The sequence below is a fragment of the Chlorobium phaeovibrioides genome (assembly GCF_003968655.1).
Taxonomy (GTDB): Bacteria; Bacteroidota; Chlorobiia; order Chlorobiales; family Chlorobiaceae; genus Chlorobium; species Chlorobium phaeovibrioides.
In genome coordinates this window covers 1-230,686 of record NZ_RXYK01000001.1, presented here as the reverse complement: position 1 = coordinate 230,686, position 230,686 = coordinate 1, and the positions used below count along the sequence as shown (strand labels likewise).

The following is a 230,686-nucleotide window of genomic DNA, read 5'->3' as shown; positions in this document are numbered from 1 at the left end:
CCACGACCAGCCATGTTTGTGGCAATGGTAACTGCTCCGGGGCGGCCTGCACCTTCAACAATTTCAGCCTCCCGTTCGTTCTGCTTTGCATTAAGCACATTGTGGGCAATCCGTCGCGCCCTGAGCATTCTTGAAAGGGTTTCGGAAACCTCAACGCTTGTTGTTCCAACCAGGACGGGCTGTCCTTTTTTCTGGAGCTCCTCAACCTTCAGCGCTATGGCGTTGTACTTTTCGCGCCGGGTCTTGTAGACCAGGTCGTCCATATCTTTACGGACAATGGGACGGTTGGTGGGGATGGCAACCACATCAAGCTTGTAGATTTCAAAAAACTCCGATGCTTCCGTTTCAGCCGTTCCGGTCATGCCGGCAAGCTTTTCATAAAGCCGGAAGAAGTTCTGGATGGTGACGGTTGCCATGGTCTGCGTTTCACCCTCAATCTTCACATTCTCCTTGGCTTCAATTGCCTGATGGAGTCCGTCGCTGTAGCGTCTTCCCGGGAGAATTCGCCCGGTGAACTCATCAACAATCATGACCTGACCGTTCTGGACAACATATTCATCGTCCTTAAGGAACAGTGAGTAGGCCTTGAGCAGCTGGCTTATGTTATGGAGGCGCTCGGAGCGTTCGGCAAAGAGGCGGTACACTGCATCCTTGCGGGTAATTTTATCAGCAGCGATGACGGACTCATCGTCGTCGATTGCGGCAACTTCAGTCCCGACATCGGGAAGGAGGAAGAGGTCTCTGTCCTGATGGCTCAACTTACTGAGAAACTCCCGTCCCTTGTCTGTAAGGTCAATGGTTCCGGCTTTTTCATCAACAGCAAAGTAGAGTTCATCATCAACTTCGTGCATTCTGCTGGAGTTGTCGCGCAGATACTCGTTTTCTGTGACCTGAATGAGTTTGGCCATGCCCTGCTGCGAGAGGACCTTGATGAAACGGGTGTTTTTGGGCTGACCCCGTTTGACCCGAAGCAGTGCCAGACCGGCGTCAGGACTTTGCGGGGACTCCTTCAGTGCTTTTTCAGCCTCTGTCAGGTAAGAGGCCGCAAGCTGCTGCTGGGCTCGCACAATCTGCTCAATCCAGGGTTTGATTTCCTGAAACTGGCTGTTGTCGGAATTTGGTACAGGGCCGGAAATAATGAGTGGAGTGCGGGCTTCGTCAATAAGCACACTGTCAACCTCATCGACGATTGCGAAATAGAAATCACGCTGCACCATCTCCTCAACAGTGCCTGCCATATTGTCGCGCAGATAATCAAAGCCGAATTCGTTGTTCGTTCCGTAGGTGACATCACACTGGTACTGCTGGCGTCGTTCTTCAGGCCTCATGGTATTGAGAATAACGCCAACTGAAATATTGTGGAAATCAAAGACAGGGTTCATCCACTCTTTATCTCGCTGTGCAAGATAATCGTTGACTGTAACAAGATGAACCCCGCGCCCTGTAAGGGCATTGAGAAATGTAGGCAGTGTTGACACCAGGGTTTTTCCCTCTCCTGTAGCCATTTCGGATATTTTTCCGGAATGAAGGACAATGCCGCCAATAAGCTGCACATCGTAGGGAACCATATCCCAGACAACATCCCTTCCCATAACCTGATAGGTCAGCCCTTTGAGGCGTCTGCAGGTCTCCTTGACAAGTGCAAAGGTTTCAGGGAGAGCCTCTTCAAGTGCAGATGCGGTTTTCTCTTCATACTCTTCAGCAAGTGCATCAAGTGAAGAATGGATCGACTCAGCCTCTTCAAGCGATAGTTCGGGATTGTCGAGCTGGCGATACAGTTCCTTCTTTTTATCCTCAATAGGCATCAGGACGCCTCTTATTCGCGATTTCAGCGCTTTGCCTTTTTCCTTAAGCTCATCATCACCAAGTCCCTTCAGTCCCTCCTGAATCTCATTGATGCGATTGATGACAGGCTGGATTTTCTGTATGTCCTTTTCGTGTTTCGACCCGAAAATTTTTTCAAAGATTTTCAACATCTCTCAGTGGTGGTTCGCTGTGGCATAGAGCCCTAACAGGCGTTAATGACTGTATTTTGGTTTCTTAAGGTATTGAATTAGCGGGTGAGAAAAAAGCCTGTGTTCAAAAAGCTTTCATGTTCTTCTCCGTAGTCCGCCAACAGTGAAAAAGGTGATGGCCCGCATATCCCGAAAGGCTTTCACCAAGCAGTTCCACGGCTTTTTCCTGTAGATGAAGATACCTCTTCTGACTCAACCCTTTCTGATGAGCGCCGATTGAAAACCATGACGAGAGAAACTGCTCCACATGAGTGTCTATCGGGAAAGCATCAAAGCGACCCAGCCCGAAAAGCGCTATACAGTCTGCAATTTTAAATCCAATGCCTTTAAGCGCAGTGAGCTCAGTACGGATTTCGCTTAATGGCAGTGATGGGTCGGAGAGCGCCTGGAGATCCAGTCTGCCCAGCGCGAGAAGACGGGATGCCTCGCCTATATTGCCTGCACGCATAGAATTATTGTTGCAGCATCTCCTGAGCAACGCAGGGTCGGCATCCGCAAGAACAGACGGAGCAGGGAAAGAGTACAGGGGAGTATCACGCCCACCGTCGGCCACTCTTACCTCATTTCCGAAATACCGGCACAGCATGTTGACCTGCCGCCGAATTATTGACATGCCTATTCCCTGGGCGCACATGAAAGTGACAAGAGTTTCATGCGGATCCTGTCGGAGCACCCTCAACCCCTGAAGTTTGAGAAGTCTGAAGGCAAGGTCAGGATACCGGGCAGCGAACTCGTCATCAAAAAGAGAGTTGGTTGCTATATCGAGTGAAAAATAGTGCTCGAAAAAGCGCCGGACAGGAATCCCGAAGAGCTCATTCTTTTTAACAGAAACCGATAATGAATACGGGTTATCCTGTTTTATCAACACAGGTGACCCGTCTATAACAGAAGAATATATGCCCTCTTCATGATCCAATTCATCCCACATGAAAGACTGACCACTAAACAGAGATTCCTTTACAAGAATCAGTCGGTTTTTGTTTATTTCAATTGATTGATAGGTCATCACAAAGACCAATTATAGATGCTCACAATAAGACTAACCGAATATGATAAAATAGTTGAGCTCATGAAGTCTAAAGAGTTTTAATAAAATAGAATATAAGCTTCACCAGAAAAAGTTTTTACCATACTTTCGCCTTTATTCCTGCTAAATCAATTATTGGTCAGTATTTTTTTTTGTCTGCTTTTAAGTTTGTTTGATTCTGCGATTAAGCGCTCTTTCTGTCGCTTCTTTATGAAGAGTATTAGCCATCTCTTTGCGAGACGAGAGGCATCAGAGAATTGACTATACTGAGGGTTCCGGGAAGTATTCTGATGAAGACAGCTGTCTCTTTTCTTCTCCCTGTACAAGCTCAAATGTCCTGTTTTTGGCATTCGATTCAGTGAGTGAATGAACTGCTGCTTCAGCAAGGTCTCCTCTTGAAACAGATCCGGAGATTGTGTCTCCTGTTGCGAATACCAGTTGGTGCTGGAATGGGGGGGTGTCAAGAAGACCTCCGGGGCGGAGGATTGTGTGGGAGTATTCTGGTGTGTTGAAATGAGCACGGACCGTGTTTTCGCCTTCAAGCTTCATACTCAGCACCCTGCCGTATTTGTTCAAAGGATGATCCTCGCGGGTGGCGCCAAGGGAGCTGATAAGGGTGAATTGGCGGGCACCTGTCTCTTTGGCTAATGCCGCCAGCTGCTGGACTCCATCGCGGTCAATTGCCGAAGGTGGGGGTGACTCGGGGTCGGCCGGATTGCTTCCAACTGCACAAATGACAGCATCAATTCCTTTGAGAGCAGCTCTGGCTTCTTCTTTGTCCTGAATGGAGCCAACACGGAGAATGCCGGCCGCATCTGCTCCGAAGAGTGATATAGCCTTTTGTGTGGATCGGACAAACAGGCGAAAATCAATACCATAGTGCCTCAACCTTTTGACTATTTCTGCTCCTGTGCGTCCTGTTGCGCCTGCAACAAGAACGCGTCCCTTGTATGGCTGCATACTCGTTCAGTTAAAAAGTGAAAATCGCACATTCCAGGCCATGGTAAAGTCAATCATGGCATGCAGCAGTATGACGGAGCGGATGTCACGGTACCAGAAAAAACTGAGTGCCCAGCTTCCGGCTATCAGGATCTGAACAGGCATGAAAAAAGGTTTGAACGCGCTTGCCTGATCAACATGCTCCGGAAGGATGTTGATCCAGAACAGTCCATGGATCAGCCCACTGTAAATCATGAAGAGGAGGAAGCCTGCCGTAAAGAGGACCCATGGATTATCCGTGGCCTTGCCGGCAAGCACTGTTCCAAGGCGGAAAACGGCATAGAACATGAATGTTTCCGCTATACCGTTGCCAACACTGAATACAAGGAGGGTCAAGATGTCCAGTGGGCGGCCGCTGCTGTAGGTTGAGTTTGAGTAGACCCAGGCATTGAGTGCAACAATAAGCAGAGAGGCGACAAGCAGAATAATGCGGCGCGTTGCGAAATCGGTGTTGAAGGAGAAAATGTCTTTCCTGAAAAATGCCAGACCGATACCGACTGCGATAAGCCAGTAGGTGTAAACCATTACGGGGACGGTGAATTCCATTGTAGTGTTGTCTTTAGGTGTTTCGTGCTGCTGGTCATCAGATTATTCTTCACTACCTGCAAGATACGAGCTTCGAACAAAGGGGCCTGACTGTACCGTAGAGAATCCCATGCCCAGAGCTTCATCACGGTAAGTATCGAACTCTTCGGGCGGGACATAGCGCTCAACAGGAAAATGTGAGGCTGTCGGCTGAAGATACTGCCCAATGGTAAGCCGTGAGCATCCCGCTTCTCTGAGATCTTTCATTGATGCAACCACTTCTTCGAATGTTTCTCCCATACCGACCATCATCCCCGACTTTGTGGCAAGGCCGTGAAGCGTAAGGGCCCGGTCAAGAATTGAGAGCGACTGGTTATAGCTGGCCTCCGGCCTTACATTGGTGTAGAGGCGGGGAACGGTTTCTATATTGTGATTGAGTACATCCGGCCGCTCATTCATGACCATATCAAGCGCCTCGTCATTTCCTTCGAAGTCGGGAATGAGGCACTCCAGGCCGGCGTCGGGAGAAGACAGGCGTATCGCCTTCATGGTTTCAGTCCAATGCCGGGCGCCACCATCGGGAAGATCATCCCGATTGACGCTGGTGAGCACCACAAAGTTCAGCTTCATGGCAGTGACAGCCCCGGCTATTCTGGCCGGCTCTTTCGGATCGGGGGGGATGGGTTTCTGTTGGGTTCCTATGGCGCAGAACCTGCAGCTTCTTGTACAGACATTGCCGAGCAGCAGAAAAGTAGCTGTTCCGCGCGACCAGCACTCCTGAAGATTGGGGCACATGGCTGAACGGCAGACTGTATTGAGCGATGTTTCGGATAACAGGCGCTGAATGTCGCCAAATTCCGGACCTGTCCTCATTCTGAGTTTGAGCCATTCGGGTTTTCGCAATCGCTGACCTGGCATCAAAAAATACTTTAGGCTTGAAGGACTGTAGTGATTCCAAGACTGAATATAAAAAATTACCGGGCAAGGAGGCTTTTTGGCTTGTTTATTATCCAAATAGTTTAACTTTATGGTTAAACAAAGGAAAGAAACCAATGGAGTCATGCGGAAAACAGTGAACACGGCACATCAGGAACCCGAAACCGAACGACGCATTCTTCAAAGTGCGGAGAAGGTTTTTTACCGTCAGGGTTATGATGGGGCAAGGATGCAGGAGATTGCAGATGAGGCCGGCATCAACAAAGCCCTTCTCCATTATTATTTCAGAAGCAAGGAACGGCTTTTTGATGCTGTTTTTTCTGATGCTGTCATGCGTCTTGTTCCTCCTGTTTTTGCAGTCATGAACAGTAACTCCCCCTTGATGGATAAAGTCCGGGCATTTGTTGATGCATATTTCAACACTGTCGTCAACAATCCATTTCTACCCGGATTTGTTGTGCATGAAATGCACCGCAATCCGTCAAGATTTTCAGAAATTATCCGAGCCAGCCGCCTTCTTATGCTTGATGGGCTGCAGCATCAGCTTGATCTGGGTGCCGAAAGCGGAGAGCTTATTGCCATGCCTGCAGAGCAGTTCATGCTCAACCTTCTTTCACTCTGCGCCTTCCCTTTTGTGGCTGCCGGAGCCATGCAGTCAGTTTCCGGAAAAAACGACAGCGACTATCAGCATCTTCTTGAGGAGCGCCGCCAGTTCATTCCTCAATGGATGGCAAGGATGGTTGAGCGAGATGCATCATCGAACCAACAGTGTTAACCCCTTCGTATTGAGCTTATGAAACACTTCAGAAAAGCTTTTTGTTCAGCCTGCATACTCACTTCACTTGTGCTTTTTGGTTGCGGAGGAAACGGGCAGCCGGATGGGTATGGTAATTTTGAGTCAACGGAAATCATTGTCTCTTCAGAAGCATCCGGCAAGCTGCTCTTCTTCCCTGTTGAAGAAGGAGAAAAGCTTGATAAGGGGGCAGTTGCCGCTCTTGTTGACACGACGCAGCTCCATTTCAGTCTGCAGCAGCTGCTGGCGCAACAGAAAGGGATGAAAACAAAAAAGCCATCTCTTCGTGCAGAGGCAAGCGTTTACCGTCAGCAACGCAGCAATCTGGAGCAGGATGTACTCCGGTACCGTCGCCTTGTTGCTGAAGGGGCTGCTCCGGCCAAACAGCTTGAAGATCTTGAGAACCAGGTAAAAGTTGTTGAACGCCAGATAGCCTCAGTGGCAACCCGCAACCCTGAAGTAGATCAGGAGGTCCGCTCAATTGAAGCACAGATTCTTCGTATTCGTGATCAGATAAAGCGCAGTTCGGTGGTGAACCCATCAACGGGAGTTGTGCTTGCTGCTTATGCGGAAGAGGGTGAGGTGACGGCCTACGGGAAACCGCTCTATAGAATTGCTGATCTTGATTCCATGTACCTGAGAGTCTATCTGAGCGGCTCACAGCTTGCTTCAGTAGCAATTGGTGACAGTGTGGATGTGCTTGTAGACGGGGAAAAACCAGCGGAACACAAGCTGAGTGGTAGAGTGAGCTGGATATCCTCGAAAGCCGAGTTCACCCCTAAAATAATCCAGACCCGTGAAGACAGGGTGACCATGGTCTACGCCGTCAAGGTACTGGTCAAGAACCCCGATGGGCTCCTTAAAATCGGCATGCCCGGTGAAATACGGTTCCGCAAGGCAACAGAAGGATGACGAGTGCTGTAGAGGTGAAGGGTGTCACCAAAAAATTCAAAACAGTCACTGCGCTGTCCAATGTATCACTCACTGTCGGTAAGGGGGAGCTCTTTGGCATCATTGGAGCTGACGGGGCAGGAAAGACCACACTTTTCAGGATTCTCTGTACCCTTATGCTTGCCGATGAGGGAAGGGCTGAGGTTCTGGGTTTTGATGCCCGGAAAGAGTATCGGAGCATAAGAAGCCGAATCGGGTATATGCCCGGGCGTTTTTCCCTCTATACTGATCTCAGCGTGGAAGAGAACCTCAAATTTTTTGCCACGGTGTTCAATACCACGGTTGAGGAAAACTATGAGCTCATAGCCGATATTTACACCCAGCTTGAACCCTTTAAAAAACGGATGGCCGGACAGCTCTCTGGAGGAATGAAACAGAAGCTCGCACTCTGCTGTGCGTTGATACATCGCCCGGACCTTCTGCTTCTTGATGAGCCTACAACCGGAGTTGACGCGGTTTCACGGCGTGAATTCTGGCAGATGCTCGGGCGGCTCAAAGAGCAGGGAATTACAATTCTGGTTTCAACCCCATACATGGATGAAGCATCTCTTTGCGATCGTGTAGCCTTTCTCCAGGATGGAACTATTCTTGCCGTTGACACGCCTGTGGGAATAACCGGGCTCTTTACTGCGCCCCTTTTTTCAGTTCGTGCAAACGAGAAGCATAAGCTTCTTACACGCCTCCGCTCCTATCCTCATGCAAAGTCCGTGTACGCATTTGGAAGCAGTGTTCATTATACCGACCACCGTCCCTCAGCCTCTTCTGAAGAGATTATGCGCTATCTGTCAGAGTCGGAGCTTCAGGAAATCACCATAGAGAGGATTGAGCCGGGTATAGAGGATACCTTCATGGCTTTGATGAAAACAGATGACGGGAGCCATCATGAGTGAGCCTGTCATTCATACCGAACAGCTTACCCGCAAATTCGGAGAGTTCACTGCTGTAGACGCCATCTCATTTTCAGTTGGCGAAGGAGAGGTTTTCGGCTTTCTCGGAGCAAACGGGGCAGGGAAGACCACGGCAATGAAAATGCTTACAGGACTGCTTCTTCCCACAAGCGGGAAGGCTGCTGTTGCCGGGTTTGATGTGTTCACTGAAACGGAATCCATAAAGAAGAACATCGGCTACATGAGCCAGCGCTTTTCACTCTATGATGACCTGACAGCCCGTGAGAATATCCGATTTTTTGGAGGCATATACGGCCTGTCGTCAGCCAGCATTCAAGAGAAAAGCAAGGCACTGCTCTCCTCGCTTGACCTACTGCCAGTTGCTGACTCAAGGCTTTCTGACCTGCCGCTCGGCTGGAAACAGAAGCTTGCATTTTCTGTCGCTCTCCTGCATGAACCAAAAATCGTTTTTCTTGACGAACCGACCGGAGGGGTTGACCCAATGACCCGAAGAAGGTTCTGGGATATGATATACGAAGCAGCAGACAGGGGAGTAACAGTTTTTGTAACAACCCATTACATGGATGAAGCTGAATACTGTGACCGTGTCTCAATAATGGTTAACGGCAGAATAGCTGCGCTTGACACACCAACGGCCATGAAAGACTCTTTTGGTGTTACCACAATGGACGAGCTCTTTATCCGCCTTGTCAGGCCCGGAGCGGGGGAGGGAATATGAAAGAATGGAGCAGTTTTGTTGGGTTTGTTGTCAAGGAGTTCTACCACATATTCCGCGACCGTCGCACCGCTGCCATTCTTTTTGGCATGCCGGTCATACAGCTGCTTTTGTTCGGATATGCCATCCGGAATGAAATACAGGAGGTAAAAATCGGCATTGCAGACCTTTCCCGGGATGCCGTAAGTCAGGCAATTACCGATAAAATCCTCTCGTCGGGAACCTTTGTCCTCGTCAAGAACCCTCAGAGCCACTCAGAAATACAGAGCGCATTCCGCTCCGGAGCCATGAGCGAAGCGGTCATATTTGAGCCTGCATCGGACCGCGAAATTCAGCGCGAAGGCAGCATGGACATTCAGGTGATAACGGACGGCTCCGACCCGAATGTATCACGCATTATTACCGGCTATACAGCCTCGGTGATTCGCGATTATCTGAGTGAATCCGCCACTACGGTTGATGAACCAAAGGGTGTTGTACCGGTGCCGCTTATGATGTTCAACCCAGGTCTGAAAAGCGTCTATCTCTTTGTTCCCGGCCTTATGGCACTTATTCTCATGCTTGTGTCGGCGCTGATGACCTCCATCAGTATTACCCGGGAAAAAGAGAGCGGAACCATGGAGGTCCTGCTGGTATCATCCCTAAAGCCCATTCAGATAATCGTGGGAAAGGTTGTCCCGTATTTCCTGCTCTCGTTCATCAATGTCGTTTCCATTCTTGTCATTGCCTCCCTTGTTTTTGGCGTTCCCTGCAGGGGGAGTGTTCTCCTGCTTATGGCAGAATCGCTTCTTTTCATCATGACCGCACTCTCGTTGGGAATGTTCATCTCCACCATAACCTCCTCCCAGCAGGTAGCAATGATGATTTCCCTTGGAGGGCTGCTTCTGCCTACAATCCTTCTTTCAGGCTTCATTTTTCCCGTGGCCAGCATGCCTTTGCCGCTGCAGGTCATCAGCAATGTGATTCCAGCAAAGTGGTATCTCATTATTGTGAGGGCCATTATGCTGAAAGGAGCTGGATTCGCGGTTCTGTGGCAAGAGACGCTTGTTTTGGCTGTAATGACCGTGGTGCTTATTGGCGCCAGCCTGAGGAACTTCAGTGAACGCCTTGAGTAAATGGCACATGCCCATCGTTAAAACACAGTAAAAATGAGGGTTATTGGATTTCTGCTGCAGAAGGAGTTTCTGCAGATATTCCGCAACAAGGGGATGCTCCCCATCATTTTCATCATGCCGTTCATTCAGCTGGTCATTCTCTCGAATGCGGCCACCTTTGATGTGAGGAATGTTCCGTTCAACCTTCAGGATCTTGACAGAACCTCCCTTTCCGAGCGGCTCAGCGAGCAATTCACAGGATCCGGTTATTTTCAGTTGACAGGGGAGTCGTCAACCTCCCCTCAAGCTCTTGATGTCCTGGTGGGTCGCAATGCTGATCTTGTTCTTGTCATACCAGAGGGGTTTGAAAAAGAGCTCATGCGTGGAGGGAGCGCACAGGTGCAGCTCATCATCAATGCAGAAGATGGTTTTTCAGCCGGCGTCATCCAGGGGTATACAAATGACATCATCACGGCATTCAATCGCGACCTCATCCCTCAGTTGCCCGGAAGCGCTGTGGGCGCTCCACGGCAGACTATTTCCGTAAGATCATCAGCATGGTACAATCCTGAACTGGTCTATATCGATTACATGGTTCCCGGTATTCTCGTTGTACTTGTAACTCTGGTCGGGCTTTTCCTTTCAGGGATGAATGTTGTGCGTGAAAAAGAGATCGGTACCATTGACCAGATCAATGTAACCCCAATGAAGCGCTACCAGTTCATAACCGGAAAGCTTCTTCCTTTCTGGATCATCGGGCTTGGAGAACTAACCCTGGGGCTGATCATTGCCCGATTTGCCTTCCATGTGCCGATGCTTGGAAGCTACTGGCTCATCTATCTTGTAGCAGGTATCTACATGCTTGTGGTACTGGGCATGGGGCTCCTGATTTCAACGCTTACCGAATCACAGCAGCAGGCAATGTTCATTGCGTGGTTCTTTATGGTCATCTTCACCCTTATGAGCGGTCTTTTTACAGCAATCGAGAGCATGCCGCACTGGGCGCAGAACATGACCATGGCCAATCCCGTCCGGCATTTCGTCGACATCATGCGCCGTGTGATGCTGAAAGGCTCAGGTATCAGGGAAATAGCCACCCCATTAGCCATATTGACGGCCGATGCCGGCCTCATGCTGACGCTTGCCGTCAACCGCTACCGCAAGGTGTCGGATTGAGCTTTTAGCAGATGCGAGGCTGTAAATTGAGTATTTATTCATTTGGGTATTATAGTAACAATTGTTACTATTCTTTTTAAGCAAAATCGCGTCCATTGGAGTAAACCATTTAAAATGAGATTTCCCGTATGAAAAATTTCTGGATGATTCTGGTATTCACTTTTCTCGTGATACAGCCGAATGCAGCACAGGCTGATGAGAAAGGCCTTGATATAGCACCATACATTAAGGTTGCCGATGTGGCTTCAGGTATCGATGTGGTTTCCAGAGATGTACAAAAATCCCTTACCAATAAAGGTTTTGAAATACTCGGAACCTATAGCCCGGCTCAAAACCCAAAACTCCAGGTCATAGCTTATACAAGAGCAGATCTGAAGAATGCCGTCATCAAGGTTGCCGACCGTGGCGCAATGGCCGGTGTGCTCAAGGTAGGGCTGGTAAAAAAAGGGGATACGGTTGCTGTTTCATATCTGAACCCTTCCTACATCTTTAATGCGTATCTGAGGAAAGAAACACCGAAACACCAGAAGGTCCTGAAAAAAGTTTCTGATGATGTAAGATCTGCCCTGGTTCATCCCGGCACGGAGCCTGTAGGTTTTGGCGGTGGTATACGGGCTGAGAAGCTATGGAAATACCATTATAAGTTCATGATGCCATATTTTTCCGATCCAAAGGAGCTTAATACATTTACCAGCTTCGAAGAAGGCCTTCGTACAATTGAAAGCAACCTTAACGCCAATAAAAGCAGCACGAAAGAGGTTTACCGGCTGGTGTTTCCGGCTCAAAAAACCGCTGTGATCGGTATTGCGCTCATGGACAAAGAGAATGGTGAGGCTGAATTTCTGCCTATTATCGGTGAAGAGAACATTGCGGCCATGCCGTATGAAATCATCCTCCAGAACAACACAGTGACGATGCTTCCCGGGCGATACAGGATTGCTCTGAGCTGGCCGGATTTGTCAATGGGTACCTTTATGAAAATCATGAGTACGCCTAATGACATCAAGGATATGATGAAAAGCTTAACTGAATAACCGAATCTCACCCAAAAGCAAAACGGCCGAAAAGTCAATCGTGATTGTTCGGCCATCAAAAAAGATTTCTCTGATATCGGTAGCTTTACATAATTTATATTATACAACATCTTGATAATCGACTATAGGTTTCACTTGCTCTGATGAAGCGCCGGATATTGAGGGCTGTGATGCCGGCAAATGATCAGAATGAGGTGAAACTGTGGCTGTTTACATACTTTCTCTCCGAAACTCAGAGGGTACTGTGTTATCCTTCTGCTTCTGCTTCATGATACAGATTGATTCAATACGCATTGTTCTGTCTTGATTTGAATCGAATGATTCATGAGGTCGTCGTATGCTGCTGGCTGATTCCCAATGGAATGGGATGCTGTAAACCGCTTTTCTACTTTCAGTTATCACTTCTTCAGAGCCATCATTTCAACTTTGGCATACCATTTGCATTATCAACAGTGAACATATGAAATTCCTCACGCCAGTGAGGTTGAGTTGGTGTAATGGGGGACACCAACTCTCAGAGAGACGGCTTCACGGCCGTTTCTCTGTTTCACCACTTTCACGACCGATAATCTTCAAACACAAGCCGTTATGAAAACCAGAAACTTCAGGCGCGATAAAGGCTACAGAATCTTCCGGGAAGCAGTTCTGGCGAGGGCAATAACCTCTCTGCTCAGGAAGGCAAAAAGGAAAGAGTTTTGTGAACGGGAATGCTACTGAGCTTTGTTTTTTAAAGCGGAAGGGGTATACTGTATATAGAAGCAGGGATGCATACATGAGACTTTATTATGTTGTTTTTTTAAACCATTAAACCAATAATACCATGGACAACGCACCGGGAGGCAACACAAGTGCTTTTTCTGAATCGGTGAAAAGCCTTTCAGAAACTGTCGGGAAAGTCGGCCAGCAGCAGATGGAAATCATGAGCTCTGTGATGAAGACTGGAATAGAAATGGTTGAGCCGATCACGAAAACATCTCTTGATCTTGCAGGCAACCTGCTGCAATCGGTAAACCAGGCGCTTCAGGGCGTTTCATCAGCTATGGCGCCGAAAAAACAGGTATAGGGCTCTCTTGACCGGCAAGAAAAAAGGCCCCGCATGTTTTGCTGCATGCGGGGCCTTTTCTGTTTTCCGTGTCGGAGGTGTTTACTTCTTCTCCGGCACTTCCCTTTCGTCTTTGACTGCGTAGTTGATCAGGTAGTCATAGAGCCTGATAAGGCGTGACTGCTGTGAAGTCTGATCAATCCAGTGGCCAATCATACCGATTGTTCTGGCAAGGACGAAGAAGCCGTTGAGTGACTGTTCCGGGAAGTCGAGGTCAACCAGGATACAGCCGATGGTTCCATCGACATTGAGAATCAGGTTGTCCTTTTTGGCGGTGGTCACTTTCTCAACTTCAAGTGCGTATTCCAGGCAAGGCATATGCAATGTGGTCTGGTTCTGGACATAATCAACCAGATACTTCACACGCTTGTCGGGGTTCTTGAGGCTCTTGACCCTGTGTCCAATTCCGGGAACCGGACCGACATTCTGCTTCATCCATGTAAGGAAGCCGGGGATGTCATTCGGGAACTCTTTGACGCCATGGGCAAAGTACTTTCCGGCGTTGGTGACGGCGCCGCCGAACCGGGGTCCGATCATGGTCATACCGGCTGAAACCGCCTGAGGCATGTCAATTCCTGCGCATGCACCAAGGATGGCGCCGAATGCGCCGGAAACAGCAGGACCGTGATCCGCGGAAATCATGACGATACGCTTGATGATTTCAGACTCTTCGCGTGAAGGAAGCTTCTTGTTCCACAGAAGTGCAAGAACATCTTCAATGCCGTAGCCTTTCTCGCAGAGCTCAGAGGCTGCATAACCGACATAACGGGGCTCTTCGCCACGGTCATCGGAAATGGTGGTGCGGATAAGAGGCTCAACAATCACATCACCCTGCTTCATGATCTCCTGAACCTTGGGAGGCAGTTCTGGAAGGATGGCCTCGTCAACCATAGGCTCGGGCTTGATGGATCCCTCAGCAAGAAGCTCATCATAGACCTGCTTGATTGCCTTGGAAAGTCCGCCGAATGTATCAGGGACGAGAGCACCAGCTTCGCGGAGTGCATTTATTTTTGAACGGGCTGATCCAAGGCCTTTTTTGCCTTCCTTGGCACCGGCATGTCCGAACTTCATTCCCTGGGGAAGAACTTCCTGACATGTTCCACCGATTGCGGCAATAAGACGGATGCGGCGTTTCTCGGCTCCAAGCCACTCAGCAGCCTCCTCTTCAAGGGTGCCGCCAACTTCACCGACCAGGACAACCGCTTTGGTTTCAGGGTCTTTCTCAAACATTTCAAGGTAGGTGACGAAATCAGTTCCCGGGTAGGAATCGCCTCCGATGGCCACAGCTGAAGTCACACCGTTGCCGTTCTGTGCACAAAGCCACATGGTCTCGTTGGAGAGGCCGCCGGACTTGGTAAGAACGCCAAAAGAACCTGCACGGTAGAGGTTGCAGAGCTTGAGGTTTTTGAACTCGCCTCCGATGACGCCGAGACGGCACTCCCCTGCACTCATGATGCCGATTGAAGAAGGGCCGTTGAACATCTTGCCTTTCTTGATGGCCATGGCGCGAAGTTTCTTCGCATCTTTTTCCGGCACACCCTCAGTGATCATGGAGACCAGCTTGATGTTTTCGGACTCGAGGCATTCAACCGCTGACTGTGCAGCACGGGAAGCACCAAGATAGATCAGAGCGGTATTGATCTGGGGATTTTCCTGAAGCGCCTCCTTGAGGGATGCGTATACGGAAATGTTGTTGAGTTCACCGCCGCGGTAAATTTCTTTCTGCTGACCTGATTCAGGGGGGTAGACAAATGCCTGTACGCTGAGGGAGCGGTTGACGAGAAAGTCGAACTGGGCCATCCTCTTTGCGGCATTAACACCGGCAACACCGCCGATGATGACAACATTTGTGTCTTTATTTGCAAGTATGCTCACGATTCGTTCCGTTTAATGAAGTTAAAAGTTTCTGTATCTGGTATGCCTGGCGATACTTCGGCCTTATGCTTTGAGAGCAAGGTCAACAATATCGGTCATCGGCATGGTGCGATCGTAGACATGAATGTCGAACCCTTCGTCTGCGAGCTTTTTGATAGCCGCAAGACCCTGGTTCTCATTCGGTCCACCACGCCTTACCCAGATCTTCACTCCCTCAAGGTAGCCGCTTGCCTTGCTTGCACGGAATCCGTTGATGATGCCGCTGAAGGTCGCCTTCACATCGGTGAAGTTTGCAATGGCACCACCTACAATGATATGCTTGATGTTGGGGAGCTGGCAGATGGTTTCTGTAAGTGCTTCAACAGCCCAGTCGGAAGGATCACCGGAATATTCGGCATAATTTGCGATTGTGCCGCCACGGGCAACAACTGCATCTGAATAGAATACGGAAGCACCACCGCCTGCAGTCAGCAGGGCAATTTCGCCACCGGGAACTTCAACAAACTTGACTGAACCCTTGATGCGCGCATCGATTTCCATGATCTGCTGCTCGGCTTCAGTAAACGGCCGGCCGATTTCCGAGACAGGCTTGAAATCCCAGTCTGCATGGCGGAAACGGGCATCCCAGTCAACATTCATGACGGCGTCAAGCGCAGCAAAACGCATATCACTGTTTCTGATGACCAGCGGATTGATTTCAATTGACTGGGCATCTTCATTGTCAAAGCAGAGAATCAGACGAGAGGCGATTTTGGCAACCCGTTCGGCCACCTCGCCTTCAAATCCCGCACTTGAAGCAATTTTGGTAAGGTCCTCAATGGTCGGGGTAACATCGAGAGGAATCTGAAGCCTTTTGACTGTATCCCAATTATCTTCAATATCAATGCCGCCTTTATTTGATACAAGAAGCTCTGCACCGTCGCGGTTGCCGGCAATGGAGACATAATACTCAGCATCATGCTCAAGCATTTCAGCTACAATCACCTGGCGGATTTCGGCAGTACCGATCTGACGGCCAAGCATCTCTTTTGCTGCCTCATACGCCTCTTCAAGATTCAGGTCAATTTTGACAAGACCAAGCTTGAAACGACCACCAATGGCTTCATGAGCCTTAACGACAAGTTTTGAATCTCTAAGCCATTTATTAGCTTCTCCGAGCTGCAAAAGGCGTTCGGGATCCATGATGACAACATAGTTAGGCACGGGAATGCCCCACTTGTTGAACAGTTTCATGGCAGGCCCTTCAAGTATCTTAGCCATTCTATCGGTATTTTGTGTGTTAATGGGTATGAATGCAACAAAATGCGAAAGATTGAAAGTTAACTATATTTTTTTTGCTTCCAATAGCATACAGTTCGTTAATTCAAGGAAAACTCTCAAAAATTGACTTATGGGTGATTTTACCTTCTGGTGGCAGCATCTCCCCTCGCAGATGAACCCTGTCATACTCTCCTTCGGTAGTTTTGCACTCCGCTGGTATGGCACCATGTACATCATTGCCTTTGCTGTTGTCTATCTCCTTGCCCGTTATCGGCTCAGGTCGGAATCACTCCCGTTTTCCAGGCCCTTCATCGGCGACGCCCTTACCTGGGTGATGCTCGGAGTCATTCTGGGCGGCCGTCTCGGCTATCTCCTCTTTTACGGACTCGGTGCCTTGATTGCCGATCCGCTCGGAACCCTTCTGCCCTGGTCGACTGCTTCAGGAGGCTGCGCTTTTTCGGGAATCAGCGGGATGTCGTACCATGGAGGGCTCATAGGCGTTGCCGTAGCCCTCTTTGCATTTACGAAAGCGCGCAAAACCGGCTTTCTGGAAACCGTTGATCTCTTTATCCCCGCCGTGCCGCTCGGCTATACCTTTGGAAGGCTGGGCAACTTCATCAACGGAGAACTCTACGGAAGGGTAACCGATGCTGCCATCGGCATGTATTTCCCAATGGCCGGAACCCATCAGCTCCGCCATCCCTCACAGCTCTATGAAGCTTTTTTTGAGGGCATTGTCCTCTTTGTGATACTCTGGTTGCTGCGACGCCGCTCACCCTTTCCCGGATTCCTCTCAGCAGTCTATCTCTTCGGGTATGGATTGGTCCGCTTCTTCATCGAGTTTTTCCGTGAACCCGACGCCCATATCGGTTTTGTTGCCTTCAGCCTCTCCATGGGTCAGCTGCTCTGCCTGGCTATGATGCTTGCAGGCGTTTCTCTCTTTTTTTTCACATCCTCATCCGCAAAAAAAGTCAGGACGAGGTGAGGAGTAGCTCTTCCCCGCTTCCGAAACACCTTTTCCTGATAAGAAGCATGATGGTGACCGAACTCAGCGTAGTGGCTCCCACAAGCATCAGCATCACAACAATCTGGTAACGGATTGCTATCATGGGGTCGATTCCGGCAAGAATCTGCCCCGACATCATCCCGGGAATGAACACAAGCCCAACTCCCATCATGGCGTTGATGGATGGAATCATGCCGGCACGGACGGCATTTCTGAAGATTTCAGCGCTTGCTTCACGATAGCCGGCACCCAGAGAGAGCTGCATTTCAATCTGGTCGCGCTGTTGGCGAAGATCCCTGAAAAACCGTTCAAGTGAAATGGCAAGTGCCGACATGGAGTTACCGATTACCATCCCGCCGGCGGGCAGGAAGTACCGGGGTTCCCACCATGGTGAAGAGCCGATGATAAGCCCGGAAACAAACATTGCCGTTGCAAAGTAGCTGACAAGCATTGTCAGGAATGTGGGCAAAAGATACGAGACCTGTTTCTCCGCAACACGGCCCTTGATGATGAAGATTGCCGAGACCACCATCACCAGAAACACTCCAACCACAAGCAGTGCCCTGTCTGACTGCAGAATGTAGGTCAGGACGAATCCCATGAGAAAAAGCTGGGCGAAAGTCCGCAGGGTACCGATGGCAATATCGCGGTTAAGTCCGAGATGAAAGACAAAAGAGCTGACCTGTGCCAGAAGGATGAAAAGCAGACCAAGCAGCAGCTGCCAGTTTGATATATCAATGATCTGGTTCATCTCTCTTCTCTATGGAGTGTTCGTTCATGAAGCCGGTAGATTGCAGCTCGGGGCAGTTTTGGAGCATAGTCGCTGTGGGTGACGGTAATGAGCGTCTTGCCTTCATCAATGTTCAGGCGTTCAATGAGGGAAAAGACCATTCCGGCACTTTCCGGGTCGAGGGCTGAAGTGGGTTCATCAAGCAGGAGGATGTCGGGGTTGAGGAGAATGGCCCTCATGATTGCAAGTCGCTGCATCTGTCCGATGGAGAGCTTCATGGCCGATTGTGACAGCGAAACCGACTCAAGGTAAAAGTTGCGGAGCATCAACTCCAGAGACTCATCTGAGGGTGCCGTTTTAGCCTTATTGACGGCAAAGGAAAAGGGCAGAAGCAGGTTATCCCTGACTGAAGCATCCGTCATTTTCGGGATCTGAGCCACAAAGCTGATGGAGCTTCTCAGCACTGAGGGGGCAATGAGGGTTATCTCTCTTCCCTGATAACGGATAATGCCGGTTCGAGGCTGCTGCAGGCGGCAGATAAGGCGAAGAAGTGTTGACTTTCCCATACCCGAAGGCCCTTTCACCAGAAGGAATTCCCCCTCTTCCACTCTCAGGTTCAGGTGGCTGAAAATCTCTCCGCCCCCGGCCTCATATGAGAAGGAGAGATCCTGGATTTCAAGAATCGGTTCTGTCACGGCAGCAGCTCTTGATGTTCTTGATTGAGGGCAAGTGTGGCGTATATTCAGAGGTCAAATCAGCATAATATAGTTCCTTTACCAATTTCACCCTCCAATACTTTGCAGAATATGGCTCAAGTAAGAATTGCTACAGCGGCCGACATTGATGCATGCGCATCACTTCTGGAAGTGCTCTTTGGGCAGGAGGCGGAATTTACGCCACAGCATGAAATCCAGGCCCGTTCACTTAAACTGATACTTGAGCAGCCCGAAACAGGACGGATTCTGGTTTGTGAGGAGAACGGCAGAATTCTTGGAATGGTTCTGCTGCTCTTTACCATAAGCACCGCTCTTGGCGGACGGGTTGCCCTGCTTGAAGACATGGTGGTTCTGCCGGAAAGCCGTCGCAAAGGAATAGGCGCAATGCTTATTCAGCAAGCCCTTCTTGACGCAGAATCTGCCGGCTGCCTTCGCGTGACGCTTCTGACTGATCATGACAATACTGCCGGTCATGAGTTCTACAGGAACGCCGGCTTCCGCCACTCACCGATGGTTGTGTTCCGCAAACAGCTGAAAGCCGGAGAATAGAGAGCCCCTTCAGATGCTTTTCATGGCAAGGGACTGGCTGCGGGCTATGGCAGCGGCATTTCTGGCCGGATAAATGCTGACAGCAAGCGAAAGAAGGATTGCCGCACAGGCAACAGCAAGAAAATCGCCCATCTCCATACTGACCGGATATGCCTCTATGATAAAAGCGCTTTTGGATGGCAGCCGGACCAGGCCGAACAGCTCCTGCATTCGGCATATCACCCAGGCAAGGCCCACTCCGCCAGCTGTTCCGGCAAGACCTGTCAAGCCTCCCTGCATCATGAATATCCCCATCAGCCCCCCGGAACCCATACCGAGGCAGCGTAGCGAGAAGAGGTCGCGCTTCTTGTCAATGGCAGTCATGGCAAGTGAACCGGTCAGGCTCAGGGAAGCCACAAGCACAATCAGCATCAACACTGCAAAACTGACCCATTTTTCAAGTTCCATGACAGAAAATATGTCACGGTACTTTTCCGCCAGAGTCCTGAACCGGGTACCTTCGGGCTGCTGATTGAGTGATTGCCACTCAGTGAGCCTCACTGCAAGCTCCTTTTCCGAAACACCCTTGCGGGGCCTGATATCGATACCTGAATACTCGCTCCGGCCAAGGAGCAGAACCTCTCTTGCAAGAGCGTTTGAGGAAAGCACGAAGCGGTCGTCAAAAAGTTTCTGAAGAGTAAATGTGGAGGAGACACTGACCTCTGCAATGCGCAGTGCCGAGAGAATATAGGGCTGTGAAAGGGATGCAAGCGAAATCCTGATCAACTCCGGACTAAAAAGGTTCACGACACTGTTCTGGTACAAGCCGGTCCGGTATGCAAGAAACTCCCCTGCCGAAATTGAGGACGGAGTTGAAAACAGCGGTGTCTGGCGTCCAGTAACCCTCATCAGCCGCTGCTCTGCCAACGGGCTGAGACCTTTCAGGGTAACCAGCTCATTCTTTCCTTTTCCTGCCAGAACGGCCTCCCCTTCAAGATAGGGTTCAGCTGAGGCCACGCCCTCAATCCGGCGAAGGGACTCAAGCAGCTCACTGTTGACCATGAAACCGGGAGAATCTTCAGAAATCATCTGCACCGGGCTGTCGAGTGTCAGAAAAAGGTCGGAAGCGAGCTTCTGGAAGCCGTTGAGAACGCTCATGACAACAAGAAGCGTGCAGACGCCAATAACGATACCGGCAAAACTGATGGCGGAAATTGCATTGATGATGCGGAACCGTTTTGGGGCAAAACTGAACCGTCGAGCAATCCAGAGAGATGGTCTGTCAAAGAATTCCAGCATAATCAGGCAGAAAGAGCAGTTCCGGGTTTCAGGGCAGCGGCCACCCGTGCAGGAATAAACGCAAAGATGAGTGTCAAAAACATAACAGAAACCGACACGATGGCGTAATCAGCCGGATTGAGCGAAAGTGGAACATGGGTGATGAAATAGCTTTTTTCAGGAAGGGTTATGAACTGAAAGTGCAGCTCCAGAACAGTCAGTATTGCCGCCAGCAGATTGCCGGCTGTAATACCGGCCAAAGCAATGAGAAAAGCCTGTACCATAAAGATATTGCTGATTCTTCCGGGAACCATGCCAACGGCGCTGAGGAGCCCTATCTCTCTTGTTTTTTCTATGACAAGAACGAGAAGCGTGGCAATGATGTTGAAAACCGCCACAATGGTAATGGTGAGAATGAGGAGAGGGGTTATGTTTTTCTGTAGTTTCAGCCACTCGAACATGTTCTGATAGCGTTCAAAAACAGTGTATCCATAGAAAGGGTAACCAAGTCCGGCAGCAACCTGCTGTGCTGTTGTGGAAACAGTCTGAAGATTTCGGGTATTGGCATCAAAGCCGGTGATCAGTCCCGGCGCATACCGGGCCTGCAATGCCGCAAGATCGGTCAGAATAAGAAAATCATCAAATCCCTCCTGCAGCCCCGTATCATACACACCTTTTATAGTGCCGAGCTCAATATCAAGCGAAGAGAGCATGGAAACAACGCTTCCCCCCCCTTCCTGGCCGCCCCCTCCCGCACTCTCTTTATCAATGCCGACAAGCATGACGGTATCGCCTGTTTTCAAACCAAGATTTTCTGCAAGCGTCCTGCCCAGATAGAGCCCCAAATGATCAGCAGCCCCCCCTCCCCTCAAGGGTTCAGTGTGAAGATAGCGGTCAAGAAACACTTTCCCTGCCTCCGGTGTGACACCTTTCACCATCACCGGCTGACTCTTTGCAGGGCCACTCTTTTCTCCGCCACTGCTCATAAGGATACAGCCTTTTTCAAGAAAAGGGGACGCATCGGTAATGTCGGGATGGGAGAGAATTCCGGCAATCTGGCTCCGGCGCTCCATAAAGAGCCGTTCATCTGAATAACGGAACTGCATATGGGAATTGAAACTGATCAGTTTCTGCTCAATGCTTCCAGCAAAACCATTCACCACCGAGAGGGTAAGAATGAGTGCCGCGGTGCCCAGCGCAATGCCGGCAACAGCAATCATGACAATGAAGGTTGGCCGTGAGAGTGACCGCTGCATGAAGGCAAACCTGCCGGCTATGAAGAATTCAGGCTTCATTGCAATGGCGAAAGCTTGGTGCCAAGTTCGTGGAATGCAACGACATTGTTTCTTCCTTTTGCCTTGGCCTCATAAAGCGCACGGTCGGCATTGTTGATAAGGGTATACCAGTCCGGTGCGTCATCAGGAAAAGTTGCAATACCGATGCTCACTGTCAGCTCTCCGGTAGGCTGATCATCCTCATGAGGAAATGGTTCAGCACTGATGATTTTGCGCAGCCTGTCGGAAATTTCCCTTGCTGTATGGGTATCGGTATTTGGAAAAAGAATGGCAAACTCTTCACCGCCAAATCGGGAGGGAATATCGGAACTGCGGCTCTGTTTGCGGATGATCCCGGCCAGTATTTCAAGAACCCTGTCGCCGGCAATATGACCATTTGCATCATTGTACCTCTTGAAATGGTCTATATCAATCATGGCAATGGTAACGCTTGTGCGGAAGCGCTTGGCCCGCTCAACATCAATGATAAGATGCTCCTTGAAGTGGCGGTAATTGAACAGACCTGTCTTTTCATCGGTAATGAAAATCTCGTCAAGCTTCTTGTTCTTTGCCTCAATGTCTCCACAGAAGCTCATGATTGACTGCGTTATCTGCGTTATGTCGGGCGAATGCATTGTTTCATTCAGCTCCTTTTTCATCTCTTCGGCCGTGTCGTGAATACTTTCAGGGATGTCCCTGTTGACCCGCTTCAGGCGCTGCGCAAGTTGAGCCAAAGGAATAAGGGTCAGCCGGTAGTTATAATGCAGCAGCCAGCCGGCTCCTATATTGAGACTGAGCAGCAGCCCGAGAATGATGAAAAGAAATATCTGATTGAAAAAAACCAGCTGTTCAGCCGCAGAACGGGACTCAGCCCTGACCTCATCAATGGCAGTCTGCATCTGGAGTGAAAGCAGTTCGCTATTGTCGTTGGATGGAATCGGAAACAGCTCATCCTGCCGCGGACATGCATCGCCAATTTCAACAGCAAGCCTGTCATGCATGAATTGAAGCACCTCTTTTTCCCTTGCCTTCTCGGGGCCGCTCTTTCCGCGAGACTTTTCACCAAAATCAATAACCTTGTCCCTGAAATCAACAAGATTGAAATAGGTCTGTTGCTGTTTTTCCACTCTATCAAGAAAACGCCCCTGAAAGACGATAAAACCCGCGGTTCCGGCTATGACAAGCAGTATCCCGATTGTGCCGGTCATAATGATGACAAGAAGCGGAGATATTTTTTTGCTGGTGAGCAGATGCTTCATACCGGGAGTTCAGTTCAGGATTATGGTTCGGGACTGCTCAGACAGGGGAACAAAACCGCTGCGGGCAAAGACGCTCTGCCCTCTATCGGTGAGCCATGCGCCAAACCCTGCGGCAAGACCGTCACCGGGATAATATACATAGTAAAGGGTGGTAACAAGAGGGTAGCTTCCGTTCATGATCTGTTCGGGGTCGGGAAAAACACCCTTTCCTTGTTTTAAAATCGGAATGAGCTTCACTCTACCCTCAGCTTCATCCGGGAGTGCTGACTCAACATATTCCGATCGGAGGACAAGTGTGGCCATCTGCCGCCCTGATGACACAAGCCGCACCTGTTCAGCCAACGCCTCGCCCGCAAAAGGACGCAGCCCTTGAAAAATCGATGATACCTCAGTAACAGTCATTGCGCTTACAGGGTTTCTGATGCCAACCAGTACAACAAGTGCGTCGTAGGCAACCGGCTCTATGCGAAGAACTGCAAGGGAGTCCTGCTGTGGTTTCCGGCTGATCAGCGCCGCCTGGCCGCGACGCAACTGAACGCTCCCCTCCGCAGGAACAGGCTGAATGAAGGCATCTGGATAATAGCGGGAAAAAACTTCTCCCTGTATTCGAGCTGCATGGATCCCGGCGCCGTCGGCAATAAGTGTGAGCTTTCCGCTTATGGGTGTTTCAGGGTCTTCTCCCCTTCTGCACGAAGAGAGCGCGGCAATCAGAAACAGGGATATGAAAAACGGTTTCAAAAGAAGGTTATGCATAGTCATTCTTTTTGCCTGTCTCCTGCAACCGGACGGGCAGTTCAAAGCCTTGATAAGATACAGAGAAAAGAGATGTTGGCATAACATTTCCATGAAGCCAGACAGACGAAAAAAAAGAAACGGGAGGTTTGAATATGGAAGGAAAAAGGGTTATATATTCGCCTTGTTGGATAAATATTCACTGCTGATTCAAAAACAATGACCGCATCCAAACCAATGGACAGCGCAGCTCCGACTGTTTCCGTCATCGGAGCATCCGGCTATTCGGGCGCAGAGCTGACACGCCTTCTGCAACGCCATCAGGGCGTGAAGCTGCAGCATCTGTATGCCTTTTCTCAGGCCGGCAAACGGGCAGACGATCTGTACCCCGCAACAGGTTGCCCAATGACCTACCTTCCCTATGAAGGCGGGACCCAGAGCGACATCTATTTTCTTGCCCTTCCCCATGGAGAGGCACACACCCTTGTGCCTGCGCTTGCCGCAGCCGGCAAAAAGGTGATTGACCTTTCGGGTGACTTCAGGCTGAAAAGCACTCAGGAACACGAAGCGTTCTACGGATCAAAAAAGCCCGCAGAAGCCGTAATGACATATGCGATGCCCGAGCTTTTCAAGGAGGAGATTGCCTCAGCCACGACAGTGAGCAACCCGGGATGCTACGCTACGAGCATCATTCTCGCTCTTGCCCCCCTCTTCAAGGGCGCAGGGGGAATGCCGAAAGTCAACTCCGTGGCATGTACTGCAATTTCCGGACTCTCAGGAGCCGGGCGGAGCTCCAAAACCGAACTTTCTTTTGCTGAGATGAGTGAAAATGTGCGCGCCTACAAGGTCGGCAAACACCAGCACACGCCAGAAATCATGCAGGCTCTCGGCACCTCGTACACTGATCCCTCTTTTGCATTTACCTTTACGCCGATGATCGGCTCACTGGTTCGGGGCATATACAGCACGCTCACGCTTTCGCTCGACTCCCCCGCAGAAGCTCAAGCAATAAGAGCCAGGTATGCAGAGTTCTATCAGGGCGCACCCTTTGTGCGTGTGCGCAATGAGATGACTGAAGTCCGCCATGTGGCCCATACCAACTTCTGTGATATCCATATTCCCGATTCCGGGCGCAGCAGCTCACTGGTTGTCATTTCTGCCATAGACAACCTTCTGAAAGGAGCCGCCGGACAGGCAGTGCAGAACATGAACATTATGCTTGGCCTTGATGAACGGACCGGGCTTCTCTGAATAAACAATCTTACCGCCTACTCAATTGAAGAAACGAGAGAAAGCGCTTGAAGTCATACGCAGCCACAGCCAGGAAACCCGGTGGCCCGAAGGGGTAACCCCTATGGCCCCTGAAGCGGACGGAACCCATGGTTTCTGGCCCAAGGGGTTTTCTGCGGCCTCAGTGCCGGCGGGCATCAAATACAGCGGCCGGACCGACCTGATGATTCTTCTTGCTGACAATGAATGCGCTGCAGCGGGTGTCTTCACAACCAACCTCTGCTGTGCGGCTCCGGTGCATGTATCAAAGAAGCATCTTGCGGAATCACCTGCTGCCATGCGAGCCATTGTGTGCAACAGCGGGAACGCCAATGCCGCTACCGGCGAACAGGGAATGCGTGACGCAATCAGCATGGCTCAGTCAACTGCCCGGGCATTCGGCATACCTGAAGAGTCAATACTTGTCTCCTCAACCGGAGTCATAGGCCAACGACTCCCTATGGACAAAGTAACGGTTGGAATCGAAACACTGGCTTCAACCAAAAGCACCCGTTCCTGCACTCTGGCGGCAGAGGCAATCATGACAACAGACACCTTCCCGAAATTCTTTTTCGTTGATGTTGCTTTGTCTGGCGGAACTGTCAGGATAAGCGGCATAGCAAAAGGATCGGGGATGATTTGCCCCAACATGGCTACAATGCTTGCCTTTATGGCAACAGACGCTTCAATTGAACCCTTACTGCTTCAGGAAGCACTGCAGCAGGCCAACACCCACAGCTTCAACGCCATTACCGTTGACGGCGATACCAGCACCAACGACATGGCGGTGATTCTTGCAGGGGGAACAGGGCCGCAGGTGAGGGAAGGCAGTAACGACGAACTTCTTTTCAAAGAAGCGCTTGGAGCGTTGATGGAGTTTCTTGCCCGCCTTATTGTTATTGACGGCGAAGGTGCCACCAAACTGGTCACCATCACGGTACAAGGCGCCCAAAACGACCATGAAGCAGCCCTTGCAGCGCGAACAATTGCCCAGTCAAGTCTGGTAAAAACCGCCCTGCATGGAGAAGATGCCAACTGGGGACGCATTATTGCGGCAGCTGGCCGTTCAGGCGCCCGCTTCCATGAAGAGGATCTCGAACTCTTCTTCAATGAAACTCCGGTTCTCCGCCAAAATCTCAATGCGGATTTTTCTGAAGAAGAAGCCGCAGAGATACTTGCAGAGCCATCATATGCGATTACCCTGAAGCTGGGTTCAGGAAAGGGCAAAGCCACAGTCTGGACATGCGACTTGAGCAAAGAGTATATTGAAATCAACGGCAGCTACAGAAGCTGACCTTTTCCAAAACGACCCATCAGTATTGAAAAGTAATGGACCATCAAGCATGTAATGACACGACACCGGCAAGGAAGGCCCCACAGGCCGCAATAGGCCAGGTTCTCATAGAGGCTCTGCCCTATATCCGGAAGTTTGAGGGCAAGACCTTTGTCATTAAATACGGCGGCTCTGCAATGAAGGATGAGTGCCTGAAAAACTCGTTCGCGCAGAATGTGACTCTTCTTCGTAAAGTCGGCATCAATGTTGTGCTTGTGCATGGCGGAGGCGACGCCATTACGAAGACTGCTGAAAAAATGGGGATCAAGTCTACATTCGTGCACGGCAAGCGCGTTACCGACAGCGACATGATTACTATTGTCCAGATGACCCTTGCAGGCAAGGTCAATCAGGACATCGTCCGCCTCATCAGTGAGCATGGCGGCAAGGCTGTCGGCGTCTCCGGACTTGATGCCGACACCATTCAGGCACTCCCCTGCCATAATGCCGAAACGCTCGGACTTGTGGGTGAAGTTGCCGCTATCAACACCGCATACATCAATCTGCTCTGCAACGCAGGGCTTATTCCTGTTATTGCCCCGATAGGGTTTGACGATGAAGGCCATGTTTACAACATCAACGCCGATGATGCAGCAAGCAGCATTGCTATTGCGCTTAAAGCCGAAAAGCTCATTTATGTAAGCGATGTTGCCGGAATTCAGGCTCACGACGCAATTCTGCGCACCATCAGCAAAACGCAGGCTGCAGATTTCATTGAACAACATGTCATTACAGGCGGAATGATACCCAAGGTAATCTCTGCATTCCAGACGCTCGACGGAGGTGTAGGGAAAATTCATCTGATTGATGGCAAATGCATTCACTCCATACTGCTTGAAATCTTCACCCATGAAGGAGTGGGAACACAATTCATTGCCGAACAGGGCAACGACGACAACCAATAAGACACTGACAGACATGCAAAAGGCAAACTCAGGACAGAAAACAAAGCGCGACTTTCTCGGATTCTCCCATCTCAATGCCGCAAAAGTCATTGAGCTTTTTGACTATTCACACCACATCAAAAAGATCCGCCAGGAAGGCGGGCAGGACTTTCGGCCGCTGAGAGGAAAAACCGTGGCCATGATTTTCAACAAGCCATCCCTCAGAACCCGCGTTTCATTTGAGGTCGGGATCCATGAACTTGGCGGCTACGCCGTGAACCTTGAAGGAAAATCAGTCGGGGTTGGCTCACGCGAATCTGTTGAAGACATTGGTCTCCTGCTCTCACGCTTCAACGACGCCATTGTGGCGCGCCTGCATGAGCACTCCGTCATTGAAGGGCTTGCCAAAAGTGCCACGATTCCGGTTGTCAATGCACTTACCGATCTTTCCCATCCCTGCCAGATTCTGGCTGATGCATTTACCCTGTATGAAAAAGGGTTGTGGAACGAGGGAACAAAGGTTGTATTCGTAGGCGACGGCAACAATGTAGCCAACTCATGGATTGAACTTGCAGGGCTCCTCCCCTTCCACTTCGTTCTGGCCTGCCCTGAAGGCTACACTCCTGATGAAGGACTGCTTGCGGAAGCCAGAGCCAAAGGCGTCAGTACGATTGACATCATGCACGACCCGATGGAGGCTGCCAAAGATGCTGATGTTCTCTATACCGATGTATGGACCAGCATGGGGCAGGAAGAGGAACAGAAAGCCCGCCTTGATGCATTCCGCCCCTTCCAGATCAACGCAGCCATGATGAAGGAGGCAAAGCCCACTGCAGTTGCAATGCACTGCATGCCGGCCCATCGCGGTGAGGAAATCAGCGCCGAGGTGATGGACGGGCCGCAGGCAATTGTGATGGACGAGGCAGAAAACCGCCTGCATGTCCAGAAAGCGCTGCTCGTCAAACTACTGAACCATGACGAGTACAGGAAGTTCCATTTGACACACAGGCTGAACAATGCCGCCAAAAACATCAATGCATGAACAAACCTGCAAGACAGCTGCGCATCCGTGAAATCATCCAGCAGGAGCATGTAGAGAACCAGCATGATCTCCTTCGGCTCCTGAAGGAAAAGGGGGTCAAGGTAGCTCAGGCAACCCTTTCACGAGATTGCGCTGAACTCGGCATCATCCGCTCCAAAACACATGCAGGGTACCGGCTTCTCTTTGCAGAGGAGCATTCAGGCCGTATCATCAAGGGGCTTGTAGGAATGGAGGTAGTCTCTGTAGCTGCAAATGAAACCTCCGTCATCGTCCGCACGCTTCCCGGGCGCGCCCACGGGGTAGGTTCATGGCTTGACCAGTTTCATAGCCCGCTGATTCTCGGCACCATAGCCGGCGACGACACTGTTCTTGTAATTCCTGATTCTGTAGAGAATATTTCGGCCCTGATATCATATATTCATAAAAATCTTTCCACAAACTGATAACTCAACACACAACAATGCAGAAAGAAAGAATTGCGCTTGCCTATTCCGGAGGACTTGATACCTCAATCATGATCAAATGGCTGAAAGACAAATACGGCGCAGATGTTGTTGCCATCACCGGAAACCTTGGCCAGCAGAAAGAGATAGAGGGACTTGAAGAAAAAGCCGTTTCAACCGGAGCATCAAGCTTCCATTTCGTTGACCTGAAAAAACAGTTCGTTGAAGACTATATCTGGCGGGCCCTTAAAGCCGGTGCTCTCTACGAAGATGTCTACCCGCTTGCAACCGCTCTGGGTCGCCCACTTCTTGCCAAGGCAATGGTTGATGTTGCTCTTGAAGAGAACTGCACCATGCTTGCTCACGGCTGCACAGGCAAAGGCAACGACCAGGTCCGCTTTGAAGTAACCTTCGCCTCCCTGGCACCGAACATGAAAGTGCTCGCCCCTCTGCGTGAGTGGGAGTTCACCTCAAGAGAGTCGGAAATGGACTACGCCATCAAACACAACATCCCGGTCTCGGTTACAAAGAAGAGCCCCTACTCAATTGATGAGAACATCTGGGGCATCAGCATTGAGTGCGGTGTGCTTGAAGACCCGATGGTAGCGCCTCCTGAGGATGCATATCAGATAACCACTTCCCCCGAAAACGCCCCCGACACCCCGACCGTTGTTGAGATTGAATTCGTACAGGGCGTTCCTGTTTCAGTTGACGGCAAAAAAATGGCCGGTCTTGATATCATCAACCGCCTCAACGAACTCGCTGCAAAGAACGGAGTCGGCCGTCTCGACATGATCGAGAACCGCGTTGTCGGCATCAAGTCCCGCGAAATTTACGAAGCCCCTGCAGCCACAGTCCTGCACTTCGCACACCGTGAACTCGAGCGCCTGACCCTTGAAAAATCGGTTTTCCAGTATAAGCGTCACATTGCTCAGGACTATGCAAACATCATCTACAACGGCACCTGGTTCTCACCAATGCGCACAGCGCTCGACGCTTTCGTAGACGATACACAGAAACCCGTCACCGGCATGGTCCGCCTGAAGCTCTACAAAGGCAATGTCACCCTGCTCGGCCGCCAGTCACCCTACTCGCTTTACAACGAAGCTCTGGCAACCTACACCGAAGCCGACTCCTTTGACCACAAGGCAGCCGAAGGGTTCATCCAGCTCTATGGACTCGGACTGAAAACCTACAGCGAAGTCCATCCTGCAAAATAACTTCGATTCAAGCCACGGGCACGCATGAGACAAGAGCATGCGTGCCCATGACTCCCCTTTTCCATCCATACAACCTCCCGCTGCCATGAGCAATAAGAAAGAACTTCTCTGGGCGAGCCGTTTCAATGAACCCTTCGACGAGGGCGCACTGAAATTTTCCTCATCCGTTCATGTTGACGGAAAACTCTTCCGCGAAGACATTCAAGGCTCCATCGCCCATGCAACCATGCTCGGTGAGGAAGGGATCATTACAAAGGAGGATGCCCGTCAGATCACGGCAGGGCTGAGTGAAATTGAAAAGGAGATTGAATCAGAAACGCTGGTTCCCCAGTGGGAGGATGAAGACATCCACACCGTGATTGAGAACCGGCTGAAAGAAAAAATCGGAGCCGTTGCCGGTAAACTCCACTCAGGACGAAGCCGTAACGACCAGGTGGCTACCGACACCCGCCTCTACATGCGCGCAAAGGTCAATGAACTCCATACCGCCCTCACCGGACTCATGGAAACCCTTGTTGAAAGGGCCGACACCTACCAGAGCTCCATCATCTTCGGCTACACCCACCTGCAGCGGGCTCAGCCCATCTCTGCAGGCCATTACTACCTGGCCTATTTCAACATGTTCCGGCGCGACCGTCAACGCCTCAGCGACCTCATGCAGAGGGTGAATATTTCGCCACTCGGCGCAGCCGCTTTTGCCGGCAGCACCCTTCCGCTCAACGCTGAAAGAAGTGCCGAACTGCTGGGCTTCAACTCCATTTTCTCAAACAGCATCGACGCCGTCAGCGACCGTGATATCCTCATTGAATTCATCTCTGCCTGCTCCATCATCATGATGCACCTCTCGCGCTTCTGCGAAGACATCATCCTCTGGAGCTCCTATGAATTCGGTTACCTTGAAATCAGCGACGCATTCTCCACCGGCTCCTCAATCATGCCGCAGAAGAAAAACGCCGACATCGCCGAACTGATAAGAGGCAAAACCGGAAGGGTTTACGGGGACCTCATGGCCATGCTCACCATCATGAAAGGGCTCCCCCTCTCCTACAACCGCGACATGCAGGAGGACAAGCCGCCTTTGTTCGACAGTGCCGAAACCGCCATCTCAAGCGTTACCCTCTTCAACCGCATGCTCCAGCACACACGCCTCAAGGAAGACCGGCTCAAAGAGCTCACAGCAAAAGACCTCAGCCTCGCCACGGAGATTGCAGAATACCTGGTAAAAAAGGATATCCCCTTCCGTGACGCGCACCGCATCACGGGCAGGATCGTCAGCTGGAGCATCGAGCATTCCACTCCCCTGCCGGACATCCCGCTGGATACCTACAAAGGGTTTTCGGAGGTGTTCGATGAAGGGATTTATCTTGCGCTGACGCCTGAAGCCAGCATCAACTCCAAGAAATCCCACGGCAGCTGCTCGTTCGAGTCGGTCGAACGGCAGATCAGGGAGGCCCGGGAACTGCTCGGCTGAAGGGCCGGGTCAATCCAGCGACTCTTCGCTCGATTCTTCCTGCAGGGAACCGGAGTTCCTTTCAGTTTCGAGCCTGCCGCCCGGCAGGCTCTCTGAAGTGTACTGGCGCGCCCTTGCGCCTTCCTCACGCCCCTGCATATAGGCGGCGGCTTCCTCCAAGCCGCGCTTTATGCTCTCAAAGACTGAATCCATAACAGGTTCGTATCATTCCTTACTATCATTCCTTAATACCGCACGCGTGCCATTCATGAGGCACTTCATCCGGAGTGGCGTTGCAGGAACTCTGCGGCCACAGTCTGCGCCTCTGCCGCTCCGGGGCTGACCCAGAAGCCTAGGTGGGAACCGTACTCGATCCAGTGGCGTTCTGCTCCCTCAATGCTTTCATATGCATAGACACCATCGTAGAACTTGACATCGGCATCATGGGTCCCATGGATGATGAGCGTCGGGCATTGTATGCCGCTCAATGGCAGTCGGGTATAGGTCCTGTAGATTGCCATATCATTATCCGTTCCGGCCTTACGGGGCTTGTACGGGTACATGGTGTTCATGAAGGCATCTACGAATTCAAGGGCGGATGGAGTATTGAGGGCAAAGTCGATATGCGTTTTCATCTGCTCCTTGGTGTAATACGCCTCGGTAACGAACAGCTGCTTCAGGAATGAAGCCGGACTGATCTTTTCCATCATGCTTGTTAGCTTTTGACCAAAGCTGTTGAGAAAGAGCGCTTCGGCAACCGGGCCGACCTTTTCCGGAAGGTCGTAATAACCACTGACGCTATCAATGGCAATCATTGCCGATACCCGTTCGGGATGGCGCATTGCGAAAACATAGCCTGGAGGGCCTCCTGCAGATGCACTGACGACAACCACCTTCTCAATCCCGAGATGGTCCAGAAGTGAAGCGAAGAGGTCGGCCTGCTCTTCCATGCTTCGGCCACTCTCAAGCGGGGTACCAAGGTAACCGGGGCGGGAGGGGCACAGGATGCGAAAGTTGTTCTCATTAATCCATCGTGCAGCCATGACCCGTGCCTGATCGTATCCCCCAAGGCCACCATGCACAACCATGACGACAGGGCCATCTGAGCTGGTCAATGAATACTCCACAGGCCCGTTTTCGGTTTGAGCAATAAGAGGTTCTACCGAAACGCCAGCCATCAGATCAAAACTCCCTACCATGTTAACCTCCAGGGTTAGTTATTGTTGCTTGCAATCATATTTTTCAAGGGTTCTGATGCCATATCAGTGGTTTCTCCCGACCGAATTACCCGGTAACCATTCCATTTAGGTACCACGGATACTTCAGACAAGAGATTCAGCTTGACCTCTCTTGAGAGCCATGCATCATGATACGCCTCCAAATGCTCCGGGAGGGAATCCTTATAGGGTGAACATATGGGAAGCCCGCTCTCTCCAAACTGAAACGATCGCAACCTGCGATTGACGCATCCGCCCCCGCAGATAGGGAAAACTGAGCAGTCAATACATTCCTGATTATCGTAAGGATCTGTGCCGATCATATAACGGGAAGTCGTATCTTGGCTGAAAAGATTGGTTCGGTCAGCAATTGAGCCAGCCAATAAATCATCTCGCCCAACATCCTCCCAGCACTTGTAGAGTTCTCCCTGCGGGCCAATGACATATCCATACTGAGAATTGGCTATGCAGAAAGACTCCCCGCTAGATACAGGATACAGCCCTTTGACTGGATGTACCCCGCCATTCCAATAGGAATCAAGAATAAAATCGCTCCACTCTTTTGTGTTAAGAGCAACCTGCTGGCCATAAGAGTGAGTGGCTGAATTTTCAACCCGTCCGGGATAAATAAACAGTCTGACGCTCTTCCCTAGACGTGTGGTGAGTTCATTGTGAAGAAGAAGAAATTCATCCCTGTTCGTCCGGTCGATATTAACTCTCACAGAACAGTCTCCCTTGTAAGAAGAAGTCAGAAGAGTCTCGATATTTCGAAGAATGACGTCAAATGTCCCTTGGCCACCGCGCAGCATCCGTCTCGCATCATGCGTTGTCCGGTTCCCATCGAGTGTGATCTGGACATGATTGATTTTTAAGTCGTTAAGCATTTCTGACTTGCGTCTGTCCAAGAGATAACCATTAGTCACCATCCCGGCGCTCTCATATATCGAATCAAGTTTTTCAAATGCAGCACTTAAACTAACAATAGTATCAAATGCCAAGGTTGGTTCACCTCCATACCAGCCGACATTAAGTTTACGTGCATTCTCAAATGATCGGATAAAATCGACTAACGCGTTTTGAGTAGAGGTGCTCATACTCGACATATCTCCCTGACTATGCTCAAAACAGTAAGGACAGGTGAAGTTGCATGCGAGGGTTGGGCAGATGGTAAGGGAAAGGTTGCTTGAATCATATGCGATACTGTTGCGCTTATTGCGCATGGTCATGAGTGATAGCCGCTCATGCTCGGGATTAGCCATGAACCCGTATTCCTCAAGCAATGCATTGAACTCACTATCGTGGCCAGCACCTATCATCCCATTATCACCCAAACCGGAGAGTATTTCAAAATGCTCGGCATCAAGCTCAAGCATAGTATTAGACAATGCGTTATAGGCAAGGAACCTATTTCTAGCCGTTTTCTGGAGAGTGTTATATCGCGACCATCTCATCATTACATCAAGATTTTTTTATTAAAAAAAGTCATGCCTGACGGAATAGACTTTATGCGATTTGCCTTCTGGCCAGTTCCTTAAAAAATCCCTCTTGAGACATCAGTTCATCATAGGTTCCAGATTGAACGATTCGCCCCTTATCTAGGCAATAGATCCTGTCAGCATTTCTGATTGTGCTCAAGCGATGAGCAATTACTATGCGGGTTGCATTTAGGGACTCCAAGCTTTTACTAACTATCGCTTGTGTATGGTTGTCCAAAGCACTTGTAGCTTCGTCAAAAAAGATCAGTCTGGGCTTCCTGACAAGTGCCCGCGCAATAAGCATCCGCTGGCGCTGACCTCCCGAAAGTCCGCCGCCACCCTCACTAATGAAGGTGTACATTCCCATCGGCATGTTCTTGATGTCGTCATCAAACCCCGCAAGACGGGCGGCCTCCCAACCATCATCAATGGTCAGTGTGGATGTTCCGATGATGTTCTGCAATACAAAGCCAGGCTGTAAGTCGCCATTTTGTATTACTACACCAACCTGACGACGGAGTTCATGCAAGTTCATATCAGCCATATCCATGCCATCGAAATATACTGAGCCCGAAGATGCCACTTCAAAGCCTAAGAGGATATTCAAAAGGGTTGACTTGCCGGACCCTGATCCACCAACCAGCGCAATGAACTCCCCCGGCTTTGCCTCTAGAGAGACATCGTAAAGGATCTGCGGCTGATCGGGGCCATATGAGAAATTGACATTCTGCAAGTCAATATGACCCTTTAGTTTCCCAAAATGCGCACGGTTATCGTCCATTTCAGGAGGTGTATCAATAATCGGCTTTAAGCGCTCATAAAGTGGTATGATATGCATGTTCTGGAGGCCCTCCATCACCATTTGCATCAATGCCCCCTGAAAACCAGAATATGCAGCAACAAACGCAATGAAGGCTCCGGTATTGATCATATTTCCCGATATCATCTGACTTGAAAACAGATAGATGGCAGCTATTGCCAGGACAGGAAAGGATGACTGGAAAACTGTCAGCATGTTTTGAGCCGTGCCAGCACGGAAAATCTCCTGTCGCTGTCTGCTAAAAAGCGTTGCCCAGCGAGCAAAAGCCAGTGTTTCTGTTCCAGTCACCCTGATTTTTCCTATCCCTCCCAGAAGCTCTCCAAGGAGCGTAGATAGGGAGCCCTGAGTATCCGCACACGCTCTAAGGGGCTCCAGGCGCCTTATGCCAAGAACAAGAGTCACGACCGCCATTATCAAGGATAGCCCAAGAGCTACGAGCGCAAGTTTCCAGCTATAATAAAAGAGCAGTAAGAATGATGTCAGTCCGAACATGCCACTGAATAGTGCGTTGACAACCGCACTACCCAACGCATCACGGATTTCGCTGATACCCATAACCCGGTCTGAAAGATCACCTGAAGAGTAGCGTCGATAAAAACCACCGGGCATCTTAAGAAGGCGATCCATAATAGCCGCCTGGACATTGACATCCATCCGTGACTGGATCCGGACCACAACAAACTCTCGAACCAGATTGAATCCGGCTACAGCCAGAGTTGATACTAGAAGAATTATAACCAGTTGCATGAGTTGTCCATGCATGGCCTGAGGGATGATTGAATCAAAAAGGATTCCAGTCAATACCGGAGAGAGCAGCCCGAGCAAAGATGCTCCAAGTCCAAGAAAGAAAAGAAGAGCAATGTCTGATTTGGTCCCGATCAACGCAAATGAAAGGAGATCCTTGCCACTAACAGAATGATGGGGCAACGCAGGATAAAACATCCAGGCAACGTCCTCAAGGGTTGCTGCTACCGTCCCATCCATTGGGAGTACTTCCCCTCGCGTAGGATCATGTAAAATTGAACCGTTGCGCTTGTCAGGAATCACAGCGACCGGAACCGATCCGTCTTTACGCATGCATAAGAGGGGGGTAATCATATTGCACCACCAGACAGAGTCTTTATTTAGTGCAATCTGACGCGATCTAACCCCTGTTGTCCTGCAAAGGATATCAACCGGATCATCATAATCGTTGAGAGACTGGTTCGGCGGAGTTTGGAAAGTAATACCCGAATATCTTCCTATAATTCGGCAAACGTTTAGAAAAGGCCCGGCGTCTTCCGTATCAGCCTCTTCATCAGTAGATGTAAACGAAAAGACATCACTAAGCCGTTCAAGAGCGCTGTCATAGACGCTGGTCCAGAATGACTCTTTTAACGCCTCTGCCTTATTCTCCTGATTCAGCCTTTCCTCATAGGAGGAAATCAGCAAGTCCAATATCAGCGAGGTGAACTCTGTCGCAACATCAATCAACTCATCATCGTGATTGGCTAAATCGACTTTCTCAATGATGACGTCTTCAGTCGCACTGAACCAACTACCCGGCGGAAGTGGGAACTCCGAACCCTGCGATATGACCCATTTTTCTAACCCACTAAACAACCCGGATCCCTTAACCACCCTGTACCAAGGAAACTCCCCATCAGGCCGGATGCTACTCCCTGCAGCGACGTCAGTCTTGCCTGATGGGTGATGAAGAATCTCTTTGCTTGAACATTCACGATGTTCAAAGTGACGGGTATAACCGCTGAACAGATCGCTAATCCAGTCGTCAAGTTGTTCAAGGAGAACATCACGATGGATATCCGCACCCTTTTCCGCAATCACCGTTTTGATCTGAACGCTGCGAACGGTCGTTTCAGGAGTCCCGGTAATCAGGAATCCAATCTTTGGGTGTCGATTACGGAGTAGCACCCCCGGAAGTAGTTCCCCTGTCTTGATGCTGCAGAGAAACATCCTTGAACCCGACGGCTTTTCCATATCCAGTGGGACAGCAAACAGATTGGCTACACCACTTTCAACAATCCAGTTTTCATCAGGAAGCAGAAGAAGCGGTTGGTTGCCGGCAACCGATCGGACAGGCAGAAGTTTCTTTCCCATTATGTAATCACCCTTCTTTAACCAGGCCCGCATAGAAGCCGTTGAGTTTCATAAGCTCTTCATGAGTACCGCGTTCAACCACCTTCCCTCGCTCAAGAGCAACAATTTCATCACAGTCCCTTATTGTACTCAGTCTGTGTGCAATGATCAGACAGGTACACCCCCTTGCACGAATGTTTTCATCGATTTCTTTCTCCGTCTCAGGATCCAGCGCACTGGTTGCTTCATCAAGAATAAGAACGGATGGATGGGCGGCTAGCGCCCGGGCAATCTCAATACGCTGGCGCTGACCACCACTGAAATTAGAACCACCCTCATTCAATTGTGCTTTGTAGCCACCCTGTCTTGAAGAGATGACATCATGGATACACGCGTCTTTGGCAGCAAGAACAATGGTCTGCATAGAAACAGAAGGGTCCCACATTGAAATATTGTCTGCAATGGACCCCTCGAACAGACTGATTTCCTGACTAACTACCGTCACGGATGCATTAAAAACTTTTCGAGGCACGTCCTGAATCGGGTGGTTATCAACCATGATGTCTCCAGACCAAGGCTTGTATAGGCCGGAAACCATCTTTGCTATAGTGGACTTACCCGACCCAGAGCCACCAACCAAGGCAACTCTGGAACCAGGCTCGATATGCAGTGTGAATTTGTCTATCAGGGGATCTTCGATACGATTATATCCGAATGTTATATCAACTAGATCTAATCGTCCTTGAAGCTTGACAGGAAAGTCACGGGCATCATTATTTGCTCTATCAAGATGGATATCAGAAGGATTGTTCATCACATCATCAAGGCGCTGGAGATCACCTCTGGCATCTTGAAGTTCCTGTCCAAGAGTCACCATTTCATTGACAGGCGAAAGAAATGCAAAAACAAGTGACTGGAAAGCGATAAGCATTCCCATAGAAAGATCCCCCTGCATCACTCTTGCACCGCCTACTCCCAGAATGGTTATGTTCCCGAGTGATTGAAGAAGCGGAGGCATGGCAAGAAGAATCGAGGTTGTAACCTGCAATTTCTGCTTACCATTTACCATATTTGCAAACAATCCAGACCACCTGGAGAAGAAATCGGCCTCTCCCCCGGTAGCCTTGATGCTATTGATGCTTTTAATACCAAAATAGGTTGCCCCGAACACCTTCCCTTGATCCTGCAGAAATCTCTGATTCAGGATAATCCTGCTTTTTGATACATACTGGAGAACAAACCAATTAAGGGCAGCGACACTCACCGCCATAGCTGTCAGGAGGATATCATACTGGAGCATGAGAATCACATAAAAGACAACCAGCAGAACGTTCAGGGCGTTGTTTGTCAATTCTCCGGCTACCAAACTGGCAACATTGTCATTCAACTGTACCCTGTTGGTAATGTCACCGGTCATGCGCATTGAAAAAAAGCGCATAGGCAGTGTAAATACATGGTTGAAAAACTTAGCCGAAGAAGTCAAAGCCATTTTTGTCTGAGCCTTGAGCAGGTAATGTTCCTTCAACCAGGTAAGAGCGGCCTGTACCAGTGCAACAAGCATCAACCCTATGGCAATGGGACGAACCCATCCCGTCATATGCTGGACCAGAACATTGTCTACAAAAACCCGGAAAAACGTCGGGATAACCAATCCGGGAATTACAAGAAGCAGGCTTGTCAGGATGACATAAGCCAGTGCAGATTCAAGACCCGGGACACGCTTCTTTAGTGCCCCGAACAGGCTGAATGGTCGCCCGGCAGTTTTAAAATCAGGACCTGGTTCGAAAGTGAGGATCACGCCAGAAAACGACTCGTTAAACTCTACCTCTGTTACCTTTCTGGGGCCTTCAGCCGGATCGTTAAGAAAAAAAGTCCCGTTTTTGAAGCCTTCAAGTACAACGAAATGGTACAAATTCCAAAAAATGATCATTGGAAGCCGCTTGCCTTCCAATCCATCAAGTTCAACCCGATAGCCTTTTGCCTGCATACCATGGCTTCTTGCAGCCTTGACAATTCCGCTTGCCTTACTTCCATCCCTGGTTACGCCACAATCATCTCGTAATTGTTCGAGTGATACATACTTGCCATAGTATGCAAGAATCATTGCCAGCGATGCGGCACCGCATTCCACAGCTTCCATCTGCAGTACAGTTGGTGTACGCATTCTTTTTGATGTCATCACATCTTTTTTATCAACATTGTTACCCATAGATAACGCTCATATTTCTCAGTTATGATTATAGCGGCAGCGTGATAAGGCGTTCTGCTTCCAGAACTGGTTCGTTGGTCGCCGGATCTTCATCCAGAATCGTACCTGTTGTGAAGCGGACATCTACAATTGCAGTGACAAGCGATAATTCAGAATCAATCTGATCTGAAACTGCATCAGAAAAGCTATCAGAGATGTCCTGAAGGTCAAAAAGAGAGCTTAATCCAAGCCGGAATTTTCGGTATTCGATATCTCGTAATTTCCTGTACAGATCTCTTCTTTGTCGCTGTGAACGCACAATTCCGATTGCATGTGAAACCCTCGACAGCGCAGCCGATACGGAGGAGTTAACAGTGTTTTTCTGATCTTCCAGCTGAATAGCATAACGGTCTCTTTCGGCCAGTCTACGTGCATAGTTGGCTTGATCGCCTGTCTGGCCCTCCATAAAGTAGTAGGTTAACTGTGCCCCTATATTCATACCGGGAGATGTTCTCCCGATGGCAGCAAGGTAGTCGTTGCCGGCAGCACCCTCATTTAGAGTCGTATATCCTAGATTCACGGAAACATCCAATCTTGGCTTTTTACGGTTCCTTGCTCCACGTAATCTATACAGTGCGGCCTCAGCGGCAGCATCTAGGGCTCGAAGATCATACCGGGATCTCCCCACTGCTAATGCACGAGTAAGATCTGATTCACCTAAACTGTCTTTCAGAGAAAAGATAAGGGTACTATCAGCCGCACTGACTCGAGCATCAATAGTATCAGACATACGAACACCAGTTACCTGCTCGAGTGTGGCCTTCGCGTCATCAATAACTATTTTAGACACCAGCATCTGCGCATCAAGTTTCTTGAGATAAGCTTTTGACTGATCAACTTTTGATTGTGAGATTTCTGCAGTCGAAGCAAGTGCCGCTGCGGCTTCAAGAACATTCTGGGCTAGTTTGCGCTGTTCAATGTCAGCCTCATGCCGGCGGCAGGCATAATAATATGTCCAGAAAGCTCTTGTAGCCTGATATGTTGTGAGAGATGCCTGATAGAACATGTCCATCCATGCAGACTCTGAAAGCTTTTTGGATGCCGCAAGTTCAGCTCTTGTTTCATTGAACCCCAAGCCTTCAAATAGCGGGACGTCTATTGTTAAGGACACAACACCCTGATTGACTAGTGCCGGATAATTATAGGTATCGTCAATTCGATTCAGCCCAATGGACGCTGAAGTTTTAACGCCCTGCGGAAACAAACGACTTAAGGACAACGATGAAGTCCAGTTTGTTGAACGGTAGCCCCCTATTGAGTTGCTCCCGAGCGTATCTAAAGGAATGGATGTCCGGGCATACCCTGCACTGATGGCTAGCGAAGGTGAAAATGCCATAGACGCGTCTGCCATTGCCGCGTCGGCAATTTTCTGGTCCTGACGAACGACCCTAAGATTCCCGGCATGCGCAAGAGCCTGCCGTACCGTAGCATCTAATGTCAATACTTCGACGGCAACGGACGATGCTGGATGTGTCGCGATGACAGTGATTATGGCTGTAATGACGACAATTCGCAATCTACTGCCTTGACGAGTGATAGTCATGATGGGCTATTATTTACTGATCCGAGCCCAGGACCATTTTTTTGATGACAGGTAATACATAGGCTGCGGGTGGTAACTCCTCCACAGATACTGACCCGGTGCAAAAAGCACCCTGAGTTATCTTGACATCGGGACCGCGGCCTGAAGTCCAGCGATAGCCGCTGGGCGATTCATCGTCCTTCTGAAGCCGGACAAGAACCTCATACGGCGCCCCATTCCGGCTCAGGGTTGATACCAGCATATCATTACCTAGCTTTGCTTTGAGAGCTGATACTGATTCAGGATATTCACTAACGGATACAACAGATCCAATGATATGCCCGTACTCTTCAGCCTTCACCGTAGCCGGTGAAACCATTGCAGCCATTCCTTCACGAATTTTTTTTGCTAAACCAGATGGCACATATAGCACAACATGCACTCCAGCGCTGTCAGGCTGGAGTTTTTCAACATGGAATAGTGGCGTCCCTTTCGCGACAAGCGAAGCATCGTCAGCATCTATGTCAATAATTCTACCATCGTACGGCATGGTTACCGATGTTTCCCATTCGTATGCAGCCTTAGCATCCTCATAGCGATCCCTTGCATTGCTCATCATGAGTTCTAAAGCGTAGAGTTCATTTTGAGCATTGATAAAATCACCTTCTGCACCGGCCATCATCGGTCGATCAACAAGCCCCCTATCAAAAAGACCCTTTAAACCAGAAAGACGTGATTCCTGGAGTTGAAGGCGCTTTTTGAGCAATGCAACACGCGTCTTGTAATGAGTCATGACGCCATTATATGCATCACGAGCAGAAGAGAGCTCCTGATTCAACGCAGGTTGATCTACAGTTGCGACAAGTGTTCCGGATTTCAGAACGAGCCCCTGCTGATTTGCTATCATATTGACGCGCCCATCAGCCTTAGCGTCAAGGATAACTATATCACCCTTCATGAGAATGCCCGACCCAGACACAACAGTTGGTACTAGGCCAGTAAAGGCCCAGATAACAACCGCAAACAGTAGCAGACCGATGGTGCCCATGGCAATCCACCCACGAGCATCCGTGACCTTCATAATCCGGTCAAGGTCTTCCGGCGAAGTGAGCTTATCAAGTGCCTGTTTTCTGAATTCCAGAGCCATAATGTTGAAGTCGAGTGTAGTGTATCAAGAAGAAAGAAAAGAGGCCGCATATTCTACTAATTTGCGGCCTCTTTGTAAGATAGGTGTCAGAATACCTTTTTACTGCACAGATGACAATGTGCAAAGCAACCACCAGCCACATTATCAAGATCAGCATCACCTAACTCTTCAGATGCAGCCTTGACCTCTTCAAGTGTGCATTCAAATCCACTCTCGTTAATAAACTTGATGCGCTCATCAAGATTTTCAATAGCCATTGCCTGATCGGCAAAAGCTTTGTCGGACTTAACCTTTTCAAGTGCAAGTTTCGCCTGTTCGATTGACATGAGGGCCTCTCTTTATTTTAGTGATTTAAAAAAAACAATGGGTTCCGCATACCTAAAGGCATTTGTTAACCAACACTGCGAATGAAAATTGAAGAATCAAATCAGCAAATCAAAACCATACTTCGTCACTTCTCCTGACAAATTCTGATTTGGAATCAGCGTGGCTTTATAGTGGTTAGCTATGAAATCGGGAAGTGGGGAAATCTCTAAAAATCGCTAATGACAATCAATTGAAGAGGAAAATGTATACCCATAGCCACTCGCAGTTTTGATGGGGGTTTCCAGTGTGTTGGAAATCTTTTTTCTCAGGCGGTAAACCAAGGACTCAAGCGAGCGGTTCGACGATTCATTTATAGCATAACCCAGAATGGGGAGGAGTTCTTCGCGTGAAACAATATGCCCCGAAGCCTCTGCAAGAGCATAAAGAAACTGGTACTCTTTGGATGTCATCTTCACCAGGTCGCCTTCAGGGCTTTCCAGCGTCCAGTCTTCACCATTCAATCTCCAATGGCCTTTCACTGCCTTGTTTATCGTGATAGCTGATGATACATCGAGTTCAAGACGGCCGAATAGACTGTCAAGCGATGCTGCCAATTCTCGAAAGTCAACCGGCTTGACGAGATAGACATCTGCCCCCGATTCATATCCGGCAAGCCGGTCTTCGACAGAAGTTCGTGCGGTCAGCATGAGGATACGCATTCCTGTGTTGGCCCTGATGTATTGGGCAATCACCAGGCCGTCCTGATCGGGAAGGGCAAGGTCGAGAATTGCAATTGTGTAGGGGTGTGTGGAGACTTCGGCATAGAACTCCAATGCAGTTCCTACTCCGTGGATGTCATAGCCTTTAATCCGGAGGTACTTGATGATGCTGTCGCGGAGGTCCTCGTCATCCTCAACAATGATGATACGCTTTGAGCCGGATTCTAACTGGGCCATATGATGGAGGAGGTTGTCATGAGGGTTAATTTTATATACTATACTACACTTCACTCAACAGTTCTTATACCCATTTTTTCTGATAAATGTTGACAGCCGCGGGAGCTATTCCTCCCTATTGAGAGGAAGAGTTATGGTTACAGTTACAGTATCATCTGGTCCAGAGGTGAGATGCACGCCCCCCAGATGCTGCTCGATGATCTGTCGAACTAGCCATAGCCCGATTCCGGCACCCGGGGTATCATGACTACTTCCACCCCTTCGGTATTTATCAAACAGCGAGTCACACTCCCCCGCGTCCAACTCCTTCGTCTTGTTGCTGACGATAATCTCCACGATATCATCATGCCTTCTGCAGCTCACGCCCACCGTGCTATGGGCCGGTGAGTATTTTTGTGCATTGTCCAGCACATTGAACAGCGCAGTGTTAAGAAGTGGCATTTCCCCGCGTATGTACTCACCCGACAGCGAAGACGCTAAGGTGAAGTTCCTGTCCGGCCACATCCAGCGAACGGCCTCAACCTGCTGGCGGACGAATTCATCGGCTCCGCAGCGGGTAAACTTTCCCCCGACCTGCGGGTCCGTCACCCTGCTCTGCTCGAGAGACACATCCATCACATCAACCAATCGGCTGACCGCCCTCCGCATTTTCATAAGTTCCGGCGACTCGCTCTCAGCGACGGTTTCGGGATGTATGGCCAGGATGTCCAGATTGCCCTGAATGATAGCAAGGGGCGTACGGTACTCATGTGACAACATGGTGAGAAACCGGTGCTGTCGCTCTGTCGAAAGGTGTTCGGCAGCAAGGGCAACCTCGAGGCGCTCCTTGTTGTCCCTTAGTTCACTTGTCATGTCTGTTGCCAGCTCCGTTGCCCTTTTTTCAGCCAGCCGGGAGGCTTCGCTGAGCTGCCGTTCCGTGATGCGGAAGCGTTCGGAAAGTGCGATGGAAATGAGAACCATATTCACCAGAGTTGCCGGCTCAATCATATTGATATCCCATTCCTGCTGAAGGGGAAAAACGCCGATAAGACGGAGAATCTGGTAAAAATAACCAAGAGCGCTGATGCCGAACGCCACGGTGATGAAAATGCCGCTCTGCGGCATACTTACAAGAAACTGTCTACTGATCAAGAGCAGCAGGCTGATGAGGATAATGATGCCGACAAGGGCAAATGGAACGATCTCTGCATAGAACCCGAACGGAACGGAAACCATTGTCAGAACTCCGGTTGCCGACATCAGGCGCATATAACGGATATTCCAGACGCCTGCGAAATCACGAAAAAGATGATAGCTGAATTCAGAAAAAACAAGCACCTGAACACCAACGCCCATATACACCATGTAGTCGGAAAGACTATGGGCGTATTGTGGGATAATGAGGGTAAGCATGCCGGCTGCAGCGAGATTGTTGACGAGCACCGTCAGAACATAAAGGGAAAAATACAGAAACAGACGATCACGAATGGAGATAAAGAAAATCAGGTTCATCACACACAGTACTGCTGCTATACCAAGGTAACCGGAATGGAGCATGATGCTGTAATAGGTGCTGTTCCTGAGACTCTCATAGGTGGCAACCTGTCCAGTAAGACTTATTGATCCCTTGGAGTATACCCGGACAAACACTTCGACAGGTTCATCTACCGGTAGGTTGAGAGGAACGATAAACGCCGGGTTGAGTACAGGGCGATTGGCGACAGGAATGTCGGTACCGAGCTGAACAGTGCGGAAAGAGGAGACAAGGTGAGGCGAAAGACCTTGGCGCTGAATATAAATGCCAAGGTTGTTGGTATAATTTGGTGAAATGCTGAGCATGGCTTTTTCGGGAAAGCTTTCTCTGCGCTGTATGGTGAAATGGATCCAGTATGCATTACGAGCATAGCCAGCGTTGAGTGTACCTGGCAATGAAATAAACTCACCTTGAGCGAAGGCTGAATGGGCCTGGCTGAAATCCATGTTTCGTGATGGATCCTTCAGCATATCCATATGGCCAGAGAGATAGTAGAACCCCTTGCCGCTGAGAGTAAGAGTCTCAGAAGAAGACGCAGCAGAAGCATCTGTGGCAGAAAAAACTGTTCCAAGGGCAATGAACAGACAGAGGAGCCATCGTATGACTATGGGGGAATTCATAATGCGTAAATATACGCAATAAAAAAGCCGGGCAGGAAAAAAGTCCTGACCGGCTTTGAAGCTTTTGCTTTCAGCAGGGATCAGTAATGATCGCGGCGGGGAGCTCTTTCTTCGCGGGGCTTTGCCTCGTTGACCATGATGGAACGGCCCATGAAGTCCTTGTTGTGCATGGCTTCAATGGCTTCGCGTGCAGCATCGTCATCAGACATTTCAACAAAACCGAAGCCTTTTGAGCGGCCGGAAAATTTGTCCATGATGATGTTTGCGCTCTCTACCTGTCCGAATTCGGAAAAGGCGTCACGAAGGTCATCTTCAGAAACGGTGTAAGGCAGATTGCCGACATAAATATTCATTGTCTAATCTCAGTAAACTCGTGCAGTGATAAAAAGATAGTCTTGCGGATAACCATAGCACCAATTACCCGCACACTTCTCAACCAACCATTGGCTGAATACAGACAGAGTTTAGTTTAATTGCAGTTGATAAACAACAAGAAAATGTTTTCAATTGATTTGGGTCGGTTTATTGACAATGACCTCTGAGCCCACGGGTTTTACCCCTGCCAGATCTGCCGTAATGGCCACAGCTTCATCCAGGACGATATCGCGTCCCGTCACTTTTGGAGGCTTGGATTCATTATCTGTTTCGGGAACCCAAAGTTTTTCAATCTGTTTTATTTTTTCAGTCTCAACCCTGAACACCGACTCCTTGAGGGAAATTGACTTTTTCTTTCTGATGGCATTGAGTGTCGCTACATCTTTCAGATAGTTCTGATAAGCAGGGTCTGCAAGAATACGGCTCTGGAATTTCACGCGGAGCTGATTGATGAGGGGCTGTGATACCTCAAGACTCTGACTGTAAAAGGATCGTGACACGGTACTCCAGGGAAGGCTGCTGGTATAGGTGTCTTCACCGATTGCAGAGTTGTCGATAAGGGATGGCATGAAGATGTCGGGCACAACGCCTTTATGCTGCGTGCTTTCACCTGAAATCCGATAAAACTTGGCGATGGTGAGCTTCAGCTGGCCGAGTTCAGGCTGTTTTCCGAAGAGAGAGTATGGGCGCTCGAGACGGATGATGCTCTGGACGGTTCCTTTCCCGAAAGTCCGCTCCCCGACAATGACTCCCCTGCCGTAATCCTGAATTGCTGCGGCAAAGATTTCAGAGGCAGATGCGCTGTACCTGTTGACAAGAACGGTCAATGGGCCGGTGTATGCAACCTGGCGGTCTTCATCGCGCAGCACTCCTTTTCCGCCTGATGAACTGCTCACCTGGACTACCGGTCCGGAAGGAATGAAAAGTCCTGTAACATTGACCGCCTCTTCAAGGGAGCCTCCGCCATTGTCGCGCAGGTCGATCACAATGCCGTCCACATCGGCGGCATTGAGCTCACCGAGAATGCGCGACACATCGCGACTGGTACTGTTATATGCCCCGTTATTGCGTTTCTGTCCTTCAAAGTCAAGATAGAACGAGGGTATGGTAATGACTCCGATGCGACGGCCGGACTGCCGGATGATCTCTTTGTGTGCAGCCTGCTCCTCAAGGTTGACCTTGTCGCGCTGAATGGGAATGATTTTAGATGGCCCGCGGCCCGCCTGGCTTGCAGGTAGAATTTTCAGGCGCACAAGGGTCCCCTTCGGTCCACGGATAAGTTTGACGACATCATTGATTCTCCAACCGACGACATCAACAATCTCCTCTGTTTTGCCCTGACCCACACCGATGATTTTGTCTCCCTTTTTCAGCAACCCTGCCCTGAAGGCAGGACCGCCGGGAATAACTTCATTGACAACCGTATACTCGGTTTCACTCTGCAGTTTTGCGCCGATTCCTTCAAGAGATCGGCTCATGTCTATCTGGAAGTTTTCATAATCTGAGGGTGAGAGGTAGTCTGTATGGGGATCAAACGAAGTGGTCAGCGCATTGGAATATACCCTGAACGCATCCTCTGCGCTCTGCTTCTTCAGGAGGCTCAGGCGGCTTGCATAACTCTTGGCAAGGGTTTCGCGGATGGTTTTCGGGCTTTCACCTGAATACCTGAGGTTGAGCCACTTGTATTTCAGCTCTTTGCGCCAGTAGGCGAGCAGCTCTTTGCGGTCAGCGGGCCATGCATCTGCGTCTCTTTTGACAACAAGGGATTCGGGGGTCCTGAAGTCAAATCGAACGGTATCGGCAGCGGCTTTCAGGTAGCGCATCTTTTCATTGGCGCGCTTGAGAAAGAGATTGTAGATGGCAAAACCAGCCGTTGCCCGCCCTGAAAGAAATTCATCATCAATGCGGTTGCCATACAGTTCCCGGAGCCGGCTTACCTCGCCTGCCATAAAGTAACTTTTACTGCCGTCGAGATTGTCGATGTAGCGGTTGAATATCTCCTGGGAGAGTGAATCCCCGACAGCTACTTTTCGGTAGTGGTTTTCAAGCAGATACTGACTGACATAACGGGCAGCCTCTTCCTGGGCATGGGAGGGTTTGAGAAGAACCTGCTTTGCGGGAGAAACGGGAGTTTGCACATTGTTTGCAAACAACGGCACAACCCCTGCAAAGAGGGAAACAATAAGCAGTGTAAGGAGTTTTCTATACATCGTATCTGGGTGAAAAGAGAGAAAGAGTTTGGCGTTAAGAGTTGCGGTGCATTTAAATATATCATATAATGCACCACTTGATAAACGACAGTTGGTGAATTACGAAATAAATCGGCAGTCCACCAGTAACAATTATAAATACAAAAGGGAGCGCATTCAATGCCAAAGCAGCCTGTCAGCTATAAATCACTCGGCCTCTGCAACAGCAGAGAGCTTTTCAAGAAAGCCGTAACCGGTGGCTATGCCATTCCGGCCTACAATTTCAATAACCTTGAGCAGATGCAGGCAATCATCATGGCCTGTGCCGAAACGAAGTCTCCGGTTATCCTCCAGGTTTCAAAAGGCGCCAGAAGTTATGCCAATGAAACCCTTCTCCGCTATCTGGCTCAAGGTGCCGTTGCCTATGCTGAAGAGCTCGGCAGCCCGATTCCCATCGTTCTCCATCTTGACCATGGCGATACCTTTGAGCTCTGCAAAGACTGCATCGAGTCAGGCTTTTCCTCTGTCATGATTGACGGCTCACACCTCCCGTATGATGAAAATGTTGCCCTGACCAAAAAAGTTGTGGAATACGCCCACCAGCACGATGTTACCGTTGAGGGTGAACTTGGCGTGCTTGCCGGTATTGAGGATGAGGTTTCCGCGGAGCATCACACCTACACCCAGCCTGAAGAGGTTGAGGATTTCGTTGCCAAAACCGGCGTCGACAGCCTTGCCATCTCAATCGGCACTTCACACGGAGCCTTCAAGTTCAAGCCGGGCGAAGATCCGAAAATCCGCCTTGATATCCTTCAGGAAATTGAAAAAAGAATTCCCGGATTCCCCATTGTCCTTCACGGTTCATCTTCAGTTCCGCAGGATCTTGTCAAAACCATCAATGAGCATGGCGGCAGACTCAAAGACGCAATCGGCATTGGAGAAGATCAGCTCCGTCTGGCATCCAAATCCGCAGTCTGCAAAATCAACATTGATTCCGACGGACGCCTTGCAATGACAGCTGCAATCCGCAAGGTACTGGACGAAAAGCCTGAAGAGTTTGACCCGAGAAAATATCTCGGTCCTGCACGCGATGCCTTGATGGAACTCTACAAGCACAAAAACATCAATGTGCTCGGTTCTAACGGCAAAGCGTAAAGTAACAGGCTGATTTTTTACCGAAACAACAGAGAAAGGCGTCCTTATGGTCGCCTTTCTCTGTTATGGCCGGCCAGCGGCATTCTCAAGAAACCGGCAGGCCGAATAGGCAAAAAGACCTGCCCCCGTTACCAGCGCCTTTTCGTCAGGGTTGAAAGTTGGAGAATGCAGTGTGTTGCCCCTCTCCTGCTCTGCAGTACCAGTGCCAATCTGCCAGAAAGTCCCGGGAATTTCCTGAAGGTAATAGGCGAAATCCTCAGCGGTCATGAGCGGCTCGCTGTCGAGTACATTCTCCCTGCCGAGATACTCGGCACATGCTATGGCAGCCTGCCGGGTGATTTCAGCATCATTGACAAGCGCAGGATACCCGTGGCGGATTTCAAGCTCCGCAGTCACACCCATTCCTTCTGCCACATGTGTCACCGTTGCCTGCAGTTTCTTGTGCAGAAGTGCACGAAGCTCCTCGTTCATCGTCCGCATGGTTCCGCTCATGGTGACTGTGGAAGGGATGATGTTGGGGGCACTTCCCCCATGAATGGAGGCGATTGAAACCACTGCCGGTTCATGGGGCGGCACCACCCTGCTGACAAGGTGCTGGACTGCCGTTATGATGTGTGCTGCTGCAAGAACCGGATCAGCCGCCTTATGAGGAGCTGAAGCGTGACCTCCCTGCCCAGACACCGTGAAATACAGCTCATCGGTTGCCGCCATGAAGCTTCCCTTGCACAGTGCAACCTTTCCTGAAGGGACACTGGGAAAACAGTGCTGGCCAAGTATGGCCACCGGGCTGAATTTTTTGAAGATACCTGCTTCAATCAGTGGCCTGGCACCACCCGGAGCCTTTTCTTCAGCCGGCTGAAAAATCAACAGGACCCCTCCCTGGAGTTCATCCTTGATGGAAGCAAGAATGACAGCTGCCCCGAGAAGCATGGCGGTGTGCATATCATGACCACAGGCATGCATTTTCCCCGGCTCAAGTGAACAGAATCCGTGGCTGTTCTCTTCATTCAGCGGAAGAGCGTCAATATCGGCACGCAGCGCAATGATGGGCGAGCCTTCTTTATAGTTTGCCCCTTTCAGCAGTGCCACAACCCCGGTTTCCAGAAACGGCGGCTCGCACTCAATTCCAAGCTTCTGAAGATACTCTACCACAACACGGGTTGTTCGTACCTCTTCATAGGAGAGTTCGGGGTGCATGTGTATGTCTCTGCGGACTTCGGAAAGTTCCGGAGAAAGACGGCTCGCATACTCCTCTATCCTTGCGGCAAGCGCTGAGGCAGGTGCTGAATTCATTGAAAAAAAGGTTGAAAGTTACAGCGGGCAAAGGGCTCACTCGCCCATGCACACCAATTTCATAAGGTACGAATAACGCTCATAAAGTAAAACAGAAGGAGAGCGGGCATCGTAAAAGATGGAATTTTATCGGATTTTAATTATTTTTGGAATATATTTTAGTAAAAATACGATAGAGTATAACACTCCGGCATAACTCAACCTCACAGGCATGGATACAGTTTCAACACTCGGTATGCGCATCAGAAGAGTGCGCCGACATTACGGGCTTCGTCAGGAGGAGTTCGGAAAAAAAATCGGAATATCGGGAAACAGGGTTTCGGAAATAGAGAACAATAAAGGCGGAACGAGCGCCTCGGTACTTGAAGAGCTCTGCAGAGGCTTTCCCGTAAGCCATGAATGGCTGCTGACGGGAAATGGCTCAATGCTCAGAAACAAAGAGACAGGGGAAGAGAGCAAAGGAATATCAGAGCGGTTGACCCTGCTGGAATCAAGAATTGGGCGGATCATCAATGTACATGAAAACGATGACAGAGAGCCTTCGCTGATCAGCGTACCGCTTTACAGCAGTGCTGTTCCTGCCGGTATGCCGGCTGTAGCGGCCGAAGAGGTTGAGACCTATCTGGATTTCCCCCGGTCATGGACAGGGGGCAGAAAAAATGTCTATGCGCTGAAAGTTTCGGGCGACAGCATGATGGATATTGGAATAATGCCCGGAGACACGCTGCTGGTCGAATCCCGCGAAACGGCTCGTGACGGGCAGGTGGTCATTGCAAGCCTGAATTCTGAGGTAACGGTAAAAACCCTCTGCATCAGCGACGGAGGGCATGTATCGCTGGCTCCTGAAAACAGAAAATACCGCCCGATTCCCGTGACACCCGAAAGTGATTTCCGCATTATGGGCGTTGTTCTTGCGGCGCTCCGGCAGTACAGGTGAAGGGCTACAGATCCATCACCCGTATGAACTCCAGAGCCTTTTGGCGAAGGTCTTCATCATCCCCTCCCGACAGTGGCGCCGCATAGCGTATCATATATCCATACTGCTCCAGGGTTTTGACAAGATGGTAGGCATCATGAACCTGAAGCCTCATAGAGAGCACCCTGCTCTCCCCTTCCGGGGATGGATGGTAGGAGCCGAAACTCAGCACCGTCGCATCATTCTTCTCAAGAACCGCAATCACCTCTGAAACATTGAGCCCGAATGCGGGTACCTCAAGCTCAAGCGTCATTGCGTCTCCCGAAAGATGAAACACCTCAACCGCTCTCATAAACAGCCGTTCTTTATGAACAACGCCGATATAGTCGCCACTTTCACGCTCTATAACAGGAATGATTATTTCAGGGAACAACCCCATCCGTGAAAAGAGTACCAGCTCATGTTCATCGGCAGTTGTTGAAGGAGTCACAGGGAAACTCAGCTCACTGAGTTTTTTTGCAGACCCTTCAGCCGCTTTTTCAAGTTCGGCCATATGAACAATGCCGGAAAATCTGCCTTTATGGCATACAGGAACACAGGACAGTTCCTCTGCATGCATAAAGGCAAGAAGCTCTTTAATTGTCCTGCTGTCTTCGAAAACCGGATACCCTTCATCAAGACAGCTCTGTATGGAGCCGTTCAGGACCATTGTTCTATCTTTTCTACCCTGCGCTGATGCCTCCCTCCCTCAAACTCAGCGGCAAACCAATGTTCAAGCGTGGTTACTATGGCAGCACTGTCGGTAAAACGGGCCGACATGCACAGCACATTGGCATTATTGTGCTGTCGGGCAAGGGTTGCAAATTCAGGTCTGCATGCAAGGGCAGCACGAATGCCTGGAACTTTGTTGGCAGATATTGAAACACCCAAACCGGTACCGCAGAGCAATATTCCCTGCTCGTACTCACCGGCTGCAACAGCCCGTGCAACTTTATGCGCATAGTCAGGATAGTCGACAGACTCTTCTGTATATGGCCCCATATCGGTGCATTCATGGCCATGGGCTGCAAGCCATGCAGCTATCTCTTTCTTGAACTCAACACCTGCGTGGTCACTTCCAATGGCAATTTTCATGGTACTGCTACTTTAAAATATGAGAAATCTTCTTCTGAACGGCTCTCTCAAGAAAACGGACCTGACTGTTACAAGGCGGTTGATCGTTTTGCATGAGTGAATACATACCCGAAGCATCCATCGTCCAGGCTTTTACATTGTCGGCAAGCAGAAGCTCAAGATCTTCAAGCACCCTGTCAATGATCGTTTCATCGAAAACGGGGAAAATCGTTTCAACACGGTGATCCAGATTTCTCTGCATCATATCGGCGCTACCAAGAAAGAGTTCTGCTTTGCCGCCATTGTTAAAATAATAAGCTCTGCTGTGTTCCAAAAATCTTCCTATCACACTTATTACCCTGATAGTATCACTTACACCTTTTATACCGGGCTTCAGGCAGCATATGCCACGGATGATCAAGTCAATCTGAACCCCGTCACGAGAAGCGCTGTAGAGCGAACGGATGGTCTTTGGGTCGACAAGGGCGTTCATTTTCATGATGATTCTGCCACCACCCTCCTTTTTATGGAGTGCAGCCTCCCGCTCAATCATCTCAATAATGCGCTTGCGGGTGTTGAGTGGAGAGACAAGCAGCTTACGGTACTCAGTGTTTCTTGAATAACCGGTCAGGGCGTTGAAGAGTTCAGCAACATCACTTGAAATCTCTTCATCATCGGTAAACAGGCTGTAATCGGTATAGATTTTTCCGGTTGAGGGGTTGTAGTTGCCGGTTCCCAGGTGCAGATACCGTTTCAGCTTGCTGTTCTCACGGCGAACTATCAGGGTCAGCTTGGCATGGGTTTTCAGGCCGGGCAGTCCATAGATGACATGTGCGCCGACATCTTCAAGTGCGCGGGCCCAGACAATGTTGTTCTCTTCATCAAAACGGGCTTTCAGCTCAACAAGCACTGCCACCTGTTTGCCTGCTTCAGCTGCTCTCATCAGCGCCTTGACAATCGGTGAATTGCTCCCCACACGGTACAGCGTCTGCTTGATGGAAAGAACATCCGGGTCGGCTGCGGCCTGGTTGATGAAATCAACGACCGGCTGAAACGAGTCATAGGGATGGTAGAGAAGATGGTCGCGAACACGGATTGCGCCGAAAAGGTTGCGGCCGTAATGGTCCTCAATGGGATTTGCGGGCACAAATGATTCATCCTTGAGATCCGGACGCTCAATGCGAAGCAGTTCAATGAGGCATCCAAGCCCCAGAATTCCCTCAATTGCATAGACATTGCGCTCACTGACCTCAAGATTCTTCATGAGAAGCTTTTTGATGGGCCCGGGCATTTGGGGGCTGATGTCAAGCCGGACCACCTTGCCGTAGCGCCGCGAACGGATTCCCTGTTCAATCGTTTCAAGAAGGTCACCGGCTTCATCTTCCTCAATTTCAATATCCGCATCACGAACAAGGCGGAACAGGTGGGACTTGACAATGCGCATTTTAGGGAAAAGCATGTCGAGGTTGTTCTGTATCAGGTCCTCAAGCCAGATAAAGCGGAGCACGCCGTCTTCAGTCCCCAGACCTTCAACTGTGCTGAACGAGAGCATGCGGGGAAGAATGCTGGGAACCTTGACTCTTGCAAAACGGCTGGCACCGGTTTCTGAATCTTCAAGCTCAATGGCAAGATTGAGCGACAGGCTTGACATGAAAGGAAACGGATGACCTGTATCAAAAGCAAGCGGGGTCAGAACAGGGTAGATTTCCTGACGGAAATATGTGCGAAGTGCCTCCTGCTGCTGTTTGGGAAGCTGGGTGAAGCGGACAAATGAAATCCCTTCTTTCTCCATTTCCGGAAGCAGGTCATTGTAGAAACAGTCGTTCCTCTGCATCAGCTGGGGAGCAACCATGCTCCTGATATGTTCCAGCTGTTCGGAGGGGGTATAGCCGTCTATGGTACGATCCTGAATGCCTGCCTCGTACTGATCCTCGATTCCCGCCACCCTTATCATGAAATACTCATCCAGATTGGAGCTGAAAATCGAAATGAACTTCACCCGTTCAAGAAGTGGATGTGCCTCCCTGTTGAGTGCCTCCTCAAGAACCCGCTGGTTGAAATGTATCCAGCTGATTTCACGGTTCACATAGAGTTCGGTGCTGTGGAGATCGGGCTGTTGCATATCCTCCCGCACCTTTTCAGGATTGATTGTTTCGTTGCCGGCAGTGATGTCGTTGGTCATGTCGATTCGGTGTTGAATTATTCATGAGTCAAGGTCGGTTTCCAAAAAAAAACGGACAACCCCCCGTTCGTGTACAAGAATGTCAAGGTTCTGATCCCAGGGATCAGAGGGAATGCAGTCGGTCATCTGAAAGCTGTATGCATAGCCGATTCGCCAGGGCCGAAATCCCTCTCTGGAAAGCCTTGAGAGAAACCGGTCATAATATCCTTTCCCAAAACCAAGCCGCCTGCCGCATCTGTCGACGGCAACAAGAGGCAGCAGAACAGCATCAAGCCGGGATTCATCAGCCGGAACAAGATGGCGGGGCTGAAGATTCCCAAGCGGTGAAGGCTGCAATTCAACAGAAGCCTCAAGTATAGCTGAAACCATGTCGCTGCCCTTCACAACCGGAACCATCACAGTCTTCTTCATGGCCAGAAGCAGTTCAATCAATGGCGTTGTGTCAAGCTCTCCCTTCGCCTTCATGGGAAGATAGACATGCACGCCCCGTGCCCCGGCAATTTCAGGGAGTGCGGCAGCATGACGCGCTGCCTCAATGCTCAAAGCAGCTCTTGATGAGCCGGGATTTTCCAGCCGGAGTCTCGTGAACCGGGCTCGCAGCGTATCTTTTTCCGACTCATGCATCTGCAGCGCAAAACAAGAAAAAGTTTTCAAATCATTTTATGGAATCAAGCTACATTACTTTAAATGTAAAACAATAGAGGAAAAGGCGCCCCTTGCTCACCGCAGATGACAGGGCAATTAACACTCCTGAAACAATTCACTGGCCCCTTCAACCCATTCCCGGAGGATATTGTATGCCCGAAGAGCTTATAAGCAGAAAAGAGATCGCCCCCGCATCCATTTTTTGTGTCGGGAAGAATTACCCGAAACATGCCCGTGAAATTGAACGAATGGAAGGAATTGAACGCCAGGAAAGTAGCGGCAGTCGGCCCGAACCGATCATTTTTCTCAAACCCTCAACCGCACTTGAAACCTCCGGCGAAATCCTCATGCCCTCTTTTGAAGGAAGACCACTCTCGGATGATATGCACTATGAGGTTGAGCTTGTCCTGCTCGTGGGAAGCCCGACCGATGGATGTAGCCTTGAGGAAGCCACCTCTCTCATCCGGGGCATTGGCGTTGGTCTTGACATGACGCTTCGGGATGTGCAGTTTGAGGACCGTAAAAAAGGCCATCCATGGCTCAAAAGCAAAGGATTCAGAAAAAGCGCACTTATCTCCGACTTTGTGCCCTGTACACCTGAAATGCTTGGATCCAACCCTGAAATATCACTTGAACTGAACGGCAGAACGGTCCAGGAAGGACGGATGAAGGAAATGATACACTGCCCCGAAGAGCTTCTCCACTATTTATCGTATCTTTATGGACTGCGTCGGGATGATTTGATTTTCACCGGAACACCTGACGGTGTCGGCAGAGTCAGCATCGGCGACCGACTTTCAGCAAGGCTTTCCCTCTCCGGGAGCGGCAGAGGTTCAGCACAGGAAATCAGACTGGAAGCAACCGTTCAAGAGTATTAACCCACAACAATAGCAGGTACGGCATGAGCATACTATTTCAGCAGGCCCGTCTTCTCAACCCCGTTGATGGAATTGATGCCATCGGTTCCATTCGCGTTTCAGAAGAGGGAATCATAGAGAAACTCAGCATTGGCAGCAATCCTCTGACGCCAGAAGCTGGCGAGCGGATTATTGAGATGGGAGGCAGAATCCTCAGTCCGGGTCTTTTTGACATGCACTGCCACTTCCGCGAACCGGGACAGGAATACAAGGAAACGCTTGAAAGCGGTGCTGCGGCAGCTGCGGCAGGCGGGTTCACCGGAGTTGCACTCATGCCCAATACACGGCCCGTCATTGACAGTCCGCTTGGTGTTGCTTTCATTCGCCACCATGCAGGCGGGCTTCCGGTTGATCTTGAAGTGATAGGAGCCATGACTGTTGAAAGCAGAGGCGAGGGGCTTGCACCGTTCGGGAAATATGCATCCTATGGGGTTACGGCCGTATCAGACGATGGCTCGGCAATCCAGAACAGCCAGATCATGCGCCTGGCATTTGAGTATGCATCAAACTTCAATCTTCTGGTCATTCAGCATTGTGAGGACCGTTCACTCACTGCAGGTGGCGTTGTCAACGAGGGAATGTATTCCACGCAGCTCGGCCTGAAAGGCATACCCGACATTTCTGAAGCCATGATGCTGGCCCGTGACCTTCTTCTGCTTCGCTGGCTTGAAGAGCACAAACTTCACGACCCATTGCAGAGGCCCCGCTACCATGCGGCTCACATCAGCACGGAAGCATCGCTGAATCTTATCCGTCAGGCCAAAAAAGATGGGCTGCTGGTTACCTGTGAAGTGACTCCCCATCATTTCACCCTTTGTGACGAGGATATGTTCAATGCCGAGGAAAAAGGAAGCTATATCATGAAGCCGCCTCTCAGCTCAGCGAGAAACCGCGAAGCATTGCTGGAAGCGCTTCGTGACGGCACTGTTGATGCCATTGCAACCGATCACGCCCCCCATGCCTCTCATGAAAAACAGTGCCCGCCACAGGAGGCTGCATTCGGCATCATCGGCCTTGAAACATCAGTCGGTCTGACCATTTCACAGCTGGTTGAGAGAAACATCATATCAATGCAGCGGGCAATTGAACTGCTGTCGGTCAATCCAAGAAAAATAATGAACCTGCAGCCCATAAGCTTCAAAGAGGGTTCGGTGGCAAACTTCACCCTCATCGACCCCCTCATCGAGTGGAAGGTAACTGCAGACAAACTCCATTCAAAGTCCATCAATACGCCCTTTATTGGAAAGACACTGAAAGGGAAAGCCATCGGAATCTATCACAAAGGCAGGCTTCAGGAAACCTGAAAAGAGGATGCCTGAAGAGCGTGAGACTGTTTTACACAAAGTCATAGATTGTTGCTGAAGGTTGAAATTTTTATTACTTTCCAATTCTTTTTTGCATAAGGCATGAGAAGCGTAACAACAACCTGAACTACCCGACAGACAATGGCAAAGAAACAATCATTTGGCGAGAAAAATAAAAAGGGCGGCGCCGGCGACTTCAAAGTTGCAAAACTGGTATACTCCGTAAAATCAGAGAAAACCAGCGGCTGGAAATTCATTGAAAAGAATGTCCGTATTCCCAGTGGCGAAAACGACCAGACCGTCATCAACAAGGTCATTTCAGACGGCGTAAAATAAACTCCGGCAGTTTGTCATGCGGGGGCCCCAAAAGCCCCCCGCGTCCATCTTTCCCCCCTTCCTGAAGTTCATTCCCGCAACACATGCCCTCACTTTCCAGTTCTGCTGACAAAGAGAATCAGACGCAATGGTTCAAAGAATGGTTCAACCACCCCCTCTATCTTGCCCTCTACAGCCATCGCAACCGTGAGGAGGCGACTGCCTGCGTCAGGATGATTCTTCAGGAGACCGGCCTTGAAGCAACACTTTCCTCCCCCCCGGCCCTGCTTGATATTGCCTGTGGCGCGGGCAGGCACGCACTTGAATTTGCCAGACAGGGATGGAATGTCACCGCAAACGACCTCTCGCCCTTTCTCCTTGAGGAAGCACGAAAGGAGGCGGCACAGGAATCGTTGGAACTCCGGTTCACCGGGAAGGATATGCGGGATATTTCTGAAACGGCAAGCTACCGGATGGTTGTGCAGCTCTTTACCAGTTTCGGCTATTTTGACTCAATTGATGAGGACAGGAAAGTCGTGTCGGCGGTTTTCAGGGCCCTGCAGCCTGACGGATGGTATGTACTTGACCTTATCAACCCAAGCTACCTGAAACAGCATCTGGTTGAGCGTTCAAGCCGCACGATTGGTGGCATGCATGTCACGGAAAACAGAGTGCTTGAACAGAACCGGATCACAAAACAGATCACCATCACTCCCGAAACGGGCAATGCGCTACGGTTTGCCGAATCGGTACGCCTGTATAGCCCCGGAGAGATCAGGGAAATGCTTGAAGATGAGGGGTTTATTCTTGATCGTCTTACCGGCGATTACAGCGGCACTCCCTTTACTGAGGGCGAATCACAGCGAATGATTCTGTTCTCAAAAAAACACTGAACTCCAATCCCAGACTACTGCATCAGCAGGCTGCCAACAGTTGTAATACCCGCCGTCCGCCCTTTGGCAAGCAACCTTTGAAGCAGCTGTGCGGTCAGGTATGCGTCACCCGCTGAGGTGTGGCGGTCATGCAGACGAATGCCATAGCGCTGGCAGAGATGATCAAGGCGATACTCCCCCGCCTTGTGGGCAAGATTGTGATATGGCCCTTTTTCAAGCCGTTTGGCCAGGCTTGCCGTATCGACCACTCCATTGAAAAGACGGATGCGGAACAGCTCCCAGAGAAGCCTGTTCAGCATAGCCACATCAAAACTCGCGTGCTGGGCAACAAGAATGCTGTTGCCGATATAGTCAAGAAAAGAAGTTACGCCATCCCGTTCACTCACTCCTGAAGCAATGTCTTTTTTCAGAAGGCCGTGAACACTCACAGACTCTTTTTGACCAACACCGGGCTGGCGGACAAGCACCTCAAACGAATCAGCTATTGTGATTGCCGATCCTTCAAGAGCAACTGCGCCGATTGAAATCACGCGGTCATTCTGAAGGTCAAATCCTGTGGTTTCAGTGTCAAAAACCACGAAACGGGCTGTCTGCAGGGACGCCCGGGAGGCTGGTCCGGTGCCCATCCCTTTTACATAGCGGCAGACAGTATCAGGAAGACCGCCTCTGTGGCACCGCATCCGGGCATACTGACGCAGGAGAATGTCAGTCACGGATATAGTCAAGCTGGAACCTCATGTTAAGGGTTTGCTGGATGTGGCCAATGGTTGAAAACACATTGCGCAGCATCTGCCGATCAAGTTTGTTCAGACTCTCCGGCTTGATGTACCGCCCTGAGCTTACCTGCTCAAGACCGTTTTCGGCCCGTAATCTGATCAGAAAGTCATAAGCGGATGCTGCCTCAAGAGCCAGGTCCTTCAGCGGAGGGTCAAGAACTGCAATTTTCTGGAACCGTTCTACCGTGCTCAGGAAATCAGGAATTCTCAGCTCATATGCCAGCACTCTGGCTGCATCGGCAAGCGGCATCATTGCCCTTGACTTGATATCGAACTCATTGGCATGATCGCGGCTTTTCTCAACAAGAAAGTTCCGGAAAAAGCCGAGTGGCGGCGGGTTCTGGAGTGCGTTTTTTGCAAAAAACTCAAGAAAGCCTCTGCCTTTTTCCATTTCAGCAAAAATCCCTTTTTTGAGCTCCCCTGCAAGCGAAGCATCACCATCAACAGGACGGAAATCAAAGAAAATTGTGGAATGCATAACCGCTTTAGGCTCGGGCGTGGCAATCCACTGATGGAAATAACGCTTCCACTCAGAGAGAGGCTGGCACCATTGAGGGTTTGACGCCATCACTTCGGCTGGACAACGAACAAATCCGGCGCCTTCCAGCATACCCGTCACCCTTCTTCCCAGTTCAAGATAAAACTGATGGCAGCTTTCGGACTCTTCAGGGGGGGCGTCCCGGTAAATAATTGCATTGTCCTGATCGGTTCTCAGGAGCTGTTCACGCCTGCCCTCACTTCCAAGCGAAAGCCAGCAGAATGGCACTGAGGGGCGCTTCATTCCTTCTGCTTCCATGGCATCAAGAGCCATTCGGATTGAGCGGACGATGATTGCATCATTGATTTCCGTCATGATGCTGGTAATGAAATGCACAGCCACATTCTGTCCAAGATAGACGCCAAGAAGCGTCTCGGCCTTATCGCGCTCAATCTTCAGCTGCTCCATGCCCTCTGCACTCATGATCTCTTTCATGATGACAGCTGGATTGTTGCCTTCTGAAGTAATGATATCATGCTCGGAAATCATTCCCGCAATGGGACTTCCGGGAGTTCCGTCTTCAGTGATGCAGAAATGGCGCAGCTTGGTCTTGACCATGAGCATAACCATGTCGGCGACTGTTTTCCCGCCGGTAATCGTATAGACCGGGCTGCTCATTATCTCATTGACAGGCCGTTCATTGACGGCTCCCGCCATGGCAACAACTTTTTTGCGAAGATCAGTATCAGTTATGATGCCAAGCGGATGGTTCGCAGGAGAGGCTACAAGAATTGAGCCGATATTGCAGTCGGCCATGATTTTGGCGGCCTCCCGTATGGTGATGTCGGGGGGGCAGGTCATGACGCTCGTTACCGGCTGTACCTCAAGGGTTTCGTGCTCAAGGAAACTACTGTATGACTGCTGGCTGAATCGCTGGTGTCGCTGCGAAAAAGCAGAGGTGAGCGTCCGCTCCATCTCCTGAAGGCTTTTGGCAAATTCACCGGCAAAAAAATTGGAGACACCGTTGTCGGCTGCAATGAGCCGCTTGATTTTTTCTACCGGAATGTCATACACGAGACTCTCTTCTGCCACCTGTGCACAAAGAAGATAGTTGGTGCCGCCAACAAGAGCCCTGACGCCGAAAATGTCACCCTCATCACACATGTCAACCAGCACCTCCTCTCCATCAATCGTGTCGAAAAGGCGCACCGCTCCCTTCATAACCATGAATGCAGAAGCCTTGAGAGCATCACCTTTACTGAAAATGATCTCTCCATCATCATGGTAGCTGACGGTAATCGATGAGGCAAGGTCTTCAAGAAGATCGGCACCAAGTGTGTCAAACGGGGGATACTTCCGGAGATCGGCGGCAACTCGTTCTACAATGGTATTCGAAGGCATGGGCATCTCCATGAAGTGATGCGCTGAATTCAGCCATTCCTTAATTCAGCAGGTTTCGGTCGCGATACCATTCAAAGGCTTTTCGAACACTCTCCTCATGAGGGGCAACACTCATATTGAGCTCCCGGCGTGCTTTTTCCGAGTTGTAAAACAGAAACTCGGAGGCAACCCTGAACATGGAGAGATTGAAAAGTTTGGAAATTTTGTTTTTGTTTTTCTTGCGGTCAAGCACCGACTTGAGAATTTTTGCAATCCCGAAAGGAAGTGGAAGACGAACCTTTGGCGCTCCCGTAATGCGGCTTATGGTATCGGCCAGCTGCTTGTAGGTCACATTTTCACCGCCGAGGATATAGCGCTCTCCTGTCCTTCCATGGTCCATTGCAGCCATGATTGTATCAGCAACAATGTCAACATCCACAACACAGATACCCCCAAGCGGGTAAAACGGCAGGCGGCGATTGTAGACATCCTTGATGATTCGTCCTGCATTGAAGTTAATGTCGCCGGCACCAAAGACAAAAGCCGGATTGACAATAACACAGTCAAGACCCTTTTTCACAGCCTCTGCAACGGCAATCTCAGCCAGATGTTTGGTCCGGGCGTACTCAAGGTTGATTTCATCAAAGTTCCACCGTACCGATTCATCAACAGGCACCCTGTTTTTTGCAATACCGACCGCTGTTATGGAGCTGACATGGACAACCCGCTTCACACCAGCTTCAAGAGCGGCATCAAGAATATTTTGTGTCCCCTCAACATTGATGCGGTAAAGCAGTGCATTCTTCTTGTCGCCCATATAGGTAAGGCCGGCTGAATGATACACCTGATCAACCCCCTTCATTGCTTCGCCAATCGCTCCCCTGTTTGCAAGATCGCCATACAGTACGGTAATGTTGTTCAGGACTGATTCAAGAGGCCTGAGGTCGGAGGACTTTCGGACGAGAATAGTGATGTCGTCACCGGTGGAAGCAAGCTTGATCACGAGTTGTGATCCAATAAAACCGGTTGCTCCGGTTACAAGAATTTTTTTGCGCACAGCTCGGGTTTATCTGACATTAAACAAATGTTCAGGCTGTTACGCCTGAATGGAAGCCTTTCAATCAAGGCTGGTGGTTTCATCGAGAACAATCTTTCCTGAAAGGATGTCAGCCCTGAGCTGCTCAACCCGCTTATGCACGGCAGAGGAAATCAGTGCGCTGTTTTTTTCATTATACACATAATCAGTATACCGGTCAGCAAGACCATACGAAACTGCGGTTCCTCCGGCAAACGACCCGTCAAGAACCGATTCCACCATTGCAAGAACAGCCCGATCAACAGCCTTAGTCATTGTGCTGAGTACAAAACCGGGAGCAAGATACTCCTGGTCGCGGTCTGTACAGATGACAAGCTTTCCGCTCTCCCTGGCCGCCTCAATGACACCAAGGCCGCTGGCTCCTGCCGCCTGATAGACAATGTCGGCTCCTCGTCCGTACTGGCCAAGAGCCAGTTCACGACCCTTGGCAGGATTGGCAAAAGCACTGCCGCTCATTCCTATATAACCGGAAATAACGGTTGCCTCGGGGTTGACAAAATGAACTCCTTCAGCATAACCTGATTGAAATTTCCTGATGACGCCTGACTCCATTCCCCCAATAAACCCAACTGTGTTGGTTTTGGTCACAAGTCCGGCAATTGCACCGGCAAGAAAAGAGCCTTTTTTCTCCTCGAACACCATGCCTGCAAGATTTGAGGGTATCGTCACGCCCGGGCTCCGGAGGTAATCGACACAGGCAAACTTTTTATCAGGAAACTCTTTGGCCATATCGGCAATATCCTCACTGAACAGAAGCCCGACACCTATGACCAGCTGCACATCGGGATTGACTGCCATAAGGCGGAGTGCAGCCTCACGGTCTGAACCCTGTCCATCGGGTTCGGCGAACATAAAATCAATCCCCCTTCTGCTGCGGGCCATTTCAAGACCGTTATAGGCAGAATCGTTGAATGATCGGTCTCCGCGACCGCCAGCATCAAAAACAAGCCCGACAGTCAACGGTGCGGGTGTATCTGAAGATGAGGACGGACGCTCCCCGTCGCCGCTCCGGGAACATCCCGAAAGAATGGTGAGGATAGAAAAAAGTATGGTAAAAAGGTATTTCATCCAGAAGAATCGGGTAAAGAGTGCTCGCTCAGAGCGAAACCGCTTTTTGGAAACACCCAAGTTATGAAACTCCAGCCCTAAAGTAAAACCTCTTATGCCATTGAGAGTTAATAATGGCGCATTTTGAAGGTTACATTACCGTTACACGGCACTTTTTCCGGCAGATCTTTCTATATTCCAGCAAGCTGAATTTCACAACCTTGAACCTGCCACCCGTTAAGACATGCCGCAGGTTCCATACGCAATCACTAACGGAAGGGAAAGAATGCCAGAACTGCCGGAAACAACAGTCATCAAGTTCAATCCGGACTCTGTCGCCATATCCGTTCCCCATATTCTTGAAAATACCCGATACAGCCTCTCTTTCCCTGAGAGAAAAAAGACATCCCGTCATTATTTCGATACCTTCGACTGGAAAGCATTCTCTTCGGGTCTTACTGTGCAGTCGGAAGGACGGACACTATCCATCAGGGAAATTTCCTCAACGCGCATAATCGCCTCTGATACGCTGCCCTCCAACACTCTCTGCTTCATGGCGGAGGGTTTCCGTCCGGGGAAATTCCCTACCATTCTCTCGCACATCAGTCCGCTGCGCGCTTTCTGCAGACTGGCCTCGTTTGAAGTTGTATCGGTGAAGTGGCGGGTACTGGACCATGATGAGAAAACCATCGGAACCATCATTGATGAATCCATAAGCAGTATCAATGATGCGAATAAAGGCCCCATATTCCATATCATCACACTCACTCCCCTGAGAGGCTACAGCCAGGAAATGGCAACTGTCAGAAAAGCGCTTCAGGGAGAAACTGTTGAAAGCGTTTCAGAAAGTGCTGCCGGCATTTTCCAGGAGCTGATGCGCCACTCCGGAAAAGAGCCGGGGGATTACTCCTCAAAAATCACCCTGAAACTGGATGCAGAGGCTCCGGTGCATGAAAGCGCACTTCGTCTGCTGCGCTTTACCACTGAGGTCATGCGACGCAATGAAGAGGGAATCAGAAAATCCATTGACACCGAGTTTCTGCACGATTACAGGGTTTCTCTTCGACGAGCCCGCTCTATTCTCGCGCAGCTCAAGGGTGTTTTTGATCCCCGGACAGCCAACCACTTCCGGAAAGAATTGAAAGAGCTGGCAGGACGGACAAGCGCACTGCGCGATCTTGATGTCTATCTTTTGGAGCAGCATAACTTTCCGGCATCACTTCCGCCCGTCCTCCGTGGTGGCCTTATGCCCTTTTTTACCGGCATCACCTCCACCCGCCAGAAAATTCACAGAAAGCTTGACAGATATCTGGGCTCCGAAGAATACCGGAATCTGATGAGTGAGTGGGAAGCGTTTCTCTCAGTCATGCAACTGCCTGACCCCGACAAGGCTCCTGCCGCTTCATTGGCAACAGGAAAATCCGCCCGAACTTCCATCAAAAAATCATGGAACCGGGTCAAGAGGAACGGGAGGCGTGTGAGCAGGGAAACCACTGACCCGGAACTGCATGAACTCCGCATTGACTGCAAAAAACTGCGCTATCTGATGGAGTTTTTTGCCTCACTGTTCCCCTCCGACAGAATCGGACCTGCTCTCAAGCAGCTCAAACAGCTACAGGAAAACCTGGGAGAGTTCGTGGACTGCTCAGTCCAGCTGGAGTTTCTGCATGCGCATCTTGACGAAGCATCACGCAACGGGTGCGACACAGGCCTTGCCGCTTCTCTTGGCGGCCTCATGACGCGCCTCTATGAAAAGCAGGAAGAGGCGAGAAGTACCTTTCACGCCTCCTTCCGCACCTTCGACAGCGACAGAACCGCCGCGCTTTTTGAAGAACTGTTAACTGAGAGAATAAATAAATGAAAAGCATTGCCCTCTACAGCATAAAAGGTGGCGTAGGGAAAACCGCCGCTGCAGTCAATCTCTCCTACCTGACTTCCCTCAGCGCTCCTCCCTGCCTCATCTGCGACCTTGACCCGCAGGGGGCGAGCTCATACTATTTCCGCATTACCGCATCCAAAAAATATGACAGCGACAAATTCCTGAAAGGGAGCAAGAAAATATACAGCAACATCAAGGCGACCGACTTCGAAAATCTTGACCTTCTGCCTTCCGATTTCTCGTACAGGAATCTTGACATCGAGCTCTCCGAGGAGAAAAAACCACAGAAAAAACTCAAGAAAAATCTGGAATCACTGAGCGATGACTATAGTCATGTTTTTTTTGACTGCCCGCCCAATCTCACACTCCTCTCCGAAAGCGTCTTTTCAGCCTCCGACATCATTCTGGTTCCAATGATTCCCACAACGCTCTCCATTCGAACCTACAATCAGCTTATTGACTTTTTTGCCGCCAACAACCTTGACCGCAGCAGAATACGGGCATTTTTCACAATGGTTGAAAAAAGAAAAGCAATGCATCGTGATATCATTGCCCGGTACGGTGATGCTCCCGGTTTTCTCCGCCAGACCATTCCTTATAATTCAGAAGTCGAGAAAATGGGTGTCTACCGTGCCCCGCTGACAGCCGTAAAGCCAAACAGCATTGCGGCAAAGGCATACAAGGGGCTTTTTGAAGAGCTCATGGGAGAAAAAGGTCTGTAACCCATAACGACCATGAACATCCGTACCCTCATCCATTTTCTTAAATGGCTGGTTCCTGCACTCGCCCTGCTCTATCTCCCGCTGGCTTACCTGCTGTTCTTCCAGAACATCCGTGATCTTGACGACATAAAGATACAGGGAAGGGCAAGAATCATTCTCAGCTACGACCCCATCAACTATCTTATCTATCGCGGAACCCCCATGGGCTTCAGCTATGAAGCTGCTGAACACTTCTGCAGATATCTGGGAGTTGACATGGTTGTTGTTCTGGCTGAAGACATCAACCAGCAACTTCCGGCCCTGAAATACGGAAAGGGTGATATTGTTGCCCACAACCTTACCATTACCCCTCAACGAACGGCAATTGTCTCGTTTTCAAGCCCTCTTGACTATACGGAGCAGGTACTCATCCAGAGAAAGCCCCGGCCTGCCGCCAAAGGGGAACCGGCGCCCCGACTCATCCTCTCTGCTGAAGAGCTTGAAGGAAAAACTGTTTCCGTGCGAAGGGAGTCTGCCTATTATTCACAGCTGCTGAAACTGAAGAATAATCAAGCCATAGCGCTGAGTATTGAAACCGTTCCGGGAGTGACCAGCACAAGCCAGCTGATCCGCGATGTTGCAACAGGCGCCATTGACTACACCGTGGCTGACCGCGATATTGCAGAAGCTCACAGAACGCTCTATCCGAATCTTGATTTCACCACAACCATCAGCCCCCGTCAACCGCTTGCCTGGGCTGTCGGAAAACGATCGCCACAGCTTGAAAGCGAACTCAACAAGTGGCTGTCCCGAGCTGACACCAAACTGCATTTGAGGATTCTGCATGCAAAATACTATGACAGGCAATACACATTCAGACGCAGAACCCTGCATGCGTTCCATTCCGAGAAAGCCGGAATGATATCCGTCTATGACAACCTCATCAGAAGCTATGCCGCAAAAATAGGCTGGGACTGGCGAATGCTTGCATCCCTGATGTATGAGGAGTCACAGTTTGATGCAAATGCCGTATCATGGGCCGGAGCAACAGGGTTGATGCAACTCATGCCGGCCACTGCCGGTATGTTCAAAATCACAAACCTGTTTGACCCCGAATCAAACATACGGGCAGGCACGCGCTACCTGAAAATGCTGCATAAGGAATGGAAGGATATTCCCGATCCGGAAACAAGGCTGAAATTCATACTCGCGTCGTACAATGTTGGTCCGGGGCATGTGAGAGATGCACAGGCTCTGGCGGTCAAATTCAAGAAAGACCCGCATCTATGGGAGGATAATGTCGAGCACTATCTCAGGCTCAAATCAAAGTCTAAGTACTACCGGGACAAAGTCACCCGATATGGCTACTGCAACGGAATCATGCCTGTTGAGTACACAAAAAACATTCTTGCCCGCTACAACCTCTACCAGCAGGCGATCCCTCTCTGAAGCATCACTCAAAAACCACGGTCACGCCGTTATCCTCAAGACGGACCTTCAACCAGGCTGTGATTTTTTTCTTTTCAGCAGGAGCGAGTTTCCGGGAGGTTGTCATATGCACAAAGGCCACCTTCTGCGGGCTGCCCGGCTGCTTGGCCGCAAAGCGGTATGATTCACCATACAGGCATGCAGTCACCTGGGGAAACAGCGGCTGCATTTCCTTCAGAAGCACCCTGCCGGTATAGCTCCTTGTCCGAAGGCTGTCTTCACGCCGGGCGTTATCCTGAAGAGCAAGAGAGAGGCGGTTCACCTCAGCTTTCATTTGGTCGCTTTCAGTGATTTTGGCCGTTATTTCGGAAGAAAAATCCGAGAATGATATCCCCTGCTCGAAAGTGATTGTTGCTTTCTCAAGCCCGAACTCGACCGCGCGCTTTTTGATGCCAGATTTGTCTTCATCTGTGAGTTTCCTGCCGCCATAAACAAGCGTAATGATTTTGCTGTCGGCATCAATGTCATGACGCAGAAGATACTCCCCGTTATAGAGGCTGACACTTCGGGCCAGTTTCCCCGCGTTTTCCGTAAATCTCTCTTTCTGGACAAGCAGGTATCCGAAATAGATGCTTGGAATCAGGGTGAAAAGAATGACGATGGTGATCCAGCGGTTGATGACTGCACGACGGTCTTCATTGATGCTGCTTCTGAGCGGGAACTTCATCACCTGTGAAAATGCTACGGTGGACAGGGCGATGAAGACGGTATTGATGGTGAAGAGGTAGAGGGCCCCGAAGAAAAAAAAGAACTGCCCGGTCGCAAGACCGTACCCGGCGGTACAGAGCGGGGGCATCAGCGCTGTGGCAATGGCCACGCCGGGAACAACATTGCCCTTGAGCTTTGTTGTCAGTGAAAGCGTTCCCGCAAGACCTCCAAAAAGAGCGATCATGACATCGTAAATGGTAGGGCTGGTGCGGGCAAGAAGTTCAGAGTGTGCAATCGAGACCGGACTGATTGCGAAATAGATGGTTGAAGCGGCAAGACTGGCAAAAACCGCAAACGAGTAATTCTTGAAGGCCTTGCGGAGCAGAGGAAAATTGTAGGTGGCAATACTGTACCCCATGCCGTTGATGGGGCCCATCAGAGGCGAAATGAGCATGGCGCCGATAATGACAGCTGTGGAATTGATGTTGAGCCCCACGGATGCAAGAAGTATTGCAAAAATCAGGATCCAGAGGCGGCTCCCCCTGAACTCGATATCACTCTCCACCGCCTTATGAATGGCGTCAAATTTCTCGGCATCATTGTGGATGCTCAGGGAACTCAGAAGAAGCCTTATGAGATTGGTATTGGTCGGCATTACGGTATGAAGAGAAGAGGGTTGAACCAGCCAGGGAGAACATGCGGCATTATATTAATTTACGAATATAAACACATCCCGCATCGTCAATCATAGCCTGTAGCGGCAACAGGCTAAAAAAAGAGTGGACCGGATTGAATTTGTTTGGATGATCCAGCAATAATTGCCATCATATCTTCCTTTCTAATAGCCCAAAAGATCTGTCAAGCTGATGAAGCCGCCAGATTGCCGCCGTCTTGCTCCATGAGTGCCTATTCTTCAGTGACACGCCCATGAAAGGTCTTGCTGCAACAGTCTCACGATTTCTTCTCGTCCTTTCCGCCATAGGCGCATTGGGATTTCTTGGCCTTGGCTACATAGTCTCTTTTCATGCCGCCCCGCCTGTACAGTCCGATGTCATCATTGTGCTCGGAGGAGACAGCGGCCGACGGGTAAAGCATGGAGCCGCTCTCTACAAAGAGGGATATGGAGCACGCGTTGTCCTTACAGGCATTGACAGGCGTTTTTACCGCAAAGGCCATCTGAACTGGCGGGAGCGGAGAATGAAAGCGCTCGGCGTACCGCTCAACGCCGTTCTGGTTGACACACGCTCAGAAACAACATGGGACGAAGCAGTCAACAGTTCCGCCCTGATGAAACAACGGGGGTGGCGGACAGCTCTTGTTGTCAGTGATCCCCCCCATATGCTGCGACTGCAGAAAACCTGGGAAGCCGCATTCGAAGGAACGGACCAGACCTTTGTCCTTACTGCCACAAAACCCGGGTGGTGGGATCCTGTACTCTGGTGGAGAAACCCGATAAGCTACCGGTTTGTGATCAGCGAAGTGAAAAAGAATCTCTTTTACGCCGTTATGTACTATTGAAAAGAAAAAGCCGCCCTTTGTGGGCGGCTTTTTCTTTTCAACTCAACACTCTTGTCTGAAATTCTCTGGCAATCAGAAGGTAAAGAGCTTGATTCCAGCTTCGTTCATTGCGGCTGCAACAACTGGAGGCTTTGCTACACTGATGCCTTTGATGAGATCCTTCGCCGTTTTACCGGTGTTTGGAAGGTAGAGAGGGCAAAGCTCGACTTTCACGCCCTGGGCAATAAGACCGGCAAGAAGCATCTGGGGTGACTTGTCAAGCGGCTTGAATGAGGTCTGAGGGCTTTTGGTGAGGGCAAGCTCTCCGGCAGGGCCACAGAGAAGAATCTGCACGCTTTTGCCCTGTTTCAGGGTCTGTGTTGAAAGCACCATTGCCATCATCTGCGTCATCGGATCAGCATCGGTAACAACAACAAAAAGACCTTTGGTTTCTGCAACTGCCCGGGCAGGAGCTTTTGCATCGGCGGAAGAGGCCTGCAAAGGCGAAAGTGAAGCCAGCACGAGAGCCAGCATTGCTACGGTTCTGGTAAATACGCTCATAGGTCTATTCTCCTGTCTTTTTAACTATAGGTTTCTGTCAATTGTAAAGGCCACACCACAACTCTGGCCTACCCTCTGCAACTCCTGCAGAAGTAAATCAAGATACAAAAACCACAGCATGCAACAACCTTAACAATTATTAAAAGAAGGGTTTACGCAGAAGAAAGGGCGAAATCCATTCACACACCATGAAGAATGTCGCAGAGCCCTGAAAGCCTGATTGTTGTTTTTTTGACGGCCTCTTCAAAAACACTCGCCTCTCCCCTTACTTCAAGCAGGGCACGGGCCCGGGTAATGCCGGTATAGAGGAGTTCCCGGGTAAGCAGCGGGCTGCCGGCCTCAGGAAGAATCATGAGAACATGGTCAAACTCCGACCCCTGACTTTTATGAATGGTCATGGCATATGCAGTTTCATGCGACGGCAGCCTCTCGGGAGCAATTGTCCGAAGTGAACCGTCAGCCCTCATGAACGCAACCCGCATCCGGCCCGGGTGAAGAGCATCTTCAACCACTATGCCGGTATCACCATTGAAAAGATTGAGGCTGTAGTCATTGGCGCTGAGCATGACGGGCCGGCCGGGATAAAAATCCTCAACCGGATCAATGAGGCCGGCCTGCAGGAGAATTTCCTCAACCAGCCGGTTGAGTTTCATGACTCCCGTTACCCCGGGCCCTTCGCGCAATGCTGCAAGAATACGGAACCCCTCAAAGTGACGAAGCGCCCCGGCGGGTGTTTCTGCTTCAAGATAGGGCCGGTACCCCTCAACGATGCACTCCTTGAGTTCCTCGCGGAACGCCATTTCTCCGGTTACGGGCAAAAGGCTGATGCCGGAAACCGAGCTATCCATAAGAAGGGCCAGGGCGGAGGCCGCGTTCCCCGCATTGACAGCCATGCTCAGGCGACCCAAAGCGCTTTCACCGCTGAACCGGTAGCTTTTGTCAAGCGTGATGACAGAGGCTCCCATCGGAGAGTCGGGCTCGCGGGCGGCTGCAGAACAGATATCGCCGAGCACCGCCCCGGACTCCACCGAAGCCAGCTGGTACTGGTCGCCAAGAAGGATAAGCGAAGCTTCAGGACGCATTGCCGATACAAGAGCGGCCATGAGGGGAAGAGCAATCATTGAGACCTCATCAACAACAAGTATGTCGAGAGGAAGCGGGTTTCGGGCGTTGTGCCGGAATCGTGTCGACCCCTGGATGGTGCCGAGAAGTCTGTGGATGGTGGAGACGGCTCCGGCCTCCCCGGACATCGCCTTGAGAGATGACTGAAGTCGTGCTGCCGCTTTGCCGGTTGGCGCACAGAGGGCAATCCTTTTTTTCCGGCCTCCCTCCTGCTGACGGAGAATGGAGAGGATTCTTCCAACGGTTGCTGTTTTGCCGGTTCCGGGACCTCCTGCTATGATGGTCAGTTTCCCTGTAAGAGCCGCAATGACAGCCCGTTCCTGCATCCCCCCCGCTTCAAGTTCTCCCATAGTGCGGAGTGAAGACAGAGCATCAGAAGCGGCTGTTTCTGGTGCCCTATGCCCGGCCATCTTCAGAAGCCGCGCTGCAAGGTCATGCTCAAGTTTCCAGTACCGGTAGAGATAGAGCCGCCCTTTTTCATCAAGAACAAGCGGACCCGTTGCTCCTGGAGCCACAGCCGCTCCGGAGTCATATAAAAGAGAGCGAAGAGCCCTCATCGAAGGCATGGCAATCCTGTTCCCCTGATACTCCACCATTGTTTCCTGAATGGAGGCGAGATCAAAACAGACATCACCCGATGCTGCGCTCCGGGCTGCCATTGAAACCGCAAGACGGAGGGGTAAGGAATCGCATGTATCTCTGCCAATAAGACGAAGGATAAACCGCGAGAAATAAGCGTCCGGTGCGCGCTCTTCATAGATGAGCATCATTGAATCAGCCTCCGGTTTCAATGAGGATTTCCGTCAGGGAATTGACAAGCTCTTCTGAGGGTCTGGCCCGATAGAACCCCCGACTCTCGCCTGAAGACTCATCAACGCCTCGTAAAAAAACATAGATGACGCCTCCGAAGTGTGTCTGATAACGATAATCAGGAATCCGGACGCTGAGATACCTGTGAAGAGCAACAGTATAGAGCAGATACTGAAGATCATAGTGATGAAAGCCCATAACCGCCTCCATCCTCTCTTTCGTGTAAGAGTCCAGGGACTCCCCAAGATGGTTCGACTTCCAGTCAAGCAGCCAGTAGCGGCCACCGGCCTGAAACACCATGTCAATGTATCCGATCAGCATGCCTCGCACTGGTGCAAAATCGAGTTGGGCGGGATGAAGAGCTGTTCGGGCAAGCGAGGAGAGATGGTCGGGTGTAAGAAAACGCAGAGGGAAGAAAAACTCCATCTCGGTTACCCACTCCCCGGGCTTCAGATCTGAAAGGGTGAAGGAAGATCCGTCCTCCATGCCCAGAGAAACGGAGAGAACAGTGCGAACCATTGAGGAAATGACAGGGAGCCACTGTTGATGATATCCGGAACGCTCCAGCGCGTTTTTTATCCCCTCCTCCGTACTGTCGTCAAAAGGACGGCTGAAGTCAAGAGTCTCAAAAATCGAATGCATGAAAATACCGGCCTGTGCGCCTCCGGGAAAAGTGACTATTGAGGGGCCGGGATGCTTTGCCCCATCCGGCACATTCCGCTGCATTTCATCACGGTCCGGCAATTCGGGGTGAGCATAACTCCCCCGTGTAAAAAAACTGAAGCTGGCAATCCGCCAGGACCGGTCAATCCTGCCCGTAAAAACTTTCCTGACAGCCTCTCCGTTCTCCCGACGGAACGCCTCATGAAGTGCAGCCGGATGAACAGATGCGCAAGGCAGCTCAATGGTGCGCATGCCGACAGCCCCGTCTCCGCGGGCAATAAGATGGTTCAGCTGTTCGTGGAGAGTTTCCCGGGTTCCGCTTTGAAGCAGATGGTTCAGAGCCGTTTGGGTTTTTCTGATTGGCGCAACTACCACACTGCAGCTGTACACAGCACGGGTAAGGGCAACATAGAGAAGGCGGATATCTTCAGCCAGCTGCTCCTCGTGAGAGAGGACGAGGTGATGCTCAAAATCTTCTGAACCGAAATCAAGAACCGCTTTATCCCCCTCATCATGGAATGCCGCAACATCACGCGCGGCGGGGCTCCCGTTCCAGAGAAACGGACAGTAGACAACGGGAAACTGCAACCCCTTGCTGACATGGATGGTCATTATTTTCACAGCGGGTTCGTCGGTTTCAAGACGCAGCTGATACTCCTCATCACGCTGGCCACCCTCCACCATATTCTGTGTAAACCAGGATGCAAGAGCCTCAGGCCCTACCCCCTCTTCATGCTCTTTTTGATGAAGCAGTTCAATACAGTGAAGAAGATTGGTAAGGCGCCGTTCTCCTTCAGCAAGAGAGAGCAGCCGACGGCGAACATCCTCCTCTCTCAAAAGAACCGTAGCCATGGTCATGAACCCCCTCTCAATCCAGAGGGAATGGAGGCGCGCAAAAAAGTGAAGCTGCGGAACCCACAGTGATTCATCATCCATCATTGCGCCTATATCGTTTCCGCTGCGTCCGAGAATATCGGTAATCAGTGCCGCCCTGATTTTACCTTCATCGGAAGGGTCAACAAGAGCCGCAAGCAGAATGGCAATCTCTCTGGCTTCATTGGAAGCAAACACGCTTCTGTCACTGCGGACGACAGAGGGAATCGCAAAGAGGGTGAGGGCATCACGAACCCGCGCCGCCTGACGGTGGCTCCGGACAATCACGGCAATATCGTCAGCACGGAGAGGACGGCCCCCAATGAGGGTTTCCCCGTTCCGGGCAGAGCGAAGAAGCTTGAAAATCTCCCCGGCAACAGCCTCAGAAGCAAAGCCGGTCGCCTCGTCTACACTGAAGAGAGCGTTCTCTTTCATGGATGCATCAAGAACAAGAAACTCAAGAGGCACTCGTCCGTCGTCTTTCTGAACAACAAACCTGTCCTCTCTTTCGGGCGTACCCGACACAAGGGAACGATAGCTTATTTCCCCAAAAAGAAACGGGTCAGGCACATTGGAAAAAAGCACATTGAACGCATCGAGCAGTTGTGGAACGCTTCGCCAGTTGTGGGTAAGGGTGAAGCGGCGCCCTTCCTCCACATTGCGGCTGGCCTTGAGATAGGCAAAAACATCCGCCCCCCTGAAACTGTAAATAGCCTGTTTCGGGTCGCCAATGAGAAAAAGCGGCCCGTCAGCTTTTTCATAGATGCTCCTGAAAATATCGTACTGCCGGGCGTCGGTATCCTGAAACTCGTCAATCAGCGCTGTAGGCCAGCGGCGACGGAGAAGAAGCCTGAAAGCCTCACCCTCTTCATGGTTGAAAAGAGCAGTATGCATATCGTGAAGCAGATCATCGAAAAAGCGGATATTCGCCTCTTTTTTGCGCTTTGGCAGCCTGTCGCGGCAGTAGAGTATCAGTTCGGCTTTCAACGCAAGAAACCGCTGCCTTATTGCCCGGTGGTAGCAATCGCAGAGCTCGAAAAGCTTATGACGGGGCGGGGTGAATTTCTTTTTTGTCCACTCGGCCATACGGCTTGCACTGAACTTCACAATTCCCTCAAACAAGGAGAACGGAAGAGCTTCCTCAACAAAGGCGTCCATCCCCCTGAAGAGCTCAACAAGATCATCTTCCCGATATTTCCCTGCTGCCCGGCTCAGCCCCCGATCCTCGGAAATCATTTTTTTGACCTTCTCCCCTTCATCTCTCCACATCTCGGCTATCTGGCTGTAGAGACTCTGGCATTCATCTTCAATTGCCACAATATCCGAAGAGCTGAACTGAGGAATAATCCGCTCGCCCGAAGAAGCCCTCACTTCACCCAGAAAGCGCAGGAATGATTCAGGAGACTCTTTCATTGCATATCCCGGCAGAACAGCAGTCGAAGAAAAATAACGGGAGCGCCAGAAGTCGTCGACAATGCTGCCGGCAAGTTCCCGCTCGTCGGCGGCAATCTCGGTATCATAGAGCGAACCGCTCTCAAATGCATTGTCCTGAAGGGCCCTGAGGCAGAATCCGTGAATGGTGAACACCGAAGCGGTGTCAAGAAGATACAGAGCATTTTCCAAGAGAGAAGAGACCTCCCCCGCCCCCTTTTCCATTGCCAGAGAGCCAAGAGAGGCAAGACGCTTTGTGCACTCAAGAGGAGAAGCAAGCATCGCCGTTGTATCACGGATGCGTTCCCTGATTTTCTGGCGGAGCTCCTTGGTTGCCGCTTCGGTATAGGTTACCACGAGAATTGATTCCGGAAGGAGCTCTTTTTCAATGATCAGCCGGAGATAGAGTTCCGTAAGCGCATAAGTTTTTCCCGTACCAGCACTTGCCTCTACAAGATTGATGCCGCTGAGGGCTATGGAGGATGTATTAAGCGGCTGCATCAGCTCCTCGTTTCCTGAAAGTTCATAAGTGGCAGCAGAAGCTCAAGCGCAAGACTCTTGAACTCTGTACCAAAAGGCTCTGTATTGCCGAAACATCGCTGAACTGCAGGGTGCGAACCCTCTCCATGAAGTCCGCTGAAGGGGTTGTCGTTCCAGACGGCAAGGGCTTCAGCATAGGCCTTCTGGAGGCCATCATCAAGCTTCCGGGTGTAGGCAAGCGAAGCTTCCGGAAAAAACAGAAGTGGCGAGTGAAGACCTTCCCTGTAGCGTTTGAGAAGATTTTCAAGATAGAGAACCGGCTGGTCAGGCTGAGCGAAGCTGAGTGATTCATTGCGCATAACCAGAATGGTTTCAGTTGGATACCCCTCCTCCCGGGCGGCATTGAGAACAAGATGGCGTATCCAGCTTTGTATTCTCTCACGCCCTCTCATTGATGCATGACGATAGGAAAGCTGATGCTTCGGCCAGATATGTGTAAGCTCGCCAGTCAGGCGGAATCCCCCAATATCAAGATTGACCGGCAGCGGGGGAAGCTCGGCCGCTCCCTCTGTCAATGCTGTAAGTCGTGCGGCAAAGGCGGCTGACTCGGTTGCCATGGAGGCAAAGAGCCGCTCCCCGATGCCCGAGGGAGGAATAATCCCTCTAGCCTGAAACAGGGGGAGTATATCGGAAGGATCGCTCCCCTGCAGAATTTTCTCAAGCAGTTCCTCTCGAATCATATATGCGTCCAGCCCCTCAATACTGAACGGTTCGCGGTCAATGAGAGGTGTCATGAGCCGGTTCTGGCGGATGGCGAGTGTGGACTCAAGAAAAAAGGCCGCCGGGTTCCCGTAAAACCTTATCAGTTCATCCAGACTGACGACGCAGGTCTCGTCGCCCGGCACCCCAAGCGGTTCATCAACAAAAGGGGGCCGTTCTCCCCCACCATAAGTTCTGCTGGAAAGCGCATGAAAATTGTCTTCCGAGTAACTGAAGAGAGGACCTGCAGAGTCAAAATAAGCAGGGCTGAAGGCCTGAAGACGGTGGCGCACCGTCAGGCGGTCTGCAATTGAAGAGCCGTCGGAAAGAGAGAACACCCGTTCAATGGCATCAAGAAGCTCAACAACCAGAACGGAGGGAGAAAGAGACGAGTTGTCGCGGACACTCTGGCCGACATAACTGATATAGAGAAGGTCGCGGGCAGAGAGCATCATTTCCAGAAAGAGATATCTGTCTTCATTGCGAAGAGAACGGTCTCCGGGGCGGGGATTGCTGGAAACAAGATCAAACGACGGGGCATGGTGCTGCCGGGGAAAAGCCGCATCATTCATTCCCAGAAGACAGATCACCCTGAACGGAATGCTCCGCATGGGAAGCATGGCGCAGAAGGTAACTCCACCGGTCATGAATCCCAGATTCTGCCTTCTCTCTTCCAGCTTGCTCCGGACCCATGAAGTAAAGACTTCCGGAGATACAGGTTCCTTGTGCAGCGTCTCATTGAAGAGCTCTCCAAGAGTGTCGGCAATGGCAAGCATCTCGCTGTATTCCCTTTCGGAATCAGCATCTGCCACAATGAAGTCATCCAGCATACCAAGAAATACCAGCCGCCACTCCTGAAGCGTTTCCGGTTCATTCAGCCTTTCAGACAGTCGCTCAAGCGCATCAACAAACGAAGCAAAAATCCCGAGAGTCTCTGCAAAGGAGGCGTCAATATCGTCATAGGGCAGAATGCCGCCATAGAGACTCCCCTCATCCGGCATGGCATAGCCAAGCAGAAGCCTGTCAAGACCTGCCCGCCATGAGTTCTGCCGATAGGATGGAACTCCCGCATTCAATCGGTCAGTTTCATCCAGTCCCCATCGGATTCCGGTTTTTTCAATCCAGCGCCTGATGCATTCCTGCGCATCATCATCAAGAGCGAACCGGCGCCTTACGGGCAACCTGGACAGTAAATCAAAAACCTCAGCCGCGCCCAGCCGGCTTGTTGCAAGATCAAGAAGCGCAGCAATAGCTGAAGCAATATCCCCCTCATTCATCATGCTCCGGTCGGCAACAGTAAAAGGGATGCGGGTCTCGCCATGATTTCCTGCACCAAAAACTGCGGAAATATATGGGGAGTAAGTCTCAATATCGGGAGTGAGCACAAGAACATCGCGCGGCTCAAGATCCCGATAAGTCTCAAAAAAACTGAGGAGGCTGTCATGCAGAACCTCAACTTCACGAAGGGGACTGTGGCAGGAGTGAATCTGTACAGAAGAATCATTGGGAGGGAGGGGCCGCGGCGCCGCGTCAGCACCTGCACCCTGCAGATGAAGCATATCTGTCTGAAGTGATCGAAGAAGGGTCTCCTCTCCCGGTTCCTCATAAGCCTCAAGCTGCATTTCAGCGGAATCGGCAAGGTCCTGCATGAGCGAGGAAAATTCGCGCCCCATGTGCCCCAGAGAGGCAAGCAGCGGGTTGCCTTCATTGCGGTAGATGCGCTCTTCGACTGAAAGACGCGCCTGAGTTTTCCGAGCCATAATGTCGGCCCAGAAATCGCTTGTGGGACTGAGAACAAACAGAGTGATGTCGGTAACGCGCGAAAGAGCGGAAAGTATGTCAAGATGAAACTTCGGAAGGTAGGAGATGCCGAAGAGAGAGATCCGTTCGGGAAAACCGCTCATGGGGAGTTTCAGTCCCCTGCAGAACTCATCCTTGAGCGCCCAGAGAGGTTGAACGCCCCCTGAACCGGCAACAAGACTCTTCCAGAGAATCGACTGCCATAACCCTTCACCCTTCTCCTCACCACCCGACTCCCAGCGCTGAAGCAGATCGGGCCGGTAAAACTGATACTCATTAAAAATCGCAGCTGCTCTTTCAGCCAGCTGATAGAGCCTGAGGCCCTCGCCATCAAATGAAAGATAGCTCCTGATGGCGGCAAAAGGGGGTTCATCAAGAAGCGGCGGAAGGATGGCCATGATATTCCATGTCATCTGCTGCACCCCAAAGTAGTGCGAAGTGTCAACTTCAGAGAAAAAAATCCTGAAACACTCACGCACCAGGGTATCGGGAAGAGGAAACCGGCTGTTGGCCCAGATGCCGTTCTTCTCTGCCAGCTCAATGGAAAGCCAGCGCTGCATGCCGCGGCTCTGGACCACAATGATCTCTTCTGTCAACGGGGATGAGAGCCTGCGCTCCGAAAGCCGGCCGGCAAGTTCGCTGACAAGACGCTCGGAACGATTGCCTGTATACAGAGTAAGCGACATCCCCGCCCCTCTTACTCGCCTTCAAGGATTACCGGACCGGTACCATCAAGCTTCCGCTCGCCGGTCCCGGAACCCTGAAATTCCAGAACCCCCCGGCCCGTGCCATCCTCTGGACGGACAAAATCCTCATCACGGCCGTTTGGAATGCCGTCGCCATCAGCATCGCGTGCACGGTCATTGACTCCATCTCCATTGGAATCAGCAAACCCCCTGCCGCCGCCCGACATATCACCCGACATAGTCATTGAACGCATTCCGCCCCCACCGCCCATTCCACCTCCTCCACGGGCATAGAGGTTTTCAGCTGTACCTGCGCAGGCAAGCATCATGGCAAGACACATGAAGAATACTAAGTGTTTCATGGGGATCTCCATCCGATTGATTTGGGGACTACCTGACGACATGATTTCAAAGTAATGGATAGGCAGTGCGAATCATAACAAAAAGAGAGCGCTTCTGAATGAAGACAACCATGAATGTTCGGTCATTTAATTCTATATTCAGCCCGGCCCTCATTTTGCATCACCAAACCGATTCCATGTCTGAACGAATAAAAAAAGAATGGTTTTCTTCTATACGCCCCGACCTGCTCTCCGGACTTGTTGTTGCCCTTGCTCTCATCCCCGAAGCCATCGCCTTTTCAATAATAGCCGGCGTTGACCCCAAAGTCGGCCTCTATGCCGCCTTTTCCATTGCCATCATCACCGCATTCACAGGCGGCAGGCCTGCAATGATTTCGGCTGCCACCGGTGCCATGGCGCTGCTCATGGTCACTCTTGTCCGTGACCACGGTCTGCAGTATCTCTTTGCCGCCACAATCCTCACAGGCCTTCTTCAGATAGCCGCAGGGTATTTCAGGCTCGGAAGCCTGATGCGCTTCGTCTCCCGCTCGGTGGTCACCGGATTTGTCAATGCGCTGGCCATACTCATCTTCATGGCACAGCTTCCTGAACTCACCAATGTGAGTTGGCATGTGTACGCCATGACGGCTGGCGGGCTTGCCCTCATCTACCTCTTTCCCCTGCTGCCCGTCATCGGCAAAAGCCTCCCCTCTCCCCTTGTCGCAATCATACTCCTGACAGGAATTGCCATAGCCACAGGACTCGACATCAGAACCGTGGGCGACATGGGAGAGCTACCCGACACGCTTCCGGTCTTTCTCTGGCCTGAAGTACCACTGAACATGGCAACCCTCTCCATCATCTTTCCCTACTCCATAGGTCTGGCAACGGTCGGCCTGCTTGAGTCCATGATGACGGCCACAATCGTTGACGATTTAACCGACACGAAAAGCGATAAAAACCGTGAATGCAGAGCTCAGGGAATTGCCAATATAGGAGCCGGGCTCATTGGGGGAATGGCCGGATGCGGCATGATAGGCCAGTCGGTCATCAATGTGAAATCGGGAGGTCGCGGCAGACTCTCTTCATTCTCGGCAGGGCTCTTTCTGCTCATCATGGTCGTGTTCTTTGACGCATGGATCCGCCAGATTCCCATGGCAGCACTGGTGGCAGTCATGATCATGGTCTCCATCGGCACCTTTTCATGGGAATCGCTGCTGAACCTGCGCAAACATCCCCCCTCTACAAGCATTGTCATGCTTGTCACGGTCATCACAGTTGTCAGCACCCATAACCTTGCAATCGGAGTCTTTGCAGGCATCCTTCTTGCTTCACTCTTTTTTGCCAACAAGGTCGGCCACTTCATGCTGATCAAAAAAGAGCTTGACAGCAGCGGCACAACCCGGACATACCGCGTCATCGGTCAGGTATTCTTTGCATCAGCCGATAAATTCACCGACTCGTTTGATTTCAGGGAAGCGGCTGCAAACATAGTCATTGACCTCTCAGGGGCACATTTCTGGGACATCAGCGCCGTATCGGCTCTTGACAGGGCGGTCATCAAGTTCCGCCGCGAAGGAGCACAGGTGGAGATCATCGGAATGAATGACGCCAGCGCCACCATCGTTGACCGCTTCGGGGTTCATGACAAACCCGAAGAGGTGGAAAAGATACTTTCAGGCCATTAATAAGGAGCGATGACTATGAAAACCATTACTGCATGCCTTGACGGCTCTACAGGGGCAAAAGCGGTCTGTGAGGCCGGCGTATGGGCTTCACAGAAGCTCGATGCCCCGCTTCAGCTCCTTCATGTTCTTGAAAAGGAATCGCTTCCCCCGTCGGGAGACCTATCGGGAACCATAGGGTTCGGGAGCCGGCAGCGTCTGCTTGAGCAGCTGGTTAAGCTTGAGGCAGAAAAAAGCCGTATCGGCAGGGAGCATGGGGAAGCCCTTCTCAATGAAGCCAAAACTCTTGCCCGCCAATCCGGCGCGACTGACCTCTCCACCCTCCAGCTGCATGGAAGTCTTGTAGAAACCCTCACCGACCTTGAGAGCCACATCCGTCTTGCCATCATGGGCCGCCAGGGCGAACTTCACGACTCTGCACACCATGCAATTGGCAGCCACCTGGAGCATGCAATCCGGACACTGCACTGCCCCGTACTTGTCGTCATGCAGGAATTTCGCGTACCTCTTCGCTTCATGATTGCTTTCGACGCGAGTCCCACATCAAGAAAAGCCCTCGACCTGGTTATCGGAAGCCCTCTTCTTGCAGGGAGTGAATGCCATGTTGTGATGGCCGGAAAAGCAGCTTCAACCCACGCGCCACATCTTGAAGCCGCAACCCGTGACCTCAAGGAAAAAGGGTTCAGAACAACCGGCACCGTGCTTGATGGCACTGCGGCCGAAGCGCTGCAGAGCTACGCCGAAACACACCGCATGGAGCTTATGGTCATGGGCGCCTACGGACACAAACCAATCAGGCGGTTTCTCGTTGGCAGCACAACAACCCGTATGCTTGCCGAAACATCAATACCGCTTCTTATTCTTCGCTGACAGAAAACACTTATATCAAACCCCTACTCATGCAATTCAGCTCACTTCATATCATTGATCCCATCCTTCAGGCACTTCAGGAAGAGGGATACAGCCATCCAACCCCGATTCAGGCCGAAGCCATTCCCGTTGTACTCAAAGGAGGCGACATACTGGGATGCGCGCAGACCGGAACCGGGAAAACCGCAGCCTTTGCCATACCCATTCTGCAGCGTCTCGGCGAATCCCGTGTTCAGGGAAGGATTAAAAAAATCCGTTCCCTCATTGTCACTCCAACCAGGGAACTGGCAATTCAGATTGGAGAAAGCTTTTCGGCCTATGGGCGACACACGCCGCTCACCAACACGGTAATCTTTGGCGGAGTCAACCAGAACCCGCAGATCAGCAGACTCAAAAATGGGGTAGATATTCTCGTTGCTACTCCGGGCCGACTGCTCGACCTCATGAACCAGGGGTTCATCAACCTGCATGATGTTGAGATTCTCGTTCTTGACGAAGCCGACAGAATGCTGGACATGGGCTTCATCCATGACATCCGCAAAGTCCTTGCCGCCCTGCCAAAAGAGAAACAGTCCCTCTTCTTTTCAGCCACAATGCCCCCCGACATTGTCCGGCTGTCCTCTACGATTCTTCACAACCCTGCAAAAATATCGGTCACTCCTCCCTCGTCTACCGTTGAAATCATCAACCAGCAGATATACTTTGTTGATAAAGGAAACAAAAGCGCCCTTCTGGTGCACCTTCTGAAGAACCCCGACATCACCACCGCACTGGTCTTCACGAGAACCAAACATGGAGCCGACAAGGTTGTCAAGCATTTGCTGAAACACGGCATTACCGCTGAAGCCATTCACGGCAACAAGGCACAGAATGCACGACAGAGGGCTCTGTCAAATTTCAAGTCACAGAAAACCCGTGTGCTGGTGGCCACCGATATTGCGGCAAGGGGAATTGATGTGGACGAACTTCAGCATGTCATCAATTACGACACATCGAACATTCCCGAAACCTATGTACACCGTATAGGGCGGACCGGACGCGCAGGAGCATCGGGCACGGCCATCTCCTTCTGTGACGCAGAAGAGAAAGCCTACCTGAAGGACATAGAAAAACTCATTGCAAAAAGCATCCCCGTCGTTGAGGAACATCCCTTTCCTCTTGTTGACCACAATCCCGTCAAAGCTGCACAGCAGCAAGGCCGTGGCCGAAGCGGACACCCCGCCCCCAGACCTCAGGGCAACAGCCGTCCGAAGCAGCGGCGCTACTGACACACGGCGCCCCTTCTTTTCTTGCACTCCCCCTAGCGCTTTTTCTGTTCGGGCGTTTGCTTTGTTTCTTAAAGTTCTTTGGACCCAAAAAAAACAATCAATCCTCTTCACTGCCGGATTCGTCAAGGGCGTCCTCCGGCATGCTCCGGCTTACCTTTGCCCCAAGTGAGCGGATGGCCTCAACCCTCCGTACCAGATTGCCCCGACCATTCTGCAGACGGCGCTGCGCAAGATCAAAAGACTCTTCCACTGCCGACAGCCTTCTTCTTGCCTCTGAAAGAGCTTCAGCAACAAGAACAACCTGGTCATAAATCTTGCCACCAAGAGAGGCAATCAGTTCAGCATTCCTGTTCTCTTTTTCACGACGCCACAGCTGCGCAATCAGCTTGAGCGTAATCATCAGGGTAGCCGGCCCGCAGATGACAACATTTTTGCCTGCAAGTTCATACAGAAGCTCCGGATCTCCCTCCAAGGCACTCTGCCAGGCAGGCTCTACAGGGATGCACATAATCACAAAATCAAGGGTCCTGTTTCCCCCTATCCCCGTATAGTCTTTCTGCTGGAGTTCCGCCACATGACGCCTGACGGAAGCAACATGCTCCCGAAGTGCGGCCGTTTTCTCCTCACCTGCTTCCAGTCCCCAATAGCGTTCATACGCTGTCAACGAAACTTTTGAATCAACAACAACACTTTTCTCACCCGGAAGGCTCACAATGAAGTCCGGACGGACCAGCGCTCCATCATCGTTCCGGAAACTCTCCTGTACCCTGTACTCCCGACCTCTGGAAAGGCCCGAATCCTCGAATATCCGCTCTATGACCAGCTCCCCCCAGTTACCCTGCTTTTTCGAATCGCCTTTAATTGCCCGAACAAGACTGCTCGCCTCTTCACCCACCCGGGCATTCAGATTCATCAGCTGCACCAGCTGCTCTTTGAGTTGACCTGCAAGTTCGGTATCGTCACGGTGCACCGCATCCACCCGCTGGCGGAACGACTCAAGCTGTTCGCGGAAAGGCTGCATGAGCTGATTCATTCTCGAACTGTTCTCTTCTCCAAGAGCCCTTCCCCGCTCCTCAAGAATGGTTCGTGAAAGGTTTTCAAAAGCAGTATTCAGGCGGGCTTCCGTTTGCTGAAGAAAAGCATCCCTCTTACCCTCACGGCTTCGTTCAATCTCCAGCTCCGTCTGAAGCGATGCAGTAAGCCGGCGAAGTTCCGCAAGCTCCTGAACTTCCAGGCGAAGTCGTTCTACCTCCCCTTTGATGGAAGCGTCTGCCAGAATTCGTCGCAGAGAAAGCGCAAGCAGAATGAGAAGAAACAGAATGATGAGAGTGGAAGGCGTAGCCATAGCAAGGGGATTTTTCTCATGAATATACAGAACCGGCAGACCAAAAGTTCGGGGCAGGCAGCTACTTTACGATACCCGGAGACATCAGCCTCTCCAAACCGCCGGCACTGGAAAGAAGACTGTCGGCGATTGACTGGATGGAACCCCTTTCCTGAGGCCATGGGTAGAGGTGACGGGAAAGGGGGAAAACGATGTAGAGAATCCTGCCCAGAGGCTTTTCCGGTCCGGTTCGGGGCGACACATTCTTTCCTCCGAGCAATTCAGCAAGCGCAATGGAAACCTCTCCGAGCTTATGCCTTTCCGGCCCGATGTCGGCAACGACAAATCCGGATTTCATCCCGGTATCAAGATTGACTGCAACACCGAAATCACCCAGAGCCCCGACATCCCGTTTTCTTGCAAATGTCACAGGAAAAACAATATAGGGAACCTTTGATGCGTCAACATACCGAAGGGGATCCGTCTTAGCCTTCTTCATGTTCTTCAGAGCAGTCATGGAAAGATAGTACCCGGCGTACGGCCCTTCTGGCATGACGAATGGCCTCTGTCGGTCCGCCGGATCAGTCACCAGCACCGTCTTCCACCACATTTTGTCGGGATAGCCTGAATGTTTAAGCATATCAAGCCCTTCATCACGCGGATGATAGGCGTCTGGTGCGCCGTCCGCATCAATGGTCATAAAACCGGTGACATAGCAGTATGCCCCGCTCTCATTGAGAGCATACAGTTGCGTCCCGCGATACTTCTTCCATGCCCGTATATGCATGGCATCCGTTGAGGCGCCGGCCTCCGGGGAAAAGAAAAGAAGCGAGCCAAAAAAAAGGCCCAGGAAGAAAAGGCGGATACCTGCCGATTCAAGAGGTACATCACCATAAAAAAAAGCAGGCATAAGAGTACTCCAGAGAAAAACCGGGCTTGGCCTCTTCAGAAAAAACCACTGCTCCCTCACTGAGGAAGCAGTTACCGGACCGGAAAATGAAGAAAGTATCCTGTTCAGCAGAAATCCATACTATCGAAACTCGCAACCTGCGTCCTGGTCTGATGAAGTTCAACAGTCAGAACATCTTCAAAATGAAGAGTTGCAGCGCACTGCGAACAGTCAAACGAACTCCAGTAGACATGCGTTTGTGTTACAGATCCGCAGTGCGGACACACAACAGAAACCGTTTGCTGAAGACAGCACTCGACGAATGCCCAATAGTCGTAATCAAACCCTTCACTGCGCGCCTGTGTGAGCAGTTCCCGCCCTGAAGGGGTGAGGCTCACGAAGCGGTCGTTGATTGCCACATAACCCAGCAGGCAAACCTCATTCAGGTATTTCAGAGCCAACGCCTTCCACTCCATGGAACAACAAACAGCTTCATAGAGTTCAGTCATTGGTGAGGCTGAACGGGTAACTGCATCAAGCACCATCGCAATCCTGTTCTTATGCACACCGCGGGCGTCATAGGAGCGAAGCATCCGGCTTATCTCTTCAGCAGAACTGCCGGAAAGAAAACCCTCAGACATATCCGCAGCCATCTCTCTCCACTGATGCACGGAAGTGTCCAAAGGAGCGGCAATCATCGCCGACTCCTCCTGACCTGTTTTTCTGCCATAGACGGGTATGGCAACCATATTGAAAACAACAACCAGGAACATGGCCAGAAAACCGGGCATGAGCGAAACCGAATCAAGAGAAAAACTGCCTGTCAGTGTTTCAGGACGCGCTTTAAGCCCCTTGCCGGCGAACGCCTTGTTGATGAGATTGAGCCCCTCTTCATTGATGCTCCGCCTGGCCGGATCTTTCACGAAAATGGAGTGATAGGATGAAAATCCAATACCGCTTGCTCCATGGGAAAGAACTTCGAGTACTTCTGAAAGATAGTCGTCTGTCATCATTCCTCCATCTGCCGGACCGATGAGCCGGACAACAAAGGGCATAGCTCCCGACTTGACCCGCAGCGACACCAGCGAACGGGCAAGCATCTCACCCTCACCCTCAAGGCAGGCAACATGCATGACGGGTACAATGAAATCAAATGATGGGGCAATCAGGGAGATTTCCTGCCCTGACTGGTCAACATCTTTGTAATTGAACACCCGGTTTCCCGCAAATGCAGCTGAATACTCCACCTTCCCCCTGCCTGCCTTACGGACAGACGAACCAATCTTACTGGCATAGGCCGCAATCATGCTGCTCCTCCAGTTAAGCCATTGAGCATACTCCTTGCCCAGCAGATCGCTTTGCGTAATGTGTGCCGGCAACCCCCGGGCAGCGGCAAATGCCTTGACATTGCCTTTGCTGTAATCATAATCAAGATCAGAATAGGCAAGGCAGTCAAGATGGATTCCCTCAACACCGTATTTTTGGATCAGCTCTCTCACAGTTGCCTCCGTATACAAAGCCACTTCAGGGTTCGACGGCGACATCCAGTTAGCTGAAAGACGGCCATTCTGAGCCGTCATAGCCCAATCGCCGTGCTGCTTTACCGCCCTGGTGTCGGAAAGTGCGGGAAGCCATGCATGAACCTTGACATTGAGGCCCTGTTTCCTCAGAAGAGCAATGGTTTTGCCAAACACATTCTGACGACTGTTTCTGCCATAGTAAGCATTCCCCTCGGTATCTTTTGCCATCAGGAAAAGATCTGTAGCCGATGTCCTTGAAATATCCGCCACAATATCTTCAGGAGTGAAGTTCCGGCGACTGAAATCAACCCAGATTCCGTATCTCCGGGGCCGGTTTGCCTCTGCCTCGGCTATATATTGGTCGGCAGTCAGAAAACGCCCCCCCTTTGCCTGCACCCAGTCAATGAAATTCCTCAGAGCCTCAGGATACCTTACGGCATGTTTCGGGTGAAGAAGAATGACGGCAGGCTGGCCAAGAACACTTTTGGCAGTGTAGAGCTGCTTGAGTGCCGCTTCAAATTCAGACTCAGTGAACTTGTTGACCACCATCATATTGTAATCCGAAGCGAGCATAACCCTGCGTCGCAAAGCCGATATTGGAAGCTCTGTCAGGATATCCTGCTGTTCCCAATGCTCCGAATCAGAACTGTCGTACCTGAAGCCGCTTGCTTTCAGTGCCCTCATGACCCTGTCATCATACTCCATATAAGGTGCCCGGAACCAGACAACCGGTTTTCCGGTAATTGATTCCAGAATGCTCTTTGAGCGCTTAAGATCAGACTCTATAGATTTCTGGTCTAGTTGAGGAAGATGCGGGTGCGCCTGGGAGTGCGAACCTATGGTATGACCGGCCAGAGAGAGCTCAGAAACAAGCTCTTTGTGTGCCCCGGCAAATGCACCTGTTATGAAATAGGTTGCAGGAACCTTGATGTCAAGGGTTTTGAGTGCCGCAACATCGGCATTCCGTTCTGTATCAAAGGTCAGAAGCACAGGTGCCGGGTTGGCCGCAGCAGCCGAAACGGTCGCAAAGAGTGCCACAATGATGTATACCGATGCCAGAATGCTTTTCATGATCGTCTCCAAATGAAGGGTTACCAGGTGTTTTGTCGTTGCTGCATTTCCTGCATATAGGCCACAATACGCCTGTGGCTCAGAAAAATCCGATACGGCTGAGTCGTGAATGTTGCAAAGGCAAGCGATGGCGTGAGCTTGCGGGCAAGAGCAAGCGGCACCATTCCCTGCACTGCGCTGATGCATTCAAGAATGAGCATGTAGACAAGGCCGAGCTGCAGGAACAGCAACGGCTGTGAAGAAAAAATAACAAGGAGTGGATAGGCAACGAGAAAAGCCATTTCAACGAAAGCGCTTCCGTAACCAAAGAACAGCGACCAGGGAAGCCAGAACATGCCGATGCTGCCCCCGATGGCTGAAAACATCAGCCCCCTGTGCTCACGGTAGACCTGCAGATGGCCTCTTGACCAGCGAAGCCGTTGCTTGTTCAGCCCTTTCCAGCTCGTCATGGCAGAGGTATAGGCTACAGCCTTTGGCTCATAAACAGCCCGATAGCCGAGCTCAAGCATGGCAATGGTAATATCGAAATCCTCGGCAAGCGTCCTTGACCTGTACCCCCCTATCTCCATCAGAACGCTGCGCCGGAAGGCCGTTGCCGGCCCGGGACACATACTCACAGCACCTCCCGATTTCAGCTGTGCCACTTTGATGATGCACTGCCCGTAGAGGTACTCAAGCATCTGCATTTTAAGGAGGTATCCGCTGTTGTGTTTCGGAAGAACCATTCCGGCAACCGCACCGATGGAGGGCTCAGTGAATCCACCCACAAGGTGACGAAGCACCATCGGATCAAGCGAGGAATCAGAATCGGTGAAAAATATCAGCTCACCTTTTGCCTTCTCAATGCCATGGTTCAGAGCCTCCGCCTTCCCCCTGTTGCCGCCCATAGAGATCACCGACACATCGTACTCTGAAGCAATGGCAAGGGTCTCATCAGAAGAGCCGTCATCGACAATGATGATCTCATAGGCCGGATAATCAAGAGCCAGAGCCGACTCAATGCAGTTTGCAATATTTGCCTGCTCATTGAAGGAGGGAATGATGATCGATACGAACGGCAGCGACACATTCTTCACCGGTGTTCTGTCGGGGAGCAATATCAGCCCGACAAAAAAAAGAAACGGGAACAATGAGCCGACAACATATATCAGAAAAAACATGTTGAACACCTGCGGCATCCATGCAGGAAATGCGTTGACATACTCACCCCAGATCATCCGGTTCAGTGAGTCCAGGGCACCAGGCAGCGTATGCCATACCAAGAGGCATATTCCCGCAGAAACGAACGCTGCAGTAAGCACACCCGCCGGATGCTTCAGTGATGAAGGCGGCCGCCCCTCAGCATGCCGGGAAAGATACATCGTTGCTGTCTGGTTCATGGTTACTCCTCTTGATTGTTGACACAGAGCGATCAGTAAAGGGGAATCCAGAAAGTCAGACCTGCCCGAACATCATCGGTCCGCTCCTGCTGGTCGTTAAAATAATCGACCTTGAGATACTCCGCATAGATTGAGACGGTTCCAGGAAGCACTTTGCCGAGAGCAAGACGGACGCCCGGGCCGTAGAGCACATTATTGTACCAGGAAACCTTGTTCCATGATCTGCCAAGAAAATCATTGACCACATCTGCCTTGAAATAAGGCTCAAGCGAAACCGCCCCAAGATCAATGCCTACCCCGATTTTTGATGACAGGGTTCCCAAAAGAAAGTTGTCCTGCCCCTTGTCACTGAAAGCAGTTGAATTCCAGGCCAACTCGCCCCAGTGTTCCGTCCAGACGCTGAACATGTCGTCAAGCTTTTCACGCCGTTCCAGCCAAAGGTTCACACCACTTTTCACATTCTGCTTATCTACAGAGGAAGGGATTGGATCCTTGGAGCGGTCAAATGACGAAGTCATCAGTTCATACCGGGCAAAAGCCGACATGTTCATGCCTCCGACCCACTCCTGTGCTTTATTCTCAAAAGAGAACTCTTTGGTGATTTTCAGACCCGCACCAAAAACCTGATTGTTGTTCCAGTAAGAGCGGTTCCAGCTTCTGTCATTGAAATCATGGATCACATTGATACTCACAAAAGGAGCCAGATACACGCTGTCGGAGAGGTAACGCCGAGCATCAAGCGTGAGATAACCCGACATGAGAGCATACCCTTCACCATTGAGAACATCATTCTCATCGCGCGTTTTATCAAAATTGTATTTCGTGTAATAAGCGTCCATACCTGACTCGAGATGAAGCTCCACCGCCCCTTTCTGGTATTCATCAGCATGGAGCTGCCCGGAAGAGAGCGGCACTGAAGCCAGCATCAGCGTACCGGCAATAAGAGTCTTGCTGAAAATGGTGCTCATGACATACCTCGTTTTTTCCTGTTTTTTTTAACTGTCCTGCCAGAACCACCCAATCAGCAGACCCGGCCGGAACTCTCTGGAAGAACTAAAGCAAGAAACATGCCAAAAAAAATAATGAGGCATAAACGCTTATAGCAAAACGCCTTATGTATAAGAACCAGGGATTTTTAGATCCGGAACAGGAAAAGAGGAAATCGCAACAACTGTGTCAGGATGACTCAGTTACTCTGAAGAAAAGTCGCAATTCGAGATTCTGGAAGAAAAGAGGGCAGATTTGCAAAACCGCATCTTTTTATGTACCTATATCATTCTCAATCAAGGCGAAGTGGCCGAGTGGCTAGGCAGAGGTCTGCAAAACCTCGTACAGCGGTTCGAATCCGCTCTTCGCCTCCAGCAAAGATGCGCATAGAGACGCAACAAGCGAGAAACCCCTGTAAAACCAGGGGTTTCTCTTTTTCCTTTTCAGCAAAACCAGGTGATCCCCTGGTTTTTACCCCATTGCTTCGGCGGCTGAGATGATGGAGGCTATGAGCTGTTCAGTGGTGCCTTCATCCATCAGGACGGGAATGTTCAGGCAGATGCTCCTGCGCAGAAGCTCTCCTGTCTTTGGCCAAAGCGCCTCAAGATCCCTGTCGCGATAGCGGTCATAAGCGTTGAGGAGATGACCCCAGACACCGGCATAGTGCCAGTCGAGCGCCTCTGGAAGAATTTTGGTACCGAATCCGTTTCGGCCGAGATGGGCTTCGAACTCAAGTGCCGCTGCACGGTCGCGCACGCTGAAAATCAAGGTATCACCCTGCGAACCACCCTCATCGGCAAAAGGTCGGAGGGTAATGTTGGGAAGATGACGGATGGCATCCTTGATTCTCTTTTTGTTCTCTTTGGCAGCAGAGAGGATGGTCTCAATTTTAGCAAGCTGGGCGAGGCCTATGGCCGCAGTTACCTCACTCATTCGGAGGTTGAGCCCTTTGGCCCGCCGGGGATCTTTTCCCCGTGGAAGGCCTTCAAGGTGCATATGCCCGTGGTCGGAAAATTCTGCAGCACGAAGGTAGATCTCACGGTCGTTGGTCACAATCACTCCCCCTTCTCCGGTATGAAGCGTCTTGCCTGCATCAAAAGAGAAAGCGCCGACGCTGCCCAGTGTGCCGAGTTTTTGGCCATCGTATGATGCTCCAAGTGCCTGTGCGGCATCCTCAATGAGGATGATGCCTCTCCGGGTACAGATATCCTGCAGTTCTTTCATTTTAGGGGCAGCCCACATGGGAACCACCACAACCGCTTTGGTTTTTTCGGTTATGGCCTGTTGTACCGCCAGAGGATCGAGATGATAGGTTTCATCTATTTCAACGGGCACGGGCACTGCTCCCAGAGCACTGATGGCCTCAATGGGAGCAATGAAGGTCCATGCAGTGGTAATGACTTCGTCTCCCGGCCCTACGCCTGCACCTGCAAGGGCGCAGTGGATTGCGGCCGTTCCGGAGGAAACCGCATGGGCATAGCGGACACCCATCCACCCGGCAAATTTCTCTTCAAATTCACGGGTTTTGTAATTTCCCCCTCCATACCTGTAGAGGTTGACCTTTTCCTGACTGAAGAGTTCCACAATTTCAGCGAGCTCCTCTTTGCCAATCAATTCTGCACCTGCCATAATAGTGATGTGTTGGAATGAATAATTTACTGAACAAGTCTTTTGACAACATATTCAGCCGACTCTTTGTCAAAGGGTACCGGATTTCCTCCGAATGATCCCTGCAGTGCGCCTGAAGCCTCTCTGGCGAACTCAGCGGCGTTGAGGGAAGTGTAACCGTAGGAGACGAGGCTCGGGATAGAGAGCTGGCGATAGAGATCGTCCATCTGAAAGAGCAGCTCCTCGGCTCCTTCCCGAAGCGTGCCTGAAAGAGGGGCTGCATTGAGCATGGCATATCTGTCGTATCCGTGGCTCAGATTGTAGCGCATCACCTCTTTGAGGAAAATGGCGCCGGCCATGCCGTGAGGTACCTTGTGGCGGACTCCAAGATAGTATGCGAACCCGTTGGTGGGGCCGTCTCCGGAGTTCATGAGGGCTACAGTACCACAGACGCTGCCGATGCAGAGATCAATGCGCGACTCGGCCCGGTCCAGCTGGTTCTGCTGCAGGGCGTAAAACGAGCGGCGGAACCCCTCGACTGAAAAAATTCTGGACAGCGGCGTATGTTTCACTGAGCCGAAACTGTCGACACAGTGTACAAGGCTGTCCATTGCCGAGGAAATGATTGCTTCCTCGGGAGCGCTCATTGAGAGCATCGGATCGACCACCGCCTTGCGGGGGAAATTCTTCCGGCTGTTGATGCCGAGCTTCCTGCCGGCCTCCTCATCAATGAAGACGGCGTTGTAACTTACCTCTGCGCCACTTCCCGGAAGGGAAGGAACGGTGAGAAGAGGGAGAGGATCGAACACATCGGCCGGGAACCCTTTCAATGAAAGAGCGGGAACATTGTTGGTCATGAGAAGGGCTACCCCTTTACCGAGATCCATGGTGCTGCCGCCGCCGATGGCGACCATGCAGTCAACCCCGCTGCCCCTGAAATGTTCGGCTGTCTTTTCAAGATAGCTGTATGTCGGTTCCCCCCCGAACTCATTGCTGGAGAACACGGCATCGGGAAAATCGGCACAGAGTGAGGCCTTGACATCACGGAAATAGAGGTTTTCTTCAAGAACTGCATCATATATGATCCCCGGTTTCTGAGTCTTGAGTTCTCCGAGATGCCTTGCAAGACTCAGGGCTTCATTGACTCCGATGACAAGATCGGTTGCGAGAAAAAAATTCATTGGTGAGGATAGGTTAGGTTACAGACCGATATCAGGAGTGGTCAGATTTTTACTCTTCATAAAAAACTCAATCAGCTCTACCTCTGCAAGAGTGTCGATCTCCCAGGTCTGCCAGAACTCCATTTGAAAGGCGGTAAGCTTCCCCCCGATCCTGTTTCCCGTAGAACGAAGAACTGAAGGATGGAAAATATAGATCGATCCGTTTTCAATATACTGTTCGGGCCGCTCCTGACGCATACCACGGTTCCGCCAGTCAAAGTTCACACTGTTCCACTCCCCCCCCGTCTTCTTCTCCCAGAGGGTCATGTCGTCAGCTTTTGTGACCGAAATAAGTGAATCGGCACCATCACCCTCAAACTGCTGAAGGGCACGGTCAATGTCGCCCGGTCTTCGAAGCGGTGATGTTGCCTGAAGAAACACGATACTGGCAGGATCCTGGCGACCCTCCAGGGCAAGGAGATCAAGCAGATGGAGAATTGCAGATTCGGAACTCGCCCGGTCTCCCGAAATCTCTGCAGGGCGATGGACAACCTCAGCACCATACGATTCAGCAACATCGGCTATTGCAGGGTCGTCTGTGGAAACAAACACTCTCTCTAAAAGGGCGGAAGCTTTGGCCTGAAGAATGGTCCAGGCAAGAAGCGGCCGCCCGGCCACTGGATGGATATTCTTGTTTTTCAGCCCTACAGAGCCTCCGCGTGCTGGAATGACGGCGATGGCCGACTTCACTTCACCCATCAAGCACCTCCCTGCAGACATCGGCAATATTTCTGGCGGCGGAACGGTTCTGAAGCGGGGTAAGCCTCCGGAGCTCTTCCCTCTCAAGGCCGCAGTGGACCTCTTTGCCAAGAGCTGAGGCAACAAGAACTGTTGAGGAAAACCGGGCAATCATCATCCGTGAATTTGCAATCATCTCTTCAGCAGATCCATCCGAATAGACAAGACTCCCGGGAGCATATCGCTCAATCTCTTCAGCAGCCCTTTCAGCCTGCTCATTGGGATGCAGCTTGAATATCAGCTTGCTGCCGCCCGCCATTTCCCGATATTTCAGAATGTTCTTCCTGCGGTTTTCATAAATGAATGTCTCCCTGTTGTCTGAGGTACAGACCAGAACATAATCCCGGTGAGGGAAATCATTCTGGCAATATGATGCGCAGTCGTCGAAATTGGGAATGCTCGTCACCACAAGCCTCTCCGGGTCAACTCCCTTGCGGATGAACAGGTCGCGATATCCCTCGCTGGCAACACAGAATTTTTCATAGGCACCCGACATGCCCGTGGAAGCTGTACCGGCAAGCCAGCGTGGCATCCAGCGAAAATTTTTTGTCAGGTGGAACAGAGGGGTCTCAGGCTCTGTCATCCCCTCCTGAACAAGCACCGTACGGGTCCTCTTCAAGACTTTAGGAACAATCAGGTCTGTACAGGTAACCACAAGGTCATAACAGCGGAGCCCCTCGCCGCCCTCAACCTGCAGTTCATGACTGTTGAGGTACTCCATGGCTTTCCCTCTCCGCTCCCGGCCCATAATGGTAAACTCAAGCAGACCGTTTCGGGCGGCTGCGCCCAAAAGCCCGTCACTGAAAAAGGGAGTGAACCAGAGGTCATATTCACCCAGAAATCCTGAAATCTGGTGCATCTGGGTGGTCTGGTTCATGGAACCGCAGACAAACAGTACCTTTTTTTTCATCACTGAACCCCTTCAGCCTGCTGGGGATCATGCAGGTGAATCCCCGACATGAACATGACTGCGTACCCGGCAGAGTACCACAGCACCTCCTTGAACCTCCTGATCAGAATGAAAGCACCTCCCAGCGCAACAGCCTCAGGCATTCCCACAGCCTGGAAAAACGCCATGTAGCCGAGATCCTGTATTCCCAGACCGGAGGGAATGAAAAAAAAGAGGGCCCGAAGCATAACAAGAGTCGTATCGATGGCCAGAACCGTCGGGAAAGAAATCTCGGCGCCAAGAAGACGAAGAATGATGTAACTCTCCACAGCAAGCATGGCCCAGCCAACAAGATACCAGAATGTGGCCTTCCAAAGGGCTGCAGGCGAAGCGCCCTGAAAACTGCGGAGATGCTCATCGGTATCGGAAAAGCTTGACTCGCGCCGTATGAGCCATGACTTAACCTTTTTTCCGGGCACCATCATCAACAGACTGTGGATGGACTGGGCGGAACGACCTTTCAATGCAGTGAGAAGGAAATAGAGAAAGATGAGACAAACCGCAATACCGGTTGCAAGCATGAAGAACCCGAGACCCTGAAATCCAGTGACTGCGGGTGATACCCGCTGAAGCATCATGAATCCGGCAAGGGTGCCGATAATGGTATAGACCCCCTGCATTGAACTCAACAGCAATTTGCGGACGGTCACGGCTGCAACCGATACAGGATAGGAGATTCCCATCAGCCGGTTGCAGAGAAATGGCCGGAGGGGCTCTCCAAGAGCCATGCCGGCAGGAAGAGTCATGGAAACAGTTTCAGAAATCACCTGAATTTTGAACAGCCGGAAAAAAGATATCGGCCTGCTGCCCGGAGGGAAAACAAGAGTCCAGGCAATCGTCTCAAAAAAATGAAGACCGAAAAACGGCAGCATGATGAAGAGGGAAGAAAAACCTATTGTCGATATCCTGAAAAGGGAACGGCCCAGATCGATAGACTGAAAAAGATACAGGATCAAAAGAATACCAGCAGCCAGTCCAGCATATCCAGTCCATTGCGTCACAGACTTCCCCTTTTTCTCCATAAACGAAAACCTCCGACTATAGTTCTCCGAAGCTCGCAGAAGAAGCCCCGGCAATTGCCTGCTGTTGCATAAAATAAGGGCAAGGAAACATTTCGACAAGGGTTAATTTCGTAAACACAGTACAACTCAGGGGGGGGAATCACTATTTACAGGCAGGTGCTTTGAATTCAGACGCCATATTGTTACATATTTGTGTACAATACCCTTTAAAACCTTCGGGTATGGAACAATGCATCTGCACGGCCCGCACACTCAAATTTTTTTCAGATGGGACTTATCAATCCTGACTTCCAGACCTTGCCGGAACTGTTCTCTTCTGTTTTCAGCCATTACCGGGGCAAGACAAAGAAGTTCCCTTTCGCCCATAAACTCAACGGCATCTACGAACCCATCACCTATGAGGATTTTCATGAGGATGTCCAGAACTTCACGGCATACCTGAAAGAAAACGGGATCGAGCCTGGGGACCGGGTAGCAATACTCAGTGAAAACCGCCCCGGGTGGTACCTTTCTGATATGTCAATACTCTCTCTTGGAGCAATTGATGTGCCCCTCTACCCCTCCCTGCCTCCAAACCAGATTGAATACATACTTCAGAACAGCGAAGCCAAAGCCATCATTGTGTCGAACATGCTGCAGCTTGGGAAAATTCTCTCAATCTGGCAGAACCTGCCTGAGTTGATGCAGATTATTGTATTGAACCGCCTTGAAGAGAAGATAGAGGATGTCACCGACCTCAACAGCTGCAAGATTGAAGGGAAAAAGATTCTTCAGGCTAAACCGCGGCTGCTCGAAGGAATCAATATATCTCCTGACGACACGGCCACCCTGATTTACACATCAGGAACCACTGGTCTTCCAAAAGGGGTCATGCTGACTCACCGGAACATCTGTGAAAATGTGAAATCATGCTCTGACCTCATCACTCTTGACGAAACGGACTGCAGCCTCTCGTTTCTTCCCCTGTCGCACGCCTATGAGCGCACAGGCGGCTACTACCTGCTCTTTGGATGCGGAGCTGCCATTTACCTGGCCGAGAGCATAGAGACTGTTTCGTTGAACATAGCCGAAGCCAAACCCACAATAATCTTTACCGTTCCAAGGCTCTTTGATCGTATCCGTGCGAACATGCAGAAACAGATTGCCACAGAAAGTCAATTGAAACAGCGGATATTCAGCTTTGCGCTCTCAACCGGCGAACAGTACAACCGGCAGATGGCTAAGAAAGGCAGTGTATCTCTTGCTCTTAAAGCAGCTCACGCCCTCTCCCGAAAACTTGTATACAAGAAAATACTAGCAAAATTCGGAGGGAGGCTCCGTTACTTCGTCTCTGGTGGCGCAGCGCTGCCCAAAGAGACCGGTGAATACTTCAGCTCCCTTGGCATAACGATTCTGGAAGGATACGGTCTGACAGAAACCTCCCCGATAACCAATGTGAACCGGCCTGAAAAGGTTAAGTTCGGAACCGTAGGGCCCACGGTGAGAAATGTTGAGATCAGGATAGCCGATGATGGAGAGATTCTCTTCAAAGGGCCGAATATCATGAAGGGGTACTGGAAGGATGTCGAGGCGACAGCTGAAGTCATAAAGGACGGATGGTTCCATACCGGCGACATCGGCAGACTTGATGACGACGGCTATCTCACCATCACCGACAGGAAAAAACACATCATAGTCACAAGCGGAGGGAAAAACATTGCCCCGCTGCCCATTGAGCATCTGATTGCTGAAAGCCCCTTCGTGGAACAGGTGATCGTCATCGGTGAAAAACGACCATTCCTCATCGCCCTCATCATTCCGGACTTTGAAAAGCTTCGTGAATTTGCGGTAACTGCAGGGATAGGGGATGCAACAGAAAAAGAGCTTCTGGAAAACAAGGCTGTCAGCCAGATTTACGAAAAACTGCTGCGAAGCATTTCACGAAAACTGGCGACTCATGAAAAAGTACGCAAGTTTCTGCTGGTTGCCGAGCCGTTCACACTGGAAAACGGTCTGATGACGCCAACGCTCAAAATCAAACGAAAGACAATTACCGAACAGTACGATAAAGAGATAGAGGCTGTATACAATGAACTGAACATGGTCTACAACACTGAATAAAGTGTGGAGGCGCGATTCTCTACCCCTCGCTGATTTTCAGTACCCTGCCGCCAGTGGAGTCATGACTGCCCGCAGATGACTCCACCAGACCCTCGACCACAAGATCACGAATGATTTCATCCAGCCCCCACTGGCACTCCCCGTATTTATCCTGAAGTTCAGCAACCGTCATAAAAGGAGTATTGATGAGTTCACGCACTATTTGTGCACGGTACCAGCGGCGTGAGCCCTTGAATGCAGACTGGCGGGAAAGAGGGCGGATCCCCGAAGATTTCCCCGTCACCACCCTTGAACCATAATCCATAAGAGCATTGTGCCAGTCACGGCTTCGGCCGACAGGGAGAACTGCATCGGCAAGGCGCTGCAGCTTCGCTGGCGGGAGTGTTTCAGGAAGCGAGAATTCTGTTATGAGAATGCGTCGTATGTTGGTGTCGACGGCTGCCACATCAAGATTGTCGGCAAAGGCGGGAATGGAACGGCAGGAATACTCCCCTATGCCGGGCAGGGTTTTCAGAAGAAGCGGACTTGAGGGAACCTCTCCATTGAACTTATCCATGACCTGCACGGCAGAAAGCTGAAGCCGCTGGGCACGAGAATTGTAACCAAGACCGCTCCAGAGTGAAAGAACCTCCCGGAGAGACGCATGCGCCAGCGTCGCGGCATCAGGAAAGCGTTCAATCCATGCGCTGTATTTGGGAACAACCCGCTCTGCCTGCGTCTGCTGGAGCATGCATTCACTGACCATGACCGAATACCGGTCGCGGGTTTCACGCCACGGGAAAGTGCGGCGGCATGCGGGCCAGGAACTGAAGATTTTACTGTGAAACGCCTCGATTGAGGCGGCTGAAGGGTACTCCATGTCCATCATGGCGTGAAAAGAATGCCGCATCCGGACAGAATTTTTTTGTGCCCGGATGCGGCTCTGCTTCAGGAGGCCTTTTCGGCTACTTTGCGCTCTTTTACTTTCAGTGCGGCCTTTCCAGTCCTCTTGCGGAGATAGAAAAGCTTGGAACGGCGGGCCTTGCCATGCTTGAGAACGGTAACACTCTCAACATTGGGCGAATTGATCGGGATGATCCTTTCTACACCAACACCATGGGAGATTTTACGAACCGTGATTGTTTTATTGGTCCCGGCACCGCGGTCGCTGATGACAACGCCATCAAAAGCCTGAAGACGCTCTTTTTCACCCTCAATAACACGAAGCTGAATCCTTACGGAATCACCAGGATAAATATCAGGGGTTTCAACTCCAGCCTGTGTTGCTTCAACTAACTGAATTAACTGATCCATTTCGACAAATGTTTATTTTTTGTAATGCAAAAATCTATTCAAAATCTTCAGACACCTCTTCGCCAGAAAGGTCCGGCCTTTTCTCTCTTGTTCTCTGGCTGGCGCTTTGCTCTCTCCACTGCTCTATTTTGGCATGATGACCTGAAAGAAGAACATCGGGCACTTTCATCCCCCTGAATTCAGGCGGGCGTGTATACCATGCACAGTCCAGCATACCTCCCTGAAACGAATCAGTCAGGGCCGACTCACCATCACCAAGAACGCCGGGTATGAGCCGCACAACAGCATCCATAAGAAAGAGCGCGGGAATTTCTCCTCCCGACACAACAACATCGCCAACTGAAAACTCCATGCTAACAAGCGTACGGCGAACCCGTTCATCAAGCGCCTTGTAATGACCGCAGAGAATGATAAGGTTTTTCATCCGCGACAGCCTGTTGGCAGCCTTCTGGTCGAAACGCACGGCATCGGGCGTCGGAAAAATAACCGCATCATACTCCCTCTCAGCCTGAAGCCTTTCTATACAGGCAAACACAGGTTCCGGCCGAAGCACCATACCTGCACCACCACCAAACGGGGCATCATCAACAGCATGGTAGCTTCCAAGTCCGTCATCATGAAGATTATGGACATGCACCTCAAGATGACCTTTTTTCCTCGCTATTGCGAGAAGACCGGTTTCAAGCGCTGAATCAAAGAACCCGGGAATAACGGAAATAACATCAATACGAATCGAATCCATAATCACCACACTCTTCAGAGAAACTCATCAAATCTCGGTACAACCATATATCCGCCCTCAAGACTTATCTCATCAATGAATTCATCAATGGCCGGTATGAGAACAGTGCCGTTCCCTGTCCGAACTTCGTAAACCTCATGGGCCGGCATGGGGAGTATGGCGGTGAGAACACCAACCTCAACTCCATCACGGCCTTTCACCCTCATTCCTTCAAGCTCATGGAGCCATGCCCGGTTTTGGGGACGGGGAGCGCACTCTTTCTCTTCAATATAAAGATGCATCCCTGCCATCTCCTGCGCTTTTTCCCTGCTATCCACTCCCTCAAAAAACAACCATGCAAAACCTTGTGACAGCGTTGCCGATTTCACATTGACAGGCACGACAGTTTCAGGCTGCCGCCCTGCAAAATATTTTGTCCGGGACAGAAATCGATCAGGAAAATCGGTTACCGGCTGAACCTTCAATTCACCCTTAAGCCCTTTTGGCTTAAGAATGGTGCCTATCAACCAAAGTTCCATTCTGCCTGAACCTGTCAACTGAAGAAGCAGGAGGCTTTAAGCCCCTGCTTCCTCGCCCTTTACTTCTTCGGCACTGTCAGCAGCAGCTTCCGGTGCAGCCTCAGCAGCAGCTTCCGGTGCAGCTTCAGCAGCAGCTTCCGGTGCAGCCTCAACAGCAGCTTCCGGTGCAGCCTCAACAGCAGCTTCCGGTGCAGCCTCAACAGCAGCTTCCGGTGCAGCCTCAACAGCGGCTTCCGGTGCAGCCTCAACAGCGGCTTCCGGTGCAGCCTCAACAGCAGGCTGGGCCTCTGCCTCTTTTTTCAGCTGGCGACGGCGCGACTTGACAACAAGTCGTTTCTGGCGCCTTTCAGCCTGTTTCTCCTGCCATTTCTCCATCTCTTCTGTGATCTCCTCCTCACTGCGTCCAAGACTCTTGAGGCGAAGCTCATGAAGAAGTCCGGTCATGCGGATAAGGCTGCGGACAGTTGCAGTAGGCTGTGCTCCAGTCTGCATCCAATATGCCACCCGCTCCCTGTCGATGGTTACGGTATGGGGTTTTGCTGTCGGCTGATAATGGCCTACAACTTCAAGAAATTTTCCATCTCTGGGTGCCCGCGAGTCAGCGGCCACTATCTGGTATACAGGGAGTTTTTTCCTTCCTGCTCTTCTCAGTCTGATCTTTACCAAGGCTTCGTGTGATTTAGGTTATGAGAGTACGATTGTAAAAGTAATATAGGTCTACCGTTTTAAAAACTTGTCAAGCGCAAGGTTCTGCGAAGTAATCTTCCTGCCGTTACCCGAGAGTTTCGAGACAGAGCGCATCATTTTTTTCATCTCCCCGAACTGCTTCAGGAGCATGTTGACATCCTGAACCCTTGTGCCGCTTCCAAGAGCAATGCGCTGGCGGCGGCTGCCGTTGATGATTTCAGGGCGCGACTTCTCTTCTTTGGTCATGGAGCTGATGATTGCCTCAATCGGCTTGAAATCCAGATTCTCCAGGTCCTGCTTTGGAACCATTTTGTTCAGACCCGGCACCATTTCTATCAGACTCTGCATTGAACCCATTTTCTTGAGCTGCTGAAGCTGGTCAAAAAAGTCATTCAGGTCAAACTCATTCTTCATGAGTTTTTTCTGCATCTGGAGTGTCGCCTCCATATCCAGACTTTCCTGGGCCTTCTCAACGAAACTGACAATATCACCCATACCCAGAATCCGCTGGGCCATACGGTCGGGGTAGAACTGGTCAAGATCGTCAACCTTCTCCCCCACGCTCATGAACTTGATTGGCTTTTCAACCACATGACGGATGGAAAGTGCCGCACCGCCACGCGAATCGCCATCAAGCTTGGTCAGCACAACTCCGTCAAAATCAAGACGGTCATTGAACGCCTTGGCGGTATTGACAGCCTCCTGCCCCATCATGGAGTCAACCACAAAAAGAAGCTCATCGGGCTTCAGGGCATTCTTGAGCGCCTCAGCCTCGGCCATCATTGCATCATCAATCTGAAGCCGCCCGGCAGTATCAACAATAAGAACATCATGCGCACCGGCCTTTGCCGCCTCAAGACCCTGCATTGCAACCTTCATCGCATCCTTCTCTTCAATGGAGAACACGGGAACCGACACTTCGGCACCAAGGGTTTTCAGCTGATCCACAGCTGCGGGTCGATAGACATCTGCCGCAACCAGAAGAGGATTCCGGCCGCTTTTTTTCAGCCGCTTTGCCAGCTTTGCCGCGAAGGTGGTTTTTCCCGAACCCTGGAGACCGGCAACCATAACCACGGCGGGGAGCCTTGAAGACGAAAGGGCGAGAGGCTTCTGCTCACCACCCATCAACTCCGTCAGCTCATCACTGACAATCTTGACAATCATCTGTGCCGGCGAAACGCTCTTGATCACCCCTTCGCCGAGAGATTTCTGACGGACATCCTCTACCAGCTTCTTGACAACTTTGTAGTTGACATCGGCGCCAAGCAGAGCCCGTTTGATATCGCGCATGGCGATACCGATATTGATTTCATTGATGGTGGCCTGACCTGCAAGTTTCTTGAAGGCGCCGTCCAACTTGTCGCTTAAACTCTCAAACATCAGGATTCCGTTTCTTCTGATAAAGCGTAAAAATGCTTAGCTTTAATTATAACAAAAAAACGCACAAAATAAAATCAATAGAGAGGAACATTCTTTATCTTCTCCCAACAAGTTTCCCTTCAGCACACATCACTGCTTCACGACCCCACCCACTTATGGACAAACAACGGATTGAAGAGATTATCGCCGCCTTCAAGGGCAAAAGGGTTGCCGTCATTGGCGACATCATGCTCGACAAGTATATTTTCGGCCATGTCTCACGCATTTCTCCGGAGTATCCCGTTCCCGTAGTTGATGTTACCCATGAAGACCATCGACTCGGAGGAGCGGCCAATGTTGCGCTCAACACCCTCTCGCTCGGAGCCGAAACAATCCTTTTCGGCATTACGGGCAACGACAGCAACCGTACAACGCTGCTTGAGCTCTTCAAAACGCACAGCCTCTCCTGCCAGGGACTTATTTCCGACCCATCAAGACCGACAACCTGCAAAACACGGATACTCTCCCAGAATCACCATATCACACGGGTGGATTTTGAAAAAAGGGAGGATATTGATGACAGCACCATGCAGCAGGTTCTTGATGCACTTGAGGAGATCATTGGAACCATAGACGCAATCGTCCTTGAAGACTACAACAAGGGGCTGCTGAGGGAAGAACTGATTACCGCCATCATCAGTACAGCCACCCTGCACGGAGTTCCAGTGCTGGTAGATCCGAAAATGAAAAACTTTTTCGCCTACAGAGGGTGCACAATTTTCAAGCCCAACCTCTCTGAAATGGCCGCATCACTTGGCATTCCAATAAAAAACAGTGACCGCGATGTTGAAGAGGCCTGCCTCCTCCTGCAGGAAAAAATTGAAGCCGAAACACTGATAGTCACGAGAAGCGAAAAAGGCATAACTGTTTATGACGGCTCATTCACCCATATTCCGGTCAGCTCACTGGAAGTAGCCGATGTATCAGGTGCCGGCGATACCGTCATCGGAACCCTCGCCCTTGGAGCGGCAACAGGGCTTGATACCCTCACCAATGCCTCCATAGCAAACATTGCCGCCGGAACGGTATGTCAGGAGGTAGGAGCCGTCCCGGTCAAACCCGACAGGCTTCTGAAGGCATGCTCCGAGAAACTCTGCCGAGACTGAATTCTCAGACTATGGAGAGGTGCAGATCGGCCTCCCGGGGATATGGGGGATTGTAACTGCCGTCAGCAGCAAGCTGCCTCAGATTCTTCAGCGTGTAAAAGGGGACCTCAAACATGGCCTGATTGCTCAAGCCTGAAGGAACATCGGCTCCTGGATCTATATGCATCACAAAGGTCAACTGGACAGTATCAGGACCATCCGGGGTAAACGCCCACATGCCGGTAATGTCGCGAACCCGGACAGCAGAACTGTTCTCGGGAAGAGCATCAGCTGCCCCCTGCATGGTAACTGCCACCCCATTGTCGCCAAAAGGCGCCAGAGCAGTCCTGATGATCATCTCCCGTTTTGCAACAGGCCACGGGGCATCAATGAGCTGGCGGATAACATATTCAAGACCGTCGTGTTTCTCAAGCACCTCCATCTCCAGCAGGTGATGAACCCAGCGAAGGTAACTGCCGGTGTCATGAAAGAGAGCAATCAGCTTACGGAATGTTGTGGGAATCGTGACTTCGCCTTTAAAACCGAGTACATCAGACCCCTCTACCCTTGAGGAAAAAATCCTTATTTCCTTGTGCTCAACACGAAACTCCCAATCAGCCTGAAGGATTGAGTGTGCATCCATACCCTGATAGTTGATGATTGGCATTGCCGGCTCTCTGCATACATCCCGACGAAACTTCAAACCAGTGAACTCCCCGCAGAAAAGCCTCAGTCGGCAATGAACTCTTTGTAATTACGGACAATATCTTTTGAGGACTGTTTGAACGGCGCATCAACAGGAATCCGGTACTTCTCACGCTTGACCATTTCCCGCATATTCTGAAGGGTGTGATAGGGCGTGTCTATGACGGCTATGTTGGCAAGCCATGAGGGAATTTCCCCTCCCGGCTCAAGATGGAGACGGAACACCACACGGCAGCTGTCCTCCCCAAGCGGCATGATATTCCATGCGCCTTCAAGTTGCGGCACCCGGACGGCATTGGTATTGGGCGGAAGAAAATCGGGGAGGCACTCTATGGTAATGAAGGCCTCTCCTGTTTCGGGATCCATATAGCCGTTTGATCGGCTGATGATTTCACGGTCGGAGACGGGCCAGGGTGCTGTTACCCGCTGATAGACAACGCGGCCGCCATCATCTGAAAGCTCTTCGAGTATCCGCATTTCACTTGTTTTCCAAACCCACTCGGTTGCAACTTCAATATCATAGAGAAGCGCAAGAACGGCATCCCTCGAAGCATCAAGCTCAGCAACGCCAACAAAAGAAAGGAAATCCGAGCTTGGAACCGGACAGGTGAAAATTTTCAGCCAGTCATTCTGGAGACGGAGCGTGCACGACGCGTTATTGATTTTTTCAAGAAGTGACATATGTTCGTTTTTTTTAATCCTGAGTGATGCTGTATCATTCAATGAGCCGCCGGCAGTCGAGCAGCGAGCCTGACAACCGGATCTGTCGTAGAAACATATGATTTAACCTGCCCTTCCGATCCGAAAAGCTGATGTGCAATGCGCGATTTCACGGCAATGGCAATATAACGCCTGTCCTTCCTGAATGCCGCATCATCAAAAACGATTTTTTTATCAGGGCACAGCCCGGCAATTATTTTTTCCAGACGACCATCTTCCCGGTAGTCTGCTATAAAGGAGGCCAGGGAGTTCCTGTAGTCCTGAACTGAACTGAGCGGATCGTCAAGTATCTTCAGTGCTGCATCCTCCAGCACTCCGGTTCTGAAGAGTTCCTGATAAAACTCAGTATAGGCTCTTCCGGCAACCCAGTAATCCGGAATAATCCCCCCCGCAGACCGAAGACCTTTCAGAGCAGCTCCCTCAACACTCCCGGAAGAATCCGCTGATGCAGGAATGCTTCTGAGAGAAGTGGTACGGTAGACAGAAAACTCATTGTTCTTCTCATAAAGCAACCTGCCGGGATCGTCAAAGAGTTTCCCCGGCTGGATATTCCCGGGAGACTCATGGAAGTACCGGTCCCTGCCATCTTCTCCCTTGCTGTAATGGCGCTGTATCTGGCGTCCTGAAGGAGTATAGTAGCGGGAAACAGTAAGACGGAGAGCGGAGCCGTCATTGAACTCCATCTGACGCTGCACCAGACCTTTGCCAAAAGTCAGCTCCCCGACAATCAGCGCTCTCTGGTTGTCCTGAAGCGCTCCTGCAAGAATTTCAGAAGCCGAGGCGCTCCCCCGGTCAACCACAACAACAAGCTCTCCCGTCTCATACCCATCGCCGGAACGGGCCATATAGCGGACATCCTCAGCAGCGTTGCGGCTTTTGGTATACACAATCAGCTCGCCATCGGAAAGAAATTCATCGGCAACCTGCACCGCCTGTTCAAGAAATCCGCCGGGATTCCCCCTGACATCAACAATCAGCCGCTTCAGCCCTTTCTTTTTAAGACTTCCAAGAGCATCACGAAACTCTTCGGCTGTTGTTGCCATGAACCTGCTGAGACGGATATACCCGGTCCCGCCATCCATCATGAAAGCAGCATCAACGCTTTTGGTTGAAATTTTTCCTCTGGTGACAACAAAATCAAGACTCTTGCCCGACAATGGGCGATACACCCTCAGGCTCACCGTGGTTCCGCGCCTGCCCCTGAGCTTGCGGAGCACATCCTGGTGGGTGATGCCGACACAGGAACTGGAATCAATGGCAACAATCCTGTCACCGGGAACAATGCCCACAGCAGCACTCGGCCCCCCCGAAAGAGGGGTAACAACAAGGAGGGTATCATTGATCACATCAAACTCAATGCCGATGCCATCAAAATTGCCATCAAACTCAGCCTGCGAATATGCCGCCTTTTCAGGGGCAAGATAGACACTGTGAGGATCCAGATATTCAGCCATCCCCCTGATGCCCGCCCCAACGAGACTGTCGCCGGCAACCGGGTCGACATAAAATGCCTTGATAAGATCATAAGCCTCAACCAGCCGACCATCTTCCCTGTAGGAAGAAGCGCCTCCCCCACCCAGCCGTGAACCGAGAAAAACGCCAAAACCGAGAACGGCAAGCATCATGAGCACAGTAACTATTCGAGACATGGCGCAGGCACATTGATGAACAAGAATAACACAAGAGAACGACCGGCAACTGACAGTTTACCCATCACCGATGAAAAAGACAAAAAAACATTCCGGCATCCGGCAATCAACAAGGACGGGGACTGAAAGACAAAACAAAACAAAAAAAGAGAAGACATAAAGCAAAACAGGAACACGCCCATACACCACCATAAAACAGAAAACAAAAGCCCTGAGACGCCAGCGACAAACAAAGAAGAACAAAAAATCAAAGGCACAATAAATCCAATAAAAGAGAAAAGAGGCAACACCATAATAACACAGATAAGCGAAGACAATAACAACAAAGATTTAACAAGAAAACAACAACAGCCAACGAATAAACAACAACCTCTACATGGTAAGGTAGATTTTAATAAAAAACAACTAAAGTCTTACAATAAAATAAGAAAGATGCTTTTACATAAAAAAAACATTATGTAATTACTCGCAAAAAGAAACTTGACAAATAAATTCATAGATGCGACTATCATCCGCACAGATAAGTCTGTAGAAACTCATAATGATGCTGGGTTCTGCTCTGTCAATGCAAATGATAACCGCAAATTTCTCTACCATACTTTGTACAGAAACCGATCCTTAGAATGTATTATACCATGGGGTTTACTGTCGATTATGATTGTGTAATCATAATCAATAACAGTTCCACTGAGGGAAGTATATTCAGCTTTTTGAGAGGGGGTACAGGGGGTCAAACTGAACGATCAGTTCGAGCTCCAGGCTGGCACCCAGAGGGAGCTCGCCAACGCCTACCGCGCTGCGCACATGGATTCCCCTCTCGCCGAACAGTTCGCGGAGAAGAAAAGAGGCTCCATCGGCAACCAGATGCTGGCCGTTGAAAAAGGGTTCGCTGGCTACATACACGGTGAGCTTTATAACCCGTTCAACCGCGTCAAGCGACCCGGCTGCGGAACGGATTGACGAAAGCGCATTGAGCAGTGCAATGCGTGAAGCCTGGATAGCAGCATCAAGATGCCTCTCCCCTATTCTTCCATTTGAACCTTCGGCAAGAAGCTTTCCTTCTGTTAAAGGCAGATGGCCGGAAGTATAGATAATGTTGCCAACAGGAACAGCTGTCACATAGCATCCGGCTGGAGGTGGCACAGAGGGAAGAGAGAGCCCTCTGTCAGCAAGCTTCTGTTCAATGTGTTCCATACTTGAGCAAGACATCAGGGTTATACCGGAGGAGACGCAGGTTGTGATTACGGTATAATTTATTTATAGTCCGAGAATAATCCAATAAGCCTGCACTCATGAGCCCCGCGAATTCCCAGCCCCTCCCCCTTCCCCGCATCTGCTGGATAACGAGCGGCAGGGAGACGGATGGCAGCGGACAGCAGATTTCCCGGCTGCTGCAGGAGCTTCCTCTCAACCGCCCGGCAATGGTTCTTATCCGTGAAAAGCAGCTGAACGGGAGGCAGCTTCTCGCCCTTGCGTCGAGAATCGCAAAGGAAACACTTCCAAACGGCTCACGCCTCATGCTCAGCGAACGCATGGATATTGCGCTTGCCACCGGGCTTCACGGCGTCCACCTGCCTGAACACTCCTGCCCTGCAGACCGCCTGAGAAGCGCCTCCCCCGGCATGCTGATAGGCAAAAGCGTCCACTCGCCCGAAAGCGCACTCGCAGCCGAAAAAGAAGGGGTGGACTACCTCTTTTTCAGCCCTGTGTTCGCCTCGCTTTCAAAACCGGGCTACGGCCCCCTTCAGGGAACCGCACTGCTCAGGGAGGTATGCAGGGCCACTTCCGTTCCAGTGTTTGCGCTTGGAGGAATAAGACCTGAAAATACCATTCCATGCATTGAATGCGGAGCCTGGGGCGTCGCCTCACTCGGCCTCTTCACTGAAACGGCAAACTTCAGGAAAACTGCTGAAACCATTGACCGACTGCTGCCATGATGTTCCCTTCCCGCCCCATGCTCTGCGTCATTACCGACGAGGAACTCCCCCCCGTAACATTTGCCCGTCAGGCTCTTTGGGGGGGAGCCACGATACTACAGCTGCGGAACAAAACAGCTTCGGGAAGGGATCTCTGCAGATGGTCGGAAGCCATCCTGCCACTGACACGCCAACACAATGCCCTGTTCATAGTCAATGACAGGCTCGACATTGCCCTTGCCACGGGTGCTGACGGAGTCCATCTCGGTCAGGACGACCTGCCTGCCACTGTAGCCCGAAAGCTGCTCGGACCCGACCGGATCATCGGGGTCTCAACCGGCACCAGAGAGGAGGCTCTGCAGGCCGAAAAGGAAGGCGCGGATTATGTCGGGTTCGGGCACATCTTCCCGACCGGCTCAAAAGACAAACCCCTCCCCCCTGTAGGAACCCGGGCACTTCAGGAAACCGCCTCACTTCTCTCCATCCCCCTTATTGCCATTGGCGGCATACAGCTGGAGAATGCCCGAAGGGTCATATCATGCGGAGCTTCAGGCATTGCCGTCATTTCCGCAGTAAGCCGCCATCCCGATCCCCGAATTGCTGCCGAAGCTCTTGTGCGTGAAATGGCGGAGGGCATGCTCTTATGACAACACCGTCCACCATCCTCACCATTGCCGGTTCTGATGGAAGCGGCGGAGCGGGCATACAGGCCGACATCAAAACCGCTGCCGCGCTGGGATGTTACGCTCTGTCGGTCATTACCGCCATAACAGCGCAGAACACATGCGAAGTGCAGTCCACCTACCCAATGACCTGTGAGTGTGTAACAGCGCAATGCCGCACGCTATATAGCGATATTGTTATCGACGCCGTAAAAATCGGCATGCTTGGCAGTTCGGCAATGACAGCTACGGCAGCCTCACTTCTGCGCGAACTTCCCCGCCCCGTCCCCATTGTGCTCGATACCGTTCTCCGGTCAACATCAGGCTCTTCCCTTCTGGCCACAGACGCACTGCCGGTGATGAAACAGGAACTGCTGCCTCTGGTGACGCTTATTACCCCGAACCTGCCTGAAGCAGCAATGCTTCTGGGTATGGAGTCCATTCCCGGAGCGCAGGAAGCGGTTGAAGAAGCTGCTCTGGCACTGCATCGTATGGGAGCACATTCAGTCCTGGTCAAGGGAGGGCATGGCAGCGGACCACTCTCGAGCGACTGCCTTCTCCATAACGGACGAATCACATGGTTCAGTGCCGACAAAATTGCCACCCGCAATACGCACGGAACAGGCTGCACGCTTTCAACGGCGATAGCATCATTCCTTGCAGGAGGAGCCGGGATGGAAGAGGCTGTCGAGAGGGCAAAAAAATATGCCACTGCCGCCATAAAGGCAGCAGTGGCATGGGAAATCGGGTCGGGAAGCGGTCCCCTGAACCATTGTCAGACGCCTCTGGGCAGGCGACCGATTGAGTAATAGGTAAAACCGGACTGCTCCATGAACTCAGGGCTGTAGATATTCCGCCCGTCAAAAATGACAGGGCTGTTGAGATCACGCTTTACCATTTCAAAATCGGGACTGCGGAACACCATCCACTCGGTAAGCACCACAAGCGCATCAGAGCCCATGACAGCATCTTCGGGGTTGGCTGCGTAGTAGAGGTCTTCCCTTTTACCGTAAATGCGTTCAGCCTCTTCCATGGCAACAGGATCATACACCCTCACGCTTGCCCCTGCCTTCCACAGAGCCTCAATAACCACCCTGCTCGGTGCTTCGCGCATGTCATCGGTGTTGGGCTTGAACGCAAGACCCCATATGGCAAATGTCCTGCCCTTGAGGCTGCCTCCGAAATGGTCGCTGATTTTGGCAACAATGCTGTTTTTCTGGTCATGGTTGACAGCCTCCACCGCCTGAAGAATGCGGGCATCATAGCCGTATTTGCGGGCGGTGCGTTCAAGCGCCTGCACATCTTTGGGAAAGCATGATCCGCCGTACCCGACACCGGGGTAGATGAAAGAGAAACCAATCCGGGAATCGGAACCGATACCCCGCCTGACCGCCTCGACATCAGCGCCAACCCGTTCTGAAATGTTTGCAATCTCATTCATGAAGCTGATCTTCGTGGCCAGCATTGAATTGGCTGCATATTTGGTCAGCTCTGCTGAACGGATATCCATGGCAAGGAACCGCTCATGGCTGCGGTTGAAGGGAGAATAGAGAAAGCGGAGCAGCTCTTTTGTCCTCGGGTTGTCAACACCCACAACAATGCGCTCCGGCTTCATGAAGTCATCAACTGCATCTCCCTCTTTAAGAAACTCAGGATTGGAGACCACATCAAAATCAATGGCCGCTGCACGCGCACAGAGGACACTGCTGATTTTATCGCGGACAAGGTCAGCAGTACCCACCGGTACGGTGGATTTGTTGATGACAATCCTGTACTCCTGCATATGCTCGCCTATACTTTCGGCCACAGCAAGCACATGGCGCAAATCGGCAGAACCATCCTCATCGGGAGGTGTTCCCACAGCGATGAACTGGTAGAGTCCGAACTGCACACCTTCCTCAATGTCCGAGGTGAATCGAAGCCTGCCCTCGCGACTGTTTTCAACAACAATATCCTCAAGTCCCGGCTCATAAATGGGGATATCCCCCTCTTTAAGACGATTGATTTTGTTCTGGTCAATATCAACACAGAGAACCTCGTTGCCGACTTCGGCAAAACAGGCACCTGTTACCAGCCCTACATACCCCGACCCAAAAATGGTAATCTTCATTACTTCGATATTATGTTAACAAAAACTCTCAAAGCCACTCAATCCACTGCCTTACACCCTCTTTGGTTCCATACCAGCGGGTGTGCGGTGTTGGCAGATGTTCGGCATCTGGAACAACCACATTTTCTGCCCCTTCAAGAAAACAGCTCTCGGCAGGAACTATGCCATCTCCTTCTGTATCACCGTTTCCATCAACACTGCGATAGAACTGATGGCACAGCTTCTCCACAAACGAGCCCTGCATGTTGCCCCGGTACTTGTTGCTGACGACGGAGACCACGGGATGGCGCATAAAAAATTCGGGGGTCAGGTGACGGTCGATGAAATCTGTCTTGAGCCTGGCGTATCGCTCCGAAGTATGGAAGGGCGTTCCGAGGGTAACAAGCTTGCCGACCCTGCCTCCAACCTCATACCGGTCGCCCTGGAAAGGGCGCTCAAGAAGATAGACCATTGCAACCGTACCACCGCCGCTGTGGGCAACAAGCGTCACCTGCTCACCGGGAAATTTCCGCTCCAGCCCGGCCAATGATTGGTCTATGACCCTCATCACCCGATTGGTGGAACGCTCAGGAGAGGGGGGAAAACCAATCCAGTCGGAAAGAGAAAGAGGAGCAACTGCCACCCTCCCTGCAGGAAGATACCCGGAAAGCTCCTCCTTCATCCCCCCATAGAGAGAGTCCCAGAAGAGCACTCCCGGTATTATCAACACAGGGTTCTCTTTCACTTCCACTGCTTCATCAGCTCAACAAGAAGACGGACGCCGAATCCAGTGCCGCCTTTTATGTTCAGTGAGCCTTTCGAAGAAAAGGATGGTCCGGCAATATCTATATGCGCCCATTTTTTATGACCATCGGTAAACTTCTGCAGAAACTTCGCAGCAGTGATTGTACCGGCTCCACGACCACCGGTATTGTTCACATCGGCAACATCCGACTGTATCTGTTCGTCATAGAGGTCCCATAGGGGCAAACGCCATACTTTTTCGCCAGAGAGCTCACCTGCCCCGCCAATTTCGGCTGCAAGAGTGTCGCTGTTGCTGAAAATCCCTGCAACCCTGTAACCCAGAGCCACAATGCAGGCACCAGTCAGAGTTGCCACATCAATCAGCACATCGGGACTGTATTTTTCTTTGGCATAGCTGAGCGCATCAGCCAGAATAAGACGCCCCTCCGCATCAGTATTACCGACCTCAACCGTAATGCCGGAATATGTGGTAATGACATCTCCCGGCTTCTGTGCGGAGCCGTCAGGCATGTTGTCGGTAGAGGGAACCAGACCAATGACCCTGACCGGCAGAGCCAGACGCGCAGCCGCCTCGACGGCACCAATGACTGCAGCCGCACCGGCCATATCGGACTTCATTTCACCCATTCCTTCAGAAGGCTTGATGGAAATACCGCCGGAATCAAATGTCACCCCTTTTCCAACAAGAGCCACTACAGCCCTGGCCTTGCCTTTGGGTTTATAGTCCATAACAGTGAATGTCGGCGGATGGGTACTGCCCTGATTGACAGCAAGCAGACCTCCCATTTTCAAGGCCTCAATCTCTTTTTTGCGCAATACCGTGACTGCATAGCCATACTTTTTACCTGATTCAACGGCAATCTTTGAAAGATCCTCAGCCTGAAGATAATTACCCGGCAGATTGATCATATCCCTTGCCATGGACTGTGCCTCACCCACTATCCGTCCGGCTTCGGCTCCTTTTTCAGCCTCTCCAAGCAACGCAGGCTCAACTCGAAGGGTGAACGAGGACATGCCTTTCTTTGCATCAGCCTTTTTCGGCTCCTTATCAAGCTTGCCGCTCTTCAGACGCTCAAAACGGTAGTTCCCGAAACAGGCGCCTTCTGCAACCGCCTCGGCAAGTGCACCCGCTCCTTTTTTTCCACCCGGGCGATCTCCCGTAATATCAAAAGCAACACTTGAGACCTCCAGTGCTGCCGCCTTGGAAGCAACCTCTACAGCGGCTTTCCGCCAGTCGTCAATGGTTTTACCCTCACCCGTGCCGACAAGCGCCACCCGTTGGGCGCGAAGCTTTCCATCAGCAGGATACAGAAGCATCAGTTCACCTGCGCCTGCCTTGAAGTCATCAAGAACACTGCTGGAAATTCCTGCGGCAGCAAGCGCTTTCGGAGCCTTTTTTTTCAGATCGCTCTTACTGAAGGCAAGAGCAAGAAGATCAACATTGAGATCATGAAGATCACTGAGCGTAACGGAAATTTTCATCGATATGGTACCTGGATAAATGAATAATGCAATATCAACTGCTGAACGATTCCGGATTTTTCAGAAAAAGACGCACATCATCAAGCAGCACTTTCTGAGCCTTGTCCGACGAAAACGGAAACAGGCACCCGGCTGCGTTCATATGGCCGCCACCACCGTACTTTTTCGCAAGCTGGTTTACCCAGACACTGCCGCGTGAACGGAAACTCGCCTTGGTCCGGCCATCTTTCATCTCAACCATCAGAACTGCAAGCCTGACAGAGGGAACACTGAGAAGATAACTGACAATCAGGTCCGTATCAAACAACTTGCTTCCCGTCAGCCGCAGCATCTCCTGTGAAATGAAAAGCCACGAAATATCACCATCATCCAGAATGGAAATGGAGGTCAGTGCAAGGCCGAGAAGCTTGAGTGCCGGAGGCGTGAGTGAGTTGTATATCCGGTCATAGACAAGTGCCGCATCGGCCCCCCTTTCAACAAGATCACCGGCAATGCGATACACATACGGCGAGGTTTTAGGAAAGCGGAACGAACCGGTATCAGTCATGATGGCAACATAGAGAGCCTCTGCCACAGCGGGCGTAAACACCTCCTGCCGCAGCCGCTCACGAAGTGCCCTAAGAAGGTCGTAGACGAGCTCACCGGCTGAGGATGCATAATTCTCACAGACCATCATATCAGCAAAATCCTCGGGTTCGAGATGATGGTCTATACAGAGTACCTTCATCCCTCCAAGCTCCCGGGCAAACTCCACATGCGGCCAGAGAGATCCCATTCTATCATGGAGGTTCGCATCCAGAAGCACCAGAACATCGGCGAGAGTAACCTCGGCAACAGCCTCTTCGCTTGAAGGGTCAAAATGGGTTATCTGGAAAGAATCCATGAGAAAACGGTAGTTCGGAGGAACATGCGTCGGGTTGAGGATGGAGACCTCTTTTCCCAGCGCCTTGAGCACCAGAGCCAGCGCCACTTCTGATCCAAGACCGTCACCATCGGAATTCTCGTGGGTGGTGAGAACAATCTGCTCACCCTCCAGCATAAGATCAATGAGCGGAGTCCACTCATCGTTCTTCAGTGTTCTTCCTTGTACGGGTAATATCATCGGTCTCCTGACTTATTTAAAAATTTGGACACTGCAGACCCTCTTCAGCCTCATGCCGACTGGAGACGATAGATCGGATCAAGAAACGATCCAACATTCTCCCTGTAGGTCAAAAATGCCGACCGGCCTTTAGCCGTAACCTTGTATATGGTATGGGGCTTTCGCGACTGAAATCCCTTGTCACAACTGATGTATCCTGCAGCCTCAAGCTTGCGCATATGAACGCTCAGGTTCCCGTCAGTTGCCTTGATACAATCCCTGATTTCTACAAATGAAGCTTTTTCAACGGCCTGCAGGTATGCAAGGGCGGCAAACCGTATGCGTGCATGGATATGCTTGTCAAGCAGCTGATGGTTGAAGTCGGCCTGTAGGGTTTCTTTCATACAACTTTTCTCTAGTAAAACTCTCTCTTTGTCCCGGCTGTTAAATCTCTTCAGATCTCAAACTTTTGGGATTAAAGTACTTTTTTAGATTGACACGAGCAAAACAGAGGCAAGGAGAGTTATATTGCGTTCCCCTCAAACATCAGAGAAAACCCACACAATGGCCAAGACGCTTCAGAACATTACCGACCTGACCCTGCAGCAGCTCACAGGACGACTGGCGGAGATGAAAGAACCTGCCTGGAGGGCCAAACAGATTCACGAGTGGCTTTTCAGCCACAGGGCAGAATCATTTGAAGAGATGACAACCCTCAGCAAAGCACTGCGTAAAGCGCTGGAGGAAACCTTTGCCATCACTCCCCCTGAAGTAGAGCAGCACGACGATTCAACGGAAGGCGCATGCCCCGGGCCGACCGAAAAACTCCTGCTCCGTCTGCCTGACGGCGCCATGATTGAAACCGTCCTCATTCCCGGGCCGGGTCGCCTGACGGCATGCCTCTCATCCCAGGCGGGATGCGCCCTGCAATGCTCTTTCTGTGCCACCGGCTCGCTCGGCTTCAAACGAAACCTCACACCGGGCGAAATAACAGGACAGGCGAACGCCCTCAACAGCATGCTTGCCGCATCCGGAAGGGAGCAGAAGATCACAAACATAGTTTTCATGGGAATGGGAGAACCGCTTCTCAACACCCTCAATGTGTTTGATGCAGTTGAAACCCTCAGCACAAGAGGCTATGCATCCTCAATCTCACAACGGAAAATCACCATTTCAACAGTCGGCATCATTCCCGAAATAGCAAAACTGGCAACCTCCGGAATGAAAACCAAACTGGCAGTTTCACTCCACTCGGCATTTCAGGAAAAAAGAGAATCTCTTATGCCTCTGGCCGCACGGCGGTACCCGCTCGATGAGCTTCAGCCCGTTCTTGCTCACTATGCAAAAAATACCGGCGAACCGGTCACTCTTGTTTATATGCTGCTTGAGGGGGTGAATGACACCCAGGGGGACGCCCGCCAGCTCATCCGTTTTGCCTCAAGGTTTTTCTGCAAAATAAACTTGATTGATTATAATAGTATCGTTAATATTCCATTTCAGTCTGTCTGCAGCGAAACCAGAGACCGATTCCGTGACCGGCTCCTTGAAGCCGGACTGCAGGTCACCCTCAGAAAAAGCTACGGAACATCCATTCATGCTGCCTGCGGTCAGCTTGCAGCAAAAGGCATGGAACACAGCAATAAATCCTAACCGGCACACCTTACAATGGATCTGCTTGACTTACTCCCCTTCCGCAAAGAGATGGCAAAAGCCTATTACGGCCTGACCGACAATGCCACACATACCTCTGTTTCACCCATATTCCCTGAACTCAAAGTCAGGCGGTTCGCCAAAAAAACTGATGAGATCAGCGAATACATAACCTCGAAAATAGATCAGTGGGTAGGATGGGATCTCAGGAGCAAAAAAACAGCTGTTGGCGGCATGACCGTCATTCAGGCTGAAGTCTCATCATTCGCCCTTCTCGGCATCAAGATAAAAATCACTCTCGGCCTTCTGGAGGAAACCGACTGCAAAGGCGAACGCATCACTACAATCAATGCCAAAGCTGAAACCCAGATTGAGTCAAAAGGTGACATGGGTGAAAGCCGCCGGATGATCAGGATGATTCTTGACAGCACGGACTCTGAATTTGCCGGCAGCACCCTCACTGAAGACGAATATTTCCTTCGTTCACTGGATGCAGAAGGCCCTGCTGCGGCTTTCCAGCAGATTTTCAACCAGGCTGAACTCCGACATACAAAAAAACCGTCAGGGAGCGCCAAAGCCACGACAATCGAGTTCCGCAAAGCCCCTTCAAAACAGGTCATCGACATCAAACCCTCAACAAAAAAAGCCGAACCGCCAGCCACTCCCTAAAGCACAAGACCAAAAGTCACCGTCATCACCACGAAAAAATCCTTATAAGCAGTTTGATGAGAATTATTCTTCTTGGAGCCCCGGGTGCCGGGAAAGGCACACAGTCAAATTTCATTTCAAAAGCACTCGGCATACCGCAAATATCCACAGGTGACATGCTGCGGGCAGCAGTCAAGGAAGAGACCCCGCTCGGACGCAAGGCAAAAGAGGTTATGGATTCCGGCAACCTCGTTTCAGACGACATCATCTTAGACATCATCAAAGAACGCCTCAAAGAAGACGACTGCAGGAGCGGCTGCCTCTTTGACGGCTTCCCCCGTACAATTGCACAGGCTGAGGCTCTTGACAGAGAAGGCATCACAATCAATCATGTCATTGAAATCCGCGTTGAAGACAGCAGCATCATTCAGAGAATGAGCGGGCGGAGGGTGCATCCGGCCTCAGGAAGAACCTACCACCTCACCTTCAACCCCCCGCAGCAGCCAGGAGTGGATGATGAAACCGGTGAACCGCTGATCCAAAGGGTTGACGACACCGAAGAGACTGTAAAAAAACGGCTTGCCATCTACCACGAACAGACCTCCCCTCTCATAGAGTACTATACCGGTCGCGCCGCTGAAGGCTCTTTGGACTCCCCCCGGTTCACCACCGTGGAGGGGACGGGAAAGGTTGAAGAGATACGGGACCGCATTCTCAAGGCACTTGGCGCCTGAACCATGCCGGCTCTCCCATGCATGTCCTCATAACAGCCGAACGCCTTTTCAGGGGAGAGCCCTTTGCTCTCAGGGTACCCGAAGAAGCTGAAGCAACTCTGAAGCCGGGATGCATGGTGCTCATATCCACCACCGGCGGAAGACAGTCCCTATCAACGGCATACATCCTTGAAACCGATGTTGAAGCTCCTCCCTCCCACCCTCCAGCCGAACTGACCGATATCCTCTACGGAGGAGAGCCCGTTCTCAGCCAGCCCATGATGCGACTCACGGAGTGGATGGCCGGATACTACCTCACCCGGCGGATTGACTGTATCACAGCAACCATCCCGCTTGCAGTACGCACCACGGTTGATGAAATAGTAGAACCCAGCGACTTCACCCTTGAGGCAGAAGAGCGCAGCACTAAGAACACGGCTCTCCGCCGCCGAATCATGCAGCTGCTTCATCAAGAAGGTCGGCTGACTGTAAAGCAGCTGCAGCGCCGACTTGGGAAAAAACAGCTTTATCGAACCCTGTCGGAACTTGAACGGGGCGGCCATCTGAAGATCACGAGAAAAATCTCCTCGACATCACAGAAAACAGCACCCGCATGGCGCATTGCCCCCACCCTCCCCGCTGAACCCGAAGAGGGACTCAAGAACACTCCAAAACAGCTTGAGACATTCCACCGCATAGCAGCCTTCGGCCCCGGCGGAGCATCACTTGACGCCTCACATGCATCGCGCCGCATACTCAACACGCTTACAGCTTCGGGTTACCTTGAAAAAATTGATATCCCCCTGCACGGCCGCTTCGACACAGGTATGCCAACACCCGACGAAGGAACAAAAAAACCAACTGCAGCGCAACGCACCGCTCTTGCCGCCCTCAGCGATGCCGTCCGCAAAGCGGCCTACCATACCTTTCTGCTGCACGGCGTTACCGGCAGCGGCAAAACGCTTGTCTACATAGAATTTCTGAAAGAAGTGCTCGCGAGAGGCAAAACAGCCATTGTGCTCGTCCCCGAAATTGCCCTCACCCCGCAGACCGCAGGCAGGTTCCGCCAGCACTTCGGTGACGCCGTCACCATCATGCACAGCGCAATGGGCAGACAGGAAAAGTATGACGCATGGCACAGCCTCCGAAGTGGAAGAACCAGAATTGCTCTCGGAGCCCGTTCAACCATCTTCGCCCCGCTTGAAAACCTTGGAGCCATCATTGTTGACGAAGAGCACGACGGCGCCTACAAGCAGGACCGGAACCCCCGCTACAACGCGCGCGACATTGCGGTCATGAGAGCCCGAACAGAAGGAGCCATCTGCATCCTCGGCTCGGCAACCCCCTCCTTCGAATCCTACGGCAACGCACTTCAGGGCAAATACACCCGCCTGACTCTGCCCGAGAGGATTGACGGGGCAACCATGCCGACACTCTGCATGGTTGTCATGAAAGACAGCCCCAAAGCCACACCCTCAATTTCAGACAAGCTGCGCCACGAAATGGCAAAACGGCTTGAGAAGAACGAACAGATCATCCTCCTCCAGAACAGGAGAGGCTTTTCGGGCAGCGTCCTCTGCTTCGCATGCGGCCATGTTCCCCAGTGCCCCCACTGCGGCATACCCATGGTGTACCATGCCGGGCACCGCCAGCTCCGCTGCCACTACTGCGGCCACACCGAACCATTCAGCAACCTCTGTCCCTCATGCTCCTCCCCCGATCTCTTCTTCAAAGGAAGCGGCACAGAGAGGATTGAAGAGGAGCTCCAGACACTGTTCCCTGAAGAACGCATTCTCCGCATGGATGTGGACACCACAACAACAAAAGGCTCACACGGACGCATCCTCGATGAGTTCCGCGAAGGCAAAGCCCGCATCCTGCTCGGCACCCAGATGGTCGCCAAAGGGCTCGACTTTCCCAATGTCACACTTGTCGGCGTTCTCATGGCCGACATCGGCCTGAACCTCCCCGACTTCCGTGCCTCAGAAAGGATGTACTCGCTCCTCACACAGGTATCGGGACGCGCAGGGCGTTCATCCACCCCCGGCGAAGTCTACCTGCAGGTCTACAACCGTGAAAACGAAGTTTTCAACGCCCTGCTCACCGGCAGCTACAGTGAATTTTTCAAACTGGAAATGGCCTCACGCAAAGAGCTCGGATACCCCCCTTACACAAAGCTGGTGAAATTTGAATGCAGCTCGCCCGATGAACCCACGGCACAAAAAGCAGCTGAAGTCTGCAGAGAAATGCTCCAGACGGCACTCACCGACACCAAAGGCCAAGTGCTCGGCCCCGCACCCGCCAGCATAGCAAAAATCCGGGGCAACTACCGCTACCATCTTCTGGTAAAACTCACTGAAGCCCGCCTCACGGAACCCTTCGCCAGATACCTCCAGCACGAAATCACCTCACGCTTCCGCAACCCTGCCGCCACCGTCAGCATCGATGTCGACCCGGGAAGTCTGATGTAAAGCAATCTGAGATACTCTTGAATAATGATATAACGCTTCTTGCTGCCGGCTGTTTTATCTGGAATGCTCATCTCCAGTAAGCCAGGGTTCGGATGTGCACGCCCGAGAGTCGTTGTACCGTTTGATGAGCAGGCTCTCGAAATCTTCATTCAAGAGCCTGCCGTCTCAGTTCTCAAGAATGTCATGGATCAGTTTCAGGAAGGCCTTCATGGCGAATGGTTTTTGAATGAAGTTCACTCCTTCTTCGAATGCCCCGTGCTGCCTGATCCGTTCAGGAGCGTAGCCGGACATGAAGAGGGTTTTCAGATCAGGGATTTCTTTGCGCAATTCCTGGTTCATATCCACACCGTTCATTCCCGGCAGGACAACATCGCTGACAAGCAGCTTAAGAGGCAGCTGCCTGTCCCTGACCATGGCAAGGGCTGTTTCCGCATCCTCTGCAGTGAGAACCCTGTGTCCTTGATTTTCAAGAAACCGCGTGACCAATTGAAGGATATCGGGTACATCCTCAACAACCAGAATGGTTGATCCTGTTGTTTTCCCGTGAAGCTCAGGCGTCGTGTCGACTGTTGTACTTTCCTGCTTTGCGTATCGCGGCAGATAAACCGTAAACGAACTGCCGCTTCCCGCTTCTGTCCAGCATTCGACACAACCGTTATTTTGGCGGGCAATGCCATAAACTGTTGAAAGCCCAAGCCCAGACCCTTCTCCTACCTCTTTCGTAGTATAAAAAGGCTCAAAAATGTGCGGGAGGTCATGCGCTTTGATGCCGGTTCCCGTATCGGTAACCGATATGGAAACATAGATCCCCGGTAACAGACATGGAAAGCCTGACCGTATATCTGATGTTTCAACATGCTTCACGCCCGTAGCAATGGTGATGGTACCGCTGTGCCCAATTGCATCCCGGGCGTTAAGGCAAAGGTTGGTGAGAATCTGGTCGAACTGTGTAGGATCCATCCACACCCTGACAGCATCTATGGCCGGCTTACAGTTGCACTGTATGCTTTCACCCAGGGCGCTTTTGAGTATCGGCAGCATAACCGCAACCTCTTCGTTCACATTGATGACCTGCATCTGACGCAACTGTTTACGGGCAAACGAGAGCAGCTGGCTGGTAAGATTGGCACTTCTCTCAGTTGAGCGCCGTATTGCCTCAAGACCTTCAAAGAAAGGATGGGTTTCAGGGATGGATTCAAGCAGAATTTCCGTATAGCCAAGCGTGACGGAGAGCATGTTGTTGAAGTCGTGAGCAATGCCTCCTGCCAGCTGGCCAAGGAGCTCTATTTTCTGTGACTGCTGCAACTGCTCCTGCATCCGCTGTTCCGACTGTTCGGCAAGCTTGCGGGTAACAATGCCCCATAAACAATCAGCAATTCGGCTTGCGGTTCCGGCATCAGCCTCAGTATAGGCAGCGGCTTTGTTGCAGATACCGAAAATGGCAGTAACCTCACCGGACTTCATGAGAGGAATGACCAGCGCCCTGATGACCATGTCGTGTCCAACAGGCAACCCACTTCTCTTCCTGAGCGAGGGATAGTCATTATGAATGACAAGCTGTTTTGTTTTGATGACATCGTCCCACAGGTGCGACAGTCTGAGAATGGGGTGCCCCGCCTCCCCCATGCCTGCATGCCGAAAATGGTTCGATGCGTTTGTTGACCAGACCTGTACCGGCTCATTATTGAGTTCTTCGGTAATGAAGGTGCAGAACCCGATGGCGCTTCCTGTCATCTGTTCTGCTTCATCAAGAGCAATCCGTACCAATTCCTCTATGGAAGAGGCTTCCGCCAGCTCAAGCATCCGCAGATGCAGGGCCTGCAGTGATTCAAGCCTCTGTCGCTCTGTAATGTCAATCCCTATGGCCAGAACACACGGCTCACCATCCACCTCTATTTTCCGTCCGGTTATAGCCCGCCATGTATACTCAGGACCTCCGCCCACAAGAACTCTCGCCTCCCCTGTTTTATCAGCACCTGAACTGATGACAGCAGAAAATTGCTGCATCACAAAATCTCTGTCATCAGGATGGATGGCCCTCATACCGTCTACATCGCTCATCTCACCCTCAGGCCTCCCGATAATCACATCCCTCATATACCGGTTCCATGCAATCAGTTTTCCCCCGGCGTTCATGATGGAAAAGGAGCCGGGGAAAAGCTCATAGACATCCTTGAACCGCCTCAGGATTTCCGATTGCACCGCAAACACCGAGCCTCCGCCTGTGCAGCTATCTTCTGGAGAGAATGTTTCTTTCTTGCCTTCAGTCATGGATTCCATGTTCATTAGTTTTCAAGAACCAGTCAGTCTGAAAGTTCACCGTAAAACAAGGCCTTATATGCAAAGCATGGCCTTTCATGGAGTCATAACATTTTTTTCGCCCTTTCTGTTCTGCCGGCACCATGTATCTTTCTGTTGCCTCCCTTTGCAGAATGGCAGGTATGGCTCCACTCCAGAGGAAGGCTGACACCACAGAGAAATCCTTGGCGGGTAAGCGAAAGGACTTATATATTAAAATACACAACGGCTTTTTCATTCAAGATATACATCATGCACTTCGAATACCAGAACCCGACACGCATAGTCTTTGGGACAGGAACCCTCTCAAAACTCGGTGAAGTGGTTCGTGAATACGGAAAGAAGGCCCTTGTCGTTACCGGTGGCGGCAGCGTGAAACGCAACGGCACCTTTGAGCGCGCAGTGCGCAGTCTCAACGAGGCCGGCGTGGCAGTTGCCCAATGCGCCGGCGTGGAACCGAACCCGCGGATTGCAACGGTTGAGCGCGGAGCCGATACGGCCCGCAGGGAAGAGTGTGATGTGGTCGTTGCCCTTGGAGGCGGCAGCGTCATGGACGCAGCCAAGGTTATGGCAGCAGCTGTATTCTACGAAGGGGATCCCTGGAACATGATGGCTCACGGCCAGCCCGACCGACGGCTGCCTGAAAGCGCCCTTCCCCTCATCACCGTGCCAACCCTTGCGGCAACAGGCTCTGAAATGAACTCGGGAGCCGTCATCACCGATGAAAAGAGCACCCTCAAGTCAGTGGTATCGGCCAGATGCCTATATCCAAAAGTTGCCGTAGTAGATCCGGAACTGACCCTGAGCGTACCCAAAGACCAGACAGCAAACGGCATATGCGACCTGATCACCCATGTGACGGAATCATACTTCAACGGGATTGATGGCACACCTGTGCAGGACCGGTTTGCCGAAGGGGTCATCCTCACCGCAATGGAGTGGGGACCGGAAGCAATAGCAGATGGCAGCAACATCCAGGCACGCGAACAGGTGCAATGGGCATCGCTGGTGGCACTCAACGGATGGGTGCAGGCCGGTACGGCATCCCCCTTTCCTGTGCACATGATCGAACACTCGCTATCCGCCCACCACGACATCGCCCACGGCGCCGGACTCTCAGCCATCAACCCTTCATGGATGCGCTTTGCAGCCCGCACCCGTCCCGACCGATTTGCCGGGTTCGCACATCGCATCTTCTCAATCCCCCTGAACGGTCCTGAAGACTCTTCAGCAGCAATGGAAGGCATAAACCGCTTCGAGGCCTTCCTTGCCTCAATCGGCTGCCCCACCAGCCTGAGTGAAATGAAGATCGGCGACGCACTGATAGAGCAGTATGCGCAGGACACGCTGCAGGTAATCCACGACGCTGAAGGCCGCCTTCCCGGCCGGCCGCCGATGAGCGCGGAGGACATTGTGGAAGTGCTCAGGAAAGCACTCTGAAAACGGGAAATGACCTCACAACAGGTTCACAAGGGTCATGGGATCCCCAACTTTCTGTAACCATGGAACAGTAAAGACCAATGGGCGATTTTGAATGGAAGGCAGCGTGGATGCGCCAGCACCCGCTGAAAAGTGCCGGAGTCATCCTATTTCTCATGGGCCGTTATCTCTTTGCGGCATTTTTCGTCTACGGCTTCTGGCACAAACTGGTAAAAGGATGGCTCTGGACCGACCTGATGGAGGGGTTCTTCAGGCTGCGGCTTTCAGAGCTGGAGGCGGGGTCGTTTCAGGCGCTTTATCTTGAGTACTTTGCCATTCCTCTGGCCATGCCGATTGCCTGGATTGTGACGGTCGGTGAACTCATTATAGCTCTGGGGCTGATTACCGGTACGGCGGTGAGGCTGAATGCCGCCTTCGCACTGTTCATGTTCATCAATTTTGCGGCTGGTGCATATTACAACCTGACGCTTCCTCCCTTCATGGTGTTCGCACTGCTCATGATGCTGCTCCCTTCGGGGCACTGGCTTGGTATCGACCGCAAGCTTCACCGCACATACCCTGAATCCATCTGGTTCAAATAAGAACACATGAAAGGAAAAGCAGCCAGCACTTCCCTCCTTCTCCATACAGCCACGGCGGCATGTATTGGTCTTGCGACCCTCTTCCAGCCTGGAGAGACGACGGCAGCTTCGCCAGAGGCATCAACGGCGCTGAACAGCGGCGACAGAGCATTCTGGAAAATGGAGTACCGCAGGGCGGACTCTCTTTACTCCATAGCTGGCGGCTGTGAACCAATGAACGCTGAAATCTGGTGGAAACTTGCACGCCTTGAAGTCAGTATCGGCGAATCTCTTCCGCGCGATGATAAGAAGAAGCGGATTGAGCATTACCGGAAGGCGGTGCACCATGCACAAAAAAGCATACGACTCGACAGTACCCGTGCCGAATCGCATGCATGGCTCGCTGCCGCTCTTGGGATGGCTGCAGAAAAAAGTGGAACAAAGGAAAAACTCCGAAACGCAGGAGAGATCAAACGGCAACTGGATACCGCCCTTCGTCTGAACCCGAACGATCAGACAGCACTCTCAATGCTGGGTTCGTACTACCGACAGGCTGCCGGCATTGGCTGGTTCAAGCGAATGATGGGAGGGACCTTCGTAGGGAAAATGCCGAAAGGCGACTATGAAGATGCAGAAGATGCTCTGAAAAAGGCCATTACGCTTGACCCCAGAGTAATCAGAAACTACCATGAACTCGCTCTGGTTGAACTTGAGCTTGGGCATAAAAAAGAGGCTGCAGCTCTGATGGAGGCGGCGATGGACAAACCCATCCTCTTTTACAGCGACCGGCGCCGTCTTCGCCAGATGCGCCATTTACTGGAAAAGCTGCGGGACGACTGAACCCCCTACTGCCTGCCCCCCTGCTCTCTGAGAGAGACGAGAGCACGAACGCCAAGATGGTAGCTCTCTTCCCCGAACCCACTGACAACCCCCGCGCATACCGCTGAAATCACAGACCTGCTGCGAAACTCCTCGCGGGCGTAGATGTTCGACAAATGCACCTCTACCACAGCCGCCCCGACGGCACTGATGGCGTCCCGAAGGGCAATGGAATAATGGGTAAGGGCGCCGGCATTGAGCAGTACCCCCATGCATCCCCCCTCGTCCTCCACCTGAAAAAGCTTTTCAAGCAGCTCTCCCTCATCCTCCGTCTGGAAGAAGTCAAAGGCGATGTCGGGAAACGCCTTTTTTATACCGACATTGATCTCCTCAAGCGTTGTGTGGCCGTAAATGGCCGGCTCGCGTTTTCCGAGACGGGAAAGGTTGGGGCCGTTGAGAACAAGAATCCTGTGCTGGCTCATGGTTACTGGTCTGAGTTACAGAATATACTGGCTGAGATCCCTGTCAGAGGCAACATGGTTCAGCTTCGCCTTCACCATCTCCTCGTCTATGAGCACTTTGCCTTTCGACATGTTTTCAGGAATGTCGAACATCAACTCTTCAAGCAGATTGGTCATGATGGTGTGCAGCCTCCGCGCTCCGATATTTTCCACACTCTCGTTGACCACCGCTGCAGTCCGGGCAATCTCGCGGATGGACCCATCGGTAAACTGGAGATCGACCCCTTCCGTTCCCATCAGTGCCCGATACTGCTTGATGAGGGCATTGCGGGGCTGGGTGAGAATCAGGTAGAAGTCCTCTTCTGTCAGGCTCTTCAGCTCAACACGGATGGGAAAACGACCCTGAAGTTCAGGGATCAAATCGGACGGTTTGGCTACATGAAATGCACCCGAGGCGATGAAAAGCACATGGTCGGTCTTGACCATGCCGTGCTTGGTCGCAACATTCGAACCCTCCACAATCGGCAGAAGGTCGCGCTGCACCCCCTCCCTGCTTACATCCGGCCCCTTGGCTCCGCCACCTGTCGTCGGTGCGGCAATTTTATCAATTTCATCAATAAAGACAATCCCCGACTGCTCTACTTTTATGATGGCCTCCTTCACAACGGTGTCCATATCAATCAGCTTCTGCACCTCCTCCTGTTCCAGAATCCTTCTGGCGTCGGCAATGGTGACACGGCGTTTTTTGCTCTTGCGGGGAAGGCCGTTCATCAGGTCCTGCATAATGCCGCCAATCTCCTCCATCTGACCCATCGGACCAAAAATCTGCATCATCCCGCCCGAAGAGTCGCCCGATACATCCATCTCAATCTGCCGGTCCTCCAGCTTGCCTTCGCGCAGCCGCTGGAGCATCTTCTCGCGGCTCCTGCGGTTGACTTCAAGAGACTCATCTTTCGGTTCAAATGAGGAAGACGAACCCTCATCCCCCTCTATGAGGGCCTCCTGAATATCATCTTCAGCCGAACCGGCAACAGGAGGAAGCAGAATGTCAATAATGCGCTCTTCAACATGAGCCGCAGCCTTTTCACGGACCTCCTCCGACTTTTCACTGCGCACCATGGCAACAGACTGGTCAACAAGATCGCGGATCATGGACTCAACATCACGGCCGACATAGCCGACCTCGGTGAACTTGGATGCCTCAACTTTCACGAAAGGGGCCTTTGCAAGTTTTGCAAGACGACGGGCAATTTCAGTTTTTCCGACACCTGTCGGCCCGATCATGATGATGTTGTTCGGCATGATCTCGTCACGCAGCTCCTCGCCAACATTCTGGCGGCGAAGACGGTTGCGCAGGGCTATGGCTACAGATTTTTTGGCCTCTTTCTGGCCGATGATGTATTTGTCGAGCAGGGCAACAATCTGGTGCGGCGTCAGGTGCTCCGCCCCAAGGGTTCCACCCTGTGCGTCAGCGTCTATGGGGAGAAAAACAGAGGATTCTTTCTTCAGGGTCATTGCATGGATTTAGAATATTTCTGAAAGGTCGGGGAGGTTCAGACCTCCTCCACAACGATATGATCGTTGGTATAAATACAGATGTCGGCTGCCGTCCTGAGGCTCTCCTGTACAATCTCGCCGGCATGCAGTCCGGTATGCTTCATGAGGGCACGGGCTGCAGCAAGGGCATACATACTGCCGCTGCCGATGGCAACAATGCCATCTTCAGGCTCAATGACATCGCCGGTCCCGGAAATGATGAGCGCTTTTTCACTGCTCACAATGGCCAGCATGGCTTCAAGTCGGCGAAGATATTTATCGGTCCGCCAGTCACGGGCAAGTTCAACTGCCGCCCGCTCAAGCTTTCCGTTGTAGGCTTCAAGTTTCTCCTCAAAACGGTCAAGCAGGGTTAGGGCATCAGCAGTTGCTCCGGCGAATCCAGCAAGCAGCCTGCCTTGATAGAGGCTTCTGATTTTTCGGGTTGAATGTTTGACGACGGTATTGCCGAGTGTCATCTGGCCATCACTGCCGAGAGCCGCCTTCCCGTCGCGCAGTACTCCAATCACAGTTGTTGAACGGATGCGGGACTCTTCTGAATGCTTCATTCGATTAAAATATTTTTTTCCTTAGTCTTGCCACTGGAATTTGCATTTGTTCACGGTATTTTGCAACCGTTCTTCTGGCTATCTGGAACCCCTGTTCCGAAAGCATTGCCGTCAAGCGGTCGTCTGAAAGCGGCTTCGACGGCTCCTCCGCCTCTATCATGTCGGCAAGATGCTGCTTGATCACCTTGCTTGACACATCCTCCCCATCATCGGTCTGGATTGCACCGGTAAAAAAATACTTCAGTTCAAAAACTCCGAACCGCGTCTGCACATATTTACTGTTGGCGGCACGGCTGATGGTGGAAATATCAAGCCCGGTATCGGCCGCAATGGTTTTCATGCCGAGAGGCGCAAGAAACGCCGGACCATCGGCAAAAAATGCATACTGGTGCTTCATGAGCGACTCAATCACCTTGAGAAGCGTCTGGCGCCGTGACTCAAGAGCACTGGCAAAATCATTGGCGCGCTGCATGTTCCGGCGGATGAACTGCAGGTCCTCCTTCGACCCCTGCCGCTTGCCGAGAATGTCGCGATACCGGTCACTGACTTTGACTGACAGGGCGCTCCGGTCATTGAGAGAGGCCGTCAGTTCCCCATTGTCAAAGGAAACAAGAAAGTCCGGCGAAATGTAATGCCCGCCTTCATCCTGAAAAATTCCAGGGTGGGGATCAAGCGCAACAATGGCGTTGATTGCCGCATCAATCTCTTCTGGCTGATGGGGGAGTTTTTTGACAAGCCGCTCAAATCGACGATGAATAAAATCATCAAAATGGTGGATGAGAATCGCTTCGGCAACGCCACGAACCCTCACTGAGGCTTTTCCTCGCGAGAAATGCAGCTGCACAAGCAGCCGTTCCCTGAGATCAAGCGCCGCCACACCGGGCGGATCGAGATGGAGGATTTTGAGGCGAATGGCTTCAACTTCATCTCCGTCAACTTCCAGTCCGGCAATGCGGAGACTGTCAACAATCACCTCCGGATCTTCAACGAAGTAACCGTCTGAGTCCAGATTGCCGAGAATTTCAATGGCCACTTCCACCTCACCCCGCTCTATGTTTTCCTGAAGCGCCAACTGCTTGAGAAGAATTTCATGGAAGCTGTCAAACTGAACAGCCTGAAAAAAATGTTCACCTGAGCTTTGGCCGCTTGATGAAGCGGAACTTCGCTCCCGTTCGTCCAGCGAATTCTCTTTCTCCGCCTCAACCGCATCAAGGAGGGGATTTTCCTGCAGCTCTTCGTAGATCCGCTGTTCAAGATTGGCAAGCGGAAGCTGCAGCAGCTGACTGCTGATTATCTGCTGTGTTGAAAGCTGTGCTTTCTGCTTCTGCTGCAACCTGAATTCAGCCATGAGGGTCGGATATGGAATCAGAAAATGAGATGAGGCTTCTCACCCATGCTTTGCCATACAGCTCTTCAAGGTGAGGACGGAGATACTCTACAAGCGGAACTCTTTGCTCCGTGCCGAGCAATCTGGCATGCCGGCACATTCCATGCTGCTCATAGACAAGATACGGCAATCCGAACTTTTTCCTCACCCGCAACGGAAAAAGACGGCAGGAAAGCGGCTTTGGAAACGCTGTTTTTCCCTCGTTGCAGGCAATTTCCAGAGCACAGAGCGTCACACCCTCACGAATGAGGGCAAACACGCACTCCCTGCCCGAAAGTGTCCGTGTGTAGAGCGAACCCTGATAGTCCTCAACCGTTCCATGACGGGCAATCCACTGCCTGTTGGCGTCAGGCAGCATTCGCAGCACCTCTCCAGGAGGGTGCTGCAGCAATGTGGCTTCCGCTTCGCTGAGGGGAGCTCCAAGCTCACCCTCAACACAGCAGCATCCCCTGCATGCATTGAGATCGCATGAAAAAAAAGAGTCAAGAATATCCCTCTCGACAAGGACCTCACCTACTGACAGAATTCCCATGAAACAAACCCTCTGACTGGTTAAAGCAAATAGGCACTTGCCTGTTCGCTCTTTTTTTCATAGCTATAAGCTTTTCTGCAGCCCCGATACCCGAAACAGTCCAATTTCACTATCAAGCCCTATTGAACCATGCTGATCATTGACGGAAAGAAAGTCTCACTTGAGCTAAAAGACGAACTGAAAGCAAGCGTTGACCGCTACCGCGAAACAACAGGAAAAGTCCCCGGACTGACAGTCATCATCGTTGGCGAGGATCCTGCGTCGCAGGTTTATGTACGCAATAAAGCAAAAACATGCAAAGAGATCGGCATGAACTCCTCAGTAATTACAATGCCGGCCGACACGCCAGAAGAGCATCTGCTCGACACAATCGCCTCCCTGAACCTTGACCCTGCCGTCCACGGCATTCTTGTGCAGCAGCCGCTGCCAGAACAGATCGATGAATTCGCCGTCACGCTGGCCATTGATCCCCAGAAGGATGTGGACGGATTCCATCCCGAAAACCTCGGCCGTCTCGTCATGGGTCACCTTGACAAATGCTTTGTCAGCTGCACCCCCTATGGCATTCTTGAACTGCTCGGCCGCTACGGCATTGAAACCAGCGGCAAGCACTGTGTGGTGGTCGGCCGCAGCAACATTGTGGGCAAGCCGATGGCCAACCTCATGCTCCAGAAACTCAAAAGGTCGAACTGTACTGTTACCATCTGCCATTCCGCCACACAAGACATAGCCTCCTACACCCGTCAGGCCGATATTCTCATTGCCGCCATAGGCCGTGCGAAGTTCATCACACCAGATATGGTGAAAGAGGGTGCTGTAGTCATTGATGTGGGCATCAACCGGATTGACGATCCTACAACCAAAAGCGGCACCCGCCTTGTCGGCGATGTCGACTACGAGGGAGTTTCGGCGCTGGCATCGGCAATGACTCCGGTTCCCGGCGGCGTAGGCCCCATGACCATTGCCATGCTGCTGAAAAACACGCTTCACTCATTCGAACGCACACACAACCTCTGAGCGGGTGGCAAAACAGACCATAAAATATGTCTGTTCCCAGTGCGGAGCCGTCTCCCTGAAATATCAGGGGAAATGCTTTGAATGCCAGAGCTGGGGAACGCTTGAGGAGACCAGAATCCTGCCGGAACCAAAAAACCGGAAAGAGGGGGCCGTAGCGTTTCCCGGAACGGCCCCTGTCAGGCTGCATGAGGCACTCCCCAGTGAAGGCCATCGTCACATGACCGGCATAGGAGAACTTGACCGGGTGCTTGGAGGCGGCCTGATGAAGGCATCTGCCATTCTGGTAGGAGGAGAACCGGGCATCGGCAAATCAACCCTCATGCTGCATCTTGCCGCCTGCCTCAGCCCGGCAAAGATTCTTTACATTTCAGGAGAGGAGTCTCCAAACCAGATCCGTGAACGGGCGCAGCGGATGCAGGTGAAGGCCGACAACCTCTGGCTGGCACCCGAAACCGACCTTGAAGCAATCCTTGCTGTCATTGAAAAGGAGCAACCGGCGCTGGTCATTGTCGACTCCATCCAGACAGTCCATTCAACCCAGTACCAGAGCTCTCCGGGCACCCTCACCCAGATACGCGAATGCGCCTCACTCCTCATCAGAGCTGCAAAGCAGCAGAACTTCATCCTCTTTCTCATCGGCCACATCACCAAAGAGGGGACCCTTGCCGGACCCAAAACCCTGGAACACATGGTCGACACAGTCCTGCAGTTTGAGGGCGAAGGATATCAACGATACCGCATCATCCGGTCCGTCAAAAACCGTTATGGCTCCACCAATGAAATCGGGGTCTTCCGCATGGAGGAGAACGGACTTGAAGAGGTGTCGAACCCCAGCGAGTTTTTCATCTCCGGCAGGCAGACCGATGTGGCCGGCAACTCGATACTGGCCGCCATTGAGGGGTCGCGGGCAATCCTTGTAGAAGTTCAGGCGCTGGTCTCAAACACCAATTACTCCATGCCGCAGCGCATCAGTACAGGGTTCGACCTGAAACGCATGTCAATCATTCTTGCCGTTCTTGAAAAAAGGCTCCAGATGGAGACCTGGGGACAGGATGTGTTCGTCAAAATTGCAGGGGGGCTGAAACTGATTGAACCCGCCGCCGACCTTGCCATTGCAGCCGCCGTATCTTCAGGCCTTATGAACCGGCCGCTTGAGGCCACCGCAGCCTGCTCCGCAGAAATTGGACTCTCAGGCGAACTGAGGGCAATCAGCGACAGCGAACGAAGAATCCGCGAAGCCGCACATCTCGGGTTCAAAAGCATTGTGCTGCCCGAAGCCAATACGCGCAGCCTGAAACCCTCCCTCAAAAAGCTCCCGATACGCATTGCCGGATGCAGAACCCTCCAGGAAGCCCTCACAGAACTTGGCATATAACACCAAAGGTTTCGTACATTTCAATGCAGGGCCGGAGCACAACCAGATGCTCCGCTTTATCAAAAGGGTAAACAGGGACTCCGATGGGACACATTCTTCTTCTCTGGCTCGTCAACGCCGCAGCGGTCTATCTCACAGCACAGATACTGACCGGCATCAACATCTCCAGTTTTGGCGCAGCGCTCGCTGTAGCTCTTGTTCTCGGCCTCATCAACGCTATTGTCAAGCCGCTCTTCATCCTCTTTTCCATTCCGGTCATTCTGCTCTCGCTCGGCCTTTTTCTGCTTGTCATCAATGCCCTCCTTCTTCAGCTCTCCGCAGCGCTCGTTGACGGATTCACCATTGAGGGCTTCTGGTGGGCTGTTGCCGGCTCCATCTGCATCAGCACCATTTCATGGATACTTTCAAGCCTGCTTCCCGGCTGAAGCGCAATACATTCATACTGAAAACAATCAACCATGCAGGAGACAGCAAAAGCACTTGTACTGCAGAAAGCCAACAAACTCAAACTGCAGCACGCAACCTATGAAGCTTCCTCTCCGGAAGCCGTTGTTGTAAAAACCATAGCTACTACCATCACTCCCGGCCTCGACCGTCTTCTCCTCACCAACAAACCGGTATCGAGCAGGGTGCTCAACTACCCCATCATGCCAGGCAGTGAAGCAATCGGGCAGGTGGTTTCCAAAGGATCAGCTGTAACAGACCTCGAGCCCGGCGACTTCGTCTATGCCTTCAAAGGCGACTGCTGGACGGGAGTCGAGCCCTACTACGGATGCCATGCGGAAATCATTCCAACCTCAAGAAAAAACCTGCTCCCTCTCCGCCGCCAATCCACCCATCGCGATCTACTTATCGGACTTGCAGGATATGCAATAAGCGGAATAGACAAAACCTCCCTCAACTCATCATCCAGAGTCCTTGTACTCGGACTCGGCTCCGTTGGGCTGATGGTCACGGAATACCTCCGCCGGCTGGGCGTCACCCGCATTGACGCCGTTGAGACCTTCGGCATCAGGGGTCAGCTCTCCCATGCCGAGAACATTGCCCTTGACATAGAGGATTTTGACGAAGGGTTCAACAGCAGCTATGACCTTATTGTTGAAACAACCGGAAGAATCCTGCTCCTTGAAAAAGCGGCCCGGCTGATGAAACAGGGGGCCGGAATTCTCCTGATGGGCAGTTATGAGGTTCTCGCCTACGACTACCGCCTGCTCCAGCATAAAGAGCCGGTCATCATCTGCTCCAGTGTCACTTCGCATGCACATCTTGAAAAAGCCGCAAAGGAGCTTGAAGAAGAGCGGATCGAGAGTGAAAAGTTTTTCACCGACATCTTCCCCGTTGCCGAATATGAACGCGCATACCGCAAAGCCCTCGACAGCAAGGAGAGCATCAAAACCGTCATGATCTGGCTCTGAGGAAAGGCTAACAATGGCAGCAGCAGTAAAGATTCAGAACATCACCAGAAAATTCGGCACCCTCACGGCCGTTCGAAATGTCAGCCTCACCATTGAAAAGGGGACTGTTCATGCCATTGTGGGTGAAAACGGCGCAGGCAAAAGCACACTCACCAACATCATCTCCGGCATGCTTCCCCCCACCGGCGGGGAGCTGATCATCAGAGGAAAACCAGTACGCTTCACCTCCCCAAAAGATGCTGCAGAAGAGGGCATCGGGATGGTTCACCAGCACTTCATGCTTGCAGGGGAACTGAGGGTTGCCGAAAACATCATGCTCGGCTATGAAGAGTGCAGACTCTTCAGTCCGCTGAACAGAAAGGCTGTCAACAACCGCATACGGGAGTGCGCCGAAAAGTACTCTCTTGCCCTCAATCCCGATGCCAGAGTCAGCAATCTCAGCGTAGGAGAGGCCCAGCGTGTTGAAATCATGAAGCTGCTTCTGCGCAATGCCTCAATCATGATTCTTGACGAACCGACCGCCGTACTCACCCCCATGGAGAGCACAAAACTCTTCACCACGCTACGCACGCTCGCCGAAAACGGCCACACCGTTCTCTTCATCAGCCACAAACTTGACGAAGTGCTCTCCTTTGCCGACACCATCAGCGTCATGCGCAAAGGAGAAATTGTCTGCACCATGCCGGCCGCAGGAGCAACAAAAGAACAGCTGGCCGGGAGGATGGTGGAACGGGGCGTGCTCCTCAGTGTTGACAATCCGCCCGCCACCCCCGGAGCTGAGCGGTTGCGGGTAAGCAACCTGTGCCTTGCCGACACGAGAGGGGCCCAGAAACTCCGCAACCTCTCCCTCTCCATCAAGGCGGGAGAGATTTACGGCATCGCCGGTGTTGAGGGCAACGGACAGAGCGAACTCCTGCAGGCACTTTCAGGAATGCTGCAAGGGCAGAAAGGCATCAAAGGCTCAATACAGCTTGAAGGCCGCTCACTCCTGGAGCTCTCACCCCGACAGATTACCGACTGCGGGGTTGGCGCAGTCCCCCAAAACCGTCACACCGAAGCCGTCATCACCTCCTTCAGCGTGACCGACAACCTCATCTTCGGGCGGCACCGTGAACCCTCTCTCCATAGAGGCGCAGGATTCAGCCATAAAGCACTGCAGCAGCTTGAAAGCCGTCTCATACCCGACTACGGCGTCCTGTGCCAGAACCCGGCAAAGCAACAACTCGGTGCTCTATCAGGAGGGAACCAGCAGAAAGTGGTCGTTGCACGCGAAATGACCCGCCCCGACCTCAAGCTGCTGATACTGGCACAGCCAACGCGCGGTGTTGATATCGGGGCTATTGAAACCATTCACCGCAAAATAATCGAGGCGCGCAGCCGGGGAGTGGCAATTCTGCTCATCTCAGCGGAACTCGAAGAGCTCATCACCCTGTCCACCCGAATCGGATGCATCTACAATGGCGCCATTTCCCATGAATTCACCGCAAAGGAGTGCGAGCTGAAGCGGCTTGAGGGAGTGGCATTCCAGAAAGAGATCGGTCTTTACATCACCTGAAAGAACAGGACCATGAACCATCCCCTTCAGCGGGCGCTTGTCCCCACCCTCTCCATCCTGCTGGCAATCCTGCTCAATGCCGCCATCATCAGCGCAACGGGAACAGATCCCCTCATGGTGGCCGAACGCATTGTGCGCTCAACCCTCGGTTCCCCCTACGGCACAGGGCAGGTCCTCTTCAAGGCAACCACGCTGCTCTTCTCGGCGCTTGCTGTCGCCATACCCTTTCACCTCAGACTCTTCAACATCGGAGCTGAAGGGCAGCTCCAGGTTGGAGCCATTGCCGCAGCCATCTCTGCAGCATCACTCCCCCCAAGTCTGACACCCTGGGCAGCCATACCACTCGCAGTACTCGCTGCAATGACTGCAGGGGCAGGATGGGCGTCAATTGCCGCAATCCTCAAAATCCGATTCAGGGTAAACGAAGTCATCTCAACCATCATGCTGAACTTCATAGCCCAGGGGGTAAGCGGATACCTCCTTTTCAACCACTTCGCACTTCCCTCCACCGCACACAGTGCGCCTATTGCCGAAAATGCCCGGATTGCCTCTTTCTCCGAGCTCTATGGATGGTTCCCTTCATCCCCGGCAAATCCCTCTCTCTATGCCGCAATAGCGCTATCACTCGGCTTCTGGGCCCTCCTCTACAGAACCCGACACGGATTTGAGATGAGGGCATCGGGGCTTCAGCCCCTTGCGGCAAAGAGGGCGGGCATAAACCCGGCGCGGCACACACTTCTTGCAATGGCAATGGGTGGCGCTTCAGCCGGCCTTGGAGCCGCTAATCTGGTACTTGGCTACAAAGGATATTATGAAGCAGGAATGACTGCCGGTGCCGGCTTTTCAGGGATTGCCACAGCACTGCTCGCAGCAGCCCATCCTCTCTGGATCATGGGCTCAGCGCTCTTCATGGGGCTGCTTGACTATGGAGGACTCGCAGTCAACTCTCTTGTGCCCAAAGAGATCTTTCAGGTCATGACAGCCGTCACCATCCTGCTCGTCATTTCAGCAACTGCACTCAACCGTCGGAACAGCTGAACAGAACCATCATTGAACTGCGCCAGTCAGAGAGGACGGGCAGGCTCGACCGTATCGGAACCATAGAGGTTCATCTGCTTGCGATAATAGGAAAAGGCCTCCTCCTGCCGGACAATGCCGAGCAGTTTACCCGACCGTTTTGAAATCACCGGGAGCACATTGGTATAATCGGCAACCTCAAAGAATTTAAGAGCCTCATCAAGCTTCGATGAATCATAGAGCACCGGCACCTCTTTTTTGACCACATCTTCAGCTATCAAACCCGCAAAAGTACCGTCACGAAGCAGAATGCTCATTTCCTCAAGGCGAATCATCCCTACAAACTGGTTCTCTTCATTGGTCACAAGAAAGTTCGACTCCGGAGTATTGTGAAAAACCTCAAGCACCTTCTCAACCCGGGTCACATCCATGAATTTGATGAAGTCAGTACGCATCACATCAAGCACGCTGATATTCTCAGCAACTGAAAGGGCAATACCGTATCCTACCCGTACCCCCTCCTTTTCAAGCACATAGGTCTCCATGGAATGGCGGTAGGCAACTCTGGCAACAAGCGTTGATGTAACAGCCGCAAACATGATGGGAAGCACAATTTCATACTGACCGGTCACTTCAAAAAGAATAAGAATGACCGTCAACGGCGCCCTCATGATACCGGCCGTCAGCGCCCCCATCCCTACAAGAGCATAAGCGCCTGAAGCGGCAGTCATTCCCGGCAGAATCATGTTCACCACCTTGCCGAACATACCGCCAAGCATGGCGCCCATTTTCATGGCCGGAGCAAACATGCCGCCCGAACCGCCCGAACCAACACTGAGCCCTGCAACAACAGGCTTGAGCAGATAGACGCTTATCATTCCGGTCCATGTTTCCTCGCCCCTGAGCGCACTGTCAACAACACTGTAACTGTAACCATACAGTCCGGGGAGCCACATGCAGATCAATCCGCAAAGAAGCCCGCCGATAGCGGGAAGCATCCAGACAGGAATGTTATAGCGTTTCTCAATACGAAGAAACCACTCTTCTATGGCATAGTAGGTTTTGATGAACAGCACTGCTGAAAGACCGGCAAGCACGCCAAGAATGAAATAGAACAGCAGCTCAATGTTGGAAACAAGCGTGTAGGGAGAGACCTGAAAAGTGGGAGAGCTTCCGAGAAAACTTCTCGAAAGCACCGTACCGACAACAGCAGCCACAACGATGGGGCTGAAAGTCTTGACACTGAAATCACCAAGAATCACCTCAATGGCAAACATGACACCGCCAATAGGGGCATTGAACACAGCCGCAAGGCCTGCTGCCGCACCGCATCCAAGAAGAGTACGGGTTCTGTCAGGAGAGAACTTCAACAGCTGCCCGACCGTTGAACCGATTGCAGCTCCAACCTGAAGGATGGGAGCCTCCCTGCCGCCACCGCCACCCGTCCCGATGCTCATGACCGAAGTGACTGTTTTATGGAACCAGTGGCTTTTTTTGATGGTCCCGTTGTTCTGGGCAACAGCCTTGATGACCGAAGCCAAACCATGACCGGGACGGGTTTTCACCACATACGCGTTGTAGAGTCCTACAAAAAGACCACCAAGAGCGGGAATAAGTGCAAGAATGATATAGCGGTAAGGGCTTGTCAGAAGATCGGCGCCACCAAAAAGAAATGAACTGAACAGAAGAATGGCGTCATGAAACATGACCGCCAGATATCCGGTGGTAAGACCCACAAAGATCGCAATGAAAAGAAACGGGAAATCCTGATTGAGGTTCAGCTGAACAAGAAGCGCGTCGAGGGAGAGCCGGAAGACTGTGCGATGGTTGCCCTTCAGGTAGCGGCTTTTGCGGAGAACGGCATAGAAAAAGACCCGTAAGTTTCTTTTCCAGTTTCTCTTGCCGTTTTTATGTTCCTTCATGTGAGCCGACTGACCTGTTTAATAACGCCCGTTGGAAAAATTGCAACATAACCGGCGCTTACACACATCGGGCGCGACTGAAGGGGCATAAAAAAATACTCTTCTCAATGTCCTTATACAAGATTCTTTCGTATCTTCAGAAAAATAATAATTGACCTAAAGGTTTCATTATATCTCATCAACAACAAGCGAACACCCAGTCATGGCCAAAAAAGCTGAAGACAAAACTGTCGCCCCCAAGGTGACAGCAAAAAAAACCGCAGCAAAACCTGCCACCAAAGCAGCAGCAAAACCAGCTGCCAAAAAAGCCGCACCTGCAAAGAAAACTGCAGCGGCAAAAACTCCTGCAAAAAAAACCACAACGGCAAAAAAGAAAGCTGCCAAGCCGGTATCACCCGAAGAACGAATGGAACAGATCCGGATTTCAGCATATTACCGGTGGGAGAACAAAGGCCGTCAGGATCAGTCGCATCTTGATGACTGGATTGAAGCCGAAGATGCCCTGACCGACTGAAAGGCAACCTGACGCACTGCTGAACAAAATGGCCATTCCCTTATGAATGGCCATTTCCCATTGGAACAGAAAGACCCTCTCAGACAATCATGACAGGAAATATCTTCACGAACATCTTCAGCTCAATCCAGCTGCTCTTTGCAGGTCTCTGGTTTGTCGTCCGCATCATTCTTGAATACTTCGGCTTCATCAGCGACGGCAATGACCGCACGACCGGAATAAAGGATATCAGGGATGAGTACAAAAAAGCCAACTATAAATAACCGGCAATCCGGCAACCCCCGGGACGCCCATCAGTCTCCGGTCACAACCGTCAGGTCAATTTTCTGGCCAGGCGAAACATATGCACTGACAGAAGGCTTCTGACTGATGACGGTATTGGGAACCAGAATGGCCGAATACTCCCGTCTCACTCTTCCCCGCTCCAGACCTGCACCGGCAATAATCCGTTCAGCCTGTGAGAGCGACATGCCAAGCACATCAGGCACAATGACTTTACGAACCCCCTCATCCGACTCCTCATACAGCCCGACAATAACTGAAATACCGGCTCCGGGTTTTACAGGTACTCCCGCCGGCACAGACTGTGAAAGGACCCGCCCATCCTCATCACTGTTGTACACGGTAGTGATCTGTATATCTTCAACAAGCAGATCCAATCGCTTGAGAGCCTGACGCGCCTCCACTTCAGGGCGCCCTATAAGGTCCGGCATGGGATATGTCGGTTTTTCCCTCCTGTTCACAACGAGGGACACGCTCCTTCCAGGCTTAACCTTTGCCCCGGCTTCAGGCAACTGTGAAAGCACAACATTTGAATCCACACCGGTGAGATATTTTACATGGAATCTCTTGTCAGGGGAAAAGCCCTTGCGTTCGAGACGGTAGGCGGCATCTTCATAGAGAAGCCCGGCAACATCGGGCACAAGTGCCACACTCCCCGAGCGGACCACAAAAGGCATGAAAACCCTGTCGAAAAGACCAAGAGCCACAAGAACAACAAGAGCAATCAATCCAACTTTTTTCATCATTGTCACAGTACGGTAAGAGGTATTATCAGAATAGCTTCAACAGCATCAATGCTGACGGTTCATCACAAAATCCACAAGATTCAAAAGCGCCTTCTTCGCTTCTGAGTCCCCAAACACATCAAGCGCCTCTACAGCCTCGGCCGCATAACCTTCTGCAACAGCTCCGGCATAGTCCAACCCACCCATTCGACGCACAAAATCCATCACTTCGCCCCTGAGCTGCGAACGCTTCCGGGAGTTTTTAAGAATGGAGCGGACCCTTCTCTGCTCGGCAGGTGACGCTTTGGAAAGTGCGTGGATAAGGGGGAGAGTTATTTTCCTGTCACGGATATCAATTCCCATCTCCTTGCCGGTCTTTCGGGAATCACCCGTATAGTCGAGCGTATCATCACGAATCTGAAACGCAAGTCCCAGACTCTCTCCATACTTTTTCATTGCAGCTATCTTCACCTCATCTTCAGTTGCGCTCTCTGCCCCCATGGCGCATGATGAAGCAATAAGGGAAGCGGTCTTGTCGGAAATGACACGGATATAGTCCTCTTCGGAAATATCAAGGCTTCGGGTTTTCTGTATCTGCAGAATCTCACCCTCGCTCATCCGCCTGACCGCATCTGAAACAATGTGAAGAAATCCGTAATCTTTGGACTCAAGCGAATAGAGAAGGCCTTTTGAGAGAAGATAATCCCCGATGAGCACGGAAATCTTGTTCTTCCAGATAGCATTGATTGAGGCAATCCCCCTGCGCATCTCGGCACCATCCACCACATCATCATGAATCAGGGTAGCCGAATGGAGAAGTTCAACCATGATTGCTCCCCGGTAGCTTGATTCCCGGATACCGCCGGCAACCGATGCCGAAAGAAGCACCATGACAGGACGGATCTGCTTCCCCTGCTGGCGAAGCACATAACGGGTAACCTTGTCGACCAGCGAATTCTGATTGCGAAGCAGCTCCCGGTACTTCTGACGGAACAGAACAAGCTCTTCTGCAACGGGGGCGGTTACATCATTGATATTCAACAGATCGGGGTGCTAAAGGGTGAACAAAACTGCCATGCGGGCATGACATAAGAATACATTTCCATGATTACCAAAATAGGATAAAACTCACAAGCAAAAAACAGCATCCTTTTGGTCCCTCTCTCATCAGGAGGAACATTTTCTTGCCTGCCAGCATCTTTGTTGCTATGTTTTATGATACAACGCTTTACAGCGTATCAACTCAGCAGGCCATACTTCCACACCTCATCCAGCAATGAATCAGGAACCAGACGAAACAACACCCCGGCCGGAAGCAGCCGGAAATTCCGGAATGACCGACACACCAAATACAGATGCTGAAAGCCACCGTGAGGAAACCCACGAACTCATGAAGCAGGAGGAGGAAGGTGAAGGTAATGAAAAAGAAGAAGAACGGAGCCTCAACTTCATAGACCATCTGGATGAAATCCGCGGCAGAATCATAAAAACGGGAATCGCCCTTGTCCTGATGGTGGCACTTTCGGCCATTTTCGCCGATTTTCTTGTTGAAGTGGTCATCATCGGGCCACTGAAAAGAAGCAGCGACACGCTGGTCCTCCAGAACCTTGTCCCCTACGGCCAGATATCGCTCTACCTGCAGGCAGTGTTCTTTACCGGCTTCATTCTCGCCTTTCCCTTCATGGCATGGCAGATCTGGCAATTTGTAGCGCCCGGCCTCCACGAACACGAACGACAGGCGGGCCGCTTCTCCATTCTCTTCATCTCGCTTTCGTTCTTCACCGGCATAGCATTCGGATATTTTGTCTTTCTGCCCGTCTCCCTCCAGTTCTTTGCAGGGTTCGGCTCCACACTCATTGAAAACAACATCTCCGTTCAGGACTACACCAGTTTCTTCATTGGTGCCCTCTTGACAGCCGGAATGGTGTTCGAGCTCCCCTTCATCTCCTACATTCTTTCAAAAATCGGGCTCCTCACCCCTGCATTCATGCGTTTCTACCGCAAACATGCAATCGTCTTCCTGCTGATAGTGGCCGCACTTGTCACCCCCTCAACCGATCTTGTCACACAGCTCGTCATCGGCATTCCCATGATACTTCTCTATGAAGCAAGCATCCTGATATCAGCACATGTCAACCGGAAAAACGAAGCCCTGAAATGAAATCCCCCGCAAAGCCACTCAAGCCGAACATGACAACCATTCCCATACCGGGACGCACACTTGAGGGCAACCCGCTCGGAGACCCTACAGAACGCGATCTGATCGTTTACCTGCCGCCCTCTTACGATGGGCAGCGGCGGTTTCCCGTCATCTATCTTCTTTCGGGATTTGCCTCAACCGGCCACAGTTTCATGAACTACAATTTTGGAAGGCCGACCGTGGCGGAAATGGCTGAAGCCCTTATCAGAGAAGGGAGAATGGCAGAAACCATCATCGTCATGCCCGACTGCATGACGCGGTACGGCGGATCGCAATATGTGGACTCAGCCGGAACGGGCAACTATGAACGGTATCTCACCCGGGAGATTGTCCCCTGTGTGGATGCGGCACTCCGCACCATTCCCGAACGCCCTCACCGCGCAATTGCAGGAAAATCCTCCGGCGGGTTCGGAGCCCTGCGGCTTGCAATGAAACACCCCGATCTCTTCGGAGCCGCCGCAAGCCACAGCGGCGACTTGGCCTTCGACCTCTGCTACCGGCCGAACTTTGCCGCCGCCGCACGCATTCTTGAAAAACACAACGGCAGCCTCACCAACTTTTTCACCCGCTATGAAACCGCACTTAAACCCCCGTCGGGAGAATTTCCCCTTCTCGACATGCTTGCCATGTCTGCCGCCTATTCTCCCGACCCGCTCCGTCAACCACCCGAAAACATCCGCCTCCCCTTCAACCCCCTGACCTGCGAAACCGACAGTGAGGTCTGGAACCAATGGCTCAGTTTTGATCCGGTGGAAATGGTTGAACAAGAGAACTTCCGTGAGGCGCTCCGCTCTCTGAGCCTGCTCTTTGTGGACTGCGGAACATTGGACGAATACAACCTGCAGTTCGGCCTCAGGATCTTCTGCCGAAAACTCTCCCAGCACAATATCGAACACCGTCACGAAGAGTTCCCCGACTCGCACGGCAGCACATCATACCGCTACAGCGTCTCACTTCCCGCACTTGCCTCAGCGATTGCCGGCTGAATGTTTTTCGGCGGCATCTTTGAGAACGGAAATAAGTTCAGTGGCGGCATGTTTCAGCTCATCCTTTCCGCCGTTGTTCCAGAGCACATAATCCGACTTCTTGATCAGCAGTTCCTGAGGCCATTGCATCGCCATACGCTTTTTAATGTCGGCAACGGAAATCCTTCCCCTGGCTGAAGCCCTTTTCAGGCGAATATCCTCATCAGCCGCAACAACAACAATGAAATCCATATCCGAAGAGCGTTCCGACTCAAAAAGAATGGCCGCTTCAAGAATCACAATTCCTTTCCCCCGACTCCGGGCATCCTGAACAAAACGCATGAACTCAGCGCGAACTTCGGGATGAATGAGACTGTTGAGCGCACCAAGCTTCGCCGGATAGGAGAACACCTCGGCAGCGACCCGTTTCCTGTCAAGCACAAGTGCTCCCGATTCATTTGTGGAATAGATATCCTTGCCGAAAAGAGACGCCATGCCCTCAATCACCCCGGCATTGGTTACCTGCAGCTCTTTGGCCACCCTATCAGCTTCAAACACCTCACAGCCACTCCGGGCAAGAAAACTGCAGAGTGTCGACTTGCCGCTTCCAATACCTCCGGTAACGCCAACAAGAAAAGGGGCGGGAGAGGTCATTGCGGAGGGTTCTGCCTGTTATGGATATTGTCACGAACCCTGACAAGAACCATTTGCCAAAGCATTGGATCGGCCTGATAGGCTTCACTTTTTTTGATCAGCAGCTCAACACTGATATCATGACGGGAAAGAAGAGAAGAAAGAGTACCGGAATCAAGATCTGCCTTGAGCTCCTCGCCAGTTCTGGCTGAAACCCCGGAAAAAAGCAGATAATCGCTATAGAATTCGGCAAAACGGATATCATCACCATCAAGCTCCTGCGCCTTTTTCTCTGCGCATCCGGTGAGGAGCGGAAAGAGGAAAAGAGCAAGAATGATAACGAAGAGGCTCCTGTAGGGTTTCATGACAGCTGCAATCTGGTTATACTCTGAAAAACGGTCCATTCAGCGCATCCCTGAAAAATTTCATGGCACAGGTGAAACTAAATTGACCGCTCACAAGTTTATGGGTAGACAATTTCACTATTTAAACGCAAATCACAAAAGACTATTATGGCATATCAGCAACCCGCACTTCCCTGGGCCGAAAATGCGCTTGAACCGCACATCTCCGCAAAAACTCTTGGATTCCATTACGGAAAGCACCATGCGGCATATGTCACCAACTTCAACAACCTTGTAGGTGGCACACCAATGGACCTCATGAGCCTTGAAGAGGTCATAGCCCAAACAGCAGGCGACAGCTCGAAAGCCGGTATTTTCAACAACGGAGCGCAGGCCTGGAACCACAGTTTTTACTGGAACTCCCTCGCACCCGCAGGCGGCGGTGTTCCCACAGGAGAACTTGGTGAAGCCATTACCAGAGACTTTGGCAGTTTTGACAAGTTCCGTGACGAACTGAAAAATGCGGCCGCAACACAGTTCGGCAGCGGTTGGGCATGGCTTGTCCTTGATGGAGAAACACTGAAGGTCGTCAAAACCGGCAATGCAGAGACCCCAATGACCAGCGGTCTGAAACCGATTCTGACCATTGATGTATGGGAACATGCCTACTATCTTGACTACCAGAACCGCAGGCCCGACTACACCGCAGCAGTCATTGAAAATCTGCTCAATTGGGAATTTGCAGCAGCCAATTACGCAAGCGCCAGGAGTTGAGACAAAAAGCCTTCAAGGCCGGAGTGGAAAAGAACCGCTCCGGCTTACAGGCAGGTCCTCAAATGCCCCGGCCATAAGGGTACACGCTCTTTATTGTCAGAAACAAATAACGAGAGGCGCACATAAGACGCTACATCCACGGCAGTGAAGCCGTCTCATCAAGACTCACAACCCTTGCCCCTTCCGGTATGGGCATTTTCATGCCACCATTCCGGGCATTGAACACCCGCTCGTCATAAGAAATAACCAACTGACTTTCACCGGGCCCCGACTTGCCGGGAAGGACAATGGAAACAGTTCTGGGCACCAGAGCCGCCCTCCCCTCCACACTGCAGCTCTCAAAATCCCTGAAATGCACCTCGCTCTGCACCCGCTCAAAAGAGTCCTCAATCATAAGCGCCCTGAGGGTGCGCGTAGCCACATCAACCACAACAACTTTGCACCCCGCACCCGAGCGGACCCGGAAAGAGACAAGCCCCTCCCCCTTTTTCACCGAAATAATATTCTCCGGAGGCTCCATAATATCAACCAGACCAAGCAGAGAACCTCCCAGAATACCCGAAGCTGCCCCAACCCCGAGAATTTTCTCAAGGTTACGGTCGTTGCTTGCCCCAATGAAATAGCGGTTGCGAAGCATGTCATGCACAGCCACTGAATCGCGGCCGATAAAAAGATCAGCCACAGGAATCCCCAGAATACCCGCGCTCACAATCATTCGCGACTCAAGACCCCGATTGACCCGTATGTTGCAGAACACCTTATGGCGCTCTTTAGGGGTGGACAGCCAGACATCTGCATAACCATCAACAGAACGGATGAAAGGAGCCGAACCCGTCACCTCCCCGTAAAGGTCGCGATACTCGGCAACAAGTGCCGCCTGATCTGCTGGCAATGGCGTTCTTGAAACGGTTCTGAAGCCTGAGCACCCCCAGCCCGAAAGCATAAGAAGCACCATGCAGAACACAAAACCCTTTTTTTTCATCATCTCATTCCTTTTGCTTACTATCTTCAGTTGCAATCACCGCATATTTTAAGTTTACTGTATTAGATTGCACCATCAAAATCATATAACCACACACCCGGCTCCATGCACGCTCTCTATCTCAAACCCAAAGAACACCGTCGTATTCAGAAAGGTCACCTCTGGGTATTCAGCAACGAACTTGAAACTGTTCCACACGACATCGCAGCCGGCGAAACCGTCCGGCTCCATACACACGACAGGAAACTGATCGGTGCAGGATTCTTCAACCCCAACTCGCTCATCTCCTTCCGTCTCCTGACAAAAGGCGAAGAGCTTCCCGACAGGGAATTCTTCCGGAAAAAGCTTCAGGAAGCCCTCACCCTGCGTCAGAAGGTATACCAATTGGACGACACAAATGCATGGCGTCTTGTGCACGGAGAGTCAGACGGCATGCCCGGGCTCATTATAGACCGCTTTGGTAAAGGAATTGTCATACAGGCATTCTCAGCCGGCATGGATCTGCATCTGCCAATGATCTCCGAACTGCTGCAGGAACTGCTTGAGCCTGAAGTCATCGTCGTACGCAACGAATCCGCACTTCGCGAACTTGAAGGCCTTCCCCTCAACAAGGCGGTAATTCATGGCACCAGAACCCAGGCTCGCCAAACCATACACGATGCCGGAATCTCCTTTGAAGTCGACCTCTTTGCAGGACAGAAAACCGGCTTTTTCCTTGACCAGAGGGAAAACCGCAGAATCATCAGAAAATTCAGCAAAGGGGCACGAGTTCTCGATGTCTTCACCAATGACGGAGGGTTCGGCCTCAACGCACTTGCTGCCGGAGCCGGCTCAGCCATTCTTGTGGACGCCTCCGAAGATGCCCTGAAACGGGCAGAACACAACGCGAAACTCAACGGATATGACAACTTCAGCCTCATAGCCGATGACGCCTTCAACATCCTGCAGCAGATGATTGACGCAAAGGAATCATTTGACCTTGTCATCCTCGATCCCCCAAGCTTCACCAAAAGCCGCAAGAATGTGCCCGGCGCCCTCAAAGCATACAGAAAGCTCAACCAGATGGGGCTTCAGCTTGTCAAAAAAGGCGGATTCCTTGCCACCGCCTCCTGCAGCCACCATGTTCCCGAAGAGGACTTTCTCCAGAGCGTCCATCAGGCCTCCCTCCTTGCAAACTGCCAGCTCAGGATGATCTACCGCAACTCCCAGCCATTCGACCATCCCGTCCTCCTCTCAATGCCAGAAACCGCCTACCTCAAATTCGCCTGTTTCTATGTAACCCGCTAAAAGAAAAGTAGGGAAAGTAGGGGACACTCATGACTGAGTGTACTAACTCACCGAGGGTGACGGCTTTGAGAGAAGGTGCACTCTGTCAGGTCAAGGACGCTGGCAGCTTTTGACAAGAGAGTATGCTTCTTCCCAGGAGGTGGCTTTTGGGCCGGGAATATGGCGGTTGGTGCTGTTTGAGAAGCAGATGGTATGAAGACCCGCCTGGCGAAGCTGCAGAATGTTTTCGGGACTGTCTTCTATGTAGATGTCAGCCCCGACCTGCGACTTTTCTTTCATGAAGCAGAGATCCCAGTAGGGAATGCCGTGGCTGTCGAGCCATTCAACGGTCTGCTGTACGGCTGAAGCGTGGAAATAGTGGATAAACAGGCGGTGGGTGATGATGCGGATACGGTACCCTTCATCAGAAAGCTGGCGAAGATACTTCCTTGCACCGGGAATGAGCGGCATTGTTCTGAACAGCTCCCTCTGCGTGACGGCGAACCGGTGGAGGCTTTCATACTGCCCCTCGCCACTGATGCCCCACTCCGTCAATCCATAGGAAACCTCGCCTGGCAGCTCATCAATGGAGCACTCAAGCCACTCTGAGGCAATCTCGCGCATACGGCCGTAAAAATCAGCGCAGACCCCGTCAAGGTCAACCCCGATAACCGTCTTGTTCTCAATCATGCGCCTCCCTCTTAAAAAGCTCTGTCAAAGGTTTTCCGGTACTTCTTCGTTATATCATGCTCTTCACCGAGGTAGCGGAAAATGGCAATGCAGGCTTTGCGTGAACCGTCGTCATCATAAGGGCGGTTCCTCTGAAGGACGCTGATGAACCCTTCAAGCGCAGCCTCAAGGTCTTCCCTCCTCAATTTTTCAACTGCATCAAGATAATCGTTTCGAACCTCATCATCAGGAAAACTGTTCGCCGGAGCGCGGAGAAGCCGGGCAAGCGTCCTGACTGTTTCTGAAAGTTCAGCATGCTCAGGCTCAGCCTCAAGCAGTTCCGCCAGCCCAAGGGCTTCCTGGGGACTGGAGAACAGTTTCAGTTTTGAGAGCAGCGCATGGACTGTGACATTTCCCTTTTCTTTCTGCATGACACCCTCCAGAACCGAAAGAGCCATGGAACGCTTCCCTTCCCGAACAAACTCATCGGCAAGGGCAATCTCTTTTGCATAGGGGCCGGGAAGGTGTCTGTTCAGCCACTCCTCCACCTGCCGCTCCGGGATAGCCCCTGAAAAAGAGTCTATCACCTCTCCGGCTGAAAACAACAGCACCATGGGAATGCTTCTGACCTGAAACCTGGAGGCAATATCAGCATGCTCTTCCGTGTTGATTTTAACCAGAGTGAACCGTCCTTCATACTTCCCGGCAAGCCTCTCAAGCACCGGAGCAAGCTGGCGACAGGGAGCACACCATTCGGCCCAGAAATCAACAAGAACCGGCCGGTCGTGGCTTAGCTCAAGAACATCACACTGAAAATCAAAAGGAAGAGAGGGGTTCATGGAAAGTGTTCTCCGGAATATATTGCAGGAAGTGTTCTATAAGGTACTATAATTTATTGATTTACGCTACAGAGCGATAGACCCGGAGGAAAAAGAAAGAAGAGGAGACGCACGCAGGATTGCGCCATTGAGCGCGATGCGCAAGAAAAAAAACAATGCCGCCATTGCAACCGCAATGGTTCCATTAACCCAGCACAGAACGAACCTTGTCTGAAAGGGCTGAGCGCGAAAACGGTTTCCCCAGAAAATGCACATCGCTGGAGCCATCGTCATCCGAAAGAATATCGGCCGCATATCCTGAGATATAGAGTGTTTTTACCCCCGACCTCTGGCTTTCAAGCAGCCGGGAGAGTTCCCTGCCGTTCATTCCCGGCATAATCATGTCTGTCAGCAGCATATGGATGGGACCCTCATACATTCCGGCAACTTCAAGAGCCTCACGGCCATCAGCGGCAGAAAGCACGAGGTACCCGAAACTCTCCAGAAACTTGCCGGTTATCCTGCGCACCGCGTCCTCATCATCAACAAGCAGAATTGTTTCACCCCGATGCCCGGTCGGCATCCGGGATGCACTTACGGCAGAGTGCTCAACAGCTCCCATCATGCGCGGAAGAAAAACCCGGAAGGTACTCCCCTTGCCGGTGGCGCTGTCAACAGTCACAAAACCGCCGCACCGCTCCACCAGTCCATTGACTGTTGAAAGGCCCAAACCGGAAGCAGACTCCTTGGTCGTAAAAAAGGGCTCAAAAACCTGCCTCATCACTTCCGCACTCATTCCCCTCCCCGTATCGGACACCTCAACAAGGACAGAATCATGAACCGTTGTTTCTCCGTGAACCCCTCCATACTCAATATCCATAGCAACATTTCGTGTTGTGATGGCAATACTGCCGCCCGAGCTCACAGCATCCATCGCATTGGAAAGAAGATGTCCCACTATTTCATCGAACTCACCTGAATCCATCAACACCGGCCAAAGGCCGGAAGCGGGGAAAAAATCAAGAGTGCTCTCACCAAGCATGCAGCACTGCTTCATCTGTACCAGTGAGCTGATCGCAAGATTACAGTCAAAAACTTCCGGTTTTGCAGTCCTCTTTCCTGCCGTTGCCAGAAGCTGCCCCGTCAGCCCCGCACAGTGCGCTACGGCAGTACGGATCTCCTCAAAACTCTGAAGCTGTTCAGTGCTGAAAGGGTGTGAAGCCATCAATAGGTCCGTCATACCCAGAATCGACTGCAGCTTGTTGTTGAAATCGTGGGCAATACCTCCGGAAATCCTGCTCACGAACTCCATTTTCGCGGCCTTCATCATCAGCAGCTGAAGCCGCTCCTTTTCAGACTCAATCCGCCTCCGCTCACTAATATCACGCGCTACGCCGATAATACCCTTAAGCTCTCCACCCGAATCACGGATGAATGTGGTCATCACCTCGGTAGGAACGACGGAACCATCCTTATGCAGCTGGTCAAACTCGCATATCTCCCAGGCCGCTGATTCATCCCCTCTCTTCAGAGCCACCAGTCGTCTGCTGATTTCAGCAACGGCAACCTCTGCAGAAGCAGGAGTCAACGCATCATAGAGTGACTGGCGGCAGATTTCCTCTGGAGTGAACCCCCTCAGCCGAAACACTGACGGGCTCGCATAGGTATAGCGATCTGCATCAAAATCATACATCCAGATAACATCGCCACTGTTTTCGGTAAGAAACCGAAAAAACGATTCGGTCCCCTCCTCGGCTATAGCACGCAGATCCAGTTCAGGCAATTCACCTGCCTGTTCTTCGCTGCTGCTTTCTGCTGAAAAATCCGAGGTTCCTGCTCTTCTCTCATAGGAGTTGAACTCGAGGTCTACAGCCATTTTCAGTGACAGAGAATCCTTGCTTTTATTACTACTGCTCATGCGTTCCGTTCCTCTGTGGAGGGGAAAGATTTCAGGGCAGTCGCCGTCATAAGACTGTTACCGGCAACTTCTTTACAGTTAATGATTTATGGGGCCCTTTTGTCGCCTGTTTTACTAAAATATATAAATCAATACTGAAAGGCAACCCGAATATCACTCCCCACTTTCCGGAAAAGAATCCTGCATATCCAGGTACACCATCCCCATCCTGACAACCTCATCCTTGATCATATTCCTCAATTCCTCGGGGCTTATGACTCTGACCCCGGCTCCGAAACGCATGACCCAGCGTTTCACACCCTCAAGTGAGCCAACATCCATGCTGAGGGTAACAGAACCGTCCCCATGCTCCTGAAAGGTCTGTGCAGAATGCCACATCCCAGTGCGGATCCATTGTGCGTGATGCGCAGAAAAGGTGATGACAACATGCGCCCTCGGAACTCCCTGCCGCTGTTCAAGCGACATGGAGAGATCAGAGTCACATGAAAAACCCCCCGAGTCAGCTACAGGGAAATACTGGAGAACTTTATGAAGCGCCCGGCCGACCTCGTCATACATCGGAGTTCCCTCATACTGAGCAAGAACCTTGTTGACAGCCATCAGCGACTCCGCCTCAAGACGACCTCTTTCTGAATCAGGAAACAGTTTCCACTCACGAAGATAGCAATACCCCCGACGCCGGCTGTCATAGGCAATGGGGGCTCCAAGCATATCCTTCATATACCGGATATCCCCCTGGATGCTCTTGGGAGACACCTCAAAATAGCGGGCTATACCGATACAGCTGGGATAAAGATTGGCTTGCAGCTGACGGTCGACATACTGCATTCTCACCATTGGCGGACGAAACTCACACATAACTGAAAACTAACCGTATATTACAGCTTAATTAAAACGAAATATACAGCAATGTATTGACAACCACAAAGTCTTACGAATACCCACTAATAACACCCCTCCTGACAAGAAATTTAACCAGCTCCAGTACCGGAATAACTGTCAGGGAAACCAGAGCTACCAGCAGCCAGTCCTCTCTGCTGAGAGGGTAGATCCCGAAAGGTTCATGGAAAACAGGAACGACGAAAATGACTGCAAGCAGCCCCAGTTCCCAGAGAATCGCGAGATTTAGCCAACGATTGGCAAAGGGCCTGCTGAACATGCTTTTCCTCTGTGAACGAAAAGCGTAGGCCTTGAAAAACTGAATAAGGACAAGTGAGGCGAAGGTCATACTCATCGCCTCACGCAGAGGGCGTCCGGAATCAAGAGCATAGAGAAAAAGCGACATGTTGACCACCGCTGACCATATCCCCCCGCCAAGCAGAAGCGCCACCATTGCTCTGCTGAATACCCCCGCATCCCTTTTTCGGGGTCGTCTCAGCATCGTATCGGATTCCGGAGGGTCAACGGCAAGGGCAAGAGCGGGAAGACCATCGGTGGCAAGATTGACATAGAGAATCTGCACCGCACTCAGCGGCAGCGGAAGCCCGGTCAGCGTTGCTGCAACCATCAGGCCGAGCTCGCCCATATTTGAGGAGAGCAGATAGCTGAGATACTTCTTGATATTCTCATAGATTCCCCGTCCCTCCTCCACAGCATCCACAATTGAAACAAAATTGTCATCAGTAAGCATCATATCGGAAGCCTCTTTTGCAACATCAGTTCCAGTAATACCCATGGATATACCGATATCAGCCCGCTTGAGGGCAGGAGCATCATTCACCCCATCACCGGTCATAGCCACAACCTCCCCATGCAGTTGAAGAGCTTCAACTATTCGAAGTTTGTGTTCGGGAGAGACTCGCGCAAAAACGGAAGCAGATTGCACAGCCCTGGAAAGGTCCTCTTCATCCATCTCTTCAAGCATACGCCCGGTCACCACATCACCCTCGCCGGCCATACCCAGTTCACCCGCAATAGCACGAGCTGTTGCAGGATGGTCTCCTGTAATGAGAAGAGGACGGATTCCCGCACTCCTGCATCTGCGCACTGCCTCAGCCGCTTCAGGACGGGGAGGATCAATCATGGCGGCAAACCCCAGAAAAGTCATTCCGGAAACACTCCCGCTGATTTCACCATCCCACTTTTCAGCAAGAGCCAGAACGCGCATTGCCCTTCCGGCGAATGCGTCGGCCTCCTCCAGCAGCTCCCGGCGCATTGAAGCATCAAGAGAGGCGGAACCCTCTGAAAGGAGCACCTCACTACAGGCAGCAAGCACTGTTTCCGGAGCGCCCTTCATAAAAAGACGCATCTTTCCCTGAAAGCTATGCTGTGTCAGCATCCTTCGGAGTTCAGGGGAAAACGGCAGCTCATCAAGACGCGGATGCTGACGGCGCAGCTCCAGCTCGTCAAGCCCTCCCTTGCGACCAAGAACAAGCAGGGCCCCCTCGGTGGGGTCTCCCGCCACATACCATCCTTTTTCGTCGTTCTTCTCCAGCCTCGCATCATTGCAGAGCATGGCCGCAGTCAGGAGAGAGTGAAGTGAAGGGGGCATGCCGGTATCCCCATCAAGGGAAAAGGTACCCGAAGGCTCATACCCCGTACCACTGACGGCTACATTCACTCCTGAAGTATGCACAACCCGCACGGTCATCTCATCTCGGGTCAGAGTACCGGTTTTATCAGAGCAGATGACCGTTGTGCTTCCGAGGGTTTCAACAGCGGGAAGGCTGCGCATCAGGGCGTTGCGTTTTGCCATACGCTGGACACCGAGAGCAAGAGAGATGGTGACAACAGCCGGAAGCGCTTCAGGAACGACGGCAACGGCAAGGGCAATGCCAAAGACAAGCATTTCAAGAAAAGGCTGACCGCGAAAAAATCCGGCAATCACCAGCAATGCAACAATCAGCAGTGCCGAACGCGCAAGAATTGTACCGATTCGATCCAGATGATCCTGCAGAGGGGTGCGGACACCTGCAACACCACCAAGCAATGCAGCAATGCCGCCGAACCGGGTCTGCATTCCGGTGGCAACTGTCACTGCCTCGCCACGACCGGCGCTGACAGTGGTTCCTGCAAACACCATGGTGCTCTGGTCGCCGGTGGCTGCATCAAGAGCCACAACGGCTCGGGCATCTTTGTCGGAAGGGAGGGATTCGCCGGTCAGTGAGGACTCTTCAAGCTGCAGAACCGCTGAGAACAGAAGTCGGCCGTCTGCAGGAACACGGTCACCAGCCGAAAGCATGAGAACATCTCCGGACACAATCTCTTCAGCGGGTATAAGGAATTCCTTTCCTCCACGACGCACCTTTGCAAGAGGAGGAGCCATCTCGGCAAGCGCCCGAATCGCCCTCTCGGCGCGAAACTCCTGAAGAAAGCCGAGTATGACGGCAAAAACAACAATCACGGAAATGGCGACCGCTTCAAGGGTATGGCCAAGAATGAATGAGAGAACAGCAGCGGCAAGAAGCGTGAGCATCAGCACATTCTGAAGCTGCTGAAGAAACATGGACCATACGCTCTGCCGCTGTGAACCCTTGAGAGTGTTCGGCCCGTCCCGAAGCAGCCGGGCGGCAGCCTCATTTTCATTCAACCCCTGCGTTGAGGAGCCTGCCCTGCGCAACGCATCTTCAGCCGAAAGGGTATGCCATGGAACTGGTGATGGCGCCTGCATAGTCCGCACTCCTTATTGCATGGTTATCCAGCCTTCAGGGGGGAAAGACAACAAGAGAAAAGAACAATAGCCTGGCCTTAAAAATTGACTGCCGTTGCCCTCCTTGCCTGTACCATGAATTTTTCAGCCCAGTCGACACCGGAATATTTCACCGCAAGCGCTACGGCAAGATGCTGCGGATCGAGACCGATATCGCGATTTCTGCCTAACCCCTGAACGCATGAAGGGCAGTTGGTCAGCATCACCGCTCCCGAAGCCCCGTGCATGGCCTCAAGAACGGCCACCCGTTTGCGCTGGAGCATTGAATCAGTAATATCCGGCCGTGAAAGCGACAGCGTCCCGGCCTCGGAACAACAGTGAGGAACAGCCCTCACACTCCCGAATCCACCAATTGAATCAATTGCCTCAAGTGCCTTTCCGGAAAGGGAATCATGGCAGGGCGCATGATAGAGATATTTGCCGGTACCCTCTATCGTGAGACCCTTTTCCTGAAGAAACCCGGCTATATCCTTTATCCTGCCACCAAACAGCCTGTCGGCCTCAATCGCCTCAAGCCCTTCCATACATGTGCCGCAGGTCACAATGCATGCATCGAAATCAATGTAGGAGAACATCTCCCGTATCTGGCTGAACATGACGCTGTTGCGAAGCACAATGCTCCCATACTGCTCGGTCTTGGCATTCACATGAGCCGGAAAGCCGCAGCAGAGAAAAGGAGGAGGGAGAACAACCCGTGAACCTCTCTCAAGCAGCATATGGATGGCTGCCATGGAAATGGTTGAAATCAGGCGTTCGGAACCGCAACCCGGAAAATAGAACACGCTGCTTTCAGCCTCACCTTCAGGCTCAAACACCAGAACCTGATCGGGCCCGCACTCGGGAAGAATGTCGCGAAGAGTTGCCGAAGGAACTTCGGGAACCTGGGAGCGAAGCATTCTGAGAGGATAGAGGGCCGGTGGATCGTTTTCCGGCTGAATCGGTGCCGTCAGGCGCGTACCGGCTCTCTGAGCAGCTCCGCCGATCTGCAGCACAGCTTTTCTGAACATCGAATTGAATCCGGGAGAACGGCTGGCAAGATAGCTGAGAGTCATTTCAGTCATGGGAGTAGAGTGCTTGATTCCCCATCCCGAAAGGATCTCCCTTTCCAGAACGGAAACCTCTCCGGTATCAATGTCGACCGGACATGGCTTCAGGCATTTATGGCAGATGGTGCAATGATCGGCAACCTCCTCCAGCCAGCGGAGAAGAGCAAAATCGGTCGAGCGCTCGCGCTGTGCATCAAAGAGCAGCGCCTCAATAAGCGAACCGATGGCAAGGTTCTTGTTGCGGGGATGATAGAACATCCCCCTCGCCGGATAATAGACGCAGCAGTCAATTTTGCATTTGCCGCAACGGATGCAATAGTCAACCTTTTTGGACAGGGACTCAATCTGAGCCCGCTGAAGAATATGGGCCTCAAGCTCAAGAAGGTTGAACGAGGGGGTAAAAATATGCTGCAGCACCTCAAGGTCATCGAGTTTGCCGGGGTTCATGGTTCCTTTCGGATCAACCTTCAACCGGTATGCAGAAAGTTCCGCAAGAATCTTCGGGTCAAGATATTTCAGCTTGGTGACCCCAATGCCGTGCTCGCCTGAAACAACGCCGCCAAGGGCGATCACCTTTTCCATAACGCGGTCAACGACCCGATCAGCGCGCTCCAGCATCGGGCGGTCATTCGAGAGCACCGGCACATTGACATGAACATTGCCGTCACCGGCATGCATATGTGTGGCAAGCACAATACGACGGTCGCGGACAAACGCATAGGCCGCCTCAAGACGCTCAAGAATGAGCGGATATCCCTGAAAAAGCTCCGCAAGTTCACCTGCAAGTTCATCGATAACGGCAAGCGACCGAAGCTGCTCCTCTCCCGCCTCTGAAATCCTGTTCGCAAACAGACGGCAGAGTTCTCCGGCAGCCGGAATTTTTGAAGCAAACTGCCCCCAGTCCTCATTAACCTCTGTCGATTCCAGAAGGGAGCGGACCCTGTCCACGAAGAGCATCTGCGCATACTGCTCCTCCTCCATATTGAGGCCGTCAATAAAACGCGAAAACTCTGCAAGCGCCTCAAGAGGAATGACAATATCCTCATTGATCTTAAAGGCATTGGTTCTTCTTGCAATTGCACTCAGCTTCTTCCTGTCACTCCAGAACCGCTCTGAGGCAGCCGCGTCCTGAGCCACAAACATCAGCGTGTTGGGATGGCGCTCAAGCAGCTCCTGCACCCTCAAAACGCCCCGCTGGACAGCCTCTCTGCCGGTAGCGGCAATATCGATAAGCAACACGGCTTTAGGCGTCTGCGGGCGGGCCGCCTTGACCTTGTAGTCAATGGCCCGTATGTATTCATCATCAAAATGCTCAAGGGCCAACAGAGCCTCCCCATCCTCCTCCGGCAGAGGAAAAATCTTTGACAACTCAACAATCACGCGGCTGGCTTCATCCATATCGGGGCCGAAAAACTCAAGACAAAGAGTCTTTTTTTCAGGGTACTTTTTATACAGCACGAAGAGCGCCGAGGTGATCACCCCGTCAGTCCCCTCCTTCTGCATACCGGGCACACCACCAAGCGCCTTGTTGGTAATATCTTTCCAGAGCCCTTTTTTCCGGATATCAGTCCCCAACAGTTCAATACGGTCAAGCCTGCGACCCGTTTCATCACGAATTTCAAAAGCAACGGTATCTTCATGACGGATTTTGCGGAGCCTGTGGTCGGTCCTGCGAACAACAATGTTCTCTCCGGTCGGCATCGCCATCCTCCACTCAAGGAGATTGTCAATGCATGTTCCCCACCTGACAGCCATTTTACCACCTGCATTTTCAGCAATGTTTCCACCTATCGTGCACGACCATTCACTGGTGGGGTCGGTGGCAAACACCAGACCATGATGATCCGCCTCTTCCATTGCCTTTTGGGTCACAACGCCGGCCTCAACCTCCATAACGGAAGCCGACACACTGGAGCCGTCTTCCATCTCAAACTCCTGAACCGATATGGCGCGAATCCGGTTCAGCTTCTCCATGTTGATTATCACGCATCCGGGACGGAGCGGAACAGCTCCACCGGTCAGTCCGGTACCTGCACCACGCGGGATAACATGCAGTCCGAGACCGGCTATGGCTGTTATAAGAGGGGCAATCTGCGCTTCACTGTCTGGAGTGACGACTGCAACAGGAAGATGCAGCCTCCAGTCGGTCGCGTCAGTAGCGTGGGCAACAAGAGAGAACGGATCAAACAGGACATTTTTCACTCCAACAATGGCACCAAGTTCACGCCGCATCCGACGGCGCTGCTCGGGTGTTTTGGAAACAACCTTGCGGAACCGCTCAAGCTGCTGGCGAACAGCATCGACAATGCTCTTCACACGGGGCTCGCCGTTTGCAGAATCGGCAATGATATCAAGATCAGTCATGGCCCGCTCAAACAGACGGCGTCTTCTGGCGGCAGACTCAACAAGTTCCTGAAAAAGGTAGGGATTGCGGCGGTGAATGAGAATTTCACCAATGATGCTCATCAGAAGCCTGGCTGAACGGCCGGTCACCCGGACCTCCCGAAGCTCCTCCAGCATCCCGAGAATATCCTGACCCAGCAGGAAGGCAATCACCTGCCTGTCGCCGGCTGAGGTATAGTTGAAGGGTATCTCCCTTGGTGTCCGCTGTTGTGATGCGGTTGTTTTCTGGCCTCTTGTCGGCATGGTTCAGAGTATCGGGGGCAAAATCAGCAAAAAAAAGCCTCAGCGCCCTGTTCTTGAAACAGCTGTACCCGAAATCTCTTTACTTGGCGGGGCACAGCCTCATCGTCAGGAATAGAAAGTAACAAACACAGGGTAAAGGTTCACAAAAGCGGAAAAGAATTCCCCCTACCCTTACTGAAACATGGCACTGAGGGGGCGTTTTTCCGATGGCGAACCGGCAAAAAGCTTGAAGCCCATGAGACTGGTCATGGACTGAACCGCACAGTTGATTTTACCGATGAAGAGATCAAGGTCGGTAACCCCGTGAGAAGCATCGGCAGCCGCCAGCTCCATAAATTCGAGAAACTGGTCATACCGCTGCTCACCAATGCGCGATGACCATGAAACATCTGATATACGGAACGCGCAGAGCGGTTCGTCAATCACATACAGGTCGCCATGAGCAAGCAGCTGCAGCCAGAAATCAAGATCAATCGTATAAGGAACAACAGCACTATACCCACGGGTTCTGCCCATGACCTCCGCCGGGAAAAGCCCGCAGACAGGTTCGCCGATAATGTTGGTCCCCATCCGGACCATCTTGCGCACAACCTCTTCAGCCCCTTTTCGACCCTCGTCCAGGAAGTTCACCTTCTTGATGAGCGCCTTTCCCTGTGAATCAATTATTGTCCGCTGGCTGCTGACAAGACTCACCCCGCTGCTGCGGGGGTCAAGAAACCTCGCAACCTGTTTTTCAAGGCAGGTCGGATAGAGAATGTCATCACCGCACACCAGCTTGACAAAGCGGCCCCTGACACTGCTGATCGCCTTGTTCCAGTTCCCCTCAGGACCCAGATTCTCAGAGTTCCGGATCAGTCTTATCCGGGAATCAGCAAACGACGCCGCAAGCTCAAAAGAGCCATCGGTTGAATTGTCATCATAAATCAGCAACTCAAAATCCGTAAAGCTCTGATTGAGAACAGAGGCAATGGTCTCCTCAATAAATCGCGCATTGTTATACATCGGAATCGTAACCGTAACCAACGGGCGTTTACCTTCACCCATACTGCAACCTCCTCTTCTGCGCTCGTTTCCTGCCTCTGTTAATCAGCCATATAAAGAGCGCCATGTTTCAAAGCCCATTCCCCTGTAGCGGGTTTTCCGGAATCAAGTATCGTCGCCGCAGACACTTTAGCCCTGTTCAGCCGGGTCCGGCTCATATTGGCACGCCAGAGTTTAGCCCCTCTAAGATCAGCCCCGGCAAGATCCACATCCACCAGTGTCGCTTCGCTCAGGTTGGCACCACGAAGATCTGCCCCCCTGAGATCGCTCTGGGAAAAATCGGTCCCGCGAAGACTGGCTTTCTGCAAGTCAGCACCCTGCAGATTGATCTGTGCAAGATTTTTATGATCATAACGGGCTTCAGTAAGATTCACCCGCATGGACGGATTCTGCCGTCGCAGCCTGTTCCACTCTCGCCAGTCGCTCTTCACCATCTCAAACTGCGCTGCATCATACGGGGCATCTACCGGCCCGGTCCTTCTCCAGAGGTTGAGAACGCTGTTGACGCGTGAGTTACCCTCCTTCTTGCCCCCCGAAGCCGTCACCCTGCGGGTCTGATCCTGAGAGGATGCATGAGCTGCGACAGCTGTCGGAACGATCAATTCAGCCATAGAGACAGCGCCATTTGCTGCTGCCCATGCCGCATCAGCGTACCTTCCGCTCTCAAGAACCGTTGTGTCCGACACCTTCACCCCCATAAGCACCGCCCCATCAAGAACAGCGCGCCAGAGATATGCCCCTCTAAGGTCCGCTCCAGAAAAATCGACGCTCCGGAGACTGGCCTCCCGAAAGTGGGCATTCTGCAGATTTGCTCCCCGAAATCCAGCTTTTGAGCACTCCGCCCGTCGCAGATCGGCTCCGCTGAAATCCGCTCCACTGCAATCGGCACCCTCAAGAACAACCCCGTCAAGAGTTGAGCCACGAAGAGATGCCCCTTTCAGGACTGCGCCATCAAGCAGCGTTCCCTGGCAATTGGAAGAATCAAGGCAGGCCCCCGAAAGGTTTGCACCCGAAAGATCAGACTGGCCGAGATCAGCGCCAGCCAGACGAGCTCCATGTAAATCAAAACCCCTGAACTTCCGGCCCTTCAGGTCTGCGCCCGAAAGATCAGGAACAAAACCTGTTTCGGCGGCCCTCCTGGCATTCCATGCCTCACTCCCCTCACGAAGGCGGCTGACATCAAGGGAATCAGCCGCCGACAGCAATCCTGATGGCAGCACCAACAGCAGCATCATAGCCATGAGCGGAACAGAAAAATGCAAAGCGTTTTGCGACTTCATAAGTCAACCTCCTTGGATGATTTATTCCCGGTAGAGTTCCCGTTTCAGGTTCACAATCAAAAACAGGACAGCAAAAGCAAACACAGCGCCCGCCCCCCCAAGCAGCAGGTCGTTTTCAAGAAAGAATGCAAGCAGAATGCCCACACCCGAAAGAAGCATTACCGTCAGCTGTACGAAAGCCAGATGCATGGTTTCAGGCTTGAGTATGCGCTCAAGGGCGTGACCTTCCCGAAGCAGGGAAAGAGAATCTTTACGGACAATGGCGGGAATGACGATATAGATCATCCCAACAAACGAAAAAGTGATCCAGCCAAGCAGTGCCGCATGGGTATGGGAATGATAAATCCACATCTGGTCGGCACGGATGGGCGGATGTGCACCAAAAGGGATCCCCTGTATATAGTAGACATTCATGATGCCGTAAGCGCTTGTGGCAAACAGCAGTGCCAGACCACTGAGAAGAAAAGCAAGCGCTGGATGGTGGAACCGTGTTCTGAAAAAATTATACAGGTAGACGCCAAATCCGCCCAGCATAGCCATAACACCAAGCAGCAGGATATGGCTCACCAGCATCATCCCAAGATAGTTGCCCATCAGAATGACAATCAGAAAAACCAGCACCCCACCCACGAAAATGTAGAACCAGAGGCTGAAGAGCAATGTCATCAACTCACGCCGGCTTGACTGCTTCCATGCATAGGTATAGAGAAATCCCATGACGCTGATGCTGAGAGGAAAGCTGGAACCGAGAAAATATGCCGACTGGGTAACAAAAAACGGGATGATTCCCTGATCGGGAAATGCCTCTTTGAGCCCGAGAGTAAAAAGCCCGAGATTTGCATTGAGCAGAAAAATGACATCAAAGATATAGTACCTGACAGAGACCTCTTTCCAGATTTTCGGAATGGAAAGGGTGGTGAATATCTCCTTCAGAGGTCCCAGCACAAGAACCATAAGATAGAGGCCGGTAAAGGCTTTGAGGAGTGGCCACTGCATGAACACCGCCACGGCAATCATGACAAGTGAAACCAGCACCCCGTACACATATCCCCGCTGCTTTCGTTCGTCTATCTTCATTTCAGGATAGATCGCAGATGTCAGGTAGCGATTGAAAATCAGGATGGCAAGGTTGCCGAAGCCGATAAAAAAGAGGTAGGGATGAAGCTGGTTGAGAAAATCACTGTGATAGACGGCCCCCAAGGCACCAAGCACGGCAGAAAAAGCCATGACAGCAACCGTCACGGTGATAAAGAGCCGGGCAACACTCCCCGGAGATCCTTCAACAGTCCTGTTCTGCATGAGAATTATTTTTTTGTTTTTTGAGTTCCAGAAGCGCCACAAGCGAAAGAGCAATCAGCGCAACATTCAGCGTCAGCGGGTTGAACGGCAGGGTAAGCATTGCAGGCTCAAACAGGGCCACAAACAGGAGCAGACCGGCTAAAGCCATCATATTGAACCAGAACACCCAATACCGCATACTGACAAGCAGCAGCAGACCGAACATGATTTCAGCAACGCCCATCCAACTGACCGCCATGCAGGCCCATCGGTACACGGGAATAAGATGTCCGAGAAGCTCCACCTCGCCCGAACTTCTGCAGGCAAGCTTTGGGACAGCACCCTGATATATCCAGGAAAAAGCAAGCGCAACCCGGCTTATCCAGAGTATCGGACTGCCATGTATGAGCTCAGGGCGAATCAAACCAGACAGCATACAGCAACTCGTTATCGGATGGGCAGAATGCAAAGGATGAATTCAAAAAGCGAACCACGGTCCGTTTTTTGAATTCATCCTTTACCGTAGCATGTGGACAGAAACCATCAGCAGAAATGGCGGGCAATATCACATGAAATATCAGCCGATGCCTTCACATGGTTGAGAATCGAAAGGATTCCAGTCAGGCTGATGATATTGTCATCAGTCACCCCGGCCTTGATTTTCAAGACAGCCTTATCGTAGATGCCATCAATTTCCTTCATCATGGCAATCGTCTCACTGGCATGCTTTGCATTACCGCTCACAAATGCCTCTACAGCTTTCTTGATCATCTCCGCCGTAATATCGCCCATGGGCTTCAGTCCATACTCATCCTTATGAAGCTCCTGAACATTGGCAAACTCAACAAATGGAGTCTTGTCAGCAATGTTGAGGGCAAACTGTGCCATCCGTTCAAGTTCAAGCAGAATCATCCGGGCATCCTCAACAATCTTGAGATGCTCTTCCCCCAGCCCCTGAAACGATGTGTAAGCAAGAGTCAGATACTCGACCTCAAACTTGCCCTTCTGTATATACTCTTCGTCAAACTGGAATGCTGAAGCTGCAAGCTCCAGATTTTTCTTTGTTGCCGCCCTGATGCTGAGCATCAGGTTGTTTTCAACATTCGACGAAAGCTTGGTCAGCTTCTGCTTGAGAGACTCAAGCTCTATGTGAACCGGTCCGTCCGGCTTGGTCGAAAGACCGAACTTCAGAGGATCTACCTGTACAGTGAACGCTTTGGGGACAGCCGCTGTTTTCGGTGAATCACCGAAAATCTTTCCAAGGATACTTGCCATAATGATTCAGTAACCAGACTTAATAATTGTGGGAACAGAAACTGAAATGTAATTTAATTTAGCTGTGGCAAGGGATTAAATCCAAGAAAAAATGCAAAAAAAGCCCGGCCTAAGCCGGGCACAACAGTTCTGCCCATATCGGGTCCCTTCTTTTCAATCAATCTTTAAGCGACTGAATCAGCTTTTCGTAGGAACTGTCGCTATGGCGTGAAATCTCTCCAGTAACAAGATAAATCACCTCATGGGCAATTCTGGTAGCATGATCTGCCATCCGCTCGATATAACGGGAGATGGAGAGGAGAGCGATAAGCTGGTCCACATCAGCCGCAGGGTCTTTCATCATAAGTGCAACCCGTTTGAACACGGAACTGTGAATTGAGTCAATCTCTTCATCAAGCGCGCAGACCTTGTCGGCCAGAAAACGGTCTTTTGCAATAAAGGCCTCAAGCGACTTGCGGGTCATATCAGCAGCAAGTGCTCCCATATGATCAAACTCAAAGAGCTCAAGCATTTCAACATTGATTTCCGGCATGCGCTCAATGATGTGCACAGCCAGGTCGCCGATGCGCTCAAGATCATCATTGATCTTCATGATGGTCACAATGGTGCGCAGATCTCTGGCAACAGGCTGCTGCAGCGCCAGAAAAGCAAGACAGCGTTCCTCAAGACGCACCTCTGTCATGTCGATTTCGTCATCAACAAGCCTTATGGCGCGGGCGCTCTCCTCATCCTGATGCCGGACTGCTTTCAGGGCATCGCTGAAATTCTGGAGAACCTTTTCTGAAAGCTGTACAAGAGCCTCTGAAAGCTCTTTGATAAGTTCGTGTACCGGTCTGTCTGACATGGCGTGAAAAAAGTTTCGTTAGCTGAATCGTCCGGTAATGTAATCTTCAGTCATCCGGTCTTTGGGGTTTGTAAAGAGCTGTGCAGTCTGTGCATACTCAACAAGCACGCCCTCGTAGAAAAACATGGTATAGTCGGATACGCGTGAAGCCTGCTGCATGTTATGCGTCACAATCATGATTGTGTAGCTGCCGCGAAGCTCCTGAATGAGATCTTCAATTTTCGCAGTTGCCTTCGGGTCAAGTGCGGAAGTAGGCTCGTCAAGCAGAAGAATCTCCGGTTCGACCGCCAGCGTTCTTGCCACACAGAGCCTCTGCTGCTGGCCGCCGCTCAGGCCGAGGGCGTTGCGCTCAAGACGATCGCTCACCTCATCCCACAGAGCCGCCTTGCGAAGGCTCCTCTCGACGATTTCCTCAAGCTGCTTCTTGTCGGTCATACCATGAAGGCGGGGACCGTAGGCGATGTTGTCAAAAATCGATTTCGGAAAGGGGTTCGGCTTCTGGAACACCATGCCGATTTTTTTACGAAGAAGCACCTCATCGGTCAGCTTACCGTAAATATCCTCACCATCGAACTGGAGAATTCCAGAGGTATGGCAACTCGGTATCAGGTCGTTCATCCGGTTGATTGCACGCAGAAAAGTACTCTTTCCACATCCGCTCGGCCCGATGATGGCCGTCACATACTTTGAGAGAATCTCGGCATTGACCTTTTTGACCGCCTCAAAATCACCATAATAGATGGAGAAATCCTTAGCGACAACATGGGGGGTACCGCCACCGCTTACAGCCACTCTTTCCGAAGGAATATAAATGTCACGGGTCGCGGTTGCTGGCCCCGTAGCTTTACTCTCTTTATGTTCCGCTGTCATCTGCATGGTTCCTTAACCTTTAAGTTTTTGGGAGATTTTGGCCCTGAGCAGGATTGCCGAGAGATTCAGAAGCAGAACGATGCTGACAAGGGATAGCACCATACCATACTGTACATGACGAATCTCACTGGCCATTTCATGCTCACTGGCAAGATTGTAGATATTCCAGGAGAGAGCCGGGGTCGGCGAAGAAAACACATCAGCTATTCCTATTGCCGAACCCACACTGACAGCCGCAGTGAAAATGATTGGAGCGGTTTCCCCCGCTGCACGGCCGAGGCTGATGATGCCGCCTGTTATGATGCCGGGCAGTGCTGCCGGAAGTATCACTGTGGCTATGGTGTTCCATTTTGTTGAACCGAGACCAAGGGAGGCCTCCTTATAGGTTTTCGGTACAGAAAGAATAGCCTCTTCTGCAGCCCTGATGATGGTAGGCAGAATCATGATGGCAAGGGTCAGCGAACCAGCAAGCACACTCTTCGATTCCGACACCTTCATGGTATTGATGAAGAATGCCAGACCGAAAAGACCGAACACAATACTCGGCACACCGGCAAGCGTACTGTTGGCGCTTCTGAGAATGCTTGTAAAGAATCCCTCCTTCGCGTACTCGGTAAAGTAGACCGCAGCTATGACACCAAGAGGAAAGGCAAAAAGCATGGCTCCAATAGCAAGGAAAAAAGTACCCTGAATTTCAGGCCAGATGCCTCCGAAAATATGAGCGTCAAGTGAACGGTCTGTAAAAAATCCCCAATAGAAAGTAAACTGCGGCTGCATCATGTCAGCAAGATGCTTGTCCACATATCCAAAAAGAGGAGCAAGCTTTGTGCCTGCGAATGCTTCAGCACGGGGAACATAAAACTCTTTCGCCATAACGGTAGGATCGGAATAATCCCACTTTTTCTCATAAAGTATGTCGTGGAGTTTCTCCTCAGCTTTCTCCCACCGGGTCTGACCGTACTGGAAACGGGTCAGCATCGGCTGAGGGTCTCCGGGCAGAGGGCCCAGAAGAGATGACATCGCCGCACGGACCGGGGCATATTTTGAGCGATACTCACGACTTGCCTCCGGCGTCATCCCCTCCATCTCAGCCTCAAAGCCGGAAAGCATACGATAGGCCTCACCGCGGTATCTGTCAGCTGTTGCACTCTGAGCCTCAATCGTTTTGCTGTCCCCCCGCCCATATTCTTTATAGAGCATGGTACGATGCTCTATAGTCCCCGTAAAGAAAACAGCACCCACGCCATTGTACACAATGGGCGTCAGGACGACCAGAAGCGCAAGGGCCATAACAACAATGGAACCCATACCTACCGCGGTAAACGAGTTATCCAGTATTTTTCTTGTTCCAAGATTCATGACATGCCGTTTAATAAAGTTGAATCAACTCAAGCTATAGAAAACCCGCCCTGGCAGGCAAAGATGATTACTGTCCCGAAAGAATCTTTCTCTGCCGGACTACAATGCGCTCACTGACAAGGTTGCTGAAGAAACTGATGACAAGAAGCAGAAGCCCCATTGCAAAGAGCACATGGTAACGCGCCGAACCTGTCACCTGATCAGCCTCGCCCATATCGCCGGCAATGGTTGCCGTCAGCGTACGGACAGCTTCAAGATAGTTGAACCACGGATCGGGGATGTGAGAGGAGTTTCCAGAGGCCATCCACACAACCATGGTTTCACCCAGAGCACGCATGATGCCGAGAATGACGGCAGCGAGAATTCCGCTGCTTGCCGCCGGCAGCACAGTTTTCAGAAGGGTTTCGGCCCGTGTTGCACCAAGCGCATAGCTGCCCTCGCGAAGTTCACGGCCCACAGACTGCAAGGCATCTTCAGCCACACTGACAATGGTCGGAAGCGCCATGAAACTGAGGATGATGGAGACATTGAGAGCATTGGTTCCGGTGATAATCTCAATGGCATTCAGTTTTGTGCCGACCACATAGAGCACAAGAACCGCAAGGATCCCGAAAAGACTCTGGAGAAGAAGCGCCATTTTCCTGCGGTTCTCTTCCCGGGCAAAGCGGGCGGAGAGCAGATCGGCAGCCACAATAACTGCAAGAAGAAGAAAAGGAGCAGCGAGTACCCACCAGGTCCACATCAGCAGCGGACCTCCGTTTGACTGAAGCAGCGGTGCAAGAATCACGAGTGCGAAGAAACCAAACGCAACAGAAGGAATGGCTGCCAGCATCTCAATAATCGGCTTGGCGTACTGCCTGACTGAAAAGGGAAGAATGTCGCTGAGGCAGACCGCCGCAGCTATACCCATTGGAACTGCAAGCAGCGCAGAGCCAAAGGTAACCATGGCGCTGCCGTATATGATGGCAAGAGCGCCAAACTCACCCGGCTCACCTGCAGGATACCATCCTGTGCTGGTGAAGAATTCGGTAAAGCCGCGAAGCTGGAAATAAGGGATTGCGTCAACCGCTACAAAGTAGAATATGAAGAGGACAACAATAGCAACAAAAGAGGCAATGCCGAGAAGAAGTGTTTCACCGGCGTTTTTGGCCAGTTTCTGCATTTTGCGCTTTTGCGGGCTGACAACAAACGCACTTGAGCGCTGGCCATCATTCTTTACCTCTTCAGTCATAACAGTGCAGTTGGGTTCCTGGGGGCTTTATTTTTGACGCTTCAAGTATAGACTCTTTGGCCCTCAAAAAAAAACCAGCTGTGTTACATCTTTGCAACATGCCTCATACACACAAATTGACTACCCAAAAACCTCACTGGGCAAAGAATCCAAAAGGAACACTATTGCGCAATGAAGCCAAGTTCACCGACAATTCTCTTTCCCTCAACCGTTCCTGCAAGGTCGATAAACTGCTTCACCACTCCCGTGGGCTGGCCATTGGTATACATATAAAGCGGACGGGAAACAGGGTAACTGCCATTTCGGATAGCTGAGAGTGACGGCCTGACCCCGTTCACGCCAATAACTTTTACAGAACGGTCGACAAATCCCATACCGAGAAACCCTATGGCTCCCGGTGTTGAAGAGACACGGTTTTTAACAGCCCCATTGCTTGCCTGTGTTTCAGCGTTGCGGGTAATCTGCACACCTTTGCCCATCACAAGCTCACCGAACGAGCCCTGCGTTCCGCTGTTCGACTCCCGCTGGATGACAACTATCCGCGCATTGGGTCCGCCAACCCCCTTCCAGCTGGTGATGCGCCCCTCGTAGATGGATGCAATCTGAGCTCTGGTCAGGCCGGCAACAGGATTTGATGGATGCACCACAATGGCAATACCATCAAGAGCAATGGTATGTGCTACCGGGTTAACCCCCTTGGTGGCAGCTGCAGCAATCTCCCGGCCTTTCATTGCCCTCGACATTGAAGCAATGTCACAGGTGCCGTTGATCAGCCCTTTTGCGCCGTTACCGCTGCCCGACTCGCTGACAGTCACCGGAACTGCGTAACGGTTTTTGAAATACGCCGCAAAAGACTTTGCAATGGGTCCAACCGTTGTTGATCCATCTATGACAATTCCACCACCCACAGCCACCGCATCCACAGAAGCAAACAGCAGAACACTCAACAGCAGCAGAATCCTTTTCATCATCATCTCCAGTTCATTTGGTAAAATTCATGAATCTGAAAATAGCAAAAAAAAAGCCGCCCTCCTTACTATCAAGAAGAGCGGCCGAACGCAGCAGGCGCTACGGAAAAGGGCTGAAAGCTTACTTGTTCACAAAACCAAGCTCGCTGATCATGCGCATTCCGTCAGAAGTTTTGTTCAGATCGATGAACTGTTTCACAACACCGGTCGGCTGGCCGTTGGTGTACATGAAGAGAGGACGGGAGATCGGGTAGGTACCGTTCTTGACCGTCTGGGCGCTGGGAGCAACACCATCAACAAGAAGAGGCTTCACAGAGCTGTCAACAAAACCGAGACCAAGGAAACCGATGGCAGCAGGAGTGGTTGAAACACGGTTCTTGACTGCACCGTTGCTGGCCTGTGACTCAGCTCTTTTGGAGATCGGATACTCTTTGCCCATAACGAGCGACTTGAAAGTATCCTGGGTTCCGCTGTTCGACTCACGCTGGATTTTGACGATCTGGGCGTTCGGGCCGCCAACTTTGCTCCAGTTGGTGATTTTACCAGAGTAGATGTCGCGGATCTGTGCTTTGCTCAGAGCGGTAACGCGGTTGCCGGGATTGACAACAACAGCAAGGCCATCAAGAGCAACGATGTGCTCAACCGGGTTCACACCCTTGGCTTTTGCAGCAGCGACCTCTTTATCTTTCATGGCGCGTGACATGTTGGCGATGTCGCAGGTACCATTGATGATGCTCTTGGCACCGTTGCCGGAACCAGACTCACTGACGGTCACTTCAGTACCGGTGGTTTTGGTGAAATAGGCTGCAAACGATTTTGCAATCGGGCCTACGGTGGTGGAACCGTCCATGACGATTTTGCCAGCGGCTGAAGCATCGCCGGAAGCCATCACGCCGAGTACAGCTGCACCCATGAGGAATTTGCTGAAGAGTTTCATTTTACTATGAATGATTGGTTAGAAGAAACAAGAGAGAAAAAGACATTTCCAGTGTTCCGTCACAGCCCGGCAGTCAGCCCTTTAAAAAAAAGGCTGCCCTGCCGGAGCAGAGGCAGCCTTGCAGGCCAACCACACAACCTGACGAAGAAAGAACAGCACACACGAAAGAACAACACACAACTGGTTTAGAACTTCACGACAGCGTCAGCCTGGAGCATGTGACCACGCCAGTCGCTGTCAGTCCCTTCGGGAGCGTCAGCATAGCCGGTGTTGAAGTAGGTCATGCCGAGCTGCATGTTCTGGATGAGCTGGTACTTGGCACCAACCTTGAAACCTTCGACATTGGTAAGCCACTTTTCATCTCCACCAACAACCTCCTGCGCAGTAAGATCACCGCGGTCGCTGTCGGTCAGATAGGGGTTGACGGAGCTCGCACCGAGATTGAAGTACTCGACAGAAGCCTCCATCTGGCCGGGCTTCTTGGCTTTGCCAAGCTTCAGACCCACAAGGTAGGCGGTGCTGGCATCGTCGTCAAGGTAGGTATGCTCGTCGGTATCGGCGAAGTTCTGGGCAAACTGGCCATAGAGCTTCCAGGGAAGCGAAGAGACCTTGCCGCTCACATTGCCGAAGAGCTCGACGATATCGTAATCCATCTCTTCAGAGTAAGCGTCGTAATAAGCAGATTTATCATCTGCATGCCCGAGGTTGACATAGTTGTAGTAGCTGGCGCCGACCTGGTAGCCGAGATCGCTGACAGTTCCCTTGTAGGAGAGCTGGGCAGCAAGCAGATAGGGAGAAGTACCCTTATACTCACCATCCCAATTAGCTTCGTCAACAAGGTAATAACCGGCAATTGCGCAAAGACCACTCTTCTCCTTACCCTTGGCATCCTTGCCATACTGCACGGTGATACCCTCAAGCGTCACATCGCCGTCCCATACGAGGTCATCAATCACGGTAAGGGTCGACTTGGCCTCACGCTTACCGAGGATGAAGTTGACATCGCCGTCAAGAAACATCGGATGGTAATCAATGTATGCCTGATTCAGCACGATGCCATCGGCAGCGAAGTTGTCTCCAAGAGTTTCGTTACGCGAAACAGGATCAGTCCCACCGCTGGAGAGCTGCAGACCGGCAGAGAGTTCCTCATTGATCCACGGGCTCACGCCGAAACGGACGCGGATACGGTGACGGTCTTTGCTATGGTCATCAACATCGTCCTGATCAGCTTTCAGCTGTGACTGGTAACGGTAACGGATATCGCCTTTCCAGTTCCAGTCGATGGCCTGCGCGTTGCTCGAGAACCCGAGTACGGCTGCAAGACCGATTAACATTGCTGTTTTTTTCATGATTAAGGTTTGGTTGGTTTGTGTAATGTGTCCATGAAAAACGGAATGAAACCATTTCAAGCCGTAGTATTTCATGCGCAGATAATCTACGGGCCTTATGTTACGGGATGGTTAAGGGTTTGTAAAGAGAGTGCAAACACGCAGTTCACACTTTGATGTCAGTTATGACCACAGCTCCATGGAACCGATGGTCGGGAAACAGCACCCGCCCTTTTTCGTTGATGACAACATGCGGGTACCCGGAGCTGTCAAGAAGGGCGAGCAGGCGGGCAAGATCCTTTTTCCCCGTTGGCTTGATGATGATGTCGGCCAGAGCATCAACTTTTTTGACATTGTGTCTGGCAAGCTCCTCCTTCAGGAAAAACTCCCCCTTCACTTCCGCCCTCAACTCTTCAATCTTCAGCATGGCACACCTCCCTTCATCTCGTTTGTTGTCAAAAAAGGGGAAAACCAGCCTGCTCAGGCTCCTGACACAGTCCTCCTGCCCCTCATGGCCGCCTTGCGCTCCATGACTGTGCGAATGCCTTCGGTCAGCTCCATGTATATCCGGCTGCGGCTGTTTTTTACCCGGCGGTAGAGCTTCAGGATGTCAAGCGTCAGAATGATGCGTGTGGAACTGCAGTTCAGATCGCCAAACAGATGCTTGCCAACAACCTCGAAACCGAGCACGCGGGTATGGAAGTTGAAGGGTGAATTAGCCTCCCCTTCAAACACATCGGTAATGAAATGGGTGTAATCGCGCTCAACCACCTCTGCGGTTGCCGAACGCATGAGACGCAGCGCAACACGGGGATTGCGGCGGTACTCGCCCAGAATCATGAACCGCCCTATCTCTGCATATCGACCCGCAGTGCGGAGTTTCTCCAAATCAACTCCCGGCTCAAACGACACCCCGTACCCTTCGGGAAGTTCAAGCGGAGGATCGTAGAGGAGGCGGATGATGCCGGCAGGCCGTCCGTTGACCTCAGCCAGAAACCACGACACCCTGCTGTCGTTTTCAACTCCTTCAGGCATCTGCTCATGGACGGCTGAAATCCAGTTCTTTTCCCTGCGGAACACCTGCTCGATTACCTCCAGCGCACGGTGGCGGTCGGCCGCACTCTCGATTTTTCTGACGGTTACACCTGACATAGCCTTTCCCCGGTTTGTGGTTGATGGAGTGTGGTTGCTGCTATTGCACTTGAAGAATGGTACTCCTTGCCGGAAAGATCCGAAAGACGCCTCATGACTGCATGTGTCACATCCATGGCCAGCCGGTTCCTCTGCAGGGTCTCTTCACCTCCCTTTGCCGAGAGGCTGCGGTACTCATCCGAGCAGCTGCTGAAGTCCATGGGGGTGCCGACGCGGATGATGGTTCGTCCCAATACGGGTATTCTCCCCATCTCTCTTCGTAGCGGAAAGTCTATGCCTACGGGAATGACCTGGACGCTACTTTCAAGCGCTATATGCCCAATACCGCTGCGGGCACGGCCAAGGGTGCCGGGATTTGGGTTTCTCTTTCCTTCGGGGAAAATACCTATGCTCCTGCCCGCAGCTATTTTGCGGCAGCAGCGCTGTGCTGTATTCTCAGCTGTACGAACCGGTCGTGACGACTCAATCCAGCGGAGGGGGGAGCGTTTGGTATAGACATAGACCGGCTCAATCATCTCCATCATGCTTCCCAAAACCGGCACTCTGCCGTACATCCAGTCGATGACAAAGCTGATGGTATGGCCGCCGAGATGGTAGATGAAAAAGATGGGCACCATCAACGCCTCGGCAGAGTTGTTGTGGTTGAATGCAAAAATGAATGGTCCTTTTGTGGAGGGCAGACGCTCCAGCCCTTCAGCACGGGTAAGCAGAAAGTTCGGGAGCATGAGAAATCTCACCAGAAGCGCCCGAACCGGCGAAAGATGTGGAAGTGGTTTGAACAGCTGCTTCATTGCAAAAGTACTCCTCGCTGGTTGTTTTTCAGGCTACAGTCCCAAAAAAGCAAACCAGTGTTGCCGAAGAGTTACGGAGGTGCAACAACTCTGCAAATTAACGCGGGCAGTTTCGGCTCAATCACCAACAAAAAAATCGGGCAGCTCTTTCATTTTGAAGAGAAGGATGAATGGTTATTTTCTGAACTATGAAAAACAACTGGCACAGCTCTGAAAAATTCAACCGGCAGGCTGCAGACTTTGACAGCAACCTCCGCCGCACAGCAATAGCCGATGCTGTAGCATCAGCCATAACAAAAACCGTTCCTCTGAAGGGCTCAACCGAAGGGCTTGAGTTTGGATGCGGCACAGGCCTGGTCACAATGCAGGTAGCACCCCGCATACGCCACCTCACCGCAATTGACACTTCGCACAGGATGCTTGGCGTGCTTGAGGGAAAACTTCTGGCATCAGGAACCAAAAACATCGATACCCTCTGCCTGGACCTCTCTTCAGCCGAGGATCGCCGCCGCCTGAAGCCACCCTATGACTTTATTTATTCGAGCATGACGCTCCACCATATCGACAGCACAGCCCCGTTCCTTGGTGTGCTCTTCAACCTGCTTTCAGAAGGAGGGGTGCTTGCCATTGCCGATCTTGACCATGAAGAGGGCCTTTTCCATGACGACCCGGAAGAAAAAGTGCATCCCGGGTTCGACCGGAAAGAACTGGCCGGCATGCTTGAACAGGCAGGATTTGAAGGGATTGCGTTCACAACCGCCCACACGGTTGAAAAAAAGAACAGGGCCGGAGTAGAGGCCTCCTATCCTATTTTTCTTTTGACTGCCCGCAAACCCTCAGCCATTTCTCTTTTAACCTCATCCTCCCCCCGCTCATGAGCTGCAAAGCAGTCATCTTTGATATGGACGGCACCCTTCTTGATACCCTTGAAGACATTGCCACAACCCTCAATACCGTTCTGGCCGCTCACGGCTACCCCGTCCACTCCATAGAGGCATGCCGGTATCTGGTAGGAAGCGGAATGCGTGAGCTCATACGCAAAGCGCTGCCGAAGGGAGAAGCCACTCCGGAAAGAACGGAAACGCTTCTCGGGGAACTGCTGGAAGCATACGGCAAACACTGGAATGTTCTCTCACACCCTTACGAAGGAATAGCAGACTTGCTCGACGGCCTTGAAAAGCGAGGCATACCCAAGGCCATCCTCTCCAATAAGGCTGACCACTTCACGAAACTCTGCGCAGAGCATCTGCTTGAAAAATGGAATTTCGATGTCGTGATGGGGCACCATGAGGGGATACAGCACAAGCCTGAACCGGAAGGGGCTCTTCTGATAGCCGGGCAGCTTGGAGCCGACCCATCTGAAATCCTCTATGTCGGCGATACAGGCATTGACATGCTCACTGCAACCCGTGCGGGCATGTATCCTGCCGGTGTTCTCTGGGGGTTCCGCCCTGAAAGTGAACTGCTTGAGTTTGGAGCCCGCTCACTTGCCCGCCACCCCTCAGAACTGCTGGAACTGCTGGAAGGCTGCTGCTGAAAGCAACAGGGCATGCACTGAAGCTCCCTGATGGACCGTTCTCCCGAGCTGTGCTCAGGCAAGCAGATGCAGGCGGGAGAACACATAGTCAAGCGAATCCTCATTGAGCACAATGCGTGAGTACCCGGTATCACCAAGCTCATAGGCGCTGTTGTCGCGGTCGCTCTTGAATTTACGGCTCTGCTTTCCGTTGTACCAGTATACCAGCCTGATCCGGTCGCCCTCTATTTCAAGAGCCGTTATGCCCCGCTTTCCTATGGCACATCCTGAATTGAAGACACTGGGAATGGTAATATTATTATAGAGCCCGCTTCTCAGACCTATCCGCTTCCCCTCCCGGTAACATGCTTCCAGTTCGCCTTTCAATCCCGCAATTTTCAGCTCAATCCCGGCCTTCTCTTCAGCCTCGGCATTGCAGTATGCACGGCACAGCTCCTCTATCCGGTAGTTGAGGTAATCAACCTTGGAAAGCGACTCAAAAAGAGGACGGTGAGTATGGCCGATGATGGATACCACCTTCGCCTGATTTGAAAACTCATAGATGGACTTTTCAATTGCGAAACGGCGCCGGCTGTTGTATGCAATTGAGAAATTCCGGATACCCACCGGCTTGGCAATGTAGCGCAGGAAAAACACCACCGCACGACTGAAAAGAGGATAGGTTTCCCAGAACAGGACCGAGGCCTGATGGCCATGGAACACCAGGAGGGATTCCTCGCCGTACTGTAGTTTGATGGCATCAACAAGGTGTGAGGCAAGGGGATAACTTCTGTTTCCTGTCAGCTCCGCATCATGGTTGCCGACGGTCTTCCAGAAAAATCCGTTCTTCTGGAAGGAACGGAACAGCGTATAGAGATCACCCCATTCCGAGGTAATGCCGTCAAGAGGAAACTTGAAGAGTTCCTCTATGTCGCCGTTGAGCAGAAGGCTGTACCCTTCAGGATGGTAATACCCGGAAAGCATGGAGCTCACAAGGTCCGCATTCCGGCGAAACTCATCGCGCCGTCCCCCGTTGCCGATATGCAGATCGCTGAGAATAAGGACTTTGGAGGACTTCTCAAGGCTTACCGTTCTGGCATGGTCGAGTATGCGCTCAAGATTGGGATGTTTCTTCTGGTGGAGACTCATAATATGAACTGAACCGGTCTACCTTCCTTCCGGACTCTGGAGCGCTTTGAGCGGTCCGCCACGGTAGAGAAAGAGAGAGACAGCCTCGTTTGAACGAATAGCCTGCTTGACGGCCTCGATATTTGCCCGGCACCGCAGGAGGGTTTTCCATGAACGGAGATGTTTTTCCTCATGAAAATCTGAATTAGCGATATAGTTAAATTTTTTCAACCCCACAACATTGAAAAGATCATCGCGGTTTGCCACCTCCCATGCATCAAACAGGGAAGCAAGCCGTTCATGGTGGGTCCAGAGATACTCCGAAGGAGCTTCGCCCGAATGGTTTCGGATGTAGGGATGGCAGGCCACCGATACCCCGCCCTGAAATCTGATGGCCTCAATGATCTCTTCAACTCCAAGATCCGGGTTGATGTACTCCTTCACATCAAGTGCGAGAATATGGTATTTTGAGGTATTGTTGGTCAACTCCACACCCGGAATCACCAGCATGTTCCACCGCTCCCATGCGTGACGGGCCGCACTCCAAAGCTCCTGAAGATACTGGCTGAACTGATCCTCGGGCACTGTCGAGTGGCTGCGTCCATCCTGAAGGCTTCCGCTGTCGAGCACATGATCGGTAATGGCAATCACATCAAACCCGGTACTGCCGAAGAGCTCAACAATCTCGCTGATGCTGAGCGCGCCGTCGCTCCAGGTTGTATGGATATGAAAATCACAGTAAAGCCAGTCCATAAGCCCAAGGGGTCAAAAGAAGCGTTTGCAATGGAAAACTCAAGTTGAACGAGAGTAATGTATCACATTCATTGCCCCCGCACTCCCCTCTCATTGTGAACAGAGAGTAAACTCCCTCCCCCCCCCCACCTCATTTGGCGAAACGGCCTCATTGCGCTACCTTGAAAAAAGTACTCTCATGCATTCACCCTTGCCACCAGTTATTTGATAGCCCCTGAACGGTTCCTCCGCATACAGAAAATGCTTGCCTCCCGTCAGCCCGACCTGACGGTTGTCATGGACAATGTCAACAAGCCGCACAACCTTTCGGCAATCATCCGGAGCTGTGATGCTGTAGGCATTCACGACCTGTATGCCGTCTCCTCAAAAAAGTCAATTCATACCACACAGAATGCCGCTGCCGGAGCTGGCCACTGGACCAATCTTCATCTCTGTAAAGATATCGGAGCCCTCTGCAGGAAACTCGGCATGGAAGGCATGCAGGTACTCGCAGCCACCAACACGGAGGAATCCCGCGATTTCAGGACAATCGACTTCACCCTTCCAACCGCCATTGTGCTGGGAGCCGAGTGGGAAGGGGTGTCTGCGGAGGCCATCCAGGCAGCCGACATGGCCATCACCATTCCCATGTACGGCATGGTGGAATCGCTGAATGTTTCAGTGGCGGCCGCACTTATTCTTTTTGAAGCGGAACGGCAGCGCAGCCTGAAGGGGATGTACCGTACACGAAGACTTGAAGAATCTCTCTACAGGAAACTGCTCTTTGAGCTTTCCTATCCACGCCTCAGCCGCCAGCTTCGGGAAAAAGGGGGGGCCTACCCCGAACTTGACGAAGATGGAGGAATTGTGCTTGAGGAGATGGAGCAGGAAAACCGACCTTCGCCTTCAGCCTCATCAATATGATTGTGAAGAAGCGTAAGAAGCTGGTCGATTTCATCAAGCAGGCGGGCATGGTTGAAGGCTAGCGCCACAAGAAACATGGGAAAGGAGATATGCTCCCGACGAAGTTTTCTCTTCACATTGCCAAGGGCACGGGCCATGACGGGAAAACTTCTCTGAACCGGTTCTGCCTGTCGCCGCCCCGGCCCCTCTTTTTCAGAGGGCCTGTAGTCGCAGCTGAAACAGAAATCATCGGTTCCGTTCCACTCTATCTTGATTGTACAGGGTTTGAGATTGCTCATGACAGATATATAGCAAATTGTCTGCCTGTAACACAGAGAGAGCCTGTTACAGCAATGCAAAACATTGCAGCTCAGGTATTGCCGGCCTGCTTACGCAGCTCACGGAGCCTTTCGGCGAAAATATGCAGATCAGCAACAATGGCCTCAATCAGCTCAACTGACTCACGCCGCTCATCCTCTCCCAAAGCCAGCCATGGCCTTTCTGATGCCATAAGCTCATTGAGTGCTGCATCAAGGGAGGCATAGGAAGCGGCAATTCTTCTAAACATCTCATTGGTCATGAACCACAATTGCGAGGGCGATTGACAAAGTCTCCGGAGTACCTGCAAGAATCCAGAAGCAATTATCATACCAGAGCCGGAAAACAGCAAGAATACTTCACAAAAACATTAATAGTACGCCATACTTCAAAACAACGAAACAATCCCCTCCTGTCTGGCGAATAAACAGAACCGAATGTATCAAAACAAGGCACCTGAAAGCCCTGATTCCATTGGAATGAGAACATATTTAGGGTATATTTTCTAATACTGGCCTAACACAAATAAAAGGCTTCATGCCCCCATCACAGCCACAGAAGACTGTCCTCATTGCCGATGACAGCTCAGTTATCAGAACCCTGACGGTTCATCTGCTCAAAAACCTTGGGTATACAGCACTCTCGGCTGAGAATGGAGAGAGCTGCATTAAAAGTCTTGAACAGCATCCGGTCGACCTGCTCATGCTTGACCTGAACATGCCTGTAAAGAACGGGCAAGAGGTACTGCAGTGGGTAAAGGAGAGGGGGCTTGACATACCGGTCATTATCGTCACCGCCCTTGAAGATATCAATCAGGCAGTGCAGTGCATGAAAATGGGAGCCTATGAGTATCTGACGAAGCCGGTTGAAAATGATCGCCTTGAAACAATTCTCAGAAATGCCCTTGCCGAATCAGGTCTGAAAGAAAAAGTTGTCGCCCTTGAAAAAGAGCTGATGGCAAAGGATATTTTCTGGGAAGTTCGTGGCCGCAGCCCCGCACTCCGCCAAGCAGTTGAAGAGGCGATGCAGGTGATGGGGACCGATATGAATGTGCTGATCAATGGTGAAAGCGGCACGGGAAAAGAACTCTTTGCGAAAGCCATACACAACGGCAGCAAGAGAAAGGAAGGGCCGTTTGTCATCATCAACTGTGCCGCCATTTCCAACGAACTTGCCGACAGCCTTCTCTTCGGCCACTGCAAGGGGTCGTTCACGGGGGCGACAACCGATCATGCAGGATATTTTGAACAGGCCGATGGTGGAACCATATTCCTTGACGAAATCGGGGACATGGACATCGACATTCAGGCCAAAATCCTTCGTGCCCTACAGGAAAAGAAGGTACGCAGAGTCGGAGAAAAAAAGGAACGATCGGTTGACTTCCGACTCATTTCCGCCACCCACAGAGATTTTTCAGAGGCCATTACCGGGAGCACCTTTCGCGCCGACCTCTACTACCGCCTTGAAGAGTACCCTCTCTTCGTCCCCCCCCTTCGTGAACGAAGCGAAGATATTGCCATACTCGCAGAACATTTTCTCAAAGAGTTCTGCAAGGCCAATGACATTGCCATCCCCGGTATTGATGCATCTGCAATGAGCTTGCTTGAACAGCACTCCTGGCCGGGTAATATCAGAGAGCTTCAGAATGTGATCCGTCGGGCCGTCATCACTCTTGAGGGTGATGAAATCAAGAGCTTTGCCATTGGAAAACCGGCGTCCAGAGAGGAGGAGACCAGACTGAAAGCTGCAGCCGTTGAGGCGGTACAGCCAGAAGGAGAAGATGTTGGCAAGGGAAAGAGTGACGAGCGACCCATGCTGCGCGACATTGAACTGCAGGCGATAGTAGAGGCCTACAGGAAATGCTCGGGGAACCAGTCAAGAACAGCCACGCTGCTGGGCATCAGCCGCTCAACACTGATCCGGAAAATGAAACGCTATGGCCTCACAAAAAGCATCGCCATCATGAGAACCGGACAGCAATAGCTGCTAACGGATGGACTCAAGAAACCGTTCAGCATCAACAGCCGCCATGCAACCCGTCCCGACTGCCGTCACAGCCTGGCGGTAGGTATAATCCTGAACATCTCCACAGGCAAACACACCCGCAACACTGGTTTCCGTTGAGGCTTTTTTTGTTACGATATAGCCGTAATCATCGGTTTCAATCTGTCCTGCAAACATCTGCGCATTGGGGGCATGGCCAATTGCCATGAACACGCCATCACATGGAAGTTCTTCAAGTTCTCCCGTCTCCACATGCTTCAGCCTGATACCGGTCACTTTCTGACCATCTCCAAGAATTTCATCAACCGTCCTGCTGAGCATTGTGGTAATCTTCGGATTCTTGCTCGCCCTGAGACTCATGATTTTTGAAGAACGGAACTCTTCACGGCGGTGGACAAGAACAACACGACTGGCAAATTTTGTCAGATAGAGCGCCTCCTCCATAGCCGTATCGCCACCACCGATGACAAAAACGGTGCTGTCACGGAAAAAGAACCCGTCACAGGTGGCGCATGCCGACACACCTCTGCCGCGGTAACGGTCTTCCGACTCAATGCCGAGCCACTTGGCATTGGCACCTGTGGCAATGATGACCGAACGGGCAAGCACCTCCGAGCCGTCCTCAAGAGTCAGGCAGAAAGGCCGCCGCGAAAGATCAGCTTCAGTAACACTGCCGAACACGAACTCGGCGTTGAACTTCGCGGCCTGGTCGCGCATACGGCCCATCAGTTCCGGACCGGCAATCCCTTCAGGAAAACCGGGAAAGTTCTCGATTTCAGAGGTAATCATCAACTGGCCGCCCGGCTGGTAACCGTCAATGACCAGAGGATTCAGATTTGCCCTGCCTGTATAAATGGCAGCAGTATAGCCAGCAGGTCCCGTACCGATAATGACGATATCGCGAACTTCTCGTTCCATGGCGCTATTGTATGAATGAATTGAAAAACGGCAAGAGAGAAACCCCGATGACTGATCGGGGCTCCCTTGCTGAAAAAGTAAGAGGGCAGATCAGCCGATATGCTCGTCAATTTTTTTCGCAATCATATTCTTCGGCATGGCACCGACCATCTGGTCGACAACCTGGCCGTTCTTGAACACAAGCATTGAAGGGATGCTGCGGATACCGTACTGTGCTGCGGTATTGGGGTTGTCATCAACATTGACCTTGGCAATAATTGCCTTTCCTTCGTAATCGGCAGCAAGCTCCTCAATGACAGGACCAAGCATCATGCAGGGTCCGCACCATGCAGCCCAGAAATCAACAAGTGCCACTTTGTCAGAATCAAGAATTTCGGTTTTGAAATTCTGGTCGGTAGCTTCAAAATATTTTCCGCTCATAATAAAGTCTCGGTTTTGATTTGGTAATCAGGTTACAGGGATAAACTCTATATCAATACAACCGGCAAGTGATGAAAGTAACAAAAAAACCACTACCCCGCAATGATGACATTATCAGGGCCGAGAATCTCTTCCACCTTTGAAAGAACCTCTTCATCACAGTCAACCGGTGAACTCCGGGCAAAAAGCTTCAGGGTTTCAACCGACTCTCCCGACTGGACCTTCACCTCAAAATCAACAGGGGTATCGCCCCGGTGTTCATCAAACACCGCTTTCAACCGGTCAAGCCGTTCAAGCTGTCCACCCTCATCAGCATCAACCTTCAGGATAATCTTTTTCGTCATGCTCTTCCTTACCGAAGAGACAGGAAGAACCTCACGGACAAGAAGCTTGAGGGTTCCACCCGTTGACTCAGCTTCAGCAACCAGCATCACCACCGCTTCAGGCTTGAGTAAATGTCCGGACTGCTCGAAAACACTGGCAAAAACCGTAAAATCAGCCTTGCCTGTAAAATCCTCAATGCTGCCGAAAAGCATCTGCTTGCCTTTTCTGTCCTGATAGGGCTTGGTGGAAACAACCAATCCGATAATGCGGTACTGCCGCTGCGCCACAACATCCCTTTCATTAAGATGGAGTGAAGCAAACGCCTGCCAGTCGCGCCGCCAGGGAGAGAGCGGATGACGACTGAGATAAAAACCGACAAGCCGCTTCTCGTGCTGCAGTTTTTCCTGCTCGGGCATCTGAAGCGCATTCTCCATATCGGGATAATGTCCGTCCTCCTGAACGGCTCCCTCTTCGGCGGTAAAGAAACCGCACTGGCCAAGCGCAGCAGAACGGTTTTCAATCTGTCCGAACTTGATGGCCTTGTCGATATTGGCAATCAGACGGGCCCGATGAGAATCAATTTCATCAAAAGCCCCGGCCAGAATAAGACACTCCAGAGCCTTGCGGTTCATGACCCGCTGATCGACGGAAGCTGTGAGGTCAAAGAGATTCAGAAACTCGCGTTTACGGCGAAGACGGGCGGCAATAATGGCTTTTGCCGCCCCGCCAACCTGCTTGATTGCACTGAGTCCTACACGGATGGCCGCACCGTCCGGCGACTCCTCCACGGAAAAAATGGCGTCGCTTCTGTTTATTGACGGAGGGAGGGTTGCAATCCCGAAACTGCGGGCCTCATCAGTCAGATGCTTCATGCGTTCGGTATCACCGATTTCGCTGTTCAGGATGGCCGTCATGAACTCAATCGTGTAATGGGCCTTCAGATATCCCGTCCAGTAGGCAAGCACACCATAGGCAGCTGAATGGCTCTTGTTGAATCCGTATCCCGCAAACTCCGCCATCAGCTCAAAAACCCTCGTCGCCAGTGTATCATGCACCCCCTGAGCCACCGCGCCCTGAACAAAATCAACTTTGAACCGCTCCATGATTTCCGGCTTTTTCTTGCCCATCGCCTTACGCAGATTATCAGCTTTGGCCAGCGAAAAACCGCCCATGACCTGCGAAATCTGCATCACCTGCTCCTGATAGACTATGACCCCGTAGGTCTCCTTGAGAATGGTCTCAAGCATCGGATGCATATAATCAATGACCTCCCGGCCATGCTTTCGGTCAACAAAGAGGTCCACAGCATTGCGTTTTTCATCAATACGGGCATTCAGGGCACCCGGACGGTAGAGGGCGCTCATTGCTATGATGTCGCCTATCTGGGTTGGCTGGAGCCTGGTCATGTAACTCTGCATACCCGATGACTCAAACTGGAAAATGCCAGCCATCTTCCCTTCCTGAAATATCCGGAAGGTTTTCCGGTCGGTCATCGGCACCTTTTCAAGATCAATCTCCACATTATGGCGGCGCCGTATCAACTGAAGTGTTTCATCAATAACCGCAAGGGTTTCAAGTCCGAGATAGTCAATTTTCAGCAGACCTGCCGTCTCAATCCAGTTTTTGTCAAACTGGGTAATCACCTGCTTCCCGGTGGAAGGATCGCCATGTTTCCCTGGCTGCGGCGCTTCAGGAGCAATAGCGTCAAGAGAAACCCTTGCCTCCGTCTCAATCCTGTTGGAAACATAGAGAGGAACCTGCTCCTCCAGCGGGCCACCGGTAATGACAACAGCACCGGCATGCACAGAAACATTGCGCGCCCTGCCCTCAAGCGCCGAAGCATAAGTCATCAGCTCACGGTTCTGCGGTGTAGCCTCCGCCTGCTCTTTGAGCTCCCTGACTTCAGACAGTGCGGTTTCCAGCGTAATGCCCGGCCGCTGTGGCACCAGCTTGGCAAGCTGGTCGGCAACACTCAACGGCACATCCAGCACCCGAGCCGCATCGCGGATGGCCGCCTTGGCACCAAGGGTGCCGATGGCAACCACTTTCGCCACGCTTTCGGCTCCATATCTCTCAACCGTGTAATCAAGAACCTTCTGTTTACCGACAGGCGTGAAGTCAATGTCAATATCAGGCATTGAAAGCCTTTCGGGATTGAGAAACCGCTCAAACAGCAGTTTGTAGCGGAGAGGATCAATCCTGGTAATTCCTGTCAGATAGGCGACAATGCTTCCTGCCGCCGAACCTCTACCAGGCCCGACCGAATAACCAAGCCTGCGTGAAGCAGCAATAAGATCGCTGACAATGAGAAAGTAGGAGCTGAACCCCATTTTCTCAATGACACCAAGCTCCAGCTCTATCCTGTCCCTCACCTCTTCCTGTGAGGGTTCATCCTCGGAAATTCCGGGATATTTTTCTTTTGCCCCCTCTGCGGTAAGATGCCTCAGATAGGCCGCCTCATCGGCAAACCCTTCAGGCAGGGGGAAATGCGGCAGAATCGGCTCTTTTTCCCGGAATACGAAACTGCAGGATTCAGCAATGAGAACTGTATTGGAGAGCTCCCCGTGACCATCGCCGAAAAGCTCCCTCATCTCAGCAGGAGATTTCAGGAAGTGCTCGCTGCCAGGAAGAGCCGAAAGGTTCTGGCTCGAAAGTTTCTGCTTAGCCTTGAGCGCAGCCATGGCACGGTAGCAGCCAGCATCTTTTCTCTCGAGATAGTGAATATTGTTGGTTGCCACCACCCCAACACCGCACTCTTCAGCAAGAGCAATGGTGCTGCTGTTGAGTTCATCATCAAAATGGCTGTTGTGCCGTTGCAGTTCCAGATAAAACCGGTCGCCAAAGATATCGCGGTAAAACACGGCATGTTCCCGTGCATCCTCAACTGCTCCGGCAAGCAGTGAACGCCCGATTCTCCCCGAACTGTAGCCGGAGAGACAGACCAGCCCCCCGTGAAACTCTCTGAAAAGCGAGCGTTCAAGATGCGGCATCCCGTCAACAAAGCCATCACGGGCTGCGCGGGAAAGAAGAATGCAGAGATTTCGGTATCCTGTGTCGTTCTGCACAAGAAGAATGAGGGAAGAAGCCGGAGTGTTTCGCCCATCCTGATGATGAGATGTCTCACGCAGCAGAATCTCGCTGCCGATGATAAGCCGTATGCCTGACTTTTCAGCCTCACTGAACAGTTCTGGCATGTTGAAAATCGCACCGTAATCGGTAACGGCTATGCTTTGCATCCCCAGTTTGGCAGCTGCCTCAAAAAGCTGGCCCGGAAACACCGGGCTGCTCTGCATTGAGTAATGCGTATGTGCATGGAGATGAACAAAATCCATGAAAAATTCTCTTTCAGGGGGTTGGCATAGACACTCCCGACAATATGGGCATTGCGGCACTAAAAAGCACTATGCTGCCCTAAAAAAACATCGTATCCATGTGCCCCCAAAGAGAATGAATCTCATTTGATTTCCGCCGAACCAGCAAGTCTGCTGATGGTTTCGGACGATGGAGGAATGCGTTCGGCTTCGTTGATTTTGTTCTCAAAAAAACGCTGCCGGAGCAGATCATAATAGAGCGACTCATAACTCCCCACCATGCTGCTGTCCGAGAAACGGCGAAGAAACTCATCACGGCAGTGCCTGCGTGAAATTCTGCCGACATTTCGTATGGCATTGATGAAGTCCATCCGGCTTTCGCAGAGAAATCCCGTCTCACAATCCGCAACAACCTCAGGCGCTGAACCGCACCGTCTCACAATAACAGGTGTCCCCGATCCAAGGGCCTCAATCATGACAAGACCAAAGGGTTCAGGCCAGTCAATGGTATTGAGCAGAGCCTTGGCATTTTTCAGCAGATACCGTTTATGGGTCTCATCAACCTCGCCCACATAATCAATAAGAGGATGGTTGAGCAGAGGTCTGATTCTTGCCTCGAAATACTCTCTGTCAGCAGGATCGATTTTTGCGGCAATTTTCAGAGGAATCCCACAGGCCCGCGCCATCATGATTGCCTGATCCGCCCTTTTTTCAGGTGAAAAACGGCCGAGAAAGAGAAAATAGTCATCTGGAGCGTCATTGAAATCATAAGAAGACGGGGGATACCCGTGATAAATGGTGCCAGCCCAGTTGATGTCGGGAATTGGGCGGCGTTGGGCATCGCTGATTGAAACAAAGGCAAGATGGCGGTAGCTTCGGAGAATTTTCTGATAATCAGCAGAATCCAGCCGTCCATGCATGGTGAACACCGTCGGCACATCCGATACTGCGGCAAAGGGAAAGGTCATGAATTCAAGATGGGAGTGGACTATGTCAAATTCCTTGAGCATCCGTCCATAGACCTGCTGCAGCATCAGCATCGTCATGATCTCGGGTGAATGCACTCTGCGGCCAAGCCTGATGGCCTCAGTAACCGGGGCCACAAGTCGGGCGGTTGTCTGTGAATCTCCCGAAGCAAAAAGGGTGACCTCGTGGCCCCGTGCAACCAGCCCCTCGGTAAGATGGTAAACAACCCGCTCCGTCCCTCCATACTTCTTTGGTGGTACCCGCTCAATGAGTGGGGCAATCTGTGCAATTCTCAACCTCTTGTTCATCTGTTCGCTCCTTTGCATTATGAAGCACAATAGGGGAGCTCCGTTTTCATATTTGTCGTAACCATGTACATCTTTCTGTAGAGACTCAGCGGAATATTCTCCTCCTCATCGGAATGGATGAGCACAGCGACACGGTTGTGAAACACCGTCACATCTACAGCTCGCGACCTCCAGTGCACTGAAAAGGACAGGCTCCTCCATTTTTTCGGCAGCCAGGGATTCAGCGCCAGCCTGTCCGACTTGATGGAAAGGCCGCCGAAACCATAAATCACCGCCTGCCATGTCCCACCCACAGCCGCTGCATGAATGCCGAGATCCGTATTTTTATGCAGGTTGTCAAGATCAAAAAGAGCCGTCTTCATGAAAAAGCTGTAGGCTCGAAGCCGCTTTTTCGCCCTGATTCCCATCATCGCATGGATACAGTGGCTGAGTGAGGATTTATGGACCGTGCGTTTTTCATAGTAGGTGAAATTGGCAATGATCTCTTTCTGACTGAAGGCATGGGGAAACAGGAGAAGCAGCATGAGCACATCCGCCTGTTTGATCAACTGGGTCGACTGGATGTTCCGGTAGGTGACACCCCGGGGAAGGACCGGATGGCCGCTGCGATCAAAACGCGAAAGTTCATAATCCCTGAGGTCAAAATACCCGTCGAACTGCTCAATCAATCCGCTCTCACGATCCCGCGACAGCTTCAGCCCCCGACTGACCTCAAGCCATGAATCAACCTCCTCCCCCGTCAGCTCAAGACGGACGGCAAGGTTGTCAAGCAGATCCGGATGGGTCTTCCCGATATAGCGGAAAAGCATGACAGCAAGATTGAGATGCCACTTCACCAGATAATTGGTATAGGCGTTGTTGTCCACATGCTCATGAAATTCATCAGGCCCTATAACACAACGGATCTCATACCGATCCCCTGCATCAACCACCCGTGAAGCCCAGAACCGTGCTGTCAGGAAAATCATTTCCAGACCGTAGTCAAACAGAAACGCCTCATCACCCGTCACACGGAAATAGCGTTCAAGGCCAAAAATGACATCCGAAACAATATGATCTTCCTCTCTTCCCGTATAGATGAAGCGGATAGTACGCTCCAGCTTGGAAGCAAACCGGGGAGTAACATCCTCACCGGTTGTTGCCGATTCCCAGGCATACTTTGCCCCCCTGTAGCCCATGTTGCGGGCATTTTTTCTTGCCCCCGGCAGGGTATTGTACCGATAGAGCAGCATCTGGCGGGCACTCTCGGGGAAATTGTAGATGTAAAAAGGAAGGATGAAAATTTCGGTATCCCAGAATACATGCCCCATATAGCCCTCGGAACTCAGAAACTTCGCCCCGATACCGGTCGGCGTACGGGGGCTGTTGATAAGCAGTTGGTAGATATTGAAGCGGATGGCCCTCTGCGCCTCCCAGTCTCCCTCCACCACCACATCAGCCTGTTTCCAGAGTTTCTCCCAGGCGCCGACATGCTCCTCTATCTCAGCTCTTACGCCCCGCTTCACAAAAGAGCGCAGACGGCATATGGAGTCCTTCATCATCTCTTTTTCCGGAACCTCCCTGCTGGTAGTCACGACTGCAAGCTTCTCAAAGCTATAGCTCTCCCCTTTCCGGACATCAATGGTAATTTCACTCGTAAACCGCTCCCCGTATATTCTCGGCTCCCATTTCAACTGATGCATGGGAGAGGAGACCAGCCGCCACGATGCCGCCTCAGCAATTCTGATCCCCTGTTCACGGGTCTTCATCTCCAAATACATGAAATGGCGCCCGCGCTCTATTTTCTCAAGCTGAAGATGCTTGAGCATCTCACCCTCAAAAAACCCCCTGTTGCATACCTCACCATCAAGGCCGCTGAAAACCCTGAGTGAACCGGAAAAATTTCTTGGAGTGATGGTCACCAGCATGCAGCCAAGATGCACATTGTGCATCATGACCATTCGTAGTGTTTCAAGGGTAAGAATTCTTCCTGATGCGTGCCGGTAAGTGGTTGTGCGGTGGAGTATCCCTTTTTTCATGTCGAGCACCTGCTCATGCTCAACTCTGCTGCATCCGGAAAGACAGAATGCCTCCCCCTCGCTCCAAAGCGTCAGGTCGGTCCACAGAGGGCAGCGGACCATCTCCTCCACATCCGCCTCGCATTTATCATAAATACCACTGATATACAGACCAGAAGAATGACCGGGCGGTCGTTCTTCAAGGCCTCCCCGTAAATTGAGATACCCGTTCCCCAGCGTCAGGAGCGTTTCGGTAATCTGTATATGTCGGGCAGAGCGGCGAAATCCCCGTTTCCGCAACAACCACTCTTCGGATGAAATCCCAACAATCTCATCCGGCACCACCACATATGCAGAACCAGTTGCCGTGTACCCTTCCATTGTGCCCCATTCCTCCCCGGAATTGCTTCCATTCAGCCACAGCATTCAACCATAGTTGGCAATTGAAGCTGCGTCAAATTATCATGGGGGCATTCTGGCATATATGATAAAACAACTTGCTCGTCCAATCCGTTCACCCAGAAAGAAGAACAATGGCCTACTATGGGGATAACGCTTTTTTTCTTATTATTATAAAAGCGTTTCCCTTACACTCCCCACCGATCAGCAAAAGTTTTAACCACACGAAATTTTGGAGCAGAAAACTTATAGCCAGTGTCCCGTCTGTAGCTTTCCTCTCACCACAGACAACGCGATATGCCCCAGATGCGGAAACGATATTCTTGAGGACATATCCTCGCTTGAAGGCGAAAGCCCTGAAATGCACACCCGTGCAATAGAAAACAAAAAAGCGGAATGGTATTCGCGGCGTCTTACAGATACCCTCCAGACCAACACAGAGGATGAACACAGCCCAACCCACACATCTGGAGAACAATCGGACGCAGCACGGCCTATCTATTGCAGCAGCGAAGAGAAAACACTTCTGGCCACTCTGTCACGAGAGGAGATTCTGAAAGATTCGGCAATCCGCAAGCGGTGGTGGAATGCATTGACCGCCGACTGGAAAGAGGTGGTCAAAAATACTCTCAAACTGGTCAGAGACCCTTCAGAAGGCGAAATCGCATTGTTTTTCGACACCACCCATCTTCGCTGCGACAACAGGAGAATACACGGCCTGCTTCCCATACGGCTCCTTGAAAACCTGGTGCAGCTTCGCTGTGACGAATCGCCGGTTGAAGACCTCGGCCCGATTGCCGGGCTCGAAAAACTCCAGCGACTCTATGCCTTTGACTGCGACTTTGCCTCTCTTGAACCGATACGGCAACTCAAAAGTCTCAAACTTCTCTGGATATCAAGCACACAGGTGAGCTCACTTGAACCGGTCAGAGGGCTTGAAAATCTTGAAGAACTCTACTGTTCTGAAACCCTCATAAAAGATCTCACCCCTCTCCATGGGCTGAACAATCTTGAAAAACTCAGCTGCTACAAAACGGCAATCACTTCGGTTGATGCGCTTGCGGGCCTTGAGAACCTTATTGAGCTCGGCATCAACCATTCCGCAATCGACGACATTTCCGCACTCGGCACGCTCACAAACCTTGAATACCTGAGGTGCAACAAAACAAACATTGAGAGCATTGAGCCGCTGCGCGAACTGCTCTTCCTCCGCGAACTCAGCATTGCCGGTACTCCCGTCACAACCATCGAGCCGCTTGAACGACTCGGTGAACTTGAAGAGCTCGACATTTCCCACACGGCCATTCATTCCATTGAACCCATCATGGCACATGAGAACCTTGAGAAACTTGAATTAAGTGCCGGCAGAGTTCCTGATTATGAACTGGAACGATTCATCGAACTCCACCCCGAGTGCGAAGTGGTCCTGAAAAACTGAAAGGAAAGAACTTGATGCTGAAACAGGAATGGCGGCCAATGGCCGCCATTCCTGTTTACCTGATAAAGGAAAGGTCTCCTTACATAAAGACAGCCAGAAGCACACCTGCAGCAACCGCCGAACCAATGACACCGGAAACATTAGGCCCCATGGCATGCATAAGCAGGAAGTTGTGGGGATCGTACTCAAGCCCGACCTTATTGGACACCCTTGCCGCCATCGGCACGGCAGACACACCGGCTGAACCGATAAGCGGATTGATTTTCTGCTTGAGAAAGAGGTTCATGAACTTTGCCATGAACACACCACCAGCAGTGCCAACAGAGAATGCTATCAGGCCGAGCACAAGAATGCCAAGTGTCTCAAGGTTGAGAAACTTCTCTGCCGAAAGTTTGCTGCCAACACCGAGCCCAAGGAAAATGGTTACAATGTTGATCAGCGAATTCTGGGTTGTTTCACTCAGGCGTTCCACCACACCACACTCTTTCATGAGATTGCCGAACATGAGAAACCCAATGAGCGGAGCAGCCGAAGGGAGCAGGAGCGCAGAGAGCACGATAACAACAACCGGGAATATGATTTTCTCCCGTTTGGAGACATAACGCAGCTGGCTCATCTTGATCTGGCGTTCAGCTTTCGTCGTCAGCATTCTCATGATTGGAGGCTGGATGATGGGCACCAGAGCCATGTAGGAATAAGCTGCCACAGCAATGCTGCCAAGCAGTGCAGGGCTGAGTCGTGAGGCCACAAAAATGGAGGTCGGACCGTCCGCTCCGCCGATGATGCCAATGGAAGCGGCATCCTTCATGCTGAACTCAATGCCTGGAACATACTGGGAAAGGAGCAGCGCCCCAATCAGTGTACTGAAAATTCCGACCTGTGCGGCACCGCCAAGGAGACCGGTTTTGGGATTGGCAATCATCGGCCCGAAATCGGTCATTGCACCCACGCCCATGAATATCAGGAGAGGAAACACACCGGTCTCAATACCGACATGGAAAACATAAAAGAGTATGCCCCCCTCATCGCTGATGTAGGCAAGAGGAATATTGGATAAAATGGCCCCCATACCTATGGGGATAAGCAGGAGCGGCTCAAACCCTTTGGCAATGGCAAGCCATATCAGGAGAATGCCGACGCTTATCATCAGGATCCTTCCGAACCCCTCAGTCCAGCTGAGACTGTTGTCGTTGACAAGAGAGTAGACGCCGGTGCTCTCAACAAGGTTCTTCATGACCATTCCAATGGAGAGCCTGTCGTCAGAAGCCTGGGATCCCTGTAAATCAATAAGAAGATCCTCCTGCGAAATCCGCATAAGCACGGTTCCTGCAGGAACTGCCGAGTATTTGTGGAACAGTTCGGTGTTCAGGTAGGTGATATGGCCTGAAACACCGGCTGTGACGGAAATCTTGTCGTGCCGTTCATTGGCGAAGAGCGCCAGAAAATCGCCCTGTTTCACTGCGTCACCAACCCTCAGATTCCGGCTGTCACGAACAGGAACCTTCACCAGCTCGAGGCTGTCGGGCACCTGCAGCGTCACAATATCGCCATCGGTCTGAAAAAAGGTCTGAGAGTACCCCGCTGTACTGAACAGCAGCAGGGAAAACACAACCAACAATAATTTGCGCATAGTTTTAGTATAGGAACTTGAAATGTTCAGAAAGAGAACGAGTTACAATCCCCCGATACCCTCATTTTCAGACTTGATTCAAAAATGAGGGACAGGAAAGAGGTGATTACGCGATATAGAGCAGGACATCACCGGTTGCTACCGTATCTCCAACCGATACCTCGATGGATACCACACGGCCTGCTTTCGGCGACTTGACCGGCGACTCCATCTTCATGGCTTCAATAACGACGATATCGTCGCCCTCGCCAACAGTGTCGCCGATTTCAACAGAAATGGCCACAACATTGCCGGGCAGTGAGGCCTCGACAGCAACACCATCACCGGCTGCTTCAGGGGCAACGGCTACGGGTTTTGCTGCTGCAGCAACAGGAGCGGCCCCTGCAGCTGAATCGGCAACTGAAACATTGAAGGACTTTCCGTCCACGGTAACAATATAGTTTGACATACAGGATTTTTCTGGTTTGACAATGAGTTCATTGAGGCGTTGATTGACATTCTTCTTGTCGGATTTCCCCGATTTAGCGGTAACCTTCGCCACCATTTCCGCTTCCACATCATCCTTGTAGCGGATACCCAGCGGCCTGTCACCCTTGAGGAACCCGATACCTTTAGCTCCGCATGTAGCAGCAATGAAGATATTCTCTTCAGTGGCGGGAAGCCCCGCCTTTTCAAGAAGCCCGCGATTGTAATCCATCCCGAGTTCCGCATTGCGGTCGTTGATATCATGCACATCCTCTGTAGTCGGCTCCAATCCAAGCTGCTCGGAAGCCAGCCTCACAACTTCAGGATCGGGCTCGGCTGGAGTTTTGCCAAAATAGCCCAGCACCATTTTACCGTAGCTGTCGGTGATTTTTGTCCAGGGACCCTGAACCGTATTGGCAAAAGCCTGCTGGAAGTAGAACTGGGAAACAGGTGTTACAGATGAACCGAATCCACCCTTGGCAACCACTTCCCGCATATTGCGGATGACCTCAGGGAAAAGGTGCAGGGTGTTGTTGTCGCGCATCATCTGGGTATTGGCCGTCAGTGCGCCACCAGGCATCGGAGAGAACGGTATGACAGGGTTCACCTCTTTGGCTTCAGGCGGCATGTAATACTTCTCCATGCGTTCGGCAAAAAGAGCCTCTACCTCTATGTACTTCTCAGGATCAATATCAAGCGTATAATCGGTTCCGCGCATCCTGTGCCACATGGTCAGAATGTCAACTTCGGCCGTACCACCGCTGACGGGGGCCATGGCAAGGTCAATGATGTCAGCTCCACCTTCAATGGCGGCAAAGTTGCAGGCAACACCCATACCGGCAGTATCGTGGGTGTGGAACTGGATGATGGTGCCCTCGGGCAGCATCTTCCGCGCCCCCTTGATTGCCTCAAAGACCACGGCAGGAGTCGTCACCCCCGAAGCATCCTTGAAAGCAACACTGTCAAAAGGAATGCCTGCATCAAGAATTTCACGCAGCTTGTCAAGATAGAATTGCGGAGTATGGCAGTACTTCTCGCTCAGTCCGGGAGGAAGGCCCATGAGGGCGATGACCACCTGATGCTTCAGTCCGGCATTGTGGATGCATTGGCCTGAATAGGCAATGTTACGCACATCCATGAGAGCATCGAAGTTGCGGATGGTGGTGATGCCGTGTTTTTTGAACATTCTGGCATGCAGGTCGATAATGTCGCGCGACTGGGAAACAAGCCCCACCACATTGGCACCTCTCGAAAGGGTCTGGAGGTTGATATCGGGGCCTACTACTTTGCGGGCCGCATCCATCATTTCAAATGCGTCCTCCTGGCAGTAAAAGTAGAGACTCTGGAAACGGGCTCCGCCTCCAATTTCAAAATTGTCCGTACCTGCCGCCACCGCAGCCTCAAGAGCAGGAATAAAGTCAGCCGTTTTCACCCGTGCGCCGTAACAGGACTGAAACCCGTCACGGAATGACACATCCATAAACTGTATTCTTTTCATAAAACTTCTTTGATGTTTATTTGATCCTATATATCCATCTCTCTGAATACCTATCCATTCAACCGGCCTGGTGCTGCCTGTGCGCAGTAACGGCAGCTGAAATCACCGCAGCCATTCGGGCTGCTTCAAAACCAGAATCAGGCGAACCGGCTTTTTTAGCCTCCTTCGCCCTCTTTTTCTTCCGTTTATCCTCAATATCATCAAGAATCCGTTTTTCCTCTCCAAGCGCATGCTCTTTGAAAATACTGGAGAGCACACTGATGATGACAACCATCAGGACAAGAAAAAGAGAGACGGTGAGCATACCCACCACCATAAGAATAAGACCGTCAAAAACCATAATCGGTTCACTATTTAGTTTGAATAAGCATATGACACAGACAGAACAGTAAAGGGGCTCATAACCACTCGTCAGCCGCGGGACTCCATCGCATGTGCTGAATCGGCCTCAATCTCACGGTGCAGACTGTTGCCATTGGCATCCATGGTGACAATTGCAGGGAAAGCCTCAACATCGAAATGCCACATCGCCTCAGGTACGCCCATCTCCTCAAGAAAATCCACCCCTGTCACCTTTTTGATGCAGGCTGCATAGTACTGGGCTGCTCCGCCGATGGCATTCAGGTAGACGGCACCATGCTCCTGAAGCCCAGCAAGAGTCTTCGGGCCCATTCCGCCTTTGCCGATTATGGCCCTCAGGCCGAGCTTTTCAATGACATCAGCCTGATACGGCTCTTCACGAATCGAGGTTGTCGGTCCTGCAGCAGTCACCCGGTAACTTCCATCACTGTTTTTCAGGACTACCGGTCCGCAGTGGTAAAGAACTCCGCCCTCAACCGAAACGCCTTCAGGCAGGTCGTGATGCATGATGTAGTGGTGAAATGCATCGCGTCCCGTGTGCATGGCGCCTTTGACCATCACAACATCACCCACCTTCAAAGAACGGACAACTTCATCGCTGAGAGGAGCCTCAAGCACCACTTCCCTGCCGGTAAGAGGAATTCCCTCCCCTTCAGCCATCTGTTTGATTTCATCGTTGTCGCGGAACTGCCAGCTGTTGATGGCACCGGTTTCCGGGTCTACAAGAATACCGAGACGGCGGTAAGCCCAGCAGTTGTAGGCCACCGACACAAAAAAGCTTGCCGGCACCCGATGCGCCTTGCCGATTTTGCATCCAAGAAGCGTAGTCTTTCCACCAAATCCCATCGGCCCAATCCCAAAGGTGTTGGCAGAGGAAAGTATATCCTCCTCAAGTCCCTGCAGATCAGCATCAGGGTTGGTATCGTCAACCCTGCGGAACAACTGTTTCTTTGCCAGCTCATAGCCGCTGGTACGGTCACCGCCCACGCCTACGCCGATAAACCCGGGACTGCAGCCCTGCCCCTGCGCCTGCCATACTGCATGAAGAAGGCACTTGCGAACACCGTCAATATCACGGGCAGCCCTTCCCAGACCGGGGATTTCAGCAGGCAATGAGTACTGTATGTTTTTATTCTCGCAACCACCGCCCTTCAGAATAAGCCGGACTTCAATGTCGTCCTTATCCCAAGGTTCAAAATGAATGACGGGCACATGGCAACCAAGATTGTTGCCGGAATTTTTACCACTTATGGAGTCAACAGCATTCGGGCGGAGCTTGCCTGTACGGGTTGCCTCGACAACAGCCTCCATGATTTCCTGCTGCATGAAAAGCTGGTCGGCGCCACGGGGAGAATGGATAAAAAAGGTCGGCATTCCGGTATCCTGGCAGACCGGAGCAACCCGATCAACAGCCATGTCAATATTGAGTGCAATAGTCGACATGGAAAGCCCGGCTCGTGAACCCTCCGCTTCAGCGCCAATCGCTTTCTGAATTGCTGTGCGCACATCACTTGGAAGATTGGCAGATGTTTCAGTGATCAGCGAAAGAATTGATTCCCGGAAATGGTTCATCATAAAAACGAAAGGGATTGTTCAGTTCAGAAAATACTCATTCACAAAAAACGAAGAGACGCATTATTTTCATGCCGTCACAACCTTTCCGCCGGCATTCTGTTTGACCAGAAGAACCGGTATGTTGCTTTCACGGAACACAGCTTCGGCAACACTGCCCATCATCAACCTGAGCAGTCCGCTCCGTCCATGGGAACCCATCACGATAAGATCCGCACCCCAAAGGGCAGACTGTTCGGCAATCACCGTGGAGGCGTCCCCGCGAAGAATAAGAATGTCTGCATCCAGTCCCTTCTTTTTTTCAGCCATCAACAGCGACGAGAAGCTTTCAGGGACAACATCCCCATGCTCTGTGCCACTGATGGGAACACCATAACCGGCAGCGGTTTTTGCTGCGATATTTCCAGCATGAAGCACATGGAGAAAACGGACATGAGCCCCGATCCGTCGGGCAAATTCCGTAGCGTAAACAACTGCATTGTGCGAAGCCTCGGAATAATCCGTCGGGCAGATGATCTTTGAGAGATGAATCATGATGAATGGATGGAACTGGAAATGGAACAGGGTCTTACAAACCTTGAATTTAAACTTTTTTTGAACTTAATCCATGAGAGTGTTACCATAAAGATACCAACAGGAATGAACAGAACAGAGCGCACCATCAGCAACAGGGGGAAGACGCATGGACCAGCTGCCCGAAGCACTTCGGAAACCCTCCGCATACAGCCACCTGACAGGTCCTGTTGAGGTAGCTGAAACTCACATTTCATGGGTTTTTCTGGCAGGCGAATACGCCTATAAGGTCAAGAAACCCGTCAATCTCGGCTTTCTTGATTTCTCCACTCTGGAGCAGCGAAAGTTTTACTGCCACGAGGAGCTCCGGCTCAACAGGAGGCTCTGCCGGGAGCTTTATCTCGCAGTCCTCCCCATTGTCAGGAAAGAAGAGGGGCTGTTCATCGGAGGCAGCGGTGAAACGGTGGACTACTGCGTACAGATGCAGCGGTTCGACCGAACCCGGGAGCTTGACCGTCTGCTTGCAGATGGAGAACTGACCAATCAACACATTGACAGGCTCGCCGAAGAGATTGGCGCATTCCACGGGGGGCTTGAACCTTTACCGGTGGGGAGCGAATATGGCACTCCGGAAAATCTCATCAAACCCATTCTGCGCAATTTCAGCCATAGCGCTTCCAGTGACCCGGGTGACGCAGAGTGCATCGCACAACTGAAAAAATGGACCATCGATGAACACGCCGGGCTGAAAGAACGACTTGCAGAGCGAAAAAGGATGGGCTTCATCAGGGAGTGCCATGGCGACATGCACACAGGCAACATGGTGGAAAGGGCGGGTAAGATCCTCATATTCGACTGCATTGAATTCAGTCGCGAACTCAGCTGCATCGACATTGTCAGCGACATCCTCTTCCTCTTCATGGACCTTCTCCACAGCGGTGCCACCGGGCTTGGATGGCGGCTCCTGAACCGCTGGCTCTCCATAACCGGCGACTATGCCTCGCTCCCCCTGCTCCGGTTCTATACACTCTACAGGGCCATGGTTCGGGCCAAGGTAACAGCCATCCGCAGCACTCAGGCAACACTCCCTGCAGACAAACAACGCGCCCTCGAAGAGCACCGTTCCTACCTTCGATTTGCTGAAACCCTCACAAAGGAGAGCCAGCCGATGCTCATCATCACCGAGGGGCTGTCGGGAAGCGGGAAAACAACCCATGCCGCAGCACTTTTAGAAATGATCGGGGCAGTAAGCGTGCGTTCAGACATTGAACGAAAGAGGCTCGCCGGACTCCAGCCCCTTCAGCGGAGCAGCCGGGAAACAGAAGCGTCCATCTACACCGAAGCCAAAACCGGTGAAACCTACAGCGCCCTTCTGGCCATTGCCCTCACCGCACTTCAGGCGAATCTTCCAATTATTGTTGATGCCACATTTCTCCGCCAAAGCGACCGGCAGAAGTTCATGGATCTGGCAGAATCTGTCGGGTGCGGCTTCATGATCATCAGCTTTCACGCCCCGCTTGAGCTTCTGAAAGAGAGGGTGGAGAAAAGGGAACAGGAAGCGTCGGACGCAAGCGAAGCGGGAATCGGAGTTCTTGAAGCACAGTACCATAACCGGGAAGCGCTGAGCGCTTCCGAGGAAAGGGTCGCGATACACATCAATACTTCAGAGCCGGTTGATTACAATGAGTTGGCCGGACGCATCACACCTCTATTCCAAACGCCATCCTGATGAAATAACCGGCAATAAAACTCAGTGCCGCAACCGTAAAGCTCAACCCAACCATTTCAAGGAAACGCCCCCCGAAAGAAACATTGCGGGCAACGGCGATATAATAGTTGAAAAAACCTATGACCAGCACGGCGCCGAAAAACGACAGCCCCAGACAGAGATAAATGTCTGTGAGAAACAGATAGGGGGCAACCAGAACCAGAACAGTAAAGGCATAGGCAATTCCCGTGTAGAGCGCAGCACGCAACGGATTGTTTCCGTTCGGTTCAGACTTGGTGGAGAGATACTCTGAGGCCGCCATTGACAGTGCTGCAGCAAAACCGGTAATGGAAGCCGTAAGAGCAACCAGGGTGGTATTCTGCAACGCAAAAGTAAGACCCGCAAGCACACCCATCAGCTCAACAAGAGCATCATTCAGACCCAGCACAATTGAGCCCGTATACTGCAGCCGCTCTTCATCCAGAAGAGCCAGCAGAGCATCTTCATGCTCCTCCTCATCGCGCATGATGCCGTTCACCTCGGTCATGGAAGCAGGAAGCATACTGTATGCCGCATGTGCGTTTTTCTCGCCCTTCTCCATCAGCCGAATCCCGAAAGTAAAACCAAAGAGCATACTGACGAGCGTATAGAACCAAATCCTGAAGCGGCCGGGAGCAACATCGCGCCCTGTGTAATGCTTCCAGATGGTATAATGGCGCATCTCGTCATCGGCAATCTGAGCCAGTACCCGACGGTTCTTGACCCCCTTGACCCTGGACGACAGATTTTTATAGATGAAATGCTCGGTGATCTCATTCTTCTGAAACCGCTCAATCTCCCGGGTATTCACTTCTCTGCTTCTTTTCACTGGACACACTGGTTTACATTGGTTACAGATACCGCTGCTCTCTATCGAGAAAGCGTTGCAGCTTCAATCAGTTCATTCATCCGCTGGACAAAACCGGTTGTTGAGGAAAGATCCCCCTCAAGCAGCAGCGCCCCCTCATAGAGCTGACGGATGGCTGAATTGATAAGCGGATTGTCGGCATTGGCAATAATCATCCCGGAAAGGTTCCTGATGATAGGGTGGCGTGGATTGACCTCCAGAACCTTTTTGGCAGCAGGCATTTCCTGCTGCATCATTTTCATCATCCGCTCCATCTGGCTGTCCATGGCGTCCTTGCCGCCAACAATGGTCACAGGGGAACTCACAAGACGGTGCGACTCCACAACATCGGCAATGTCCTCTCCAAGGGCCTCACGGAACTTCGCAAGCAGTGGCACAAGAAGATTCTCCGCCACAGGCTCCTCGCCTTCCGTCGTCTCCTTTGAAAAATCAATATCTGCCTTCTCAATCGACTTCAGTGGTTTGGAGTCATACTCGTGAATTGAAGGAATGACAAACACATCAACCGGATCGGAAAGAAGCAGCACCTCTATCCCACGGTTCTGAAAATACTCAAGGTTCGGATTGGCAAGCAGCTGCGCCCGTCCTGCGCCTGAATGATAGTAGATCTCCTTCTGCTCCCCGCCCATGCGCGCCACATACTCCTTCAGCGTCACGAACTCCCCTTCCCCGGTCTTTGTGCTTTCAAAGCGGAGCAGCTCAATGAGTTTATCGCGATTCGTAAAATCGGTATTGAGGCCGATTTTGACAATAGGCCCGAACGCCTTGTAAAAAGTCTTGAACTTTTCGGGCTGCTCAACTGCAAGCTCCTCGAACCAGCCAAGAATCTTGGTGGTAAGAATCTGACGGATTTTTGCCATCACCGGGCTTGACTGCACCACCTCGCGCGACACATTCAGTGAAAGGTCTTCGGTATCGACAACGCCGGCAATGAAACGAAGGTATTCGGGCAGAAGATCACGGCACTCATTCTGGATCATCACCTTTTTCACATAAAGCTGCGGGCCTTTGTTTTCAAGTTCTCCCTGGCGATACAGCAACTCCATAGGGGCATTCTGCGGCAGGAAAAGAAGAGCCTTGAAACTCACCGCGCCCTCAACCGACACGCTCAGGTAATCAAGGGGATCCTCAAAATCATTGCTGATGAACTTGTAGAACTCATGCACATCACCCTCCTGCAGCTCGCTTTTCGGTCGCTGCCAGAGTGCCGTCACGCTGTTGAGCTGCTTCTCACCGAGATATATCGGGAAATCAACAAAGTTCGAATACTTTTTGATGACCTGCTCAACCCGGTACTCTTCCGCAAACTCCTTGTACTCCTCTTTCAGGGTGAAGGATATTCTCGTTCCGCGCTCATTCTTCTCAATCTTCTCGATTGTATAGGTTCCCTGACCAGATGACTGCCACCGCAGCCCTTCAGAACCCTCTTGCGCACTTCTGGTTTCAACCGTAACATTTTCAGTCACCATGAATACCGAGTAGAAACCAACACCAAACTGGCCTATCAGGTTACCATCGAGCTCTTGCTTCTGCTCTTGAAGCGACTGCATAAATCCGAGCGTCCCCGACTTTGCCACGGTTCCAAGGTTTGCAATCAGCTCATCTTCACTCATGCCGATGCCGCTGTCTTCAATCACAAAGAGAAGCTTCTCCTTGTCAAGGGTAATATGAATGGCATCCTCTCCTGCGGCAGCCATAAGTCCCCCGTCGGTCAGCGAACTGAAGCGGGCTTTGCTGAGGGCATCGGCAGCATTGGAAACAAGCTCACGAAGGAATATTTCCGGATGGGTATAGAGGGAATGAACAATAAGGTCCAGCAGCTGCTTCATTTCAGCTTTGTACTCAAACTCCTGAACGGGCGCATTGGTTTTTTTACTCATGGTCGTTATGGTCTTCTCTTGTCGTTCTTGATATAAAAATTCAAACAGTTTTCAGCGCTCCGCTCAGGTGCGGCGAAGCTTCTTTCGGGCAGCAAGCTCACCCTCATACACCCGTTTGACACCGTCTCCCAGCGCCTTCTCTATATCACGGATATTTGAGACAAGACGCGCAAGTCCCGGCATCTCAACCGATGCAGCCTGGTCGGAACCCCACGAAGCACGGTCCAGGGTCACATGCCGCTCAATGAACCGGGCACCCAGAGCCACCGCTGCCCATGTGGTCGGCAATCCGGTTTCATGGCCACTGTATCCTACCGGAACCGAAGGGTATTTTGCCTGAAGGGCAGGAATCATGTTCAGGTTCAGCTCTTCTACCGGACAGGGATAGGTGGAATTGGTATGGGCAATCAGAAGATTCTCACAGCCAAGCTCCTGAACCGTCCCTTCTATCTCCTCCATGGTCGACATGCCGGTGGAAACAATCAGTGGCCTGCCGGTCTGGCGGGTTTTACGGAGCAGGGGAAGATCGGTCAGAGCAGCTGAAGCCGCTTTGTAACATGGAGGCTCAAACTCCTCCATGAAATCCACCGCTTCCTCATCCCAGCAGGAGGCAAACCAGAGAATACCCTGCTGGCGGCAATACCGGTCAATCTCCTGATACTCTTTCATGCCGAACTCAACACGGTAGCGATAATCAATATATGACATCCGGCCCCAGGGAGTATCCCGCTCAATATCCCGCTGACTTTCAGGAACACAGAGATCCGGAGTTCTTTTCTGGAACTTCACGGCATCGCAACCAGCAAGAGCCGCCCCTTCAATCAGCTGCTTTGCAGCATCAAGTGAACCATTATGGTTGATGCCAATTTCCGCGATGACAAAGACAGAATCAGCCGGGCCAACCTTTTTATTACCAATGGAAATTTCCTGCATACTCAAACATAAATGAATAAAAAATCTCTACCTGAAATCAACCAGCCTGCAGGCGGAGCCGAAGCAGCCACTCTGCAAAATCCCTGAAAGCCCCATCCCCCCCGTCAGCCTCGCACCGATAATGGGCAAGAGGCATCACAAAACCCGTCGCATCTCTGGGACAGGCCGTCAGCCCTTCGGCAGCAATAGCCTCCATAATCTCCACATCGTTGACATCATCACCAATATAGGCCAGTTCCCTCAGTTCAAGGCCGGTTTCCCGCAGAACCTCAATGAGCTTGGCCCCTTTATCTTTTACGCCGAGATAAAGCCGCTGTATTTTCAGCTTTTCCGCCCTTTTCATGAGGCTCGGCGACACCTCCCCCGTCATGATGGCGGTCTCAATTCCCTCATGCCGCAGCCGCTCCACCCCCATACCGTCCCGGATGGAATACCGCTTCATCACCTCTCCCGACTCACCGTAATAGACCCCGTTATCGGTAAAAACTCCATCATTGTCGGAAATGAGCAATTTGATTCTGCAGGCTCGCCGTACAAGCGATTCTTGTGTCAGTGACGGCATACGGGAATTCTCCGGGAATAGGGCTAAAGGTTGTAACCGCTGAATATAGGACATTTTCCACATTTCAGAACCCATGCCAAAAAAAAGAGTAGAGGCTCGCCCCTGTTATCAACAGGTTATCAACATTTTATAACCATCCGGACGAAGCGTCATCGGTATACCGATAAAAATCAACGCCGAACAGAAAAAAAAGAAACGAACCGGTAAATCCCTTAAGAAAAACAACTTAGGTATTCATATTTCAGAGTTCCCACCACAACGCCACGGCTGGAGCACCACCTTGGCGGAACGGCCGGAAATGTTATCAACACCCTGAAGGAGCCGCTACGCCTTTGCTGACAGCAGTTTCCGGCATGCCTTGAGCTCCTTGACCCTCTCCGGTCCCGCTTTGGGATATTGAAGATTGAAACTCCTGAAAAGATTGAGGATGATTGAGGAAACAATCAACCGGGCGGTTTTCTTGTCGTCGGCAGGCACAATGTACCAGGGCGCATCTTTGGAAGATGTCTCCGACAGGCAGCTGGCATAGGCATGCATGTACTCATCCCAGAATCTTCGTTCCTCAATATCGGCCATGCTGAACTTCCAGTTCTTTTCCGGTCTGTCAATCCGCTTGAGAAACCGTTTTCGCTGCTCTTCGGGGGAAAGATGGAGAAAAAACTTGACCACCCTTGTGCCATTGGCCGTGAGATGGCGTTCCAGATCATTGATGGAACGGTACCGCCCCTGCCAGACCTCTTCCGTCGGGATTCCGACACCGGCAACCCCCTCGCTTTCCATGATTTCGGGATGCACACGGGCAATAAGCACCTCTTCATAATAGGAGCGGTTGAAAATGCCGATATGTCCCCGCTCAGGAAGGACTGCATTGCTCCTCCAGAGGAAATCGTGTTCGTACTCTTCAATGGAGGGGTGGCGAAAACTGTGGACACTGCATCCCTGAGGATTGATGCCGGTCATCACATGGCGTATGCAGCTGTCTTTACCGGCAGCGTCCATGGCCTGAAAAATCAGCAGGACGGCATAACGGTTGTCGGCATAAAACACCTGCTGCAGCTCCGAGAGCTCGGAAACATGCTCCCGGAGCATCTCGTGATAGTTGGAAGTTGAAGCATACACCGGAGAAATCAGTGCCGGATACTCCGAAAGATCAACCCTCACATCCGGCAGCACACGAAACCTTCCTGCATCAAAATCACTGTCCATTACTGTGGCTCCCCAGGCTGTCCATCACTGCAGATTGTGGACCCGTCCACCGTCCGGGCTTACTCTACAGGAGCGAAAACCTTGTTGTAATTGTCAATAGAATGAAGAACACTCTTTTGAGCAATCTCGGCATTCTGGAACTGTTCCACAAGCACCGTCTTCTTCTCAAGCGCCTTATACTCCTCAAAAAAGTGCTGCAGCTCGGAATTGAAGTGGGGAGAGAGCTCGGAAATGTCCTGAATCCGGCTCATGCTCATGTCATCTTCCGCAACGGCAATGATCTTGTCATCACCCTCGCCATGGTCAATCATGCGCATCACACCTATCACCCTTGCCCGAACCATGCACATCGGAACAATCTGGCACTGTGAAATAACCACAATATCCAGCGGATCATGGTCATCACCAAGAGTCTTGGGAATGAAACCGTAGTTGGCAGGATAGAACACGGAGGAAAACAGAACCCGGTCAAGCTTCAGCATACCAGTTTTCTTGTCAAGCTCGTATTTGGTCTTGCTGCCTTGGGATATTTCAATGATTGCATTGACAATTTTGGGGCAGTCCTCTCCTATCTCAACATGATGCCAGGGATTGAAATTCATGGGTGTAGGGAATGGTTAACAGGTTGAAGTGCATGCATACAAAAAAGCTGTGCCAGTATAGCATTTTTTTGGAGAACCTGCCATAGGTTAGCCCTCTTCTTTGTATCTTTGAGGCCATTGTCAACTTCGCAACCGCTTCCGGTACCAGCCGCCAGAAAAGACCTGAATGGAATTACATAAAGAGATCGCCAGACGCAAAACCTTCGCCATCATCAGCCACCCCGATGCCGGCAAAACAACACTGACCGAAAAGTTTCTCCTCTTTGGTGGTGCCATACAGACAGCCGGGGCGGTTAAAAGCAACAAAATCCATAAAAGCGCAACGAGCGACTTCATGGAGATTGAAAAGCAGCGGGGCATTTCCGTAGCCACATCTGTCATGGGGTTTGAATACGGCGGCAAACGGATCAACATTCTCGACACCCCCGGCCACAAAGATTTTGCTGAAGATACTTACCGCACCCTCACCGCCGTTGACAGCGTCGTTCTCGTTATCGACTGCGTCAAAGGGGTAGAAGAACAGACCGGGCGCCTGATGGAAGTATGCCGGATGCGCCACACACCGGTGATCATCTTCATCAACAAAATGGATCGGGAGGGGCGCGACCCATTTGAACTGCTTGATGAACTCGAGCACAAACTCGAAATCCAGGTACGGCCTCTCACCTGGCCTATCAGCCAGGGGCAGTCGTTCCAGGGGGTCTACAATCTCTACGAGAACAGCCTCGATCTCTTTCGCCCAGGCAGTTCAAAAATCAACGAAAATCTCATCAGCATCAGCAATCCCCTTGACCCGGAACTGGAAAAATGGGTACCTGAAAGCCACTGCTGCAAACTACGAGACGACATTGCCCTCATTGAAGGAGTCTATGAACCCTTTGAACGGGAACTCTACCGCGACGGACTGCTCGCTCCGGTATTCTTTGGCAGTGCCGTCAACAATTTCGGAATCCGCGAACTCCTTGAAACATTCCTCGCCATTGCCCCCAGTCCCGAAAAGAGAGAGGCGGAGGAACGCATGGTACTTGCTGAAGAAACACCCATGTCCGGGTTTGTCTTTAAAATCCACGCCAACCTTGACCCCAACCACCGCGACCGTACGGCATTCTTCAAAATATGCTCCGGCCGTTTTGAACGGAACCGGTTCTATACCCATACCCGGCTGCAGAAAAAGGTCCGCTTCTCAAGCCCGACCCACTTCATGGCAAATGAAAAAAGCATCATCGACGACGCCTGGCCGGGAGATGTCATCGGCCTGTACGACAACGGATCACTCAAAATAGGCGACACGCTCACCGAAGGGGAAGAACTGCACTTCCGTGGCATACCCAGCTTCTCACCTGAAATCTTCAAGGCGCTGGAAAACCGCGACCCCATGAAGCAGAAGCAGCTTGACAAGGGCATACGCCAGCTCACCGAAGAGGGGCTCGCCCAGCTCTTCATCCAGTTCGGCAACCGCAAAATCATCGGCACCGTCGGAGAACTGCAGTTCGATGTCATCAAATTCCGTCTGGAGCACGAATACAATGCCCAGTGCGACTTCAGCCCCCTGCGATACCACAAGGCATTCTGGGTTACCGGAACAAACGAAGAGATGCTTGAAGAGTTTCTCCGCCGCAAAAGCGGAGCCATCGCACTTGACCGCGACGAACAGCCTGTTTTCCTCGCTGAAAGTGAATGGATGCTCAAAGTAGCCCGCGAAGACTACCCCGAGCTTCAGTTCCACACCACCTCCGAATTCAGCGGAACCCTGTAGAAGCAGGGAAAGACTCACACCGGAACAAACTGCTCCAAATTGATACGCACATCTGCCAGTACTCCTCCCTCGCCCAAGTCGCCGGGAGTCGGAGCCACCGGCTCCTTTCAGGAGTTCATACCGAAGCACTGACGGCTGGCACGGGATTTGCTTAGCTGAATATACCCCGGGACACATTCACCAGAGGTATCAGAGCAATGCTGCCAATGCGAATCGCCATACACTCACCTCAAGGAAACTGCAGCTATGCCACGGTTGAGGAGATGCCTGAGGGTATGCTGAAGGGTTTTGCTGCGTGGATGCTCTATACCGGCAACAGGTGCATCACACTCCAGGACACCATCATTGCTATTGAAGGGGGGATGGAAGATCAAGCACTTCCCGCACTTTACCAGTCAGATTCCTGACGGAAAAAGGTTTCTGGAGAAAATTCAGCCCTTCACCCGCTACACCCTTCTCCCCGATGATATCAGCAGTATACCCCGACATGAAAACAGCCCGCAATGCAGGATGAGTTTCCAGAAGCGCCCGGTGCAAGTCGCCCCCGTTCATGGCGGGCATGATGACATCCGTCAGAAGGAGATCAATGCCGGCTGCATGCCGGCGCGCAACCTCCAGAGCCTCGGAGGGAGACGAGGCGGTAAGAACGGTAAATCCCTCACCGCGAAGAACAAAAGCGCAGAGCCGCAGAATATCAGCCTCATCCTCAACAACAAGAACAACCTTGCCCCCATCTTCTGAACTCTTTTGGTGGGAAACGGCTGAATGCGTCTGAGTATTTGCCGCAACTGTGCATTCCGGAATACAGACAGTGAACCGGCTGCCCTTTTCAGGCTCGCTCGACACATCAAGAAACCCTCCATTCTGCTTCACAATGCCGTACACTGTCGAAAGGCCCAGACCGGTTCCCTTTCCGATATCTTTTGTCGTATAAAACGGCTCAAAAATACGATGTATCATCTCGGGAGACATTCCTTTGCCGGTATCCGTCACTGAAAGAGAAAGATAGCTGCCGGGCTTGCGCTCCATGACACCGGCTGAAACATCTTTCTCGGGCTGAGTGAAGCGCCGCGTCTCAATGGTAATGGTTCCGGAGCCTGAAATGGCATCCCGTGCATTGACAAAAAGGTTTGCAATAATCTGGTCAATCTGTGAGGGATCGATTTTCACCCTGCCCCCATCCGCTCCGGGAAGCCACCTGAGCTCGATATTTTCACCAATCAGTCTCCTCAGAAGGCCAAGCGTACCGTCAACGGACTCGTCAAAATCAAGCACTTTTGGAAGAACAACCTGACTGCGGGCGAAGGCAAGAAGCTGACGGGTGAGATTATCAAGTCGCTGCGTTGCACCAAGGATAGCCTCCAGATTGCCGTATCGCTCATCCTCGGGCCCCATCCCGTCAGAAAGCATTTCAGCGTGACCGAGAATAACGGCCAGCATGTTGTTGAAATCATGCGCTATTCCTCCTGCAAGCTTGCCGACAACCTCCATTTTCTGGGACTGCAGCAGCTGCTGCTCAAGGCGCGCCGCATCCTCTTCAGCTTTTTTTCTCGCGGTAATGTCAACACCGGTGCCAATAATGAACGGCTCGCCGTCAATGATGACCCGGTGGCCCGTCATCAAAAGCCAGAGATAATCCGGGCCACCATGCAGCAGCACGCGTCCCTCGGCAATATCCTCTTCCCCGGTCAGCATAATCTGCTGTATCCCGGCAAGAGCCGCCTCTCTGTCGTCAGGATGAAAGGTTTCAATGGCATTGAAAACAGCCATCCCTTCATCCGTCTCACCAACAATGACATCACGCTGAAACGCATTCCAGCGGACATACTTTCCCTGACTGTCAAGCATGTAAAATGCGCCCGGAATGGACTCGATGATATGGCGGGTTATTGCGGACGCTCTTTCAGCATCATGGCTTTGGGGCATGGGGGCTCCAGAAGACTAAGTTGACCGGCAAAGAACTGAGCGAAAAAAAAGGCGACTGCGGAACCTGCCGTAATCGCCTCCTGTTGTCGGGGTGGCGGGACTCGAACCCACGACCTCTGCGTCCCGAACGCAGCACTCTACCATCTGAGCCACACCCCGATTTTTCCCATGTGCCCTAGGGCAGATTCGAACTGCCGACCTTTAGTTCCGGAAACTACTGCTCTATCCACTGAGCTACAAGGGCCTGATTGTCACTACTCGAAAAAACCCCAACTGAATCAGGATTGTGAAGATAACAATTTTTTTGTCCTCAAGAACATTTTTCTGCTTCAGCCGCCTTCACAATTCCCTCTGCGGCGAGGTTTGCGCTCATGACCGCTCCGCCCATGGAATCATAATAAAGCTGACGGGAAAAACCGCCAGCAAGAAAGAGGTTCCTGACCGGCGTCACCTGTGTCGGCCGGTACTGCTCCATGCCCGGCAGAGGCGCATAGACTGAATGAGGAATTCTGACAACCGTCGACTTGAGGATGGAGGCGCCCCGGGAGGTTGCCGGATAGCAGTTTCTCACACTCTCGTCCACCCGCCGGACAATCTCGGCATCGGTAAGCTGCATGAGAGGGGCCGCAGGGGCCACACAGAACTCCATACGGCTCTTTCGGGTGAACGGCTCGCCCCGTAGAGTCCGGTACTCCGGCGTCGTTCGGGCAAGGTTGGCATAGACGGGTATCACCCCATCAGGGCTGAAGAGCACATTGTCGGCCGGGGTGATTTCACGATCATACCAGAGCTGTACGGAAATGACAGGCACCCCTTCAAGATGCTCAAGCACCTTGAAAAACCGGTCATGCTCTTTCAGACTCTCAGGCAGTACCCGATTGAGATTGTGGATCGGCAGAGCCGAAAGATAGTAGTCGGCAGTCAGAATCTCACCGTTTTTGAGCTGGACACCCTTGATTTCGCCCCCCTCATAGAGCAGTTCGTCTACAGCCGCATCGCTGCGGAACTCTGCCCCCCGCGAAGTGGAGTGGTCAACAAGCGGCTTATGGAGATATTCCGAAGGAGCTCCTTTCAGAAAACCCATGCGTGAAGCATCGGGAATGCGATAGAATGTTTCGGTGACATCAAGAATGATTTTAGCTGATATCTCCTCCGGCGGAATGAACTTGAGCGCAAGCGACATCGGCCTGAACATGGTGTTCATCAGCCGTTTCCCGAACTTCTTCTCCTCCGCCCAATCGGCAAAGCTGAGATGATCCTGTGTCGGGGCGTAACGGTCCTGGTGGAGGGCAAGAGGAATGAGCGAACGGGAAAAGGCGGCCATCTCACCAAAAGAAAAATGACGGTTCCCGATAATGGCAGGAAGCAGATGGAGCGGACTCGGCAAATCCCATGTATTGAAGGTGAAATCCCCACCTCCCGCAAGCGTATAGGTAAGCTTGTGCTCCTTCCACAGCACCGCGTGATAGGTCTTGATCTCTTTCATGAGATCATACAGCACGCCGTATGCGCCAAAAAAGCAGTGTGTCCCTGACTCAATCCAGTCACCTTCGTCATCCTTCCATGAGGCAACCTTTCCTCCATACCTGCCGAGCTTTTCCAGAACCTTCACATCAAAGCCCCTGTCAGTCAGCCGTTTTGCCGCTGTCAGGCCGGCAAGGCCGCCGCCAAGAATCAAAACCGATTTTTTTTGTCCAGTCATAACTACGGTACTTCTCAATTGCATGGGAACAAACCGATACAGGCCTGCCCCATAGGTTCAGAAAGTCGTGCGACCCTCCATGGCCCGCGAAAGGGTCGCCTCGTCAATAAACTCAAGTTCTGCGCCAACGGGGATTCCCCGGGCTATTTTTGTCACCATGATGCCAAGGGGAGCAATGAGCCTTGAAAGATAGAGCGATGTCGTTTCCCCCTCAACCGTCGGATTGAGCGCAAGAACAATCTCCCTCACCTCCCCGCCCTTTTCTGGCTGAAGACGCTGGAGCAGTTCACGGATGTTGATGTCGTCAGGGCCAATGCCGTCAAGCGGGGAAATCACCCCATGCAGAACATGGTAGAGCCCTTTGTAGTGAGCGGTTTTTTCAAAAGCAAGAACATCAACCGGAGACTCGACAACGCATATCACACTCTGGTCGCGGCCCTGTCCGGTGCATATTCGGCAGGGATCGGCATCTCTGTCAGTCACATTCTGGCATATCGAACACCGGACAACAAGGTCTTTTGCATCAAGCAGCGCAGAAGCAAGCCGCTCGGCCTCCAGCCGTGGCTGCTGCAGCACATGCATTGCAAGCCGCCGTGCCGTTTTGCGACCGACACCGGGGAGCTTGGCAAACGCATCAATAAGGGCTTCAATCGCGGCCGAAGTATAACGCATCGGGGAAATTATTTACCCATGTTTTTCAGGATGTCGGCAGGATTGATCATTCCCCCCGCAACCTTGGCAATCTCCTCCTGAGAGACGCGTCCGGACTCCTCAATCGCACTGTTCACAGCCGCAAGCACCAGATCCTGAACCATTTCGCGGTCATCCATGATGTCGGGATCAATGGCAAGGCTGAGGAGCCGCTGCCGGCCGTTGACACTCACCTTCACCATCCCGCCACCGGCTTCCCCGTGGGTCACTGTTTTTTCCAGCTGTTTCTGCACATCCTGCATCTTTGCGCTAGCCTGCTGGATCTGTTTCATCATATCGCCTAAATTCGGCATCTCCATTTCTCAGTCCCGTTTACGGGTTCAAAAATCCATTCACTCTTTCCTGCGCAGTGCAAGGTATATCTTTTCAAGAATATCTTCAGTGGTCAGTTTGTACTTCGCAAGAAGATCATCGGGCTTGCCCGACTCGCCAAAACGGTCGTCCACGGCAACCATTTCTATTGGCACGGGAATGTTCCGGGCACAGACACCGGCCACGGCATCCCCGAGACCGTTGTACACCTGATGCTCTTCGGCGGTTACGATAGCTCCGGTATCATGCGCAGCACGAACTATGGCCAAGGTGTCAATCGGCTTGATGGTATGCATATTGATGACTCTGACGCCAACACCCTCCTTTTCAAGAATCCGGGCAGCCTCAAGAGCCTTCCACACCATAATGCCGCAGGCAATGACCGTCACATCCTTTCCGGCATGAAGCTCTATGGAGCGACCAATTTCAAACCCATCCGAATCAAGGGAAAAGTCCGGAATACTGGGCCGTCCAAAGCGGAAATAAACAGGCCCCTCGTAAGCGGCTATGGCTCTGGCTGCCCGCTTGGTCTCGCTGTAGTCCGCCGGCACAACAACCGTCATTCCCGGAAGACCGCGCATGATTCCCACATCTTCAAGAATCTGGTGAGTCGCACCATCCTCTCCCAGAGTCAGTCCGGCATGTGAAGCGCATATCTTTACATTGAGATTGGAATAGCAGACCGACTGGCGAATCTGGTCAAAGACGCGGCCAGTGGCAAAGACGGCGAAACTGGCAGCAAAGGGAATTTTCCCCGTCGTGGCAAGGCCGGCGGCCATGGAAACCATGTTTGCCTCGGCAATACCGGTTTCAATGAAACGATCAGGGAATTCGTCTCTGAAATGGTTCATATTGAGTGAGCCAGTCAAATCGGCGCAAAGGGCCACTACTGAAGGGTTCTCCCTTCCAATTTCAAGAAGGGCTTCGCCAAATCCTGTACGGGTTGCCTTGTTGCCGCGCGAAACATATTGCCCGGGGGCGGCCTCGATGTTATTTTCTCCCATTGCAGTCAGAATAGCATATAATTATTAAAAACACTTCTGCCCCTGTTCAAAAGCGGGCCGAACCCACCCGGGACCTTACGATGCGAGTTGAATATAAGCATACAGAAATAGCGGTAAAAAAAAAACTGGGGCAAAACTTCCTTACTGACAGCAACATCACCCGCAAAATTGTTGCCGCCTCCGGAGCGCTCCCGACAGAGCGCATTCTTGAAATCGGGCCCGGATTCGGCGCACTGACCAAGGAAATCTCCGCCCTCACCCCCCACTTTACCGCAGTAGAAAAGGATCGGGCACTGGCGGCATTCATCCGCCGGGAGTACCCCTCTCTTCAGATGATTGAAGCTGACTTTCTTGATCTCGACCTTGAAGAACTTTCCACTGACGGGCCATTGCGGGTTCTGGGCAATATTCCCTACTCCATCACCACCCCGATCATCTTCAAACTGCTTGAGGCCCGCCACAACATTCTCTCCGCCACACTGATGATGCAGCATGAGGTTGCGCTCCGCCTCACCGCCAAGCCATCAACAAAAGAGTACGGGATTCTGGCCGTTCAGCTGCAGTCCTTCTGCACTGTTCGCTATCTCTTCAAGGTGGGACGGAAAGTGTTCAAACCCCAGCCGAATGTTGACAGTGCCGTCATCTCAATGACGCCGAAAAAAGAAAGCCCGGTAGAGAACCCCCTTGCATACAGGCAATTTGTACGGACTGCCTTCCACCAGCGGCGCAAAACACTGCTGAACAATCTGCGCGACTCCTATGACCTTTCATCCCTCACCCCCGAAACCCTCAAACTCAGGGCAGAAGCGCTGAGTATCGAAGAGTTCATCACACTGTTCTCACAACTCCGGCCATTGGAGGCACTCTCCGCCGGGGAAGGGAAAAAACCTTAACAGGGAAATAACAATTGTTTCCTTGGAGCGCCCTTTTTTTTTTAGTTACCTTAGGGCGCTTCCACAGAAAAAAAGAAACTATCCATGATAAAGAGTATCGACCACATTGCAATTGCCGTCACCAATCTTGATGATGCCCTGAAAACCTTCACTTCCCTCCTGGGCAGCAGAGAAAACGAGGTACGCGTTGAAGAGGTCCCGACAGAAGGCGTCCGGGTGGCATTCCTTCCCGTCGGCGGCACAAAAATCGAGCTTCTCGAGCCAATGAATGAGGAGAGCCCCATAGCAAAGTATCTGGAGAAAAACGGCGGCGGCATTCACCACATTGCCTTCAATACCGACAGCGTTGCCGAAGAACAGGAACGCGTCAAGGGTACCGGCATAAGAACACTCGGAGAAGTGCGCCATGGTGCAGGCGGAAAGGATATTCTTTTTCTCCACCCGAAAGACACCGGCAGAGTCCTCGTGGAACTTTGCAGCAAAAAGACCCCGGAAACAGCAGCCGACTGAACCCCGCCAACATCCAAAAAAGCTCCAATACAGCTCAAATGACACACTCTCCTCCCGCCCTCTCCTTCAGTGAATTTCCCCCGATCAGCCAGCAGGAGTGGCAGGCAAAAGCCGAAGCCGACCTCAAAACAACGCCATACGGGCGGATAGTGTGGAATACCCCTGACGGCTTTCAGCTCGAACCATGGTACAGCACCCGAAATTCTGCCACACAGATTCCCGTTCCCCCGAAAGGGAACACAGGCGCCATGCACAGCTGCCGAAGAATACTTGTGCGCGATTTCTCCAAAGCAAACAGCGCCTGCCTTGAAGCGCTGCGGGAGGGCGCCACGGCACTTGAACTCTTCTTTACCGATCCGCTTCCTCTCAATCCAGCCATAGTTGACCGGATGATGGAGAATATTGATACCGCACTGGTGCCAATCTGGTTTTCCGGAGCCATCAATCACGCCGCTCTGCTGGGAATGCTCGTTGAAACAGAGGCGTTCGAAAGCAACAGGGGCGGACTGCTTACCCCCGCTCCACTCTCCTGCCCGCGTAACGAAATTGACCGTCTTCATACCGGTACCCGGCTGCCGGAATTCCACACCATCTCCATCGATACAGTTCCCTTCCATGAAGAGGGGGCAACAGCCGCTCTGGAAATAGCCCTGGCCCTTGCCGGTGCCAGTGACGCATTAAACCGGCTCAGCCATGCAGACATACCTGCAGCTGAACTCACCCGCACAATGGTCATCATCATGGCTGCCGGCACGAGCCACTTCACTGAACTGGCAAAACCCAGAGCCTTCCGGGCCCTCTTTGGACATATTCAGAAGGCCTATGGCGACACTTCGGGCACCACTCCCGCACTTTTTGCCAGAACATCACGGCTGAGCAGCTCAGTGCTCGACCCCTATACGAACCTGCTCCGCCTCACCACCCAGACCCTCTCCTCGATGCTTGGAGGCTACGGCACACTCCAGATGGAACCCTTTGAAGGCGGGCTCACAACCCAAAAGGATGCGGCCAACGAAACCACCGCCTGCATTCCTCTTATTCTCGGGCGTGAAGCCGGCCTTGATGAGACCACTGACCCGGCTGAAGGCTCGCCTTTCATTGAAACCCTTACCACAAAGCTGGCACAAAAAGCATGGGAACTCTTCACCGCCATTGAGGCTGAAGGCGGCCTCCTTAAAGCCATTGAAAGCGGCACAGTCGCCGCCATGACTGCCGAACGGAAAGAGGCACAATCAAAGGAGCTGCGCAACCGCAAAGCAACAATCATAGGCGTCAACCGATATCCAGCAGAACTGAGTGCCAGCCAGCAGCAGAACCGTGAAGCACTGCTCCAGGCTGTCCTTTCAGCTCCTGCCGCAAGCAGAACAGCCCCGTTCGAACTGCTCCGGCTACAAGCTGAAAGCTACCGGGCTGAGGCTGAAAAAACCCCATCCGTCTTTATCTGGATGGCGGGAGACAAGGCAATAAGCAGGAGACAGGCTGCATTTGCCGAAGACTTTTTTCTCTGCGGAGGTTTTACCATTGCCGGTGAGGCACACCTCACTCCCGATGAAAACTCAGTTGCCACCGCCCTTTTCAACGGCCCGGCAATCGTCGTCCTCTGCATGGCAGACAATGAGAAGGCTGCAGCCGGGCTCATCAGCCTCCTGAAAACCCGAAATCCCGAAATCATCCCCGTCATGGCAGGCCGCCCCCCCGAGAACCATGCCAACCTTCTTGAAGGCGGACTCGACAGCTTTATCTATACAGGAGTTGATGTCGCAGCAATGCTTGAGGCATACCACCGTAAAACAGGAATACAATGAGACCCGATTTTTCATCAACAGACATCTTCGCCGGAGCGGCTCCTGCCCCACCCGAACCATCCAGGCCCGACTACCTGAAAAGCGCCCCCGGCTTTGCCCCATTTACAGCAGGGCCATACTCCACCATGTACGCAACCCGCCCCTGGACCATTCGCCAGTATGCAGGATTTTCAACAGCGGAAGAGTCGAACCTCTTCTACAGAAAAAACCTTGCCGCAGGCCAGAAAGGCCTCTCCGTTGCCTTTGACCTTCCAACCCACCGCGGCTACGATTCCGACCATGAACGGGTTGTAGGCGATGTCGGCAAAGCCGGTGTAGCTGTTGACTCAGTCGAAGACATGAAAATCCTCTTCGACAGCATTCCCCTCGCCGACATATCAGTCTCCATGACCATGAACGGAGCCGTCCTTCCCGTCATGGCGTTCTACATTGTTGCCGCCGAAGAGCAGGGCGTTGCGCCGGAAAAGCTCAGCGGAACGATTCAGAACGACATCCTCAAGGAGTTCATGGTCCGCAACACCTACATATACCCCCCTGCCCCATCAATGCGCATTATTGCCGACATCTTCCGATACACTTCACGGAACATGCCGAAATTCAACTCCATAAGCATTTCGGGCTACCACATGCAGGAAGCCGGTGCCACCGCCGAATTGGAGCTCGCCTTCACTCTTGCCGACGGGCTGGAATACCTGCGTACCGGCCTGGAAGCGGGCCTCGACATTGACGCCTTCGCTCCCCGTCTCTCCTTTTTCTGGGCAAGCGGCATGAGCTACTTCACCGAAATCGCCAAACTCAGAGCCGCACGCATGCTCTGGGCAAAAATCGTACAGCGGTTCAACCCCAAAAACCCGAAATCCCTGATGCTCCGTTCCCACACCCAGACCTCAGGGTGGAGCCTCACAGAGCAGGACCCCTTCAACAACATTGCCCGTACCTGCCTTGAAGCCATGGCCGCAGCGCTCGGACACACCCAGTCGCTGCACACCAACGCACTTGACGAAGCAATCGCCCTCCCATCACCCTTTTCAGCCAGAATTGCCCGCAACACGCAGCTCTACCTGCAGGAAGAGACCGACATCACCCGGTGCATCGACCCCTGGGCCGGTTCGCACCATGTTGAAGCCCTCACCTCCAGCCTCGCGGAAAAAGCATGGGAGATCATCACACAAATTGAGGATGCAGGAGGAATGGTGAAAGCCATAGAACAGGGAATCCCGAAACTGCAGATTGAAAAAGCCGCAGCGGAGAAGCAGGCCCGCATCGACCGCGGAGAAGACTGCATCATCGGGGTCAACAGCCACCATAGCGGCAGAAAAACCGACATTGAACTGCTTGAGGTCGACAACACCATAGTGCTCGAAAAACAGATCCGCCGCCTTGAAACCCTCCGCACTGAACGCGACGCACAGGGCGTTGAAAGCGCACTTCAGGCACTCACCAGCTGCGCGGAATCGGGAGAAGGAAACCTGCTGGAGCTGGCTGTTGAAGCTGCCCGAAGGCGGGCGACGCTGGGAGAAATTTCTTCAGCCTGTGAAACGGTGTTCGGACGGTACCGCTCATCGGTCAGGCTCAACACCAATGTCTATCAGGCCGGTATGGAACAGAACACCCTCTTCAACGAAGCACGGGAACTGACAGAAAAGGTTACCGGACAGGAAGGAAGAAGACCCCGCATCATGGTGGCCAAAGTCGGTCAGGACGGCCACGACCGCGGAGCAAAAGTGATTGCAACCGGATTTGCCGACATAGGATTCGATGTCGACATCAGCCCCCTCTTCCAGACGCCGGCGGAAGTGGTGCAGCAGGCACTTGACAATGATGTTCACCTCATCGGCGTCTCAAGCCTCGCCGCCGGCCATAAAACCCTTATACCAAAGATCATTGAACTTCTTCGGGAAGCAGGCCGCGAAGACATTCTGGTGATTGCCGGAGGCATCATTCCCGAACGCGACCACGCATTCCTCCATGAACAAGGAGTCGCAGGCATTTTCGGCCCCGGAACCGTCATTGCCGAAGCAGCCATCAGCATTCTCAACCTGATGCTCAAACAGAGCGGCAACTGATGGTTCCCTCACCCCGCAAGCCCTCCACCGGCATGGATGCAGAAAGCATCGCCGAAGCCATCATGGCCGGTTGCCGCCAGATGCTCGCCCGCGCCATAACGCTGGTGGAGTCAGCCAAAGAGGAGCATCAGGAAAAAGCTCACGCGGTGCTCGACCTCTGCCTTGCAAAACAGAGAGAGAGCATGGTCATTGGCATTACAGGGTCCCCCGGAGCAGGCAAAAGCTCCTTCATCGAAGCGCTGGGAGAGGAGATCATCCACAGGGGGCTCACGCTTGCAGTCCTCTGCATAGACCCCAGCAGCCGCCGGTCGGGAGGGAGCATCCTCGGCGACAAGGCCCGGATGGAAAAACTCTCCACCCGGCCCGAAGCATTCATTCGCCCTACCCCTTCATCGTGCCATCTTGGGGGAAGCGGCCCGAGAACACACGAAACAATCATGCTCACCCGTGCGGCAGGCTACGATGTCATTCTTGTGGAAACAGTGGGAGTCGGGCAGTCGGAAGTACAGATAGAGAACATGACCGACTGCATTCTTCTGCTTATGCTGCCCGGTTCAGGTGATGAACTGCAGGGCATCAAACGCGGCATCATGGAAATAGCCGACATCATCTGCATCAGTAAAACAGACGGCCAGCAGGAACAGATTGCCTCGCTTGCACAGGCCGATTTTGAAGCTGCGCTCGGCATGCTGCCCCCGAAACACGAAGGACGCCAAAGGAAAGTACTGCTGACCTCCGCCCTGAATGGAAAGGGTATAACTGAAAGCTGGGAAGAGATCATTGCACACTTCTCGTTCATGCGCAAACGGGGCATTCTTGATGCTCGCCGCCAGGAACAGCTCTCAACACTGCTTGAGGGGCTGGTGGAGGAGGAACTGAAAAAGCAGTTCATGGCCGATCCGGGAGTAGCCAAAAGAAAAAAAGAGATCGAGGCCGCCGTGCTTTCCCGCTCGCTCAGCCCCTTCAGCGGTGCGACCCAACTCGTCAAATCCTTTATTGATCGCCGATAAACTCCTTCTCGTCCACTTTGACAATCAAAACCGGGCAGCTTGCCCTCCGTACGATTGTTTCAGCAACACTGCCCATAAGGAGACGGCTGATTCCTTTCTTGCCGTGAGAGCCCATAATGACAAGGTTGATGTCCATATCGGCAACACAATCCAGAATAACATCTGACGGGTTCCCGATCCGCACCTCCCCCTCAGCCTTCAGTCCGGCATTGCGCAGCTCCTTAAGCACCCCTTCAAGGTCGTCATTGGCGGCTTTTTCAAGATCTTCCTCAAGCGGAACATAGTTCAGCGAAATGTCAACCGCCATCGGACGCGGTTCAACCACATTAACCAGCATGAGCGAAGCCCCCATGCCTGAAGCAAACTCCCGGGCATAACGCAACGCTTTCTTCGAAGCGTCCGAAAAATCAACCGGGCAGAGAATGGTCTTGATCTGGAACATGGATGAAACGGTTAGGTTGCAGATGACGACGAGCGGTTCCCCTTGTCAAGAAACGCACTGAACAGGTCAATAGGAATGGGGAAAACGGTTGTTGAGTTGTTCTCCTGGGCAATATCCTTCAGGGTCTGAAGATAGCGGAGCTGCAGGGCCGAAGGAGCAGAGGAAATAACATTTGCCGCATCGGCAAGACGCTGCGCCGCCTGGAACTCGCCCTCGGCATTGATGATTTTCGACCGGCGCTCACGCTCCGCCTCAGCCTGCTTGGCCATGGCACGGCGCATCTCTTCAGGCAGGTCTATCTCCTTCACCTCAACCTTGCTCACCTTCACCCCCCACGGCTCAGTGTCCTTGGCAAGAATGGATTGTATGCGCTCATTGATCTCATCTCGCTCGGCCAGAAGATTATCGAGCTCTCCCTGTCCGCACACGCTGCGAAGTGTAGTCTGTGCAAGCTGCGAGGTGGCAAAATGGAAATCCTCCACATCGATGATGGCGTTCACCGGTTCAACCACACGAAAATAAACCACCGCACTCACCTTCACCGACACATTGTCGCGAGTGATGATATCCTGGGGCGGAACATCAAGAGTCACCGTACGAAGATCAACACGGATCATCTTGTCAATCCCCGGAATGAGGATGATGATCCCCGGCCCCTTTGCACCAAGAAGCCGCCCAAGACGGAACACCACAGCCCGTTCGTACTCACGCATGATCTTGACGGAAGAGCCAAGAAACAGCACCAGAAGCAGCAGAATCGTAAAAAAATTAAAATCAGGCATAGAACCTTCCTTAGTAATCAGTTGACAAATCACAATCACATCATCATCACAAAAACACTCTTTTATAATGTAAAGAAATATCAGACAAAAGCAGGGGGCGTTGTTGATCACATCCTGACCCCCGCTCTCCGTTCATCCCCCTCTTTCCGCCACAGGCGCCAACGCCTTTACTTTGAGGAAACTTATCCTTATGTTCTTAAGTTCCCATAGTTATGCAGTCAATGCACCAGAGAAAGCCTGATTGGCTTCAAGCCGGGGCCCTCTCTATAGAGGTGACCGCAAGCATTGACAAAGTTCCCAAACTGCCAAAAGACAAGTCAACCATGTTTTATTTCGACCCCTTATATTTCGTTTTTGCGCTCCCTCCGATGCTGCTCGGCCTCTGGGCCCAGTTCAGAGTGAAGTCAGCGTTCAAAAAATATTCTCAAATCCGCACCCAGTCCGGCATCAACGGAGCTGAAGCGGCAAGGCGCATTCTTGATCGGGGGGGTATCAGCAGCAGCCAGGTGAAGGTTGAGGCCACACGCGGCATGCTTTCAGACCATTATGACCCGCGTCACAAGGCACTGCGGCTCAGTGAAGATGTTTACTCGCTCTCAAGCATAGCCTCTGTCGGCGTTGCTGCACACGAAGCGGGACATGCCCTGCAGGACAAAACCGGCTACGCTCCCCTGCAGATACGCTCCATCATGGTGCCGGCAGTCTCCATCGGCAGCAATGTCGGACCGATTCTCTTCATGGCCGGCATGTTCCTCGCCGGAACCCTCGGCACCACCCTTGCATGGGCAGGAATTGCCCTGTTCGGCTCCACCGCACTCTTTGCTCTGGTCACCCTTCCCGTCGAGTTTGATGCAAGCCGGAGGGCCAAAGAGCTCCTCGTCTCACAGGGAATCGTCTCACGGGCTGAAATGCAGGGGGTCAATGCGGTGCTTGATGCCGCAGCCCTCACCTATGTTGCCGCTGCCGCGCAGGCAATCATGCAGCTCGTCTACTTTCTCTCCATCATGAACCGCCGCGACTGAACAAAAAAAACTGACCCTGTTGAAACAGAGCAACAAAACCCTCATCATCACCGGAGCATCAACCGGCATTGGGGAAGCCACCGCACGGCAGGCAGCGGAAGCGGGCTGGAATGTGGTTCTTGCTGCCCGCAGCATGGACAAACTCAGAGCACTGGAATCGGAACTCGGCACTGAGTGCGCTTTTGCCCATCAGTGCAATGTGGCAGACTGGGAGTCGCAACAGACGCTGAAGCAAGCCGCCCTTGAACGGTTCGGAACCATTGACGCCGTCTTCGCCAATGCGGGATTCTCTAAAGGATCATCCTTTTATGGCGGTGAAGACCAGCCGGACGAATGGCGTGAAATGGTGCTGGTCAATGTGTTCGGAGCAGCTGCCACAGCAAGGCTGATGCTGCCGGAACTCGTAAAAACCAGAGGACACTTTCTTCTGACCGGATCGGTAGTCGGCCGCATCACTTCAATCCGCAACCTTTACTCCGCAACCAAATGGGCGGTCACCGGCATGGCACAGGCCATCCGCAACGAAATGGCGGGAACCGGTGTCCGCGTTACCCTCATTGAGCCCGGCGTTGTCGACACCCCATTCTGGGACACTCTCACCCTCCCCGAAAGCCCTGCACTTCAACCTGAAGACATTGCCCGCGGAGTGACATACGCCCTCTCGCAGCCACCCCATGTCGATGTCAATGAAATTCTCATCCGCCCCACCGGCCAACCGCACTGAAACATCATGCTGATAACCTTTGAAGGAATAGACGGAGCGGGCAAATCAACCCAGATTCGCAAACTCGCAGCTCACCTCCGCAGCCAGGGACAGGAAGTACTGACCCTCAGGGAACCAGGAGGAACCGAGGTAGCCGAAAACATCAGGCTTATCCTGCTTGAAAGCCGGCACGACATCACCCCCGTCGGCGAACTCCTTCTTTTTTCAGCCAGCCGCGCCGAACTGGTCAACGAAGTCATCCGCCCCGCCCTCAAAGAGGGAACAACCGTCATACTCGACCGTTTTTTCGACTCCACAACCGCCTATCAGGGATACGGCAGAGGCATAGACCTCCCCACCCTCAACTCCATCATCGCCCTCTCCACCGGCGGACTGAAGCCCGACATCACATTCTACCTTGATATTCTTCCTGAAGAGGCCCTGATAAGAAAATTCTCCGAGAAATCCATTCCACTCGCCTTCGACAACGATGAACTTGACCGCATGGAACGCTCCGGTCTCGACTTTTACCGCAAGGTGTATGAGGGCTACCGCTGCATCATGCAGGAAGAACCCGACCGGTTTGTATCCATCAATGCACGCAAAAGCATACAGGAAATCCACACAACCGTCACCAAAACACTCAAGGAACAAAGAGCCGGACGGCAGTCGTAAGACCAGACAGCATAAGCCCGCCAATTCAGCACATCGCGTATTGAGCCTTGGTGAAATCAAAAACTTTCATGCCGATTTTGACTGGAATTTCTGTAGATTATAAATCATCTTCAGTCCCATCACTCACTTCCTTACCGGCTCAGCATGCACGAGAGTATCCTGAAAGAGCGCCAGCTCACCACCTGCACAACACCGATTACGCTGCAGGACATCCGGACCCTCAAGGAGCTTTATCACCTCAAGGCGGAAACGCGTGAACTGAGGGAACCCATTGTCCGCAACATCATCAAGCAGAGAGTGGTTGGCCGCGCCTGCGTGGAATCGCTGAAAAATGCTCTTTACTCGCTTGAAACAATCTATATTGACGACGACACAGGCCACCGCCTCCTCCGTCTTGACGGCCTGAAGCAGATAGAGGTGGATCTCACCTATGAAATCCGTGAGCTTCAGAAAGACATCTACTACCTCGAATACGGCGAAGACAAGTTCATCGACTACCTCGCCAAATTCATGCCGGAATTCCGCGCCCATGTCAACAAAGGGGTCGGCATGCTCAAGGGCAAACACTTCAAGGCCTTCATCACCGACCGCGACGGCACCACCAACAACTACTGCGGGCGTTACCGTTCCTCAATACAGCCGATCTACAACTCGGTATTCCTTTCCCGCTTCGCAAAAAACTGCTGTACCTATCCCATCATCATAACTTCGGCACCGCTGAAGGATTTCGGCATTCTCAATGTCTCCATCAACCCGAGCAACACCTTCGTCTACGCCGGCTCGAAAGGGCGGGAGTTCATCGACCTGAACGGGGAGTTCAACAGCTTTCCCATTGAAGAGCACAAACAGAAACAGATTCACCTGCTCAACGACCATCTCAGGGTCATGCTGCAGGATCCCGATTTTGAAAAATTCAACTTCATCGGTTCAGCCCTCCAGATCAAGTTCGGCCAGACCACCGTTGCCCGACAGGACATCAGCAGCTCCATTCATGACGACGAATCATCAGCATTTCTTGAAAAGGTCAAAAGCATTGTCAAGGAGATTGATCCCGAAGGACACTGCTTCCGTATAGAAGATACCGGCCTTGACATTGAAATCATCCTCACCATTGATGCCGGCTCCGACGGCCAGGCAATAAAGGATTTCGACAAGGGCGACGGCCTTGCATTCATCAGCCGGGAGCTCGGCATGGATGACTCCGAAGGGCCTGTGCTTGTCTGCGGCGACACACCGGGCGACATTCCCATGCTTAAAAAAGCGATGGAGATGTATGGCGATGTATGGACTATTTTCGTCACCCGCGATGAAGCACTGAAAAAAGAGGTACAGGCAATCTGCCCCAAAAGCTTTACCGTGCCTTACCCGGACATTCTCCTGACCATTCTCGGCCTTCTCTCCCTGTAGGAAGTTTTGCAACACAAAAAAATCAATACACCGGTATGAGCAACCTTTTCAAAGGCGCAATCTTCGATCTTGACGGAGTCATCACAGGAACCGCCAAAGTGCACAGCCTGGCATGGGAATCAATGTTCAACACCTACCTCAAAGAGCATGCCCTTGCCAACAGTGAACCCTTTGTCCCATTCGACCCGGCACTGGACTACCTGAACTATGTGGACGGAAAACCCCGGATGGAAGGGGTGAAAAGCTTTCTTGAGTCCCGCGGAATCGAGCTTCCCTTCGGAGAAATGGACGACAGCGAGGAAAAAGAAACCATCTGCGGACTCGGGAACAGAAAAAACAAGGTCTTCACAGAAATCCTCATCAAGGAGGGGCCGGAAGTCTACACCTCCTCAGTCACCCTCATAGAAAACCTCATAGCTAACGGCATACGCATCGGCATTGCCTCCTCCAGCCGCAACTGCCAGCTCATCCTGCAGCTCGCCAAACTTGAGCATCTTTTTGAAACCAGGGTTGACGGAGAGGTCTCCATTGAACTTGGCCTCAAAGGCAAACCAAACCCCGACATTTTCGTGACCGCCGCCGACAACCTCGGCCTCAAACCCAATGAATGCGTTGTTGTTGAAGACGCCATTTCAGGTGTTCAGGCAGGATCCCGCGGTAATTTCGGACTGGTACTCGGCATTGCCCGTGAAATTGAAGGCTCACAGCTCCGCATGAACGGAGCCGACATCGTTGTGCGCGACCTCGGCGAAATCACCCTCGAAAACATCCGGGAGTGGTTTGATTCAGGCCTGGAACATGAAGGATGGAATCTGACATACAACGAATTCTCACCCAAAGACGAAAGGCTTCGTGAAACCCTCACCTCCATAGGCAACGGATACATGGGAGTGCGTGGCGCCAGCGAAGGCTCTCCATCTTCAGAGTTCCACTACCCCGGAACCTATATTGCGGGCATTTTCAACAAGCTCCCCTCAAAGGTCCACGGCCAGACCATCTTCAACAACGATTTCGTCAACACCCCAAACTGGCTCCCCATAGAGTTCCGCATCGGTGGCGGTGAATTCATCGATCCGATGGAGCAGACGATTCTCAGCTACCGGCAGAACCTCGACTTCCGTCATGGGGTCATGGAAAGAGAAATCGTCATACAGGACAATCTGGGCAGGATATCGCGCATCGCAAGCCGCAGGTTCGCCAGCATGGCAAATCAGCATCTGGCAGCACTCCGCTTCACCCTCCGCCCGGTCAACTACAGCGCCACAGTTGAATTCCGCACTGCAATTGACGGCACCATAGAGAACAAAGGGGTTGCCAGATACAGCGAACTGGCTTCCGACCATCTGGAAGAAATGAGCAGCAGCTGCAGCAGCGGCTCAATGCTTCTGCACACAAGAACCACTGTGTCGCACTACGAAATTGCCACCGCAGCCAAAACATCCGTCCTCTCTCACGGAAAACCCATAGAAGTAACGCGGACAACCCAGAGCGGAACACGCTTTATTGGCGAACTGTTCGAAATCGACCTCTCCCCCGACAAAAGCTGCACCATTGAAAAGCTTGTTGCCATCCACACCTCGCTTGACGAAAAAGGCAGCACGCGTCCCGTAGCGGAAGCCGAGGCCTCCCTTGCAAAAATCAACTCATACGACACCATGTTTGCCGAACACACGGCCGCATGGGAAAAAATCTGGGACCGCGCCGACATTCAGGTCGGTGGCGACCGTTTCAGCCAGAAGGTGCTCCGCCTGCACATCTACCACATGATGTGCACCGCCTCGCCCCACAACCCGGGAATTGATGCCGGCATGCCAGCCCGCGGACTGAACGGCGAAGCATACCGCGGCCATATCTTCTGGGACGAAATCTTCATTCTCCCCTTCTTCAACACCCACTTCCCGGAGATTTCAAAAGCACTTCTCCTCTACCGCTACAGACGCCTTGATGCTGCAAGGGCCTACGCCCGTGAAAACGGATACCACGGAGCCATGTTCCCCTGGCAGACCGCCGACGACGGCCATGAAGACACGCAGATTCTACACTACAACCCGGCCAGTGGCCACTGGGGCCCCGACCTCAGCCGCAAACAGCGCCATGTCTCCATAGCTGTCTTTTACAACACCTGGCGCTACATCAACGAAACCGGCGACACCGGGTTCCTGAAAGAGTACGGAGCCGAACTGATGTTTGAAATCGCCCGCTTCTGGGCCTCCATTGCCACCCTCTCCACAGAAACCGGCAAGTACCACATTGAAGATGTCATGGGGCCCGATGAGTTCCACGAATCTCTTCCCGGCAGCGGCCGTGAAGGACTGAAAGACAACGCCTACACCAACATCATGACCGTCTGGCTCCTTGAAAAGGCGCTGGACATTACCAAGACGATGGATGAGGCTGCCCTCTCGGCACTCATGTCAAAACTCAACCTTGGATTCGACGAACTGCAGGAGTGGGAAAAAATCAGCAGCAACCTGACCGTCCTCATCGACGAAAAAGGAATCATTGAACAGTTTGATGGCTACATGGGCCTCAAAGAGCTCGACTGGGACGCCTACCGTGCAAAATATCCCAACATCCACAGAATGGACAGGATACTCAAAGCCGAAGGCGACACCCCCGACAACTACAAAGTTGCCAAACAGCCTGATGTACTGATGACCTTCTACACCCTGTCAGCCGATGAGATTGCCGGACTCCTTGAAAGAACGGGTCACCCGGTTCCCTCGCCTGAAACACTCGTTCAGGAGAATTACGCATACTACGAGCCCCGTACAAGCCATGGCTCAACGCTCAGCAAGGTTGTTCACTGCATCATCTCAAGCTGCATGCAGGATGGACACGACACAGCATGGAAATGGTTCGCCGAAGCACTCAGAAGCGACATTGCCGACACACAGGGAGGCACAACTCAGGAAGGAATCCACTGCGGCGTCATGGCAGGAACGCTCGACACCGTTACCCGATACTTTGCCGGAGTCAGTTTTACCGACGGCAAACTCTCGCTCAATCCGAACCTTCCCAAACAGTGGACCAGCCTCTCACTGCAGGTTAAGTTCCGGGGGAATCTCTACCGCATCGGCATTACTGAAGAAGGCACATCCGTCACCCTTGTAGAAAGCGACGGTGAAGAAGCTGATGTCATCATCTGCGGTAAAGAGACCCGGCTGAAAAAAGGAACAGCCTCAACCGGCTGCTGAAAAACACAGGGCCCAAACCCGGCGGATGAAGAAAATTCACCGCCGGTTTTGTAACTGTCACCGTCAAACCGTATTATTACTTTTTATTTTACTCTCGACTCATCGCCTCACAGCCTATGCGCCTGTCAAATTTCCGTTACACCCTGCCCAAAACCCGAATTGCCGACCATCCGGTCGAGCCCCGGGATTCCTGCAAAATGATGGTACTGAACCGTCGGAAAAAGGAAATTGAGCACAAAACATTTGAGGACATAGCCTCCTACTTCAAAAAAGGCGACCTCCTCATCCTCAACAACAGCAAGGTGTTTCCCGCCAAGATATTCGGCCAGAAAGAGAAAACCGATGCCAAAATCGAGGTCTTTCTCCTCCGGGTTCTCAACCGCGAAGCCGGTCTGTGGGATGTTCTTGTCGACCCAGCCCGCAAAGTCCGTGTCGGCAACAAAATCTACTTTGAAGAGGATGTTGTAGCCGAAGTGGTCGACAATACCACCTCACGCGGTCGCACCATCCGGTTCCTCAATCCCGAAACCGATGTGTTCAGCCTGGTCGACAGAATCGGCAATGTTCCCCTTCCCCCATATTTCACAAGGAAATCAAAAGAGGCGGACAAAGAGAACTATCAGACAGTCTACGCAAGCCAGACAGGTGCTGTTGTTGCCCCAATGGCAGGGATGCATTTCACCATGCCCCTCATCCAGAAAATCCAGAAACTCGGCGTCAAGATTCTTCCCATTACTCTTCACCCAAGCCTCAGCACATTCCACGCCATTGAGGTTGAAGATGTCTCCAAACACAAAATGGATTCGGAATATTTCAATATTCCCTACCAGACCGCCATGGAGATCAACGAGACAAAAATCAAAAAAAACGGACGCGTCATTGCAGTAGGCACCACAACCTGCAGAGTCCTTGAAGCAAACGCCACAGTAGACGGCAAAATCAAATTCGGTCAGGGCTGGACAGACAAATTCATCTATCCCCCTTACCAGTTCAAGGTCACCGATGCGCTCGTCACAAACTTCCAGCAGCCTGAAACAACGCTCCTGATGGTTGTGAGCGCCTTTGCCGAACACCGCTTTCTCATGGACTCCTACAAAACCGCCCTGAAAAGCGACTACCGCTTCCTCGCATACGGGGATGCCATGTTCATCCATTAACCCTCTTCAACCCTGAAAGGAGCATGAACGCCACTGCAATCATTGCCGCAAGCGGCGTAGGAAAAAGAATGAATCTCGGCGGGGGCCGGAGCAAGCAGATGCTTGAAATCGGAGGGTTCCCCGTCATCCACCACACCCTCAAAGCCTTTCAGGAAGCAGCATCCATAAAGGCCATCTGCATTGCCACCAAAGCCGAACATGTTGAAACCCTTCGCACCATGGCCCGTGAAGCCGGATTTACGAAGGTAACAACAGTCATTGAAGGAGGAGAGGAACGCCAGGACTCCGTAGGCAACTGCATCCGCAGCATTCGTGACGAAGCAGCGGCAGGCAAAGAAATGCCAGAAGCCATTCTCGTTCACGACGGAGCCCGACCCTTCATCCAGCCCGATGAGATTGACGCCATCGCCGCCCTCTCGCTGGAATACGGAGCATCCGTACCCGCAAACAGGCCAAAAGACACCATCAAATGCATTGGCACAACCCCGGGTTTTTTTGGAGAAACCCTTGACCGCGCAACCCTTCTGCAGGTTCAGACACCCCAGGGGTTCAAAGCCGATATTCTCATCAAAGCCCACGAACAGGCAGCAAAAGAAGGCCGGTATGCGACAGACGATGCCGCCCTTGTTGAACGCTACTTCCCCGCAAACCCAATCCGGATTTACGAAACAGGATATCACAACATCAAAATCACAACACCCGAAGATCTCCCGATGGCAGAAGCCATCTACTCAAGCCTCTCCAAAAAGCGATAAAAGAGCCGCAGCTGTTTGTTTATTTTTAAGGCTGTCGTATATTATCAACCCCTGAAATGGTGAGGTAGCTCAGTTGGTTAGAGCACAGGATTCATAACCCTGAGGTCGAGGGTTCAACTCCCTCTCTCACCACCAGAAGCGGGTGTAACTCAGTTGGTAGAGTGTTTGCTTCCCAAGCAAAATGTCGCGAGTTCGAATCTCGTCACCCGCTCCCTGTCAGGCTTGAAACTTCTCCCCTTTGACCACTTTCATCCCATGAGCGATTCTACAGTCTTCTTTGGCCCCGTCAGTGCGGAAGAAATCAATCGTACCCAGATTCCTCCGGGTCAGATGTCGAGCCATCTCGGTATCGAACTGGTCGAGACTGGCAACGACTACATGGTAGCCCGCATGCCTGTTGACCACCGAACCATTCAGCGCATCGGCATCCTCAACGGAGGCGCCTCACTCGCCCTGGCTGAAACACTCGGCAGCATTGCCGCCTCATACTGCGTTGACCGTGATCTCTATTACATCGTCGGCCAGGAAATCAACGCGAACCACATCCGCCCCGTCAGAAGTGGCTTTGTCTACGCAACAGCAACCCCCATCCATCTTGGAAGAACCTCACAGGTATGGAACATTACAATCCGTAATGAAGAAGGGAAACTGACCTGCATCAGCCGGTTCACCGTTGCCGTACTGAAAAAAGAACTTTAGGGCAGGCTGACGCCCTGCCGCAGCTCTCATTTTCAGCGCCCATGACCGTTTTTACCAAAACTTTTTCTAACTTGCATATTCTTTAGATCCCAGCGCAATCAGGCCATTTTTTTATTCATTTTGTCCGTTTAGTGGGTATGCAGACTGTACAAGCTGAAACCATCACCGCTCCTTTTGCAACAACCTCCGTCTCACCGGAAGACATTCTCCAGCAGCTGGTCCGCCAACAGAAAACCAGAAAGAAATGGCTGATTGTGCAGCCGATGAGCACCACCAGCATGATGGTCGACTCCAGTTCAGTCAGCATGCCGCTGAATCTCATTATGGTGGCGACCGTTGCGGGTCGGCTTTTTGACATCACATTCATTGATGAACGCATCGGCGACCGCATACCCGACGATCTCTCCCCTTTTGATGTTGTTGCTGTTACCTCCCGAAGCCTCAACGCATCAAAAGCCTACGCAATAGGCGATGCGGCTCTTCGTCAGGGCAAAATCGTCCTTCTTGGAGGGGTTCATCCCACCATGCTCCACCAGGAGGCAGGAGAACACTGCACCAGCGTCATCTATGGTGAAATAGAGTCCATCTGGACGGAACTCGCCACCGATATTCTGCAGGGCACAATGAAGCCCCTCTACCGCGCGCTTGAGCTCAAACCCATGAGCGACATGCACCGCCCGGACTTCAGCTACGCACTTGCCTCAAAGCGGTCGAAGAAATACAGCTCACGCATACCGATTCTTGCCACAAAAGGGTGCCCCGTGGGATGCAACTTCTGCACCACACCTACCATATACGGAAAAAACTACCGTTACCGGGAGCTCGATCTGGTTCTTGACGAGATGCGCTACCATCAGGAGCGGCTGGGCAAAAAGTCAGCCAACTTCTCCTTCATGGACGACAACATCAGCTTCAGGCCCAAATACTTCCTGACCCTGCTTGAAGAGATGTCAAAACTCGGCATTCACTGGAACGCAAACATCTCCATGAACTTCCTTGACAAGCCTGAAGTTGCAGAACTTGCCGGACGCTCGGGATGCGACCTCCTCTCAATCGGCTTTGAGACGCTCAACCCGGAAACAATCAAAAGCGTCCACAAAGGCTCAAACAAGATAGGCAACTACGAAAAGGTCGTCAACAACCTCCATCAGAACGGCATAGCCATCCAGGGGTACTTCATGTTCGGGTTTGACAACGACACCGAAGAGAGCTTCCAGCTCACCTACGACTTCATCATGAAGAACAGGATAGAGTTCCCGGTATTCTCGCTGGTGACTCCCTTCCCGGGTACTCCGTATTTTGACGAAATGAAACCCCGGATCCGCCACTTTGACTGGGACAAGTACGACACCTACCATTACATGTTCGAGCCAACGGGAATGAGCGGAGAAACGCTCCTGAAGAACTTTGTCAAGCTCCAGCAGGAGGTCTATAAAGGAAGGGCCATCATGAAACGCATGCAGGGAAAGCCCTTCAATTGGGTGTGGCTCGCCAACTTCATGATGAACCGCTTCACAAACAGACTCTCCCCCGAAATCTACATGTAACGACACAGGGGACGGCTGACCGTCCCCTGATACTCGTATGATGCAGAACTCACCCTGGACACACCACCTCTCGTCTAATCCTCCTTCGGAAGATCAAGCTTTATGTGCAGCTCGCGCAGCTGTGCCGGCGTAACTTCAGATGGGGCAGACATCATCAGATCCTCTGCCTGCTGATTCATCGGGAAAGCTATGACCTCGCGGATGTTCTGCTCATCACGCAGAATCATGACAAGACGGTCAAGACCCGGAGCAATACCTCCGTGAGGAGGGGCTCCAAGCTTGAAGGCCTCTATCATATGGCCGAAACGCAGATCCACCTCTTCTTTGCTATAGCCGGCAATCTCAAATGCGCGGTACATGATGTCAGGGCGATGGTTCCTGATGGCTCCGCTGGAGAGTTCAATGCCGTTGCAGACAATGTCGTACTGATAGGCAAGCACATCAAGCGGATCCGTGGTCTCAAGCGCCTCCATCTCTCCCTGCGGCATGGAGAACGGGTTATGCGAGAAGTCAATCTTTCCGGCCTCTTCGTTGTATTCATACATCGGGAAATCAACAATCCAGCAGAACGAGAGCTCATCATGATCAAGCGTGAACAGCTCTCCGAAATAGGTCCTCATCCCGCCCATAATCCGGCAGGCGGCCTCCCACTTCCCGGCTGCGAAAAACACCACATCACCGGTTTCCAAAGAGAGCTGCTCCTTCATACTCGCAATCTCCCCTTCCGACATGAACTTGACGATTGGCCCTTTCAGCCCTTCCTCGCGGAACTGGATATAGGCAAGTCCTGCCGAACCAAGTTCCTTTGCGCGCTTTTCCGCCTTGTCGTAGAACAGGCGCGACTCGGTTCCGCGACCCTTAAGCACAAGAGCCTTGACGGCGCAGCCCTCTTTGGTATTTGCAGCAAACACCTTGAACCCGGAATTGACAAACAGCGGCGTCACATCAGCAATTTCAAGCGGTATGCGAAGATCGGGCTTGTCGGTACCGAACCGGTTCATCACATCACGATAGCTTATTCTCGGGAAAGGAAACGCTGTAATGCGCTTTTTGGACATGGAAGTCACCAGATGCCGGAACATCCCCTCCAGAATTTCAAACAGGTCATCCTGCTCAATGAATGCCATCTCCATATCAAGCTGATAGAACTCACCGGGGCTCCTGTCGGCCCGGGCATCCTCGTCACGGAAACAAGGGGCAATCTGGAAGTAACGGGGAAAACCCGCAACCATCAGCAGCTGCTTGAACTGCTGGGGAGCCTGTGGCAATGCATAGAATTTTCCGGGATGGAGGCGGCTCGGCACAAGAAAATCCCGGGCACCTTCAGGCGAACTGGAAGTCAGAATGGGAGTCTGGATTTCAACAAAATCGCGCTCTTCAAGATAGCGGCGGATGGCGGAACTGACACGGCTGCGGAAAATGATGTTTTCGTGGATCTTTTCCCGGCGAAGATCAATGAACCGGTACTTCAGTCGCAGCTCCTCGGAGGTAGGAAGTTCATCAGCCACAGGAAAAGGCAGAGGGCGGGCATTGCTTTCAACCGTAAGAGCCGAAACAACCACCTCTATTGCGCCCGATGCAAGGCGGGCGTTGACTGTTTCGGGAGATCGGAGAACCACACTGCCCTCAATGGCAATAACCGACTCGGCGTGCAGATGCGAAGCCTGCTCAAACAGCTCCTTCTCTTCCGGCTGAATCACCAGCTGGCAGATTCCTGTATGATCCCGGAGATCGATAAAAACCAGGCCGCCATGGTCCCTGATCCGATGAACCCAGCCGGCAAGGCTGACCTTCTCCTGCTGAAGAACGGGCCCCAAAGAGCCACAATAATGGGTACGAAAACGATTCTGAAGTGCGGAGGAGCTACCTGCGGCGTTGGTCATAATACTCTATGCTATCCTAGGGAATTGACGAAGAAAAAGAAAAGAAACTCAAAAGACTGAATATGGAAAAATTTTAGAACAAATCCCCATCCTCAAAACCAGGGGACGAAACCAGGGGACATCCTATATTGAAACCATCAAACACAAAGTTTTCCCGTTTGCATAATAATCCCTGAAATGCTCCCCAAAAATAGGACAGCTGGTTAAATTGGCTAAAACCCTTAAACCCAGCAGTCAGCATGAAGCAGAAGCGCAGAAAATTCAACCCCGAGTTTAAAACCAAAGTCGTTCTTGAAGCTCTCAG

Annotated in this window: 202 protein-coding genes, 5 tRNA genes and 1 pseudogene (1 of these 208 cut by a window edge); 79 read left to right on the top strand and 129 right to left on the bottom strand. The window is 51.8% G+C overall.

The window, feature by feature from the left end; genetic code table 11:
• The 5 genes from secA to lipA form a co-directional block, all read right to left on the bottom strand.
• Positions 1–1,976, bottom strand: partial view of a preprotein translocase subunit SecA gene (secA, locus tag EKD02_RS01035; RefSeq protein WP_126383389.1) — the 5' portion only. Its footprint begins 1,087 nt before the window's first position; the window shows 1,976 of its 3,063 coding nt (coding positions 1–1,976); it begins with the start codon at positions 1,974–1,976; the stop codon falls past the left edge of the window.
• A gap of 103 nt (positions 1,977–2,079) precedes the next feature.
• Entirely contained in the window at positions 2,080–3,021 is a 942-nt protein-coding gene (locus EKD02_RS01030; RefSeq protein WP_126383387.1) for a DNA glycosylase, read from the bottom strand.
• Between the two features lie 282 nt (positions 3,022–3,303).
• Positions 3,304–4,002 (bottom strand): SDR family oxidoreductase, encoded by a 699-nt coding sequence (locus EKD02_RS01025; protein ID WP_126383385.1) that lies wholly within the window; start codon positions 4,000–4,002, stop codon positions 3,304–3,306.
• A gap of 6 nt (positions 4,003–4,008) precedes the next feature.
• Entirely contained in the window at positions 4,009–4,587 is a 579-nt protein-coding gene (locus EKD02_RS01020; RefSeq protein WP_126383383.1) for a hypothetical protein, read from the bottom strand.
• Between the two features lie 42 nt (positions 4,588–4,629).
• The gene (lipA, locus tag EKD02_RS01015) at positions 4,630–5,484 is read right to left on the bottom strand and encodes a lipoyl synthase (protein ID WP_126383381.1); all 855 of its coding nucleotides are present in this window, start codon (positions 5,482–5,484) and stop codon (positions 4,630–4,632) included.
• Positions 5,485–5,626: 142 nt separating this feature from the next.
• On the opposite strand from lipA, the gene EKD02_RS10240 reads away from it, so the two are divergent.
• From EKD02_RS10240 to EKD02_RS00975, 8 genes are all read left to right on the top strand, one after another.
• Positions 5,627–6,277 carry a TetR/AcrR family transcriptional regulator gene (locus EKD02_RS10240; RefSeq protein WP_160460071.1) on the top strand — a complete coding sequence of 217 codons (651 nt, stop codon included), beginning with the start codon at positions 5,627–5,629 and terminating at the stop codon, positions 6,275–6,277.
• 18 nt (positions 6,278–6,295) lie between these two features.
• Positions 6,296–7,207 (top strand): HlyD family secretion protein, encoded by a 912-nt coding sequence (locus EKD02_RS01005; RefSeq protein ID WP_126342282.1) that lies wholly within the window; start codon positions 6,296–6,298, stop codon positions 7,205–7,207.
• A complete protein-coding gene (locus tag EKD02_RS01000; protein ID WP_126383379.1) occupies positions 7,204–8,136 on the top strand; it encodes an ABC transporter ATP-binding protein in 933 nt (310 codons plus the stop codon). Before EKD02_RS01005 ends, EKD02_RS01000 begins: the two co-directional genes overlap by 4 nt.
• Positions 8,129–8,872, top strand: a complete 744-nt coding sequence (locus EKD02_RS00995; protein WP_011890101.1) for an ABC transporter ATP-binding protein — start codon at positions 8,129–8,131, stop codon at positions 8,870–8,872. The genes EKD02_RS01000 and EKD02_RS00995 overlap by 8 nt, the downstream gene beginning before the upstream one ends.
• The gene (locus EKD02_RS00990) at positions 8,869–9,984 is read left to right on the top strand and encodes an ABC transporter permease (RefSeq protein ID WP_126383377.1); all 1,116 of its coding nucleotides are present in this window, start codon (positions 8,869–8,871) and stop codon (positions 9,982–9,984) included. Before EKD02_RS00995 ends, EKD02_RS00990 begins: the two co-directional genes overlap by 4 nt.
• Positions 9,985–10,017: 33 nt before the next feature.
• Positions 10,018–11,139, top strand: coding sequence for an ABC transporter permease (locus EKD02_RS00985; RefSeq protein WP_011890103.1), 1,122 nt, complete (start codon positions 10,018–10,020; stop codon positions 11,137–11,139).
• Positions 11,140–11,267: 128 nt separating this feature from the next.
• Complete coding sequence (locus EKD02_RS00980) at positions 11,268–12,173, top strand: hypothetical protein (RefSeq protein WP_126383375.1); 906 nt, start codon at positions 11,268–11,270, stop codon at positions 12,171–12,173.
• A gap of 820 nt (positions 12,174–12,993) precedes the next feature.
• Entirely contained in the window at positions 12,994–13,236 is a 243-nt protein-coding gene (locus EKD02_RS00975; RefSeq protein ID WP_126342274.1) for a chlorosome envelope protein B, read from the top strand.
• Positions 13,237–13,317: 81 nt separating this feature from the next.
• Here EKD02_RS00975 and EKD02_RS00970 read toward each other — a convergent pair whose 3' ends face one another.
• Positions 13,318–15,150, bottom strand: coding sequence for a citrate/2-methylcitrate synthase (locus EKD02_RS00970; RefSeq protein ID WP_126342272.1), 1,833 nt, complete (start codon positions 15,148–15,150; stop codon positions 13,318–13,320).
• A 63-nt stretch (positions 15,151–15,213) separates the two neighbouring features.
• Positions 15,214–16,410 carry an ATP citrate lyase citrate-binding domain-containing protein gene (locus tag EKD02_RS00965; protein WP_126383373.1) on the bottom strand — a complete coding sequence of 399 codons (1,197 nt, stop codon included), beginning with the start codon at positions 16,408–16,410 and terminating at the stop codon, positions 15,214–15,216.
• 130 nt (positions 16,411–16,540) lie between these two features.
• Here EKD02_RS00965 and lgt point away from each other — a divergent pair, with 130 nt between their 5' ends.
• Positions 16,541–17,395, top strand: coding sequence for a prolipoprotein diacylglyceryl transferase (gene lgt, locus EKD02_RS00960; protein WP_126383371.1), 855 nt, complete (start codon positions 16,541–16,543; stop codon positions 17,393–17,395).
• On the opposite strand, the gene EKD02_RS00955 is transcribed toward lgt, so the two are convergent.
• Complete coding sequence (locus tag EKD02_RS00955; protein WP_126383369.1) at positions 17,382–18,167, bottom strand: ABC transporter permease; 786 nt, start codon at positions 18,165–18,167, stop codon at positions 17,382–17,384. The two genes, lgt and EKD02_RS00955, sit on opposite strands and share 14 nt — an antisense overlap.
• Complete coding sequence (locus tag EKD02_RS00950) at positions 18,164–18,841, bottom strand: ABC transporter ATP-binding protein (protein WP_126383367.1); 678 nt, start codon at positions 18,839–18,841, stop codon at positions 18,164–18,166. The genes EKD02_RS00955 and EKD02_RS00950 overlap by 4 nt, the downstream gene beginning before the upstream one ends.
• A 111-nt stretch (positions 18,842–18,952) precedes the next feature.
• Between EKD02_RS00950 and EKD02_RS00945 the strand changes: the two genes are divergently transcribed.
• Entirely contained in the window at positions 18,953–19,411 is a 459-nt protein-coding gene (locus EKD02_RS00945) for a GNAT family N-acetyltransferase (protein WP_011890112.1), read from the top strand.
• Positions 19,412–19,420: 9 nt separating this feature from the next.
• On the opposite strand, the gene EKD02_RS00940 is transcribed toward EKD02_RS00945, so the two are convergent.
• Genes EKD02_RS00940 through EKD02_RS00925 form a run of 4 tightly spaced genes read right to left on the bottom strand, consistent with a single transcriptional unit; the run spans position 19,421 to position 23,954 of the window.
• Positions 19,421–20,689 (bottom strand): ABC transporter permease, encoded by a 1,269-nt coding sequence (locus EKD02_RS00940; protein WP_126383365.1) that lies wholly within the window; start codon positions 20,687–20,689, stop codon positions 19,421–19,423.
• Positions 20,690–20,691: 2 nt separating this feature from the next.
• Positions 20,692–21,963: an FtsX-like permease family protein gene (locus EKD02_RS00935; RefSeq protein WP_126383363.1), complete on the bottom strand. Its 1,272-nt coding sequence runs from the start codon at positions 21,961–21,963 to the stop codon at positions 20,692–20,694.
• Positions 21,960–23,201 carry a GGDEF domain-containing protein gene (locus EKD02_RS00930; protein ID WP_126342260.1) on the bottom strand — a complete coding sequence of 414 codons (1,242 nt, stop codon included), beginning with the start codon at positions 23,199–23,201 and terminating at the stop codon, positions 21,960–21,962. Before EKD02_RS00930 ends, EKD02_RS00935 begins: the two co-directional genes overlap by 4 nt.
• Before the next feature lie 9 nt (positions 23,202–23,210).
• Complete coding sequence (locus EKD02_RS00925; RefSeq protein WP_126342257.1) at positions 23,211–23,954, bottom strand: PstS family phosphate ABC transporter substrate-binding protein; 744 nt, start codon at positions 23,952–23,954, stop codon at positions 23,211–23,213.
• A 198-nt stretch (positions 23,955–24,152) separates the two neighbouring features.
• Between EKD02_RS00925 and argC the strand changes: the two genes are divergently transcribed.
• The 7 genes from argC to argH all read left to right on the top strand — a co-directional run bounded on the left by argC (position 24,153) and on the right by argH (position 31,595).
• Positions 24,153–25,184 (top strand): N-acetyl-gamma-glutamyl-phosphate reductase, encoded by a 1,032-nt coding sequence (gene argC, locus EKD02_RS00920; RefSeq protein WP_126383359.1) that lies wholly within the window; start codon positions 24,153–24,155, stop codon positions 25,182–25,184.
• 103 nt (positions 25,185–25,287) lie between these two features.
• On the top strand, positions 25,288–26,496 hold the full coding sequence (gene argJ, locus EKD02_RS00915; protein ID WP_126383499.1) for a bifunctional glutamate N-acetyltransferase/amino-acid acetyltransferase ArgJ: 1,209 nt from the start codon (positions 25,288–25,290) through the stop codon (positions 26,494–26,496).
• A gap of 35 nt (positions 26,497–26,531) precedes the next feature.
• Positions 26,532–27,440, top strand: coding sequence for an acetylglutamate kinase (gene argB / locus EKD02_RS00910; RefSeq protein ID WP_126342255.1), 909 nt, complete (start codon positions 26,532–26,534; stop codon positions 27,438–27,440).
• Positions 27,441–27,453: 13 nt separating this feature from the next.
• The gene (gene argF, locus EKD02_RS00905) at positions 27,454–28,461 is read left to right on the top strand and encodes an ornithine carbamoyltransferase (protein WP_011890120.1); all 1,008 of its coding nucleotides are present in this window, start codon (positions 27,454–27,456) and stop codon (positions 28,459–28,461) included.
• Positions 28,458–28,904: an arginine repressor gene (locus tag EKD02_RS00900; protein ID WP_011890121.1), complete on the top strand. Its 447-nt coding sequence runs from the start codon at positions 28,458–28,460 to the stop codon at positions 28,902–28,904. The genes argF and EKD02_RS00900 overlap by 4 nt, the downstream gene beginning before the upstream one ends.
• A gap of 17 nt (positions 28,905–28,921) precedes the next feature.
• A complete protein-coding gene (locus EKD02_RS00895) occupies positions 28,922–30,124 on the top strand; it encodes an argininosuccinate synthase (RefSeq protein ID WP_011890122.1) in 1,203 nt (400 codons plus the stop codon).
• An 85-nt stretch (positions 30,125–30,209) separates the two neighbouring features.
• Positions 30,210–31,595, top strand: coding sequence for an argininosuccinate lyase (argH, locus tag EKD02_RS00890; protein WP_126383357.1), 1,386 nt, complete (start codon positions 30,210–30,212; stop codon positions 31,593–31,595).
• Positions 31,596–31,604: 9 nt separating this feature from the next.
• Here the strand turns inward: argH and EKD02_RS00885 are convergent, their stop codons facing one another.
• From EKD02_RS00885 to EKD02_RS00830, 12 genes are all read right to left on the bottom strand, one after another.
• On the bottom strand, positions 31,605–31,787 hold the full coding sequence (locus EKD02_RS00885) for a hypothetical protein (protein ID WP_041469801.1): 183 nt from the start codon (positions 31,785–31,787) through the stop codon (positions 31,605–31,607).
• Positions 31,788–31,852: 65 nt separating this feature from the next.
• Complete coding sequence (locus EKD02_RS00880) at positions 31,853–32,773, bottom strand: alpha/beta fold hydrolase (RefSeq protein WP_244924374.1); 921 nt, start codon at positions 32,771–32,773, stop codon at positions 31,853–31,855.
• A gap of 14 nt (positions 32,774–32,787) precedes the next feature.
• Complete coding sequence (locus EKD02_RS00875; protein ID WP_185805673.1) at positions 32,788–34,164, bottom strand: radical SAM/SPASM domain-containing protein; 1,377 nt, start codon at positions 34,162–34,164, stop codon at positions 32,788–32,790.
• A gap of 130 nt (positions 34,165–34,294) precedes the next feature.
• A complete protein-coding gene (locus EKD02_RS00870) occupies positions 34,295–37,186 on the bottom strand; it encodes an NHLP bacteriocin export ABC transporter permease/ATPase subunit (RefSeq protein WP_185805672.1) in 2,892 nt (963 codons plus the stop codon).
• Positions 37,187–37,193: 7 nt separating this feature from the next.
• Positions 37,194–39,374, bottom strand: coding sequence for an NHLP family bacteriocin export ABC transporter peptidase/permease/ATPase subunit (locus EKD02_RS00865; protein WP_126383350.1), 2,181 nt, complete (start codon positions 39,372–39,374; stop codon positions 37,194–37,196).
• A 28-nt stretch (positions 39,375–39,402) separates the two neighbouring features.
• A complete protein-coding gene (locus EKD02_RS00860) occupies positions 39,403–40,956 on the bottom strand; it encodes a TolC family protein (RefSeq protein ID WP_126383348.1) in 1,554 nt (517 codons plus the stop codon).
• Between the two features lie 13 nt (positions 40,957–40,969).
• Positions 40,970–42,082: an NHLP bacteriocin system secretion protein gene (locus EKD02_RS00855; protein WP_126383347.1), complete on the bottom strand. Its 1,113-nt coding sequence runs from the start codon at positions 42,080–42,082 to the stop codon at positions 40,970–40,972.
• An 86-nt stretch (positions 42,083–42,168) separates the two neighbouring features.
• On the bottom strand, positions 42,169–42,408 hold the full coding sequence (locus EKD02_RS00850; protein WP_126383345.1) for a Nif11-like leader peptide family natural product precursor: 240 nt from the start codon (positions 42,406–42,408) through the stop codon (positions 42,169–42,171).
• Between the two features lie 216 nt (positions 42,409–42,624).
• Positions 42,625–43,344: a response regulator transcription factor gene (locus EKD02_RS00845; RefSeq protein WP_126383343.1), complete on the bottom strand. Its 720-nt coding sequence runs from the start codon at positions 43,342–43,344 to the stop codon at positions 42,625–42,627.
• A 105-nt stretch (positions 43,345–43,449) separates the two neighbouring features.
• Positions 43,450–45,477 carry a sensor histidine kinase gene (locus EKD02_RS00840; protein ID WP_244924373.1) on the bottom strand — a complete coding sequence of 676 codons (2,028 nt, stop codon included), beginning with the start codon at positions 45,475–45,477 and terminating at the stop codon, positions 43,450–43,452.
• 80 nt (positions 45,478–45,557) lie between these two features.
• Positions 45,558–45,830 (bottom strand): RNA-binding regulator, encoded by a 273-nt coding sequence (gene rbp / locus EKD02_RS00835; RefSeq protein WP_011890130.1) that lies wholly within the window; start codon positions 45,828–45,830, stop codon positions 45,558–45,560.
• A 150-nt stretch (positions 45,831–45,980) separates the two neighbouring features.
• Positions 45,981–48,062, bottom strand: coding sequence for a carboxy terminal-processing peptidase (locus tag EKD02_RS00830; protein WP_126383339.1), 2,082 nt, complete (start codon positions 48,060–48,062; stop codon positions 45,981–45,983).
• Positions 48,063–48,221: 159 nt separating this feature from the next.
• Between EKD02_RS00830 and EKD02_RS00825 the strand changes: the two genes are divergently transcribed.
• Positions 48,222–49,196, top strand: coding sequence for a class II fructose-bisphosphate aldolase (locus EKD02_RS00825; RefSeq protein WP_011890131.1), 975 nt, complete (start codon positions 48,222–48,224; stop codon positions 49,194–49,196).
• A 63-nt stretch (positions 49,197–49,259) separates the two neighbouring features.
• Here EKD02_RS00825 and EKD02_RS00820 read toward each other — a convergent pair whose 3' ends face one another.
• Positions 49,260–50,489, bottom strand: a complete 1,230-nt coding sequence (locus EKD02_RS00820; protein WP_126383337.1) for a M20 metallopeptidase family protein — start codon at positions 50,487–50,489, stop codon at positions 49,260–49,262.
• A 211-nt stretch (positions 50,490–50,700) separates the two neighbouring features.
• Here EKD02_RS00820 and EKD02_RS00815 point away from each other — a divergent pair, with 211 nt between their 5' ends.
• Positions 50,701–51,426, top strand: coding sequence for a helix-turn-helix domain-containing protein (locus tag EKD02_RS00815; protein ID WP_126341508.1), 726 nt, complete (start codon positions 50,701–50,703; stop codon positions 51,424–51,426).
• A gap of 4 nt (positions 51,427–51,430) precedes the next feature.
• On the opposite strand, the gene EKD02_RS00810 is transcribed toward EKD02_RS00815, so the two are convergent.
• Genes EKD02_RS00810 through EKD02_RS00795 form a run of 4 tightly spaced genes read right to left on the bottom strand, consistent with a single transcriptional unit; the run spans position 51,431 to position 55,354 of the window.
• A complete protein-coding gene (locus EKD02_RS00810; RefSeq protein ID WP_126383335.1) occupies positions 51,431–52,114 on the bottom strand; it encodes a CBS domain-containing protein in 684 nt (227 codons plus the stop codon).
• Positions 52,105–52,539 (bottom strand): ribose 5-phosphate isomerase B, encoded by a 435-nt coding sequence (gene rpiB / locus EKD02_RS00805; RefSeq protein WP_011890135.1) that lies wholly within the window; start codon positions 52,537–52,539, stop codon positions 52,105–52,107. Before rpiB ends, EKD02_RS00810 begins: the two co-directional genes overlap by 10 nt.
• A gap of 7 nt (positions 52,540–52,546) precedes the next feature.
• Positions 52,547–54,700 carry a polyphosphate kinase 1 gene (gene ppk1, locus EKD02_RS00800; RefSeq protein WP_011890136.1) on the bottom strand — a complete coding sequence of 718 codons (2,154 nt, stop codon included), beginning with the start codon at positions 54,698–54,700 and terminating at the stop codon, positions 52,547–52,549.
• 21 nt (positions 54,701–54,721) lie between these two features.
• Positions 54,722–55,354, bottom strand: coding sequence for a 5-formyltetrahydrofolate cyclo-ligase (locus tag EKD02_RS00795; protein ID WP_126383333.1), 633 nt, complete (start codon positions 55,352–55,354; stop codon positions 54,722–54,724).
• 143 nt (positions 55,355–55,497) lie between these two features.
• Here EKD02_RS00795 and EKD02_RS00790 point away from each other — a divergent pair, with 143 nt between their 5' ends.
• The 4 genes from EKD02_RS00790 to EKD02_RS00775 all read left to right on the top strand — a co-directional run bounded on the left by EKD02_RS00790 (position 55,498) and on the right by EKD02_RS00775 (position 58,774).
• The gene (locus tag EKD02_RS00790; RefSeq protein WP_126383331.1) at positions 55,498–56,223 is read left to right on the top strand and encodes a fumarylacetoacetate hydrolase family protein; all 726 of its coding nucleotides are present in this window, start codon (positions 55,498–55,500) and stop codon (positions 56,221–56,223) included.
• Positions 56,224–56,246: 23 nt separating this feature from the next.
• A complete protein-coding gene (locus EKD02_RS00785) occupies positions 56,247–57,566 on the top strand; it encodes a dihydroorotase (protein WP_126383329.1) in 1,320 nt (439 codons plus the stop codon).
• A 141-nt stretch (positions 57,567–57,707) separates the two neighbouring features.
• Entirely contained in the window at positions 57,708–57,902 is a 195-nt protein-coding gene (locus tag EKD02_RS00780) for a hypothetical protein (protein WP_011890140.1), read from the top strand.
• 83 nt (positions 57,903–57,985) lie between these two features.
• Complete coding sequence (locus EKD02_RS00775) at positions 57,986–58,774, top strand: class I SAM-dependent methyltransferase (protein ID WP_126383327.1); 789 nt, start codon at positions 57,986–57,988, stop codon at positions 58,772–58,774.
• A gap of 14 nt (positions 58,775–58,788) precedes the next feature.
• Here EKD02_RS00775 and EKD02_RS00770 read toward each other — a convergent pair whose 3' ends face one another.
• Genes EKD02_RS00770 through EKD02_RS00755 form a run of 4 tightly spaced genes read right to left on the bottom strand, consistent with a single transcriptional unit; the run spans position 58,789 to position 63,572 of the window.
• Positions 58,789–59,454 carry a 3'-5' exonuclease gene (locus EKD02_RS00770; protein WP_011890142.1) on the bottom strand — a complete coding sequence of 222 codons (666 nt, stop codon included), beginning with the start codon at positions 59,452–59,454 and terminating at the stop codon, positions 58,789–58,791.
• A 25-nt stretch (positions 59,455–59,479) separates the two neighbouring features.
• Positions 59,480–61,429 carry a DUF294 nucleotidyltransferase-like domain-containing protein gene (locus EKD02_RS00765; RefSeq protein WP_126383325.1) on the bottom strand — a complete coding sequence of 650 codons (1,950 nt, stop codon included), beginning with the start codon at positions 61,427–61,429 and terminating at the stop codon, positions 59,480–59,482.
• A gap of 40 nt (positions 61,430–61,469) precedes the next feature.
• The gene (locus EKD02_RS00760) at positions 61,470–62,465 is read right to left on the bottom strand and encodes an SDR family oxidoreductase (RefSeq protein WP_011890144.1); all 996 of its coding nucleotides are present in this window, start codon (positions 62,463–62,465) and stop codon (positions 61,470–61,472) included.
• A 60-nt stretch (positions 62,466–62,525) separates the two neighbouring features.
• Positions 62,526–63,572 carry a BMP family lipoprotein gene (locus EKD02_RS00755; RefSeq protein ID WP_011890145.1) on the bottom strand — a complete coding sequence of 349 codons (1,047 nt, stop codon included), beginning with the start codon at positions 63,570–63,572 and terminating at the stop codon, positions 62,526–62,528.
• 265 nt (positions 63,573–63,837) lie between these two features.
• Here EKD02_RS00755 and EKD02_RS00750 point away from each other — a divergent pair, with 265 nt between their 5' ends.
• Genes EKD02_RS00750 through EKD02_RS00740 form a run of 3 tightly spaced genes read left to right on the top strand, consistent with a single transcriptional unit; the run spans position 63,838 to position 67,580 of the window.
• Positions 63,838–65,412: a CHAD domain-containing protein gene (locus EKD02_RS00750; protein WP_185805671.1), complete on the top strand. Its 1,575-nt coding sequence runs from the start codon at positions 63,838–63,840 to the stop codon at positions 65,410–65,412.
• The gene (locus EKD02_RS00745; protein ID WP_011890147.1) at positions 65,409–66,152 is read left to right on the top strand and encodes a ParA family protein; all 744 of its coding nucleotides are present in this window, start codon (positions 65,409–65,411) and stop codon (positions 66,150–66,152) included. Before EKD02_RS00750 ends, EKD02_RS00745 begins: the two co-directional genes overlap by 4 nt.
• 12 nt (positions 66,153–66,164) lie before the next feature.
• A complete protein-coding gene (locus EKD02_RS00740) occupies positions 66,165–67,580 on the top strand; it encodes an MltF family protein (RefSeq protein ID WP_011890148.1) in 1,416 nt (471 codons plus the stop codon).
• A gap of 4 nt (positions 67,581–67,584) precedes the next feature.
• Here the strand turns inward: EKD02_RS00740 and EKD02_RS00735 are convergent, their stop codons facing one another.
• Positions 67,585–68,922, bottom strand: a complete 1,338-nt coding sequence (locus EKD02_RS00735) for a DUF389 domain-containing protein (RefSeq protein ID WP_011890149.1) — start codon at positions 68,920–68,922, stop codon at positions 67,585–67,587.
• A gap of 272 nt (positions 68,923–69,194) precedes the next feature.
• On the opposite strand from EKD02_RS00735, the gene EKD02_RS00730 reads away from it, so the two are divergent.
• A complete protein-coding gene (locus EKD02_RS00730; protein WP_126383321.1) occupies positions 69,195–69,785 on the top strand; it encodes a YdcF family protein in 591 nt (196 codons plus the stop codon).
• Between the two features lie 72 nt (positions 69,786–69,857).
• Here the strand turns inward: EKD02_RS00730 and EKD02_RS00725 are convergent, their stop codons facing one another.
• The 5 genes from EKD02_RS00725 to EKD02_RS00705 form a co-directional block, all read right to left on the bottom strand.
• Entirely contained in the window at positions 69,858–70,325 is a 468-nt protein-coding gene (locus tag EKD02_RS00725) for a DsrE family protein (RefSeq protein WP_126341497.1), read from the bottom strand.
• A gap of 179 nt (positions 70,326–70,504) precedes the next feature.
• Entirely contained in the window at positions 70,505–72,217 is a 1,713-nt protein-coding gene (recD, locus tag EKD02_RS00720) for an exodeoxyribonuclease V subunit alpha (RefSeq protein ID WP_126383319.1), read from the bottom strand.
• Positions 72,218–72,221: 4 nt separating this feature from the next.
• Positions 72,222–75,725: an exodeoxyribonuclease V subunit beta gene (recB, locus tag EKD02_RS00715; protein ID WP_126383317.1), complete on the bottom strand. Its 3,504-nt coding sequence runs from the start codon at positions 75,723–75,725 to the stop codon at positions 72,222–72,224.
• Entirely contained in the window at positions 75,725–78,949 is a 3,225-nt protein-coding gene (gene recC / locus EKD02_RS00710) for an exodeoxyribonuclease V subunit gamma (protein WP_126383315.1), read from the bottom strand. Before recC ends, recB begins: the two co-directional genes overlap by 1 nt.
• An 11-nt stretch (positions 78,950–78,960) precedes the next feature.
• Positions 78,961–79,311 carry a hypothetical protein gene (locus EKD02_RS00705; protein ID WP_126341493.1) on the bottom strand — a complete coding sequence of 117 codons (351 nt, stop codon included), beginning with the start codon at positions 79,309–79,311 and terminating at the stop codon, positions 78,961–78,963.
• Positions 79,312–79,487: 176 nt separating this feature from the next.
• Here EKD02_RS00705 and EKD02_RS00700 point away from each other — a divergent pair, with 176 nt between their 5' ends.
• From EKD02_RS00700 to EKD02_RS00690, 3 genes are read left to right on the top strand one after another with little or no spacing between them, the layout of a single operon-like run.
• Complete coding sequence (locus EKD02_RS00700) at positions 79,488–80,978, top strand: SulP family inorganic anion transporter (protein WP_126341492.1); 1,491 nt, start codon at positions 79,488–79,490, stop codon at positions 80,976–80,978.
• A 15-nt stretch (positions 80,979–80,993) separates the two neighbouring features.
• The gene (locus tag EKD02_RS00695) at positions 80,994–81,845 is read left to right on the top strand and encodes a universal stress protein (protein ID WP_011890157.1); all 852 of its coding nucleotides are present in this window, start codon (positions 80,994–80,996) and stop codon (positions 81,843–81,845) included.
• Between the two features lie 29 nt (positions 81,846–81,874).
• On the top strand, positions 81,875–83,113 hold the full coding sequence (locus tag EKD02_RS00690; protein WP_126341490.1) for a DEAD/DEAH box helicase: 1,239 nt from the start codon (positions 81,875–81,877) through the stop codon (positions 83,111–83,113).
• A gap of 97 nt (positions 83,114–83,210) precedes the next feature.
• On the opposite strand, the gene EKD02_RS00685 is transcribed toward EKD02_RS00690, so the two are convergent.
• The 5 genes from EKD02_RS00685 to EKD02_RS00665 form a co-directional block, all read right to left on the bottom strand.
• Positions 83,211–84,458: a DNA recombination protein RmuC gene (locus tag EKD02_RS00685; RefSeq protein ID WP_126383313.1), complete on the bottom strand. Its 1,248-nt coding sequence runs from the start codon at positions 84,456–84,458 to the stop codon at positions 83,211–83,213.
• Between the two features lie 61 nt (positions 84,459–84,519).
• A complete protein-coding gene (locus EKD02_RS00680) occupies positions 84,520–85,347 on the bottom strand; it encodes a glycoside hydrolase family 75 protein (protein WP_126383311.1) in 828 nt (275 codons plus the stop codon).
• A gap of 104 nt (positions 85,348–85,451) precedes the next feature.
• A complete protein-coding gene (locus tag EKD02_RS00675; RefSeq protein ID WP_126383309.1) occupies positions 85,452–87,917 on the bottom strand; it encodes a polysaccharide deacetylase family protein in 2,466 nt (821 codons plus the stop codon).
• Positions 87,918–87,937: 20 nt separating this feature from the next.
• The gene (locus EKD02_RS00670; RefSeq protein WP_126383307.1) at positions 87,938–89,296 is read right to left on the bottom strand and encodes a glycosyltransferase family 2 protein; all 1,359 of its coding nucleotides are present in this window, start codon (positions 89,294–89,296) and stop codon (positions 87,938–87,940) included.
• A 32-nt stretch (positions 89,297–89,328) separates the two neighbouring features.
• Positions 89,329–90,264 carry a hypothetical protein gene (locus tag EKD02_RS00665; RefSeq protein WP_011890163.1) on the bottom strand — a complete coding sequence of 312 codons (936 nt, stop codon included), beginning with the start codon at positions 90,262–90,264 and terminating at the stop codon, positions 89,329–89,331.
• Positions 90,265–90,583: 319 nt separating this feature from the next.
• On the opposite strand from EKD02_RS00665, the gene EKD02_RS00660 reads away from it, so the two are divergent.
• A tRNA-Cys gene (locus tag EKD02_RS00660) sits at positions 90,584–90,657 on the top strand.
• A 97-nt stretch (positions 90,658–90,754) separates the two neighbouring features.
• Here the strand turns inward: EKD02_RS00660 and EKD02_RS00655 are convergent.
• From EKD02_RS00655 to EKD02_RS00635, 5 genes are read right to left on the bottom strand one after another with little or no spacing between them, the layout of a single operon-like run.
• The gene (locus tag EKD02_RS00655; RefSeq protein ID WP_126383305.1) at positions 90,755–91,912 is read right to left on the bottom strand and encodes a DegT/DnrJ/EryC1/StrS family aminotransferase; all 1,158 of its coding nucleotides are present in this window, start codon (positions 91,910–91,912) and stop codon (positions 90,755–90,757) included.
• 26 nt (positions 91,913–91,938) lie between these two features.
• Positions 91,939–93,072 (bottom strand): iron-containing alcohol dehydrogenase, encoded by a 1,134-nt coding sequence (locus EKD02_RS00650; protein ID WP_126383303.1) that lies wholly within the window; start codon positions 93,070–93,072, stop codon positions 91,939–91,941.
• Between the two features lie 18 nt (positions 93,073–93,090).
• A complete protein-coding gene (locus EKD02_RS00645) occupies positions 93,091–93,810 on the bottom strand; it encodes an acylneuraminate cytidylyltransferase family protein (RefSeq protein ID WP_126383301.1) in 720 nt (239 codons plus the stop codon).
• On the bottom strand, positions 93,803–94,759 hold the full coding sequence (locus EKD02_RS00640) for a hypothetical protein (protein ID WP_126383299.1): 957 nt from the start codon (positions 94,757–94,759) through the stop codon (positions 93,803–93,805). Before EKD02_RS00640 ends, EKD02_RS00645 begins: the two co-directional genes overlap by 8 nt.
• Positions 94,759–95,799 carry a lysylphosphatidylglycerol synthase transmembrane domain-containing protein gene (locus EKD02_RS00635; RefSeq protein WP_317616284.1) on the bottom strand — a complete coding sequence of 347 codons (1,041 nt, stop codon included), beginning with the start codon at positions 95,797–95,799 and terminating at the stop codon, positions 94,759–94,761. Before EKD02_RS00635 ends, EKD02_RS00640 begins: the two co-directional genes overlap by 1 nt.
• Positions 95,800–96,087: 288 nt before the next feature.
• Here EKD02_RS00635 and EKD02_RS00630 point away from each other — a divergent pair, with 288 nt between their 5' ends.
• Positions 96,088–97,920: an AMP-dependent synthetase/ligase gene (locus tag EKD02_RS00630; RefSeq protein WP_011890169.1), complete on the top strand. Its 1,833-nt coding sequence runs from the start codon at positions 96,088–96,090 to the stop codon at positions 97,918–97,920.
• A 19-nt stretch (positions 97,921–97,939) separates the two neighbouring features.
• On the opposite strand, the gene EKD02_RS00625 is transcribed toward EKD02_RS00630, so the two are convergent.
• The 6 genes and pseudogenes from EKD02_RS00625 to ffh all read right to left on the bottom strand — a co-directional run bounded on the left by EKD02_RS00625 (position 97,940) and on the right by ffh (position 102,540).
• Positions 97,940–98,809, bottom strand: coding sequence for an HhH-GPD family protein (locus EKD02_RS00625; protein WP_126383297.1), 870 nt, complete (start codon positions 98,807–98,809; stop codon positions 97,940–97,942).
• Between the two features lie 38 nt (positions 98,810–98,847).
• Positions 98,848–99,213, bottom strand: a complete 366-nt coding sequence (gene rplS, locus EKD02_RS00620; RefSeq protein WP_011890171.1) for a 50S ribosomal protein L19 — start codon at positions 99,211–99,213, stop codon at positions 98,848–98,850.
• 34 nt (positions 99,214–99,247) lie between these two features.
• On the bottom strand, positions 99,248–99,955 hold the full coding sequence (gene trmD, locus EKD02_RS00615) for a tRNA (guanosine(37)-N1)-methyltransferase TrmD (protein ID WP_011890172.1): 708 nt from the start codon (positions 99,953–99,955) through the stop codon (positions 99,248–99,250).
• Positions 99,956–99,969: 14 nt separating this feature from the next.
• On the bottom strand, positions 99,970–100,473 hold the full coding sequence (gene rimM / locus EKD02_RS00610) for a ribosome maturation factor RimM (RefSeq protein WP_126341479.1): 504 nt from the start codon (positions 100,471–100,473) through the stop codon (positions 99,970–99,972).
• A gap of 267 nt (positions 100,474–100,740) precedes the next feature.
• Positions 100,741–101,139, bottom strand: a pseudogene (rpsP, locus tag EKD02_RS10125) (30S ribosomal protein S16); the annotation flags it as partial.
• 51 nt (positions 101,140–101,190) lie between these two features.
• Positions 101,191–102,540 carry a signal recognition particle protein gene (gene ffh, locus EKD02_RS00600; RefSeq protein ID WP_126341477.1) on the bottom strand — a complete coding sequence of 450 codons (1,350 nt, stop codon included), beginning with the start codon at positions 102,538–102,540 and terminating at the stop codon, positions 101,191–101,193.
• A gap of 155 nt (positions 102,541–102,695) precedes the next feature.
• Here ffh and rfaE1 point away from each other — a divergent pair, with 155 nt between their 5' ends.
• The gene (gene rfaE1 / locus EKD02_RS00595; protein WP_126383293.1) at positions 102,696–103,685 is read left to right on the top strand and encodes a D-glycero-beta-D-manno-heptose-7-phosphate kinase; all 990 of its coding nucleotides are present in this window, start codon (positions 102,696–102,698) and stop codon (positions 103,683–103,685) included.
• A gap of 4 nt (positions 103,686–103,689) precedes the next feature.
• On the opposite strand, the gene EKD02_RS00590 is transcribed toward rfaE1, so the two are convergent.
• The 4 genes from EKD02_RS00590 to EKD02_RS00575 all read right to left on the bottom strand — a co-directional run bounded on the left by EKD02_RS00590 (position 103,690) and on the right by EKD02_RS00575 (position 107,932).
• The gene (locus EKD02_RS00590) at positions 103,690–104,331 is read right to left on the bottom strand and encodes an START domain-containing protein (protein ID WP_126341475.1); all 642 of its coding nucleotides are present in this window, start codon (positions 104,329–104,331) and stop codon (positions 103,690–103,692) included.
• 62 nt (positions 104,332–104,393) lie between these two features.
• Positions 104,394–105,050 carry an START domain-containing protein gene (locus EKD02_RS00585; protein ID WP_126341474.1) on the bottom strand — a complete coding sequence of 219 codons (657 nt, stop codon included), beginning with the start codon at positions 105,048–105,050 and terminating at the stop codon, positions 104,394–104,396.
• A gap of 38 nt (positions 105,051–105,088) precedes the next feature.
• Positions 105,089–106,738, bottom strand: coding sequence for a S41 family peptidase (locus EKD02_RS00580; RefSeq protein ID WP_126383291.1), 1,650 nt, complete (start codon positions 106,736–106,738; stop codon positions 105,089–105,091).
• 702 nt (positions 106,739–107,440) lie between these two features.
• On the bottom strand, positions 107,441–107,932 hold the full coding sequence (locus tag EKD02_RS00575; RefSeq protein ID WP_185805670.1) for a RidA family protein: 492 nt from the start codon (positions 107,930–107,932) through the stop codon (positions 107,441–107,443).
• Positions 107,933–108,030: 98 nt separating this feature from the next.
• Between EKD02_RS00575 and EKD02_RS00570 the strand changes: the two genes are divergently transcribed.
• Genes EKD02_RS00570 through thiD form a run of 3 tightly spaced genes read left to right on the top strand, consistent with a single transcriptional unit; the run spans position 108,031 to position 110,125 of the window.
• A complete protein-coding gene (locus tag EKD02_RS00570) occupies positions 108,031–108,675 on the top strand; it encodes a thiamine phosphate synthase (RefSeq protein ID WP_126383287.1) in 645 nt (214 codons plus the stop codon).
• A complete protein-coding gene (thiE, locus tag EKD02_RS00565) occupies positions 108,672–109,301 on the top strand; it encodes a thiamine phosphate synthase (RefSeq protein ID WP_126383285.1) in 630 nt (209 codons plus the stop codon). The genes EKD02_RS00570 and thiE overlap by 4 nt, the downstream gene beginning before the upstream one ends.
• Complete coding sequence (thiD, locus tag EKD02_RS00560; protein ID WP_126383283.1) at positions 109,298–110,125, top strand: bifunctional hydroxymethylpyrimidine kinase/phosphomethylpyrimidine kinase; 828 nt, start codon at positions 109,298–109,300, stop codon at positions 110,123–110,125. Before thiE ends, thiD begins: the two co-directional genes overlap by 4 nt.
• On the opposite strand, the gene EKD02_RS00555 is transcribed toward thiD, so the two are convergent.
• Genes EKD02_RS00555 through EKD02_RS00535 form a run of 5 tightly spaced genes read right to left on the bottom strand, consistent with a single transcriptional unit; the run spans position 110,092 to position 115,137 of the window.
• Positions 110,092–111,426, bottom strand: coding sequence for a UDP-glucose dehydrogenase family protein (locus EKD02_RS00555; RefSeq protein ID WP_011890184.1), 1,335 nt, complete (start codon positions 111,424–111,426; stop codon positions 110,092–110,094). The genes thiD and EKD02_RS00555 overlap by 34 nt on opposite strands.
• A gap of 28 nt (positions 111,427–111,454) precedes the next feature.
• Complete coding sequence (locus tag EKD02_RS00550) at positions 111,455–112,156, bottom strand: alpha/beta fold hydrolase (RefSeq protein ID WP_126341470.1); 702 nt, start codon at positions 112,154–112,156, stop codon at positions 111,455–111,457.
• The gene (locus EKD02_RS00545) at positions 112,147–113,652 is read right to left on the bottom strand and encodes a leucyl aminopeptidase (RefSeq protein ID WP_126341469.1); all 1,506 of its coding nucleotides are present in this window, start codon (positions 113,650–113,652) and stop codon (positions 112,147–112,149) included. The genes EKD02_RS00550 and EKD02_RS00545 overlap by 10 nt, the downstream gene beginning before the upstream one ends.
• 34 nt (positions 113,653–113,686) lie before the next feature.
• Positions 113,687–114,754 carry a DHH family phosphoesterase gene (locus EKD02_RS00540; RefSeq protein WP_126341468.1) on the bottom strand — a complete coding sequence of 356 codons (1,068 nt, stop codon included), beginning with the start codon at positions 114,752–114,754 and terminating at the stop codon, positions 113,687–113,689.
• Between the two features lie 50 nt (positions 114,755–114,804).
• Positions 114,805–115,137 (bottom strand): winged helix-turn-helix domain-containing protein, encoded by a 333-nt coding sequence (locus EKD02_RS00535; protein WP_126341467.1) that lies wholly within the window; start codon positions 115,135–115,137, stop codon positions 114,805–114,807.
• 160 nt (positions 115,138–115,297) lie between these two features.
• Here EKD02_RS00535 and rlmN point away from each other — a divergent pair, with 160 nt between their 5' ends.
• From rlmN to priA, 4 genes are read left to right on the top strand one after another with little or no spacing between them, the layout of a single operon-like run.
• Complete coding sequence (gene rlmN / locus EKD02_RS00530) at positions 115,298–116,383, top strand: dual-specificity RNA methyltransferase RlmN (protein ID WP_221762977.1); 1,086 nt, start codon at positions 115,298–115,300, stop codon at positions 116,381–116,383.
• Positions 116,384–116,398: 15 nt separating this feature from the next.
• Positions 116,399–117,052 (top strand): hypothetical protein, encoded by a 654-nt coding sequence (locus EKD02_RS00525; RefSeq protein ID WP_126383281.1) that lies wholly within the window; start codon positions 116,399–116,401, stop codon positions 117,050–117,052.
• A gap of 56 nt (positions 117,053–117,108) precedes the next feature.
• The gene (gene adk / locus EKD02_RS00520) at positions 117,109–117,765 is read left to right on the top strand and encodes an adenylate kinase (protein WP_126341465.1); all 657 of its coding nucleotides are present in this window, start codon (positions 117,109–117,111) and stop codon (positions 117,763–117,765) included.
• 17 nt (positions 117,766–117,782) lie between these two features.
• Positions 117,783–120,215 carry a replication restart helicase PriA gene (priA, locus tag EKD02_RS00515; protein ID WP_126383279.1) on the top strand — a complete coding sequence of 811 codons (2,433 nt, stop codon included), beginning with the start codon at positions 117,783–117,785 and terminating at the stop codon, positions 120,213–120,215.
• A 165-nt stretch (positions 120,216–120,380) separates the two neighbouring features.
• Here priA and EKD02_RS00510 read toward each other — a convergent pair whose 3' ends face one another.
• A complete protein-coding gene (locus tag EKD02_RS00510; RefSeq protein ID WP_185805669.1) occupies positions 120,381–122,495 on the bottom strand; it encodes an ATP-binding protein in 2,115 nt (704 codons plus the stop codon).
• A gap of 270 nt (positions 122,496–122,765) precedes the next feature.
• Here EKD02_RS00510 and EKD02_RS00505 point away from each other — a divergent pair, with 270 nt between their 5' ends.
• From EKD02_RS00505 to EKD02_RS00495, 3 genes are all read left to right on the top strand, one after another.
• Positions 122,766–123,953, top strand: a complete 1,188-nt coding sequence (locus EKD02_RS00505; protein ID WP_126383275.1) for an iron-containing alcohol dehydrogenase — start codon at positions 122,766–122,768, stop codon at positions 123,951–123,953.
• 80 nt (positions 123,954–124,033) lie between these two features.
• Positions 124,034–124,534 (top strand): DoxX family membrane protein, encoded by a 501-nt coding sequence (locus EKD02_RS00500; RefSeq protein ID WP_126383273.1) that lies wholly within the window; start codon positions 124,034–124,036, stop codon positions 124,532–124,534.
• A gap of 6 nt (positions 124,535–124,540) precedes the next feature.
• A complete protein-coding gene (locus EKD02_RS00495; protein ID WP_126383271.1) occupies positions 124,541–125,353 on the top strand; it encodes a tetratricopeptide repeat protein in 813 nt (270 codons plus the stop codon).
• A 5-nt stretch (positions 125,354–125,358) separates the two neighbouring features.
• Here the strand turns inward: EKD02_RS00495 and EKD02_RS00490 are convergent, their stop codons facing one another.
• From EKD02_RS00490 to EKD02_RS00470, 5 genes are read right to left on the bottom strand one after another with little or no spacing between them, the layout of a single operon-like run.
• A complete protein-coding gene (locus tag EKD02_RS00490) occupies positions 125,359–125,814 on the bottom strand; it encodes a type II 3-dehydroquinate dehydratase (RefSeq protein ID WP_126383270.1) in 456 nt (151 codons plus the stop codon).
• A 15-nt stretch (positions 125,815–125,829) separates the two neighbouring features.
• Positions 125,830–127,308, bottom strand: a complete 1,479-nt coding sequence (hslU, locus tag EKD02_RS00485; protein WP_011890198.1) for an ATP-dependent protease ATPase subunit HslU — start codon at positions 127,306–127,308, stop codon at positions 125,830–125,832.
• 38 nt (positions 127,309–127,346) lie between these two features.
• Complete coding sequence (hslV, locus tag EKD02_RS00480; RefSeq protein WP_011890199.1) at positions 127,347–127,895, bottom strand: ATP-dependent protease subunit HslV; 549 nt, start codon at positions 127,893–127,895, stop codon at positions 127,347–127,349.
• Positions 127,896–127,899: 4 nt separating this feature from the next.
• The gene (rpoN, locus tag EKD02_RS00475; RefSeq protein ID WP_126341456.1) at positions 127,900–129,243 is read right to left on the bottom strand and encodes an RNA polymerase factor sigma-54; all 1,344 of its coding nucleotides are present in this window, start codon (positions 129,241–129,243) and stop codon (positions 127,900–127,902) included.
• Entirely contained in the window at positions 129,236–129,814 is a 579-nt protein-coding gene (locus EKD02_RS00470; RefSeq protein WP_126341455.1) for a DUF3109 family protein, read from the bottom strand. Before EKD02_RS00470 ends, rpoN begins: the two co-directional genes overlap by 8 nt.
• Before the next feature lie 129 nt (positions 129,815–129,943).
• On the opposite strand from EKD02_RS00470, the gene folD reads away from it, so the two are divergent.
• From folD to EKD02_RS00440, 6 genes are all read left to right on the top strand, one after another.
• Complete coding sequence (folD, locus tag EKD02_RS00465; RefSeq protein WP_011890202.1) at positions 129,944–130,831, top strand: bifunctional methylenetetrahydrofolate dehydrogenase/methenyltetrahydrofolate cyclohydrolase FolD; 888 nt, start codon at positions 129,944–129,946, stop codon at positions 130,829–130,831.
• A gap of 4 nt (positions 130,832–130,835) precedes the next feature.
• On the top strand, positions 130,836–132,206 hold the full coding sequence (gene radA, locus EKD02_RS00460; protein WP_126383268.1) for a DNA repair protein RadA: 1,371 nt from the start codon (positions 130,836–130,838) through the stop codon (positions 132,204–132,206).
• A gap of 83 nt (positions 132,207–132,289) precedes the next feature.
• Complete coding sequence (locus EKD02_RS00455) at positions 132,290–132,631, top strand: phage holin family protein (RefSeq protein ID WP_011890204.1); 342 nt, start codon at positions 132,290–132,292, stop codon at positions 132,629–132,631.
• A 33-nt stretch (positions 132,632–132,664) separates the two neighbouring features.
• Positions 132,665–133,621 carry a zinc-dependent alcohol dehydrogenase gene (locus EKD02_RS00450; protein ID WP_011890205.1) on the top strand — a complete coding sequence of 319 codons (957 nt, stop codon included), beginning with the start codon at positions 132,665–132,667 and terminating at the stop codon, positions 133,619–133,621.
• Between the two features lie 13 nt (positions 133,622–133,634).
• A complete protein-coding gene (locus EKD02_RS00445) occupies positions 133,635–135,176 on the top strand; it encodes an ABC transporter ATP-binding protein (protein WP_011890206.1) in 1,542 nt (513 codons plus the stop codon).
• Between the two features lie 12 nt (positions 135,177–135,188).
• Positions 135,189–136,214 carry an ABC transporter permease gene (locus EKD02_RS00440; RefSeq protein ID WP_011890207.1) on the top strand — a complete coding sequence of 342 codons (1,026 nt, stop codon included), beginning with the start codon at positions 135,189–135,191 and terminating at the stop codon, positions 136,212–136,214.
• 26 nt (positions 136,215–136,240) lie between these two features.
• Here EKD02_RS00440 and EKD02_RS00435 read toward each other — a convergent pair whose 3' ends face one another.
• Positions 136,241–138,115: a chloride channel protein gene (locus tag EKD02_RS00435; protein WP_126383266.1), complete on the bottom strand. Its 1,875-nt coding sequence runs from the start codon at positions 138,113–138,115 to the stop codon at positions 136,241–136,243.
• Positions 138,116–138,317: 202 nt separating this feature from the next.
• On the opposite strand from EKD02_RS00435, the gene EKD02_RS00430 reads away from it, so the two are divergent.
• Positions 138,318–138,629: a DUF2934 domain-containing protein gene (locus tag EKD02_RS00430; protein ID WP_011890209.1), complete on the top strand. Its 312-nt coding sequence runs from the start codon at positions 138,318–138,320 to the stop codon at positions 138,627–138,629.
• A gap of 89 nt (positions 138,630–138,718) precedes the next feature.
• On the top strand, positions 138,719–138,892 hold the full coding sequence (locus EKD02_RS00425) for a hypothetical protein (protein ID WP_011890210.1): 174 nt from the start codon (positions 138,719–138,721) through the stop codon (positions 138,890–138,892).
• A 30-nt stretch (positions 138,893–138,922) separates the two neighbouring features.
• Here EKD02_RS00425 and EKD02_RS00420 read toward each other — a convergent pair whose 3' ends face one another.
• Both EKD02_RS00420 and EKD02_RS00415 read right to left on the bottom strand, forming a co-directional pair.
• Positions 138,923–139,657 (bottom strand): PASTA domain-containing protein, encoded by a 735-nt coding sequence (locus EKD02_RS00420; protein WP_126341451.1) that lies wholly within the window; start codon positions 139,655–139,657, stop codon positions 138,923–138,925.
• A gap of 45 nt (positions 139,658–139,702) precedes the next feature.
• Positions 139,703–140,677 (bottom strand): polyprenyl synthetase family protein, encoded by a 975-nt coding sequence (locus EKD02_RS00415; RefSeq protein WP_011890212.1) that lies wholly within the window; start codon positions 140,675–140,677, stop codon positions 139,703–139,705.
• A 235-nt stretch (positions 140,678–140,912) separates the two neighbouring features.
• Here EKD02_RS00415 and tatC point away from each other — a divergent pair, with 235 nt between their 5' ends.
• Positions 140,913–141,797, top strand: a complete 885-nt coding sequence (gene tatC / locus EKD02_RS00410) for a twin-arginine translocase subunit TatC (RefSeq protein ID WP_011890213.1) — start codon at positions 140,913–140,915, stop codon at positions 141,795–141,797.
• A complete protein-coding gene (locus tag EKD02_RS00405; protein WP_011890214.1) occupies positions 141,794–142,822 on the top strand; it encodes an alpha/beta hydrolase in 1,029 nt (342 codons plus the stop codon). Before tatC ends, EKD02_RS00405 begins: the two co-directional genes overlap by 4 nt.
• Here the strand turns inward: EKD02_RS00405 and coaE are convergent.
• Together coaE and EKD02_RS00395 are read right to left on the bottom strand one after the other, a co-directional pair.
• Entirely contained in the window at positions 142,805–143,455 is a 651-nt protein-coding gene (gene coaE, locus EKD02_RS00400) for a dephospho-CoA kinase (RefSeq protein WP_126341450.1), read from the bottom strand. The two genes, EKD02_RS00405 and coaE, sit on opposite strands and share 18 nt — an antisense overlap.
• On the bottom strand, positions 143,452–143,838 hold the full coding sequence (locus EKD02_RS00395) for a hypothetical protein (RefSeq protein ID WP_011890216.1): 387 nt from the start codon (positions 143,836–143,838) through the stop codon (positions 143,452–143,454). Before EKD02_RS00395 ends, coaE begins: the two co-directional genes overlap by 4 nt.
• Positions 143,839–143,946: 108 nt before the next feature.
• Here EKD02_RS00395 and EKD02_RS00390 point away from each other — a divergent pair, with 108 nt between their 5' ends.
• A complete protein-coding gene (locus EKD02_RS00390; RefSeq protein WP_126341449.1) occupies positions 143,947–144,552 on the top strand; it encodes a superoxide dismutase in 606 nt (201 codons plus the stop codon).
• A gap of 130 nt (positions 144,553–144,682) precedes the next feature.
• On the opposite strand, the gene EKD02_RS00385 is transcribed toward EKD02_RS00390, so the two are convergent.
• On the bottom strand, positions 144,683–145,537 hold the full coding sequence (locus EKD02_RS00385) for a DUF4292 domain-containing protein (RefSeq protein WP_011890218.1): 855 nt from the start codon (positions 145,535–145,537) through the stop codon (positions 144,683–144,685).
• A 102-nt stretch (positions 145,538–145,639) separates the two neighbouring features.
• Here EKD02_RS00385 and EKD02_RS00380 point away from each other — a divergent pair, with 102 nt between their 5' ends.
• The gene (locus tag EKD02_RS00380) at positions 145,640–146,821 is read left to right on the top strand and encodes a class I SAM-dependent rRNA methyltransferase (RefSeq protein WP_126383264.1); all 1,182 of its coding nucleotides are present in this window, start codon (positions 145,640–145,642) and stop codon (positions 146,819–146,821) included.
• Positions 146,822–146,911: 90 nt separating this feature from the next.
• On the opposite strand, the gene EKD02_RS00375 is transcribed toward EKD02_RS00380, so the two are convergent.
• The 21 genes from EKD02_RS00375 to EKD02_RS00275 form a co-directional block, all read right to left on the bottom strand.
• Positions 146,912–147,490, bottom strand: coding sequence for a 5' nucleotidase, NT5C type (locus EKD02_RS00375; protein ID WP_011890220.1), 579 nt, complete (start codon positions 147,488–147,490; stop codon positions 146,912–146,914).
• Between the two features lie 11 nt (positions 147,491–147,501).
• Positions 147,502–148,308 (bottom strand): thioredoxin, encoded by an 807-nt coding sequence (gene trxA, locus EKD02_RS00370; protein ID WP_126341447.1) that lies wholly within the window; start codon positions 148,306–148,308, stop codon positions 147,502–147,504.
• Positions 148,309–148,492: 184 nt separating this feature from the next.
• Positions 148,493–150,205 carry an ATP-binding protein gene (locus tag EKD02_RS00365; RefSeq protein ID WP_126383262.1) on the bottom strand — a complete coding sequence of 571 codons (1,713 nt, stop codon included), beginning with the start codon at positions 150,203–150,205 and terminating at the stop codon, positions 148,493–148,495.
• Positions 150,206–150,358: 153 nt separating this feature from the next.
• The gene (locus tag EKD02_RS00360) at positions 150,359–151,042 is read right to left on the bottom strand and encodes a helix-turn-helix transcriptional regulator (protein ID WP_244924372.1); all 684 of its coding nucleotides are present in this window, start codon (positions 151,040–151,042) and stop codon (positions 150,359–150,361) included.
• A gap of 94 nt (positions 151,043–151,136) precedes the next feature.
• A complete protein-coding gene (locus EKD02_RS00355) occupies positions 151,137–153,815 on the bottom strand; it encodes a cation-translocating P-type ATPase (RefSeq protein ID WP_126383258.1) in 2,679 nt (892 codons plus the stop codon).
• Positions 153,816–153,892: 77 nt separating this feature from the next.
• The gene (locus EKD02_RS00350; RefSeq protein WP_126383256.1) at positions 153,893–157,546 is read right to left on the bottom strand and encodes a DUF3683 domain-containing protein; all 3,654 of its coding nucleotides are present in this window, start codon (positions 157,544–157,546) and stop codon (positions 153,893–153,895) included.
• 171 nt (positions 157,547–157,717) lie between these two features.
• On the bottom strand, positions 157,718–158,590 hold the full coding sequence (locus tag EKD02_RS00345; RefSeq protein ID WP_011890226.1) for a glycosyltransferase family 2 protein: 873 nt from the start codon (positions 158,588–158,590) through the stop codon (positions 157,718–157,720).
• A gap of 38 nt (positions 158,591–158,628) precedes the next feature.
• Positions 158,629–159,867 (bottom strand): pentapeptide repeat-containing protein, encoded by a 1,239-nt coding sequence (locus tag EKD02_RS00340; RefSeq protein WP_126341442.1) that lies wholly within the window; start codon positions 159,865–159,867, stop codon positions 158,629–158,631.
• Between the two features lie 21 nt (positions 159,868–159,888).
• Entirely contained in the window at positions 159,889–161,166 is a 1,278-nt protein-coding gene (locus EKD02_RS00335) for a hypothetical protein (protein ID WP_126383254.1), read from the bottom strand.
• Positions 161,147–161,581, bottom strand: coding sequence for a DoxX-like family protein (locus EKD02_RS00330; RefSeq protein WP_011890229.1), 435 nt, complete (start codon positions 161,579–161,581; stop codon positions 161,147–161,149). Before EKD02_RS00330 ends, EKD02_RS00335 begins: the two co-directional genes overlap by 20 nt.
• A gap of 107 nt (positions 161,582–161,688) precedes the next feature.
• Positions 161,689–162,420: a PhoU domain-containing protein gene (locus EKD02_RS00325; protein ID WP_126383252.1), complete on the bottom strand. Its 732-nt coding sequence runs from the start codon at positions 162,418–162,420 to the stop codon at positions 161,689–161,691.
• 157 nt (positions 162,421–162,577) lie between these two features.
• A complete protein-coding gene (gene phoU, locus EKD02_RS00320) occupies positions 162,578–163,264 on the bottom strand; it encodes a phosphate signaling complex protein PhoU (protein ID WP_126383250.1) in 687 nt (228 codons plus the stop codon).
• 18 nt (positions 163,265–163,282) lie between these two features.
• On the bottom strand, positions 163,283–164,140 hold the full coding sequence (gene pstB / locus EKD02_RS00315; RefSeq protein ID WP_126383248.1) for a phosphate ABC transporter ATP-binding protein PstB: 858 nt from the start codon (positions 164,138–164,140) through the stop codon (positions 163,283–163,285).
• A 6-nt stretch (positions 164,141–164,146) separates the two neighbouring features.
• Positions 164,147–165,493, bottom strand: coding sequence for a phosphate ABC transporter permease PstA (gene pstA / locus EKD02_RS00310; RefSeq protein ID WP_126383246.1), 1,347 nt, complete (start codon positions 165,491–165,493; stop codon positions 164,147–164,149).
• A gap of 67 nt (positions 165,494–165,560) precedes the next feature.
• Positions 165,561–166,724, bottom strand: a complete 1,164-nt coding sequence (locus tag EKD02_RS00305) for a PstC family ABC transporter permease (protein WP_126383242.1) — start codon at positions 166,722–166,724, stop codon at positions 165,561–165,563.
• 161 nt (positions 166,725–166,885) lie between these two features.
• Positions 166,886–167,692 (bottom strand): phosphate ABC transporter substrate-binding protein, encoded by an 807-nt coding sequence (locus tag EKD02_RS00300; protein ID WP_126383494.1) that lies wholly within the window; start codon positions 167,690–167,692, stop codon positions 166,886–166,888.
• 121 nt (positions 167,693–167,813) lie between these two features.
• Entirely contained in the window at positions 167,814–168,629 is an 816-nt protein-coding gene (locus EKD02_RS00295) for a phosphate ABC transporter substrate-binding protein (protein ID WP_126341438.1), read from the bottom strand.
• A gap of 185 nt (positions 168,630–168,814) precedes the next feature.
• The gene (locus EKD02_RS00290) at positions 168,815–169,978 is read right to left on the bottom strand and encodes a putative porin (protein ID WP_244924371.1); all 1,164 of its coding nucleotides are present in this window, start codon (positions 169,976–169,978) and stop codon (positions 168,815–168,817) included.
• A gap of 145 nt (positions 169,979–170,123) precedes the next feature.
• The gene (locus EKD02_RS00285; protein ID WP_011890238.1) at positions 170,124–170,384 is read right to left on the bottom strand and encodes a hypothetical protein; all 261 of its coding nucleotides are present in this window, start codon (positions 170,382–170,384) and stop codon (positions 170,124–170,126) included.
• 53 nt (positions 170,385–170,437) lie between these two features.
• Positions 170,438–171,109, bottom strand: a complete 672-nt coding sequence (locus EKD02_RS00280; protein ID WP_126383238.1) for a GNAT family N-acetyltransferase — start codon at positions 171,107–171,109, stop codon at positions 170,438–170,440.
• A complete protein-coding gene (locus EKD02_RS00275; protein ID WP_126383236.1) occupies positions 171,097–171,900 on the bottom strand; it encodes a lysophospholipid acyltransferase family protein in 804 nt (267 codons plus the stop codon). Before EKD02_RS00275 ends, EKD02_RS00280 begins: the two co-directional genes overlap by 13 nt.
• 188 nt (positions 171,901–172,088) lie before the next feature.
• On the opposite strand from EKD02_RS00275, the gene EKD02_RS00270 reads away from it, so the two are divergent.
• Positions 172,089–172,778, top strand: a complete 690-nt coding sequence (locus tag EKD02_RS00270) for a class I SAM-dependent DNA methyltransferase (protein ID WP_126341434.1) — start codon at positions 172,089–172,091, stop codon at positions 172,776–172,778.
• Positions 172,775–173,437 (top strand): HAD family hydrolase, encoded by a 663-nt coding sequence (locus EKD02_RS00265; RefSeq protein ID WP_126383234.1) that lies wholly within the window; start codon positions 172,775–172,777, stop codon positions 173,435–173,437. Before EKD02_RS00270 ends, EKD02_RS00265 begins: the two co-directional genes overlap by 4 nt.
• 54 nt (positions 173,438–173,491) lie before the next feature.
• Here EKD02_RS00265 and EKD02_RS00260 read toward each other — a convergent pair whose 3' ends face one another.
• Positions 173,492–174,565, bottom strand: a complete 1,074-nt coding sequence (locus tag EKD02_RS00260; protein ID WP_011890243.1) for a metallophosphoesterase family protein — start codon at positions 174,563–174,565, stop codon at positions 173,492–173,494.
• 18 nt (positions 174,566–174,583) lie between these two features.
• Positions 174,584–175,297 (bottom strand): PHP domain-containing protein, encoded by a 714-nt coding sequence (locus EKD02_RS00255; protein ID WP_126383232.1) that lies wholly within the window; start codon positions 175,295–175,297, stop codon positions 174,584–174,586.
• Positions 175,298–175,501: 204 nt separating this feature from the next.
• Between EKD02_RS00255 and trmH the strand changes: the two genes are divergently transcribed.
• Entirely contained in the window at positions 175,502–176,200 is a 699-nt protein-coding gene (gene trmH / locus EKD02_RS00250) for a tRNA (guanosine(18)-2'-O)-methyltransferase TrmH (RefSeq protein WP_126383230.1), read from the top strand.
• Here the strand turns inward: trmH and EKD02_RS00245 are convergent.
• Both EKD02_RS00245 and EKD02_RS00240 read right to left on the bottom strand, forming a co-directional pair.
• Positions 176,113–176,478 (bottom strand): hypothetical protein, encoded by a 366-nt coding sequence (locus EKD02_RS00245; protein WP_126383228.1) that lies wholly within the window; start codon positions 176,476–176,478, stop codon positions 176,113–176,115. The two genes, trmH and EKD02_RS00245, sit on opposite strands and share 88 nt — an antisense overlap.
• 71 nt (positions 176,479–176,549) lie before the next feature.
• Positions 176,550–176,747: a hypothetical protein gene (locus tag EKD02_RS00240; RefSeq protein ID WP_126383226.1), complete on the bottom strand. Its 198-nt coding sequence runs from the start codon at positions 176,745–176,747 to the stop codon at positions 176,550–176,552.
• 287 nt (positions 176,748–177,034) lie between these two features.
• Between EKD02_RS00240 and EKD02_RS00235 the strand changes: the two genes are divergently transcribed.
• A complete protein-coding gene (locus tag EKD02_RS00235) occupies positions 177,035–178,480 on the top strand; it encodes a sigma-54-dependent transcriptional regulator (protein WP_126383224.1) in 1,446 nt (481 codons plus the stop codon).
• Between the two features lie 3 nt (positions 178,481–178,483).
• On the opposite strand, the gene trxB is transcribed toward EKD02_RS00235, so the two are convergent.
• From trxB to EKD02_RS00210, 5 genes are all read right to left on the bottom strand, one after another.
• Positions 178,484–179,419 carry a thioredoxin-disulfide reductase gene (trxB, locus tag EKD02_RS00230; protein ID WP_011890249.1) on the bottom strand — a complete coding sequence of 312 codons (936 nt, stop codon included), beginning with the start codon at positions 179,417–179,419 and terminating at the stop codon, positions 178,484–178,486.
• A gap of 90 nt (positions 179,420–179,509) precedes the next feature.
• Entirely contained in the window at positions 179,510–179,839 is a 330-nt protein-coding gene (trxA, locus tag EKD02_RS00225; protein ID WP_011890250.1) for a thioredoxin, read from the bottom strand.
• A 92-nt stretch (positions 179,840–179,931) separates the two neighbouring features.
• Entirely contained in the window at positions 179,932–183,495 is a 3,564-nt protein-coding gene (locus EKD02_RS00220; protein ID WP_126341431.1) for a DNA polymerase III subunit alpha, read from the bottom strand.
• 122 nt (positions 183,496–183,617) lie between these two features.
• Positions 183,618–184,748, bottom strand: coding sequence for a glycosyltransferase family 4 protein (locus EKD02_RS00215; protein ID WP_126341430.1), 1,131 nt, complete (start codon positions 184,746–184,748; stop codon positions 183,618–183,620).
• Positions 184,749–184,765: 17 nt separating this feature from the next.
• Positions 184,766–187,126: a glycoside hydrolase family 65 protein gene (locus EKD02_RS00210; RefSeq protein ID WP_126383492.1), complete on the bottom strand. Its 2,361-nt coding sequence runs from the start codon at positions 187,124–187,126 to the stop codon at positions 184,766–184,768.
• Between the two features lie 250 nt (positions 187,127–187,376).
• Here EKD02_RS00210 and EKD02_RS00205 point away from each other — a divergent pair, with 250 nt between their 5' ends.
• On the top strand, positions 187,377–188,582 hold the full coding sequence (locus EKD02_RS00205) for a leucine-rich repeat domain-containing protein (RefSeq protein WP_126341428.1): 1,206 nt from the start codon (positions 187,377–187,379) through the stop codon (positions 188,580–188,582).
• Between the two features lie 79 nt (positions 188,583–188,661).
• Here the strand turns inward: EKD02_RS00205 and EKD02_RS00200 are convergent, their stop codons facing one another.
• The 5 genes from EKD02_RS00200 to EKD02_RS00180 form a co-directional block, all read right to left on the bottom strand.
• Positions 188,662–190,212 (bottom strand): sodium ion-translocating decarboxylase subunit beta, encoded by a 1,551-nt coding sequence (locus EKD02_RS00200; protein WP_126341427.1) that lies wholly within the window; start codon positions 190,210–190,212, stop codon positions 188,662–188,664.
• Positions 190,213–190,318: 106 nt separating this feature from the next.
• Complete coding sequence (locus EKD02_RS00195) at positions 190,319–192,175, bottom strand: biotin/lipoyl-containing protein (protein ID WP_126341426.1); 1,857 nt, start codon at positions 192,173–192,175, stop codon at positions 190,319–190,321.
• Positions 192,176–192,233: 58 nt separating this feature from the next.
• Entirely contained in the window at positions 192,234–192,515 is a 282-nt protein-coding gene (locus EKD02_RS00190) for an OadG family protein (RefSeq protein WP_126341425.1), read from the bottom strand.
• Positions 192,516–192,586: 71 nt separating this feature from the next.
• Positions 192,587–194,107, bottom strand: a complete 1,521-nt coding sequence (locus EKD02_RS00185) for a fumarate hydratase (protein WP_160459955.1) — start codon at positions 194,105–194,107, stop codon at positions 192,587–192,589.
• Between the two features lie 69 nt (positions 194,108–194,176).
• Positions 194,177–194,641 (bottom strand): universal stress protein, encoded by a 465-nt coding sequence (locus EKD02_RS00180; RefSeq protein ID WP_126341424.1) that lies wholly within the window; start codon positions 194,639–194,641, stop codon positions 194,177–194,179.
• A 148-nt stretch (positions 194,642–194,789) separates the two neighbouring features.
• Between EKD02_RS00180 and EKD02_RS00175 the strand changes: the two genes are divergently transcribed.
• Positions 194,790–196,349 carry a bifunctional aminoglycoside phosphotransferase/ATP-binding protein gene (locus tag EKD02_RS00175; RefSeq protein WP_126341423.1) on the top strand — a complete coding sequence of 520 codons (1,560 nt, stop codon included), beginning with the start codon at positions 194,790–194,792 and terminating at the stop codon, positions 196,347–196,349.
• Here the strand turns inward: EKD02_RS00175 and EKD02_RS00170 are convergent.
• From EKD02_RS00170 to EKD02_RS00145, 6 genes are all read right to left on the bottom strand, one after another.
• Entirely contained in the window at positions 196,321–197,196 is an 876-nt protein-coding gene (locus EKD02_RS00170) for a VIT1/CCC1 transporter family protein (protein ID WP_126341422.1), read from the bottom strand. The two genes, EKD02_RS00175 and EKD02_RS00170, sit on opposite strands and share 29 nt — an antisense overlap.
• A 41-nt stretch (positions 197,197–197,237) precedes the next feature.
• Entirely contained in the window at positions 197,238–199,115 is a 1,878-nt protein-coding gene (gene htpG, locus EKD02_RS00165) for a molecular chaperone HtpG (protein WP_126383222.1), read from the bottom strand.
• Between the two features lie 63 nt (positions 199,116–199,178).
• Positions 199,179–200,048: an N-acetylneuraminate synthase family protein gene (locus EKD02_RS00160; protein WP_126341420.1), complete on the bottom strand. Its 870-nt coding sequence runs from the start codon at positions 200,046–200,048 to the stop codon at positions 199,179–199,181.
• 37 nt (positions 200,049–200,085) lie between these two features.
• Complete coding sequence (locus EKD02_RS00155) at positions 200,086–200,610, bottom strand: KdsC family phosphatase (protein ID WP_126383220.1); 525 nt, start codon at positions 200,608–200,610, stop codon at positions 200,086–200,088.
• A gap of 324 nt (positions 200,611–200,934) precedes the next feature.
• Positions 200,935–201,816, bottom strand: a complete 882-nt coding sequence (locus EKD02_RS00150; RefSeq protein WP_011890265.1) for an ADP-polyphosphate phosphotransferase — start codon at positions 201,814–201,816, stop codon at positions 200,935–200,937.
• Between the two features lie 59 nt (positions 201,817–201,875).
• Positions 201,876–202,418, bottom strand: a complete 543-nt coding sequence (locus EKD02_RS00145) for an inorganic diphosphatase (RefSeq protein ID WP_011890266.1) — start codon at positions 202,416–202,418, stop codon at positions 201,876–201,878.
• Positions 202,419–202,584: 166 nt separating this feature from the next.
• On the opposite strand from EKD02_RS00145, the gene EKD02_RS00140 reads away from it, so the two are divergent.
• Positions 202,585–204,174, top strand: coding sequence for a peptide chain release factor 3 (locus EKD02_RS00140; protein ID WP_126383218.1), 1,590 nt, complete (start codon positions 202,585–202,587; stop codon positions 204,172–204,174).
• A gap of 197 nt (positions 204,175–204,371) precedes the next feature.
• On the top strand, positions 204,372–204,581 hold the full coding sequence (locus EKD02_RS00135) for a hypothetical protein (protein ID WP_011890268.1): 210 nt from the start codon (positions 204,372–204,374) through the stop codon (positions 204,579–204,581).
• On the opposite strand, the gene EKD02_RS00130 is transcribed toward EKD02_RS00135, so the two are convergent.
• The 7 genes from EKD02_RS00130 to EKD02_RS00100 all read right to left on the bottom strand — a co-directional run bounded on the left by EKD02_RS00130 (position 204,523) and on the right by EKD02_RS00100 (position 209,829).
• Positions 204,523–206,100 (bottom strand): ATP-binding protein, encoded by a 1,578-nt coding sequence (locus EKD02_RS00130; protein ID WP_126383216.1) that lies wholly within the window; start codon positions 206,098–206,100, stop codon positions 204,523–204,525. The genes EKD02_RS00135 and EKD02_RS00130 overlap by 59 nt on opposite strands.
• Before the next feature lie 86 nt (positions 206,101–206,186).
• Positions 206,187–206,259 (bottom strand) — tRNA-Pro (locus EKD02_RS00125).
• A gap of 12 nt (positions 206,260–206,271) precedes the next feature.
• Positions 206,272–206,344 (bottom strand) — tRNA-Arg (locus EKD02_RS00120).
• A gap of 66 nt (positions 206,345–206,410) precedes the next feature.
• Positions 206,411–207,802, bottom strand: coding sequence for an FAD-dependent oxidoreductase (locus tag EKD02_RS00115; protein WP_126341416.1), 1,392 nt, complete (start codon positions 207,800–207,802; stop codon positions 206,411–206,413).
• A 57-nt stretch (positions 207,803–207,859) separates the two neighbouring features.
• Complete coding sequence (recR, locus tag EKD02_RS00110) at positions 207,860–208,474, bottom strand: recombination mediator RecR (RefSeq protein WP_126341415.1); 615 nt, start codon at positions 208,472–208,474, stop codon at positions 207,860–207,862.
• An 8-nt stretch (positions 208,475–208,482) separates the two neighbouring features.
• Positions 208,483–208,812 (bottom strand): YbaB/EbfC family nucleoid-associated protein, encoded by a 330-nt coding sequence (locus EKD02_RS00105; protein ID WP_126341414.1) that lies wholly within the window; start codon positions 208,810–208,812, stop codon positions 208,483–208,485.
• A 33-nt stretch (positions 208,813–208,845) separates the two neighbouring features.
• Positions 208,846–209,829: a transketolase family protein gene (locus tag EKD02_RS00100; protein ID WP_126341413.1), complete on the bottom strand. Its 984-nt coding sequence runs from the start codon at positions 209,827–209,829 to the stop codon at positions 208,846–208,848.
• 80 nt (positions 209,830–209,909) lie between these two features.
• Between EKD02_RS00100 and rsmA the strand changes: the two genes are divergently transcribed.
• The 5 genes from rsmA to meaB all read left to right on the top strand — a co-directional run bounded on the left by rsmA (position 209,910) and on the right by meaB (position 216,113).
• Complete coding sequence (rsmA, locus tag EKD02_RS00095; RefSeq protein WP_126383214.1) at positions 209,910–210,722, top strand: 16S rRNA (adenine(1518)-N(6)/adenine(1519)-N(6))-dimethyltransferase RsmA; 813 nt, start codon at positions 209,910–209,912, stop codon at positions 210,720–210,722.
• 84 nt (positions 210,723–210,806) lie between these two features.
• The gene (gene mce, locus EKD02_RS00090) at positions 210,807–211,232 is read left to right on the top strand and encodes a methylmalonyl-CoA epimerase (RefSeq protein ID WP_011890275.1); all 426 of its coding nucleotides are present in this window, start codon (positions 210,807–210,809) and stop codon (positions 211,230–211,232) included.
• A gap of 38 nt (positions 211,233–211,270) precedes the next feature.
• Positions 211,271–213,037: a methylmalonyl-CoA mutase family protein gene (locus EKD02_RS00085; RefSeq protein ID WP_126383212.1), complete on the top strand. Its 1,767-nt coding sequence runs from the start codon at positions 211,271–211,273 to the stop codon at positions 213,035–213,037.
• The gene (gene scpA / locus EKD02_RS00080) at positions 213,034–215,103 is read left to right on the top strand and encodes a methylmalonyl-CoA mutase (RefSeq protein ID WP_126383210.1); all 2,070 of its coding nucleotides are present in this window, start codon (positions 213,034–213,036) and stop codon (positions 215,101–215,103) included. Before EKD02_RS00085 ends, scpA begins: the two co-directional genes overlap by 4 nt.
• A complete protein-coding gene (gene meaB, locus EKD02_RS00075; RefSeq protein ID WP_126383208.1) occupies positions 215,103–216,113 on the top strand; it encodes a methylmalonyl Co-A mutase-associated GTPase MeaB in 1,011 nt (336 codons plus the stop codon). The genes scpA and meaB overlap by 1 nt, the downstream gene beginning before the upstream one ends.
• Here the strand turns inward: meaB and EKD02_RS00070 are convergent.
• The gene (locus EKD02_RS00070) at positions 216,097–216,555 is read right to left on the bottom strand and encodes a universal stress protein (RefSeq protein WP_126341407.1); all 459 of its coding nucleotides are present in this window, start codon (positions 216,553–216,555) and stop codon (positions 216,097–216,099) included. The genes meaB and EKD02_RS00070 overlap by 17 nt on opposite strands.
• Positions 216,556–216,566: 11 nt before the next feature.
• On the bottom strand, positions 216,567–217,337 hold the full coding sequence (locus tag EKD02_RS00065; RefSeq protein ID WP_011890280.1) for a slipin family protein: 771 nt from the start codon (positions 217,335–217,337) through the stop codon (positions 216,567–216,569).
• A gap of 323 nt (positions 217,338–217,660) precedes the next feature.
• Between EKD02_RS00065 and EKD02_RS00060 the strand changes: the two genes are divergently transcribed.
• From EKD02_RS00060 to EKD02_RS00010, 11 genes are all read left to right on the top strand, one after another.
• On the top strand, positions 217,661–218,359 hold the full coding sequence (locus tag EKD02_RS00060; RefSeq protein WP_011890281.1) for a zinc metallopeptidase: 699 nt from the start codon (positions 217,661–217,663) through the stop codon (positions 218,357–218,359).
• Between the two features lie 19 nt (positions 218,360–218,378).
• A complete protein-coding gene (locus EKD02_RS00055) occupies positions 218,379–219,083 on the top strand; it encodes an SDR family oxidoreductase (RefSeq protein ID WP_126383206.1) in 705 nt (234 codons plus the stop codon).
• A gap of 6 nt (positions 219,084–219,089) precedes the next feature.
• A complete protein-coding gene (gene tmk / locus EKD02_RS00050; RefSeq protein WP_011890283.1) occupies positions 219,090–219,737 on the top strand; it encodes a dTMP kinase in 648 nt (215 codons plus the stop codon).
• Between the two features lie 144 nt (positions 219,738–219,881).
• Positions 219,882–221,144, top strand: a complete 1,263-nt coding sequence (locus EKD02_RS00045; protein WP_011890284.1) for a hypothetical protein — start codon at positions 219,882–219,884, stop codon at positions 221,142–221,144.
• Positions 221,145–221,179: 35 nt separating this feature from the next.
• On the top strand, positions 221,180–224,341 hold the full coding sequence (locus EKD02_RS00040; RefSeq protein ID WP_126383204.1) for a beta-phosphoglucomutase family hydrolase: 3,162 nt from the start codon (positions 221,180–221,182) through the stop codon (positions 224,339–224,341).
• Positions 224,342–224,457: 116 nt separating this feature from the next.
• Positions 224,458–225,498, top strand: a complete 1,041-nt coding sequence (gene queA / locus EKD02_RS00035) for a tRNA preQ1(34) S-adenosylmethionine ribosyltransferase-isomerase QueA (protein ID WP_126341404.1) — start codon at positions 224,458–224,460, stop codon at positions 225,496–225,498.
• Between the two features lie 23 nt (positions 225,499–225,521).
• A complete protein-coding gene (gene ispD / locus EKD02_RS00030) occupies positions 225,522–226,253 on the top strand; it encodes a 2-C-methyl-D-erythritol 4-phosphate cytidylyltransferase (protein WP_126341403.1) in 732 nt (243 codons plus the stop codon).
• A 58-nt stretch (positions 226,254–226,311) separates the two neighbouring features.
• Positions 226,312–226,388, top strand: a tRNA-Met gene (locus EKD02_RS00025).
• Positions 226,389–226,391: 3 nt separating this feature from the next.
• Positions 226,392–226,464: transfer RNA gene (locus tag EKD02_RS00020), tRNA-Gly, on the top strand.
• Positions 226,465–226,508: 44 nt separating this feature from the next.
• Positions 226,509–226,952, top strand: a complete 444-nt coding sequence (locus EKD02_RS00015; RefSeq protein WP_126383202.1) for a hotdog fold thioesterase — start codon at positions 226,509–226,511, stop codon at positions 226,950–226,952.
• A 137-nt stretch (positions 226,953–227,089) separates the two neighbouring features.
• Positions 227,090–228,499 carry a B12-binding domain-containing radical SAM protein gene (locus tag EKD02_RS00010; protein WP_126383200.1) on the top strand — a complete coding sequence of 470 codons (1,410 nt, stop codon included), beginning with the start codon at positions 227,090–227,092 and terminating at the stop codon, positions 228,497–228,499.
• A 74-nt stretch (positions 228,500–228,573) separates the two neighbouring features.
• On the opposite strand, the gene aspS is transcribed toward EKD02_RS00010, so the two are convergent.
• Positions 228,574–230,382 carry an aspartate--tRNA ligase gene (gene aspS / locus EKD02_RS00005; RefSeq protein ID WP_126383198.1) on the bottom strand — a complete coding sequence of 603 codons (1,809 nt, stop codon included), beginning with the start codon at positions 230,380–230,382 and terminating at the stop codon, positions 228,574–228,576.
• A 73-nt stretch (positions 230,383–230,455) separates the two neighbouring features.
• Positions 230,456–230,686: hypothetical protein (locus tag EKD02_RS10085; protein ID WP_221762975.1), on the bottom strand; the 231-nt coding region annotated here is incomplete at its 5' end.

What these genes read in the sequence shown, in the direction of transcription:
- argF (WP_011890120.1), top strand. Translation starts at nt 27,454, where the DNA reads ATGCAAAAGGCAAACTCAGGACAGAAAACAAAGCGCGACTTTCTCGGA.
- argB (WP_126342255.1), top strand. Translation starts at nt 26,532, where the DNA reads ATGGACCATCAAGCATGTAATGACACGACACCGGCAAGGAAGGCCCCA.
- EKD02_RS00340 (WP_126341442.1), bottom strand. Translation starts at nt 159,867, where the DNA reads ATGAAGTCGCAAAACGCTTTGCATTTTTCTGTTCCGCTCATGGCTATG.
- htpG (WP_126383222.1), bottom strand. Translation starts at nt 199,115, where the DNA reads ATGAGTAAAAAAACCAATGCGCCCGTTCAGGAGTTTGAGTACAAAGCT.
- EKD02_RS01025 (WP_126383385.1), bottom strand. Translation starts at nt 4,002, where the DNA reads ATGCAGCCATACAAGGGACGCGTTCTTGTTGCAGGCGCAACAGGACGC.
- EKD02_RS00540 (WP_126341468.1), bottom strand. Translation starts at nt 114,754, where the DNA reads ATGATATTACCCGTACAAGGAAGAACACTGAAGAACGATGAGTGGACT.
- EKD02_RS00580 (WP_126383291.1), bottom strand. Translation starts at nt 106,738, where the DNA reads ATGTCTCGAATAGTTACTGTGCTCATGATGCTTGCCGTTCTCGGTTTT.
- EKD02_RS00700 (WP_126341492.1), top strand. Translation starts at nt 79,488, where the DNA reads ATGTCTGAACGAATAAAAAAAGAATGGTTTTCTTCTATACGCCCCGAC.
- EKD02_RS00425 (WP_011890210.1), top strand. Translation starts at nt 138,719, where the DNA reads ATGACAGGAAATATCTTCACGAACATCTTCAGCTCAATCCAGCTGCTC.
- EKD02_RS00850 (WP_126383345.1), bottom strand. Translation starts at nt 42,408, where the DNA reads ATGTCAATCGAACAGGCGAAACTTGCACTTGAAAAGGTTAAGTCCGAC.
- EKD02_RS10240 (WP_160460071.1), top strand. Translation starts at nt 5,627, where the DNA reads ATGCGGAAAACAGTGAACACGGCACATCAGGAACCCGAAACCGAACGA.
- EKD02_RS00200 (WP_126341427.1), bottom strand. Translation starts at nt 190,212, where the DNA reads ATGCGCAAATTATTGTTGGTTGTGTTTTCCCTGCTGCTGTTCAGTACA.
- scpA (WP_126383210.1), top strand. Translation starts at nt 213,034, where the DNA reads ATGAGACCCGATTTTTCATCAACAGACATCTTCGCCGGAGCGGCTCCT.
- EKD02_RS00350 (WP_126383256.1), bottom strand. Translation starts at nt 157,546, where the DNA reads ATGCCGACAAGAGGCCAGAAAACAACCGCATCACAACAGCGGACACCA.
- EKD02_RS00790 (WP_126383331.1), top strand. Translation starts at nt 55,498, where the DNA reads ATGCCCGAAGAGCTTATAAGCAGAAAAGAGATCGCCCCCGCATCCATT.
- EKD02_RS00880 (WP_244924374.1), bottom strand. Translation starts at nt 32,773, where the DNA reads ATGGTAGGGAGTTTTGATCTGATGGCTGGCGTTTCGGTAGAACCTCTT.
- EKD02_RS00500 (WP_126383273.1), top strand. Translation starts at nt 124,034, where the DNA reads ATGGGCGATTTTGAATGGAAGGCAGCGTGGATGCGCCAGCACCCGCTG.
- EKD02_RS00965 (WP_126383373.1), bottom strand. Translation starts at nt 16,410, where the DNA reads ATGGCTAAGATACTTGAAGGGCCTGCCATGAAACTGTTCAACAAGTGG.
- EKD02_RS00215 (WP_126341430.1), bottom strand. Translation starts at nt 184,748, where the DNA reads ATGAACAAGAGGTTGAGAATTGCACAGATTGCCCCACTCATTGAGCGG.
- EKD02_RS00545 (WP_126341469.1), bottom strand. Translation starts at nt 113,652, where the DNA reads ATGAAAATTTCCGTTACGCTCAGTGATCTTCATGATCTCAATGTTGAT.
- EKD02_RS00630 (WP_011890169.1), top strand. Translation starts at nt 96,088, where the DNA reads ATGGGACTTATCAATCCTGACTTCCAGACCTTGCCGGAACTGTTCTCT.
- EKD02_RS00255 (WP_126383232.1), bottom strand. Translation starts at nt 175,297, where the DNA reads ATGGACTGGCTTTACTGTGATTTTCATATCCATACAACCTGGAGCGAC.
- EKD02_RS00450 (WP_011890205.1), top strand. Translation starts at nt 132,665, where the DNA reads ATGCAGGAGACAGCAAAAGCACTTGTACTGCAGAAAGCCAACAAACTC.
- argC (WP_126383359.1), top strand. Translation starts at nt 24,153, where the DNA reads ATGACCGCATCCAAACCAATGGACAGCGCAGCTCCGACTGTTTCCGTC.
- EKD02_RS00270 (WP_126341434.1), top strand. Translation starts at nt 172,089, where the DNA reads ATGAAAAACAACTGGCACAGCTCTGAAAAATTCAACCGGCAGGCTGCA.
- EKD02_RS00355 (WP_126383258.1), bottom strand. Translation starts at nt 153,815, where the DNA reads ATGCAGGCGCCATCACCAGTTCCATGGCATACCCTTTCGGCTGAAGAT.
- EKD02_RS00995 (WP_011890101.1), top strand. Translation starts at nt 8,129, where the DNA reads ATGAGTGAGCCTGTCATTCATACCGAACAGCTTACCCGCAAATTCGGA.
- EKD02_RS00010 (WP_126383200.1), top strand. Translation starts at nt 227,090, where the DNA reads ATGCAGACTGTACAAGCTGAAACCATCACCGCTCCTTTTGCAACAACC.
- EKD02_RS00405 (WP_011890214.1), top strand. Translation starts at nt 141,794, where the DNA reads ATGAAATCCCCCGCAAAGCCACTCAAGCCGAACATGACAACCATTCCC.
- thiD (WP_126383283.1), top strand. Translation starts at nt 109,298, where the DNA reads ATGACAACACCGTCCACCATCCTCACCATTGCCGGTTCTGATGGAAGC.
- coaE (WP_126341450.1), bottom strand. Translation starts at nt 143,455, where the DNA reads ATGACCTCTCCCGCCCCTTTTCTTGTTGGCGTTACCGGAGGTATTGGA.
- recR (WP_126341415.1), bottom strand. Translation starts at nt 208,474, where the DNA reads ATGCGTTATACTTCGGCCGCGATTGAAGCCCTTATTGATGCGTTTGCC.
- EKD02_RS00575 (WP_185805670.1), bottom strand. Translation starts at nt 107,932, where the DNA reads ATGGAACACATTGAACAGAAGCTTGCTGACAGAGGGCTCTCTCTTCCC.
- ispD (WP_126341403.1), top strand. Translation starts at nt 225,522, where the DNA reads ATGAACGCCACTGCAATCATTGCCGCAAGCGGCGTAGGAAAAAGAATG.
- EKD02_RS01020 (WP_126383383.1), bottom strand. Translation starts at nt 4,587, where the DNA reads ATGGAATTCACCGTCCCCGTAATGGTTTACACCTACTGGCTTATCGCA.
- EKD02_RS00070 (WP_126341407.1), bottom strand. Translation starts at nt 216,555, where the DNA reads ATGTTCCAGATCAAGACCATTCTCTGCCCGGTTGATTTTTCGGACGCT.
- EKD02_RS00695 (WP_011890157.1), top strand. Translation starts at nt 80,994, where the DNA reads ATGAAAACCATTACTGCATGCCTTGACGGCTCTACAGGGGCAAAAGCG.
- tatC (WP_011890213.1), top strand. Translation starts at nt 140,913, where the DNA reads ATGAATCAGGAACCAGACGAAACAACACCCCGGCCGGAAGCAGCCGGA.
- phoU (WP_126383250.1), bottom strand. Translation starts at nt 163,264, where the DNA reads ATGTCAGACAGACCGGTACACGAACTTATCAAAGAGCTTTCAGAGGCT.
- meaB (WP_126383208.1), top strand. Translation starts at nt 215,103, where the DNA reads ATGGTTCCCTCACCCCGCAAGCCCTCCACCGGCATGGATGCAGAAAGC.
- rpoN (WP_126341456.1), bottom strand. Translation starts at nt 129,243, where the DNA reads ATGGCTGAATTCAGGTTGCAGCAGAAGCAGAAAGCACAGCTTTCAACA.
- EKD02_RS00445 (WP_011890206.1), top strand. Translation starts at nt 133,635, where the DNA reads ATGGCAGCAGCAGTAAAGATTCAGAACATCACCAGAAAATTCGGCACC.
- trmD (WP_011890172.1), bottom strand. Translation starts at nt 99,955, where the DNA reads ATGGATTCGATTCGTATTGATGTTATTTCCGTTATTCCCGGGTTCTTT.
- EKD02_RS00065 (WP_011890280.1), bottom strand. Translation starts at nt 217,337, where the DNA reads ATGCCTGATTTTAATTTTTTTACGATTCTGCTGCTTCTGGTGCTGTTT.
- EKD02_RS00505 (WP_126383275.1), top strand. Translation starts at nt 122,766, where the DNA reads ATGCACTTCGAATACCAGAACCCGACACGCATAGTCTTTGGGACAGGA.
- EKD02_RS00240 (WP_126383226.1), bottom strand. Translation starts at nt 176,747, where the DNA reads ATGTTTAGAAGAATTGCCGCTTCCTATGCCTCCCTTGATGCAGCACTC.
- rpiB (WP_011890135.1), bottom strand. Translation starts at nt 52,539, where the DNA reads ATGAAAATTGCCATTGGAAGTGACCACGCAGGTGTTGAGTTCAAGAAA.
- EKD02_RS00365 (WP_126383262.1), bottom strand. Translation starts at nt 150,205, where the DNA reads ATGAGCAGTAGTAATAAAAGCAAGGATTCTCTGTCACTGAAAATGGCT.
- EKD02_RS00150 (WP_011890265.1), bottom strand. Translation starts at nt 201,816, where the DNA reads ATGGACAGTGATTTTGATGCAGGAAGGTTTCGTGTGCTGCCGGATGTG.
- EKD02_RS00840 (WP_244924373.1), bottom strand. Translation starts at nt 45,477, where the DNA reads ATGAATTCCCCCATAGTCATACGATGGCTCCTCTGTCTGTTCATTGCC.
- EKD02_RS00985 (WP_011890103.1), top strand. Translation starts at nt 10,018, where the DNA reads ATGAGGGTTATTGGATTTCTGCTGCAGAAGGAGTTTCTGCAGATATTC.
- EKD02_RS00375 (WP_011890220.1), bottom strand. Translation starts at nt 147,490, where the DNA reads ATGATTGAGAACAAGACGGTTATCGGGGTTGACCTTGACGGGGTCTGC.
- EKD02_RS00330 (WP_011890229.1), bottom strand. Translation starts at nt 161,581, where the DNA reads ATGCTGTCTGGTTTGATTCGCCCTGAGCTCATACATGGCAGTCCGATA.
- EKD02_RS00115 (WP_126341416.1), bottom strand. Translation starts at nt 207,802, where the DNA reads ATGACTGGACAAAAAAAATCGGTTTTGATTCTTGGCGGCGGCCTTGCC.
- pstA (WP_126383246.1), bottom strand. Translation starts at nt 165,493, where the DNA reads ATGAATCTTGGAACAAGAAAAATACTGGATAACTCGTTTACCGCGGTA.
- EKD02_RS01030 (WP_126383387.1), bottom strand. Translation starts at nt 3,021, where the DNA reads ATGACCTATCAATCAATTGAAATAAACAAAAACCGACTGATTCTTGTA.
- EKD02_RS00175 (WP_126341423.1), top strand. Translation starts at nt 194,790, where the DNA reads ATGGACCAGCTGCCCGAAGCACTTCGGAAACCCTCCGCATACAGCCAC.
- EKD02_RS00060 (WP_011890281.1), top strand. Translation starts at nt 217,661, where the DNA reads ATGTTTTATTTCGACCCCTTATATTTCGTTTTTGCGCTCCCTCCGATG.
- EKD02_RS00680 (WP_126383311.1), bottom strand. Translation starts at nt 85,347, where the DNA reads ATGCCTGCTTTTTTTTATGGTGATGTACCTCTTGAATCGGCAGGTATC.
- EKD02_RS00860 (WP_126383348.1), bottom strand. Translation starts at nt 40,956, where the DNA reads ATGACTATCACTCGTCAAGGCAGTAGATTGCGAATTGTCGTCATTACA.
- ffh (WP_126341477.1), bottom strand. Translation starts at nt 102,540, where the DNA reads ATGTTTGAGAGTTTAAGCGACAAGTTGGACGGCGCCTTCAAGAAACTT.
- EKD02_RS00155 (WP_126383220.1), bottom strand. Translation starts at nt 200,610, where the DNA reads ATGCCGTCACTGACACAAGAATCGCTTGTACGGCGAGCCTGCAGAATC.
- recC (WP_126383315.1), bottom strand. Translation starts at nt 78,949, where the DNA reads ATGTCGCTTACTCTGTATACAGGCAATCGTTCCGAGCGTCTTGTCAGC.
- EKD02_RS00765 (WP_126383325.1), bottom strand. Translation starts at nt 61,429, where the DNA reads ATGCCTTCGAATACCATTGTAGAACGAGTTGCCGCCGATCTCCGGAAG.
- EKD02_RS00235 (WP_126383224.1), top strand. Translation starts at nt 177,035, where the DNA reads ATGCCCCCATCACAGCCACAGAAGACTGTCCTCATTGCCGATGACAGC.
- EKD02_RS00925 (WP_126342257.1), bottom strand. Translation starts at nt 23,954, where the DNA reads ATGCATAACCTTCTTTTGAAACCGTTTTTCATATCCCTGTTTCTGATT.
- EKD02_RS00735 (WP_011890149.1), bottom strand. Translation starts at nt 68,922, where the DNA reads ATGCCGACCAATACCAATCTCATAAGGCTTCTTCTGAGTTCCCTGAGC.
- EKD02_RS00210 (WP_126383492.1), bottom strand. Translation starts at nt 187,126, where the DNA reads ATGGAAGGGTACACGGCAACTGGTTCTGCATATGTGGTGGTGCCGGAT.
- EKD02_RS00990 (WP_126383377.1), top strand. Translation starts at nt 8,869, where the DNA reads ATGAAAGAATGGAGCAGTTTTGTTGGGTTTGTTGTCAAGGAGTTCTAC.
- EKD02_RS00895 (WP_011890122.1), top strand. Translation starts at nt 28,922, where the DNA reads ATGCAGAAAGAAAGAATTGCGCTTGCCTATTCCGGAGGACTTGATACC.
- EKD02_RS00180 (WP_126341424.1), bottom strand. Translation starts at nt 194,641, where the DNA reads ATGATTCATCTCTCAAAGATCATCTGCCCGACGGATTATTCCGAGGCT.
- EKD02_RS00870 (WP_185805672.1), bottom strand. Translation starts at nt 37,186, where the DNA reads ATGGGAAAGAAACTTCTGCCTGTCCGATCGGTTGCCGGCAACCAACCG.
- EKD02_RS00395 (WP_011890216.1), bottom strand. Translation starts at nt 143,838, where the DNA reads ATGGACCGTTTTTCAGAGTATAACCAGATTGCAGCTGTCATGAAACCC.
- EKD02_RS00145 (WP_011890266.1), bottom strand. Translation starts at nt 202,418, where the DNA reads ATGAATTTCAATCCCTGGCATCATGTTGAGATAGGAGAGGACTGCCCC.
- EKD02_RS00420 (WP_126341451.1), bottom strand. Translation starts at nt 139,657, where the DNA reads ATGATGAAAAAAGTTGGATTGATTGCTCTTGTTGTTCTTGTGGCTCTT.
- argH (WP_126383357.1), top strand. Translation starts at nt 30,210, where the DNA reads ATGAGCAATAAGAAAGAACTTCTCTGGGCGAGCCGTTTCAATGAACCC.
- EKD02_RS00810 (WP_126383335.1), bottom strand. Translation starts at nt 52,114, where the DNA reads ATGGTCCTGAACGGCTCCATACAGAGCTGTCTTGATGAAGGGTATCCG.
- EKD02_RS00980 (WP_126383375.1), top strand. Translation starts at nt 11,268, where the DNA reads ATGAAAAATTTCTGGATGATTCTGGTATTCACTTTTCTCGTGATACAG.
- EKD02_RS00585 (WP_126341474.1), bottom strand. Translation starts at nt 105,050, where the DNA reads ATGTCACTTCTTGAAAAAATCAATAACGCGTCGTGCACGCTCCGTCTC.
- EKD02_RS00285 (WP_011890238.1), bottom strand. Translation starts at nt 170,384, where the DNA reads ATGCTGAAGATTGAAGAGTTGAGGGCGGAAGTGAAGGGGGAGTTTTTC.
- EKD02_RS00845 (WP_126383343.1), bottom strand. Translation starts at nt 43,344, where the DNA reads ATGGCCCAGTTAGAATCCGGCTCAAAGCGTATCATCATTGTTGAGGAT.
- trxB (WP_011890249.1), bottom strand. Translation starts at nt 179,419, where the DNA reads ATGGAACGAGAAGTTCGCGATATCGTCATTATCGGTACGGGACCTGCT.
- priA (WP_126383279.1), top strand. Translation starts at nt 117,783, where the DNA reads ATGCATGTCCTCATAACAGCCGAACGCCTTTTCAGGGGAGAGCCCTTT.
- EKD02_RS00640 (WP_126383299.1), bottom strand. Translation starts at nt 94,759, where the DNA reads ATGAAAAAAAAGGTACTGTTTGTCTGCGGTTCCATGAACCAGACCACC.
- aspS (WP_126383198.1), bottom strand. Translation starts at nt 230,382, where the DNA reads ATGACCAACGCCGCAGGTAGCTCCTCCGCACTTCAGAATCGTTTTCGT.
- rsmA (WP_126383214.1), top strand. Translation starts at nt 209,910, where the DNA reads ATGCGAGTTGAATATAAGCATACAGAAATAGCGGTAAAAAAAAAACTG.
- hslV (WP_011890199.1), bottom strand. Translation starts at nt 127,895, where the DNA reads ATGAAGCATTCAGAAGAGTCCCGCATCCGTTCAACAACTGTGATTGGA.
- EKD02_RS00570 (WP_126383287.1), top strand. Translation starts at nt 108,031, where the DNA reads ATGAGCCCCGCGAATTCCCAGCCCCTCCCCCTTCCCCGCATCTGCTGG.
- lgt (WP_126383371.1), top strand. Translation starts at nt 16,541, where the DNA reads ATGGGTGATTTTACCTTCTGGTGGCAGCATCTCCCCTCGCAGATGAAC.
- EKD02_RS00820 (WP_126383337.1), bottom strand. Translation starts at nt 50,489, where the DNA reads ATGAATTCAGCACCTGCCTCAGCGCTTGCCGCAAGGATAGAGGAGTAT.
- EKD02_RS00740 (WP_011890148.1), top strand. Translation starts at nt 66,165, where the DNA reads ATGAACATCCGTACCCTCATCCATTTTCTTAAATGGCTGGTTCCTGCA.
- lipA (WP_126383381.1), bottom strand. Translation starts at nt 5,484, where the DNA reads ATGCCAGGTCAGCGATTGCGAAAACCCGAATGGCTCAAACTCAGAATG.
- pstB (WP_126383248.1), bottom strand. Translation starts at nt 164,140, where the DNA reads ATGCAGATGACAGCGGAACATAAAGAGAGTAAAGCTACGGGGCCAGCA.
- EKD02_RS00260 (WP_011890243.1), bottom strand. Translation starts at nt 174,565, where the DNA reads ATGAGTCTCCACCAGAAGAAACATCCCAATCTTGAGCGCATACTCGAC.
- folD (WP_011890202.1), top strand. Translation starts at nt 129,944, where the DNA reads ATGCTGATCATTGACGGAAAGAAAGTCTCACTTGAGCTAAAAGACGAA.
- EKD02_RS00135 (WP_011890268.1), top strand. Translation starts at nt 204,372, where the DNA reads ATGCTGCCAATGCGAATCGCCATACACTCACCTCAAGGAAACTGCAGC.
- EKD02_RS00130 (WP_126383216.1), bottom strand. Translation starts at nt 206,100, where the DNA reads ATGCCCCAAAGCCATGATGCTGAAAGAGCGTCCGCAATAACCCGCCAT.
- mce (WP_011890275.1), top strand. Translation starts at nt 210,807, where the DNA reads ATGATAAAGAGTATCGACCACATTGCAATTGCCGTCACCAATCTTGAT.
- EKD02_RS00775 (WP_126383327.1), top strand. Translation starts at nt 57,986, where the DNA reads ATGCCCTCACTTTCCAGTTCTGCTGACAAAGAGAATCAGACGCAATGG.
- EKD02_RS00625 (WP_126383297.1), bottom strand. Translation starts at nt 98,809, where the DNA reads ATGCGGCATTCTTTTCACGCCATGATGGACATGGAGTACCCTTCAGCC.
- EKD02_RS00825 (WP_011890131.1), top strand. Translation starts at nt 48,222, where the DNA reads ATGCCAAAGCAGCCTGTCAGCTATAAATCACTCGGCCTCTGCAACAGC.
- EKD02_RS00755 (WP_011890145.1), bottom strand. Translation starts at nt 63,572, where the DNA reads ATGAAATACCTTTTTACCATACTTTTTTCTATCCTCACCATTCTTTCG.
- EKD02_RS00955 (WP_126383369.1), bottom strand. Translation starts at nt 18,167, where the DNA reads ATGAACCAGATCATTGATATATCAAACTGGCAGCTGCTGCTTGGTCTG.
- EKD02_RS00750 (WP_185805671.1), top strand. Translation starts at nt 63,838, where the DNA reads ATGCCAGAACTGCCGGAAACAACAGTCATCAAGTTCAATCCGGACTCT.
- EKD02_RS00645 (WP_126383301.1), bottom strand. Translation starts at nt 93,810, where the DNA reads ATGGGTGAAGTGAAGTCGGCCATCGCCGTCATTCCAGCACGCGGAGGC.
- EKD02_RS00785 (WP_126383329.1), top strand. Translation starts at nt 56,247, where the DNA reads ATGAGCATACTATTTCAGCAGGCCCGTCTTCTCAACCCCGTTGATGGA.
- EKD02_RS00590 (WP_126341475.1), bottom strand. Translation starts at nt 104,331, where the DNA reads ATGCCAATCATCAACTATCAGGGTATGGATGCACACTCAATCCTTCAG.
- EKD02_RS00245 (WP_126383228.1), bottom strand. Translation starts at nt 176,478, where the DNA reads ATGAGCAATCTCAAACCCTGTACAATCAAGATAGAGTGGAACGGAACC.
- EKD02_RS00670 (WP_126383307.1), bottom strand. Translation starts at nt 89,296, where the DNA reads ATGAACCAGACAGCAACGATGTATCTTTCCCGGCATGCTGAGGGGCGG.
- EKD02_RS00290 (WP_244924371.1), bottom strand. Translation starts at nt 169,978, where the DNA reads ATGAAAAAAACAGCAATGTTAATCGGTCTTGCAGCCGTACTCGGGTTC.
- EKD02_RS00935 (WP_126383363.1), bottom strand. Translation starts at nt 21,963, where the DNA reads ATGAAGCCTGAATTCTTCATAGCCGGCAGGTTTGCCTTCATGCAGCGG.
- EKD02_RS00900 (WP_011890121.1), top strand. Translation starts at nt 28,458, where the DNA reads ATGAACAAACCTGCAAGACAGCTGCGCATCCGTGAAATCATCCAGCAG.
- EKD02_RS00780 (WP_011890140.1), top strand. Translation starts at nt 57,708, where the DNA reads ATGGCAAAGAAACAATCATTTGGCGAGAAAAATAAAAAGGGCGGCGCC.
- trxA (WP_126341447.1), bottom strand. Translation starts at nt 148,308, where the DNA reads ATGAACCCCTCTCTTCCTTTTGATTTTCAGTGTGATGTTCTTGAGCTA.
- EKD02_RS00435 (WP_126383266.1), bottom strand. Translation starts at nt 138,115, where the DNA reads ATGAAGGAACATAAAAACGGCAAGAGAAACTGGAAAAGAAACTTACGG.
- EKD02_RS00730 (WP_126383321.1), top strand. Translation starts at nt 69,195, where the DNA reads ATGAAAGGTCTTGCTGCAACAGTCTCACGATTTCTTCTCGTCCTTTCC.
- EKD02_RS00195 (WP_126341426.1), bottom strand. Translation starts at nt 192,175, where the DNA reads ATGAAAAGAATACAGTTTATGGATGTGTCATTCCGTGACGGGTTTCAG.
- EKD02_RS00275 (WP_126383236.1), bottom strand. Translation starts at nt 171,900, where the DNA reads ATGAAGCAGCTGTTCAAACCACTTCCACATCTTTCGCCGGTTCGGGCG.
- EKD02_RS00300 (WP_126383494.1), bottom strand. Translation starts at nt 167,692, where the DNA reads ATGAAAAGGATTCTGCTGCTGTTGAGTGTTCTGCTGTTTGCTTCTGTG.
- EKD02_RS00690 (WP_126341490.1), top strand. Translation starts at nt 81,875, where the DNA reads ATGCAATTCAGCTCACTTCATATCATTGATCCCATCCTTCAGGCACTT.
- EKD02_RS00650 (WP_126383303.1), bottom strand. Translation starts at nt 93,072, where the DNA reads ATGAATTTTTTTCTCGCAACCGATCTTGTCATCGGAGTCAATGAAGCC.
- EKD02_RS00345 (WP_011890226.1), bottom strand. Translation starts at nt 158,590, where the DNA reads ATGGGTGAAGGTAAACGCCCGTTGGTTACGGTTACGATTCCGATGTAT.
- EKD02_RS00220 (WP_126341431.1), bottom strand. Translation starts at nt 183,495, where the DNA reads ATGGATTTTGTTCATCTCCATGCACATACGCATTACTCAATGCAGAGC.
- EKD02_RS00045 (WP_011890284.1), top strand. Translation starts at nt 219,882, where the DNA reads ATGCACGAGAGTATCCTGAAAGAGCGCCAGCTCACCACCTGCACAACA.
- rimM (WP_126341479.1), bottom strand. Translation starts at nt 100,473, where the DNA reads ATGGAACTTTGGTTGATAGGCACCATTCTTAAGCCAAAAGGGCTTAAG.
- EKD02_RS00295 (WP_126341438.1), bottom strand. Translation starts at nt 168,629, where the DNA reads ATGAAACTCTTCAGCAAATTCCTCATGGGTGCAGCTGTACTCGGCGTG.
- recD (WP_126383319.1), bottom strand. Translation starts at nt 72,217, where the DNA reads ATGATGCTCATCTATGAAGAGCGCGCACCGGACGCTTATTTCTCGCGG.
- EKD02_RS00390 (WP_126341449.1), top strand. Translation starts at nt 143,947, where the DNA reads ATGGCATATCAGCAACCCGCACTTCCCTGGGCCGAAAATGCGCTTGAA.
- adk (WP_126341465.1), top strand. Translation starts at nt 117,109, where the DNA reads ATGAGAATTATTCTTCTTGGAGCCCCGGGTGCCGGGAAAGGCACACAG.
- EKD02_RS00455 (WP_011890204.1), top strand. Translation starts at nt 132,290, where the DNA reads ATGGGACACATTCTTCTTCTCTGGCTCGTCAACGCCGCAGCGGTCTAT.
- EKD02_RS00495 (WP_126383271.1), top strand. Translation starts at nt 124,541, where the DNA reads ATGAAAGGAAAAGCAGCCAGCACTTCCCTCCTTCTCCATACAGCCACG.
- EKD02_RS00815 (WP_126341508.1), top strand. Translation starts at nt 50,701, where the DNA reads ATGGATACAGTTTCAACACTCGGTATGCGCATCAGAAGAGTGCGCCGA.
- tmk (WP_011890283.1), top strand. Translation starts at nt 219,090, where the DNA reads ATGCTGATAACCTTTGAAGGAATAGACGGAGCGGGCAAATCAACCCAG.
- EKD02_RS00830 (WP_126383339.1), bottom strand. Translation starts at nt 48,062, where the DNA reads ATGTATAGAAAACTCCTTACACTGCTTATTGTTTCCCTCTTTGCAGGG.
- EKD02_RS00725 (WP_126341497.1), bottom strand. Translation starts at nt 70,325, where the DNA reads ATGAGCGTATTTACCAGAACCGTAGCAATGCTGGCTCTCGTGCTGGCT.
- EKD02_RS00280 (WP_126383238.1), bottom strand. Translation starts at nt 171,109, where the DNA reads ATGTCAGGTGTAACCGTCAGAAAAATCGAGAGTGCGGCCGACCGCCAC.
- EKD02_RS00945 (WP_011890112.1), top strand. Translation starts at nt 18,953, where the DNA reads ATGGCTCAAGTAAGAATTGCTACAGCGGCCGACATTGATGCATGCGCA.
- EKD02_RS00140 (WP_126383218.1), top strand. Translation starts at nt 202,585, where the DNA reads ATGGAATTACATAAAGAGATCGCCAGACGCAAAACCTTCGCCATCATC.
- EKD02_RS00555 (WP_011890184.1), bottom strand. Translation starts at nt 111,426, where the DNA reads ATGAAGATTACCATTTTTGGGTCGGGGTATGTAGGGCTGGTAACAGGT.
- EKD02_RS00855 (WP_126383347.1), bottom strand. Translation starts at nt 42,082, where the DNA reads ATGGCTCTGGAATTCAGAAAACAGGCACTTGATAAGCTCACTTCGCCG.
- trxA (WP_011890250.1), bottom strand. Translation starts at nt 179,839, where the DNA reads ATGAGCGGAAAATATTTTGAAGCTACCGACCAGAATTTCAAAACCGAA.
- EKD02_RS00770 (WP_011890142.1), bottom strand. Translation starts at nt 59,454, where the DNA reads ATGCGGTGCCACAGAGGCGGTCTTCCTGATACTGTCTGCCGCTATGTA.
- EKD02_RS00015 (WP_126383202.1), top strand. Translation starts at nt 226,509, where the DNA reads ATGAGCGATTCTACAGTCTTCTTTGGCCCCGTCAGTGCGGAAGAAATC.
- EKD02_RS00265 (WP_126383234.1), top strand. Translation starts at nt 172,775, where the DNA reads ATGAGCTGCAAAGCAGTCATCTTTGATATGGACGGCACCCTTCTTGAT.
- EKD02_RS00440 (WP_011890207.1), top strand. Translation starts at nt 135,189, where the DNA reads ATGAACCATCCCCTTCAGCGGGCGCTTGTCCCCACCCTCTCCATCCTG.
- rplS (WP_011890171.1), bottom strand. Translation starts at nt 99,213, where the DNA reads ATGGATCAGTTAATTCAGTTAGTTGAAGCAACACAGGCTGGAGTTGAA.
- recB (WP_126383317.1), bottom strand. Translation starts at nt 75,725, where the DNA reads ATGCAGCCGCTTAATACATCCTCCATAGCCCTCAGCGGCATCAATCTT.
- EKD02_RS00190 (WP_126341425.1), bottom strand. Translation starts at nt 192,515, where the DNA reads ATGGTTTTTGACGGTCTTATTCTTATGGTGGTGGGTATGCTCACCGTC.
- EKD02_RS00360 (WP_244924372.1), bottom strand. Translation starts at nt 151,042, where the DNA reads ATGGTGAGAATGCAGTATGTCGACCGTCAGCTGCAAGCCAATCTTTAT.
- EKD02_RS00875 (WP_185805673.1), bottom strand. Translation starts at nt 34,164, where the DNA reads ATGCTTGAGCTTGATGCCGAGCATTTTGAAATACTCTCCGGTTTGGGT.
- EKD02_RS00535 (WP_126341467.1), bottom strand. Translation starts at nt 115,137, where the DNA reads ATGAAAGAAACCCTACAGGCCGACTTCAACCATCAGCTGCTTGACAAG.
- rbp (WP_011890130.1), bottom strand. Translation starts at nt 45,830, where the DNA reads ATGAATATTTATGTCGGCAATCTGCCTTACACCGTTTCTGAAGATGAC.
- EKD02_RS00305 (WP_126383242.1), bottom strand. Translation starts at nt 166,724, where the DNA reads ATGACTGAAGAGGTAAAGAATGATGGCCAGCGCTCAAGTGCGTTTGTT.
- EKD02_RS00975 (WP_126342274.1), top strand. Translation starts at nt 12,994, where the DNA reads ATGGACAACGCACCGGGAGGCAACACAAGTGCTTTTTCTGAATCGGTG.
- EKD02_RS00865 (WP_126383350.1), bottom strand. Translation starts at nt 39,374, where the DNA reads ATGGGTAACAATGTTGATAAAAAAGATGTGATGACATCAAAAAGAATG.
- EKD02_RS00185 (WP_160459955.1), bottom strand. Translation starts at nt 194,107, where the DNA reads ATGAACCATTTCCGGGAATCAATTCTTTCGCTGATCACTGAAACATCT.
- EKD02_RS01000 (WP_126383379.1), top strand. Translation starts at nt 7,204, where the DNA reads ATGACGAGTGCTGTAGAGGTGAAGGGTGTCACCAAAAAATTCAAAACA.
- EKD02_RS00040 (WP_126383204.1), top strand. Translation starts at nt 221,180, where the DNA reads ATGAGCAACCTTTTCAAAGGCGCAATCTTCGATCTTGACGGAGTCATC.
- EKD02_RS00705 (WP_126341493.1), bottom strand. Translation starts at nt 79,311, where the DNA reads ATGAAACACTTAGTATTCTTCATGTGTCTTGCCATGATGCTTGCCTGC.
- EKD02_RS00335 (WP_126383254.1), bottom strand. Translation starts at nt 161,166, where the DNA reads ATGCAGAACAGGACTGTTGAAGGATCTCCGGGGAGTGTTGCCCGGCTC.
- EKD02_RS00325 (WP_126383252.1), bottom strand. Translation starts at nt 162,420, where the DNA reads ATGGCAAGTATCCTTGGAAAGATTTTCGGTGATTCACCGAAAACAGCG.
- EKD02_RS00525 (WP_126383281.1), top strand. Translation starts at nt 116,399, where the DNA reads ATGGATCTGCTTGACTTACTCCCCTTCCGCAAAGAGATGGCAAAAGCC.
- EKD02_RS00100 (WP_126341413.1), bottom strand. Translation starts at nt 209,829, where the DNA reads ATGGGAGAAAATAACATCGAGGCCGCCCCCGGGCAATATGTTTCGCGC.
- EKD02_RS00380 (WP_126383264.1), top strand. Translation starts at nt 145,640, where the DNA reads ATGCACGCTCTCTATCTCAAACCCAAAGAACACCGTCGTATTCAGAAA.
- thiE (WP_126383285.1), top strand. Translation starts at nt 108,672, where the DNA reads ATGATGTTCCCTTCCCGCCCCATGCTCTGCGTCATTACCGACGAGGAA.
- EKD02_RS00745 (WP_011890147.1), top strand. Translation starts at nt 65,409, where the DNA reads ATGAAAAGCATTGCCCTCTACAGCATAAAAGGTGGCGTAGGGAAAACC.
- EKD02_RS00930 (WP_126342260.1), bottom strand. Translation starts at nt 23,201, where the DNA reads ATGAAGCATCTGCTCACCAGCAAAAAAATATCTCCGCTTCTTGTCATC.
- argJ (WP_126383499.1), top strand. Translation starts at nt 25,288, where the DNA reads ATGGCCCCTGAAGCGGACGGAACCCATGGTTTCTGGCCCAAGGGGTTT.
- EKD02_RS00675 (WP_126383309.1), bottom strand. Translation starts at nt 87,917, where the DNA reads ATGAAAAGCATTCTGGCATCGGTATACATCATTGTGGCACTCTTTGCG.
- EKD02_RS00470 (WP_126341455.1), bottom strand. Translation starts at nt 129,814, where the DNA reads ATGGGAATTCTGTCAGTAGGTGAGGTCCTTGTCGAGAGGGATATTCTT.
- EKD02_RS00655 (WP_126383305.1), bottom strand. Translation starts at nt 91,912, where the DNA reads ATGGCAGGTGCAGAATTGATTGGCAAAGAGGAGCTCGCTGAAATTGTG.
- EKD02_RS00885 (WP_041469801.1), bottom strand. Translation starts at nt 31,787, where the DNA reads ATGGATTCAGTCTTTGAGAGCATAAAGCGCGGCTTGGAGGAAGCCGCC.
- EKD02_RS00430 (WP_011890209.1), top strand. Translation starts at nt 138,318, where the DNA reads ATGGCCAAAAAAGCTGAAGACAAAACTGTCGCCCCCAAGGTGACAGCA.
- EKD02_RS00105 (WP_126341414.1), bottom strand. Translation starts at nt 208,812, where the DNA reads ATGGAGATGCCGAATTTAGGCGATATGATGAAACAGATCCAGCAGGCT.
- EKD02_RS00665 (WP_011890163.1), bottom strand. Translation starts at nt 90,264, where the DNA reads ATGAGCACCATTTTCAGCAAGACTCTTATTGCCGGTACGCTGATGCTG.
- EKD02_RS00510 (WP_185805669.1), bottom strand. Translation starts at nt 122,495, where the DNA reads ATGGAATCCATGACTGAAGGCAAGAAAGAAACATTCTCTCCAGAAGAT.
- EKD02_RS01005 (WP_126342282.1), top strand. Translation starts at nt 6,296, where the DNA reads ATGAAACACTTCAGAAAAGCTTTTTGTTCAGCCTGCATACTCACTTCA.
- EKD02_RS00085 (WP_126383212.1), top strand. Translation starts at nt 211,271, where the DNA reads ATGACACACTCTCCTCCCGCCCTCTCCTTCAGTGAATTTCCCCCGATC.
- EKD02_RS00385 (WP_011890218.1), bottom strand. Translation starts at nt 145,537, where the DNA reads ATGATGAAAAAAAAGGGTTTTGTGTTCTGCATGGTGCTTCTTATGCTT.
- ppk1 (WP_011890136.1), bottom strand. Translation starts at nt 54,700, where the DNA reads ATGACCAACGACATCACTGCCGGCAACGAAACAATCAATCCTGAAAAG.
- rfaE1 (WP_126383293.1), top strand. Translation starts at nt 102,696, where the DNA reads ATGGACAAACAACGGATTGAAGAGATTATCGCCGCCTTCAAGGGCAAA.
- queA (WP_126341404.1), top strand. Translation starts at nt 224,458, where the DNA reads ATGCGCCTGTCAAATTTCCGTTACACCCTGCCCAAAACCCGAATTGCC.
- EKD02_RS00490 (WP_126383270.1), bottom strand. Translation starts at nt 125,814, where the DNA reads ATGAGCCAGCACAGGATTCTTGTTCTCAACGGCCCCAACCTTTCCCGT.
- EKD02_RS00685 (WP_126383313.1), bottom strand. Translation starts at nt 84,458, where the DNA reads ATGGCTACGCCTTCCACTCTCATCATTCTGTTTCTTCTCATTCTGCTT.
- hslU (WP_011890198.1), bottom strand. Translation starts at nt 127,308, where the DNA reads ATGACCCTGAAGAAAGAATCCTCTGTTTTTCTCCCCATAGACGCTGAC.
- rlmN (WP_221762977.1), top strand. Translation starts at nt 115,298, where the DNA reads ATGGCCAAGACGCTTCAGAACATTACCGACCTGACCCTGCAGCAGCTC.
- EKD02_RS00160 (WP_126341420.1), bottom strand. Translation starts at nt 200,048, where the DNA reads ATGCAGGAAATTTCCATTGGTAATAAAAAGGTTGGCCCGGCTGATTCT.
- EKD02_RS00940 (WP_126383365.1), bottom strand. Translation starts at nt 20,689, where the DNA reads ATGCTGGAATTCTTTGACAGACCATCTCTCTGGATTGCTCGACGGTTC.